Genomic DNA, 221,771 nt, shown 5'->3' with positions numbered 1-221,771 from the left:
GCGCGCTGGCCGGCGGCGACGACTACGAACTGGTCTTCACCGCCCCTCCCGCACAGCAGGCCGCCGTGCAGGCCGCCGCGCAGGCCAGCGGTACGCGCGCCACGCGCATCGGCCGCGTCGAGCCCGCGCCCGGCCTGCGTGTGGTGGACAGCCAGGGGCAGCCCGTGGCGCAGCACTTCGCCTCGTTCGACCACTTCGCCTGACCGCTCCCGCTACCGGGCCGGCGCCGCTGGTAGCATCGGCCGGCCCTTGCATCCTTGCCGCCCATGCCCGATACGCCGCCCCCCACCCCACTGCCGCCCCACGCCCTGCGCCGCTTTCTGTTCGTGCACCCCGCGCACTGCATCGCGCTGGGCTTTGGCAGCGGACTGTCGCGTGTGGCACCGGGCACGGTGGGCACGCTGTGGGGGTGGCTGGCGTTCCTGGTGCTGCAACTGTGGCTCACGCCGCGCGGCATGGGGCTGCTGATCGCGCTGTCGCTGCTGCTGGGCTGGTGGGCCTGCACCGTCACCGCACGCCACATGCGCGTGGCAGACCCCGGCCACATCGTGTGGGATGAGATCGTCGCGATCTGGATCGTGCTGTGGCTGGCCATGCCCATGGGCTTCTGGGGCCAGCTCGCCGCCTTTGCGCTGTTCCGTTATTTCGATGCCGCCAAACCCGGCCCCGTGGCCTGGGCCGACCGGTTGTTCAAGGGCTTCGGCTGGCGCGGCGGCCTGGGGATCATGCTGGACGACCTGGTGGCCGCGTTCTGCACGCTGCTGGTGATCGCGCTGTGGCGCCACTGGTTCGGGTGAATGCCATGGAACTATCAAAAATAGAGCTGCCAGCGCTTGATGGACAAGCGCTGGCGGCCAATTTGATTCATATCTCCACGGCCCTGCTCGCACGCGGCTGGATGCTGGCCACGGCCGAGAGCTGCACCGGCGGCCTGATCGCCGCGGCCTGCACCGACCTGTCGGGGTCGAGCCAATGGTTCGAGCGCGGCTTCGTCAGCTATTCCAACGCCGCCAAGACCGCGCTGCTGGGCGTGCCCGCCGATCTCATCACGGCCCACGGCGCCGTGAGCGAGCCCGTGGCCCGCGCCATGGCCGAGGGCGCCGTGCGCCACAGCGCCGCGCAGGTCAGCGTGGCCGTGACGGGCGTGGCCGGCCCCACGGGCGGCAGCCCGGACAAGCCGGTGGGCACGGTATGGTTCGGCTGGTGCGTGGCGGGCGCCACCCATTCGGAACTGCGGCGCTTTGGCGGAGACCGCGCCGCCGTGCGCGCCGCCACGGTGCGCCACGCGCTGGGGCGGCTGGCGCAGTTGCTGGCACAGGCGCCTGCCCCTTCGTGCTCCTGACGGCCCCACTGGGCCTGGCGGCGCCGTAGCACCTGGGCAGGCCCAGAGCGCAATACCGGGCCACCGGCTGCGTGCCGCCCACTCAATGCCGGCGAGTCGAACCGGGCCGCGTCAGGCCGTGCCGCGTCAGGCCGGGTCGCGTCAGACCGGGTCGCGTCAGACCGAGCCGCGCCAGGCCAGCTACACCAGGCAAGGCCGCGTCAAGCCGCGCCGCAGCACTTCTTGTACTTCTTGCCGCTGCCGCAGGGGCAGGGGTCGTTGCGGCCGGGCTGCTCGCCCTTGACGATGGTTTCCTGGCGCGGACCCAGGCTGCGCCAGAGCTGGCGCAGGTCGTACACGCCCCAGATGGCCTCGCCAAAGACCTCCAGCCGCTCCTGGCTGGTGCTGGGCGGGCCGTCTTCGGCGTACATGCAGATCTCGGGCTTGCCGGTGTCGTCCTCGGTGAGGGCGACGATGGATTCGAGCGCGCCGTCCAGCCACTGGGCGGCTTCCTTGTCGCGCGGGGTGGCCCAGTCCTCGGGCCAGTTCTCCACGGCGAACATGAAGCCCAGCGCCCAGACCTGGCCGAAGGAAGGAATCTCCTGCCCCGCCATCTCGGCGCGCTCCTCCTCGGGCAGGCTGGCGATGGCGCCGCGCATGTCGATCACCTCGGGCTGGAAGGCGTTGTCGGCGTCCAGCGATTCGGCCTGCTCGTCCAGTTGCGCCTGCACTTCGGCGCGGCGCAGCTCCCACAAGGCAAGGAAGCGCTCCTGCTGCGCCAGGTCCTTGAACGTGGGCACCAGCGGCAGGGGCTCGCCTTCGGCCACGTCCAGTTCCAGGCCGTCGCCCAGCAGCATGGGCAGCCATTCCGCCGCGGGCACGGGGCGGCGCGTGCAGACCAGCGCCGTCAGGAAGCCGTCGCAGAACTCCCACTGCGGCACATCTTCCTCACGCGTGCGCAGGTCGTCCAGCAGGCTGTCGAGTTCGTCCAGTTCGTCCGGCCCCAGGGCGGGGGCGGCGGCGGATGCGGGGGTATCGGAGGTGGCGTTCATGCGGAATCGGGCGGGGCTTGGACCCGCGGGCTAAGGAGGGGGAGGAACAGGGCCCCATGAGGCCTGAGGCGCGCAGTGTAACGCCGCAGGTTGCGCACTAGCTATTGTATTAATAGCTGCTCGCGCTTATTACACAAGCGCTAGAGCTTGATTTGGCTTAAAAACAGAAACGCCCCATGCCAGGGCAATGGGGCGCAGCGGTCGGTAACAAAGGGCCGCCTGGGCGGCCCACCCAGCCTTATTGGCTGGCGATCTCCAGATGGGCCTCGCGGGCTTCTTGGATGAACTCGAGGATCAGACGGACGGCTTCGCGCATGGTGTGGTTTCCTGACTGAGATGCTCATCCGGTGCGGAACGGCGCGCATCTCATACGCCGACCAACACCGGGTTAACCACTAGGTGTTAACCCTTAGGCGTAAGTATAAACCACAATTCACTTTTGTGCTGCAGCGCAGCGAAGGCTGGGGCGATCAGGGCGCGGCTACTCCTCTGCCGTCCACTCCACCCGGGCCCCCAGGCTGCGCAGGTTCTCCACAAAGTGCGGGTGCGCGCGGCGGATGGGCGTGGCGTTGCGGATCTCCGAGCGTCCCGGGATACTGGCCGCCACCATGAACAGCGCGATCGCCACGCGGATGATGTAGGGGCTCTCCACCACCGCCGGCGCCAGCGGCCCGCCACCGAAGGTGACGATGCGGTGCGGGTCGGACTGGTACACATGCGCGCCAAACTTGGACAGCTCGCCCGTCCAGCCTAAAGCGCCGTCGTACACCTTGTTCCAGAACATCGCGTTGCCCTGCGCACGCACGCCCAGCGCGATGAAGATCGGCAGCAGATCCACCGGGAAATAGGGCCAGGGTGCTGCCTCCACCTTGGTCAGCACGTTGGGGGTAAAGGGCGTCTGCACCGTGAGCGGCCCGTCCACGGAGGCGCGCGACCAGCCGTCCCGGTGCTCCACGCGCACGCCAAACTTGGCAAACGTGCGGTCGATCAGCGGGAAGTTCTCCGGTGCGCTGTTCTTCACCACCACGTCGCCGCCGGTGATGGCCCCCAGCGCCAGGAAGGTGGTGATCTCGTGGAAATCCTCGGCAAAGCGGAATTCACCGCCCCCCAGGTCGCCGCCGCCATGCACCGTAAGCCGCGAGGTGCCCACGCCCTCGATCTGCGCGCCCAGCATTTGCATGAAGCGGCAGAACTCCTGCACGTGCGGCTCGGACGCCGCGTTGGTCAGCGTGGAGGTGCCCTGCGCGGCCACGGCGCACAGCACGAAGTTCTCGGTGGTGGTCACCGAGGCATAGTCCAGCCAGTGGTGCACCGGCGTGAGCATGCCCACGCGGCGCACCAGCAGCGAGCCCTCGGCCCGCTCCACCTGGCCGCCGAAGCTGCGAAAGACCTCCACATGCGGGTCGATCTCGCGCACGCCCAGGGTGCAGCCCTTCACGTTGTCCTCCAGCCGCGCCACGCCGAAGCGCGCCAGCAGCGGCGGCACCAGCATGATGGACGAGCGCATCTCCTCGGGCAGGCGGTGCGTGGCGGCGTCGAAATGCGTGGCCTGGTGGTGCAGTTCCAGCGTGGCGCTGGCATGGTCCCAGCGCACCTCGCTGCCCAGGGTGCGGAAGATCTCCAGGATCTTGCGCACGTCGGTGATGTCGGGCACGCCCACCAGGCGCAGCGGCGCGCGCGTGAGCAGCGTGGCGCACAGCACGGGCAATACCGCGTTCTTGTTGGCCGAGGGGGTGACGCGGCCACGCAGCGGCGTGCCGCCATGCACGATCAGGTTGGACATGGTTCGCAAATCTCTTCAAAAACAATAGCTGCCACCGCATGCGTGTCCTGCGTCAACAGCCGTTTGCGCATGCAAAGCACAGCCTTGTCCTTGGACACGATGATGGCGCGGTGCGCGACCGCCAGGTCGATGAACTTCTGGTCGTCCGCGTCCTTGCAGGCCCAGGGCGCGCGCGGCGCCACCTCGACCAGGCGCACGCCCGCGTCGAACGCCGTCAGTACGTCACCTGCGCCCACGCCGTAATACGCCATGCGCGGCTGCAGGTGGGTGTACTGCAGCACGCGCTCCAGCTCGTCCCGCATGTGCTGCGTGGCAATCCAGTCCAGGCGCTGGGCATGCAGCAGCGCACGCACGGTGGCCACGGCCGCGTCGGCGAAGATGAACAGGTCGAGCACGATGTTGGTGTCCAGCACCACGGCACGCGCGCTCTCGCCCGCCGGCGCCACGGCGGGCAGGCGCAGCTCAGGACGCATCCGAGGCTCCGCCGACCGGCGCACCGTTGGCCGCGCCGCCCTCCCCCGTGTGGCCGGCGCGCGGCCGATCCCGCACGGCGCCCGCCACGAGGTCGAAGCGGAACAGGCGGCATTCGATGGGGCCGTTCCACAGCGGCACGCGGCGCGACTCCTTCAGGCGCATCTTGCTGGGCAGCTTGAGGTCGGGCGTGAGCATCCAGGCCTGCCAGCCGGCGTAGTGCTTCTTCCAGTGTGCGGCCAACTGCGCGAAGAAGTCCACGCCGTCCTCGGTCTGCGCCGTCTCGCGGCCCATGCGCTCGACCGTGGACATGCGCTCACGCGCATTGCGCCCCGCCGTGCCGGCCGCGGCGATGCGCTCGCCATACGGCGGATTCAGCAGCATCACCCCGGGTTGTTCACTGGGCGGCATGCGCTGCAGCGCATCGCCGCCGCGCAGCTGCACCGCGTCGGCCACGCCGGCGCGCACGGCATTGCGCTGGGCAAAGTCCACCATGCGGTGCGACACGTCGCTGCCAAAAATCGGCACCGAGGCCGTGGTAACGGCGCTGGCAGCTTCATCCTTGATAGCAGACCAGACATGCGCCTGGTGCGGCAATAGCTTCTCGAAGGCAAAGCGCCGCTGCAGGCCCGGCGCGATGCGGCAGGCGATCTGCGCGGCCTCGATGACCACGGTGCCGCTGCCGCAGCAGGGGTCGTACAGCGGCAGCGGCTGCTCGCCATGCGGGTCCCAGCCGGTGGCGGCGATCATGGCGGCGGCCAGCGTTTCCTTGAGCGGCGCGTCGCCCTTGTCCTCGCGCCAGCCGCGTTTGAACAGCGGCTCGCCCGAGGTGTCGATGTAGATCTGGGCGCGGTCGCTGGTCAGGTGCAGGTGCACGCGCACGTCGGGCCACTGCGTCTGCACGTCGGGACGCACGCCGGCCTTGGCGCGGAAGCGGTCGGCCACGGCATCCTTCACGCGCAGCGCGGCGAAGTTCAGGCTCTTGAGCGGGCTGTGCTGGGCCGTCACCTCCACCTTGAAGCTCTGGCGCGGGGTGAACCAGATCTCCCAGGCCACGTCGGCCGCGGCGGCATAGATGTCGTCCTCGTTGCGGTAGGGCCGCTCGGCCAGCTGCACCAGCACGCGCTGCGCCAGGCGGCTGTGCAGGTTCAGGCGCAGCGCGTCGCGCCAGGAGGCGCGCAGCAGCACGCCCGCGCGGCCCACGAGCAGGTCCTGCCCGGCCAGCCCCGTGAGGCCATGCACCTCGTCGGCCAGATAGCCCTCCACGCCAGCGGCGCAGGGCAAAAAGAGTTGAAGCTGGTTCATTGCGGCTGTGCTGCGCGCTGCAGCAATGGCTGGAGCACGGATTCAGGAATGGGTGCGGGCTTGCGGGCCGCCCGGTCGATGAAGACGATGCCGGTCTTGCCGCGCGCGATCTCGCGCCCCTGGCTCTTCTCGGTCATCCGGAAGACGAGGTCGAAGCCGTAGCGGTTGAAGTCCTGCGGCGTCATCTCCACGCGCAGCGTCTCGCCGTGGAACGCCTCGGACTTGTACTGCGCCACGATGTCGCCCACCACGGTGGACAGGCCCGCCACGTCGGCCTCGGGGTAGCCCAGCGACTTGAAGAAACGCACGCGCGCCTCGGACACGAGGCTGAGCAACTGCGCGTTGTCCAGGTGCCCGCCCTGGTTGACATGGCTGATGTAGATCTGCAGCTCGGTACTGAAGCCGAAGTGCGGGGGAAGGTCAAAGACGACGCGTGCCATGGTTCAAAGTGCCTTGCGGAGGTTGGCCGGGGCGATCTTGAGCGCCTCACGGTATTTGGCCACGGTGCGGCGCGCACATTCAATGCCCTGCTCCTTGAGCATCTCGGCGATCTGGCTGTCCGACAGCGGCTTGTGCGGGTTCTCGGCCGCGATGAACTGCTTGATGAGCGCGCGCACGGCCGTGCTGGAGGCGTTGCCGCCGGTTTCGGTGCCCAGCCCCGAGCCGAAGAAATACTTGAGTTCGTAGGTGCCTTGCGGCGTGGCCATGTACTTGGCGGTGGTCACGCGGCTGATGGTGGACTCGTGCAGGCCCAGTTCATCGGCAATGTCGCGCAGCACCAGCGGGCGCATGGCCAGTTCGCCATGCACGAAGAAGTTCTTCTGCCGCTCCACGATGGCGCGCGACACGCGCAGGATGGTGTCAAAACGCTGCTGGATGTTCTTGATGAACCAGCGCGCCTCCTGCAGCCGTGCCTGCAGCGCCTGGTGGCCTTCGCCACGGCCGCCGCGCAACGCGCCGGCGTAGATGTCGTGCACGCGCAGGCGCGGCATCACGTCCGGGTTGAGCTGCACGCTGAAGTTCTGCTGTCCGCCGCGGCCGGTTTTCTTGACGATCACGTCGGGCACGATGATGTTGCGGTCCACGTCGGCAAAGCGCCTGCCCGGGCGTGGCTCCAGCCGCGCAATCAAAGCCATCGCGGCACGCGTGCGCTCTTCGCTGGTGCCGCAGGCCTGCGCCAGGCGGCGCACGTCGCGCTTGGCCAGCAGGTCCAGCGGCTGTCCGCAGATGGCCAGCGCGGCCTGGATCACGTCGGGGTCGCCCTCTTCGTCCTGGACCATCGCACGCAACTGCAGCGTGAGGCATTCGGCCAGTCCGCGCGCGCCCACGCCCGCGGGCTCCAGGCTTTGCAGCAGGCGCAGCGCCACGGTGAAACGGTGCACCAGTTCATCGAGTTGCTCGGGGTCTTCGGTGCCCGCCAGGCTGGCGGCCAGGTCCTGCAGCGACTCGTCCAGGTAGCCGTCGTCGTTCAGCGATTCGATGAGGAAGCGCAGCGCGGCCATGTCCAGCTCGGACAGGCGCAGCGCCAGCGCCTGGCGGTGCAGGAAGGCCGTGAGCGACTCCTGGCTGCGGGCCAGCTCGGTGGCGTCCACCTCGTCGTCGCTCCCCGCGCCGGCACCGTTGCGCGCCGGGGCGTCGCCGCCCCACTCGCTGTCGTCGGGCGCCAGGTCTACCGAGCCGTCGCCTTCCCAGTCCGCGGGTTCGGCCGTCGTTTCGGCGGTGGAGGTTTCTGCATCATTTTGGCTTGTAGCGCTTTCCTGTCCTGCGCTGACAGCTCCTGAATAAATAGCATCTTCGGCTTCGCGGTCTTGCTCGCTCACCGGTGCATCGGCCTGGGCCAGGCCGAAATCCTCGCGCGGGGCCTCTTCCAGCGTGCGCTCCAGGAAGGGGTTCTCGTCGAGCATCTGCTCGACCTCCTGGGCCAGCTCCAGCGTGGACAGCTGCAGCAGGCGGATCGACTGCTGCAACTGCGGTGTGAGCGCCAGGTGCTGCGAGACGCGCAGCGACAGGCCGGGCTTCATGGCCTGCAACCCACTGTCTGGTCCTGCATCGCGCCGTGGTCGCCCATCACTCTCACATGCGGAAGTGCTCGCCCAGGTACACCCGGCGCACTTCCGCGTTGTCGACGATGTCCGACGGCGTACCCTGAGCCAGCACCTGGCCGTCGCTGATGATGAAGGCGTGGTCGCAGATGCCCAGCGTCTCACGCACGTTGTGGTCGGTGATCAGCACGCCAATGCCGCGCGCCTTGAGAAAGCCAATGATGCGCTGGATCTCGATCACGGCGATCGGGTCGATGCCGGCGAAGGGCTCATCCAGCAGGATGAAGCGCGGCTGCGTGGCCAGCGCGCGCGCGATCTCCACGCGCCGGCGCTCGCCGCCCGACAGCGCCAGTGCAGGCGACTTGCGCAGGTGGTCCACGCGCAGCTCCTGCAGCAGCGCGGTCAGGCGCCGCTCCACCTCGGCGCGCGGCAGGGTGCGGCCGGCCTCGTCGGTCTGCAGCTCCAGCACCGCGCGCACGTTGTCTTCGACATTGAGCTTGCGAAAGATCGAGGCTTCCTGCGGCAGGTACGACAGGCCCAGCCGCGAGCGCCGGTGGATGGGCATGTCCGTCACGTCCTGCCCGTCGATGCTGATGCGGCCGCCGTCGCTGCGCACCAGGCCGACGATCATGTAGAACGACGTGGTCTTGCCGGCGCCGTTGGGGCCCAATAGGCCCACCACCTCTCCCTTTTGCACGACCACGGACACGTCCTTGACCACCTTGCGGCTGCCGTAGGACTTCTCCAGGTGCAGCGCCTCCAGGCGGCTGACGCCTTCGCTCATGCGCGCATCGTCCAAGGCCGCGCTCACTTCGCGCCGTCCAGGCTGGGGCTGGTACGCAGCGCGGGCGGCTCGGTGCGCACGGGCGGCGTGGCGCTGGTGCCCGAGGCAGGCTCCTTGGGCGCGAGCACCGCCCGCACCCGGCCGCCCGGCGTGCCAGCAGTGGCGCCGGCGGGCGCGGTCTTCTGCCCGTCCACGGTGAACACGTCCGTGAGGTTGTTGTAGACGATGAGGGCGCCGGCCAGCTCGTCGGTCAGTGTGGCCTCGCGGTAGCGGCGCAGCTCGGCGCGGCGGATGAGCTTCACCACGTCGGCGCGGCCGTCGTATTCGATGACCTCGCCCTCGCCCTCGACGAACTCGTCGGGCGCGCCCGGCGCGGTGTCACGTTTTTGCCGGAAAAAAGCGCGCTTGCCCGGCTCGGCCGTCACCACACCGTACTGGAAGCCGTCGGCATCCTGGCGCACCTCCAGCTGCGCGCCGCGCAGCACGATGGTGCCCTTGGTCATGACGACACGGCCGGTGAAAACGCTGGTCTGCTTGAGCTCATCGTGGCGCAGGGCATCGGCCTCGATGTTCATGGGCTTGTTGCGGTCGGCTTTTTCGGCGTGCACCAGCGGCGATGCGGCCAGCGCCAGGGCCAGCGCTGCGGCGCGGGACAGGAGGAGGAAGGGCAATCGGGTTCTCATAGAGGGCACGAATCTTGCGACCATTGTACTGACGCAAGCGCGCCGCCGCCGCAGTGGATCGCATCAACCCGTACAGGCCTGCCACCGGCCGCCATGCCGCCGCGCCAACCGGTGCGCAGGCATGAAAAAAGCGCGCCCGTAGGCGCGCTTGTCGCTGGTGGCGGCGGGGCGCTTCAGCCCTTGCGCGCTACGCCAACCAAGTGCTCCACCACCTGCAGCACGCTTTGCATGTTGCCAGCCATGGTGCCGTCGGTGTAGTAGCGGCCGGCCACTCCCATGGAGGGCACGCCCTCGACCTGGTAGCCGTCCTGCAGCTGCGACGCCTTGCGCACCTGGTTGGATACGGTGAAGGAGTTGTAGACCTCCTTGAACTTCGCCACGTCCACGCCCTGCTTGCCGATCCAGTCGAAGATCAGCTCGTCCTTGTTCAGCGGCAGGCGTTCCACGTGCACCGCACGGAACACCTTCGCATGCAGCTCGGGCAGCTTGCCCATGCCTTCCAGCGCGTAGTAGAGCTTTTGCTGCGGCACGAAGCTCGCATTGAACGCCACGGGCACGCGGCGGATATGCAGGTCCTTGGGCGCCGACTTGATCCAGGCCTCCAGCGAAGGCTCGAACGTATTGCAGTGCGGGCAGCTGTACCAGAAGAACTCGATAACTTCGATCTTCCCGGCAGGTGCCTCGGTTGCGACAGGCTTGCCCAGCTTGACGTAGTCCTTGCCTTCCTTGAACTGGCGGCCTTGCGCCAGTGCGGGCGCCGCCAGCGGCAGGCTCAGGGCGGTGGCCGCGGAGGCGACGGTCAGAGAAAACTCACGGCGTTTCATAGGTTGGGATCACTCCTGGACAGTATGGAGGGTTGTGAGCGCCAGCGCGGGCAAAAGTTCAGCGCTGCACCCGGACCAGCGCGGACTCCACCCCCGCGCCATCGAGTTTTTCCTTCAGCGACTCGGCGTCGTCACGCTTGCCGAACGGGCCCACGCGCACGCGGAACACCGTGCGGCCGTTCTGCTCGCGCTCGCTGACGCGCGCCTCCCAGCCCAGCATGGCCAGCTTGGCGCGCTGCGCATCGGCATCCTGCTGGGTGCGGAACGCGCCCGCCTGCACGAAGTATTCGAAAGGATCGGCACTGGTCGCGGGAGCGGGCGCCGCGTTGGCCTTGGCGCGGGCCAAGTCGCCCAGCGGGTCGGCCGATGTCGGTGCCGCGCCGGGCCGGCTGGCCGCCGCCCGCGGACCCGACGCAGGCTGGGCTGCGGCGGTCGCGGTGTCGGACGCGGGAGCGGCAGCCGGCGCGGCAGGGCGCACAGGGTTCTTGCCGTACAACGGCGCGTTGGGGTCCCAGTTCTTGTTCTTCGTGGCCTCGTCCTGCTCGGACGCACGCGGCGTGCTCTTGTTCAGGAAGGGCACGGGCACCTTGGTCACATACACGGCCACGGCCAGCGCGGCTCCCAGGCCCACGATCACCCCGAGGATGAAGCCCACGATGGTGCCGCCGCGTTGCTGTTTCTTCATATCAGTGGTCACTTACATTCTGGCTGGCGCAGACACGCCCAGCACCGCCAATCCATTGTGCAATACCTGCGCTGTGGCCGCGACGAGCGCCAGCCGCGCCTGCTTGACGGCCTCGTCGTCCACCAGAATGCGTTCGGCGTCGTAATAGCTGTGGTAGGCGGCGGCCAGGTCGCGCAGGTAGAAGGTCACGTCGTGCGGCGCATTGCCGGCCGCGGCCGCGGTGAGCATCTCGGGATACTTGGCGAGCAGCAGCATCAGCGCCTGGGCCTGCGGGCCTTCCAGCGGCGACAGGTCCACATCGCGCAGCGCGGCCACGTCGTAGTCCTCGCGCCAGCCACGCAGCACCGAGCAGATGCGCGCGTGGGCGTACTGCACGTAATACACGGGGTTGTCGTTGTTCTGCGCCACGGCCAGGTCGACGTCGAAGGTGTATTCGGTGTCGGGCTTGCGCGACAGCAGGAAGAAACGCACCGCGTCCTTGCTGGTCCACTCGATCAGGTCGCGCAGCGTCACGTAGCTGCCGGCGCGCTTGCTGATCTTGACCTCCTCGCCATTGCGCACCACGCGCACCATGGTATGCAGCACGTAATCGGGGTAGCCCTGGGGGATGCCCACGTCCGCCGCCTGCAGGCCGGCGCGCACGCGCGCGATAGTGCCGTGGTGGTCCGTGCCCTGGATGTTCACCACCTTGGTGAAGCCGCGCTGGAACTTCTGGATGTGGTAGGCCACGTCAGGCACGAAGTAGGTGTACGTGCCGTCCTGCTTGCGCATGACGCGGTCCTTGTCGTCCCCGTAGTCGGTGGACTTGAGCCACAGCGCGCCGTCCTGCTCGTAGGTCTTGCCGTTGGCGACGAGGCGCTGCACGGTGGCGTCCACATGGCCGTTGGCGTAGAGGCTGGACTCCAGGTAGTACTGGTCGAATTGGAGGTTGAAGGCCTGCAGATCCTTGTCCTGCTCATTGCGCAGGTAGGCCACGGCGAACTGGCGGATGTTCTCGTAATCCTCGACATCGCCATTCGCCGTGAACGCGCGGTCATCGGCCTGGACGGTGGCCTTGGCGAGGAAGGCGTCGGCGATGTCCTGGATGTAGTCGCCGTTGTAGAAATTCTTGGCCAGCGGGTTGTCCGCGTCGGTGGGCCAGCAGTCATCCCCCGGTTTGAAGCCCTTGGCGCGCAGTTGCGTGCTCTTGGTGAGGGTGTCGATCTGCACGCCCGCGTCGTTGTAATAGAACTCGCGGTGCACGCTCCAGCCCTGGGTGGCGTACAGATGGCTGATGGCGTCGCCGATGGCGGCCTGGCGGCCGTGACCGACGTGCAGCGGGCCGGTGGGGTTGGCGGAGACGAACTCCACCAGGACTTTCTCGCCGCGCGCCGGCTGGTAACCATATTGCGCGCCTTGCGCCAGCACCTCGTGCACCACCTGCTGCTTGGCGGCGGGCTTGAGGCGGATGTTCAGAAAACCGGGGCCGGCGATCTCGATGGCCTGCACCCATTTTTGGAACGCGGGCGTGGCCTCCAGCGCGGCCTGTAGCTGTTCGCCCAGTGCGCGGGGATTTTGCTTGAGGGGCTTGGCCAGCTGCATGGCGGCCGTGCACGCGAGGTCGCCATGAGCAGCGACCTTGGGAGATTCGAAGGCCGCGCGGCTGCCTGCGCCGGGCGACACCTTTTCCAGCTCGTCGGCCAGCGCCGCGAGCAATTCCTGTTTGACGGAGAGCATGGGGGCGGATTCTACGGGCCGACCCGTCATCCATTCGTGACCGCCCGGCGTTATGCTGGGTGGCCCGTGGGGCACTGCGTTGCCGGCGGGCGCATTCACCTTTTCCTTTTTTGCAGGAGCATTACATGAAGAAACTGCTTCCCCTGTTGGCCGCTGCCGGCTTTGCCCTTTCGTTCGCCGCACACGCTGCGGACGCCCCCGCGGCCGGCGCCTCCGCCCCCGCCAAGGCGCCCACGGCGCAGCAGACGCGCATGAAGACCTGCAATGCCGACGCCGGCGCCAAGAACCTCAAGGGCGACGAACGCAAAGCTTTCATGAAGGAGTGCCTGAGCGGCAACAAGGCGTCCACCCAGCAGGACAAGATGAAGAGCTGCAACGCGGACGCCGGTGCGAAGAACCTCAAGGGCGACGCCCGCAAGGCCTTCATGAAAGAGTGCCTGAGCGGCGCGGCCAGCTAAAGGACCGACGCACCGCACGGGCCCGCCCATCGGGCCTGCACGAGCAAACCCCGCGCGCCTGCCGCCCGCGGGGTTTCTTTTTTTGCCCTTCCCTCGGCGCTCAGCGCGTGCCCACGCCGCGTGCCAGGAAGACGGCCAACAGCGGAATCAGCGCCAGCAGATGGGCCTCGATCATCACCAGACGGCGCGTGCTGCGCACCTGGTCATCCGAGGGCAGCGCGCCGCCGGCGCGCACCGCGCGGCGCCAGCGCAGGAAACGCATGGTCGGGACGATGGACATCAGCCCGATCGCCACGAACAACGTGACCTTGGCATGCAGCAGCGGCTGCGACCAGTACCACGCCCCGCCCTTCATGCCCCACCAGGTGCGCGCCAGCCCGGTGACCAGCACCAGCAGCGCCGAGATACCGTACAGCATGTCCACCCGCGCCAGCCGCTCGACTGCGGCCGCGTTCATCCACTCCTTGCGGCACAGCGCGGTTTCGCTGGCGAGGAAGGTAGCGGCCATGAGGAAGGCCAAGATGTGGGCATAGGCGAGCAGGGCTTCGGTGGTCACGGGTTTCCTTTCAGCAGGTTGCGCGCGCGGCGCGCACAGGTCAGGGGCGGCGCGCGGAGAACTCCCGCGCCACCCAATCGTCGATCAGCGTCTTTTCGTGGCGCAGCTTGTCGCCAGGATAGCGGTCCCCGCGCATCTGGAATGCCAAGCCCGGCAGCGTGCGACTGCCTTCGGCCAAGGTACGGCCGTCAGGCGAGAGGCGCTTGAACTCCAGCGCGATGCGCGGCGGATGCACGTCGCGCACCACGCGCACCGCCTGGGCGGTGGCCCCCGCCGCGGGCTCGAATGCACCGGCGCGGCGCACGTCGGTGATGTGCACCTCCGCGCGCTCGCCCTCCGGCAAGGCTGCGGCCACGCGCTCGGCCAGGTGCTCGCACAGCGCATCCATCCAGGCACGCCGGGCCGCGGCGGGCTCGTGCGGGGTTTGCTCGCGCGCCTCGGCAAAGCCGGCCGGATCCGCGTAGGTGACACTGACCATGCCGGCCGGCACCCCGTGCGCGCGCGGCGTGGTTTCCGCGTGCCAGGCGGGCAAGGCGCAGCCGGCGACCAGGGCCAGCGCCATGACGGCCAGCATCCAGCGAGCGGCGGGCAACGCGGGGAGAACAGAAAGAATGGGAATGCGCATGAAAGCTCCTGTACGGTGGGCCCCGACATGATGGCGGCCCGGCGGGAGGAATGCCGCGGCATTGTGCCCCGCGTTCATGTCAGACAGAGGCGGGCCGTGCCCAGAATTCGGGCTGCGCGTAATGGTGCTTCAGGTACTCGATCCACAGCCGCACGCGCAGCGGCAGGTGCTTGCGCTGGGGAAAGACGACATAGATGCCGTTGGGCGGCGCGGCGAACTCCTCCAGCACCGCCACCAGGCGGCCGGCCGCGATCTCGGACTCCACCTCCCAGGTGCTGCGCCAGGCGATGCCCCAGCCGCCCAGGCACCAGTCGTGCAGTACCTGGCCGTCGGAGCAATCGAGGGGCCCGCCCGGCTTGAAGTGCACGACCTCGGTGGCACCACCACCGCCGGCCACCGGCACGCGAAACGCCCAGCCGCGCGTTTGCGAGGCATCGCTGGAGAGGGTCAGGCAGTCGTGCTGGGCCAACTCGCCCGGGTGAGTGGGTGTGCCGCGCCGCTGCAGGTACTGGGGCGTGGCCACGCACAGGCGACGGTTGTCCGCCATGCGCACGCTGACCAGGGACGAGTCGGGCAGGTCGCCCACGCGCACGGCGCAGTCGTAGCCCTCGCCCGCCAGGTCCACCACGCGGTCGCTCAGGTTCAGCGAGAGGGTCACCTCGGGGTGCAGGTCATGAAAGCGCGGCACCAGGGGCGCCACATGGCGCCGGCCAAAGCCGGCGGGTGCAGTGACGCGCAGATGCCCCGTGGCCTTCACGCCGCCGGCGGATACGCTGGCCTCGGCGTTGGCCACATCGGACAGCAGGCGCTGGCAGTCCTCCAGAAAGGCGCTGCCCTCGTGCGTGAGCGAGATGCGCCGCGTGGTGCGCACCAGCAGCTTCACGCCCAGGTGCTCCTCCAGCGCGTCCAGGCGCCGCCCCATGATGGCCGGGGCCACGCCCTCGGCCTTGGCGGCGGCGGTGAGACTGCCCCGCGTGGCCACCGACACGAATGACTCGAACGCTTTGAGTTTGTCCATGAATACAAGCCAAATCAGGCTTCAAGCCTTATACAGCAAGCGCAAGCAGCTATCAATTTCATGAAAGCATGCACCGCACTCCCCATGCGGAGTGTGCCAACCTTTGCAAAAAAGTCATTGGTTAAGAGATATGTGCGCGATTTATTAATGGAAATATTTCCAATACAGTGGCATGCAAGGCTCCGCCATGGGCCACGGCTTTTCAATTACCGCTAGGGGGTTTCTCATGACCGCACGTACCCACGTCCACGGCCTGCAGGTGGCCAACGAACTGCACGCCTTCATCAACGAGCAGGTGCTGCCGGGCACCGGCGTCGAGCCGGCCGCCTTCTGGAAGGGCTTCGATGCCCTCGTGGCCGACCTGGCGCCCAAGAACGCGGCCCTGCTGGCCGAACGCGACCGCCTGCAAAAGGAACTGGACACCTGGCACAAGGCCAACCCGGGCCCCATCCAGGACATGGCAGGCTACCGCGCCTTCCTGAGCCAGATCGGCTACCTGGTCGAGCCCCCCAAGGGCGCGCAGGCCACCACCACTAACGTGGATGCCGAGCTGGCCATCCAGGCCGGCCCGCAGCTGGTGGTGCCCATCCTGAACGCACGCTACGCCCTGAACGCCGCCAACGCGCGCTGGGGCTCGCTGTATGACGCGCTGTACGGCACCGACGTGATCGGCGAAGAAGGCGGCGCAGAAAAGGGCAAGGGCTACAACCCCGTGCGCGGCGCCAAGGTCATTGCATTCGCACGCGACTTTCTGGACCAGGCGGCCCCGCTGGCCAGCGGCTCGCACAAGGACGCCACGGCCTACAAGGTCGAGGGCGGCACGCTGGCCGTCACGCTCCAGGGCGGTGCCACCACCGGCCTGAAGAACGCGGCCCAGTTCGTGGGCTACCAGGGCAATGCGGCCGAGCCATCGTCCGTGCTGCTGGTGAACAACGGCCTGCACATCGACATCCGCGTGGACCGCAACACCCCCATCGGCAAGGGCGACGCCGCTGGCGTGGCCGACGTGGTGGTGGAAGCTGCGCTGTCCACCATCCTGGACCTGGAAGACTCGGTGGCCGCCGTGGACGCCGAGGACAAGGTGCTGGGCTACAGCAACTGGCTGGGCATCCTCAAGGGCACGCTGACCGACACCTTCGACAAGGGCGGCAAGCAGGTCACGCGCGGCCTGAACCCCGACCGCGAATACACCGGCGCCGACGGCAAGCCCGTGAAGCTGCACGGCCGCTCGCTGATGTTCGTGCGCAACGTGGGGCATCTGATGACCAACCCCGCCATCCTGTGGGGCGGCGAGGGCAAGGAGATCCCCGAGGGCATCCTGGACGCCATGGTCACCACGGCCATCGCCATCCACGACCTCAAGGGCGGAGCGGGCGGCATCCGCAACAGCCGCACCGGCAGCGTCTACATCGTCAAGCCCAAGATGCACGGCCCGGCCGAAGTGGCGTTTGCCAACGAATTGTTCGGCCGCGTGGAGCAGGTGCTGGGCCTGCCCGCCAACACCGTGAAGCTGGGCATCATGGACGAAGAGCGCCGCACCAGCGTGAACCTGAAGGCCTGCATTGCTGCCGCTCCGGCGCGCGTGGCCTTCATCAACACCGGCTTCCTGGACCGCACCGGCGACGAGATGCACACCGCTATGCAGGCCGGCCCCATGATCCGCAAGGGCGACATGAAGAGCAGCGCCTGGATCCAGGCCTACGAGCGCAACAACGTGCTGGTGGGCCTGTCCATGGGCCTGTCCGGCCGCGCGCAGATCGGCAAGGGCATGTGGGCCGCACCCGACCTGATGAAGGCCATGCTGGAGCAGAAGATCGCCCATCCCAAGGCCGGCGCCAACACTGCCTGGGTGCCCAACCCCACGGGCGCCACGCTGCACGCGCTGCACTACCACCAGGTCAACGTGGCCGCCGTGCAAGCCGAGCTGCTGAAGGTGGACGCCGAGGCCGAGCGCGACAACCTGCTGACCGGCCTGCTCACCGTGCCCGTGAGCAGCAACCCGAACTGGTCCGACGTGGAGAAGCAGCAGGAGCTGGACAACAACATCCAGGGCATCCTGGGCTACGTGGTGCGCTGGATCGACCAGGGCGTGGGCTGCTCCAAGGTGCCGGACATCAACGACATCGGCTTGATGGAAGACCGCGCCACGCTGCGCATCTCCAGCCAGCACGTGGCCAACTGGCTGCTGCACGGCGTGGTGACCGAAGGCCAGGTGCGCGCCACGTTTGAGCGCATGGCCGCCAAGGTGGACCAGCAAAACAGCGGCGACCCGCTGTACCAGCGCATGCACGGCCGCTTTGCCGAGTCCATGGCCTACCAGGCCGCCTGCGACCTGGTGTTCAAGGGCGTAGAGCAGCCCAGCGGCTACACCGAGCCGCTGCTGCACGCCTGGCGCCAGAAGGTGAAGGCCGCGCAGAAGAAGGCTTGATTGCTATTCAAATAATAGCTGCTAGCGCTTGATGGACGGGCGCCAGGGGCCATTTTGACCACAACGGCACCCGCGGGTGCCGTTGTGCTTTCGTACACTCTCCCCCATGCCCACCGCCGCTCCCACCACCACGCACTGCCCGCTGTGCGGCCAATCCAACGGTTGCGCCGTGGCCGCCGGGTTGCCGGCGCAGCAATGCTGGTGCATGCACGAGAGCGTTTCGCGCGACGCGCTGGCGCGCCTGCCCGCCGAGGCGCGCGGCCGCGCGTGCATCTGCCCGCTGTGTGCCCGCGAACAGCCCGCTGCGCCGCAGGCCCCGGCACCCGTCGTTCCCAACCCCTGAACCCCAACCGGAATCCCAACACCATGCCCACGTACCACATCGAGATGATGGAAGGCCGCACCGTCGAGCAAAAGCGCAAGCTGGTCGAGGAGATCACGCGCGTGTCCGTCGAAATCCTGGGAGGCTCCCCCGAGTCGGTGGACATCCTGATCACGGACGTGAAGCGCGAGAACTGGGCCACGGGCGGCAAGCTCTGGCTGGACCGGCAGTAAGCCGCCCTCCAACGCACCACAGGCCGATCGCCCATGTGCCAGCTCCTTGGCATGAATGCCAACACGCCCACCGACGTGACCTTCAGCTTCACGGGGTTTGCGCAACGCGCCGGCAACACGGCCGACCACACGGACGGCTGGGGCATCGCCTTCTTCGAGGGGCGCGGGCTGCGCCACTTCGTGGACCATGAGCGTGCCACCGATTCACCCGTGGCGGAGCTGATCCGCCGCTACCCCATCAAGAGCCGCAACGTCATCGCCCACATCCGCAAGGCGACCCAGGGCGTGGTGAGCCTGGAAAACTGCCACCCCTTCGTGCGCGAGCTGTGGGGGCGCTACTGGGTGTTTGCGCACAACGGCGACCTCAAGGACTTCCGTCCGCGCCTGCACGCGCACTTCCACCCGGTCGGCACCACCGACAGCGAGCATGTGTTCTGCTGGCTGATGCAAGAGCTGAGCAAGTCCCACGCCGGCATGCCGAGCATCGAGGAGCTGACGCTGACGCTGCGCGAGTTGGCGGCGCGCATTGCGCCCCACGGCACCTTCAACTTCCTGCTGTCCAACGGGCAGGCGCTGTGGGCGCACGCGTCCACCCACCTGTACTACATCGAACGCCGCCACCCGTTCTCCCAAGCCCAGCTGTGCGATGAAGACCTGCGCGTGGACTTCTCCGCGCACACCACGCCCCACGACAAGGTGGCCGTGGTCGTCACGGCGCCGCTGACCTCCAACGAGCAATGGACCGCCTTCCAGTCGGGGGAGATGCGGGTGTTCGTGGACGGCCAGTGCCAGGCCGCCTGAGCGGCCCGGCCGGCGCAGCCGCCTTGCAGTGGCGGTAGGAGACGGCTGACCCGCCCCTCCTGCACGGGCCGACAGCCCCTTCGCAGGGCCGTTCCGATACTGGCCCTTTTTTCTAGGGGGACAGCCATGCCAAAGATCTGCACCGCCAGGCTGGTGACCGCAGCCTGCGGACTGGTGCTCGCCGCAGCGGCCCATGCCGATGCCAGCACGAAAGACCGCGAATTCCTGACGCAGGCCGCCGCCGGCGGGCTCTACGAGGTCCAAGCCGGCAAGCTTGCACAGAACCGCGCTACGGCTAACGAAGTGAAATCGTTTGGCGCCATGCTGGTGAAGGACCACACTGCCGCCAACGACGAACTCCGGGCCTTGGCAGCGCGCAAGGGCGTCGCGCTGCCCACCACCCTCCCTGGCGACAAACAAAAGCAACTGGACCAGATCGCCAAGGCCCAGAACTTCGACCAGGAATTCCTCTCGCAGGTGGGCCTTAACGACCACCGCCACGATATCGCGCTGTTCGAGGCGGCCGGCAAAGACGCAGACGATCCGGAGATCCAGACCTTCGCCCTCAAGGCGCTGCCGAAACTCAAGGCACACAAGGACCACGCCGAAGACTTGGCGGTTTCGATCAAGCGATGAAGGCCCGGCCCATGGGTGGCCGCATCGCCACCCACGGGAGGGAGGCGATGACTGACTCCGACGGCCGGTGGCCCGCCCAACCTGGCCCGGCCTCACCGTACGCGGGCAGCAGCACGCGCGGGTAGCAGCGCGCTAGGGCGTCAACACCACCTTGCGGCACTCCTCTTCCTTCTTCTCGAAGATTTCATAGCCGCGCGCGGCATCGGCAAGCTTCATGCGGTGGGAAATGATGACCTCCGGCCGCATGCGGCCGTTGGCGATGTGTTCCAGCAACTGGGGCATGTACTTTTGCGCATGCGTCTGCCCCATGCGGAAGGTCAGCCCCTTCTCGAAGGCGTCACCGAAGAGGAAGCCGTGGATGAAGCCAGCATAGACCCCCGGCACGCTGAGGACTCCGCCGCGGCGTGTCGCGGCGATGCACTGGCGCAGCGCCTTGCCGCTGGAACCTTCCAGCCGCACGGCGGTGAGCGCCGTCTCCAGCGCGCTGCCCTTGGCCTCGAAACCCACGGCGTCGATCGTGGCGTCCACGCCGTGCCCACCCGTGGCCGAAAGAATGGTTTCGGCCGGGTCCTCGTCCTGGTCGAAGTTGATGGGTACCACGCCGTACGTGGCCTGGGCAAACTGCAACCGGTACTCGTTGTGGTCCACCATGAAGATCTGCTCCGCGCCCAGGAAGCGCGCCGCCAGGGCGCTCATCAGCCCCACCGGTCCCGCGCCGAAGATCGCCACAGAAGAGCCTGCCCCGATCTGCGCATTGACCGCCGCCTGGTAGCCGGTGGGAAGGATGTCGGACAGGAAAAGCACCTGCTCGTCGCTCAGCACCTGGGGCACCTTCAGCGGCCCGACGTTGCCGTGCGGCACCCGCACGTACTCGGCCTGCCCGCCGGGGTAACCGCCGTAGAGGTGGCTGTAGCCGAACAGCCCTGCACCCGCGGTGGCGTTCTTTTTGTTGAGGATGGCGCCGCGTCCCGGATTGGTGTTCTCGCAGGCCGCGAACAGTGTTTTGTCGCAATAGAAGCAGGACCCGCAGGCGATGACGAACGGCACCACCACGCGATCACCAGGGCGCAGCGCCGTCACTGCAGGGCCCACCTCTTCCACGATACCCATGAATTCATGGCCGAGGATGTCGCCATCCTTCATGCCAGGGATCTTTCCGCGGTAGATGTGCAGATCCGAGCCGCAGATGGCCGTGGCGGTGACGCGCAGCAGCACATCGTCCTGCGCGAGCAGCACGGGGTCGGGCACGTTTTCCACGCGCACGTCCTTGGCGCCTTGGTAGGTGAGAGCTTTCATGCGATCACTCCGTCAACGGCCGGGGACAGCGAGCGCACGGCGCGCCGGGCTGTGTGGCGGGTTCAGATTTCCATGCCTTCGGGTTCGCCGGCTTCGATCAATGCGCTGTTCAACAGCGTGACGTCCGTTGCCAACGCGTTGCGGCGACCATCGCCGCCGATGCGGAAATGGGCCATGGGACTATTGACGAACTGGAGCGCCGAGCCGAAGCAGGGAGAAGGCAGGATCAGCGTTCCCACCGCCGCGTTGTCGACCAACTGGAACGTCGGCAGCATGACGCGGTTGGACTCGGAAAACCCGATCTTCAGAAACGTGCGGAAGGACCCGGCGCGCATCCCCGTCAGCTCGATGAAGCCGGTGGCCATGGGCACGGTGAAGCCTTCCGCACTGAAGGTGTCGATGCCGGAAAGCAAGGCCGCCCGCACATGCTTGACCTTCGTGACGACGTAACTGTCCCAATCCGGTTGAAAGGTCTGGGCTTTTTGCAGATTCGTTCCCCAGGGATGGGGAGTTGATGTGGTCATGGGTAGTCCTATGGGTGCGGACCAGATGCGGTATCCACCAGAGTTCGATCATGTTTGAAACGTCTCATCCTGCGGACATGCCCTCGTACGGGATGTAGGAGCACGCTTATATGGCTGACAGCTTGGGGCTCAAGCGCGCGTGCCGATCCGCGCGGGGCACCGGCTGGATCGAAGGCCCTGCCTACTGCGGGCCTCCGATCCCGTGCCAGACTCAACGGTCGTTCTTGTGGCTCTGGCTGCCGGCGCGCGCCTGCTGCTCGCTCCTGCCGCCCCGGGTATTGCCCGAGCCGGAAGAGGCGTTGTTGCCCCCACCGCCATGGCTCTTGGCTCCCGCGGCGCGGGCTTCCTGCGATGTGAACTCGTGGGCGTTGCCCGAAGCGTGCGCTGCACGCCCCCCCTCTGCGGCGATCTCGCGCTGGCGGTCGGGGTCCATTGAGGCAAATCCGCGCCCCGAGCCCGACTGCCCTTGGTTGTTGTCCCGGCTCCCCTGGCTCTGATTGCGGTTGCCTTGGTTCTGGTTGCCCTGATTGGTGTTTGCCATTTCCATCTCCGGTAAGTTGAACAAGTCACACGGAAACTGCCGTGTGAAGTTCACTGTCGGGGGACTGCAAAGGGCCAACCGTAGGCTAGGGACTACCCGTCCGTAGGCGCGGCTTGACGAATGGACGGTGGGAACAAAAAAGCCCTTGGGAACAAGGGCTGGGGAATGTGGCGCGGCTGGCGGGGATCGAACCCACGACCCTTGGCTTCGGAGAGCACTCATTAAGTCGTCTTTGAATGACACAAAGTGGGCTTGGGACCAATTGTCCCGGGAGCAAGACCTGTAAGTCATTGATTTCATTAAAATTAGGCCCAAAGATCGCACTCACCAGACCAATGGTCATGCGCAGATTAACGCCGAAACATGTAAGTTTCACGCGTCCAATCGGGCCGCAGCCGTCGGACCGGGTATGGGTCAGTAGCGACCATTGGTCTGGCCCACCACACACCATCTTTCCAGTCTCCTTCTCGTGCACGCATTCATTTATGCCGTCGAGACATTTCTTGTCGCTCGCTGTTTATCAGCGAAGACCTCCACCGCCCTTTCAAAACGTCTGATACCATGTCATTAGCCGCATGGGCCTTTGGTCCCATGCGAGCCAGGCGGCTACCCAGGACTTGCATTTTTCCGGGGGTTCGCGCTCCGCTGCTGGCTTTAATGGTTTTGCGGGAGTCTCAACTCCTGCATTGAATAGTGCGCCTCCTTGTGCGCTTTGAGCCGTCTTATCTTGCTGCATTGCAGGGTGAGAACATAGGATAGGTGCGCCCTGTCCCCAATCGCCGTTAAGCTTTGGCTACGCTGATCGCGTGATGCCAACCAGCATAGCCGTGGCTTGACTTGGCGTTTTCATCTGAGCAGCTATTTCGCTCTCAATTCGAGAGCAATCGTCCTGCTACGCCCAGAGCAGACCACATCCGCATTTCGCTTAGCGAGCTGCGCGACTGGCGCTCGCGCCATCCTTCGTTCCTGACGCATTTCGGGAACTGCGAGTCGACGTCCCATCGTTGATTCGCTTCATCCCCCCCACCCACCCAATGTCACCGGAACCAGGAGGCCGCCCTTGTTGTCGCCCGAAGTGTCGTCGCTGTCGAATATTCCATCCAGTTTTCTGGAGGGAAACGCACGTCCATCCACCCCATTCTTAGCTCGCCTGTTGTGCATACAAGATCAGGGACAGCATCAGCAACGCCGCGCACTTGTGACGCTCTCGCAAGGCGTACAACAGCTGCTCAGGGAGAACCCCAATGCTGGCGGTCTGGTGGAGTTCGCGAAGCAAATCCAAAGAACGCAGGACTGGGTTGAAGCCGCGACACAGTCAGCATGTGCAGCCAACCTCACCGAGAGGGGCCGGGCAGCCCTCACGCAGCCGGCCAACGATCTGCATCCCGCCGCACGCCAGGTACTTCTTTCTTGGTGGGCGCTGATCGTCTATCACAGCTGGAGCCGCAATCTGGCAATCCCGGAGGATTTGAGCGCAGGGTGGCGCAAGCTGGCGGATGCAAGCTTGCGGGGGTGGCGTCAGCTGGCGCGCCAGCCAATCGAACAATTGAGAGGGATTGCGGGCGCCACACCCATCGCCACTACTACCGACGTGACCGCAATTTTTCTCGACAAACTGCGGCACATCTGGACCACGATTTCGTTTGAGAGCCCCCCTCAACAACTGGACGCGACGCAACCCACCCCACGCCATCATCCGCCAGCCGATACTCCGCCCGCAACTGCCCCGAAGGCCTCCTGCCCGACCGGTGCGCCAAATGCTACCGAGCAACCCACACTCCAAGAAACCGTCAGTGGGTTGTCTCCAGAGGAAATCGACGGCCACTTCATCGGCTGGCAGATCAGGCAGGCCGCGCACTTGCCAGGCCTCGACGGGTATGGGTTGCCGCTGCGCTGGGATGCGCTGCACCCCAATGAATTGAAGCACTGCACCGTGCATCTGACCCGCCTTTTGCGCGGGGGCGACGTGTCAGCTCGCCTGACCGCCGGCACATGCCTGCTCATGTTGCTGGCGGGCCTGCCCCTGCGTCTGCTAGCCCAGCTCCGATTTCATGAACACGGTGACACCTGGATCGACCTGGATGGGGGATTCCTGCTGCGCAACATCGGCGCGATCACGTCGCGCATGGATGAGACATCCGACGCCAAGAAGGCGGACTGGCGCCGAATTGGCCTGCCCGCAGAGGTCGCTCAAATCATTGCGCAGTCTGTTTCAGCGGATGAACGGCTCATGCCATTCGGCACCTACCTCGAACGGCATGGCATCAATGAGAGCGACGTTTTCACGCTGCTCAACGAGGGCGACACGACATCACACGGCCCCAAATTGTCTCGATTTTCGCGGTCTCTCGGATTATTCCTGATCGATATGGGCGTGAACGCGACTATCGCGGCCCAGATCAGCGGCGATTGGGGACTCTGCCCGATGGCGGACCACTTTTACCTGGCCATCTCAGAGCACCAAATACTTCACAACATCAGTCTGGCCTGCCGCGCGCTCGGTTTGACACCGCCAGCGATTACAGAACTGCCACGATCCCAAGTGGGCTCGCCGCAGTATCGATCTACCGCCCAACTGGCCGCAGTGTTTACAAGGATCGGATCAGCGCTGCAGTCTCTGCGCATCAAGCTGCCGCAACGCAGCCGCATCGCCGACACCATCGAATATCAAAACCAGTACCAGCTGGCGTGTGCCCTCCTGTTTGTGGTCACGACGGGACACCGCGGCTCCCGCCTGCAGGCGGCCACTTGGAGCGACGTTGACCTCGATACCGGCTTGACGCTGGTCCGCGACAAGGAGTCGGATGAGTACAGCGCACGACGTCTGGTTCCGCTGCTGAGCGTGACGCGGCAGACGCTTCGCCACTTGAGGGTTCACCAGGGGGCGATGGTTGAGCGCCTTCAAAAAGCCGTCGACAACGGCGACATCTGCATCAATGCCGGCACACTGGACCCAGCGACAACCCCCCTCTTTTATCAGTATCGCCGCCATCGCCGCACCGGTCGCTACTACCTCGCCCCCATCGCCCATGAGGATTTGGCCGCTGCGCTGGAGCCGTTCGACATGCCGGTCAACGTCGGCCGGCACTTTGGTTTTTCAGAGCTGGTGCTGTGCGGTTGTCCATCCATTGCCATCAATGCATGGAGCGGACGGCACATTGCCGGGGCCGAGCCATTCGGCCTGCAGGGGACCCTGGCACCGACCGAGGTGTGCGACCACCTCCTCGGCACGCTAGAGCAGGTGTTTGACCCACTGGGTCTGACGCCCCTGGTAGGCCTTGGGCCAGTGCGTGAACGGGACCTCAATCAGCCGCCCGCGGCGGCCATCTACAACCCGAAACGCCCCACGAATGACTACCTGGCGGCCAAGCTGCGAGCCCAGGATTTGCTGATTGTGCCCAGCGTCCACACGCAGCGCTGTCCGTTTGAACAAGAAACGCTGGCCGCCGCTCGATATTTTTCGCGATTGCGCTCGGCTTTCTTGAGGGTTGATCTCACGGGCGTCGAACCTGGGGTCGCTCTGACGCTCTCGATGATCGTGTTCGACCTGATCGTGAGTTCGCGCGAGCTGGAGGCGTTGCGGGGCGCAGTGGTGGAGCAGCCGCTGCGCGTGAAGCAGGCTGTCTTTGCACAAAACTCGCACGACGGTGTCGTGACGGCGTTTCGGCCACTGTCACCGTTCACGCAAGGATGTCTGGCACGCCTGCGCGGGGATTCGACATCGGCGGCAAACTCAGGCAATCTGTCAGCTGACCTCGGCGCGCTGCTCAGGACGCTGGATCCTGACCTGGAGGTCGATCGGATTTCGGATCCCATCTCGTTGCTCACGACGCTGGCGATGCACTGGGCTCTCGTGCATACCGCACCCACGGAACAGTTTGCAGCGTTTGCCAGCACCCGGTCGATTTCGGCAGTGGATGTCGCCAGAGTCATCTACGAGCAGCCGGCCTCTCTGCTGTCACCCCCTGCAGCCGAGCCGGTACGGCGCCGCAATCGCACCATGAAGAATCTCGTGCGGTTTGTTCGGCATTTTGCAAACAAGCGGGTGCAATTGGGTGAGGCTGGACGGCGCAAGAAATCTCTCGCCAAAATCGTCGAGGCATTGCAGCGGTCCCTGCCGCCCACCAGCGACAACCTGCACCTCGCCTGTGATTGGGTTATCTCCGAGTGCGTATCGCCCACGTACAACTCGATCAAGCCCAGCACCCTGTACAAATACCTCACGATCTTGTCACCTGTGCTGGCTGCTCCGATCCCCGTCGACGAGTTCGAACCAGACGACTGGACGGATGCATGGAACACACTGAGCGACGGGCGCGCTGACGAAACACTGAGTGATGTCAGCGGCGCCCTGATGCACCTGACCTCGTTCCTGCGGCACCAGGGCATCGCGGTGCCCGCCAAACTGTTGCCTGATCGCCAGCGTGTGTCGTCTGTCGCGCTGCGCCAGCCGGTTGTCGTTTTTGACCACGAGATCCAGCGGGCGGCCGAATGGATTCAGCGCCAAACGGTTCCGTGGAGGGAGCTGGCTGTTGCGCAAATGCGCCTGCTGGCCGACATCGGCTGCCGGCCGATCGAGGCATCCAACCTGACACTGCGCGATGTGTCTGCTGATGGCGCGCTGGTGCACATCAACACCAGCGGCTTTGCGCACCTGAAGACAGCAGGGTCCAGGGGGTCGGTCACGATCCTGTCTCCGGATTTGCGGAGCAGCTTATCTGACATTGCACGCCTGCAATCTCGCACGCTGGGCAAGAGAGCCACCGCTCAACTCTTCGGATTCGAGGACACCGATATCGCCCGAGACATGGAGACGTTGATCGTCCGGGCACTGCGACACGCAACGGGAATTCCAACGTTCACCTTAAGGGATCTGCGAGCATCTGCTGTCACACACGGCGTGGCGCCTCTGCCCGAGATGTTGACAGCACTGACGACTGGAGAATGGCTCGAACCACCGGCATACACGGCGAATCAACTGCACGAGAAGAGCCGAGCAATGGCCCTGGCGGTGCGCCGCGCCAGGCACTCCACCACATTTGCGACGACACAGCAGTACTACGACGCTGGAGCCGCCGTTCGACTCTCGCTGCGCTTGCAGCAGACCGAGGCCCGTCTGGATATCAGTTCGAGGTTCATGGCGTTCGTGACAGGGAGGACTGCGCAGGCCATCGACGTGGCACGTCATCGCGAGCATGCGCCAGTCACTGATCACTGCGCTAGCTGGAATTTTTTGCGGTCCCAGCTCGCCCCGCTTCGTTCATCCATTGCAGAGCCTGAGCTGGCACCAAAGATGCTTGGGTTGAACGTCGAGTCCCCGCGCTCTCACGCGGCATCGCTGGCGTGGGCCACGCTGTGGCGCTGGTATGGACTCAGCACCCGCGAAACTCAAGTGCTCACCGGCGTGGGCAACGACGATGTTCGAGTCGCGCTCCGCGCGGTCGCGGCCGGGTTGGGGCGCCCAATTCATCCGGATCCTTATCGTCAGCGTAGCGATCGACGCCCCACTCTGCTTTCCTCGGATCGCGCTGTGCTTTGTTGGCAAAAACTCCAAGAACTCCGACAGAGCAAGGGCGGCGACTTGGCCTTGATCGTCAGCCGCTTCAACGATCGAGGGTTCGGCCAGTTTCCGTCTGCGGAGTCATCGCACCTGGCCGCGGAATTGCTGGCGCTGTGCTTGCCAGAAAGCTGGAAGGTGTTCGTCACGGCGCCCGCGAACATGGAATTGCAGCAGCGCAGCGCTCTGAGGTCCCACCTCGATGCAACGGGAATTGGCCTCGTTCTCCGCGCCTCTGCCTCCCCTCATCGGTGGGGTGTTCATGTCCAACCAGCAACTGCTGCCGTAGTGTCTCCCCGAACAGTGGGGGCGATCAGCCGATATGTGTTTCGCGCCGCAGCAATCGCCGCTTTTCTGCCAACTGAAAGGAGCAAATGATGAATCCGAAAATTGATTACATAAAAAAAGAGATCGCTGCCGGGCGATTTCAGATCGGGGCACTTATCAAAAGCGCCGGCCCAAGTGCCCTTTGGGTACCCGTCATTGAACTTCCCTCTCACGTTGATCGTCTTTCTCGTCGGGTCAGCTTGATCATGAGGGAACAACGCGTGGTTGATTACCTTCCCTGCGTGTCGACTGATCTGCAGCAACTGGCTGTTCTTTATGTCTTGCCTCAACAGCCGGATGTACTGTCAGGAGCTTCCGCCAAGACCAAGGGGGTTGACCTGCTCTCGGGGCTACGCAAACTGGCAGATCAGGAGTTGGCCGACGCAAGCAGTCGCGTTAGCGCCGTACTTAAGGCCTTCAAGGCAGGAAAAGGACCTAGTATCAATGAGATTTCCCAGGAAATAGAGCACGCACAAAATCCGGACATGGCTGAGCAGATGCTGCGTCAAGCGCGCTTGCCAGAGATGTCGGTGGAATTGGCAGAGGCAACACTTGCCGTCGGCGGATTCGCCGAGCATGTCCCGCAGGAGGTTCTGATTTCCAGTCAGACGATCGTCGAGTTCGTTCCGACCCGTGGGGTCGACGAGAAGGATGGGAAGGTGCGCGGCGAAGTACTTTCCTGGAAGGACGCGCCGGAGTTTATCTCTGCGACAGAAGAAGCCACGTTCTGCCTGGACACCTCTGACGACATGCGCGCAATCAAGGCACTCGAGATGGCTCAGCTCCATCATCGAACAGTCAAGTGCGAAGTCCAAGTCGAACGCAAGCTGGCGTCAGGCCGCTCGATGCTCACCATCACCTGCATTCTGAACATCAAGGAGTTGGCTCAGCCTTCTGAGGATTTTCAGCAGTTGCTATTTGGCGAGTAGGCTCATGATCAGGTCACAATGGTTGCCCGGACGCGAACTCTGCCAAAATCTGCAAGCCGCCGTCTTCTTGAAGTTCCCTCGAATTCCTGACCCAAGCTGCCGCAGCAAGTTTGCTTGGAATGGATCAGGGGGGCTGCGGCTTCGACCAACGGGCTGAAGAACAGCGCTCCTCACTGACAAAATCGATGCCAGTCTTCACTCTTTGACCGCCGCGAGGCCTTTAATCGCCTCGGGGCGTGCAGGTTCGGGTCGGAAGATGAACAGCAGCGCCAGGATGGTCAGACTCGCGCCCGCCCATTGCCAAGGAGTGATCACTTCCCCGAGGACAATGACGCCGGCCGCCAGACCGATGACCGGCACACCCAGGCTCAGCGGCGCCACGCGGTTGGCGGTGTGGCGCTTTAGCAGGCCAGACCACATCGCATAAGAGATGATGGTCGCAAACCAGCCCAGATAGAGCACGGCCACCCAACTCTGCCAGCTCGCATGCCGCAAGGTGTAAACCTGCAGGCTCGGATCCATCAGCAAGCTGAGGATGCAGAACGGAACGATGGGCACCACAGAGCTCCAGATCACAAAGGCGGTCGCATCGTTGGCTTGCCCCTTCGGGATGCTCTGCAGAGCCTTGCGCACGACGATATTCGAGACGGCCCACATGCACGCGGCCCCAAGATTCAGCACCAAGCCCGCAGCCGTCACCCCGCCCACGGTGTCGCGCATGACGCCGATGCCGAAGCAAAGCAGCGACAGCGCGGCCAGCACCAGGCCGAACTGCAGGTTGCGGCCGGGTCGTTCGTGCAGGAAAAGGAAGCTGAAGATGACGGTGTAGAAGACCTGCGTCTGCATCAACACGGACGCGAGGGCCGCGGTCATGCCGATCTTCAGGGCAATGAATAGCAAACCGAACTGGCCGACACCCTGACACAGGCCATAGAACAACAGCCATTTCCAGTGCACCGAGGGACGGCGAACAAGAAAAATCAAGGGCAAGGAGGCGACAACGTAACGCGCGGCGCCGAGTTGAAACGGCGTCAGCGCTTGCAGGGCGTACTTCATCGCGACGAAGTTGAGTCCCCAGATGAGTACGACGCCAAAAGCAGCCCCGAAATCAACCCAGCCGAAGTTGGTGCGAGAGTTCATTGATTCTTCCTTTGCTGATAGGTCAACCGCGTGCGCGCAGCCCGCCCATCAACACGTACTTGGTTTCCATATAATCGTCCAGGCCATACCGCGATCCTTCTCGGCCGATGCCGGACTCCTTGATGCCGCCAAAGGGAGCGAGCTCGGTAGAGATCAGGCCCTCGTTGATGCCGATCATGCCGACCTCTAGCCGCTCCGCCACCGACCACACGCGGGCTATGTCGCGGCTATAGAAATAGGCCGCCAGCCCCACATTCGTGGCATTGGCCATACGGATCACTTCGTCTTCCGTCTCGAAGCGGTAGCAGGCCGCGACGGGGCCGAAGGTTTCCTCCTGCGCCATCGCCATGTCGGCACGCGCCTCGGTGATCACCGTGGGTTGGTAGAAGGTTCCGCCCCTCGCGTGATCATCACCACCGCACAGGACGCGAGCACCCTTCTCTCGGGCGTCCGCAACGTGCCGGCGCACCTTGTCCACGGCGGCTTGATTGATCAGCGGCCCTTGTTCGGCGCCAGGTTCGATGCCGGGCGCTACCTTGAGCCGGCGCACCACATCGGCCAGCCGCGTGGTGAAGGCTTCGTATACACCCTGCTGCACGTAAAAGCGGTTCACGCACACGCAGGTCTGCCCCGTGTTGCGGAATTTCGAGGCCATCGCCCCGACCACGGCGGCATCGATGTCTGCATCGTCAAAAACGATGAACGGTGCGTTGCCGCCCAGCTCCAGGGAGACCTTTTTCAGCGTGTCGGCCGCCTGGCGCATCAGCAGCTTGCCGACCCGGGTGGAACCGGTAAAGGAAACCTTGCGGACCACCTCGTTATGCATCCAGGCCTCGCCGATGGCAGCGGCATCGCCCGAGACGACGTTGATGACCCCATCTGGCACACCTGCTTGCATGGCGAGTGCCGCCAGCGCGTGCGCCGACAGGGGTGTCTCTTCAGAGGGCTTCAGCACCACGGTGCACCCTGCGGCCAATGCAGGCCCGAGCTTGCGTGTCACCATGGCCAACGGGAAGTTCCAGGGCGTGATCGCAGCCACGACACCCACGGGCTCCTTCAGAACGAGTATGCGCGCATCCGTCTTGTGCGAGGGGATGACGTCGCCATAGGCGCGCTTTCCCTCCTCGGCGAACCATTCGAGAAAGCTCGCGGCGTAGGCGACTTCGCCGCGCGCTTCCGCGAGAGGCTTGCCTTGTTCGGCGGTCAGGATGGCGGCCAGCTCCTCCTGATGGAGCATCATCAGGGCCGCCCACTTGTTCAGAATGCTCGCACGGTATTTGGCCGTGGTCGCGCGCCACGAAGGTAAGGCAGCCGCAGCAGCCTGGACCCCGGCGTTCGCCAGTCGCGCATCACATCGGACAACCTGGGCCAGTTGCTCGCCATTGGCAGGGTTGATCACGGCGTAGCGTTCGCCCGATTCGATCCAGGCACCAGCAACCAAGGCGCCGGTGCGCAGCAGTTCAGGTGAAAACATGGGGTATCCTGTTCCTCAAGCCATCGCCTGGCCGCCGTTGATGTCGAGCGAGACGCCGGTGATGAAGGCACTGTCATCGCTGGCCAGGAAGGCGACCGTGGCGGCTACATCGTCAACCTCGCAGTAGCGGCGCACGGGAATCGTTGTCAGGACCTGCTCGCGCTCCTCCGCAGTCCGCCGCTCAGCCCACAGGCCGGCGGTCCGCTCGGTCATCACCACGCCGGGACAGATGCAATTAACGGTGATGCCCATGGGACCGAATTCCTGCGCCATCTGCCGCGTGAGGGAGGCCACCGCACCCTTCCCCGCCGCGTAGTTGGCTCCGGCAATCAGACTACCGTATCGACCGGCCTTGGAGCCGAGGTTAACAATGCGCCCATAGCGCTTCTTCTGCATACCGGGCAGCACGGCCTTGCAGGCCCACACCGCGCTCATCACGTTAAGGTTCATCACGCGTTGCCAGTCCTCGTCGTCTTCCTCCATGAATCGGAAGGGGGTGTGCAACGAGCCCCCCGCGTTATTGACAAGAATGTCAATGCCGCCGAACTGCTCCACGAGCTCCGGAATCCGTCGCGACACATCCTGGGCGTTTGACGAATTCATGACGCTTGAATGCAGGTGCACACCGCCAGTCTTAGCGATGCGGACGGCCTCTTCAAGAGCGGCCACGTCTTGGTCGGTGATACAGACCATGGCGCCTTCACCTGCCAGACGCACGGCCGATGCGAAGCCGATGCCGCGCGCCGCGCCGGTAAGCAGGGCCACCTTGCCGCCGAAGCGGCGGCAGTTGCGGCCCGCGTCGTCGCTGGCAACTTTTACTGGGCCGCCATAGTTAATTTCAGCCATCGCCTATTCCGCTTTGATGTTGGCGAACTTAATCACCCTACCCCAACGCTGCGATTCGGCACTTATACGGTCGCGGAAGCTCTCGATGGAGCCGCCTACGGGTTCAGCGCCTACCTTGGCAAGGCGCTCACGGAATTCTGGTGTAGCCAGGGCTTTGTTTACTTCGGCGTTGATGCGCTCAAGGATGGGGCGCGGCGTGTTGGCAGGAGCCAGCAGGCCAAACCAGCCTTCGGAGTCGAAGCCCTTAATGCCGCTTTCGTCGAGGGTCGGCAGGTCGGGGGCCGACGGCGAACGCTTCAGCGTGGTGACGGCCAGGGCGCGCACGGTTCCCGCCTTGATGTGAGGCAGGGCGGAGGCCAGCTGGTCGAACAAGATATCGATCTGGCCACCGATCAGGTCCTGCATTGCCGGGGCGCTACCGCGGTAGGGGATGTGCAGAATATTGGTGCCGGTCATGGACTTCATCAGCTCCGCCGACAGGTGAGGCGTGCTGCCGATGCTGGTGGAACCGTAGGAAAGCTTGCCAACATTTGCCTTGGCCAGGGCCACTAGTTCCGCGGCATTGTTTACGGGCACCTTGTTGTTGACCAGCAGCACGTTAGGTACGGAGGCGATTACCGCGATGGGCGCCAAGTCTTTCTGCGGATTGAAAGACATGTTGGTGAACAACTGCGGGTTGATGGTCAGCGTCTGGGGCGCGCCCAGCACCAATGTGTAGCCGTCCGGCGCCGAGCGCACGGTTTCGCCGACGCCGATATTGCCGCTGGCGCCCGATTTGTTGTCGACGACAAAGGGCTGGCCCAGAGCCGCCTGCAGGCGTTCTGCCACCAGACGACCGACGATGTCAGTGGTACCACCGGCCGGGAAGGGCACGATCACGCGCACAGGTCGGTTGGGGTAGTTGTTCTGTGCCGAGGCAGCGCCGCTGAAGGCCAGAGCGGTGGCCATCAGGCAGGCCGAAATCCAACGAGGGAAGTTCATGTCTCTATTCCTGCTGAGGTTTGGTTTCAGTTCATCCAGGTTCCGCCATTGACGTCCATGGCGTGGCCGGTGATGTAGCGCGCCTCGGCCGAGCACAAGAAGTTCGCAGCGTCAGCGATCTCCTCGGGCAGGCCCAGTCGGCGCAGCGGGATGTGCGCGGCCAGTTCCGGCCAGCGCTCGCGCGGAATCATCGCGCCCTCGATAGAACCGGGGAGCACGGCGTTGACCCGGATCCCATCTGCAGCCAACTCAGTTGCCAGTGAGCGGACCAGGGACAGCAGACCTGCCTTGGAGGCGCAGTAATGCGGCTTGACGCCCTGGTCCGTTGGCACGAGCGCGGCGACACCGGTGCGCGCGGCCCTGGATGCGATCATGACCATGCTGCCCTGGCTGGAACGCAGGGCTGGAATGGCTGCCTGTGCCACGATGAAGGCACCCGTGAGGTTGATATCGATCACCCGCCGCCATTCGTCGAGAGTGATCTGTTCGACAGGCTTTGCGGGCGCGGTGATAGCCGCCGAATGGACCAGCACCTGCACGGAGCCAAGGTCTTGCGCATAGGCCATCAGTGCACGACAGGCCTCGGGCTGCGTGACATCGGTGGCCCGGAACAGCATGCCGGCTGGCAGCGGCTGCTCCGGGGGTTTGACGTCGGCAACCACCACGGTGTGCCGAACGGCCAAACGTTGAGCGCAGGCCCAGCCGATATTGCTGGATCCGCCGGTGACGATGGCGACGGGTTGCATAGTGCTCTCCTCTCCTCGATTGGCTTAGTAGTCGGAGGCCGGCACATGGCTGGCCGCGGGATCGACCGATACGTCGATCACCGTGGGACGATCGGAATGTCGCGCCGCAATGATGGCGTCAGCCAGAGCATCCGCCCGGTCAACCCGCACGCCGTTGCAGCCCATGCCCTGCGCCACCATCGCGAAATCGATGTCGGAGAAGTCCACCGCTATGCGTCGCTCCTTCATGTTGTCGCGCACCATGCCCAGTCCTCGGTTGTTGCACACGATCACGGTGATGGGCAGGCGCTGTTGCACGCAGGTGGCAAGAGTGCTGAGAGTCATCGCGGCACCGCCATCGCCTATTAGGCAGATGGAGTTCCGCTGTGGGTAGACCAGCTTGGTTGCCGCTGCCGCCGGCAGGGCCCAGCCCATGCCGCCGATGCCGCCAGGCACCACCAACTGACCGGGGGTGCGCAGGCGCAGCATGCTGGTGACCCAAATGCGGTTGTTACCAGCGTCGAGCGACAGCATGTCATTGGGGGTCAGCACGCGATCGAGCACTCGCACGATATCGGCGTTATGTAGGGTGCCATCGGCCGCCACGGTGGGCGGGAGCACCCCGAAGGCGTGTTCGCGGTTGTTCTGCGCGATGGCTGTCATGCGTTCGCCGGGCTCACCCAGATTCATCGTTTTCAGGGCGCGCAGGGCTTGCGTCACGTCGCCCTCGATCGCCATGTCGACCGGATAGACCCAACCGGCGTTGCGCGGGTCGATGTCGATCTGCACGATGGTCTGACGCGTCGGATCGATGATGCTTTCGTCACGGAAGCGCAGGTAGTCAGGGCCCAGGCTGGCGCCCAGGGCGATGACCAGATCAGCCTTGGCCACCATTCTGTTGGCGCTCTTGCTTCCCCAGGTGCCCAGCATGCCAACGGCAATGGGCAGAGTCTCGTCGATCACGCCCTTGCCGTTGTAGCTGGTGGCAATGGCGATACCGCCGCGGGCGGCGACCTCGGCCAATAGGCCGCGGCTCTCGTCGGTCTGAGCACCCTGGCCAGCGATGATCACCGGGGTCTTGGCCTTGGCGATCAGTTCGGCGAGCTTGACCATCGCCGGCTGGCTTATCTGCTGCGGGGTGTGGTGCAAATAACCTTCAGTCGGGTACAGCTTCACACGAGTCTGCTCGGGCATCTCGCGCTTAATGATTTGGGATTTCAAGATCAGAGCGGCCGGGCCCATGCGCGGCAACTGCGCATGCTTGTACGCCAATTGCAGGCCATAGACGGCTTCGTGCGGCTCGGTGGCGTAGGCCGTGTACTTGGTCATAGTTCCCAAGGACTGGCGGATGTTGGCAGCGCCGTAGTCGCCCGTCATGGTTTGGTAGACGCCGTACATGCCAAAGCCGTCATAGCACGAGGTGTCGGTGAGCACCACCATGGGCGAGCCGGCGAAATAGGCTTCCAGGATGCCGAAGGCGCCGGTGGTGCTGGCGAACGGGCCTTGGCCCATATAAACGCCGGGCTTGCCAGTCAGGCGGCCGTAGACCTGGGCCATGGTCGCGGCGATCTGCTCGCTTCGGGTGAGCACGACATTCAACTCGTCACGCTTTTCATAGAACTCATCGAGCATCCAGGTAATGCCCAGACCGGGAAGGGTGAAGGCGTGCTTGGCTCCGCAGTCGATGAGTGTTTTGACCAGTGCATTCTTAGGATCTATCCGCAAATTAAACTATGTTCCTGAGTCGCCCGTGATGCGGCGCAGGAGATGTAGATGGCCAAGGTGCATGCCAATTCGTGGGAAGTGACGGACGAGTTCTGGAGCCGGGTGGAGCCGCTGGTGCCGCAGCCTGCGCGCGATCCTGACAAGCAGTACAAGCGCGCAGCCGGAGCGGGCCGCCCGAGCAAACCGCCACGGCTGGTGTTCGAGGCCATCATGTATGTGCTGCGCACTGGCTGCCAATGGAAGGCATTGCCTGCTGAGCGCTTCGGCAGCGCCAGCGCGATCCATCAGAAGTTCATGCTGTGGTCCAAGGCCGGGTTCTTTGAGAACCTGTGGCGTGCAGGTCTTGCTGAGTACGATGATTTCGAAGGCGTTGCCTGGCGCTGGCAAAGCATTGATGGGGCCATGTTCAAGGCGCCACTGGCGCAAGAGGCTGTGGGGCGCAACCCGACGGATCGGGGGAAAAAAAGGCAGCAAGCGTCACCTGCTGGTGGACGGGCGTGGCGTCCCGTTGTCACTCGTCGTGACCGGGGCCAACGCGCACGACGTGACGCAACTTGAGGCCGTGCTGGCGTCCTGCATGATCAAGCGCCCCACACCCAAGCAGCGACGCAGCAAGCACCTATGCGCTGATGCCGGCTACCGGGGAAAGAACGCCATGAAGATCATCCTGGCCCACGGCTATATCCCGCATGTAGTGGGCCGCAAGAGCGAGGCAGAGCGCAAGAAACGCAATCCGCAGAAGAAGGCGCGCCGCTGGGTAGTGGAGGCATGCCATGGGTGGTTCAACAGATTCCGCAAGCTGCTCGTGCGCTACGAAAAGCTGGAGCACACGTTTCTCGCGCTTAACCATCTGGCCGCTGCCATCATCACCTTGCGAAAGATCAGTCTACCTGTCAATATTATTTACGGATAAATCCTTAGTGGTGGGCATATCGAATCCGTCTTTGGATGCGCATTCCACTGATGGCGGACAGTGATTCCATTCCCATCGCGGACAGCGTTCCAGGCGATGGCGGACACGTTGCGCGGGTGTCCTGAGTGACGCTCAAATCGTAGCCGAAGTGTCCGCCATCAGCGTGGAATGGCGGTCGGCGCGGCCGGCTCAGACGGCCTTGGTGAGCTTGCGCATCGACTCGCCCTTGAGGGCTATCTTGTGCGAGCCGTGCACGATGCGGTCCAGGATGGCGTCGGCCAGCGTGGGCTCGTCCAGCCAGGCGTGCCAGGCCGTCACCGGCAACTGGCTGGTGATGAGCGTCGAGCGCGTGCCCACCCGGTCGTCCAGCAATTCCAGCAGGTCGTTTCGCTCGTGCGCGGCAATCGGCGCGATGCCGAAGTCGTCCAGGATGAGCAGGTCCAGCCGCGCCAGTTGCGCCAGCCGTTTGCCCAGGCTGCCATCGCCGTGGGCCACGTGCAGCTCCTGCAGCAGCCGTGGCGCGCGGGTGTAGAGCACCGAGAAGCCCAGGCGCGCGGCCTGCTGCCCCAGTGCGCAGGCGAGCCACGTCTTGCCGCACCCGGTGGCGCCGGTGAGCAGCACGTTGTGGCCATGGCGCAGCCAGTCCCCGCCGGCCAGGCTGGTGATGACCTCTCGGCTCAGGCCCCGGCTGGCGCGCCAGTCGATGTCCTCCAGGCAGGCACTGGAGACCTTCAGGCGGGCCGCCTTCAACAGGCGCTCCAGGCGCTTGCTGTCACGCCAGTCCACCTCGCGCTGCACCAGCAGCGCCAGGCGTTGTTCAAAGGGCAGCTCGCTGGCCGTGATGTGGGTGGCCGCGTCGCTGAGGGCGGCCACCATGCCGTCCAGGCGCAGGGCGCGCAGTTGGTTCAAGGTCTGTTCGTTGAGCATGGTTCTTCCTTGTTAGGTTTGCTTGCACGTTGGAGTTCAGTGGTAGTAGCCCGGCCCGCGCACGTTCTCGTGCAGCGGCAGGCTCGCCTGTGCGGCCATCGGCGCATCCAGCGGCCGCTGGTCCAGGCCGCAGCCCAGGATGGAGGCGATGCTCTTGTAGGACGGTGAGCGAATCGACTGCGCCCGCGCACAGGCGGCCTCCAGCCGGTCAGCCCCGTACTCACGGCCCAGGCGCATGAGGCCCAGACAGGAGCGGTAACCCTGCTCGGGATGCTGGCGGTGCTCCATCTGCCAGCGCACCACGGCGGCGGTGGCCGCGCCCACGCGCTCACCCCAGGCGATGAGCTTGGCCGGCGTCCACTGCAGGTGCGCCCGGTGCGAGGCCGGCATGTGCTCGGGCGTGGTGGTGTGTGCACCCCGTCGGGGATTGAGGGCGTGGGCGGCCACGCGTTTGCTGCCGTGCAGGACTTCGAGCGTGCCGGCCGTGATGCGCAACTCCACCGGCTCACCCACCAGGGCGTGGGGCACCGAGTAGTAGTGGCCATCGAGCTCAACGTGGTAATCGATGTTGACGCGGGCGGGTTTGAAGCGCGCGATGGGCATGCGCACCGGCGGCAGGGGGCGCAGGGCTGGCCGGTCGAGTTCGGCGAAGGCGCTAGTGCGGTTGCCCGGCAGCTTCTTGAACGCGCGCTGGTTCAAGTCCACCAGCAAGGCGGCAATCGCCCGGTTGAGCTCGGCCAGGCTGAAGAAGGTCTGGTGGCGCAGCCTGGCCAGAATCCAGCGCTCGACCACCTGCACAGCGACCTCCACCTTGGGTTTGTCGCGTGGCTTGGCCGGGCGCGCGGGCATCACGGCCAGGCTGTAGTGCGCACAGAGCTCTTCGAGCAGGCGGTGCGCGGTGGGCTCGTAACGGTCGGGTCGGGCCATGAGGGCGCGCGGCTGGTCAGGCACCAGCAGGCGGGGCACGCCGCCGATGAACTCCAGCGCGCTAATGATGCTGGCCACCCAGTCGGTGGTCTTCTGGCTGGCGGTGGCGCAGGCGTAGGTGTAGTTCGATGCGCCCAGCACGGCCACGAAGACCTGGGCCTGGCGTATCTCGCCAGTGTCGGCATCCACCACGGGAACGGTCTGGCCGGCGTAGTCCACAAAGAGCTTGTCACCGCCCGTGTGGGTCTGGCGCATGGAGCGCTGCAGGCGCCGGGCCCAGGCCTTGTACTTCTCGCAGAAGGCGCTGTACTTGTACGCCTGCCCGCTGTGCTGTTGCTGGTATTCCTCCCAAAGCAACTGCAGCGTCACGCCAGGTCGGCGCAGTTCGCGGTGGATGTGGGCGTGGTCGGGTTCAAGGTGCCGGGACTCGCGCGCCACGGGTGGCTTGTAGAGCCGGGCCTGGAGTTCGTCGTCGTTCAGGCTCTGGGCCAGTGCCCAGTCCACGCCGGCCACGCGCGCGTAGCTGGCTATCTCGCTGACAGTGGATTTGGAGATGCCGAGGGCGGCACCGATTTGACGGGTGCTCAAGGCCCCGCGGTGCAGCAGTTGCAGTGTGTGTCGTAGTTTGCTCATGGTGACCCTGGGTGTGGGCATCGCTGGTTCCGGTCAAAAAACCGGGCAGCGTATGCCGCGTTCGGGTCACTCAGAACACCCCGCAGGTGTCCGCCATCAGTTTGGAATGCTGTCCGCCTTCAGCGTGGAACACTGTCCGCCATCACGCTGGAACACTGTCCGCCATCAGCATGGAATCGTGTCCGCCATCGCGTGGAATACGCATTTGGAAGGAAGTGAAGTGCAACAATGATAATGCAAGCGCTTGCATGATGGTATCAAACATCAATGAAGAAATGATGGGGTTTACCCTATTCATTGGACTAATGAAATGAATTTGATCTCAAACATGTTGAGTGCATGTCTTTCCGGCTGCAGGAAAACCATGAGCCATGCATGCGCTTGCGTAAGCACCTTCTGACTATCGAGCAGTTGCAGTAGGATGCGTACATGCTTTCGAAACCGATGATTGAGAGACCAACCCCATTGACGCCCGGCACCGCTGCAGTAGCGAGCCCTCGGGTTCGGGCCGCATCGCTCGATGATGTCGCTGCGTTGGCGGGGGTCTCGTCTGGAACTGTGTCGCGGGCACTGTCGCGGCCCGAGATGATCAGCGAGGCGACCCGCCAGCGTGTTCTGGAAGCAGCCAACCGGATCGGATACGTGCCCAACGGCGCTGCCAGAGCGATGGCTCTGCGCCGCACCTTCACCGTGGGGGCTGTGATACCGCGCTTCGGCACTTCATCCTTCCCAACGATGGTGCAGGCACTAGAGGCCGAGCTGGCTGAACGCGGCTACACCTTGCTACTGGCTGCCCCGGGCAATAAACAGAACCAGACAGAAATGGTGCGCACCCTGATTGCTCGTGGTGTCGACGCACTGGTGCTGCTCGGTTCTCGGTACCCCCAGGAGGTAATTGGGCTCCTCAGGACGCAAGGAACCCCCTTTGTGCGACTCTGGACACAGGACGACTCCCTTGGGCCTTGTGTCGGCTTCGATGAGGCTCAGGCGGCCGCCTTGGTAATCGATCACCTAGCCGATCTTGGTCATCACGAGATCGGATTCATCGGAGGCTACACCAAAAACAACGAGCGAGCTGAGGCGCGCTTGTCAGGACTCACGCGTGCGGTCGCCCGGCGGGGTTTGGTTCTGCGCGAAGATGCAACCGTCGAGACGGAGTATGGATTTCAGGAAGGCTTCGATGCCATGGAGTGGATCCGGTCAGGCGGCTGCCCCATAACGGCCGTGGTCTGCGGCAATGACTACTTGGCGGCTGGCGCGCTTGCAGCGCTCGATCAAGCGGGTGTGTCGGTACCGGAGCAACTATCGGTGGCCAGCTTCAACGACAACGACTTCGCACCCTTCCTGCATCCGCCTTTGACCACTCTACACCTTCCCATCAAGGAGATGGGTGAGCTGGCGGCGCGCTACTTAGTGTCCGTCTTGCAAAATCAGAATCCGCAGCCGATCGCGTCATTACCGATGGCACTGAAAGTCCGGCGCAGCACCGGGCCGCGAAAGTAGTGGACTATTCGATGCTTGGACCCTGGCTTTCCAGCCCGTCCAGCCATGGCATTCTGAGCATTGCTATCACTCGTAAGCCGTGAGCACACAAATCATCACGCTCGGAACGCCAGGGGCAACCCAGGTATCGGCCAATCGTCGATTGCGATCAACTTTCCACTACCGGACAGTGTGACGTAGACGGTTCGCAGCTCCGATCCTCCGAAGCACAGATTTGTTGTGAAGTGAATCGCCACGAATTTTCTAGACACCTCTGAACCTCAAACCTGAGGCCCAATAGAAGGTGCCATGAGTAAGCAGAGATAACCCCGAAGAATTCAAGATCGAGGCGGTCAATTTCCGCCTCCAGACCATAGTCGGTCACGCTGAAGATCGGCGCCTCGTTCACCGGCGCACGCAGCCACTTGGAGACCGTGTTGCGTGACAGCCCCGTCTTGCGCGCAATCTCGCGCTCCGTCAGCTTGTCCCTCGCATGCAGCCGTCGGATCTTGCCAATCACGTCCATGGTGATCACTCCTCTAATTCAACCGCTTAAAAAATTAGCAGGATAAGTTGAACACCTGGCTCATTTTTACTTCAGCACTAACCGAGAAACTGGCTCAAATTCCGGTCGGCGCCAACCCCGTGGACATCAGCGCTGTCCGATGCGGATGTCGCCGAAAAGTTGGGACATGCCACGCGGCTGCGAACGCCAGTATGGTGGCGGCGCTTCAACCTGGGCGCCTAGCGAAGCCGCAGCATGCCAAGGCCAACGCGGGTTGTACAAGATCGCTCTGGCCAATGCAACTAGATCTGCGCGCCCTTCGGCAACGATGTCCTCAGCCTGCTTGGCCTCTGTCACCAGGCCAACCGCGATAGTGGGCAAACCTGTGGCGTTACGGATGCGTTCCGCAAGCCCGACTTGGTAGTTGGGTGCCAACGGAATTTGCTGCAGTGGAGAGATGCCGCCACTAGAGACATGGATGAAGGCGACCCCCCTGTCTTTGAGGGCCGACGAAAAGACCACGCTTTGATCGATGTCCCAACCGTTCTCTACCCAATCAGTGCCGGAGATCCTCACGCCGATTGGCATGGATGAGGGCACCGCCGCCCTGATGGCGTCAAAGACCTCCAGCGGAAAGCGCATCCGGTTGACTAGCGACCCGCCGTATTCATCGGTCCTGTGATTGGACACCGGCGACAGGAACTGGTGCAGCAGGTAGCCGTGCGCGGCATGCAGTTCGATGACGTCGATCCCGATGCGATGCGCCCGCTCGGCCGCCCCCACGAAGGCTCGCTTGAGGCGCTCCAGTCCGGCCTGATCCAGCTCGGCGGGCGCGGGCTCGCCTGCAAGATGCGGCACCGCCGACGGCGCCATGGGCGTCCAGCCTCCCTGTTCCAGAGGGATGAGCTGTCCGCCCTCCCAAGGCACTTTGCTGGATGCCTTTCTACCCGCGTGAGACAGCTGTATCGCGATGGGCATGGACGAATATCGACGGACCGATGTCAGCACGCGCTGGAGCGCTGACTCGTTGGCGTCGGACCACAGGCTCAGATCCCGGTGCGTGATGCGCCCCTCGGCGGTGACCGCCGTGGCCTCCAGCATCAGCAATCCGGCTCCGGACAGCAGCAAGTGGCCCAGGTGCACCTGGTGCCAGTCCCCCGCGTTCCCATCTTCGGCCGAGTACTGGCACATGGGCGCGATGACGATACGATTTTTGAGTGTCAGACCACCCAGTGAATACGGTGAAAACAGTTTGCTCATAGTGTGTTTCTTTAAGTGATGCGCTTGAGGCTGTCCCTGAGCACGACACTCGTTGAAAGCGGGGACCCTTCCACAGCCGGAGACCCTTCGATCAGGCTCACGATCCGGTGGGCGGCAAGGGAGCCAATCTCGACCTTGGGCACGTGCACCGTGGTCAATTTAGGTTCAACCATACTGGCCAGTTCAATGTCATCGGAGCCCGTGATGGAGAGCTCGCCCGGCACCACAACCCCTTGCTCTCGGCACTCCGACATGGCACCGATGGCGATCAAGTCGTTGCCGCAGATAAGCACGGTGGGTCTTGACGGACCGCCCAACACCTGGCGCACCGCTTGCCGCCCCCCTTCAAGGGTGAAGGGTTGTTCGATGATCCACTCGGGGCGAAGCGTCAGACCGGCCCCTTGAAGCGCCGCCTGGGTGCCCGCGATGCGTGCGCGCACCCGCTCATTTCGGTACGACTGGCCGGGACAGATGGCGACTTCTGTGTGGCCATGCTCCAGCACCGCCTGTGCCATCTTAAAGGCGGCGTCGTGGTACGAAAACCCCACACAGGGGCGGCGGTTGGCTTCGTCCACGGACCAGGTCTGCACGTAGGGCAGGTGGTATTGGCCCAGCAACTCGAACACCGCGTCGTCGTGGTCCGTGCCGACCAGCACCACCGCATCCACACCCCGCTCAACGAACGACCGCAAAAGACCAAACTCCCGCTCGGGCCGGTAGTCGTGGCTGGCAACCAGCAACTGATAGCCCAGGTCCCAGAGCGTCCGCTGGAGAGACTGTATGGAGACGGCGAAGATTGGGTTATCGAGGGACGGATAAATGGCCGCAATGGTCCGAGTGCGCCTGGATGCCAAGGCGCGGGCCGGACCATTTCTGACATACCCCAACTGTTCAACCGCCCGGATCACGCGCTCCAGCGTGGATGGTTTAACCTGCTCTGGGACCGACAAAGCCCTTGAAGCACTGCCAAGGGAAACCCCGGCGAGTCGGGCAACATCTTCGAGGGTGGGACGGGAACCTGGAGTCATCGGATTCTGGGACCACGTTGGATTATTTGATGGAGACGGTCGCTCCGGTTCGCCGACAACGCCATCAGTCCCTGCGATCCTCAAGGATCAGATCGGCCCCTTTTTCTGCGACCATTATCACGGCGCCCTGAATGTTGCCGGAGACCATCTTGGGCATAACGGAAGCATCCACAATGCGCAGCCCATCCAGCCCCCTCGCCTTCAGCCGAAGGTCCACCACCGCCCGGTCGTCGGTGCCCATGCGGCAGGTGCCCATTGGGTGGTAGATCGTCTGACCGTCCTTGCGCGCAAACGCCAGCCAGTCGGCGTCCGAGCGGACCTCAGCCCCCGGACTCATCTCGTGTTCGATGAAATGCGCCATGGCCGGTTGCGACATGATGCGGCGTGCCACCTTCATGCTGTCCACGATACACCGCTGATCCACTTCGCTGTCCAGAAAGTTCGGGCGGATCGATGGCTGATCAAACGGATCTTTCGACCGGATGTGGATGCTGCCTTTTGACTCGGGTCGGAGTTGAGTCACTCCGATGGTCAAACCGGGCGCACGGTCCAGGATCCGTTCAGCGGCATTGGCGTAGCTGGCGTGCACCATGAAGTACTGAGCGTCGGGCGCAGACAGATCTTTTTGGGTTCTGATGAAGCCGTGCACAAGACCCGTGCCCAGGGTCAGGATGCCCTTGCGTGCGGTGAAATACTTGGCGACCTCGCGCGCGAGGCGCCAGCCGCGGGCCATCTCGTTAAGCGTGACGGTGTTCTTCACGCGCCAGTTCATGCGGGTGGCGAAATGGTCGATGTAGTTCTCGCCCACTCCGGCCAAGGCGTGCCTGACGGGAATCCCCAGGGACTTCAGGTGTTCAGGCCGTCCAATGCCTGAAAGCTCCAGGATCTGGGGCGTCTGAATCGCCCCGGCGGCCATGATGACCTCGGTCGACGCAGCCACGGTGACCTCGCGACCTTGGTGCCGGTAAGTCACGCCGGTGCAGCGTTGGCCCTGGAGATCGAGGCTAAGCACATGGGCGCCGGTCTGGATCACCAGATTCGACCGGGACCGTGCCGGCTTGAGGTATGCGTCATAGGCACTGCAGCGCTGGCCGTTGCGCTGGTTGACCTGATAGTAGCCAAAGCCCTCCTGGGTGGGCGAGTTGTAGTCGTCGTTGAAAACCTGGCCGTCCTGCACCGCCGCTTTCAAGAAAGCGGAGGAGATCGGGAAGCGTTCATGTACCTGCTCCAGGTGAAATGGCCCCGATTTGCCTCGCGTTTCTCCGCCGGGCTGGTAATTTTCCAGGCGTCGGAAATAGGGCTCCACATCCGCATAACCCCAGCCGGTGGCTCCCGCAGCGGCCCAGGCGTCGTAGTCATCGGGCTGACCGCGCACGTAAATCATGCCGTTGATCAAACTCGATCCGCCCAGACCCTTGCCGCGAGGGACCGAAATGACACGACCGTTGGTGTTCTCCTCGGGCGTGGTTTTGAACAGCCAGTTGTACTTTTTGTTGGTCAGCAGTTTGCTGAACCCGGCTGGAATGGGAATCCACAGACTAGACGGCTCACCGCCCGCTTCGATCAGCAGCACACGGTGTTTGCCAGAAGCGGTCAAGCGGTCCGCCAGCACGCAGCCGGCCGTCCCCCCCCCCACGATGACGTAATCAAAGGTTTGCATGTTCATGTGAACTTCTTCAAAGATCGATCCACTCGGGATCAGCGAAGGGCGAGCACCTTGCCGGGGTTCAGAAGGTTCTGAGGGTCCAGCGCGTCCTTGATGCGCCGTGCGATTGCCAGTTCGACCGACGCACGGCAACGCTCGAGTTCATTCACCCGGTACTGACCGATGCCGTGTTCTGCCGAGATACTGCCGCCGAAAGAGACCACGACGTCGTGCACGAGTTGGTTAAGCGCCGCGGCATCCAGATAAGTCGGGACAATCACGTTGTAGTGAAGGTTGCCGTCGCCGGCATGGCCAAAGGTGTTGATCCGGACATCCGGGAAGCTGCGCATCACAGCTTCGTCGGCCGTTTTCAGAAAGTCCGGAATCGAGGAGATGGGCACGGACACATCGTGTTTGACCGAGCGTCCTTCGCGGCCTTCTGCCTCGGTGATCGATTCGCGCAAAGTCCACAGATCCGCCTCCTGCCGCTCCGACTCGGCCACCACACCGTCTGTGGCGATCTCTCTCTCGAGTACGTCACCGAGGAACGCCTCCGTGGCGTCCCGCAGGCCTGGCAACGAGGAGCTAGCCTCCAGCAGTACGTACCAGGCAGAGGCACCCAGTGGCACTTTGAGGTGCTGATGTCGGGTGACCAGTTCCAGTGCTGAACCTGCCATCAGCTCAAACCCCGTAAGGGTCTCGCCGATGGCGTTGCGGGCCGCACAGAGCACCTGCAACGCATCGGCGGGCGAGGGTATCGCCAGCAACGCGGTCACCCGGTGCCGTGGCTTGGGCGCCAGCTGCAGCACGGCGGCGGTGACGATGCCCAAGGTACCTTCGCTGCCAATGAACCATTGCTTCCAGTCGTAGCCCGCGTTGTCTTTGCGCAGACGACGCAGCCCATTGATGACCTGGCCATCGGCTGTCACAACCTCCAGCCCCAGGATGCGCGATCGGGCCATGCCGTAGCGCAACACGTTTGTTCCACCCGCGTTGGTGGAGACGATGCCGCCGATGCGCGCAGACCCCTCTGCGGCGAGCGTGATCGGCAGCAGAAGCCCTTTTTCATCCACAGCTTCCTGCGCGGTCTGGAGAACGCAACCGGCCTCCACTTCGATCGTTTCGCCGATCACATCGATGTCGCGAATGGCGTTCATTCGGGCAAGCGAAAGTACCACCTGCTGACCGGACTCATCGGGCGTTGCACCACCGGACAAGCCCGTGTTGCCGCCATGGGGCACAACGGCAACGCCCGATGCAGCACACAGCTGCATCACCTCGGCCACCTCGCGGGTGTTGCGGGGCAACACGGCGCAGAGCGGACGGCCTTTGAACATGTGCCGCCAGTCGTGGCGATAGGGATCCAGGTCGCTGCCGTCGGTCACCAATCCCCGATTGCCGACCACCTGGCCCAGGGCCGCGGGCAATGCGTCAAGACGCATGTTCGACCCCATGGGTATGGCCGTGGCGCATGAAGGCCGCCATCAAAGGGATCTGGCTGGCAAGCATGGGGGCGCCGGGGTGCACACGGCACCCTCTTGCCTTAGCGGCCTTCAGCAAAGCTGTCTCGGCGGGTTGCATGATGATTTCGGCCACCACCTGGTGGGGCAACAAGCGCTCGACATCGAGCGGGAGCGCATCTTCGTCGCGCAGACCCAGCGAGGTTCCGTTGACCACCAGATCGTGGCCCGACGGGTCCTCGGTCCCGACGACCAGTTGCGCCGCCGGCGCCACCGAATGGATGCGCTCGAACAGCTGCCTGACTTTGTCGGTGGTGCGGTTGGCCACCGTCAGGTGACTCACCCCGGCCCGTGCCAGGGCAAAGGCAATGGCGCTGGCAGCGCCGCCGGCCCCGGCCAGGTAGGCGCTGCGGCCTCTGGGTTCAATGCCTTCCTGACGCAGACCAGCGACAAATCCCTCGCCGTCCAGCATGGTTCCGATCAAGCGACCGTCGGCTGTGCGGTGGACCACGTTGACAGCGCCGATGAGCCGGGCATCGGCAGAGACTTCGTCACACAGGGCGACCATGGCGGTCTTGTGAGGCACCGTGACCACGAATCCGGCCAGGTTGTTCATGGCGCGCAGACCTTGCACGGCGGCCTGCAGGCCCTCTGCGCGGACGTGGATGGGGACCATCACCCCGTCGAACCCCTCGCCCACCAGGTGGGCGTTGATCCGCTGGGGTGTTTTGACGTGGTGGATCGGGTCCGCCAGGATTCCGAAGATTTGGGTGTTTCCCGTGATGACTTGCATGACTCAGGCCAGGGTGTAAGCGGTTTTGACCGAGGTGTAGAACTCGCGCGCATAGGTGCCCTGTTCGCGCGAGCCGTGGCTCGAACCTTTGCGGCCGCCGAACGGGGCGTGGTAGTCGACCCCGGCGGTGGGCACGTTGACCATCACCATGCCCGCCGTCGACCGGCGCTTGAAATCTGTCGCGTGTTTGAGCGATGTGGTGCAGATGCCCGAGGAAAGGCCGAAGTCGGTGTCGTTGGCCGTTTCAACCGCCTCTTCGTAGTCCTTGACACGAATCACTGAGGCCACCGGGCCAAAGACCTCCTCGCGGTTGATGCACATGGCGTTCTGGGTCTCGGTGATCAGTGCAGGCGACAGGTAGTAGCCGGGGGTATCACGCTTGAGCAGTTCGCCGCCGGCGACCAGGTGTCCCCCTTCCTGGGTACCCAGCGCGATGTAGTGCCGGTCCTGGTCCAGCTGATCCTGGGAAACAACGGGGCCGATGTCGGTCCCGGCGTTGAGTGCGTGATCGACCTTGAGCGAAGCCATGCGCTGGGCCATCGCTCTGACAAACGCATCGTGGATGCCGTATTCGACGATCAGCCGGCTGGAGCCGGTGCAACGCTGCCCGGTGGAGAAAAAGCACCCGTTGATGGCCACAGAGACAGCCTGTTCCAGGTCGGCGTCGTTCAGAATGATCAGCGGGTTCTTTCCGCCCATTTCGAGCTGAACCTTGGCACCACGCTCCATGCAGGTCATGCCAACGGCGCGCCCCGTTTGCACAGAACCGGTGAAGGTGATGGCCCTCACATGGCGCGATGTCGCCAGCGTCTGCCCAACCTTGGAGCCCGGACCCATCACGAGGTTGAAGGTGCCTTCAGGCAATTGCCCGGCACGGGCGATGATTTCAGAAAGCGCCCAGGCACTTCCCGGGACCAAATCGGCCGGCTTGAACACCACCGCGTTTCCGAACGCCAGCGCGGGAGCAATCTTCCAGGCCGGGATGGCAATGGGGAAGTTCCAGGGCGTGATGATGCCCACTACACCTTCGGGTTCGCGGGTGACCTCAACGTCCACACCCGCGCGAATGGACGGCAGCTTCTCCCCGCCCAGGCGCAGCGCTTCACCCGCGAAGAACTTGAACACGCGTCCGGCCCGGACCACCTCAGCCACACCCTCGGGCAGAGTCTTGCCTTCTTCGCGTGACAGCAACGCTCCCAACTCATCGCGGCGGGACAGGATCTCCGTACCAATGCGATCCAGCGCGTCGGACCGATGCTCTGCGGTGCATTGCGCCCACCGCTTCTGCGCTTCAAACGCCGCGCTGATGGCTTGCTCGGCCTGCGCCGCATCGGCCCGTGCGTATTCCCCGATCACGTCGTTGGTGTCGGATGGGTTGAGGTTCAAACCGGTGGTGACCCCTTCAACCCAAGCGCCAGCAATGAAATTTTTGTGCAAATTGGTACTCATGGTGTGTGTTCTGTTCGTGTAAAGAAGTGGCTTCAGGTCATCAGCCAGCCACCGGCGACATCAATGACCTGTCCGGTGATGAAGCCGGAACGTTCGGAGGTCAGGAACAGACAGGCATCGGCCACCTCCACGGGCTTTCCGAGGCGCCGCAAAGGTGTCACGGCGATGACCGCTTCGTTGGCCTCTACCGGAGCGCCTGCGACCATAGGGGTGTCGATGCGGCCGGGCGCCAGCGCATTGACGGTGATGCCGTGAGGCCCCAGCTCTCCCGCAAGATGCCGGGTCATGCCGATCAGCGCCGCCTTGGTGGTGCTGTAGTGCGCGGCGACGATGTTCAGGTAGGCCTTGCCGGCCACCGAGGACATGCTTACGATGCGGCCGAAGCGCCGCTCCACCATGCCCGGCGCCAGCAGGCGTGTGAAGTGGAAAACGCTGTTCAGATTGACGTCCACCACCTGTTGCCATTCCGCCGGGTCCATTTGCCAGATGGGAGCGGGCAGGCCCTGGTGCTTGGGTGATATCCCGGCGTTGTTGATGACGGTATCGATGGGCCCCAGCGCGGCCTCGATGCTGCGACATGCGCGTTCACAGTCGTCAAACCGTCCAACATCCGCCGCGACGAAGTGAACCTTGTGTCCCACCCCGGCTAGGCGGGAGATGAGGGCGTTTGCGCTCTCTGGCGAGCGATCCACGATGCCGACTGCAGCGCCCTGCAGAACGTACTGTTCCGTAATGGCGCTGCCCAGCCCGCCACCGCCACCAGTCACCAAGACCACCCTGTCCTTGTGTGTTTTTTCATCGTCCATGAGATATTCCATGTGCCTGTTGGTGTTCAGTGACCCAGATAGGCTCGCCGCACGTGCGGGTTCTCCAGCAATTCTTTGCCGGTCCCGCTGAGAGTGACGGAGCCGTTTTCTAGGACGTATCCCCGATCGGCGATCTGCAGTGTGTGGAACACGTTCTGCTCCACCAGCAAAACGGTGGTGCCCTGTTCGGCCACGGTTCGAATCACGTTGAACATCTGCTCCACCAGCAGCGGAGAAAGCCCCAGGGACGGCTCATCGAAGATGAGCAATCGAGGGTCTGCCATCATTCCTCGAGCGATGGCTACCATCTGCTGTTCGCCGCCCGACAGCGAGCCAGCCAACTGATTCAGGCGTTCTTTGGCACGGGGAAAGAGCGCAAGCACGCGCTCCATGCGCTCCTGGTGGAACTTGCGGGCCGACGGTTTGTATGCCCCCATCAGCAGGTTGTCTTCCACCGTCAGGAACGGGAACAGTTGCCTGCCTTCGGGGATCATCGTGATCCCCAGTTCGACTATGTCGTGCGGCGCATGCGAAGTGATTTCTATGCCGTCAAACTCAATGCTGCCGCTTCGCGCTTTCACGATGCCGCACAGCGTCTTGAGGGTGGTTGTCTTGCCGGCGCCGTTGGCCCCGACCAGCGTTACCACCTCGCCCACTTTCACGTCCAGCGACACACCTTGCAAAACTTCACTTTTGCCGTAGCCGGCCTTCACATCACGCAGTTTGAGCATGGGTGTACCCTTTTCCCAGATAGGCTTCGATGACAGCCGGGTCGTTGACCACATCGGCCGGTTTGCCTTCGCGAAGGACCTGGCCGAGGTTGATGACCACTATGCGGTCGGACAGCGCCATGGTGGCTTGCATTAGGTGTTCGATCATCAGTACCGACACGCCCGCATCCCGGATGCGCCGGATCATCTCGATGGCGCGGGTCACGTCAGACGGGTTCAAACCGGCCAGCACCTCGTCCAGCAACAGGATGCGCGGTCGGGTGGCCAGGGCACGCGCCACTTCCAGGCGTTTCATGCCACCCACGGTGAGACTGCGCGCTTCGGTGTCCAGCAGTGACGTGAGATCGGTCAGCTGCGCGACTTCCCTTGCAATCGCTTCAGCTGCAGCCCGATTGCGGGTGTGCATGAAGGCACCCAGCATGATGTTTTCCATGACCGACAGGCCCGTGAACGGCTGGACAATCTGGAAGGTGCGACCGACACCCGCGTGGGCAAAGACCTCGGGTGAGCGCGGGGAGACCCAGCCGTTTTCGGTAAGCACGCTCACGCTACCCTGGTCGGGCTTGATGAAGCCTGATAGCTGGTTGAACACCGTGGTCTTGCCCGCTCCATTGGGGCCGATCACGCCCAGGATTTCCCCCTGGTGCAAGGTCAGCGACACGTTGTCGGTGGCCTTGAGTCCACCGAAGCGCTTGTGCAGCCCTTCGGCACGCAAGATGGGTTGGCCCTGGGTAGTCAGCGGCTTCTGAGCAGCGGGAGCTGGAAGAACTGCGGCCTTGGCTTTGGCGCCATTGGGCAGGCGATCAATCAGGCGCAACACCCGCTCACTCAAGTGACCCACTAGACCGCGTGGGAAGTACAGCACCACGACGACCAGTAGCACGCCGTACACAAACCCGTGCGTGCCGTTGCCGAATGCGCTGAGCCACCCGCGGGCCAGCTCAGCGACGGGCAGCACCAGCACGGTACCGATCACCGGACCGACCACCGTGCCCAAGCCACCGATCAGGGCGAACATGGCGATCTGGATCGACATCTCCAGCGAGAAGGCCGAAGAGGGCTCCAGAAAGGTCAGGTACATGCCGTGGAAACTGCCGATTAGGCTGGTCAGCACGGCGGAGATCACCGCAGCTGCGATCTTGGCCCGCACGGCATTCACGCCCACGGCCCGGGCCGCATCTTCACGCTCGCGCACGGCAATCAGGTAGAAGCCAAAACGCGATCGACGGATCAGCCAGCTCACTGCAAGAGCGAGCGCAAAGAAGCCGAATGCCACCAGCAGATAGGCCCACTTTTCGCGAAAAATCATCCAAGGCAGGCCGATTTGCAGCGGCACGTTCAGCCCGGCCGAACCGCCGGTCCAGCTCTCCTGGTGCACGACCAGCAGACGCACCACTTCCAAGAAGGCAATCGTGGCGAGCGAGAAGAAGGGACCACGCAGGCGCAAGGTCGGGTAGGCAATGAGCAAGGCCATCGCTGCGGAAACCGCCGCGCCGGCAAACATGCCGATCCACGGAGAGATGCCGAACTTTGCGACCAACAGGCCCGCCGAATAGCTTCCGATGCCGTAGAACACGGCGTGTCCCAGGGACAGCTGCCCGGCGAAACCGCCGACGATGTTCCAGGCCGTTGCCAGTCCGGCGAACACGCAGACCTGGATGGCCAGGTGGTACACGAAGGGTGACTGTGCGGCCAAGGGAACCAGCAGGATAGACAACAAGGCCAGCAGGCCGATGTAGACCCGGGGGCTCAAGATGGGGGGCATCATGGAGATGTCCTTCACTCAGATCCACGACCCAGGCCGAACAATCCGGTGGGTCGAACAATAAGGATGGCCAAGAAGACAAGGAAGTACACAACCTCCTTCAATCCCGGACCCACGTAATAGCCGGCCAAGCTGTCGATCAGGCCAATGAACAGTGAACCGATGACCGCACCGGGCAAGCTGCCCATGCCGCCCAGCACCACGATCACAAAAGCCGTAAGCACGAAATACTGGCCCACGGTTGGGAAGGCCGGGTATTGCACGGCCAGCAGGCCGGCGGCCAGGCCCACCAGACCAGCACCGATACCAAAGGCCAGTATGTAAGCCTTGTTAACGTCGACGCCCATGAGGGCAGCAGACATCCTGTTTTGAGCCAGTGCCCGTAAACCGCGACCGGTGTAGGTGTGCTTAAGGAACAGGTGTGTAACCGCGGCGACGACGATGGCCACCACAAAGGTGATGACCTGACCACTGACGAAAGTGAATGCGCCCACTGACATCGGTTCTGTGCCAAAGGTAACTTCGGCTTTGCGGATGTCTGCACCGAACACCATCAGTGCCAGGTTCAGCAAGGCCGTTGACACCCCCACGGTGGCAAAGATCTGGATGTGTGCATCTGCGGAGAGCAAGGGTTGTATGACCAACCTTTGCATCAAGCCACCCATGACAAACAGCATCACGGCCACCAGAATCGCGGACGTGTAGGGATGGAGACCGAGGTGTTGGGCTAGCAGCCACACCGCGTACATGCCCACCATCAGAAACTCGCCGTGCGCAAAGTTGACCACGCGCACGACACCGAAGATGAGTGTCAGGCCGATGCTGATGATGGCGTAGGCCCCACCCAGCAGCAAACCATTGACCAGAAGTTGAATGAAGATGGACACAGCAGCCCCTTGAGCCGTGCAAGGGACACCCTTGCACGGCCTCTATGGATGACGTAAAAGTCGCCTAACGCGTTACTTCAGGGTGATGGGCTTGACTGTGGACACAGCCTCGGGGTAAACGGTAACGAGCTTCCCGCCCTGCCACTGCATCAGGTTGGTAGATGCAAACTGGTTCTGCCCGTTGTCCGCAAACTGGAAACCCCAACCCGCTGCGCTCGCTCCCACTGGCTTGCGATAGGCCAGTACGGCTTCGCGAATCTTGTCTTTGTCCGTGGACTTGGCTTGGGCCAGAACATCCAGAAACGCTTTGGCGCCCACGTAGTTCACCAGACTGTGACCCGAGCGAGGCTGCGTGCCAAATTTCTTCTCATAGGCGGTCACGAAATCCTTGAGGCCAGGAGCACCCGAGTCCTTCATGTTGATCTGAGGGAAGTCCACGTTGAAGACGCCCTCAACAGAGGCACCCAGTGCCTGCGCGGTTTCTTGCAGCGAATAACCACCACCAGCGCCGATCACCGCCTTGGGCTTGTAACCCGCGCTGGCCGATTGACGGAAGAAGAGCAGGGTGTCGTTCTGGTACGAGGTTTGCAACACCACGTCGGCGTTGGCGCCTTTGAGGCGCAGCACCAGTGAAGACAGGTCGACGCTCTTTGCCGAGTACGGCTGGCTTTCCACTACGTTCAGGCCCAGCCGCTTGGCTTCTTCTTTCTGGAAGCCCCCCACCAGGGTTCCGTAAGGGCCGTCTTCGTAAATGATTGCGATCTTCAGCGACTTCGGGTCCACTTTCATCATCGGTGCGATGACCTTGACGACGGACTCGACACTGCGCTCAGCAAAGCTCTTTGCCGTTGCGTTGCTGCGGAAAACGTACTTGAAACCCCGGCTGGTGATCGTGTCGGCCACAGCGCCCAGCTCGAAGTAGGGCACACCGGCCAACTCCGTCACCTGTGTTGCTGCTGCAGAAATGCCCGATGCATAGCTGCCAAAGATCGCCGAAACATCTTCCACCGATGTCAGGCGACGGGCCTCCCCCACCGCTTGGTTGGCATCGACCGCGTCGGCCTTGACAAGGACGATCTTCTTGCCGTTAATGCCACCCGCAGCATTACGCTCATCAATCGCCATCTGGGTACCGCGAAAACTTTCATCGCCCAGCAGTGCCAGCCCGCCGCTCAAGGGGTATAGAGCCCCCAGCTTGAGATCTTGTGCATGGACTGGTGCTGCAGCCAGAAGCGTGAGGCAACCTAGAGCCGTGGCCAGTCGTTTCAGTTTTTTGATCATCAGATGTCTCCTAAGCGTTAGTTAAAAATATGAAGCGCTTCATTTATTTTTCAAAAAAAAACAAAATAGCTTCTTTAGGAAGGTTTTATCTTAACTTGAAGCGCTTCATTTATACATCTTGTCTTTACGGTTTTTGTTGGCGTTTACCCTAATCCGAGGACCATCGGATCATTGAATCACCCTGGGTTTTGAGGAGGCTCCAGCTCTTAAAAAGATGGTGCCATGAACAAGTCACAGAACTTCTCCCCCCGAGGTCCGCGAGCGTGCCGTTCGCATGGTGCAGGATCACCGAGCCGATTGCCCGTCGCTTTGGACGGCCATGGGAGCGTGCATCGGCTATAAATCGAGCTTTCCTCCTCACAACAACCAACCAATATGAACCGCGCCGAACTCGTCGAGATCCTTGCTTCCAAGAACGAACTGTCCAAGACGGCCGCCAACGCCGTCCTCGAAACCCTGATCGAGACCGTCCAGACCGCCGTGAAGAAGGGCGATGCGGTGCAACTGGTGGGCTTTGGAACGTTCAAGTCCGCCAAGCGCGCTGCCCGCACCGGCAAGAACCCCGCCACTGGCGCGGCCCTGAAGATCCCCGCATCCACCGTGCCCAAGTTTGTGCCCGGCGCCAAGTTCAAGGCCGTGGTCGATCCCAAGGCCGCCAAGCGCAAGGCGGAGAAGGCAGGCAAGTAAGTCCGTCACACCCATTCCAGGAGCCGCCCCGCGTGCTGCAGCCGCCGGGCGGTTTTTGGTTGGCGCCTGCTACGCTTGGCGCTACTGACAAAACCGAGTTGAATCAATGACAGCCTTCTCCGACGCCTTCCGCTCCGAAGTCATGCGCATGGCACGCAAAGAGATCAAAGGCGAACTGGGCCACTTGCGCAAAGCAGTCACCGCACAGCGTTCCGAGATCGCCGCACTCAAGCGCGACCTCAAGGCGTTGACCCTACAGCTGCGCGGGCTGGCAAAGGCCCAGGAGAGGGCCCAGGAGAAGACGGACGCCACCGCGGAGCGCCAGCAGGCTGCCCAGGGACGATCCAAGGCTGGTTCAGGAAATGCGCGCACGCTGGCAGCGGCGCCGACCGTGGAACCCACAGCGAGCAAAGCCCGTGGCGGACGCAAATTCACCTTCAGCCATGAAGCGCTGATTGCCAAGCGACATGCACTGCACTTGACCCAAAAGGACATGGCCCGGCTGCTCGGCGTCTCGGTGGTAAGTGTCTACAAGTGGGAAACGGGCGAGGTGATGCCCCGCGCTGCGCAACTGGAGCGCGTGCGCGAGGTGCTCAACATGGGGGTGCGCGCTGCGCGCAAGCAGATTGCGGAGTAAGGCAATGTGCACAATTTGCACATTGCTGGTGCTGACAGGCCCGTCATTGTCTGCAGCCCCTACTCACAAGCAGCAGTAGCCAACGATAGGCCTGCGTTGACCGCGCGGGTACCTGGCTACAAGAAACAGCAGGTCTACTGCGAATCGATCTGCCAGCCAAGGCTTGAGTGCAGTGCGCTGTTCGGCATCAAGGCCATGATCACGAGTGATTGCGGTGCTTGGGTGTTGCGCCTGCTCGGGCGCTAAGCAACTCCGGGATTCTCGGATCACTGGCTTGCAGGGTCTGCACACGACCAGCAACCAGTCCTGTCAACGGAACTGCAGCTTGCACATTGGCAACGACCGCCTCGTGCACAGCGCGCTGCACCCATTGCGTGAGTTCAAGCGTGTCCAGACCGAACACGGTGGGAGGAACAGGCAGGGTCATGCGGGCAGCCTACGTGGGTGAGGCTTACGGGTCAAGCCACCCAATCTAGCCGCAAAAGGGTAGAGGGCGGGCGTGCATTCATGTCTGCCGTTGCTTCAGGCCAGCGAACCCCGTACCGGATCATCCACGTCCCTCACCTCATCCGCCGATTCCATCGGGCCGGACACCCAGCATCCTCTCGATGTCGGTCACCACGGTACGCCCCGGTTTCTTGAGCGGCCGCTCAATGCCATCTGCCACTACCGTTGGAACGAATACCAGTTCAAGCCCCAACTCCTGCGCCAACGCCATCGCATTGGTGATCCGTGGTGCACGCGTTCCCGACAGGATCTGCCGTACCGCGAGTGATGACAGTCCAGTGCGCTGCGCGAGTTCTTTGGCCGTGATTTTCTGAGAGCGCTTGGCCTCGGAAAGGGTGGCTGCGAAGTTGGCGAGCGTCTTCATCGGAGTTGTGGTGGGGGCCAACTTTTGTGTTGTGGTCGATGCGCAGGATAACTTAACTATCGTTTTGGGCGAAAACGACAATTAATTGTCACTTTGCACCACTCAAGACCACTGCCCAACACGGTTGACTCAACGCCGATTCCGGCCTGTCACCCCGAGAGCCTGATCCGCATATTTGGGACAACGGCAACCTGGGCGAGAAAGTCGCCGGCAGTGCGTGCGAAATTTGCACATACTGCCCTGCAAGCCCGAATGCAGTCCTTCAAGTTTTAGGCTGGAAGCGCAGTCGGCGCTGATACCTGACAGAGTGCGTCAGGAGCCGTGGCTGCTACTGGACGGACAATTAGGGGACGGGGGACTCGTCGACCAGCAATCAGCGGCTGCTGCCGCCTGCAGCGAGCCGGATAATGCCAAGAACTCGCGCCTAGGATGCGTGTTTAGTTTGATCAGCCCGTGGACGGTACTGTCCACGATGCGTTTCGGGGCAGGTTGATCGCGCTAATCGGGGCCAGCTACCTTGCCGTTGGTGGGCAGGGTGGCCAACCTCCATGGATGGACATGAATGCCATCATGTCCGTGTGGGAGCGCGACTCACCTACCGACGCAGACCAACAAGTTGTGATGGATTATTGACTTGCACCACCTGAGGTGGCCAACGTCAACGTTGGCGATATTGCCGGAGCTTTGTAAAGCTGGGAGGATGCCGTATGAGCCGCAGTCGCCGCAAGACACCAATATTCGGTATCGCCAATGCACCCTCGGAGGCCGATGACAAGCGGCTGTGGCACAAGCGTTGGCGATCTCGCGAGCGCGATCAACTAGCGTCTCTCCCCCCGGATGGCGATCCGTTGCCGGTGCACCGGCACTCCGTGTCCAGCACCTGGGATATGGCCAAGGACGGAAAACACTGGTTCGACCCGTACCGCCAGCGTGCGGTGGCGGAGAGCATTGCAGCCCGACGCACCAAGTTGAAACCAGAACGCCTAGCATTGCAAGCCCGCCTGCTGGCCAAGTGGCGGGCCAAATAAAACGATCAACGGAGAAGGATGGCCAAGGGAGACCAAGGCGGATTGCCGTAGGACCCTCATTTTTGCCCGCAATGGCCTGGCTACGAAGGCAAGCAACTGCGAGCAAGGGCGGGCAAGGGCGATCGGTACACCCATCTCTACCAAAGTCCTGCACGGCGAACGGCAAGTCGCTTCTACGATAGCGGTTTCCAAGCCGAGAGCGCTCCTAGCACTGCTCGTGGGCACGGCCTCGTGGACCTGACCTGCCCCCAATACCCGTACCAGTCGTTTTGAGAAAATCCGCTGGTTAAAGGAGATTACTCCTGGGTTTGAAGCGGCGCCGTTACGGCGCCGCCAGTTGATTGTCGATGTCGCGCTGCGAACTTTGCTGGGGGAATCCGGCCGCAGCTGCTGTGCGGTCTGATCTCGTTGTAGTCAGCCCGCCAGCGCGCAATCTCGGCACGGGCCTGTTTCAGGCTCTGGAACCAGTGCTCGTTCAGACACTCGTCGCGGAACTTGCCGTTGAAGCTCTCGATGTAGGCATTCTGCGTGGGCTTGCCGGGCTGGTTGAGGATATGGCGCACGCCCCTGGCCTGCGCCCACGCCATGAAGGCTCGGCTGGTGAATTCGGGCCCCTGGTCTGTGCGCACGGCCTGCGGGTAACCGCGAAACCGCGCCACCTGCTCCAGCACGCGCACTACGTACTCGCCGCCGATGCCGTGGTCGACGGCGATATCCACGCACTCGTGGCTGAAGTCATCGGTGATGGTCAGGCACTTGATGCGCCGGCCACTGGCCAAGCTGTCGCTGACGAAATCCATGCTCCAGACCTCGTTGACGCTCTGGCATTGGTGCAGCGGCACGCGTTCGAGCTTCAGGCGCTGCTTGCCGCGGCGCTTGCGCACCGACAGCTCAGCCAGCCTGTAGAGCCTATAGACGCGTTTGTCGTTGACCTTCGTGCCTTCAGCCCGCAGCAGGTCGGCAATGCGCCGGTAGCCGAAGCGACGCCGCTCGTGCGCGAGCTCGACGATGCGCTGACTCGTGGCCTGGTCGTGCTGTGCGCGCTGGGGCGGGTGCCGCCAGCTGTCGCGCGACAGTCCCACCAAAGCGCAGGCGCGCCGTTCACTGATCGAGGTCTCTTCCAACATCTTGCCCACCGCGCGTCGCTTCGCCGGTGGGCTCAGCGCTTTACGCCGAAGGCCACCTTCAGCGCCTCGTTGTCCAACACCGCTTCGGCCAGTAGCTTCTTGAGCCGGTTGTTCTCGGCTTCGAGGTCGCGCAGCCGTTTGGCGTCGCTGGCTTCCATGCCGCCGAACTTGGCTCGCCACTTGTAGAACGTGGCCGAGCTGAAACCCTCTCGGCGGCACAGGTCCGCAACGCTCATGCCAGCGTCGGCCTGCTTGATGAACCCAATGATCTGTTCGTCCGTGTACCTGCTCTTGCGCATCGCGCTTCCTCTCGGTTGCGCGGATTCTCTATTGCCTTGGTACGGGTGGCGGGTTGCAGGTCAGACCGATAAAACGCTCATCGAATCGAAGAAGTTCTACCCACCTGGGGTGACCACGGCGGAGGGACGGCTGCGCTATTATGCGAGCCAGTTCCAGTTGGTGGAAGTGGATAGCAGCTACTAGGAGCCCCACAACCTCATAGGCACCGCCGGTATATAACGCGGGCGGATTGCAGGTGGTCCGAGCCACGCGCGAGCTGCGGTGGCACCGGGGCCAAGAAACTACTGAGCCAGAAGGCAGTCCACTTGCTCCAAGTGCGCATACGTCAGGCCGATAGCCCCATCGCACACCACCAAGCGATCGCAAGCGGGAGAAAAAAGGTGGGGCTGGTCATCAATGGCCACCCAGGCAGTGTTTGTAAGAGAGTTGCGAGCAAGAAACTCTTCAATCCCCGCCTCTCGCTCGTACGAAGGGAGCTCACCAGCCTTCGTTATCCCAATGGGCGTAGTGCCAATGACCCGATGACCAAGGTCCTCGGCAAAGTAGCTTTGGATCTCATCCAAAGGATGAGCCGTCCGCCAGCTCGATGAGATGACGACCTTGATTGCCGGGTGTCTGCGCAGCCAATCCTGCACCAGATCAAGGTGACAGAAGTAGCGATCAACGCTACATCCGACCGGATGCATGACTCCGTCAAAGTCAAGAAAGAGGAGCATCGGCACAGTCTACCGACTGCGCTGATCGGCCAATACCTTCATTTGGAAGCGCTACTGAACTGTCGTTTTTCTCATGAACAATCCAACAACACGATCAGCTGTAATCGACTCGTTGCCGCCGCTGGTTGATTTCCAGCGCATGGCAGCTTTGCAGCGGTTGCTGCCGGTGGCCGCCGCAAGGCGGATTCACCCTGCCTACCACCAAGCAGTCGTTGGAACCAGCGACAGCCGACGGCCCTAACGGCAGCTGTAGGAAGCACAGCAAGCATTGCAAGATATGCCGTCCTTTCCATCATTGATATTTATGGTCGGTAGTGCAAGCTCATCGCATATCTCACGGTCGCTTGCGATCGAACAGCGGCCGAAGCTAGTCAAGTACCCGGTCCGGGATACACGGCAGTCGCATGAGGCACGGTTCGTCGAAGGACACGTAACGATCACTGAGGGCCGGCAAGACTCGCTTTTGTGTGACTCCGTTCAGCCTGATGCGGACGGAATAGCCAGTAGACGGACCGTCATGTCTTGACAAAAAGCCACCGCGCAACTGCAGCTGATCTTCTCGTCCGAAGCAACCTCCAAGGACCAGAAGTAAAGCGACCGGCACAACAGTAGGGGAGCGGCTTTCAGGCGGCCCTTTTTTATTGAGCAATGCCAGTGACTTGACTCCGCCGCACCGGCCCGATGGGACTGCGGCGTGGTGTGGCGGCCAAGTCAGCCATTGCCAGAACGGTGATTCGATTCCCAATCAGCCCGTCGTTTGATCACGGCCTCATGTAGCCTAACCGCCCGAGAATAGCCAATTCGAAAACGCCTCTGTAGGAAACTAATGGGAAAAGACTCCCCCATGGGAAGTAGCGAGTCGGCACATTCAAGATAGGGATCGTCACCGCTAGGTAGGCCCTTTGAAATACTTGGCGATCGATTCGAATCATCGGCTGGCGACCAATCACTCCGCTCCAACGGCAATGCCGATTCCGTCAAGCCGGCATTGGCCAGATCGTCTGGGGGATGGGGCGGGCAATCGGATGGAACAGGTGCAGACAGCGGATGCGCACGCAGCAGATCGTCGTCACCCTGGCGGCAGATAATGCCGTCACGCTCAAAGTGGCCAAGGTGGCTCTTAATGTTCGGTTTGCTCATGGGGGAACTCCTGTCAAGGTAAGACCGGCAGCAGGATGCGCCACCGGACTCGCAACAGGCTCCACGTCGTTTTAAGCGCCAATAGGCTGATGGCCTCGGGCTACCACGTCCCCTATTGTGGCGAGGCGCGTTCGATGATGTTTTTTCGTCGGGTACCATGAAAGTCTGCCATTCAATCTGCCGCGCCACACAGGAGAGGAGCCTAATGTCAACCAAAGCAATGACAAAACACGATATCCCTGAAATCGCCGCCCGCTCCTTGGACGGGCAACTGGACCAAAGCGGCGCCTTCCTTTACAGCAGCCACGAGACCATTAAACCGGGCGAGATCTACTTTCTCGGATTGAATCCCGGCGGCCAGGGCGGAGTATCGCTCAGGGAGCGCCTGGCCACCTTGCTCAGCCGCGAGGAAAACGCCTACCTTGACGAGGCCTGGGACAACGGAGGCGGCTCCTACAAGCCCGGCGAGGCTCCACTTCAAAAGCGGGTGGGCTGGCTTCTGAGTCAGCTGGGCGCTGATACCCGCGACGTGCTGTCCACCAACCTCATCTTCATGCAAAGCAGGGATGCCAGCGGCGTTTCCATTGAGCACGCCAAGCTATGCTGGCCTGTGCACGAAGCCCTGTTGAGCATCGTGCGCCCCCGCCTCATCCTCACGTTTGGTAACTCCAGCTTCTCACCCTACGGCTACCTTCACGCACTGTATGGCGGCAGCCAGCGCTATGCACCTTCTGGCCACGGCGACTGGTCCGTCAAGGGATTCAACGCTCAGATGTCGTGGGGCGAGGTGTTCGTGGCAGGCCTTCCTCACCTGAGCCGGTACGACCCCACCGACAAGCACCATGTGGTGGACTGGATCAAGAACGGCGGCCACGAGTAACGGCTCGAGCAATGTCCGCTTGGATGGTGCGACCATTTCCGCAAGGGTACCGAAACCGCCGCTCACCCACGCGCGCTTACTCGAACCGTCGCAAGCCAGCCAAAGTGCTCCACTTGGCCGAGAGGACGTACACATCAGGTGCAGCAAGTCACAGCACCTGACCCTTCGAGGCTAGAACTCCCTGGCAACGATGAATGAACGGCCGCTTCGTGTTCTGGACCGTACGGTGATGCGGAGTTCTGGCAAATGACTGGTGCCGGTGGCCGCAGTCATTCGTGCATTGAAGCCAAATGACAGCAACCAGCCTGAAGCAGCTGCTCAAGACGCTGCCATGGCAGACCACTACTGGCCGAAGCCGGGCCTGGCTACTTGTGAGCGCAGCACCGCAAAGCTGGCCTTCGGGGCGTCCGGTTTAGGACAGGCAGTCACCGGGTGTGGGCGTCGTCAGTCGGCCAGAAACTGTCGTTCGCCACGAAGGCGCGAGCGATAGTGATGTTGCCCCCGTATTCCCGGCCCCGTCCTATTCGCAATAAAGCGTCTGGTCCACCGATGGCTCCAGCCGCACCCGGGCGGCCTGCTGCCGCCTGAACTCACGAGGCGAACACATTTTCAGCGACGAGTGTGGGTGCACCTCGTTGAAGTGCTCGAAGGCAGCCGGCAGTTGGGCCAGCACCGTCCTTGCATCACGCAGGTCCATGCGGGGTAAGCGTCAGCTCAGCACCCTCTTGACGAGGTCCTTATGGGATAGTCAGACGTCCAGGATGTGTCGCAGCAAGCCGAAGCCTACGCGCCACTGCGTGCCATCACCGGGGTCGATGGTTGCAGTGCGGCTGTTGATGCGCACGATGGTGCCCACCACGGTCTGCAGGTACTTGTCCTCAAAGGCGACCTTCTCGCCGCAGCGAAAGTCGTTGCGCGTCGGTCGGGGGGCGGCCGGCGGCTCTGGCGCCACAGCTTGAGGGCGTGTTGCAGGATCGGGCAAGGGCGGTTCGATCGCGGCGTAAGGCAACTTCCACTCTTTGCGCTCGCGCAGGTCTTGCAACGTGACCTGCGTGTCACGCATGGCCACCACCTTGCCTTCTCGCAGACTGCCATCGCGCCAGTCCACAAAGCGCACGGTTTGACCCAGGTTCATGTCCTTGCGCACGGCAATGATGCGGCGTGGGTCGGCCAGCAGCCGCTCGATCAGCGTGCTGAGCTGGAACAGCTCCAGGCTGCTTGCGTTCTGCAGGGCGTCCAGCACCCGCGGGTCAATGCCAGACACGCTCATGCCGCCTTGCGTTGTTGATCCGCCTGACGGGACTGCCGCATCAGGTTCCAGGGCAGCAACTCATCAATGCGGTTGATGGGGTGGTCGGCTATGCGGCCGAGCACCTCCCGCAAGTAGGCCTCGGGGTCAATCCCGTTGAGTTTGGCGGTTTGCACCAGGCTGTAGATCGCCGCCGCTTGCTCGCCGCCGGCATCCGATCCCATGAACAGGTAGTTGCCCCGTCCCAAAGCCACCCCGCGCAATGCCCGCTCTGCTGCGTTGTTGTCCATCTCGATGCGCCCATCTTGGCAATACCGCGTCAGAGCCTGCCAGCGTGTCAGGCTATAGCCAATGGCTTTGGCCAACTCCGATTTGGCCGACACCCGACCAACCAACTGGCTCAACCAGACGTGCATCTCCTGCAGCAGCGGCCCGGCACGCGCCTGGCGTTGGGCCTGTCGAATGTCGGGAGGCTTTCCCCGAATGTCACGCTCGATGGCATACAGATCGGCAATGCGTCTGAGCGCCTGTGCTGCGATAGACGTCTCGTCTTTGCCGCTGCTCAGGTACAGGTCCCACCACGGTCGGCGCGCGTGCGCCCAGCATGCTGCCTCGGTGATCTGTCCTGAGGCGTACAGCTTGCCCCAGCCGCCATAGGCATCCGCCTGGAGAATGCCGCGATATTTCTTCAAGTGGCGCTCTGGATGCTCGCCTTTGCGATCTGGGGTGTACTGGTACCAGGCCGACGGTGGCGCACTTGAGCCGATCGGACGGTCATCTCTGACGTACACCCACAAGCGCCCCGTCTTGGTCTTGCCGCGCCCGGGCTGCAGCACCGGCACGGGGGTGTCGTCGGCATGAATCTTGGCAGCCGCCAGGGTGTAGCGCCCCAGTGCGGCCACCAGGGGATCAAGCAATTGACCGGCCTGGTCAACCCAGCCGGCCAGCGTTGAGCGGTCCAGCTCAACACCGCTGCGGGCGTAAATGCCGCTTTGGCGGTAGAGAGGCAAATGGTCACAGTACTTGGACACCAGCACATGGGCCAGCAGGCCGGCACCGGCCAGTCCGCGCGCTATGGGGCGGCTGGGTGCGCTGGCCTGGAAGATGGCATGGCACGCCACGCAGGCCAGCTTGGGACGCACATGCCGGATCACCTTGAAGTGGGCAGGCACGTACTCCAGTTGTTCGGAGACATCCTGTCCTATCTTACGCAGTCGAGCGCCACAAGCGGTGCACCCGCAGGACTGGCCATTTGTGTCCTGGTGCGTGTCGCTGATCTCGGGCAGGTGCTCCCGAACATCGCGCGGCAGGTGCGCGGGCAGACTGCGGTCGATCTGCGGGTCATTGGCGGGGGCCGGTGCAGATGCGGCCTTGGCTCGAGTGACCATCGCGGTCTCGCCACCATCGATCAAAGGCATCTGCGCCGACCACTGTTCGCTGGAGGTACCGAATTCGGAGCGAACCCGGCGCAGCAGTTGCAATTTGAGTTTGTCGACCATCAACTTGAGCAGGGCCACCTCGCTGTCGCGCGCCGCGATGATGCGCAGCAATTCGTCGATGTTCTGGGGCGGTTGATGGGGCGTCGGCACGGTTTTGAGTATGCCCAACTCTGCTGTCTCACCTCATCGGGAATGACCCGCAACTGCCAAGCTTTACGCCGCCAGATCGGGACGGTGCGTGCGCGCCGGCATGCGCCAGTCGATGCCTTCAAGCAGCATCGAGAGTTGGGCTGAGGTCAGAGACACGCCGCCGGATGCAGCTTGCGGCCAGACAAAGCGGCCGCGTTCGAGCCGCTTGCTCAGCAGCAGCAAACCTTGGCCATCAAACCACAGCACTTTGAGGATGTCGCCGCGCCGGCCGCGAAAGACAAAGACGTGGCCACTGAACGGGTTCTCGCTCAAAGCTCCTTGGACCATTGCCGCCAAACCGTCGAAGCCTTTGCGCATGTCGGTGTGGCCGGCCACGATCCACACCCGCGTGTTCGCTGGCAAACCGATCATGCGCGCACCACGGCCAGCACCGCCTTGAGTTGCTCGGTATCCACTGGGCCGCGCAGACGGATGACAGTGCCGCCCACCTCAATCTCCATCACCCCCTTGGGTTGGGTTGGCTGACGAGCGTTTGTGGTGGCCACCACCTCAGCTGGCCGAGCGTCTGCGACGACCGTGACCGGCAACAACGTATGAGGTGAGGACTGCCAGTGCTCGAGTTTCATCCAGCTGCGAAGCTGGTTGGCGTTGACACCGTGGCGAAGTGCCAGGCCGGCAACCGAAACCTCTGGCTTGAGCGCTTGCTCCACCAGCCAGGCCTTGAAGGCCGAGACGTAGATGCGCTTGCCGTTGCGCATGACTCGCTCCACCGTCGGGCCGTTCCACTCTGGGGTGTGTCCACTGTCTTGCATATGGACATATCCTGCATTGACCCTCCGCTCCTCACAAGAAGGGCCTTGGGGCCACGCTTACCATGCGGGCCACGTAGTCGCGTTTGAAGGTGTTGACGAAGCTCTCGGCGATGCCGTTGCTCTGCGGGCTGCACACGGGCGTCTGGATGGGTTTGAGGCCCAGTGCGCGGGCCAGCGCTCGCGTCTCGGCTGCGATGTAAGCCCCACCGTTGTCGCTCAGGAACTCGAGCTCCTGGCCCGCCGGCACTGCCTCCACCGCGCCGAAGCGGCGCTCGACCGCCTCAATGAGCATCTCGCGCACGGGCTCGCCCGGCAGTCCCTTGCCCTCCCAGGCACGCCAAGCCATGACCTCCCGGTCGCAACAGTCCTTCGTGAACGTGGCCGTCACAGTCTGGCCGGAGTCGCACTTGATTTCCAGGCCATCAGAACACCACCGCAAGTCACTGCGCGAGACCGCCACACGGCCCTCATGCGTGCGTGCCGACTGGCGTCGGCGCGGTGCCTTGGGCAGCAGCAGGCCGGCTGCTGCCATCACGCGATAGACGCGCTTGGCATTGACCCTGGGCGCGCCCCGCGCAGCGCGCTGGCGATTGACCAGGGCACAGGCTCGCCGGTAGCCGTAGCTGGGAAGCTCTGCAATCTCCTGGCGCAACTCGGCGAGCAGTTCGGCATCACCACAGGGCTTGCGGTGCCTGCGGCCATCGGTCCATGCTTCATCGCGCGCCAGCAGCTCGCGCACGTGTGAGCGCGCCAGCCCCATCGTCCGGCAGACTGTCTTCACTGGTCGTCCCCGGGCAACAAGGGCGAGCGCGCAATCCACTTTTTTTCGGCTGCGTACTCCACGGCTTCCTTGAGGATTTCGTTCTCCAGGGTCTTCTTGCCGAGCACGCGCTGGAGCTTGGTGATCTCCGCGCGGGCAGCCGCCAGTTCCGAAGCCGGCACCACGGCTTCACCCGCGGACACGGCCGTCAATGCCCCCTGGCGTTCGAGCTTGCGCCACTGGAACAGCAGCCCTGCCGAGACGCCTTCCTGGCGAGCCACCAGCGACACGCTCATGCCTGGCTCGTAAGTGCGCCGCACCAGGGCCGCTTTCTCCGCCAGGGACCAGCGCCTGCGGCGCTGGTCCTTCACTATTACCTCTACTGACTCCGTATGCCTAGTCATATGCACAGTCCTGTTCCTATCTCCAAAGATAAGCGACAGGACGGGGCCGGGGAATCAGGGGGCTATCTCAATAGCGCCAGACTGAAAGCTGCCGCCTGTGCGCGCTGCACGCAGAGGCTGCCCTGACCGAAAGCCACCGATCATTGAATGCCGAACACGCACAGATGAGAGCCGAGTCAAGAGGCAGGAAATGCACGAAGCACGCGTCGCCCGTAAAGATGCGCGCCGAGGTGAATGAGGTGGTGCCGCGGGGCCTGCGGCGGCACCACTCATATGAAAGTCAAATACTTACAGCTGGTCAGATCAATAACTCCGCTCTAGTCGCTTCCGTCGTAGCCGTAAACGTCACCCTGATCCATATCGTCATCGAACTGCTGAGGTTCTCCAGTCCTTGCTAGCCGAACTATGCTGCCGGAGCCTAAAAGCGTACGTCCTAGCCTTGCAAAGACGAGCGTCCCCTGCACTGGTACGTGCCAACCTTCGGTTTTGTTGACCAGACGGGTCCAGCCGGTAAAAGTCCAAGTCCACTCGTGTCCCGCATCGGACAGCGGCACTGCGCACTCAACCAGCTCGGCAACAGTCTTGGCCCGTACTCCTCCTAGTTCCTTTGCTATTTCGTGCTGGAGGACATGATCACATCCCTCGACAGTCGCGAAGACGCGATCTCGAAAGGACTCCTCACTGACAGGGCCGGTGGGTCGCGGTTGACGCAGGTAGTAGACGCCTTGAGGAGCAAGCTCTTCGTCTGGATCGTCCAAGATGTCGAAAACCTCGCTAATAGAACTGATGGACGACAGATCAATGCCAAGTGTTTCGGCACGCTTGCACACAGCTCCAGCGAGAAAGATAACGTGGTCCGCGCGTTGCAAAACGCCCGCCTCAGAGGCGAGCAACGATGCGCGTGTGTTGTGCCCCAGGCCAGACGCGAGCAACTCCTGAGCTTGCCCCAGCGAGATCGTCACTCCTGCACTGGAGAGGAGGTTCTTGAGGCGAAACGCCCACGTAGAAAAAGCTGACATGGTTTCTCCGAATCAGTGTCGGCAGGTGTTGTGCGTTTAGCACCCACCGCATGGAGAGCCATGAAGAGGGAAATCAGAATAGAGGGAGGAGCCCGGTTCAAGTTCGCACAAAACTTCGGCTGGCGCCGTGGCGACGAATTGTGCATATAAGCGCTTGAATGCGCAACCTGGAGGCCGTGCGAACGTCCGTTCCGTGCCACCCTACCGCAGATGGGCGCCGCGTTTGGAGGGGGGCTGCAACCGCTAGAGGCTGTGTGGAAACGCGAGTTCGGACTCCGATTTCTCGGTTCGCTCAAAAGTCGACCGCTCAGAACGGCCTACAACGCACGATCTCGGAACGGGGAATGGTCAACATACCCCCGTGAAAGTCAGCTATCGCCGTTTTCACACAGCCTCGCTACAAAGCGGCTTCTGTACGTCGGACGACCGCTAAGGGTCGAGAGCAGTCGTCAGTATGAACCGCCCCGGCTTTTGTGGAGGCCGGTTGGTTTAAGTCAGGCAGCGATGGCGTCCTGATTGGCGAGTTGCCGGTAGTAGTTTGCCTCAGCCTCGGCTGGGGGTATGTAGCCGATGGGTTCGAGCAACCGGTGGTGGTTGAACCAGGACACCCATTCAAGCGTTGCCAGTTCCACCGATTCCCGGGTTTTCCAAGGCGCCCGGCGGTGGATCAATTCGGCCTTGTACAGGCCGTTGATCGTCTCGGCCAAGGCGTTGTCATAGGCATCGCCGGCGCTACCCACCGAGGGCTCAATGCCCGCCTCGGCCAACCGCTCGGAGTAGCGAATCGACACGTATTGCGATCCCCTATCCGAGTGATGGGTCAAGGTCCCATCGCGCTCGGGCTGGCGGGCATACAAGGCCTGCTCCAGTGCGTCCAGAACGAAGTCCGTGCGCATGGTGCTGCTCACGCGCCAGCCCACGATGCGCCGGGCGTACACGTCGATCACGAAGGCCACGTACAGCCAGCCTTGCCAAGTCGAGACGTAGGTGAAGTCCGAGACCCACAGCTGGTTGGGGCGATCGGCCTTGAACACCCGGTTGACCCGATCGAGCGGGCAGGCCACCTTGGTATCGGGAACCGTGGTGCGAACCACCTTGCCGCGAATGACGCCCCGCAGGCCCAGTTGGCGCATCAGCCGCTCGACGGTGCAGCGCGCCACCGTGACCCCTTCGCGGTTCATTTGCCTCCACACCTTGTCGGCGCCGTAGACCTGCATGTTGGCCTGCCATACGCGCTGCACCTGCGGCGCCAAGGTGTCATCGCGTTTGCTGCGCTCGCTGCGCAGCGCAGGATTGCGCCCGGCAGCGGCATGGCGCCAGTAGCCCGAGGGGGCAATCTGCAGCACCTTGCAGATCGACTCGACCCCGAAGGACTCGCGGTGTTCGTCGACGAACAGCCTCAGGACTTGATGCGGCGGTCGAGCTCCGCCTGGGCGAAAAACGCGCTGGCCAGCTTGAGGATTTCGTTGGCCCGGCGCAGCTCCTTGACCTCACGTTCCAAATCCTTCACCCGCTGCGCTTCCGACGTCGTGATGCCCTCGCGCATGCCCGCATCGATTTCAGCCCGCTTGACCCATTCATTAAGCGTTTGGGGCACGCAGCCGATCTTGGGGGCAATCGATTCAATGGCGGCCCACAGCGACGGATACTCCCCCCGGTGCTCCTGCACCATCCGCACCGCCCGCTCGCGGACCTCCGGTGAAAACTTGTTCGACTTCGTCATGGCTCAATCCTCTCAGATGGATTGGCCTCCTCAAAACCCGGGGCGGTTCAGTACGCGCTGCGGTGACAGTCTGCTCTCAGCCCAAAGCAGCCCTCAACCGCAAGCGCGATTCGCTCCATACGGTCTCCGTCGGTGCGTTGATAGCGAGCAAATAGTTCAAGTGATCAACCCTGTCGGTACACACAGACTTTTTCAGTATTGCCTTAGGCCATCATTTCATGGGAGACGGCCAGGCGGGACGTCAGCCCAGCCTGTTCGCGCAACCAGCTGGACCGGTCGTACAAAAAGCCTGGAAACTCCTGGGCCAACGAGATCTTCTGCAGAATAAGTGCGCGGGCCAGATGAGCGACCTGCGCCAATTCTTTCTCGTTTCGCACTTCCAGCGGCGCCACCAGGCTCACGCCCATTGCCCAACGCAGGCGCTCCCATTTCCATGAGGGTCGGACCTCCAACGCGATGCCTTCCCGGGTCAGCCGTTCCTTGATCTGCCGCAGCTTGGTGTAGTGCTGCGTCTGAGCCTCTGAAGGTGCTCGGCTGGTGTAGCTGCTCAGCTTCTTCCGTTTGCCCGACTTCCCGACCATCTTGTAGTTTTTGGTAGCCCCTTCGCAGGGCCAGTTGTCACATGGCCCATCTCCCGCCTCCTCCCGGGCCATGGATGAAATGGCGTCCGCGTAGAGATGGCGGGGGTGGCGCCACCAGACCATGATGCGTCGCCGATTGAGGATGAACCCCACTTCATCCCAGTAAGACAGACTGTCCGGTCCCATATCGCTGTAGGCATGCCGGATGTACAGGCCGCCTTCCGACAAATGCCACTGGTGCGTGCGGTGGTATTCACGCATACGCCTGCCCAGATATTCATAGTGTGGATTCTTCACGTTGCTCCATCTCCAGGGTGACCCCCCCCCGGTTTATCCAGACTCTCTTGATCCAAACCCAAGCGGGACGAAGCCTGTCAATTTCAAGACATGTCATAGTTGAAGCAGGGCAGATCAGAGGAAATGCCCCGCTCAAGGAAGTATTGAACCCTCTCAGCGTTTATCGGCTTTGGCTCTCTTCCTATCAAGCCGATAGTGAAAAATTCCGAGAACAACGAATCCGGCAACCACCGCAATGGACAGCACGTCCAGCAAGCTCATACCCATAGCGCAACCTCCGCACAGAATCTCATAACGACATCCGCCCAACTGCTCGCAGCCCACTAGCGGCTGGGTTCTGCGGCCGGGTCATTCGCCGCTTGTGCAGGCGCTCGCAGTTCGATGTGGATGCTGCGCGTCTTGACCTCACCCTGCTCCAGCCGCTGCGCCAGAATTCTCAGGGCCGCAGCCTGCGCTTTCGCCATGGCTTCCTCGGCCGTGGCTCCCCAGGCCCGTGCGCCCGGCACCTCCGGGACCATCTCGGCCAGAAACCTTCCGTCATCGTCCCGTGTGCACTCCAACGTGTAGTTGGCAGCGCTGAGGCTGGGTTGAGTTTCACGCGTGGCGACGTACATGGCAAACCCGGTAATCACGCTACCGATCAGGAACAAAGTGATCAAGCCGCCCATGGTGCATTTCCTTTCATCTTGTAGAGAACTACCAAACGGATCTCCTGCAGAACCACTCCCCCCATGCGCTGCGGTTTGGGGGGAGCGCAAGCGCAGCACGCCTCGTGGATGGACACTCTATTGTTGTCATCTGGTGCCGTTGTCAAGCCTCGGGAGTTCGGGCCCATGCGGACGTCGATAGCCGCAGCCAGGGGCCCAGCGTTTCCTTCAGGCAGCTGTGGCACAGGTCGATATCCACCCGCGTTCCATCGCCCAGGACTGAACCCCAGCCTGCATCGAACCCCAGCTGCAGGAAGTTGTTCAGGCCGTCGCCCTCATCGTGCCGGGCTTGCGCTGCACAGCGGTCACAGATGAGTTGCGCGACCACCGGTGTCGACTTCAGTTCATAAACTCTCATGTCCGCTCCTTCATTTTGATTGCTACGGCATTTGCATGCTGGCACTGCCAAGCGCAGCCTGTATGCGTGCTACCTGCTGCGGGTCCGCTGCGTCGTCCTGGTCGATTCCCAGCACCTGAGCCAGTGTGCTGCCCAGATCTGCATGGCTGCGGCGCAGTTGCCTGAGCGGCTCCTCCAGGAACGCCTTGTGCGCTGCGGCTATGCGGCTGCGGCAGGAGCGCATGGTGTGAATGCCCTGAGCAGAGTGCTGAGCCGTGGCTTGTTGGTGGACACACCAGTAGTAGCCACAGGACTGCACAAAGGCAGCGACGGCAGCCAGTTCTCTTTCGTGGTGGTGCAGCAATCCCGGGTAACGGCTCGCCTGGTTTGCTGCGCGTTCGCACAGGTCCAGGGGCATGATCGCCGGCTTGCCCGCAGGCGTTGCCACGGGATACAGATAGGCACATACCAGGTCATCGTCGCTGAACAGATCGCGCATGAAGGCATTCAGCACGCCCTGTGCGGCATGCGGCATACGGGCATGGATTTCTTCGCGGTATTGCGTGACCGCGTCGCAGGATTGGTGCGACATGCGCTTTGGCATCAGTGCGCGCGGGAAGATGGGAGCACGGCTTTGATGTAGGTGAAGTGATGCGTTCATATCGAACTCATTGGCACTCGAGGTGCAGGTTCGGGATATCGGGTTTGCGGGGAGGATGCAGGCATGGCTGCGCCCTGCCCTGCGCGTTGGGCGTTTGGCGTGGGTTCAAAAAAGCGTGGTGGTCAGGTCGTGGTTGCCACTGCCGGTGAGGACTCAAGCGCCAGGATCACGGGGGTCACGTTCCCCGTGACGGGCGCCAACGAGATGTGCTGCTTGAGCAGGCGCTCCATGGCAGAGCCGTCGCGGCGCGTCAGGTTGGGCACATACCGGCTGTACACACGGAACAGCATTTCGGTACTGGTGTGGCCCAGTTGGCGCGCGATCCATTCCGGCGCTTCCCCGGCGGCGAGCCACAGCGTGGCTGCCGTATGCCGCATCTGATAGGCCCGGCGGTGCTCCAGACCCAGGTGGCGCAGCAGCGGTGCCCAGACCCGGTTGAGAAAGTTCTGGTTGTCGATGGGCTTGCCACTACGCAGGCTGAACACGTACTCCGATTCCGGATGCCGTGCCTTGAACTGTGCCTGCAGGGCCTCAACGACCATCTCGTTCATCTGGATGTCGCGCATGCTGCCGTCCGTCTTGAGCTCGTCTTCCTCGTTGAGCACGATGGATTCGCGCACCAGGATGAGGCGGCGCTCGAAGTCGATGTACTTCCACTTGAGGCCATGCACTTCGCCGGTTCGCATGCCTGTGAAGAAGCGCACGGTGAAGTAGTTGCGGTAGTCCGCTCTCACCGTGGTCAAGATGCGCTGCACCTCCTCCAACGTGAAGGGCATGACGTCGCTGCGTTTCATCTTGAGAGGTTTGATGTTGCGGAAGGCGGACGTAAACTCGAGGCGGTCGGCCGCTTCGTTAAGGATCTGTCGCAAAGGCTTCATGACGGAGTTGATGCGTCGGTTGGAAAGGGTGTTGCTGGATTTGCGGGCAGGAGCTTTGGCGAGTGATGCCCGAAAAGCCAGTACGTCTGCCTTGGTGATCTGGCCGACCTCCTTGTCCCCGAAGAAGGGGATGAGGTATTTGTCCAGAGCACCGCGTTGCGTGATGCTGTAGCTGCGCCTCCATGTCACCTCGGCTTCGGCGAACCACACCTCGGCGAAGTCGCGAAACAGCGGGGTGGTGCTGGGAGGCCGCTTCAACGCGCCTTGTGCAGGCCCGGCAGGCGTAGCCTCCTGCGGGGGTTCGATCTCCGCGACAGGCAGGGACTTGCCAAAGGTTTTTTGGTAGTCAAAGGCGCCCAGGGCGATTTCTGCTTCAATACGCTCCAGGACCTTTTGCAGGCGTTTGCGGTTGGCGGGGGTGTCTGGGAGTGCAGTCTGTTCTCGCATCCTTCGACCCTGGTACTTGAAATCTAGAAACAACTGGCCGGTTTCCAGACGGCTTCGCACACTACCCATGGAGCGCACCTCCACCCACCAAGGGGATTGGTGCTGCACTTTGGTGTGAGTGCATAGCCATGTCCTGTTCGATCGCCTCCCAGATGTACAGAGTCTTGCGACCTCCGAACGGCCGGATGTAGTGCCGCCCCTCGAGCAGCACACTGTCTTTCAAACGATCCCTGATGGTCCTGGCGTCGTACTTGATGCGATCTGCCAGTTCATCGGTAGTCAGATAGGTGGAAGCCTGTGAGGCAGGCAATGCGACTTGCATGGCTGGTTCTCCTTTGGTGAAGCCACTACACTGAGAGATCATCTTGCGCGACATAAGCGTTTTTTGATCTTCTGCAGGTCATTATGCAAGCGCATTACACCACGTCAAGTCATTTTGATCTTCAAAAGATCAATTTATTCATTTTCAACACATGATCCGCTGCCACTTCGCCCGTTTGCTAGGGGAGCGCAAGCTCAAGATCAGTGATGTAGCCAGGGACACCGGCATCAATCGCGGGACGCTGACTAGGCTTTACTACGAGACGGCGGAGCGCGTCGAGCTGGAGGTGCTGGACAAGCTATGCGAGTACTTCAGTGTTGAAGTCGCCGATCTACTCGAGAAGGTCACTTCTGAACACTGAGACTGACAGGTGCTCGCACCCAAAATTCTTAGGTCTTCAATGCCGATTCCAATAATTGACCTCTTTGCAGGCCCGGGGGGGCTCGGAGAAGGGTTTTCCTCGCTCCGAGACCACAAGCACGAACGCGTTTTCGAGATCGCTCTCTCGATCGAGAAGGATTCCATCGCTCACAAGACGCTAATGCTGCGCGCCGTGTTCCGGCAGCTGCGCGGCACGAAGCACATTCAGCACTACTACTCGTACATCCGCAACGAGATCGACGAGCTGACCTTCAGAAAGATTCCAGCCGTCGCCGAGGCCTTCTCTCATGCGGAAAAAGAGGCTCGCTGCTTGGAACTAGGCAAGGCCAACGAGGACAGCATAGATACAGAAATCCAGACCGCCCTGGGAGGCAAAGACACCTGGGTTCTCATTGGAGGCCCGCCATGCCAAGCCTATTCATTGGCAGGCAGAGCGCGGCGGGTCAACGACAAGACCTTCAAGGATGACGTCAAGCATTTCCTCTACAGGGAATATCTGCGCATCATCAAGGTGCACCGCCCGACGGTCTTCGTCATGGAGAATGTCAAGGGACTGCTTTCCTCGCACCATTCCGGAAGTCCGATGTTCGAGCGAATCCTCGCCGACCTCTGTGCTCCTGCACCTGGGCTGGAATACGAGATCCGCTCCTTCGTCAAGAAGGGCAACAGCGATACGCTCGAGCCTGTCGACTTCGTGATTCAAGCCGAGAGGCATGGCATACCACAGAGCCGCCACCGTGTGATCCTGCTGGGCATCCGAAAGGACGCTGGTGCGTCCCGCCATGACCTGCTTCCTGTCACCGATTCCGTGTCGGTGAGAGAAGCCATCGACGACCTCCCCAAGATCCGCAGCAAGCTGTCAAGAGGTGATTCCATCGAGGCGTGGCGGGAGGCAGTACTTGCTGGTCCGTCCTACGTTAGCGGCTGGGGAACGGCAAGCGAACGGGCCATGACCGAACTCATGCGGACTTCCGCACGGGCTGCCACTTGGACCAGCGTTGGAAAGCCGTTCGCGCAGAAACCCGGCCCAAAGCCCAAGCTCGGCGAGCAGACGGAGCTGCAGCGCTGGGTGTACGACAGAAACTTAAAAGGTTTCTGCCAGCATGAGGCTCGCTCGCACATGCCTTCCGACCTCGCGCGGTATCTGTTCGCCGCCTGCTTCGCCCAGTCCCACAGGTACTCGCCTCGCCTCGACATATTTCCTCCAAAACTGCTGCCGAAGCACAGCAACGTGACGAAAGAAAGGGGGGCTACCGAGGCCATTCCATTTAAGGACCGGTTCCGAGTGCAATGCGCTTGGGACCCTGCCACGACCATCGTGTCGCACATCGCGAAGGATGGCCACTACTACATCCACTACGACCCGACCCAGTGCCGAAGCCTCACGGTCAGAGAGGCCGCTAGACTGCAGACGTTCCCGGACAACTACTTCTTCGCAGGCAACCGTACGGAGCAGTACACCCAAGTCGGCAATGCCGTACCACCTCTCCTCGCCTACAAGCTAGCGAAGATTGTCAGAGGCCTTCTTGCAGGGTTGAAACGGGACGGGAGGCGAAAAAAAGCGCGAGTCAAAGCCAACCATAAAGCCTCAGGCCAGTCCGTTGCGTACCTGCACCAAAAGGAGCCTGATTTCGCCTAGACGGCATAGCCATAGCCAACTGCCAGTACTGTGTCATCCCCTCCAGGCCGTGTCGAACCGCAGTGTCTTTGTGCTGGAATCGGGCTTGCTCTTCCTTGGCTCAATAGGAGCTCCTCTGCCCCAATCGCTTTCCTTCCCGGGGACTCAGCAAACATTGTTACGCTGCCGCTATAGAATTTGTAACCATCAGAAATCATGAGTGGCCTTGCCGGCCTTGAGGGAAAGCGAGTGCTTCGCCAAGATCTGCGCCTAACGGCGGAGTGTGACAACGCGCTGAACGTAGTACCTACTGAGTCCGCGACTGGACCGGACCGGGAAGGCGTGCCTCGGTGAACGAATTTAACGTCGCCAGCGCCAGGCCACTGAGCCAGTTCTTGCGAATGGCCGTGATGGCCGGTGTCGAGAACGCCGTTCAAATCCATATAGACCGAGGCGATGACCTCAACGCCCGCGACGCCAGAGGCTTGACTCCCCTCATGCTCTCCGCTGCTCGCAACAAGCCGGCCATCTGCAAGCTGCTTCTGAGCGCGGGGGCCGACCACGGCTTGCTTGACCCCTCGGGCAGAACCGCCCTCCAAATTGCCATCGCAGCCGGGTCGGAGGCTACCGCCGCAATCCTCGACGCCGTCAGCGCGCCGATCGCTGCGTTCCCACCCTCGGCCATCGCGCTTGATCCTGAGCCGTCACCGGAACGGGCCTTCGAAGCCTCTTCGCCAGTAGACCTCGTCGCCGAAACAGCCACTCCGATTGAGCCGGAGGCAAGCACGACGCCGACTGAACCCGAAACTCCTCCAGAGCCGCTGGAGCAGGAACCAAGCCCACCGCCGGCTGATGTTGCCGACGAGTTGGACGACAGGGAGTTCGACCTCTCCGGCTGGGAGGCCGAAGAGGAGCCGACGCGGCCTGAGGCTGACTTGGTGGTTGTGGATTCGGCCACGGCTGTCCAAATCGCCATCTCGGCCCATGAGCCAATCGACTCTTCTACCGAATGGGACGACATCGACGCCTACCTGCCCGAGATGGCCTTGCCCTTGGCTCGCGCAGAAGATGCCGAAGGCCGCGCGAGGCTCAGGCTCCTTCTGCTGCGGGCGATTCGGGAAGGCAGTGTCCCCGCGCTGGATGTCCAAGCCCAGTCAACTAACGAGGATCGCTCGGCCAACTCCGAGGCCGAGGCTTACTTGGCCATGGTTATCAACGACCTTGGCGCCGAAGTCGACGAACGCTTTGAATACTCCGATGCTGACGAAAGCTACGAGGTGTTCGTGGATCCGGAGGAGACACCCGACGAAGAGGCGGCCCTAGACGAAGCCCTTGCCGCGATCGATCGAGCCGCATCGCCCCGTCAGGAACCGCTGCGAATTTACCAGCGCGAATTCCAGGGCCTGCGGCTGCTCACCGCCGAAGAAGAAATCCAGCTTGCGAAGGACATGGAAGCAGCTCTCGACGCGGCTCTCGACGCGCTGGCGACTTGGCCTGACGGCATTGTGCGGACCCTGGCGGCCGGCGGGGAAGCCATCGCGGGATCGCGTCAGCTCTCCTCCATCTGGGTTGGCGGCGATCCCAGCCCAGAGCTTGCTTCGACCGAAAGCTTGGAAGGGGAAACCTCCGCGCAAGCGAAACTCGAAGAGGCTGCGGACGAGGATAGAGAGCTGGCTGACGAATGGCCTGCGGATGCTGGTGACGCCACCTTCGCCGCTGCGCTCAGACGGTTGGCCTCGTTAGTTGATGGAGAAGATGGTCCGTGGGCCTCGTCCCATGAGATTCGTCAGGCGCTTGCGGGCCTGCGGTTGAACCGTCGCTTTCTGCTGGAGCTGAGTGACGCTGCCAATGGCCCGGCGCCCTGCCCCGAGTTCAGAGACGCGATGGCGGCTTTCCGGAAATCCCGTGACTGGATGGCGGGGGCGAATCTGAAACTTTCCTTCTTCCACGCCAAGAAATACCTGCACAGCGGGGAACCACTCGACGACTTGGCACAGGAGGGAAACATCGGGTTGCTCAAAGCCGTCGACCGCTACGACTGGCGCCGCGGCTTTCGCTTTTCGACCTACGCTACTTGGTGGATCCGGCAGCAGATCAGCCGCTATGTCGCCGACAAAGTCAGGACCATCCGCGTGCCGGTCTACATCCATGAGAAGCTCCAGCGGGCGGAGCGTCTGGCCCAGGCTTTTGAAACGGGTGTAGGACGCGAGCCGACCCTCGACGAACTGGCGGAGAGCGTAGAGATGCCGCGCCAAAAGCTCGCCCCACTGCTGCGCATCGCGCCCAAACCTTCCTCCATCGATGACCCGGCCATTGACGGCATGATAGCCATCGACACCCGCGATGCCTATGTGTCGCCCGATCCCGCGGATATCGTCGACGAGATTCAACTGAATCAGGCAGTGGGCGACTACATCTCGTCGCTATCGGCCAAGGAAGAGCGCGTCCTGCGAATGCGCTTCGGCATCGGTGTCGGCGTGGCGCTGACGCTCGACGAGATCGGGATGCGTTTCGAGGTTACGCGAGAGCGGATCCGGCAGATCGAAGCCAAAGCTCTTAGGAAGCTCCGGCATCCAGGCCGGTCGGAGCCCTTCGCCCGCATGGTGCTGGGCTTGGAGCTCAAGAAAAACCGGCTCGCCCCGAGCCCGCCGGAGCCTGCGGACGACGACGAGCCCGGCACCGCGGAAGCTGCGCCGCCGCCCGTGGCCCGATCGCAGCGCGAGCCTATTCAGCCGATCGGCTTCTCAAAGCCAACAGCCCTGGACCAAGTGCTCGCCGAGGCCACCGAGCTCGGCGTCCCAGTTGAGGACGGACGTGAGACCACCTCGGGCCATATTTGGGTGAGCTTGGTGGCCACCAACGACAACCTGCATCGAAGGCTCGCGCGCAAGCTCATCGAGTTCGGCTTCGAGCATTCTCCAGGGAAAGGCTATTGGAAATGACCGCGAAAACTCGCCAGGCTCCGCCTCGCGCGATGGCGATGCTTGAGTCTCTGCGCGGCCTGGGCTACTCGACCGCGGCGGCGCTGGCCGACATCGTCGACAACAGTATCTCCGCCGGCGCGAGCGAGGTTCGCATCGATTTCCAGTGGGACGGCCTCGACAGCCGCGTGCTGATCCTCGACGACGGGCGCGGCATGAGCGACCCGGAGCTCGAAGGCGCGATGCGGCTCGGCGACAAGAACCCATTGGCCACGCGCGAGGCCCATGACCTCGGGCGCTTCGGTATGGGCTTGAAGACTGCGTCGCTGTCGCAATGTCGGCGGCTGACCGTCGCCAGCGCCAAGGGCGGCGAGCGGAGCTGCCTGCGTTGGGATCTCGACGAGTTGGCGGCCGATCCGCAGAGCGACTGGCTGCTCTTCGAAGGGCCGGCCGAGGGTTCCAAGCGGCATCTCGCTTGTCTCGAAGGCAAAGCATCCGGAACCCTGGTGCTCTGGGAGAAGCTCGACCGCATCGTCACCGCCGGCTACACGGTCGACGACTTCTTGGCCATGACGGTGATCGTGGAAGCGCATTTGGCGATGGTTTTCCATCGTCTGCTGCAAGGCCCGCGCGCGCGGATCAAGCTACTGATCAACAACCGACCGATCGAGCCCTGGGATCCTTTCATGTCGGGGCATCCCGCCAAGCCATGGACTTCGCCGTCCGCCCCAATGCGAACCGACAGCGGGCTGGTGATGGCGCAGTGCCACGTCTTGCCCCACCACGACAAACTGACCAAGGACGAGTTCAAGAAGTACGAGGGGCCGGCGGGCTGGACCGCGCAGCAGGGCTTTTACGTCTACCGCAACGAGCGATTGCTGGTTGCAGGTGGCTGGCTCGGCCTCGGCAACTCGAAGGCCTGGAACCGCGAAGAGGCTCATCGCCTGGCGCGCATCCAACTCGACATCCCCAACACCGCCGATGCCGATTGGAAGATCGACGTGCGCAAGTCAACAGCCCGCCCACCGGTGGCACTGCGACCGTGGCTCACCCGGTTGGCCGAAGACACCCGCGAGCGCGCCCGCCGCGTGTTCGCCTACCGCGGGACGCCGATGCCCACGCAGCGCAACACGCCGATCGAACAGGCTTGGCGGGTCGACCGCGTGAAGGATGGGGTCCGCTATCGGATCGAGCAGACACACCCCGCGGTGGCGGCCGTGCTGGACAGCGCGGGCGATCTCGCGCCGCTGGTCAAGGCGATGCTACGCGTGATCGAGGAGTCTGTGCCTGTCCAACGCATCTGGCTCGACACCGCTGAGAACAAGGACACGCCTAAAACCGGCTTCTCGGGCGAGCCGCCCGAGGCAGTCACCACGGTGCTGGGCACCCTCTTCGCAGACATGATCGGGCGCCGTGGCATGTCTGTCGAAACGGCCAAGCGCGCGCTACTGTCGACCGAGCCATTCCAGAACTATCCAGGGCTGATCGCGGGGCTTGGTGGCCCCGCCGCTGCCTAGGCCACGAACACGAAAAGGGAGGAACGAATGCCAGAGTTCAGCACTTCGACGGCGACAGCGCTCAGCATCGCGCAGAGCTTGCTCGTCGCGGAGAAGGACAATGGACCCATCACTACTGCCTTGATCACCGAGAAGGTCGCGATCGCGGCTTCGGTAATCGCGCCTGGAAACGAAGACTCGGTCGACAAGGCTGCCGCCATCGCCGAGCTGATCCGCCGATTCAGCCTATGGATCGGACAGGACACGGCGCTCTCGGACACAACCGGCCATGAGTCCTGGCTCAATGCGGCCCGCAAGAAGGACTGGCGGTATTGGCCCCGTTACCGCGACATGCTTGAACGCAAGATGTCGGCGACGGCCGTCGATGCCGTGGACAAGTCCACTGACCGCATCCTGGGCCTCATGGAAGACCCAGACCGCACGGGATCCTGGGATCGCCGCGGCCTAGTCGTGGGACATGTCCAGTCCGGCAAGACTGCCAACTATTCGGGTCTGATCTGCAAGGCGGCCGACTCCGGCTACAAGATCATCATCATCCTGGCGGGACTGCACAACAACCTGCGCTCGCAGACGCAGATCCGCCTTGAAGAGGGCTTCCTCGGCTACGAAACTTCGGCCACGGGCGACATCGTCAAGCTGATCGGCGTTGGCGCGCACGGTCGGGATTTCGAGATCAAGCCCAACTGCGCAACCAACCGGACCAACACGGGCGACTTCAACACCAAGGTCGCCAAACACTTGGCCATCTCGCCCGAGCAGCGCCCTTGGCTCTTCGTCGTCAAGAAGCACAAAGTCGTGCTGGAGCGCCTGCTCAAATGGATCCGAGGCCATGTGGCCGACGCCACCGATGCGCATGGCAAGCGATTCGTGTCGAACCTACCCCTGCTGCTGATCGACGATGAAGCCGACCACGCCTCGGTCGACACTGGTGAGCAGCATATCGGCGCCGATGGCAAGCCCGATGAGGACCACGAACCGAAGGCGATCAACAGCAGGATCCGCAAGATCCTCAACGTCTTCGCCAAGAAGGCCTACGTCGGCTACACCGCGACGCCCTTCGCCAACATCTTCATCCATCGGCAGAACGAAACGCCCGAAGAAGGCCCGGACCTCTTCCCCCAGTCGTTCATCGTCAACCTGGCCGCGCCCTCCAACTACGTCGGCCCGGCACGCGTCTTCGGTCTGCAAACGCCCGAGGGGCGCAGCGGCCTGCCGCTGATCCGCGTCTTCCAGGACCATGCCAGCGAAGACGGCCGCGATGGCTGGATGCCGCCGAAGCACCAGAAGGACCACTCTCCGGCCCACATGGGGCAGGACGCTTTGCCCCAGTCGCTACGCGAGGCGGTCCACTCGTTCGTCTTGGCCTGCGCGGCCCGGGAGGCCCGCGATCAAGGGGACAAGCACTCCTCGATGCTCGTCCACGTTACCCGCTTCACGCTCGTACAAAAAGAAGTGCATCGCCAGGTCGAAGACTTCGTTCAGAAGATGAAGCTTCGGATCACCCGCAGGATCGACCACGAGGCGCTGCTTGACGAACTGTGCGAGCTTTGGGAGTCCGACTTCGCCCCCACCACCGGGGCGATCGCCGCCCAGCTCACTGAATCGGAAGAGCCGCCGTCCGTCCTTCCCTGGTCCGAAGTCCTCGCCAAGTTGCCCGATGTCCTCTCGGACATCGAGGTGCGCATGGTGAACGGCAAGGCCAAGGACGCGCTCGACTACGCCGAGGATGGCCACCCGCTCAAAGTCATCGCCATCGGCGGAGATAAGCTCGCGCGGGGCCTGACGCTCGAAGGGCTGTGCACCAGCTACTTCGTGCGCACCACGAAGATGTATGACACGCTGATGCAGATGGGCCGCTGGTTCGGCTACCGGCCCGGCTACATCGACCTCTGTCGCCTCTACACGACCGAAGAGCTCGTCGAGTGGTTCGGCCACATTGCCGACGCCTCTGAGGAGCTGCGCGAGGAATTCGACGCGATGGCCGAGAGCGGCGCGACGCCGCGCGATTACGGCCTGCGCGTGCAGTCCCATCCGGTCCTTCTGGTGACTTCGCCCTTGAAGATGCGCACGGCTGCGTATTCCACGCGATGGCGGACACGATTCCATGCTGATGGCGGACAGTGTTCCAGCGTGATGGCGGACAGTGTTCCACGCTGAAGGCGGACAGCATTCCAAACTGATGGCGGACACCTGCGGGGTGTTCTGAGTGACCCGAACGCGGCATACGCTGCCCGGTTTTTTGACCGGAACCAGCGATGCCCACACCCAGGGTCACCATGAGCAAACTACGACACACACTGCAACTGCTGCACCGCGGGGCCTTGAGCACCCGTCAAATCGGTGCCGCCCTCGGCATCTCCAAATCCACTGTCAGCGAGATAGCCAGCTACGCGCGCGTGGCCGGCGTGGACTGGGCACTGGCCCAGAGCCTGAACGACGACGAACTCCAGGCCCGGCTCTACAAGCCACCCGTGGCGCGCGAGTCCCGGCACCTTGAACCCGACCACGCCCACATCCACCGCGAACTGCGCCGACCTGGCGTGACGCTGCAGTTGCTTTGGGAGGAATACCAGCAACAGCACAGCGGGCAGGCGTACAAGTACAGCGCCTTCTGCGAGAAGTACAAGGCCTGGGCCCGGCGCCTGCAGCGCTCCATGCGCCAGACCCACACGGGCGGTGACAAGCTCTTTGTGGACTACGCCGGCCAGACCGTTCCCGTGGTGGATGCCGACACTGGCGAGATACGCCAGGCCCAGGTCTTCGTGGCCGTGCTGGGCGCATCGAACTACACCTACGCCTGCGCCACCGCCAGCCAGAAGACCACCGACTGGGTGGCCAGCATCATTAGCGCGCTGGAGTTCATCGGCGGCGTGCCCCGCCTGCTGGTGCCTGACCAGCCGCGCGCCCTCATGGCCCGACCCGACCGTTACGAGCCCACCGCGCACCGCCTGCTCGAAGAGCTCTGTGCGCACTACAGCCTGGCCGTGATGCCCGCGCGCCCGGCCAAGCCACGCGACAAACCCAAGGTGGAGGTCGCTGTGCAGGTGGTCGAGCGCTGGATTCTGGCCAGGCTGCGCCACCAGACCTTCTTCAGCCTGGCCGAGCTCAACCGGGCGATTGCCGCCTTGCTGGTGGACTTGAACCAGCGCGCGTTCAAGAAGCTGCCGGGCAACCGCACTAGCGCCTTCGCCGAACTCGACCGGCCAGCCCTGCGCCCCCTGCCGCCGGTGCGCATGCCCATCGCGCGCTTCAAACCCGCCCGCGTCAACATCGATTACCACGTTGAGCTCGATGGCCACTACTACTCGGTGCCCCACGCCCTGGTGGGTGAGCCGGTGGAGTTGCGCATCACGGCCGGCACGCTCGAAGTCCTGCACGGCAGCAAACGCGTGGCCGCCCACGCCCTCAATCCCCGACGGGGTGCACACACCACCACGCCCGAGCACATGCCGGCCTCGCACCGGGCGCACCTGCAGTGGACGCCGGCCAAGCTCATCGCCTGGGGTGAGCGCGTGGGCGCGGCCACCGCCGCCGTGGTGCGCTGGCAGATGGAGCACCGCCAGCATCCCGAGCAGGGTTACCGCTCCTGTCTGGGCCTCATGCGCCTGGGCCGTGAGTACGGGGCTGACCGGCTGGAGGCCGCCTGTGCGCGGGCGCAGTCGATTCGCTCACCGTCCTACAAGAGCATCGCCTCCATCCTGGGCTGCGGCCTGGACCAGCGGCCGCTGGATGCGCCGATGGCCGCACAGGCGAGCCTGCCGCTGCACGAGAACGTGCGCGGGCCGGGCTACTACCACTGAACTCCAACGTGCAAGCAAACCTAACAAGGAAGAACCATGCTCAACGAACAGACCTTGAACCAACTGCGCGCCCTGCGCCTGGACGGCATGGTGGCCGCCCTCAGCGACGCGGCCACCCACATCACGGCCAGCGAGCTGCCCTTTGAACAACGCCTGGCGCTGCTGGTGCAGCGCGAGGTGGACTGGCGTGACAGCAAGCGCCTGGAGCGCCTGTTGAAGGCGGCCCGCCTGAAGGTCTCCAGTGCCTGCCTGGAGGACATCGACTGGCGCGCCAGCCGGGGCCTGAGCCGAGAGGTCATCACCAGCCTGGCCGGCGGGGACTGGCTGCGCCATGGCCACAACGTGCTGCTCACCGGCGCCACCGGGTGCGGCAAGACGTGGCTCGCCTGCGCACTGGGGCAGCAGGCCGCGCGCCTGGGCTTCTCGGTGCTCTACACCCGCGCGCCACGGCTGCTGCAGGAGCTGCACGTGGCCCACGGCGATGGCAGCCTGGGCAAACGGCTGGCGCAACTGGCGCGGCTGGACCTGCTCATCCTGGACGACTTCGGCATCGCGCCGATTGCCGCGCACGAGCGAAACGACCTGCTGGAATTGCTGGACGACCGGGTGGGCACGCGCTCGACGCTCATCACCAGCCAGTTGCCGGTGACGGCCTGGCACGCCTGGCTGGACGAGCCCACGCTGGCCGACGCCATCCTGGACCGCATCGTGCACGGCTCGCACAAGATAGCCCTCAAGGGCGAGTCGATGCGCAAGCTCACCAAGGCCGTCTGAGCCGGCCGCGCCGACCGCCATTCCACGCTGATGGCGGACACTTCGGCTACGATTTGAGCGTCACTCAGGACACCCGCGCAACGTGTCCGCCATCGCCTGGAACGCTGTCCGCGATGGGAATGGAATCACTGTCCGCCATCAGTGGAATGCGCACGCACGGCCAAGAACCTGCAGCTCTCGTTCAGCGGCGACTTGCTCGAAACCGTGTCGATGCACAACGACGGCAAGATCCTCGATCAGAACCTCGACACCGCCAACAAGCTCATCGCCGCCTGCGGCTCTCCTGACGAGCGCAACATCATCAAGCGGATGCGCGGCGAGCAAGAACAGCGGTGGGATGGCTTCCTCTGGAACAACGTGTCGGCCGACCACATCGCAGACTTCTTCGATGCCTTTATCACCCACCCCAAGGCTAGAAAAGTCAACAGCGTCCTCCTACGCGACTTCGTCCGTTCGATGGCAGCTACGGGAGAGCTGACCTCGTGGACGTTGGCGCTGCTCGGCGGTGGCTCCGGCGGCGAACACACCTTCGCGGGCGGCCTAACCATTGACAAGATGACAAAGCGCACCGCCGATAAAGACATCGCGGACCGATACACGATCGGCCGCCTGCTTTCGCCTCGCGACGAGGCAATCGACTTGGACAACGCAGCGTGGAGCGTGGCGCTGGCCCGAACCAAGAAGATGTTCAACCCCGACGCAGGCCGGCAGAAGGACGGCGTCAAACCGAGCGAGCCCGACACTCCCAACGGCCCGTCGATCCGCTTCATCCGCGGGAGGGGATCAGAGGCCGATGGCGTCCCTCCGGCGCCGCAGCGCGGCCTCTTGCTGCTCTATCCTCTCGACCCCCAGCTAGCGGGCAGCGACGCGCTTGCCGGCCGTAAGGCTCCAGTGATGGCGTTCGGCGTGAGCTTTCCGTCGAGCGACTCCGGCGTGAAGGTCGAATACGCCGTGGACCACCTGCTTTGGGCGCAAGAATATGGCCCTGCCGATTGACGACTTCGAGCTCGCTTGGCGCTCGCTCCGCGACAGCGACGACGCCACGGGCTGGCGCAGCATCTCCATCGCCACGATCGGCCCGTGCGCCTTGCGGGCCGGCCTGAGCTTCCCGGATAAGAACGAGGCGCTGCTCGTCAGTTTCGCGGCCTCCGCGGTCCCTGCGTCGGAGAAGCTCCCCGACGGTCAGGGCTTCACGGTGTCCAACTCCGAGCACGATGGCGACGGCGTGACCTGGCTCGCGCTAACCCGAAGCGCCCACGGCAGCGTGGAGCTCTTCGCGGCGATGGTGGCCGACGTGGCTCATGCGATGGATACCGAGGCCGGCGCCGACGAAAAGCGGCTGCTGCGAATCTTCCTCGGGCGCATCCGAGCATGGCAGGAGTTCATGCGCAAGGGCGCCCAATCGCTAAGCGCTGAGTCCGAGATCGGGTTGGTGGGAGAGCTCACGCTGCTGCGGATGATCATCGACTCGGGCGTGCCGCCCGCAGCCGCCATCGAATCCTGGGTTGGGCCATTCGATGGAGTCCGAGATTTCGAGCTCGGCACTGGCTCGATCGAGGTGAAGGCCACGCTGTCGGCCGCGGGATTTCCCGCCAAGATCGGCTCACTCGAACAGCTTGATGATTCGGTTCGTCAGCCGCTATTTTTGGCCGGAGCGAGATTGCGCCAGACGGAATCGGGCCTGCGGCTGCCTGAGTTCGTGGCCGAGATGCGCGATGTCGCCGCGGGCGAGGCTGAGGCCGTGCGCCTACTGAGCGAGAGGCTGATCGCCGCGGGCTACTTCAACGCCCACGCGGACCGCTACATCCGCCGCTTTGCGCTGGCCGACACTCGCATCGTCGAAGTGAAAGAAGGCTTTCCGCGCCTTACGCTAGGCAGCGTCCCGCTGGGCGTCACGAAAGCCACCTACGAAATCGATCTGGACAAGGCCGCGGGGCCAAGCATCCCGGCCGCCGATGCTTTGAAGAAATTGGGAGCGATATGAGTTCAAATCTGCCGGACTTCTTGCGCGAAACGCAGCTCGCCGTCAAATCTCAAATGCGCGAAGGCGCGCTTTACGAGGAACTGGTCTTCGCCGGCATCGTGATGGAGCACATGTCGGAGATCGGCATGACCTTCGAACCCGTCGAGTGCCATTTCGAAGGCACCGTGGGCAACGCCATCCTGCGGCTTAGCGGCTACTCCATTTCCGACGACCTCGATCAGCTCGACTTGTTCGTGAGCCTGTATGCCGGCGTCGATGAGCCCACGCCCATCCCCGACTCTGAAACCAAGGTGGCCGCCGAGCGCTGCCTGCGCTTCTTGACGCTGTGCGCCGAGGGGAAGATGGCTCAAAGGCTGGATGAATCCAGCCTTGTGGCCTCGCTGGCCAATTCTCTGCAGGGCATCTACAACGACCTCGAACAAATCCGCGTCTACGTCATTACCGACCGGGTCGCCAGATCTAAGAGCTTCAAGACGCGCGATATCGGCGGCAAGGCCGTGCGACTTGAAGTGATGGACATCGAGCGGCTGCTTCGGCACACCTCCGAAGGCAAGCCGCGCGACGAGCTGGTGGTCGACTTCAAAGAGGTGTCAGGCTCTCCATTACCCTGCGTCTACGTGCCAGGCGAAAACGACGACTACGACTACGCAATGACGGCTGTCCCCGGCGAAGCGCTGCGGCTGCTCTACGAAAAGTTCGGCGCGCGCCTATTGGAGGCAAACGTCCGTTCGTTCCTAAGCGTCAAGGGCAAAGGCGTCAATGCCGGCATCCAGTCGACGCTCCGCGCCGCGCCCGAGCGTTTCATGGCCTACAACAACGGAATCGTGATCGTGGCCGACGAGATGGTGCTGGGCAAGACCTCCGAGGGCGCGCAAGGCATCGCTTGGCTCAAAGGCTTGCAGATCGTCAACGGCGGTCAGACCACGGCCTCGCTCTACTTCACCAAGAAGAAGTATCCCGACACCGACCTGAGCCGCGTGCGCGTGCCCGCGAAAATCATCGTCATGAAGGCGCAGGACTCCACCAAGGAAGAAGCGCTGGTGTCGGACATCTCACGCTACGCCAACAGTCAGAACGCAGTCCGTCAATCGGACCTCTCAGCCAACAAGCCCTTCCATGTTGAAATTGAGAAGCTCTCGCGCTCGGTCTACTGCCCGGACGGCGTCGGTCAATGGTTCTACGAGCGCGCCGCCGGCAGCTATAGCACCCTGCTCTCGCGCGAGGGGAACACGCCGGCCCGCCTCAAAGCCTTGAAGGACGCCATCCCCACCGCGCGCCGCATCACCAAGACCGACCTCGCCAAATACCTCAACGCCTGGGACTGCAAACCCGACATCGTGAGCATGGGCTCGCAGAAGAACTTCGACCGCTTCATGGCCGCGCTCTCGCCGGTCGACGGGCAAGAGGCGCCGCTCCCAACCGTGGCCGACTACAAGGCCATGATCGCCAAGGCCAAGCTCTATCGAGAAGCCCAGAAGACGCTTCGGCCGATGTTCCAGGCCTTTCAAGCCAACGTCACCGCCTACACGATCTCCGTGCTCTCCGCGAAGCTGGGGCCGCGCATTGACCTGGACCGTATCTGGGCCAAGCAGGCGGTTTCGTCGGAGCTCATGAAGCAGATCGCCACTTGGGCGAAGGAAGTCAACGACGCGCTGCACACCACCTCCGGCGGTCGCATGGTGTCAGAGTGGGCCAAGCGCCCCGAATGCAAAGACGCCGTGATGGGCGCGAGCTACTCGGAGCCGGCCGACGACATCCCGGAGGTCAAGGCCGCCTGAGCGGCGGGCCTGGCCTATACGGCGAATTTTGATCCACCATGGCCGATGTTGTCAGCCCAGCCAAGCGCAGCCAGATGATGTCCGGCATCAAGGGCAAGAACTCCCTGCCCGAGATGGTGGTCCGCAAGGCGCTGTTCGCGATGGGGCATCGCTTCCGCCTGCATCGGCACGACCTGCCAGGCACGCCCGACATCGCCATGCCAGGCCGCAATATCGCGATCTTCGTGCATGGCTGTTTCTGGCACGCGCACCAGGGGTGCAAGTACGCCAAGACACCTTCGACGCGAACTGAATTCTGGACGGCCAAGCTGCAGGGCAATGTCGAACGAGACCGACGCGCCGCCAACAAGCTCGCGGAGATGGGCTGGCGGGTGCTCAATGTCTGGGAATGCTCGACGCGCGATCCGGAGGCCGCGGCGGACCTGCCTGAAGCACTGCGGCAATGGATCGACAGCGACGTTCGAGTCGGCGAAATCAGCGCCCAAAGCTTGGCTGCGGCCCGCCAAGCCTGAAGCGAACAACGCGCTCTTGGCGCCATTCTCCGGGCAAATAACGGCTCCGCCAAGCTACCGCTCACAACCGGTAGCCTTTCAATGCAATGCGGGTTGCTTGAGCGCTCACAACCTAGTGCAAGGGCCAAGAAGACGCGCCTTCCATTTTCAAAGTCTCCCCGATTGACCACTCTATCTGTCTCGGGTCACATCTCAGTTAAACGAAGGACAGGACTTGGCACAAGACCGATAGTCAAAGTCTTCCGTTTTCTCACATGCACCCAGCTCAGCTTGGCACAACCATGGCACACACAGGGCACAGAGATCTGCCACAGCCAAGCCATGACCATTAGCCGTTGCTAATACCGTGCCATAGCAACAGGAAATTTGGGGCGGTCTGGATACCGACTCAATCAGCCATGTGATTGATCACTCACTGCGGAAGCGAGATTTGGTGCGGCTGGCGGGGATCGAACCCACGACCCTCGGCTTCGGAGGCCGATACTCTATCCACTGAGCTACAGCCGCAACTCTAAAAAAGACCAATGCTCAAATTAATCGCGACTGCGCGGATGACTATAGCCTTCGGAGGCCAATACTCTATCCACTGAGCTACAGCCGCTGGGAAAGTCCGCCCGATGGCGAACAAGCGGTGGATTATCGCACGTGGCTGTGGCTACAGACGAAAACCCAACCCCCGCAGATAAGCGTCGATGGCGCCTCGGCTGACGGTCACCAGATCGAAGCGTCCATGGGTCAACAACCAGGACTGCAGCAGGCCATCGAACAGCGCCTGTACACCCATCGCGGCGGTGTGTGGCTCCATCGGCAATTGCAGGTTCTGGTCTTCTGCCGCCGAACGCAATTCACCCTCGATCAGAGCGCAAAAATCTGCACAGCCTTCGATATGGTTGTCGCGCACCGCCGCGAGGTCGTTGACGTATTCGACCCGGTACAACGCGATCTCGAACACCCGGCGCGTGCGCTCGTCCTGGACGATGGTGCGCTGGACGAAGTCCACCATGGAGCGCAGCCGCTCCAACGGGGGCAGAGTGGCCATGCTGGCGCTCTTGCTGCCCACCTGCTCCAGCGGGTGGGTCACCCGGTCCATCATGGCATTGAACAAGTCCACTTTGTCCTTGAAATGCCAGTAGATCGCGCCGCGCGTGGCGCCCGCCGCCTGGGCAATGTCGCTCAGCGAGGCGCGCGACACGCCTTTTTCGTAGAACACACGCTCGGCAGCATCCAAAAGGCTGTTGCGCGTAGCATCTGCATCTTCCTTGGTACGTCGTGCCATGGATGGGAACCTCCAAAACGTGGATACGGCAACGGCCGCGCTTTCCACGTAATTATACATTCATGGATGTATGTATAATCATTCCCCTTTGCGCGTCTGTCATTTACCCGTGTCAGCATCACCCGCCGGTCTCAAACAACATCTAACGCATACCGCCGTCAAAGGATTTCCATGCCTCGCCTGAACAACGCAACAGCCCGTGCTATCCGCCCCTTCCAGCGCACCTCTGTCCCCGCAGCCCTCGCGGTTGCGCTGGCAGCGGCCCTTGCGCTCGGCGCCTGCAGCCAGAAAAGCGACGCCCCCGCCGCGGGCGCATCACCCCGCGCACCGGAGGTGGGCGTGGTCACCGTGCAGCCGGGGGACATCGGGCTGGTCACCGAATTGCCCGGCCGGCTGGAAGCCTCGCGCGTTGCCGAAGTGCGCGCTCGGGCCGCGGGCATTCTGCAAAAGCGCCTCTTCAGGGAAGGCAGCGATGTGAAGGCCGGCCAGCAACTGTTCCTGATCGACAGCGCGCCCTACCAGGCCAGTGTGGCCCAGGCCGAAGCCAGCGTCGCCCAGGCCGAGGCGAGCCTGGCGCAAAGCCGGGCGCTGGCCGAGCGCTATCGCCCGCTGGTGGCCGTCAACGCCATCAGCAAGCAGGAATACGACAATGCGGTCGCCGCGCAGAAGACCGCCGAAGCCAATGTTGCCGCCGCCAAGGCCGTGCTGACCACGTCGCGCATCAACCTGGGCTATGCGACGGTCACCGCTCCGATTTCGGGCCGCATTGGCCGCGCCCTCGTCACGGAAGGCGCGCTGGTGGGCCAGGGCACACCCACCGAACTGGCGGTGATCCAGCAGATCGACCCGCTGTATATCAACTTCACGCAGTCCGCCTCGGAGGCCCTCAAACTGAAGGCCGCCATGGCCAGCGGCAAGTACAAGCAGTCCGGTGCCAATGCGGCCAACGTGCGCGTGGTGCTGGAAGACGGCAGCGTGTATCCGCAGACCGGCCGCCTGCTGTTCACCGACCTCACCGTGGACGCCACCAGCGGCCAGGTGACCCTGCGTGCCGAAGTCCCCAACCCCGAGCGCGCCCTGCTGCCCGGGCTGTACGTGCGCGTGCGTCTGGAGCAGGCCCAGGTGGACAACGGCATCCTGCTGCCCCAGCAGGCCGTCACCCGCTCCGGCAAGGCCGACACGGTGATGGTGGTGGGCCCCGACAACCACGTCACACCGCGCGTGGTCAAGCTCGGCCCGGCCCAGGGTTCCAACTGGGTGGTGCTCGACGGCCTGAAGTCGGGCGAACAGGTCATGGTGGACGGCTTTCAGAAGCTGCCCCGCGGCAAGCCGGGCGACCCGATCGTCGTCCAACCCGTGCCGTGGCAACCGCAAGGTGCCGCCAAGGCCCCAGCGGCGCCAGCGTCCGCCGCCAGCCAGCCCGCCGCAACGCCGGCCCAACAATAAGAACCAGGAGCGCGGCACATGGCCAAGTTCTTCATCGAGCGCCCCATTTTCGCGTGGGTGATCGCTATCTTCATCATGGTGGTCGGCGCGGTCTCGATCACCCAGCTACCCATTGCGCAGTACCCGGCGGTGGCGCCTCCGACCATCCAGGTATCGGTGGCCTATCCCGGCGCCACCGCCCAGACCCTGGAGGACAGCGTGCTCGCCGTCATCGAACGCGAGATGAACGGCGCCACCGGTCTGGCCTACATGGAAACCACCAGCCAGGCGAACGGCACGGGCTCGATCGTGCTGAGCTTCGAACCGGGCACGAACGACGACCTGGCCCAGGTGGACGTGCAAAACCGCCTGTCGCGCGCCACCCCGCGCCTGCCAGCCGCGGTGACGCAGCAGGGCGTGCGCGTGGAAAAGTCGCGCTCCAACTTCCTGCTGTTTTCCATTCTCACGTCCGACAACCCCAACGTGAGCATCGAGGCACTCAACGACTATGCCGCGCGCAACGTGGTGCCTGAACTGCAGCGCCTGCCGGGTGTGGGCGGTGTGACGCAGTTCGGCTCCGAGCGTGCCATGCGCATCTGGATCGACCCGGTCAAGCTCAAGGGATTCAATCTCTCGCTCGACCAGGTCAATGCCGCGATCCGCGCCCAGAACGTGCAGGTGTCGGCCGGCAACCTGGGCGACCTGCCCGCCGCGGAAGGCCAGACCACCTCGGCCACCATCGTCGTCAAGGGGCAGCTGTCCACCGTGGAGCAGTTCGGCGACATCGTGCTGCGCGCCAACACCGACGGCTCCACCGTCCGCATGAAGGATGTGGCGCGCATCGAACTGGGCGCGCAAAGCTACAGCACCAGCGCGCGGCTGAACGGGTCGCCCTCGGTGGGCATGGGCGTGCAGCTCACCTCCACCGCCAACGCACTGGCCACGGCCGAAGCCGTGAAGACCAAGCTGGCCGACCTGCAGAAGTACTTTCCCGAAGGCGTGAAGTACGCGATTCCCTACGACACCTCCACCTTCATCTCGGTGTCCATCGAGAAAGTGGTCCACACGCTGCTGGAAGCCGTGGCGCTGGTGTTCCTGGTGATGTTCCTGTTCCTGCAGAACTTCCGCTACACCATCATCCCCACCATCGTGGTGCCGGTGGCGCTGCTGGGCACCTTCGGCGCCCTGCTGGCCATGGGCTTCTCGATCAACGTGTTGACCATGTTCGGCATGGTGCTGGTGATCGGCATCGTGGTGGACGACGCCATCGTGGTGGTGGAGAACGTGGAGCGCATCATGGCCGAGGAGGGACTGCCGCCCTTGCAGGCCACGCGCAAGGCCATGGGCCAGATTTCCGGCGCCATCGTGGGCGTGACTGTGGTGCTGATCTCGGTATTCGTGCCGCTGGCGTTCTTCGCGGGCTCCACCGGCAACATCTACCGCCAGTTCGCAGTCACCATGGGCACGTCGATTGCGTTCTCGGCCTTCCTGGCACTGTCGCTGACGCCCGCGCTGTGCGGCACGCTGCTCAAGCCCGTCGCGGAAGACCACCACGAGAAGAAAGGCTTCTTCGGCTGGTTCAACCGTGTCTTCAAGAGCACCACGCACCGCTATGAGTCGGGCCTGTCCCGCCTCGTGCGCCGCGGCGGCCGCATGCTGATCATCTACGCTGCGCTGATCGGTGCCGTGGGCATCGTGTACATGCGCCTGCCCACCTCCTTCCTGCCCAATGAAGACCAGGGCTACCTGATCGCCAACGTGCAACTGCCCGCCGGGGCATCGCTGGAGCGCACGCAGAGCGCACTGAGCGCGGTGGAGGACTTCGCCCTGAAGCAAACCGAGGTGAAGGACATCGTCACCGTGGCGGGCTTCTCGTTCTCCGGCCAGGGGCAGAACGCGGGCCTGGCGTTCATCACCCTCAAGGACTGGAGCGAGCGCCCCGGCGCCGCGCACTCCGCCGACGCCGTGGCCGGCCGCGCCATGGGCGCGCTGTCGGGCTTCCGCGATGCCTTCATCTTCGCGCTCAGCCCACCGCCGATTCCCGAGCTGGGCACGGCCTCGGGCTTCACGTTCCGACTGCAGGACCGCGGGTCCAAGGGCCACGACGCCCTGGTGGCGGCACGCAACCAGCTGCTGGGCATGGCGTCGCAGAGCAAGGTGCTCGCCGGCGTGCGCCCCGACGGCATGGAAGACGCACCCCAGATGCAGATCAACATCGACCGCGACAAGGCCAATGCCCTGGGCGTGTCGTTCGACAGCATCAGCAGCGCCCTGGGCACCGCCCTCGGCTCGTCTTATGTGAACGACTTCCCCAACCAGGGCCGGTTGCAGCGCGTGGTGGTGCAGGCCGATGCCTCGGCACGCATGCAGCCCGAGTCGGTGCTGGACCTGCCCGTGCTCAACAACAAGGGGCAGGTGGTGCCGCTGTCCACCTTCGCGTCCACGCAATGGATCAGCGGTGCCATGCAGACCGTGCGCTACAACGGCTATCCGGCGATGAAAATCGCCGGCAATGCGGCACCGGGCTTCAGTACCGGCGACGCCATGCAGGAGATGGAGCGCCTGTCCGCGCAGCTGCCCGAGGGCTTCGGCTTCGAATGGACGGGCCAGTCGCGCGAGGAAAAGCTCGCGGGCTCGCAGGCCATGGTGCTCTACGCGTTCTCGCTGCTGGCGGTGTTCCTCTGCCTGGCAGCGCTGTATGAGAGCTGGTCCATCCCGTTCTCGGTCCTGCTGGTGGTGCCGCTCGGCGTGCTGGGCGTGGTGCTGGCAACGCTGCTGCGCGGCATGTCCAACGACGTGTACTTCCAGATCGGCCTGGTGACCATCATCGGCCTGTCGGCGAAGAACGCCATCCTGATCATCGAATTTGCCAAGGACCTGCAGGCCTCGGGCAAGAGCGTGATTGAGGCAGCCCTGGAGGCGGCCCATCTGCGCTTTCGCCCCATCATCATGACGTCGCTGGCCTTCACGCTGGGCGTGGTGCCGCTGTTCCTCGCATCGGGCGCCAGCTCGGCGAGCCAGCGCGCCATCGGCACCGGGGTGATCGGCGGGATGATCACCGGCACGCTGCTGGCCGTGGTCTTCGTGCCCGTGTTCTTCGTGGTGGTTCGCAGCTTCTTCAAGGGCAGCCGCCGCCAGCAGGAGCATGACGCCCAGCAGGCACTCCAACACCGCGGCGAGGCCTGAGCCCCGCCGGCAGGAGAACAACCTATGCAATCGCACACCCTGAACCGCGCGCGCCCTGCGCGCGCCCTCTCTCCCCTGCTAGCCGCGGCGCTGGTGGCGGGCTGCAGCTTCATCCCGACCTACGAACGTCCTGCGGCCCCCGTGCCGCAGGCCTATCCGCTGGCGGGGGCCGAATCCACGACCTCCGCGCGGGCCGCGGCGGACATCGACTGGAAGGAATACTTCACCGACCCCCGCCTGCAGCGGCTGATCGGCATGGCCCTGGGCAACAACCGCGACCTGCGCGTGGCCATGCTCAATGTCGAGCAGGCGCGCGCGCAATTCCAGATCCAGCGCGCCAACCAGTTCCCCACGGTCAACGCCATCGCCAGCGGCACGCGCCAGCCCAGCGCGACCACGGGCAGCTACGCCAATCAGTTCCAGGTGGGTTTGGGCATCTCGGCCTGGGAGATCGACTTCTTCGGGCGCGTGGCGGCCCTCAAGGAGCAGGCCCTGGCCCAGTACCTGGCCACGGACGAGGCGCGCAAGTCGGCGCAGATCAGCCTGGTGGCAGCCGTGGCCTCGGGCTGGCTCACTCTGATGGCCGACGAGGAGCTGCTCGACATCTCGCGTCGCACGCTGGACACGCGCGATGAGTCGGTCAAGCTCACACGCCTGCGCCTGGAGAACGGCGTGAGCTCCGAGCTCGACAACCGCCAGGCCGAGAGCCTGGCCCAGGCCGCGCGCGCCACCTATGCGCAGCAGCAGCGCCAGCGCATGCTCGATGAAAACGCGCTGGTCCTGCTGCTGGGCCAGCCGCTGCCCGACGACATCCGTGCCAGCCTGCCCTCCTCGCGCCTGGCCGACGCCACGCCCATGCAGGCGCTGCCCGCGGGCCTGCCTTCCGACCTGCTGGTGCGCCGCCCGGACGTGCGCATGGCCGAGCAGCAGTTGATCGGCGCCAACGCCAACATCGGCGCGGCGCGCGCGGCGTTTTTCCCGCGCATCTCGCTCACCGCCCAGTTCGGCACCGTGAGCGATGAGCTGTCGGGGCTGTTCAAGAGCGGCTCGTGGGCGTTCTCTCTGGCGCCGCAACTGGCCCTGCCGATCTTCGATGCCGGCCGCAACCAGGCAGGGTTGGAGTCCGCGCGCGCGGGCCGCGAAATCGCCGTGGCCCAGTACGAGAAGTCCATCCAGACCGCGTTCCGCGAGGTGTCCGACGCCCTGGCCGGCCAGGCCACGCTGCAAGAGCAGGTCGACGCCCAGCGTGCCCAGGCGCAGGCGGATGCCAAACGCTTCGAGCTGTCGGACCTGCGCTATCGCAACGGCGTGGCCAGCTACCTGGACCTGCTGGATGCGCAGCGCTCGCTGTTCGCCACCGAGCAGTCGCTGGTGGTGACACGCCTGCAGCAACTGCAGAACCAGGTGACGCTCTACAAGGTGCTGGGCGGCGGCTGGACCGCTCCCGCCGAAGAGACCCCACGCTCCTGACATAGGTCACGACGCGCGCCTGCCCGTTTTTTCCCCAACGGGCGGGCGTGGAGCGCGCTCCTATAATCGAAAACTCTTTTCCCTTCAGCCCCCAGTACAACAGAATCACCAGAGGATCCCATGAGCGACACCCACGACGAAGCGCATACCGGACCGATCAAGAACCCCAAGCAACTCCTGGTCACCGTCATTTTTGCGTTTGTGCTCCCGGTGTTCGCCATCATCGGCCTGGTGCTGTTCGTCACGGCCGACAAGAAGCCTGCGGCCGGCTCCGCCAACCCCGAACTGGCCGTGGCCCAGCGCATCCAGAAGATTGGCAACGTCGAGGTGCGCGACGCCAACCGCCCGCTGCGCACTGGCGAAGCCGTCTTCCAGGGGCAGTGTGCCGCGTGCCACGCCACCGGCGCCGCGGGCGCGCCCAAGCTGGGCGACGCCGCCGCCTGGGCGCCGCGCATTGCCACGGGCTTCGAAGCCCTGGTGCAATCGGCCCTCAAGGGCAAGGGCGCCATGGCACCGCAGGGTGGCGGCGACTTCGACGACACCGAGATCGCGCGCGGCGTGGCCTACATGGCCAATGCCGCCGGCGCCAAGTTCGAGGAGCCCAACCGTCCCGGCGCCGAAGGCGGCGCGGCCGCTGCGAGCGCACCTGCCTCCAACTAAGGCACTTTTCGCCTCGTCACAAGCCGGCCGCGTGCCGGCTTGTTGTTTTCTGGACGGGGGGTTTCTACTGTGCGGCGCGTTACGCAGGCAGTGGGCCCGCAGCCGCCTGCGGGCTCGGCACAAAGCCGTAGGCACCGGGCAGGTCGGCCGCCAGCACCTCGCGTGGCGTCCAGCGGCCCTGATCGATCTGGCGCGCCAACGCCTCCACATCCAGGCTGTGCACCAGGCCCAGGCCGGCGGTGCAGGCCAGGTACACGCGGCCGGCCTCGTCCACCAGGCACTCATTCACCCGACCGGCCGGCCGGCCGGTGTGCGCCACGGGCTCGCCGTCGGCGCCCAGACGCCAGATCAGCGGTGTGGCCTCCAGTTCCACATAGACGCGCTGCGGTCCGTTCTGGAAGAACCAGCGGCCTTCACCATCCGCCTCATAGTTGCGGTGGATGAATTCGATCAGCTTGGCATGCTCCAGCCGCGTTCCGCGCGCCACGGCGAAGCCGCCCTGTAACTGCACGGCGTCATCGCGCAGGTACCAGTGGCCGCGCGCATCCAGCCCCAGCCAGCCGTAGCAGGCCGGCACGTTGGGCCATTTGGCGATGGCCTGCTTGACGATGTCATCCATGACAGCGATTGTGCGCCTCGTACGCGCCCCACGCAGGCATTCACCCCAGCGCCGCGTGGTCGGCCAGCCAGGCGGCCACGGCTTCGGGCAGGGAGCGCACATGGCCGGGCCAGCCGCCCTGGGCAAAGCCGACGTGGCCGCCATGCGCCGGCTGCCAGAGCGTGACAGCGGGTGCCACCTCACCGTCGCACGGCAGGCTGGCGCCGGGCACGAAGGGATCGTTGCGCGCATTGACCAGCAGCGCGGGCACGCGCACCGCAGGCAGCAGCGGCTTGGCCGACGCGCGGCGCCAGTAGTCCTCTGCATCGCGAAAGCCGTGCAGCGGCGCGGTGAAGAGGTCGTCAAAAGCATGCAGGTCGCGCGCGGCCAGCAGGGCCGCCCGGTCGAACAGGCCGGGGTACTGCGCCAGCTTGGCCAGCGCCTTGGGCACCATGGTGCGCAGGAACATGCGCGTGTACACCTGCCGGTTGAAGCCCCGTCCGATGGCGTGGCCGCCGGCCGCCAGGTCCAGCGGAGCGCACACGCTGGCGATGGCGTCCGCGCTGGCGAGCGCGCTGCCGCCCTGCTCGCCGGCCCAGCGCATCAGCGCATTGCCGCCCAGCGACACCCCCACGGCCAGCAGCGGCGCCCGCGCCCTACCGCCGGTCCGCTGCAACCCGGCCAGGCGCCGGAGGATCCAGTCGATCTCTTCATGGTCGCCCGAATGGTAGGCGCGCGGCGCGCGGTTGATCTCGCCGCTGCAGCCGCGAAAGTGCGGCACGGCAAAACCCCAGCCGCGCTCGCGGGCCACGCCGGCGAAGGCCTGCGCATAGTGGCTGCGCGACGAGCCTTCCAGTCCATGGAACAGCACCAGCAGCGGCGCGGGGGCCGCGCCCGCCGCGGCACACGGCCACAGGAAGTCCACGTCCACGAAATCGCCGTCGGGCGCCAGCCAGCGCTCGCGCACATAGGCCGGCGGCGGCCCCAGCGTGCGCCGCGCCCACAGCGCGGGCCAGATGGTCTGTGCATGGCCGCCGGGCAACCACCAAGGCGCTTCATATTTCATAGCTGGAAGCGCTTGATGGTATTGTGCTAGAGGCCCATTTGACCCATAAACCGCCCATCAAAGGCTTGGCATCAATGCAGCAGGTGCCCGGCGGGCGCAGCGCCCTCGGCCTCGTGCATGCCGGCGGCGCTGGCATGGTGCGCCACCAGGCGCCAGCCTTGCGGGGTCTTGTGGTAGACGTTGGTGGCCTGTACCACGGCCTCGCGCGGACCGTCGGGCAGCATCACACGCACATGTTCCAGCACGCTGTGCACGGCACTCGCCAGGGCCTGCACGCGCATCACCTGCGCGGGATGCACGTTGAGGCCGCCCTGCTGCAGCAAGGTGGCGAACGCCGCGCGGATGGCGGCGGGCCCCACGTGGCGCGCGGCGCCGGGGTGCACACAGACGATGTCGTCCTCGTCGGCCCAGCAGGCCATCACGCGCTCCACGTCGCCGGCTTGCAGGGCGTCGTAGAACGCGGCTTCCAGATCGTCGGGGGAACCGGCCAGGGCGGCCGCGCGCAGCGGGGTTCGGGGCATGGCGAAGTGTCGGTGGTTGCAACCCAGCCGCGTATTGTGCCGTTCGATGGCCCTGTCATTCGCCTGGCCGATGCATGCACAATGATCGGCATGCGCGGCGCCGTGCCGCCCGTCTTTCTTCTGCATTGCAAAGGCCTGTTCACCATGAAACGACTCATCGCCATGCTTGCCGCCGTGCTGGCCCTCTCGGGCTGCGGCTACAACGACTTCCAGCGCCTGGACGAGCAGTCCAAGGCCGCGTGGAGCGAAGTGCTCAACCAGTACCAGCGCCGCGCCGACCTGGTGCCCAACATCGTGGCCACCGTCAAGGGCGAGGCGGCATTCGAGCAGGAGACGCTGACCAAGGTAATCGAGGCGCGCGCCAAGGCCACCTCGATCCAGGTGACGCCCGAGACCCTCAACAACCCCGAGGCGTTCAACAAGTTCCAGCAGGCGCAGGGCGAGCTGTCCAACGCGCTGTCGCGCCTGATGGTGGTGGCCGAGCGTTACCCGCAGCTGCAGGCCAACCAGGCCTTCCGCGACCTGCGCGTGACGCTGGAGGGCACCGAGAACCGCATCACCGTGGCACGCAACCGCTACATCCAGACCGTGCAGGAGTACAACGTGCTCGCACGCAGCTTCCCCACCAACCTCACGGCCATGGTGTTCAGCTATGAACCCAAGCCCAGCTTCACGGTGGCAAACGAGGCCGAGATCTCTGCGCCGCCCAAGGTGGATTTCTCCAGCCCCGCACCCGCCTCCAAGCCCTGACATCGGGGTTGTAAGCAAAATATGCCGCTAGCGCTTGCCCTTCAAGCGCTGATAGCTATATTTTTTGTAGCTATCGGAGCCCTCCCCGCCACCGCGCAGCCGCTGCGCGCGGTGCCTGCGCTGCAGGCGCGCGTGATCGACCAGACCGGCACGCTGAACGACGCGCAGCGCCAGGGGCTGGAGGCGCGCCTGGCCGCCATCGAGCAGCAGCACGGCTCGCAGGTGGTGGTGCTGATGGTGCCCACCACCGCGCCCGAGGACATCGCCGCCTTCGCCAACCGCGTGGGCAACGCCTGGAAGATCGGCCGCAAGGACGTGGGCGATGGCGTGCTGGTGGTCGTGGCCAAGGACGACCGGCGCATGCGCATCGAGGTGGCCAAGGCGCTGGAAGGCGCCATACCCGACATCGCCGCCGCGCGCATCATCGACGGCGCGATGAAGCCACGCTTTCGCGAGGGCGACTTTGCCGGCGGGCTGGACGCCGCGGTGCAGCAGATCGGCGCGCGCATCGCAGGCGAAAACCTGCCCGCGCCGCAAAGCAGCCAGCAGGGCGACGGGCAGGCCCGCGGCGTGTCCGCGGGCTTTGACTGGACAGACCTGGCCGTCTTCCTCTTCTTCGGCGTGATGGTGGCGGGCCCCGTGGTGCGCCGCCTGTTCGGCCAGCGCCTGGGCGGCCTGGTGATGGGCGGCGGCGCTGGGTTCCTGGCCTTCATCGTCACCTCCAGCCTGCTGCTGGCGGGTGGCGCGGGGCTGCTGGCGCTGCTCTACACCTGGATCTTTGCGGGCCGCGGCGGCCCCGTGGTGTGGCACGGGGGCGGTGGCGGCTGGGGAGGCGGTCACGGCGGTGGCTGGGGCGGTGGAGGCGGTGGTGGATTCGGCTCGGGCGGCGGCGGAGACTTCGGCGGCGGCGGTGCATCGGGCGACTGGTAGGGCGGCAAGCACAGAGCGAAACACCATGGTCACACCCTCTTCATCCCCACCTTCCGGCGTGCTGGCGCGCCTGACGCGGCTGCTGCGGCACCGTTGGTCCGACGGCGGCCTGCACCAGGCCCTGCCACCCGAGGTGCTGGAGCGCCTGGGCCAGCGCGTGGCCGCCAGCGAGCGCCGCCACACCGGCCAGATCCGCATCTGCGTGGAAGGCGGCCTGCCGCTGTCGTACCTGTGGCGCGGCGCCACGGCGCGCGAGCGCGCGGTCACGCAGTTCGGCAAGCTGCGTGTGTGGGACACCGAACACAACAACGGCGTGCTCATCTACCTGATGCTGGCCGAGCATGCCATCGAGATCGTGGCCGACCGCGCTCTGGCGCGCCGCGTGCCCCCGGCGGCATGGCGCAGCATGGTGTCGCACATGGCCGAGGCTTTCCGCCAAGGCCGGTACGAGGACGGGCTGACCCAGGCGCTGAGCGAGGTCTCCGCGCTGCTCGTGGAGCACTTCCCGGCCACCGAGGGCGTGGACCGGCCGAACGAGCTGCCCGACGCCCCCGTCATCCCGGGCACGGTGGACTGAGTACCAGAGCACGCCTTGCGAGGCGGAACTCCCTTTTCGATCACTCCTTCAGGGCAGCGCCCAGACGCGCCCCGCCCCCACCGCGAAGCGCTGGCGCCCCGGCGCGGCGGGCACGGCATGGCCGCCGGTGAACTCGCCAAAAGCCGGCAACACCAGCAGGCCCGGCTCCGCCACGAAACAGGGCATGCGCAGCGCATCGCGCCCGCCGCCGTACAGCACGGCCGTGGGGTGCAGGTGCCCGGCCAGCACCCACTGCCCCGCGCGGTGCTGTGGATGGTGGCAGCAGGCAAAGGGCCCTTGCGACCAGGGCTCGTCCACGATGCGTGCGCCCAGCCACGCCGGTGGGTCGCCCGCGTGGCGGTCGTGGTTGCCGCGCACCAGCACCAGTTCCAGTGCCGCATGGTCCTCGCGCCAAGCGGCCAACGCGCGCAGCAACGCGGGCGCGTGGGCCTCGGCCGCATGCAGGAAGTCGCCGAGCACCACCAGGCGCTGCACGCCGGAGTGGCGCGCCAGCAACTGCGCCAGCCGATCCAGGTTGCCCCGCGTGGTGCCCGCGGGCACGGGCAGGCCGCGCGCGCGGAAGGTGGCGGCCTTGCCCAGGTGCAGGTCGGCCAGGCACAGCATGGCGCCCTCCGGCCACCACAGCGCGCGCTCGGGCAGCAGCCACACGGTGGTGCCGGCCAGGTCCACGGCCAGGTCGGCGGGCGGATCAGGCGCGTGCATGGGTCACAGGCGCGGCAACGGGCGCGAAGGTTTGCGCCCGCGGCGCGGGGAACGGCCCCGCGCCGCGGCCGGCGCGGCGCCCGTGCCCTCGGAGGCATCGGCAAAGTCCAGCGTGCCGCGCAGTGCGTCGGTGACGGCGGACGATGCTTCCTGCCGCGGTGGCGCGGCCGGGGGGGCGGCGCGCCGGCGGCGCGGCGGGTCAGGGGGCACGACGTCCTGCACCGGTGGGGCGGGTACGGGTTTGCGCGCGCTGGCGGCGGCTTCCATGTCGCCCAGCATGCGCGCGATGCGGTCGGCCAGCGCCTCGTTGCTGAGCTGCTCGCGAAAGCGCTCCACCATCAGCGGAAAGGCCAGCGGCCCGGGTCGCACGAGAGGCTGCACCATGAGCTGCTGCGCCTGCATGCGTGTGAGCGTCGCCAGCAGCTGTGCCACGTCCAGCTCCTGGCTCAGCACTTCCTGGTCGGCCTGGCGCAGCAGCAGGTTGCCCGCGTCATAACGCCGAAAGACCTCGAAGAACAACTGGGAAGACGCCTGCAGCTGGCGCGCACTGCGCTGCTCGCCCGGGTGGCTTTGAAAGATGAGCCCCGCCACGCGCGCAATCTCGCGAAAGCGCCGGCGCGCCATCTCGGTGGCGTTGAGGCTGGCCAGCACCTCGTGCAGCAACGCTGCGCGCGCGTCACGCTCTTGCGGCACCCCCTCGGGCGCCGTGGCGTTGGCAGTGTTGCGAATGGCCAGCGCCTCGTCGGGCGCCAGGCCGTGCGCCTGCCGGGCGGCCTGCGGCGCGGCGGCGTCGGTGCGCAGCAGGTCGGGCAGCAAGGCCGGCCAGTCGCGTTCTGTGGCGGACAGCAGCTCCAATCCATAGTCGTTCACCGCGATCGAGAAGGTGCCCGGCACCCCCTGGGCCGCGCGCCAGGCGAACAGGCTGGCCAGCCCGATGTGCGCATGCCGGCCGGCAAACGGGTAGAGGAACAGGTGCCAGCCCTCGCGCGTGTGCAGCGTCTCGGCCAGCAGCGTGCCCGGCGTGGGCAGGGCGGACCAGCGGCGCTGCACCTCCAGCAGCGGGCGCACGGCGCGCAGCTCGGGGCTGGCGTAGCGGCCCCGCCCCGCCTGCGCGAGCTGTTGCACCACGTAGTCGGCCAGCACGGTGGACAGCGGCATGCGCGAGCCGTTCCAGCGCGGCACCGTGGGCTGGCGCCCCGGCGCGCGCCGCACGAAGGCGGTCATCTCGCGCGTGCGCACCAGTTCCAGCACCTGCCCGGCGAACACGAAGCAGTCGCCCGGCGACAGCCGCGCGATGAAGCCCTCTTCCACCGCGCCCAGGCGAGCGCCCTGCAGAATCTGCACCTGCATGCTGGCATCGCTCACGATGGTGCCGATGTTGGCGCGGTGGCGGCGTGCCAGGCGCGCATCGGGCAGGCGCCACACACCGTTCTCGTCCGGCACGACACGGCGGTAGTCCGGGTAGGCCGCCAGGGCGCTGCCGCCACGCGCAACGAAATCCAGGCACCACTGCCACACGCCGCGCGGCAGCGTGCGGTACGCGGCCGTGCGGCGCACCTCGGCGTACAGCGCCTCGGGCTCGAAGCCCCCGCCCAGCGCCACCGTGGCCAGGTGCTGCACCAGCACGTCGACGGGCTGGTGCGGCGAGACGCGCTTTTCCACCCGTCCGGCATGCACCGCGGCGCGCGCGGCGGCGGCCTCCACCAACTCCAGGCTGTGCGTGGGCACCAGCGTGATGCGCGAGGGCCGCCCCGGCGCGTGGCCCGAGCGGCCGGCGCGCTGCAGCAGGCGCGCCACGCCCTTGGCCGAGCCGATCTGCAGCACGCGCTGCACCGGCAGAAAGTCCACACCCAGGTCCAGGCTGCTGGTGCAGACCACGGCGCGCAGGCTGCCGCTCTTGAGCCCCGCCTCCACCCATTCGCGCACACCGCGGTCCAGCGAGCCGTGGTGGATGGCGATCTGCCCCGCCCAGTCCGGCCGCGCGTCCAGCAGCGCCTGGTACCACTGCTCGGCCTGCGAGCGCACGTTGACGAACACCAGCGTGGTGCCGGGCGACTCCTCCAGCGCGCGCACCACCGCCGGCAGCATGGCCAGGCCCAGATGGCCGGCCCAGGTGAAGCGCTCGGGCCGCTCGGGCAGCAGGGTGTCCACCACCAGGCGCTTTTCCACGCGGCCGCGCACCAGCGTGCCGCCCTCCCGGCCCAGCAGCGTCTGCATGGCCTCGGGCAGGTTGCCCAGCGTGGCCGACATGCCCCAGACCAGGAGCCGCGGGTTCCAGCCCGCGAGCCGCGCCAGCGCCAACTGCACCTGCACGCCGCGTTTGTTGCCCAGTAGCTCGTGCCATTCATCCGCCACCACCAGGCGCACGCGGGCCAGTTGCTCGCGCGCGTCCGCGCGCGCCAGCAGCAGCGACAGGCTTTCGGGGGTGGTGACGAGCACCGTGGGCAGACGCCGCGCCTGGGCGCTGCGTTCGGCGCTGCCGGTATCGCCCGTACGTGCGCCCAGGCTCCAGCGCGCCAGGCCGGCATGCTGTGCGGCCAGGGCCTGCAGCGGCGCCGCCAGCGCACGCAGCGTGTCGGCGGCCAGCGCGCGCATGGGCGTGATCCACAGCACGGTGAGTGGTGCGGTCCGCGGTGCTGCTTCGTTATTTATAGCGTGTACCGCCGAATGGACGGGCGCTACAGGCCGTTTTGACTCCAAGTCCGCAAAGGCCTGCAGCGCCCCGAGCCACACCGCATAAGTCTTGCCGGCGCCCGTGGTGGCATGCAGCAGGCCCGAGCGTCCCTGCGCGATGGCGCGCCACACCTGGCGCTGGAAGGCGAATGGCGCCCAGCCGCGCGTGGCCAGCCAGCCGGTTGCGAGGGGGAAGCGCGGGGCGGTCACGGCACCCCCCGTTGCACCGCGCGGCCAAGGGATTGCCGCCGCGCGGGCCATGGCATTTCGAGAGAAAATCGCCTGCAGCGCCCGCCCATCCAGCGCCAACAGCTCTTGTATTCATAGCACCAGATCATGGCGTAGCAGGCAACAGCGCTGCCAGCGTATCCAGCGAATCAGCCTCGTCCACCGGCTTGTCTTCACGCCAGCGCAGCATGCGCGGGAAGCGCACGGCGATGCCGCTCTTGTGCCGCGCGCTGCGCGCTATGCCCTCAAAGCCCAGCTCGAACACCAGCGTGGGCCGCACGCTGCGCACCGGGCCGAAGCTCTCCACCGTGGTCTTGCGGATGATGGCGTCCACCCGCGCCATCTCGGCATCGGTGAGGCCCGAATACGCCTTGGCAAACGGCACCAGAGTGCGCCCCTGGGTGCCCTGCGGCGCACTCCACACGGCGAACGTGTAGTCGCTGTACAGGCTGGCGCGGCGCCCGTGGCCGCGCTGCGCATAGATGAGCACGGCGTCCACGCTCATCGGGTCGATCTTCCACTTCCACCAGATGCCCACGTCCCGGGTGCGGCCCACACCATAGTGCGCCGTGCGCCCTTTGAGCATCATGCCCTCCACGCCCAGGGCACGCGCGCTGTCCCGCAGGCGGGCCAGTTCGGCCCAGCTCTGTCCCGGCAGCACCGGGCTGGGCACCAGCGCCGGGTGGTCGACGCGCGCCAGCAGCGCGTCCAGCCGCGCGCGCCGCGCCTGCAGCGGCAGGCCTCGCAGGTCCTGGCCGTGTTCCTCCAGCAGATCGTAGGCCAATAGCACCACGGGCACCTCGCGCAGCAGCTTGGCGCCCAGCGACTTGCGGCCGATGCGCTTTTGCAGGTCGGCAAACGGGCGCGGCTGCGCCGGCGCATCCGCTCGCGCTGGCTGCCAGACGACGATCTCGCCGTCGAGCACCGTGCCGTCGGGCAGGGCTTCGTCGCCCAGCGCCTGCAGCTCGGGGAAGCGATCGGTCACCAGCTCCTCCCCGCGCGACCACAGCCAAATGGCGCCCCCACGCCGCACGAGCTGGGCGCGGATGCCGTCCCACTTCCATTCCACGATCCAGTCCGCCGGCGGGCCGAGCGCGCCCTCAAACTGCGCCACCGGCAGCTGCAGCGGGTGCGCCAGAAAGAAGGGATAGGGATGGCCCTGGGCCTCCGCAGCCTGCGCGCCCGCACTGTCTCCCTCGGGCGCCACGAGGCGCTGGTAGTCAGCCGCCCCGGGCTGCGCGCCCACGTGGGTGTAGCCCATGAGGCGCTGTGCGATGCGCTTGGCGTCCACGCCGCTCACGGCCGCGAGCGCCTGCGTGACCTGCAAGCGCGACACGCCCACGCGGAAGGCCCCCGTGATGAGCTTGAAGTACACCAGCCGCTCCTCGGGCGCCAGCCGCGCCCATTGCGCACCCAGTCGTTCAGCCTGGGTGTCGGGCGCCAGGCCGCGCAGCGGCAAGAGGTGTTCGCGCATCCATGCGGCCAGCCCCAGGGCGTGCGCCTGCGTGGGCGGGGGCAACAGCAGTGCGATGGTCTCGGCCAGATCGCCCACAGCCTCGTAGCTTTCGTCGAACAGCCATTCCGGCAACCCCGCCGCCTCGCGCGCCACCGCGCGCAGCAGCTTGGTGGGCACGAGTTGGCGTGGTTTGCCACCCGCGAGGAAGTAGACGGCCCAGGCGGCATCCTCGGGTGGCGCACCCCGCAGATAGTTGCGCAGCGCGGCCTGCTTGGCGAGGCTGGACGTGCTGGCATCCAACGCCTGGTAGAGCGCGGCAAAGGCCTGCATCAGGAGGTGCCTCCGGCCGCGTCGCCTGCGTCGCCTTCCGGTGCAGTGGGCGCTGCAGTTGGCGCGTCGGTCGGCGCGGCCTCGTCCTCGTCGCCGTATTCGGTGGCGAAAGCCTGGGCATCCAGCCCTTGCTCGCGCAGCCAGCGCACCATGACGGCCACGCTGCCGTGGGTGACGAACACGCGCTCGGCCCCCGTGGCGGCAATCGCCTGCTGCAGGCCCGGCCAGTCTGCGTGATCGGAGAGCACGAAACCACGATCTACCCCGCGGCGGCGACGCGTGCCGCGCAGCTGCATCCAGCCGCTGGCAAAAGCATCGGCGTGGCGTGGGAAGCGGCGCATCCATGGAGTGCCTTGCGCCGAGGGCGGCGCCAGCACCAGCGCGGTCTCGCGCGTCGCGGCGTCCAGTGACGCGTCGGTGGCCCCCTGCGTGGGCGGCAGGCGCACGCCGGCGGCGCGGTAAGCGGCATTGAGGGGCTCCACCGCGCCATGCATGAGCAGCGGACCAATGCTGGCATCTACGCCATGCAGGATGCGCTGGGCCTTGCCGAACGCGTAGCAAAACAGCACCGAAGGGCGGCGCAGGGCCGCGTTGGAACGCCACCAGTCGTTGATCTGGGCCTGCAGGACGGCCTGTGCGGGCCAACGGTAGATGGGCAGGCCGAAGGTGGATTCGGTGATGAACGTGTCGCAGCGCACGGGCTCGAACGGCGCGCAGGTGCCGTCGGCCTCCAGCTTGTAGTCACCTGAGGCCACCCACACGCGACCGCCCCGCTCCAGCCGCACCTGGGCCGAGCCCAGCACATGGCCCGCAGGGTGCAATGAGATGCGCACGCCGTTGTGGTGCAGGGGTTCGCCGTAGGCCAGCGTCTGCAAAGCGATGTCTGCCCCCAGCCGACCGCGCAGGATACCCGCGCTGTGCTCGTGCGCCAGGTAGTGTCCGTGTCCGCGCCGCGCGTGGTCGCCATGGCCATGGGTGATGACGGCCCGGTCCACCGGCCGCCAGGGGTCGATGTAAAAGCCACCGGGTGGGCAATACAGCCCTTCGGGGCGCGCTACCACCAGGTCGTCTGCCGCAGTCTCTGCCAAAGGGTTGACCATGGCCCATGCTAGCGCCGCGTTGGGCCTGGCTGGCGTCGGACGGCGCCGATGGACGAGCGCCATAGCGGGCCCACCATAACGACAAAAGCCGCCCGAAGGCGGCTTTTGCGATGGAAGGCGACCAGTCGATCAGCGCTTCTGGCGGAACTTGCGCAGCGCGGCAATCTGCGCTGCCATCACGGCCAGCTCGGACTGGGCGCGGGCCAGATCGATCTCGCTCTTGGCGTTCTTCAGGGCTTCCTCGGCCGCAGCCTTGGCTTCCTGCGCCTTCTGATCGTCCAGGTCACGGCCACGGATGGCGGTGTCGGACAGCACGGTCACGCAGTCGGGCTGCACTTCCAGAATGCCACCGGCCACGAAAACGAACTCTTCATTGCCGTCAGGCAATTCGATGCGCACCGAACCCGGCTTGATGCGGGTGATGAGTGGCGTGTGGCGCGGATAGATGCCCAATTCGCCCGCTTCGCCGGGCAGCGCGACGAAGCGCGCCTCGCCGGAGAAGATGGACTCTTCGGCACTGACCACATCAACATGGATGGTGTTCATCTTTGCTCCTAGAAAAAGGGAATGGCAAGCCTGTGGGACTCACGAGGGCCGGACACGGGGCCGGCCTTCGGACCATCAGGCCACCTTCTTCGCCTTTTCGAAGGCTTCGTCGATGGTGCCAACCATGTAGAAGGCCTGCTCGGGCAGGTGGTCGCATTCGCCAGCCACGATCATCTTGAAGCCGCGGATGGTCTCGGACAGCGGCACGTACTTGCCAGGCGAGCCCGTGAACACCTCGGCCACGTGGAACGGCTGCGACAGGAAACGCTGGATCTTGCGGGCACGGGCCACGACCAGCTTGTCCTCGGGGGCCAGCTCGTCCATACCCAGAATGGCGATGATGTCGCGCAGTTCCTTGTAGCGCTGCAGGGTACCCTGCACTTGGCGGGCCACTTGGTAGTGCTCTTCACCCACGACCTGCGGGTCCAGCTGGCGGCTGGTGGAGTCCAGCGGGTCCACGGCAGGGTAGATACCCAGAGCGGCGATGTCACGCGACAGCACCACGGTGGAGTCCAGGTGGGCGAAGGTGGTGGCGGGCGACGGGTCGGTCAAGTCGTCGGCAGGCACGTACACGGCCTGAATGGACGTGATGGACCCGACCTTGGTCGAGGTAATACGCTCTTGCAGACGGCCCATTTCCTCGGCCAGCGTCGGCTGGTAGCCCACGGCGGAAGGCATCCGGCCCAGCAGAGCGGACACTTCGGTACCGGCCAGCGTGTAACGGTAGATGTTGTCCACGAAGAACAGCACGTCGCGGCCTTCGTCGCGGAAGGATTCGGCGATGGTCAGGCCGGTCAGGGCCACGCGCAGACGGTTGCCCGGGGGCTCGTTCATCTGGCCGTAAACCATGGCCACCTTGGACTCGCCCAGGTTCTCCAGATTCACGACGCCGGAGTCGGCCATCTCGTGGTAGAAGTCGTTGCCCTCGCGGGTACGCTCACCCACGCCAGCGAACACGGACAGACCCGAGTGCGCCTTGGCGATGTTGTTGATGAGCTCCATCATGTTCACGGTCTTGCCCACGCCGGCACCACCGAACAGGCCCACCTTGCCGCCCTTGGCGAACGGGCACACCAGGTCGATCACCTTGATGCCGGTCTCGAGCAGTTCCTGCGAAGGGCTCAGCTCGTCATAAGCAGGGGCCTTGCGGTGGATGGAAGCCGTCAGGCTCTGGTCCACGGGGCCGCGCTCGTCGATGGGGTTGCCCAGCACGTCCATGATGCGGCCCAGCGTGGCCTTGCCCACGGGCACGGTGATGGGGTTGCCGGTGTTCGTGACCATCAGGCCACGCTTGAGGCCGTCCGAAGAACCGAGCGCAATGGTACGCACCACGCCGTCGCCCAGCTGCTGCTGCACTTCCAGCGTCAGGGGCGAGCCCTCGAGCTTCAGGGCGTCATACACCTTGGGCATCTGGTCGCGCGGGAACTCCACGTCCACCACGGCGCCGATACATTGAACAATCTTGCCTTGCACTTGAGCCATTTGATTTGCTCCAAAAATTTAAACCGAGACCCGGAGGCGGCGTCAGACTGCCGCGGCACCTGCAACGATCTCCGAAAGTTCTTTCGTGATCGCCGCTTGGCGCGTCTTGTTGTAGACCAGCTTGAGCTCGTTGATGACGTTACCGGCGTTGTCGGTGGCGGCCTTCATGGCCACCATGCGCGCGGACTGCTCCGAGGCCATGTTCTCTGCCACTGCCTGGTAGATCAGCGACTCGACATAGCGCACCAGCAGTTCATCGATCACGCTCTGCGCGTCAGGCTCGTAGATGTAATCCCAACCATGGCCGGTCTTCTGGGCCTGCATTTGCTCGGACGACAGGGGCAGCAACTGCTCCACCACCGATTCCTGCTTCATGGTGTTGATGAACTTGGTGTAGCTGAGGTACACCGCGTTGATCTTGCCTTCCGCGTAAGCATCCAGCAGCACCTTCACCGGTCCGATCAGCTTGTCCAGGTGCGGCGTATCGCCCAGCCCGGTGGCATGCGCCACGACCTTGGCCCCCACGCGGTTGAGGAAGCCCAACCCCTTGTTGCCAATAGCCACCGACTGCACATCGACACCCGTAGACTGCAGTTCGCGCAGCTTGGTGGTGACGGCGCGCAGCACGTTGGTGTTCATGCCTCCGCACAGGCCCTTGTCGGTCGTCACGACAATGATGCCAGCCGCCTTCGCATCGTTCGCCTTCATGAAAGGGTGCACGTACTCAGGGTTGGCCTCGCCGAGGTGGGCGGCAATGTTGCGCACCTTCTCGGCATAGGGTCGGGCGGCACGCATGCGGTCTTGCGCCTTGCGCATCTTGGACGCGGCCACCATTTCCATGGCCTTGGTGATCTTCTTGGTGTTTTCCACCGATTTGATCTTGCCGCGTATTTCCTTACCTGCTGCCATGATGGTTCCTCGTCCGATTTAAACGAACGACTTCTTGAACGCCGTGATGGCTTGCGTCAGTTCGGCCTCGTCCTTGCCTTCCTTGTCGAACGCGCGGTTCTGCTGCAGGCGGTCCAGCAGCGCACCGTGGCTCGTCTTCAGGTACTGGTGCAGGCCGGCTTCGAAGGCCAGCACCTTCTTCACGTCCACGTCGTCCAGGAAGCCCTTGTTCACCGTGAAGAGCGTCGCGCCCATCAGGGCCGTGCTCAGCGGGCTGTACTGGGGCTGCTTGAGCAGTTCCGTCACGCGAGCGCCGCGATCCAGCTGCTTGCGCGTGGCTTCGTCCAGGTCGGAGGCGAACTGCGCGAACGCCGCGAGTTCACGGTACTGGGCCAGGTCGGTACGGATACCGCCGGACAGGCCCTTGATCAGCTTGGTCTGGGCGGCACCACCCACGCGCGACACCGAGATACCGGCGTTGATGGCGGGGCGGATACCAGCGTTGAACAGGCTGGTTTCCAGGAAGATCTGACCGTCGGTGATCGAGATCACGTTGGTTGGAACGAAGGCAGACACGTCGCCGGCCTGGGTTTCGATCACGGGCAGTGCGGTCAGCGAACCCGTCTTGCCCTTGACCTCGCCCTTGGTGAAGGCTTCCACATAGTCGGCATTCACACGGGCTGCACGCTCCAGCAAGCGGCTGTGGAGATAGAACACGTCGCCGGGGAAGGCTTCGCGGCCTGGCGGGCGGCGCAGCAGCAGCGAAACCTGGCGGTAGGCCACAGCTTGCTTGGACAGGTCGTCGTACACGATCAGCGCGTCCTCGCCACGGTCGCGGAAGTATTCGCCCATCGTGCAGCCGGAGTAGGCCGACACGTACTGCATGGCGGCGGACTCGGAAGCCGAAGCCGCCACGACGATGGTGTATTCCATGGCGCCGGCCTGTTCCAGAGCGCGCACCACGTTCTTGATCGACGATGCCTTCTGGCCAATGGCGACGTAGATACACGTCACGCCCTGACCCTTCTGGTTGATGATGGCGTCGATGGCCACTGCCGTCTTGCCGGTCTGGCGGTCGCCGATGATCAGCTCACGCTGGCCACGGCCGATTGGCACCATGGAGTCGATGGACTTCAGGCCGGTTTGCAGCGGCTGGTCCACGGACTGGCGCGCGATCACGCCGGGAGCGACCTTCTCGATCACGTCCGTCATCTTGGCGTTGATCGGACCCTTGCCGTCGATCGGCTGGCCGAGAGCGTTCACCACGCGGCCGATCAGTTCCGGGCCCACCGGCACTTCCAGAATGCGGCCCGTGCACTTCACGGTATCGCCTTCAGAAATGTGTTCGTACTCGCCCAGAATCACAGCGCCAACGGAGTCGCGCTCGAGGTTCAGGGCCAGGCCGAAGGAGGGCTGACCGTCTGCCGCAGCAGGGAATTCGAGCATTTCGCCCTGCATCACGTCCGACAGGCCGTGGACGCGCACGATACCGTCGGTCACGGACACCACGGTGCCCTGGTTGCGGATGTCGCTGCTGGCTGCCAGACCTTCGATGCGGCTCTTGATCAGTTCAGAAATTTCTGCGGGATTGAGTTGCATGACTCTTTCCTTCTTTCTTGGGGGTATAGCCGAGACCTCACGCCCATCAGGCGGTGAGGGCAGCTTTCATTTGTTCCAGACGGGCTTTGACGGAAGTGTCGAGCACCTCGTCGCCCACCACCACGCGCACGCCGCCGATCAGGGTCTCATCCAACTGCACGGAGAGATTGAGCTTGCGACCGAAGCGCTTTTCAAGCGTGGCACCCACATCGGTCAGAGCGCCCGCATCCAGCGGGAAGGCGCTGTACACCACAGCATCCGAAGTGCCGTGGCTGCGATTGACCAGCGTACGGAACTGGGCCGCGATTTCAGGCAGCGCCTGCACGCGCCCGTTGTCGATCACGGTACGCAGGAAGTTTTTGGCCAGGTCAGGCAACGCCGAGCGGGCCACGCCCACGATGACGTCGAACACCTGCTCGCCCGTCACCTTGGGGTTGTCCGCCAGTTGGCGCAATTGGGGATTGGCGGCAATCGCCGCCAGCTCGTCCACCCAGGCTGTGGCGCCATTCAGGTCCACACCGCCTTGGTCGGTGCAGGCCTTGTACAGCGCCTCGGCGTAAGGGCGGGCAATGGTGGCGAGTTCAGCCATTGAATGCTCCCTTACAGCTCGGTCTTCAGACGGTTCAGCAGATCGGCATGAACGCCGGCATTGACTTCCTTGCGGAGAATCTGCTCAGCCCCTTTGACGGCCAGGGCCGCCACCTGCTCGCGCAGGGCTTCACGTGCCTGGATCGCTTGCTGCTCGGCCTCCGCACGGGCAGCAGCGACGATCTTGTTGCCTTCGTCGTTGGCGCGCGCCTTGGCCTCTTCGATGATGGCCTGTGCGCGGCGCTCAGCGTCGGCTAAGCGTGTCGCGGTTTCGTTGCTGGCGGCAGCCAGTTCCTGCTTCACACGCTGGTCGGCAGCAGCAAGCTCGGTCTTGGCACGATCGGCAGCTGCGAGACCATCGGCGATTTTCTGGGCTCGCTCATCCAGCGCCTTCGCGATCGGGGGCCACACGAACTTCATCGTGAACAGCACCAGGATCAGGAAAACAATGGCCTGAACGAACAGGGTCGCGTTGATACTCACGGCAACACCTTTCTTTCTAGGGCGTTGACGGAGGCTTAGGCCAGAACGAAGGGGTTGGCGAAAGCGAACAGCAGAGCGATGGCCACGCCGATCAGGAAGGCGGCGTCGATCAGACCTGCCAAGATGAACATCTTGGTTTGCAGTTCGTTGATCAGCTCAGGCTGGCGTGCGGAGGATTCCAGGAACTTGCCACCCATCAGGGCAATACCGATCGAAGCGCCGATAGCGCCGAGGCCCACGATCAGACCACAAGCCAGAGCGACGAGACCGAGAATGTTTTCCATGATGACTCCTAGGATGAAAAGAAAGGAAGGTTGAGAAAGGAAACGAAAGGATCAGTGAGCTTCATGCGCCTGGCCGAGATAAATCAGCGTCAGCATCATGAAAATGAAGGCCTGCAGGGTGATGATCAGGATGTGGAAGATCGCCCAGATAGAGCCCGCAATGATGTGCCCCACGGGGAGCAACACACCAGAGAGCGACATAGCCGCTGCGCCACCCATCAGGGCAATCAGCATGAACACCAACTCACCAGCGTACATGTTGCCGAACAGTCGCATGCCATGCGACACGGTCTTGGCAACGTATTCAATGATCTGCATGAGCAGATTGACCACGCCCAGGATCAGGGCGAAAACGGGGTTCTTGCTGGTACCGAAGGGCGCGGTCACCAGTTCATGCGCCCAGCCGCCCATTCCCTTGATCTTGATGCTGTACACGAAGCACAGGATCAGCACGGCGCTGGACAAACCCAGGGTGGTGGACAGGTCGGCGGTGGGAACGACGCGCAGGTAGGCATGCGAGTCACCTGTGGCGCCCTGCCAGAGCACGGGCAGCAGGTCCACCGGCAGCAGGTCCATGGCGTTCATCAGGAAAATCCAGACGAACACGGTGAGCGCCAGAGGTGCAATGAACTTACGGCTTTGCGCGTTGTGGATATTGGCCTTGGCTTGGTTGTCCACCATCTCGACCAGCATCTCGACAGCCGCCTGGAAGCGGCCTGGCACACCGGAAGTGGCCGTGCGGGCAGCGAGCCACATGACGAACAGACCCAAAACACCCAAGATCACGCTGACGGCAACGGAATCGAGGTTGACAACCGAGAAGTCGATGATGGACTTCTGCTTGATGTTCTGGAGATGCTGCAGGTGGTGAACGATGTATTCACTTGCAGTCGGGGCGTGCGCATCTGCGGCCATCGGACAACTCTTCTCTCAAATATCAATCGGTTCGTCGGACACCAGGCCGCGCCAGCAGCGCGATCCAGTACGTTTTCATCGTTACCACCATGCCGACCAGCAACGCCAGCCAGCTGAGCCCCGGCACTACCCGGGGCGCCGCCGCCAACATGGCGACGGTCAATGCAATCTTGACCAACTCCCAACCCAGAAGCCCGACCATCGCAGCACCAGCCGTGGAGCGCCTGCGCGCCATGCCACGGGCAAACAGCGCCGCCGGCACCACGACGGACAGAGCCCCATACCCGGCGGACCATGCCACCGACAGCCTGCCCGTCAGCCACCATGCCAGCAGGGCCACTACCGCCCCCACCGCCGCCTGGCCCCAGACAATGCGCCAGACCGACAACGCCGGATGGCGTAACCGCCACTCCTGCGCCTCTTGTGCAGTCAGGGGCTTGAAGTCGGAATCCTCAACCTCAGATTCAGTCTCGGAGGCGATTTTTTTATCGTTGGAAGACGCCTGCGCCACAGACCAAAACTTTCACAAAGCCCTTGATTATAAGTAAAAACCCCGGCCGATCCACAATCGGTAACGGAACGCGGGTGGATCACTGCACATAGCCGCACCATTGTGGCAACGCGCCAACGCCCATTGTGGTGCAGCGCGGCCACGGGGCTCGCCTAAAGCCACAGCGAACCGCGGGTATACCATCGCCACCCGCTTGGGGCGCCCCTTCCCTTCGACCCCTCCGGCCTTGAAAGAGCCTAATGACGACGCCCAACCAGCCCTCTTCCGCCGATCCTCGCAAGGACTCGTTGATCGAATATCCGTCCCGCTTTCCCATCAAGGTCATGGGAGCAAACGTGAACGGGTTCGTGCATGCCGTCACCGAGGTTGCGCGCCGCTTCGACCCCGACTTCGACGCTTCCACCATCGAGTTGCGCGACAGCCGCGCGGGCAACTACCTGGGCGTGACCATCACCGTGACTGCCACCAGCCGGGAGCAGCTCGATGATCTGTACCGGGCCCTGACCTCGCACCCGATGGTCAAGGTCGTGCTCTGAACGTCCGCACCATGGAGTTGCGCATGCTGGGCCGGGTGGACTACCCGGCCACGGTGGCCGCCATGCAGCGCTTCACGGAGGAGCGCACTGACGAGACGCCCGACGAGCTGTGGATTTGTGAGCACCCCGCGGTGTACACACAGGGCCTGGCCGGCAAGAGCGACCACGTCCTCTCGCCCGGCGGCATCCCCGTCGTTGCCACCAACCGCGGCGGGCAGGTGACGCACCATGGCCCCGGCCAGGTCGTGGCCTATCCGCTCATCGATCTGCGCCGTGCAGGCTACTACGTCAAGGAATACGTGTACCGCATTGAGGAAGCCGTGATCCGCACGCTGGGCCACTACGGCGTGACGGGCCACCGCGTGGCCGGCGCGCCCGGCATCTACGTGCGCCTGGATGATCCGCGCGGCCACAGCATGCTGCCGCAGCGTCCGCAAAAACGTGCCCACGCCGATGGCCCACCCCAGCCGGACTTCACCGGCTTGGGCAAGATCGCCGCGCTGGGCATCAAGGTCGCGCGCCACTGCACCTACCACGGTGTGGCGCTGAACGTCGCCATGGACCTGGAACCCTTCTCCCGCATCAACCCTTGCGGTTACGCAGGTTTGCAAACGGTGGACCTTTCTACAATCGGCGTCCACATCCCCTGGGACGATGCCGCGGCCATGCTGGGCCAACAGCTCGCACGCCGCCTCGCGCCCTGACCTCTCCCTCAGCAGCCATGAGCACTCCCGACGTCGTGCGCGAAGCGCAGTCCACCGAAGCCTACAACCCGCTGGCCAAGCAGAAGGCCGCGGCCAAGCTGTCGCGCATCCCGATCAAGGTCGAGCAGGGCGAGGTGCTCAAGAAGCCCGAGTGGATCCGCGTGAAGGCAGGCAGTCCCACCACGCGCTTTTACGAGATCAAGAACATCCTGCGCGAGCACAAGCTGCACACGGTGTGCGAGGAAGCCAGCTGCCCCAACATCGGCGAATGCTTTGGCAGGGGCACGGCCACGTTCATGATCATGGGCGACAAGTGCACGCGCCGCTGCCCGTTCTGCGACGTGGGCCACGGCCGCCCCGACCCGCTGGACAAAGACGAGCCGCTGAACCTCGCCAAGACGATTGCCGCGCTGCGCCTGAAGTACGTGGTCATCACCAGCGTGGACCGCGACGATCTGCGCGACGGCGGCTCGGGCCACTTCGTGGAGTGCATCCAGCGTACCCGCGAACTCTCGCCCAGCACGCAGATCGAGATCCTCACGCCCGACTTCCGCGGCCGCGACGACCGTGCGCTCGAAATCCTCAAGGCCGCGCCCCCGGACGTGATGAACCACAACCTGGAAACCGTGCCGCGCCTGTACAAGGAAGCACGCCCCGGCTCCGACTACCAGTTCAGCCTCAACCTGCTCAAGAAGTTCAAGCAACTGCACCCCGGCGTGCCCACCAAGAGCGGCCTGATGGTAGGCCTGGGCGAGACGGACGAGGAGATCCTGGAAGTCATGCGCGACATGCGCGCCCATGGCATCGAGATGCTGACCATCGGCCAGTACCTCGCCCCCAGCAACAGCCACCTGCCGGTGCGCCGCTACGTGCACCCCGACACCTTCAAGATGTTCGAGGAAGAAGCCTACAAGATGGGCTTCAGCCACGCCGCCGTGGGTGCCATGGTGCGCTCCAGCTACCACGCCGACCAGCAGGCGCACGCCGCTGGCGTTTGACTCGGAATACAAGTCAAATCGGCCTCTAGGCCAATACTGACAAGCGCCAGCAGCTATTATTTAAATAGCGATCAGGGCGCTTGCAACGACGCAGCCGGATCGTCCGCATCCAACAGTTGCTGCGCCCACTCGCCCAGCTTGCGCGCGTCGGCGCGCAGCACCTCCTGCTTGACGGCCAGGATCTGCGCCGGCTGCATCGAGAAGCTGCGCAGGCCCAGGCCCAGCAGCAGCCGGGTCATGGCGACATCGCCCGCCATCTCGCCGCACACGCTCACGCTCTTGCCCTGGCGCGCGCCCTCCGCGATCACGTCGGCCACCAGCCGCAGCACGGCCGGGTGCAGCGGGTCGTACAGGTGGGCCACGGCCTCGTCCGCGCGGTCGATGGCCAGCGCGTACTGGATCAGGTCGTTGGTGCCGATCGAGAGAAAGTCGAAGTAGCGCAGGAACTGGCGCACTATGAGCGCCGCAGCCGGCACCTCGATCATGGCGCCCAGCTGCACCGCACCGTAGGCAGCGCCGCGTGCGTCCAGCTCGGCGCGCGCCAGGTCCACCTGGGCCAGCGTCTGCCGGATCTCGCTCACATGCGCGAGCATGGGGAACAGCAGCCGCACCGGGCCGTGTGCCGCCGCGCGCAGCACCGCGCGCAGCTGGGTGCGGAACATGGCCGGATCGGCCAGGCTCCAGCGAATGGCGCGCAGGCCCAGCGCCGGGTTGAGCGAACTGTCCTTGTGCCCTTTGTCCAGCGGCTTGTCGGCGCCCACATCGACGGTGCGGATGGTCACGGGCAGGCCCTGCATGCCCTCCACCGCCTCCCGGTAGGCGCGGTACTGCTCCTCCTCATCCGGCAGGCGGCCGCTGCGGCCCATGAACAAAAATTCGCTGCGAAACAACCCCACGCCCGCCGCGCCTGCGCGCAACGCGGCACCCGCATCACCGGGCTGCTCGATGTTGGCCAGCAGCTCAATGGCCTGCGCATCCAGCGTGACGGCCGGCGTGTGGCGCAGCCGCATGAGGCGCTCGCGCTCCAGCGTGATCTGGCGCTGGCGAAAGCCGTATTCCGCCAGGATGATCGGCGTGGGGTCGACGATGACCACGCCGGCATCGCCGTCGATGATGACCCAGTCGTCCTGTCGCACCAACTGGCTGGCGCTGCGCGCGCCCACCACGGCGGGGATGTCCATGCTGCGCGCCACGATGGCCGTGTGGCTGGTCTTGCCCCCCACGTCGGTCACGAAGCCGGCGAACACGCTCTGCTTGAACTGCAGCATGTCGGCCGGCGACAAATCGTGCGCCACCAGCACCAGCGGCGCATCGGCCGCGCCGCCCAGCAGGAACTCCGCCTCCGCACCCGCCTCGGCCTGGCGGCGGGGGGCGGAGGGCGGCGGCGCGACGGGGCTGGCCACGCCGCGCATGTGGCGCAGGATGCGCTCCACCACCTGCTCCAGGTCGGCCTTGCGCTCGCGCAGGTAGTCGTCCTCCATTTCGTCGAACTGGCGGCTGATGATCTCCAGCTGCGTGGTCAGCGCCCACTCGGCGTTGTAGAGGCGGTCGGTGATCCAGTGCTTGACGCCGTTGACCAGCATCTCGTCCTGCAGCAGCATCAGATGCACGTCCAACAGCGCGGCCAGCTCGGGCGGCGCGTCGTGCGGCATGTCGGCCTGCAGGCGCTGCAGCTCCTCGGCCACCGCGTCCCGTCCGCGGCGCGCACGCAGGATCTCGGCCTCAACCTGGCCGGGCTCGATGAAGTAGTGCACCACCTCCATGCGGCTGGATACCGCGAGCACCGCCCGCCCGATGGCGATGCCGCGCGCGACAGCCAGACCGTGGATGGAGAAGGTCATGCGTGCCTCGCCTGCGGTTTATTCGCCCTCGCCGAACTTGCCATCGATGAGCGCGACAAGCGCATCCATGGCTTCCTGCTCCTGCGCGCCATCGGTCTCGATCTCGACCTCGGACCCCATGCCCGCCGCCAGCATCATCACTCCCATGATGCTTTTGGCATTGATGCGACGCTCTCCCTTGCGCATCCAGACGTCGCAGGGAAAACTGCCCGCCATCTTGGTGAGCTTGGCGGAGGCGCGGGCATGCAGGCCCAGCTTATTGCTGATGGTGATGTTCTTCTTGATCATGAGACGGACGTCGGTTTTGATTCTGCGGCGCGGCCGCGCCCACCTGCATCACGCCCTGCGTGCCACCCACGAGGGCGCGTGCCACCAGCGCATCCAGCGGCTCGCTACGGTAGCTCACGGCGCGCAGCAGCATGGGCAGGTTCACGCCCGCCACCAGGCGGGACTGCAGGCCGTCCACCAGCCGCTGGGCCACGTTGCAGGGCGTGGCGCCGAACAGGTCGCTCAGCACCAGCACCGAGGCCTCGCCCTGCTGCTCCATCAGCGCGCGGGCGGCCGACAGCGTGGCCTCGGGGGCCTCATGGGGCGGCACGTCCAGCGCCAGCACCTCCTGCCAGCAGTCGGGGAACACGTGCAGCGCGCATTCACGCAGCGCATGGGCCAAAGGGGCGTGGGCGATGATGAGAAGGCGCGTATTCATGGGGTACTGCAGTGCAGTGCATTATCACCGTGCCCGCGCCGCGCCATGAACCATGCATAGGCTCCCGCCGTGCAGGCCAGGTGCAGCGCCATGGCGGCCCGGTAGGCGCGCGCCATGTCCAGCCCGGCGGCCACGAACGCGTCCACCGCCAGGCCAATACCCCATTGCACGGCAAACACCCCCGCAAAGATCACCAGGTTGTACGCCGACAGCGCGCGCCCCGCCAGCGCCTGCGGGAACGCCAATGCCACCGCGGGCTGCGACAGCGCCACGCTGGTGCATGACACGCAATACAGCGCCCAGGCCGCGGCGCCCGCACGTCCGCCCGCCAACACAATGCCCGCCAGCACCAGCAGTGACAGCGGCAAACTCGCGGCCATCACCGGGTCGGCCCCGCCCACGCGGCGCAGCAACCACGGGCTGGCCATGCCCCAGGTCCAGAAGGTGAGCAGCATGCTCACATTGATCCAGAACAGCCCGGTGGCGGCCTGCAACGGCGTATAGCCGGCCACGTGCTGCATCCAGGGCGCGGCCCACAGCGTCTGCACCGCGACCATGCCGCCATAGCAGAAGAAGCCCAGCGGCGCCGTGCGCAGGAAGTACGGATGGCGCCACACCTGTGCATAGCCCGTTTCTACGCCTGCTCCCGACTCTGCCGGCGCCTGCGGCCAGCGCGGCACGCCCAGCGCCAGCAGCGCCATGGCCAGCACGATGAGCGCCGCCAGCCCCCAGAACAACGGGCGCCACCCTGCCAGTGGCAGCAGCCACTGCACCGGCAGCGTGGACGCCACCATGCCCAGCGAACCGGTCATCAGCATCCAGGAGTTGGCGCGCAGCTGCGCACCAGGCTCCAGCCAGCGCCGGAACCCCGTGAGCGGAGCCATCAGGCAGGCGCTGACGCCCGCGCCGCACAGCATGCGCCCCGCAAGCAGCCCCGAGAAGCCCGTGGCCCAGGAGAACACCAGGCACCCCGCCACCGCCACGCCCAGAAAGCCGAGCAGCACCGTGCGCGGGCCGTGACGATCCAGCCACCGGCCCAGCGGCAGTTGCGTGAGCGCGAAACCCAGGAAGTAGCCACCCGCCAGCAGCCCCAGGTCGCGCGCATGCAACTGGAACTCGGCCTCCAGTGTGGGCGCCAGAGTGGCGGTGATCGCGCGCAGCAGCGCCGAGATGAAGTAGGTGAACGCAAAGGCCAAGAAGACGACCACGGCCGTGCGCCGCGTGAGCACGCTCATGGCTGCAGCGCCAGGCTGGCGAAGAAGGTGTCAGCCGCCGTGGCCGTCGTGCGGCGCGGCGCATAGACCGCCGCGTGGTACAGACGTGCCTGGCCGCCCTCCAGGCGCGCGAACCACACGGCATCGACGGTGACGGCCGAGCCGCCGGGCGCCTGGCCCTGCGCCTGCAGCCGCACCGACTGCGGCACAGCCAGCGCGCGCGTGGGCACGAAGGCGACGGGTGCAGCCGGCTGCGAAGCGCGCATGCCGGCCTGTACGGCCGCCTGCCAGCGCGCCAGCATCGCCCCGGCCTGCGCCGCTTCGGCCAGCGGCATGTGGGATACGGCGAAGGTGGCGCCATCGGCCTCGCAGCCAACCATGGCGAGCGGCACGGCACCCGTGCCCAGGTCCACGGGCCGGCTCGCATACTCGGGCTTGCAGGGCAGCGTCAGCGCCAGGCCGGCGTCGGGCAAGGTGACGCTGCGCCAATTCAGCGCAGGGCTGCAGGCGGCCAGCGCCAGCATGCTGGCCGCGAAGGCCAGGGTCAGGAGACGGCGCGCGCCGGCAGGAGCAAGGGTCATGTGCCTGATTATTCCCAGCGCCGCCCTGGCTGGCTGCTGGCGGTTGCCCCTCTAGACGGCGCACGGTATGGGCCCCAGGGCTTTGCGCTGGCGCAAACTGCGCGCTCGCGGCCGGCCGTCCGGTGAACTTACCGCCTTGCTGGCAATCCCATGGTGGCGAGTGCTGGAACGCCCCGCGCGGCACAATCCCGTACCTATCGCATCAAACACACGAACGGCCACCCGAACGGCGGCCCACACGGAGTACCTGGTTATGCAGATCAAGAAATGGCTGGCGGCGGGCGCCCTGGTGGCGGGCGCTGCCGTGGGCGCCGTGGTGGTGCTGGGCTCGGGCACGTCCCAGGCACCGCAGTCCACGTTCGTTCTGCTCGACGGTTCGCAGCAGACCACCGCCGACCTCAAGGGCAAGGTGGCGCTGGTGAACTTCTGGGCCACCAGCTGCACCACCTGCGTGGCGGAGATGCCCGAGATCGTCGCGACCTACGACAAGTACAAAGGCCAGGGCTTCGAGACGCTGGCCGTGGCCATGAGCTACGACCCGCCGAGCTACGTGGTCAACTTCACCGAAACGCGCAAGCTGCCGTTCAAGGTGGCCATCGACAACACCGGCGCCGTGGCCAAGGCCTGGGGCGACGTGAAGCTCACCCCCACCACGTACATCGTCAACAAGCGCGGAGAGATCGTGAAGAGCTACATCGGCGCACCCGATTTCGAGGAGCTGCACAAGCTCATCGAACGCCTGCTGGCCGAAGCCTGAAGCACCTTTCTTCAGAAAGAAGGCCGATTTCCTGAACGAAATCGGCCTTTCGCGCTTATGCAGCAAGCGCTAGCAGCTACTAGTTCAATAGCGCATCAACGTGCGCGGTAGGCGTCGTGGCACGCCTTGCAGGAATTGGCCGCCGGGCCGAACGCGGCCTTCAGGTTGTCCAGGCTGCCCGTCTTGGCGGCGGCGGCCAGCTTGGCGGCCTCGGCCTGGAACTTGTCGGCATGCTCCTGGAACTTGGCCTGTTCGGTCCACACGCCGGGCTTGGCCTTGGTGGGAGCGCCCTTGTCCGTGCCGGGGCCGAAGCCGGCCCACGGCAAAGCGGCCAGGGCGGCGACGGTATCGGCATTCTCTTGCGCAGCCTTCGCGTCGAACGGCACGCGGCCATTGGCCATTGCGCCGATGCGGCCGAAATGCTGTCCCATCACAAACAGCGCACCCTGGCGGTACTTGATGGCGTCTTCTGGCTTGGCGAACTGGGCAGCGGCGGGCAGCGACACCAGCGTGGCGGCTGCTGCGGTGGCGGCAAGAGCGAGGGCTTTGATTGGCATGGAATGCACCTTGTCGTGGGGAAGGGAATGGCTGCGGCGACGGCTGGACGCCCTGCGCCGGCGCGCAGTATGGCGCGGCCGCATGACGCCATGGCCGCAAGCGCCCGAAGGGCAGTCGGATATAGCCCGCCGGGGGCACGCTGGGCACAATAGCCGCGTCCTCCGCTCCCCCGCTTCACCATGCCGCACACCGTACGCATCTGGGATTTGCCGACCCGGCTGTTCCACTGGTCGCTCGCCGTGACCACCGTCGCCCTGGTCGTCACCGCCAAGCTGGGCGGCAACGCCATGCAGTGGCATCTGCGGCTGGGCTACGTGATGCTGGCGCTGCTGGCCTTTCGCCTGGCCTGGGGCCTGGTGGGCGGACGCTGGTCGCGTTTTGCGAGCTTCCTGCCCACACCCGCGCGCCTGCGCAGCCACTTCGCCAACCAGGAAGGCAAGGTGACCAGCCCCGGCCATTCGCCGCTGGGCGCACTGTCGGTCTTTGCCCTGCTGGCGGTGCTGCTGGCCCAGGTAGGCACCGGCCTGCTGAGCGACGACGAGATCGCCTTCGCCGGTCCGCTCACGCGTTTCGTTTCTGGCGAGTGGGTATCGCAGGCCACTTGGTATCACAAGGACGTGGGCCAATTCCTGCTGTTGGGGCTCGTCGCGCTGCACCTGGCGGCGATTGTTTTCTACGCCCTGGTGCGCCGTCAGGCCCTGGTGGGCGCCATGGTGCACGGCGATCGTCAACTGCCCGGGGCCACACCCGCGTCGCGCGACGATGCGCTCAGCCGCGCAGGGGCGGCCCTTGTGGCGGCTCTGAGCGCGCTGCTGGCCTGGTGGGTCGCCAGCCTGGGGGCTTTTTGAGTGCCCACAGCGGTGCGGCTACACTGGCCCCTGCCTTTTTCCATGCCGGATTCTTTCTGCACAGTGGACCATTCCCCTGACGTTACGCTGCTGAGCCCCGCCCTGCCCCACGAGATGCACGTGGTGCGCGACATCTTCCAGGAATATGCCGACACCCTGGACGTGGACCTGTCGTTCCAGAACTTTGCGCAGGAACTCGCCACCCTGCCGGGCGAATACGCGCAGCCGCGCGGCCATATCCTGCTGGCCGAAGTGGAGGGCAGCATTGCAGGGTGCTGCGCCCTGCGGCCGCTGGACACCGCCGACTACCCCAACGCCTGCGAGATGAAGCGCCTGTACGTGCGCAAGGCGTTCCGCGGCTTCGGCCTGGGGCGGCAGTTGGCCGAGGCCATGCTGGACCAGGCACGGCAGGCCGGCTATGCCTGCGTGTTGCTGGACACGCTGGACGGCATGGAATCGGCGCGTGCGCTGTATTCCGAACTGGGCTTCGAGGAAATACCGCCGTACTACCACAACCCCCTGCCGGGTTCGCACTACCTGAAAGCGGAAATTTACTAGCCTTTTTGGCCTCTAGCGCCTATGTAGAAAGCGTTGACAGCTATCTAAATAATAGCAAAACCGCCCACATCTCGCGATGGGGCGGCGTTTCGCCTGCGGCGTGGTGCCAGCACCGGAGCCCTCCGATGCCAGCGCCAGCAGCCTCAGCCCTTGGCCTGGCCGAGCAGCGTAGCGGCGTCGCTCACCTCGAACTTGCCCGGCGCCTCAACGTTCAGTGCAACCACCTTGCCGTCCTTGACCAGCATGGAATAGCGGTTGCTGCGCAGGCCCAGGCCCTTGCCATTCAGGTCCAGCGTCAAACCGGTGGCCTTGGCGAAGGCGGCGTCGCCGTCCGCCAGCATGCGCACCTTGCCATCGGTCTTCTGGTCGCGCGCCCAGGCGCCCATCACGAAGGCATCGTTCACCGACAGGCACCAGATCTCGTCCACGCCGGCAGCCTTCAGGGCGCCCGCCTGCTCCACGTAGCCGGGAACGTGCTTGGCCGAGCAGGTGGGCGTGAAGGCGCCCGGCACCGCGAACAGCGCAATCGTCTTGCCCGCGGCGGCCTTTTGCACATCCACCGGGTTCGGGCCGAGGCTGCAGCCATTGCCCTCGACTTCCGAGTACTCCATCAGTGTGATGGCGGGCAGCGTGTCGCCGACTTGGATCATGAGAATCTCCTTGCTGGGTTGGAGGGCCCAAGCAGGATCTGCGGGCCCCAAAAAGAAAAACGACCCACATTGTCTAGCCGTTCCGTTAAGGTGTTGCTAAGCCCTTGATTCAAGCCCCTCTGCTTCGGCACGAGGGGCTTCGTTTCTTTGGTCGCTATAAGGGACATGCTGAATTTCAAGCCCCTTTCCCTAGGCGTCGCGCTCGTGTGTGCCGCCAGCTTCCTCACTGCCTGCAACGACGAGCCCGCTCCGGACTTCAGGGGCAGCACTCCCGTGGCATACGGCAATCGGACTGTCTCTCTGAGCGTTGAGGCTTGGCGAGACAATGGCAGCCAGCCTTGTCGTGTCCTTATCAGAGGCGCTGAAGTAACAAATTGGGTCAAACCAACCGGTATTCTGCCGCGGATGACCCTAGCCCCGGCAGTAGTGCTGGCCTGCACAGGGCGGAGCCCGTACCTTTCCTCGGTGAGCGGCGAGGGTGAAGGGGGTGTAGCCGAATGGGAAGAGTCCTCGGGGCCTGAATCGGGAGCCCCCCTCTCTGTCTACCAAGTGCGAGTGAGCTCCCTGACTGCGGACCAAGCTCACCTCGAACTACGGGTCCTACGCGGCAAGTGACTCGCTTGCGTGAGCCACGGGGCCGGAGGGCTTGAGCGACCGAGCGGCAGGCGCGCGGCGTCTTTCGGGCGGTTCGGGAGTGAAATAGATGATGTCTTCGGGCGCTATGGGTCCGCGCGCCAGCCCCAGCCGCATTGCCGGCGTTTTCCCGTCCCGGCCAACCTCGCAGTAGTTGAAGTACGTCCGGAAGATGCCGAGCACCTTCACCAGGACTTCGGGGTTGTAGGCGCTCTTCCCGAACCAGAGACGTCGGTCGGTGTTGGCGCTGGCCACCGCGCGTTCTGCCAGCGTGAGGCCTCGCCGGACCTGCATAAAGAAGCGGTCGACAGCGGTAAGGGTGGCTTTCAGGTGCAGTAGCGCCTGGTGGCTAAGCTGGAGCCGACGCTTGTCCGGTTCGGTTTCGACCGGGTCGATATCGGTCAGCCAGCAAACGGATTTCTCAGGCTCACGCATCTCCGATATGGGATGGCGGAACCAGCGGTCCCCCCACTTGCCGATGGCAACCATGCGCGCCAGTTCTTCCTCGGCAGCCAGAAGTTCTGCAGCCTCAGGGGTTACCCCGTATTTCTCCGCTAAGCGCGCCAGACGCCGCTTGGTTGCACCAACCAGCGCGCGCTTCATGTCCACTGACATATCTTTGAGCACCTTGACATAGAAAGCGTCAGCCGTCCGGTCCAGAACCCTTTTCGGCACGGCCGTCAGAATGGCCGCACGTATGCCCGACTCCTGGTCTGTGAAGAAGCGAATCTTCTTGGCACGGCAGAGCAGTCGAGTGACAAGCTGGATGTGGGCGTACATCACCACTTGCTCATGCAGCAGCATGCCCTTTACGGGGGCACGGGATGAGTTCGCGGGGCCTTCACCATCTTCTATATCGGGGCGACCTAAGGCTGCGTCGTACGTCTCTTCGATGACCGATTCCATAGGCTTTCGGGAGGTACCTCCGCGAGGCGCCGCCCTCTCAGCCGCAGCATTCCAATCAGCCGGTAGCCAGACTCTCGCGTAGCGGCGAAACGCTCTGGCAAGTGCATGGTCGCCAAAGCGAACCATGTCCTTCTCTACGTCAGCAGAGTCCAGCGCAGGGTCAAAGTTGACGTTGACCCCGAACACATAGCCCGTAGCCTGGTCGGCCGTTGCAATGGACAGCAAAAGTGTGTTCTTTCGCACCTTCTTAGAGTGCCAGTTCACCACCAGCTTTTGCCGGTCAACCGACAGATATCTTGAGCCTAGGTCGTCGCGTCCCATGAGGGTTCGCTCACGCTCGCCGGCGAACATCTGGGCCTGCTCATAGAGGAAGTCGATGCGGTCGTATAGCTGGCTGGGGGAGATATCGAGGACCTTGATGATGCGCCGCAGCGGCATGGCGTTCATCAGATGCACCAAGATATCGCGATTGGAGTGACTGCGACGTTGGCGCTTGGTTGACCGGCCGCCGAAGGAGAACGCCTTCTTGCAGCCGACACACTTGAACCGGGGAGTTCCGTGGGCGTTGGTGCCGAAGCGAGTCACATTCTCAAGGGATGGCGCCCCCTCCGATAGAGAGCAGGCCTCGTTCGGACACTGCGGGAGTACTGGTTCAAGGTACTCCGACATGCGCATAAGCTCCTCGGCAATCGCCAAGTTGCTCTGCATAGGGGTGATTTCCTCGCACAGGCGGCACTTCAGTGCCGGCTGGTCCTTACCGGTAGCGACCACGGTGTAGTCGCCTGGGCCAACGGAAGAAGCTGGAGTACCGGCCCCGCCTCGGGCAACCGCAAGCTTGGGCGGTACGCCGAAGTTACCGCACTTGGGGTTCTTGCAGTGATTGACTTGAATACCCGCCGCGGCCGGCGGAAATCTAGGCGGCCACTTAGTCGGCTTTACTGAAGTTGGATGAGATTTTTCCTTGGACAAAGAAACGCCCTAGTCGTTGACTAGGGCGGAATTTTGAGCCATTACAGCTTTCTTAGCAACACTTTAACAGAACGGCTAGCCCACATTGTGGGTCGTTTCTCGGAGGCGCGCAGACGGCGTCTGCGAAGGCTTAGAGCAGCCCGGCCTTTTGCACCAGGCGCGTGGCCACCCAGTTCTTGGTCTTGGAGAGCGGACGGCTCTCCGTGATCTCGATGGTGTCGCCCATCTTGTACTCGCCATTCTCATCATGGGCGTGGTACTTGCTCGACTTGATCATGATCTTGTCGTAGATGGGGTGCTTCACACGGCGCTCGACCAGCACGGTCACGGTCTTGGCACGCTTGTCGCTGACCACCTTGCCAACCAAGGTGCGCTTGAGGGATTTTTTAGCTTCCGTCATGTCGGCTCCTTACTTGGCGGCTTGCTTTTCAGCAAGAATGGTCTTGGCGCGGGCGATGTCGCGGCGCGTGGCCTTCAGCGTGGCAGTGTTGCCCAGCTGTTGCGTGGCCTTTTGCATGCGCAGGCCGAAATGGGCCTTTTGCAGCGACTTGATTTCGGCTTCCAGGCCGGCCACGTCTTTTTGGCGGAGTTCAGCAGATTTCGTCATGTTGATTTCTCCTTAGGCGCCAATCTGACGGGCAACGAACGTGGTGCGCAGCGGCAGCTTGGCAGCAGCCAGGCGGAACGCTTCACGGGCCAGTTCTTCGGGCACGCCAACGATCTCGAACACCACCTTGCCGGGCTGAATCTCAGCCACGTAGTACTCGGGGTTGCCCTTACCGTTACCCATACGCACTTCAGCGGGCTTGGTAGAGATCGGCTTGTCGGGGAACACGCGGATCCAGATACGGCCACCACGCTTGACATGGCGGGAGATCGCACGGCGTGCGGCCTCGATCTGGCGGGCCGTCAGACGGCCACGGTCCGTGCACTTCAGACCGAAGTCACCGAAAGCCACCGAATTGCCACGCGTGGCAACGCCGGTGTTGCGGCCTTTTTGCTCCTTACGGAACTTGCGGCGAGCAGGTTGCAGCATGTTTATTCTCCTTTACCGTCCGCCGCTGCGGCAGCGGGCGCGCTCTTGACGCGCTTAACGGAATCGCCACCAGCGCCGGCAGGCTTGTCGCTACCGTCGGCAGGGGCTGCATTGGTGCCCATCGGGCGGCGGCCGCCACGGCCAGCACCGGCGCGGTCGCCTGGGCGGCCATCGCGGCGTGGGCCACGGGGACGGCGCTCTTCTTCAGGACGCGGCGTCTCGGCGGCGGGCAGGTCGTTGCGGCCCAGCGTGTCGCCCTTGTAGACCCACACCTTCACGCCGATCACACCATAGGTGGTCTTGGCTTCGGAGGTGCCGTAGTCGATGTCGGCGCGCAGGGTGTGCAGCGGCACACGGCCTTCGCGGTACCACTCGGTACGGGCGATTTCGATGCCGTTCAGACGGCCCGAGGACATGATCTTGATGCCCTGGGCGCCCAGGCGCATCGCGTTCTGCATGGCGCGCTTCATGGCGCGGCGGAACATGATGCGCTTTTCCAGCTGCTGGGTGATCGAGTCGGCGATCAGCTTGGCATCGATTTCGGGCTTGCGCACTTCTTCGATGTTCACGGCGACAGGCACGCCCAGGCGGGTTGCGAGTTCCTTCTTCAGGTTCTCGATGTCCTCGCCCTTCTTGCCGATCACCACGCCGGGACGTGCCGAGAAGATCGTGATACGGGCGTTCTTGGCAGGACGCTCGATCAGGATGCGCGACACAGCGGCGTTCTTCAGCTTGGCCTTCAGGTACTCGCGCACCTTGATGTCTTCGGCCAGCATGCCGGCGAAATCACGGTTGCTGGCATACCAGCGGCTGGCCCAGTTGCGGCTTACAGCAAGGCGGAAGCCGGTAGGATGGATTTTCTGTCCCATATTCTTCCTTTAGGCCTCAGTTACCCACGGTCACGTAGATGTGGCACGTGGGCTTGCTGATGCGGTTGCCGCGACCCTTGGCGCGCGCGGTGAAGCGCTTGAGCGTGGTGCCTTGCTCGACGAAGATGGTCTTGACCTTCAGGTCGTCGATGTCGGCGCCGTCGTTGTGCTCGGCGTTGGCGATGGCGGACTCCAGCACCTTCTTGACGATCACGGCAGCTTTTTTCTGCGTGAAGGCCAGGATGTTCAGGGCTTGGTCCACTTTCTTGCCGCGGATCAGGTCAGCGACCAGGCGACCCTTGTCCACCGACAGACGGACGCCCCGGAGGACTGCACGTGTTTCAGACATGGTCGTTCCTTACTTCTTCTGGACTTTTTTGTCCGCGGGGTGACCCTTGAAGGTGCGCGTCAGGGCGAATTCGCCCAGCTTGTGGCCCACCATCTGGTCGGTGACATAAACCGGCACGTGCTGCTTGCCGTTGTGCACGGCAATGGTCAGACCGATGAACTCGGGCAGAACCATGGAGCGACGCGACCAGGTCTTGACTGGCTTCTTGTCCTTGGTAGCAATGGCCTTTTCGACCTTGGCGACCAGGTGATGGTCAACAAACGGACCCTTTTTGAGAGAACGAGTCATTTGCTACCCCTTACTTCTTGCGACGCGACACAATCATCACTTGTGTGCGCTTGTTGTTGCGGGTGCGGTAGCCCTTCGTCAGGTTGCCCCATGGGTCAACAGCATGACGGCCCTCGCCGGTACGGCCCTCACCACCACCGTGCGGGTGGTCGATCGGGTTCATGGCAACGCCACGCACCGTGGGACGGATACCCATCCAACGCTTCACACCGGCCTTGCCCAGTTGGCGCAGGCTGTGTTCTTCGTTGGCGACTTCGCCGATCGTGGCGCGGCACTCGATGTGGATCTTGCGCACTTCGCCCGAACGCATACGCACCTGGGCGTACACGCCTTCGCGGGCCAGCAGCGTGGCCGACGTACCAGCGGAGCGGGCGATCTGCGCACCGGCACCGGGCTTGAGCTCGATGCAGTGGATGGTCGAGCCCACGGGAATGTTGCGGATCGGCAGCGTGTTACCGACGCGGATCGGCGCCTCGGAGCCGCTGACGATCGTGGCGCCCACTTCCAGGTTGCGCGGAGCAATGATGTAGCGGCGCTCGCCGTCGGCGTAGCACACCAGGGCGATGTGGGCCGTGCGGTTCGGGTCGTACTCGATGCGCTCCACCTTGGCAGGGATGGCATCCTTGTTGCGGCGGAAGTCCACCACGCGGTAGTGGTGCTTGTGGCCACCGCCCTTGTGACGGGTGGTGATGTGACCGTTGTTGTTGCGGCCGGCCTTCTGGAACTGGGGTTCCAGCAGACCTGCAAACGCTTCACCCTTGTACAGGTGGTCACGCGAGATCTTCACCGCGCCGCGCTGGCCCGGGGAAGTCGGTTTGATCTTGATAACGGCCATGGTTTACGCAGCCTCCCCGGACAGGTTCAGCTCTTGACCTTCCTTCAGCAGCACATAGGCCTTGCGCACGTTATCGCGGCGGCCCATGGTCTTGCCAAAGCGCTTGGTCTTGCCTTTGGTGTTCACCACAGAAACGCCCTTCACTTCCACCTTGAACATGAGTTCCACGGCGGCCTTGATCTCGGGCTTGGTTGCGTTCTGCAGCACCTTGAACGTCACAGCGTTGGACTTCTCGGCAACCATAGTGGCCTTTTCGGACACGATGGGAGCGACCAACACTTGCATCAGACGACCTTCGTCAAACTTGAGCGTGCTCATGCGAACATCTCCTTGAGTTTGTCGATCGCGCCCTTGGTGACGAGCACTTTCTTGTAGTGCACCAGCGACACGGGATCTGCATAACGCGGCTCGGTCACGAACACGTTCTTCAGATTGCGGGATGCCAGGTACAGGTTTTCGTCCACTTCATCGGCGATCACCATCACCGATTGCAGGTTCATGGCCTTGAACTTGTCGGCCAGGACCTTGGTCTTGGGCGTATCAAGCTTCAGGGAGTCCACCACAGCCAGACGGCCTTCACGGGCCAGCTGCGACAGGATGGAAGCCATGCCAGCGCGGTACATCTTCTTGTTGATCTTCTGCGAGAAGTTTTCTTCAGGCAGGTTCGGGAAGATGCGACCGCCCCCACGCCACAGAGGCGAGGAGGTCATACCGGCACGTGCATTGCCAGTACCCTTTTGCTTGAAAGGCTTCTTGGTCGAGTGCTTGACCTGCTCGCGGTCCTTCTGGGCGCGCGTGCCTTGACGGGCGTTAGCCTGGTAAGCGACGACGATCTGATGGATCAGGTCTTCGTTGTACTGACGGTCGAACACGGTCTCGGGCACGTCCACCTTGGACGCTGCCTGGCCCTGTTCATTCAGGAGTTCGAGCTGCATTAGTTCGCTCCTTTGGAAGCTTGCGCCTTGACAGCCGGACGCACCGTGACGAACCCACCCTTGGAGCCCGGAACAGCGCCCTTGATCAAGAGCAGTTGGCGTGCTTCGTCGATGCGAACCACGTCGAGGTTTTGCGTCGTGACGGTGACATCACCGAGGTGACCCGTCATCTTCTTGCCAGGGAACACACGGCCCGGATCCTGCGCCATACCGATGGAGCCAGGAACGTTGTGCGAACGGCTGTTACCGTGCGAGGCGCGCTGCGAACCGAAGTTGTGGCGCTTGATCGTGCCGGCGAAGCCCTTACCGATCGAGGTGCCCTGCACGTCGACCTTTTGGCCCACGGCGAACACATCAGCCACGGGCACAGCAGCGCCAGCGGCGTACTTGCCTGCGACTTCGGGGGTCACGCGGAATTCACGGATGATTTCACCGGCTTCGACACCCGCCTTGGCGAGGTGGCCAGCTTCAGGCTTGGTCACGCGAGATGCCTTGCGCGAACCGAACGTGACCTGCAGGGACACGTAGCCATCGTTCTCTTGGGTTTTCACCTGGGTCACGCGGTTGTTGGACACATCCACCACCGTGACGGGCACTGCGTCCCCGTCATCGGTGAACAGACGCATCATGCCCACCTTGCGGCCCAGCAACCCGAGGGAGTTGCTCAGACTCATTGGTTGTTCTCCAAAACTTCCGCCGCCCCGACTTCAATTGGCCAGAACGTTTGCACGACGGGCGCTGGCCTCGACGGCTTGCACCTATGTGCGCGAAAGAAGGTTGATAAAACTCCGCATCACGCATCCAAAATTGGACGCAAAAACGCGAAGCGGCAAAGTATAACGCGGACTGCCTTTACAAGCAAGTCCGCGTTGGGGGTGCCCGGTCCTCAGCGAGGACCGGGACGAAGCAACAGGAAGGGATTACTGGAGCTTGATTTCGACGTTCACGCCAGCCGGCAAGTCCAGCTTCATCAGGGCGTCCACCGTCTTGTCCGTGGGATCGACGATGTCCATCAGGCGCTGGTGCGTGCGGATTTCGAACTGGTCGCGGCTGGTCTTGTTGACGTGCGGCGAACGCAGGATGTCGAAGCGCTTCATGCGCGTCGGCAGGGGCACGGGGCCCTTGACGATGGCGCCGGTACGCTTGGCGGTGTCAACGATCTCGGCTGCAGACTGATCGATCAGCTTGTAGTCGAATGCCTTCAGGCGGATGCGGATCTTTTGCTTGGACATTGTGTATTCCTTCAGTGCTTTGCTGGATTACGCAATGATCTTGGCAACGACGCCGGCGCCCACGGTACGGCCGCCTTCGCGGATAGCGAAGCGCAGGCCTTCTTCCATGGCGATGGGGTTGATCAGCTTCACAGTGATCGACACGTTGTCGCCGGGCATCACCATTTCCTTGTCGGCCGGCAGCTCGATGGAGCCGGTCACGTCGGTGGTTCGGAAGTAGAACTGGGGACGGTAGTTGTTGAAGAAGGGCGTATGACGGCCGCCTTCGTCCTTGCTCAGCACGTACACCTCAGCCGTGAAGTGGGTGTGGGGCTTGATGGAGCCGGGCTTGCACAGCACTTGGCCGCGCTCGACGTCTTCGCGCTTGGTACCACGCAGCAGCAGGCCCACGTTGTCGCCAGCCTGGCCCTGGTCCAGCAGCTTGCGGAACATTTCCACGCCCGTGACGGTGGTCTTTTGCGTGTCGCGGATACCGACGATTTCGATTTCTTCGCCGACCTTGATGATGCCGCGCTCGACGCGGCCGGTCACCACGGTGCCGCGGCCGGAGATGGAGAACACGTCTTCCACAGGCATCAGGAAGGCGCCGTCCACGGCGCGCTCAGGCGTGGGGATGTAGGTGTCCAGGGCTTCGGCCAGGCGCAGGATGGCGGGTTCGCCCTTGTCGGACTGGTCACCTTCCAGGGCCAGCTTGGCGGAGCCGCGGATGATGGGGGTGTCGTCGCCGGGGAAGTCGTACTTGTCCAGCAGTTCACGCACTTCCATCTCGACCAGCTCGAGCAGTTCCTCGTCGTCGACCATGTCGCACTTGTTCAGGAACACGATGATGTAGGGCACGCCCACCTGACGGGCCAGCAGGATGTGCTCGCGCGTCTGGGGCATCGGGCCGTCAGCGGCCGAGCACACCAGGATGGCGCCGTCCATCTGAGCGGCGCCGGTGATCATGTTCTTGACGTAGTCGGCGTGGCCGGGGCAGTCGACGTGGGCGTAGTGGCGGGTGGCCGTTTCGTATTCCACGTGCGAGGTGTTGATCGTGATGCCGCGCGCCTTTTCTTCAGGGGCGTTGTCGATCTGGTCGTAGCCCTTGGCTTCGCCGCCGAACTTCTTGGACAGCACCGTGGCGATGGCCGCCGTCAGCGTCGTCTTGCCATGGTCCACGTGACCGATCGTGCCCACGTTCACGTGGGGCTTGGTACGTTCAAACTTACCTTTTGCCATTTTCGAACTCCAAAAGAGCAATGCCTGTGTGAGGGTTTAACGTCTGCATCCGGTTGCTGGTTCGGCCCGCACAGTGCAACAGGACGGCACCGGATCGCAGATTGCAAGAAACTTGCTAGAAAAATAGGAGCTGCCTGCGCTTGATGGACAAGCGTTAGCAGCTCTTTTTACTTATATGCCCGGCTTACTTGGCGCGAGCCGCAACGATGGCTTCGGACACGTTGCGCGGTGCTTCGGCGTAGTGCTTGAACTCCATCGTGTACGTCGCGCGACCTTGCGTCATGGAGCGCAGCTGCGTGGCGTAGCCGAACATCTCGGACAGCGGGACTTCGGCCTTGATGGCCTTGCCGCCGCCGACCATGTCGTCCATGCCCTGCACCATGCCACGACGGCTGGACAGGTCACCCATCACGGTGCCAGCGTAGTCCTCGGGCGTCTCGACTTCCACGGCCATCATGGGCTCGAGGATGACGGGGTTGGCCTTGCGAGCCGCTTCCTTGAAGCCGAAGATGGCGGCCATCTTGAACGCCTGCTCGGACGAGTCCACGTCGTGGTACGAACCGAAGGTCAGGCGCACCTTGACGTCCACCACGGGGTAACCCGCCAACACGCCGGAGGTCAGCGCTTCGATCACGCCCTTCTCCACCGCAGGGATGTATTCGCGAGGAACCACACCGCCCTTGATTTCGTCGACGAACTCGAAGCCCTTGCCGGCTTCTTGCGGCTCCAGCGTGAACACCACGTGGCCGTACTGACCCTTACCACCGGATTGGCGCACGAACTTGCCATCCACATCGGTGACGGTCTTGCGCACGGTTTCGCGGTAGGCCACCTGGGGCTTGCCCACGTTGGCTTCCACGTTGAACTCGCGCTTCATGCGGTCCACGATGATTTCCAGGTGCAGCTCGCCCATGCCGGCGATGATGGTCTGGCCCGATTCTTCGTCGGTGCGCACGCGGAACGACGGGTCTTCGGAGGCCAGGCGCGACAGGGCAATACCCATCTTTTCCTGGTCAGCCTTGGACTTGGGCTCGACGGCCTGTGCGATCACAGGCTCGGGGAACACCATTTTTTCCAGCACGATGGGCGATTCGATATCGCACAGCGTGTCACCGGTGGTCACGTCCTTCAAGCCCACGCAGGCAGCGATGTCGCCAGCGCGAATTTCCTCGATTTCCTGGCGTTCATTGGCGTGCATCTGCACGATACGGCCGATACGCTCCTTCTTGCCCTTCACGGCGTTGAACACGGTGTCACCCTTGGTCAGGACGCCCGAGTACACGCGCACGAAAGTCAGCTGGCCCACGAACGGGTCAGTCATCAGCTTGAATGCCAGGGCCGAGAATTTCTCGTTGTCGTCGGCCTTGCGCGACAGCTTCTTCTCTTCGTCGTCGGGATCGGTACCGGCCACGTCGGGGATGTCCACGGGCGAGGGCAGCAGATCCAGCACGGCGTCGAGCATGCGCTGCACGCCCTTGTTCTTGAACGCGGAGCCGCACAGCATGGGCTGGATTTCCGTGGCGATGGTGCGCTGGCGCAGGCCGCCGATGATCTCAGCCTCGGACAGGTCGCCCTCTTCCAGGTACTTGTTCATCAGCTCTTCGCTGGCTTCGGCGGCGGCTTCCACCATGTTCTCGCGCCACTTCTTGCAGGTGTCGACGAGCTCGGCGGGGATCTCGCCGTATTCGAACTTCATGCCTTGCGAGGCCTCGTCCCAGATGATGGCCTTCATCTTCAGCAGGTCGACCACGCCCTGGAAGTTGTCTTCCGCACCGATCGGCACCACGATGGGCACAGGATTGGCCTTCAGGCGCAGCTTCATCTGGTCATAGACCTTGAAGAAGTTGGCGCCGGTACGGTCCATCTTGTTCACGAAGGCCAGGCGGGGCACCTTGTGCTTATTGGCTTGGCGCCACACAGTCTCGGACTGGGGCTGCACGCCACCCACGGCGCAATACACCATAACGGCGCCGTCCAGCACGCGCATGGAACGCTCCACCTCGATGGTGAAGTCCACGTGGCCGGGGGTGTCGATGATGTTGATGCGGTGCTCGGGGCGGGACAGGTCCATGCCCTTCCAGAAGCAGGTCACGGCGGACGAGGTGATCGTGATGCCGCGCTCTTGCTCTTGCTCCATCCAGTCGGTGGTGGCTGCGCCGTCGTGCACTTCGCCCAGCTTGTGGGTCACGCCCGTGTAGAACAGGATACGCTCGGACGTCGTGGTTTTGCCAGCGTCGATGTGTGCGGAGATACCGATATTGCGGTAGCGCTCAAGGGGTGTTTTGCGAGCCATGATGAATCCTTGGTTGATCGCTTGGGTTTCGGAGCCGCACGCTGCGCGCGACTATTGTCTTAAGGGCCTCCATCAACACAAGGCCGCAGCGCGCTTGTGCACGCCTGCGGCCTTTATCGTGATCAGAGATGAACCCTTGATGACTTCCGTCTGGTTTAGAAGCGGAAGTGGCTGAAGGCCTTGTTGGCTTCGGCCATGCGGTGCACTTCGTCACGACGCTTCATGGCGCCACCACGGCCTTCGGTGGCTTCCATCAGCTCGTTGGCCAGGCGTTGGGCCATGGACTTCTCGCCACGCTTGCGGGCGGCTTCCTTGATCCAGCGCATCGACAGGGCCAGACGGCGCACGGGACGCACTTCCACGGGCACCTGGTAGTTCGCACCGCCCACACGGCGGGACTTCACTTCGACCATCGGCTTCACGTTGTTGATGGCCGTGACGAACACTTCCAGAGCATCCTTTTCAGGCTGCTTCTGGGAGATCAGATCCAGGGCGCCATAAATGATGCGCTCTGCAACTGCTTTCTTGCCGCCTTCCATGATCACGTTCATGAATTTGGACAGCTCGACATTGCCGAATTTGGGATCCGGCAGGATTTCACGTTTGGGGACTTCGCGACGACGTGGCATTTTTTACCTCTATCTTTGCTTCAGTTGGCACCGTTCCCGGCACCGCGAGAGCCATTCAGGACTCCCACTTACTCGACCCGCGCAGAACACCTGCGTTTAGGGTCACTACGCTGTGTCACCGCGCCACGCGGGAACAGCACCGAAAAATCTCAGACCGAAAGGTCCAGGGCTTACTTGGCCTTGGGCTTCTTCGCGCCGTACTTGGAGCGGGCCTGCTTGCGATCCTTGACGCCTTGCAGGTCAAGCGAACCGCGCACGATGTGGTAACGCACGCCGGGCAAGTCCTTCACACGACCGCCGCGCACCAGCACCACGCTGTGCTCTTGCAGGTTGTGGCCTTCACCGCCGATGTAGGAGATCACCTCGAAACCGTTGGTCAGGCGCACCTTGGCGACCTTACGCAGAGCGGAGTTAGGCTTCTTCGGCGTCGTGGTGTACACACGGGTGCACACGCCACGGCGCTGGGGGCAGTTTTCCATAGCAGGGCTTTTGGATTTGACAACTTCGACCGTGCGGCCCTGACGCACGAGTTGGTTAATGGTTGGCATTAATACGTCCCTAAACGTGAATTGCTATAAAAAGCGAAAACGTGAAACCCTTCGGAAATTCCGAAAAGCCTTCTAATGTACCAGTTTGGACGCGGACAGGCAATCCGGGACAATTGCACCCCGGCCCAGCCGCCTCCAAAGCGTGGCGATTACTTGATCCAGAGGCGAATGGCGTCCCAGGCACGGCCGAAGATGCCGGCCTGTGCCACATCCTCTAGCGCCACCAGGGGCACCTCGGCCACCTGCTGCTCACCCAACTTCACCTTGAGCGTGCCGATGGCCTGGCCCTTCGTGAAGGGTGCGACCAGCGGGTCCTTGCGCACGATCTCGGTCGTAACCTTGCCGGCGCTGCCCGAAGGAACGGTGATCACGATGGCTTCGGAGCGGCCGATCTTGAGGGTGCTCTGCGTGCCCTTCCACACGGCGGGCGTGGCGGCAGCTTGGCCGGCGTCGAACAGCTTCACCGAATCGAACGCCGTGTAGCCCCAGTTCAGCAGCTTCTGGCTCTCGTTGGCGCGGGCGTTCTCGCTCGCGGCCCCCAGCACGATGGACAGCAGGCGGCGCTGCCCCACATTGGGAAACTCGCGCTTGGACGTGGCGACCAGGCAATAGCCCGCGGCGGCGGTGTGGCCGGTCTTCAGGCCATCCACCGACGGGTCGCGGAACAGCAGCATGTTGCGGTTGTTGCTATTGGAGGCCGGCGTGCCCTCGTAGCGGTACTGCTTGGTGGAGTAGTAGTGCATGTACTCGGGAAAGTCCTGCATCAGCCGGGTGGCCAGCGTGGCCAGGTCGCGCGCGGTGGTGGTGTGGCCGGGCTCGGTCAACCCCTCCGGGTTCTTGTAGGCGGTGTTCGTCATGCCCAGCGCCTTGGCCTGCTCGTTCATCAGGCGCACGAAGTTCTCCACCGTGCCACCCACACCTTCGGCCAAGGCCACGGTGGCGTCGTTGCCCGACTGCACGATCATGCCCTTGAGCAGGTCGTCCACCGGAACCTGCATCTTGGGATCGATGAACATGCGCGAACCCGGCATCTTCCAGGCGCGCTCGCTCACCGGCAGGCGCTGCTCCAGCGTGATCTTCTTGGCGCGCAGTGCGTCAAAGACCAGATAGCCCGTCATGAGCTTGGTCAGCGAAGCCTGCTCCACCGGCGCGTCGATGTCCTTGGTCGCCAGCACCTGGCCGGCCGTCACGTCCACCAGCATGTAATTGCGGGCGGCGATCTCCGGCGGTTGGGGCACCTGCGCCCAGAGGATGGCGGGGGCCATCAGGGCGGCGCAGGCAAGGGTTCGCAGGGAGGACAACAGAGACTTCATGGTGGGAACAGGCACTCGGGAAACGGGAGAAGAAACGGCCCGACCGCATGGCCGGGACAAGAGAAATGGTGCCGCGCCGTCAGGGCGCGGATTGCAGGTGGCGCATGACCAGGCCCTTGAGCAGCGGCAATTGTCCGTGAAAGAAATGACCGCCCCCAGGCACAACCGTAACCGGCAGTGTCTGCGGGCGCGCCCAATCCATCACAGCGGACAGGGGCACGGTGTCATCGGCTTCGCCGTGCACGACCAGGGTGCGCAGATGGGCCTCGGCGGGTACTTCGGCCACCTTGAAACGGCTGGCCGCCGTGCCCACGAGCACGGCGCGCTCCACTGGGCGCTCTGACCACAGGCGTGCCAGCGCGTGGCTGGTGACGAAGGCGCCGAAGGAGAAACCCGCGAGGGCAATCGGCACGGCGCCAGGTCCCTCGGGCGCCACCTGGCGGACGACGGCCAGCAGATCCTCCAGCTCACCGCGCCCTTCGTCATGCACGCCAGCGGTACCGCCGACGCCGCGGAAGTTGAAGCGCACGGCCGTCCAGCCGCAGGCCACAAAGGCGCGCGCCAGGGTCTGGACCACCTTGTTGTCCATGGTGCCGCCGAAGAGCGGGTGGGGATGGGCGATCACCGCCACGCCGCGCGGCGGTACGCCGTCGGCCGCGGCATCGCGCGCAGCCTCGATGGCACCCGCGGCGCCCGTGAGGGTCAGGCGTTCGGTCTGGGCATTCACGTTGCTATCCAATCAAGAGCTGCCCGCGCTGGATGGGAAAGCGCTGGAGCCCAAAACACTACAAAGAGGATAGTGAGCGCAAATCAGCGGCCAAGTTCCGGCGGCGTGAGCAAGCGCTCGACCACCACGCCGTTCTTGAGGTGAGACTCCACGATCTCGTCAATGTCGCTCTCATCCACGTACGTGTACCAAGTCCCTTCGGGATAGACCACGGCGATGGGGCCGCCGGCGCAGCGGTCCAGGCAGCCCGCCTTGTTCACGCGCACCTTGCCGGGGCCCATCAGGCCTTGCTGCTTGACCAGCATCTTGCAGCGATCAAACGCCTGCTGTGCGCCATGGTGGGCGCAGCAGTTCTCGCCGTTCGTGCGCTCGTTCAGGCAAAAGAAGATGTGGCGCTGATAGTACTGGGGGGTGGTGTCGCTCATGACACGATTCTAGGAGTCGCCATCGCGGCGCGACACCCGCAATACCACATAGGCGAGTGCCCCATAGGGCCAGAGCCAGCCCAGCCACTGCCCCAGGCCGTAGAAGCGGATGAAGCGCCCCTGCTCCCAGGCCTGCAGCGTCTGTGCGAAGTAGGCGCTGGTGGGCGCCTGGTTGAGCAGGTTCAGGTGCAGCATCAGCGCCAGCAGCAGCAACGCCGCGCAGCCGCGTCGCGGCACGGCCGCCATCGCCAGGGCCGCCCCCAGGGCAACGAGCACGCCCATGCGGGCCGGCAGCGTGAGCCACTCCCAGGCGTGCGTGGGCCCATAGCTCAGCAGCGACGACAGCGCCGTCACGCCCACGCCCACGGCGGCCGTCGCCAGTGCGAAGGCCATGCGGCGCCCCGCATGGCGCATGACGCAGTAGCCCAGCAGGCAGGGGATCAGCAGCCCCAACGCGACGGCCATGAGCTCGGCGCCCGGCGACAGGGGCTCCAGCGGCGCCTCGCGCACGGGCAGCCACTGCAGAAACGGCGTGTCCTGCAGCGCCTCAATGAGCGCGGCCTCCAGCCGCTCCCACATCTGCCCCAGGCCAAAGGGCAGCGCCGCCGGGAACAGCAGGGCCCAGGGCCACAGCGCCAACAGCACCAGCGCGCCGCGCGCATGCGGAACGAACCAGCGCTCGCGAAAGCGGCTCCAACGCGCAATGGCCCCGAAGCGCTCCAGCAGCGCGGCCGCCAACGCTCCCAGCAGCGCACCGGTCGCGTTGAGCGCGAAGTCCATGTTGGACGGCACCCGCCGCGGCAGGAAGATCTGCAGGTATTCCATGCTCAGCGACAGCAGCGCACCCGCCAGTGCCGCCAACGGCACGGCCGCGCGCGGCCAGCCAGAACGCAGGCCCGCCAAGGCCAGCAGGAACCCCAGCGGGGCATAGCCCGCGATGTTCATGTTGACGTCGAACCAGGTCCAGTACGGCGGCGGGATGCGCGCCGAGAAGAACACCCAGGGCGAAATTCCCTGCTCGCGCCACCCGTCGAACGGGAACAGGCTGGCGAAGACGATCAGCGCTGCGTAGATGAGCGCCAGAGGCCAGGCGGACGTCTTGTGCATGCCCTCTCAATCACCTCGTGCCGTGGCCACTGCCGCCCGCCGCGCGGCGCCCCCATTGCAAGGGAACGAAGCCGGGCAACGCTGCAGCCGCTGCATCTCAGAACGGCTTGACGACCACCAACACCACGGCGACCAGCAGCAGCAGCACCGGCACCTCGTTGAACCAGCGGAACCAGCGGTGGCTGTGCTGGTCCGCGTTGGAAGCCAGCCTGCGCAGCAGTACGGCGCAGGCGTGGTGGTAGCCCACCACCAGCAGCACCACGGCCAGTTTGGCGTGCAACCAGCCGTTGCCCGGCCCCTTGCCGATGCCGTAGCCCAGCCACAGCCACAGGCCCAGCGCGATGGCGGGGACCGACAGCAGCGTGGTGAAGCGCAGCAGCTTGCGCGCCATGAGCAGCAGGCGCTCCCGCTCGGCCACCGACCCGGGCGCCACCATGGCCAGGTTGACGAAGATGCGCGGCAGGTAAAACAGGCCAGCAAACCAGCTGGCGACGAAAACGATGTGAAAGGCTTTGACCCAGAGCATCGGCGCAGTGTACGTGGCGGTGCTGGCGCTGCATTACCCGGCCAGGACACGGAACCGCCATGAGGCAAAAAAATGCCCGGAAATCCGGGCGGAAAACCCCGCCGCGTCGCAGGCAGCGGGGCCCGCTCAGGGAGGTGAAGCGGGGGGCGGAGGGGCCGCCCGGGGCCAATCTAGCACCCACCGCCAGGGTGCGCAAGATGGAGCGTCCGCTAGGGACGGTTCGGCGCCGTTGCCTGGCGCGCGGAGTCGTCCGCCGCCTCGCCCGCGCCGTCGCCCGCTTCTTCACCCAGCGTCTGCGTCAGCGCCACGCGCAAGGCGCGGGCCATTTGCTGCGCATCCGGCGCACAGGCACTGAGTTCGGCGCACGAAACGGTGCGCGCGCGCAGTGCAGCTTCGTCGCCCTGCTGGTCCAGCGCCTGGCACAGCAACGCCCAGTCCGGGGGCGTGACCAGGGTGCCCGCCACCAGCAGCACGCCGGCGCGCTGGCGCCGCTGGGCCAGGCCGACCAGCTTGCGGCCGGCCACATCCACCACTTCCCACGGTGCAAGGCTGCCGTAGCAGGCCCAGGGCACCACCGGCCCGCCGCGGGCATTGGCAGCGGCAACCTGATCGGGCGGCAGCGCCCGCGCCGCCACACCCCACGGTGCCAGTACCTGCGCATGCAGTTGGCCCAGCCCCTGGTAGCTGTCGGGCAGGCGGCCCTGCACCCAGGGGTGCGATGGCGGCAGCACCACCGAACAACTCACCATCCACGGGCCGCACAGCACCGCACCACCGCCCGAGGGGCGCTGCAACAACTCCATGCCGGGCGCCAGGCGCGCGCGGGCGCCGTCCAGATAGGCGCGCTGCGAGCAGCCCAGCACCACGGCGGGCGTTTCGTAGGTCCACACGCGCCAATAGGGCCGCGTCACTGCGGTTTGCATGTACCGCTGGTTCCAGCGGTGCTCCTGTGCTGCGGTGGTGATGGCGCACTCCTGGCGAGATGGCAAGTGGCACAGGCTACCACCAGCGGCCACGGGCAGGCCCGCGCAAGGATGAGCGCAGGGGTGGAGCCCGGCATGGGAGTGAAGGACAATCGACGCCATGCATCTGTCCAGCCCCACCCCCTTTCCCGCCAATCGCCCGCGCCGCCTGCGCCGCGATGCATTCACCCGCAACCTGGTGCGTGAGACCGTGCTCACGCCGCACGACTTCATCTACCCGGTGTTCGTGCACGAAGGCTCCAACCTGCGCGTGCCCGTGGCCTCCATGCCCGGCGTGGAACGCCTGAGCCTGGACCTGCTGCTGCCCGTGGCCGAGGAATGCGTGAAGCTTGGCATCCCGGTGCTCGCGCTGTTTCCGTCGATCGATGCGGCGCTCAAGACGCCCGATGGCAAGGAGGCGCTCAACCCCGACGGCCTGATCCCGCGCGTGGTGCGCAAGCTCAAGGCCGAGTTCCCCGACTTGGGCGTGATGACCGACGTGGCGCTGGACCCCTATACCAGCCACGGCCAGGACGGCCTGCTGGACGACACCGGCTACATCCTGAACGATGAGACCGTGGAACTGCTGGTAGGCCAGGCCCTGACCCATGCCCAGGCCGGCGTGGACATGGTCGCGCCCAGCGACATGATGGACGGGCGCATCGGCGCCATCCGCGAGGCGCTGGAGGCCCACGGCCAGATCTACACCCGCATCATGGCCTACAGCGCCAAGTACGCCAGCGCCTTCTACGGCCCGTTCCGCGACGCGGTGGGTTCGGCCGCCAACCTGGGGCGCAGCAACAAGAACGTCTACCAGATGGACCCGGCCAACACCGACGAGGCCCTGCGCGAGGTGGCGCTGGACCTGGCCGAGGGCGCCGACATGGTCATGGTCAAGCCCGGCATGCCCTACCTGGACGTGGTGCGCCGCGTGAAGGACGAGTTCAAGGTGCCCACCTTCGCCTACCAGGTCAGCGGCGAGTACGCCATGCTCAAGGCCGCCGCCGCCAACGGCTGGCTGGACCATGACAAGGTGATGATGGAGTCGCTGCTGGCCTTCAAGCGCGCGGGCGCCGACGGCGTGCTGACCTACTTCGCGCTGGACGCCGCGCGTTTGCTCGCAAAATAATAGCTGCTTGCGCTTGCTCCATAAGCGCTGGAGGCCGATTTGACCCCAACCCCGCAGGCGATCCGCATCTTCCACCTGCAGCCCGGCGCCCATGCGCAGGAACTGCCCGATTTGCCCACCCAGCCGCCCGCGCGGGGCTTTTACTGGATCGCCTGCACACGTGCGGCGTTCAGCACCGAACTGCCGCGCCTGCAGGGCGTGCTGCAGGCGCTCACGGGCCAGCAGCTGGTGGACCTGCACGTGTCCGACCTGCTCAACGCCCAGCTGCCCTCGCATTACGACTACACCTCGCAGTACGACATGCTGGTGGTGCGCCGCCTGAGCGCATCGCTCGCCCCCGCGGCCGCCCCGCTCATGCCGGCGGCGGCGCGCGGCGGCCCGCCCGTACTGCGGCGCATCGACACCAGCCCCGTGGGCTTCGCGGTGTTCGACCAGGTGCTGCTGTCGGTGCACCCGGCCGACTGCTCCGTGCGCGATGCCTACGCAGCGCGCCTGATTACCCCGCCGGCTCCGACGACGACGCCCCCGCCCGAGGCGCCCAACGGCAACGCGCCGCCCACCACGCCCGCCGAAGCCGTGGTGCGCGAACTGCGCACCGGCCCTGTGGCCGGCACGCGCCTGCCCGCCAGCCCGGCCGACCTCATGCTGCGCATGGTCAACCAGATCGTGGACAACTACCTGGACCTGCGCCGCGAGCTGTCGCGCCAGCTTGACCACTGGCAGGCCGAGCTGCTGCAGCCGCGCACCCGCTTCAACAACTGGCGAGCACTGATGGACGCGCGCCTGACCCTGCACCAGCTCGACGAGATCTGCGAAGACCAGCGCGCCGCCGTGCAGGCCTGGTGCGCGGTGCTGGAGACCTGGGCCCCCTCGTCGGACACGCCGGCGGCCCTGCGCGAGCTGGACCTGCTCAAGGTGCGCAGCCGCGACGTGCTGGAGCACATCGAGCGCGTGGTGCACCACGTGCGCCGGCTGGAGCAAAGCACCGAGGCCACGGTGCAGATGCACTTCTCGGCGCAGAGCAACCGCACCAACGACATCATGCGCACGCTCACGGCGCTCACCGCCGTGTTCCTGCCGCTGAACCTGATCGCCGGCATCTTCGGCATGAACTTCGAGTTCATCCCCTTGGTGCACAAGCAGGACGGCTTCTGGTGGGCCATGGGCAGCATGACCGCCACGGCCGTCGGCCTCACGCTGTTCTTCTGGCGCAAGCGCTACCTGGCGCGCACCGGCCAGGGCTGACCCCTTCCCCGCACGCGCGGCTGCACGGCCACGCCGCCCCGGCTTCCAGCAGGGTTTTGTTTTACTGCTTTGACAATAATTGATCAGTCAACTATTGTCACGACATGAATTCAACTTCCATTCCGCCCCCCCTGTCGGCGGATGCCGCCTGCCCGCTGTCCGACCCGGAGCTGCCGGTGCCGTTCGAGATCGAGCGCAGCATCGGCTTTCAGATGCGGCGCATCACCACCCTGCTGGGGTATGAGGTGGAGCGCCGCATGGAGCCCCTGGGCCTGACCGACGCGCAGTGGAAACCCCTGCTGCGCCTGCTGCTGGACCCGCCCGGCACCGCCGCGGCCCTGGCGCGCATGTGCCACCTGGACGCGGGCGGCCTCACGCGCCTGCTGGACCGGCTGGAGGCCAAGGGCCTGTGCCAGCGCGAGCGATCGCAGGAAGACCGCCGCGTGGTGCATGTCGCGCTCACGTCGGAGGGCCAGGCCGTCGCCGCCCAGCTGCCTGCCCTCCTGGGCGAGGTGCAGGACCAACTGCTGCAGGGTTTCTCCGCCGAGGAAGAGGCGCAGTTGCGCGACTTCCTGAAACGCATCTACACCAACGTACGCCCTCCAGAAGGCGGGCCATAGGCACCAGCGCCTGGGCCTTGCAGCCCGCCCCGTTTGCCCTTTGCCGAGAGACCACAACATGAAAAACCACCTCTCACCCTCCAGCGCCCCGGCGCTTATTCCTGCGACCGCGCCCCGCGGCAGTGCGCTGCTGTATGGCGCCACGCTGGCCGTCGCGCTGCTGGCCCTGCCTCTGCTGTCGGGCTGCGCCGACATGGCGGGTATCGACTCCCACGCCCGGATGCGCGACCCTGCCTCCCTGGGCCTGGCCGCTGTGCCCTCATCCAGCGCAGATGCTGCTGTGCAGCCGCAGACTGCGGTCTCCGCCGACTGGTGGCGCAGCTTTGGCGATGCGCAGCTGGATGCGCTCATCACCCAGGCCCTGCAAGGCAACCCCGGGCTGCAGCAGGCCGCCGCCCGCATCGCGCGCGCCGAGGCCTTTGCCGACACCGCCCGCGCGGCCCAGAGCCCGCAGGTCAACGGCAGCCTGGACGCCACGCGCCAGCGCTACAGCGCCAACGGACCCTACCCCCCCGGCCAGGCCGGCGCCATTCGTAGCGTGGAAACCGCCCGCCTGTCGGGCAGCTGGGAGCTGGACTTCTTCGGCAAACACCGTGCCGCCCTCGCCGCCGCACTGGGCGAGGCCCAGGCCGCGCGCGCCGACGCCGAGGCCGCGCGCCTGCTGCTCGCGAGCCGCGTGGCGCAGGGCTACTTTCAGCTGGCACGCTTGCAGGCCCAGCGCGCCGTGGCCGAGCGCACGCTGCAGCAGCGCACCGAAATGCTGCAACTGGTGCAGCGGCGCGTGCAGGCCGGGCTGGACACCCAGCTGGAGTTGCGCCAAAGCGAAGGCGCCCTGCCCGAAGCGCGCCAGCAGATCGAGGCGCTGCGCGAGCAGGAAGCCCTGGCACGCAACGCGCTGGGCGCGCTGATTGCAGACCCCCAGACGGCCCAGGCGCTGACCCCACAAGCGCTGGCAGCTATCCATTTTTCAGAAACCCCCGCCGCCGTGCCCGCCGACCTGCTGGGCCGCCGCCCCGACGTGGCGGCCGCGCGCTGGCGCGTGGAAGCCGCCACCCAGGACATGGGCGTGGCGCGGGCGCAGTTCTATCCCAACGTGAGCCTGACCGCCTTCGTGGGCCTGGCCAGCGTGGGGCTGGACCGTTTCATCGAGGCCGGCAGCCGTGAATGGGGCGTGGGCCCGGCGCTGCGACTGCCGATCTTCGATGCCGGCCGCCTGCGCGCCAACCTGCGCGGCAAGGCGGCCGACCGGGACGCCGCCGTCGAAAGCTACAACGCCGCCCTGCTGGAAGCGGTGCGCGACGCGGCCGACCAGCTGGCCAGCAGCAGCTCGATCGCACGGCAGATCGCGGAGCAGCGCCAGGCCGGCGAATCCGCGCAGGCCGCCTATGGCATTGCGCGGCGCCGCTATGAAGCCGGCCTGGGCACCTACCTGCAAGTGCTGTCGGCCGAAAGCCAGGTGCTGGCCCAGCGCCGCCTGGCCGTGGACTTGGCCGCGCGGCGGCTGGACAACCAGGTGGGCGTGATGCGCGCCCTGGGCGGCGGCTATGCGGCCACGCCGCCGCCCACGGCGCAAGCCCCGCAAGCGGCCCCCACGGTGGCGGCCGCCCGCTGAATTCGCCCCCATCCCCCTTTTTTGCCCTTGTCCACCATGACCGCAACTCCTCCCACCCCTTCCACCGCGTCGAAGGCTTCCCGCCGCAAGGCGCTGTTCACCCTGGCTGGCGTCGTCGTGCTCGCCGGCTGCGCCTGGGGCCTGTACGACTGGTTGGTCGCCAGCCACTACGAGCACACCGACAACGCCTACGTGCAGGGCAACGTCATCCAGATCACGCCGCAGACCGGCGGCACGGTGATGTCCATTCTGGCCGACGACACCGACTTCGTGCGCGCTGGCGCTGCGCTGGTGCAGTTGGACCCGGCTGACGCGCGCGTGGCGCTGCAGCAGGCCGAGGCCAACCTGGCGCAGGCCGTGCGGCAGACACGCACGCTGTACGCCAACAACAGCGCCCTGGCCGCGCAGGTGCGCCTGCGCGAAGCCGAGGCCGCACGCGCCCAGGCCGAGATCGCGCGCGCCGAGGACGACCTGCGCCGCCGCCAGGCCCTGACCGGCGAGGGCGCCGTCTCGCAGGAGGAACTGCGCCACGCGCAGAGCCAGCTGCAGACCGCCCGCACGCAGCTCGCCGGCGCGCAGGCCGGCGCGGCCGCCGCGCGCGAGCAGTTGGCCAGCAACCAGTCGCTGACCCAGGGCGTGGCCGTGGCCCGCCACCCCAGCGTGCTGGCCGCCGCCGCGCGCGTGCGCGAGGCCTACCTGGGCAGCCGCCGCACCGCCCTGCCCGCGCCCGTGGACGGCTACGTGGCCCGGCGCAACGTGCAGCTGGGCCAGCGCGTGGCCGCCGGCACTCCCCTGATGGCCGTGGTGCCGCTGGGCCAGGTGTGGGTGGACGCCAACTTCAAGGAGAACCAGCTGCGCAACCTGCGCCTGGGCCAGCCGGCCACGCTGACGGCCGACCTGTACGGCGGCAAGGTCGAATACAAGGGCACCGTGGCCGGCCTGGGCGTGGGCACGGGCGCGGCCTTCGCGCTGCTGCCGCCGCAGAACGCCACCGGCAACTGGATCAAGGTGGTGCAGCGCGTGCCGGTGCGCATCGCGCTCGACCCCGGGCAGATCACCCAGCACCCGCTGCGCGTGGGTCTGTCCATGGAAGTGAAAGTGGACACAAAGGAGCGCGGCGGCCCCGCGCTGGCCGAGGCGCCGCGCCAGCAGCCCGTGGCGCAGACGGCGGTGTATGAGTCGCTGGATCAGGGCGCCGATGCCGACGTGGCCCGCATCATCGCCGCCAACCTGGGCGCGCACTGACCATGGCCTCCTCCGCCCCCGCGGCTCCCCTGCCGCCCCTCACGGGCAGCGCGCGCACCTGGGGCACGCTGGCCCTGTCGGCCGCCACGTTCATGAACGTGCTGGACACGTCCATCGCCAACGTGTCGCTGCCCGCCATCGCGGGCGACCTGGGCGTGAGCCCCACGCAAGGCACCTGGGTCATCACCAGCTTCGCGGTGGCCAACGCCATCGCCGTGCCGCTCACGGGCTGGCTGTCGCAGCGCTTCGGGCAGGTGCGGCTGTTCGTGGCCAGCGTCACGCTGTTCGTGATCGCGTCGCTCTTGTGCGGCCTCGCGCCCAACATGACGCTCTTGATCGCCGCGCGCGCGCTGCAGGGCTTCGTCGCGGGGCCGATGATCCCGCTGTCGCAGTCACTGCTGCTGTCGAGCTACCCCAAGGCGCTGGCCGGCCTGGCCATGGCCATGTGGTCCATGACCACGCTGATCGCGCCGGTCATGGGACCGCTGCTGGGCGGGTGGATCACCGACAACATGACCTGGCCGTGGATCTTCTACATCAACGCGCCCGTGGGCGTTGCCGCCGTGCTGGTCACCTGGGCCATCTTCCACAAGCGCGAGACCGAGCGGCGCAAGCTGCCCATCGACTCCATGGGCCTGGCGCTGCTGGTGATCTGGGTGGGGGCGATGCAGATCATGCTGGACATAGGCAAGGAGCACGACTGGTTCGCCTCGCCCCTGGTCGTGGCCTGCGCGCTGGTGGCCGGCGTCGGCCTGGCGGCCTTCCTGATCTGGGAGCGCGGCGAGGACCATCCCGTGGTGGACCTGACGCTGTTCAGGATCCGCAACTTCTGGGCCGGCGCGCTGGCCACGGCCGTGGGCTACGGCGTGTTCTTCGGCAACGTGGTGCTGCTGCCGCTGTGGCTGCAGCAGTACATGGGCTACACGGCCACGCAGGCCGGCGAGGTGATGGCGCCCGTGGGCCTGCTGGCCATGGTGCTGTCGCCCTGGGTGGGCAAGAACGTCGGCAAGGCCGACCCGCGCAACTTCGCCACCTTCGCGTTCCTGGTGTTCGCGGTGGTGCTGTGGATGCGGTCGAACTTCAACACCCAGGCCGACCTGGCGACCATCATGGTGCCCACCATCGTGCAGGGCATCGCCATGGCGTTCTTCTTCATCCCGCTGGTGACCCTCACGCTGTCGGAGATCCCGCCCGAGCGCATCCCCGCCGCCTCGGGCCTGTCGAACTTCATGCGCATCACGGCCGGCGCCGTGGGCACCTCCATCACCACCACGCTGTGGGAGGACCGAGCCACGCTGCACCATGCCCAGCTCGCCGAGAGCCTGCACCAGGGCAGCACCGCGCTGGCCCAGGCGCTGCGAACGCTGCAGGCGGGGGGCCTGTCGCCCGAACAGGCGCTGGCCCAGGTCGAGCGCATGGCCAACCAGCAGGCCTACATGCTCGCGGCCAACGACATCTTCTACGCCTCGGCCGTGCTGTTCCTGCTGCTGATCCCGCTGGTCTGGCTGGCCCACGCGCCGCGCGCCTCGGCAGGCGCTGCCGATACAGCTGCGGGAGCGCATTGACTACTGAAAAGATAGCTTCCAGCGCTTGACAGGAAAGCGCTAGAGGCCATTTTTGCTATGAGGATTGCACGAACGCATGGATCGTGCGCCCCCGGCTGTCCACCGCCACGGTGACGGGGAAATCCACCAGCTCAAACTCGTGGATCGCCTCCATCCCCAGGTCCTCGAAGGCCAGCACGCGCGCGGCGCGGATGGCCTTGGACAGCAGGTAGGCCGCGCCGCCCGTGGCGCTGAGGTAGGCGCCGCCGTGGCGGGCGATGGCCGCGATGGCGCCGGGGCCGCGCTCGGCCTTGCCGATCATGGCCAGCAACCCTGCCTGCGCCATCAGCGGCTCCACGAACCGGTCCATGCGCGTGGCCGTGGTGGGGCCCGCGGGCCCCACGGCCTCGTCGCCCACCGCGTCGACCGGGCCCACGTAGTAGACGACGCGCCCGCGCAGGTCCACCGGCAGCGGCTCGCCGCGCGCCAGCAGGTCCACGAGGCGCTTGTGCGCGGCGTCGCGCGCCGTGAGCACGCGGCCCGAGAGCAGCAGCGTCTGGCCGATGCGCCACTGGCGCACCTCGTCAGCGCCCAGGCGGTCGAGGTCCACGCGCACAGCGCCGGGCATCTCGAAGCGGTCGGCAATGCCGTCCCACAGGCTGGAGGGTGGCTCCTCGATGCGCGCCGGCCCGCTGCCGTCCAGCGTGAAGCGCACGTACCGCGCGGCGGCGCAGTTGGGCACCAGCGCCACGGGAATCGTGGCCGCGTGGCAGGGCGCCGTGCGCAGCTTCACGTCCAGCACGGCGCTGGTGCCGCCCAGGCCCTGCGCGCCGATGCCCAGCGCGTTCGCGCGCTCGCAGACCTGCAGCCGCAGGGCCTCTTCGGCGTTCCGGGCGCCGCGCGCCTGCAGCAGGTCCATGTCGATGGGGTCGAACAGCGAGAGCTTGGCCAGCAGCATCGCCTGCTCGGGCGTGCCGCCTATGCCTATGCCCAGCGTGCCGGGCGGGCACCAGCCGGCGCCCATGCCGGGCAACTGCGCGACGACCCAGTCGGCCACGCTGTCGCTGGGCTCCAGCGTGGCGAAGCGCGCCTTCACGTCGCCGCCGCCGCCCTTGGCCACCACCAGCACCTCCAGGGCATCGCCTTCCACGATCTCGCAGTGCACGACGGCGGGCGTGTTGTCCCGCGTGTTGAGCCGCCGGCCCAGCGGGTCGGAGACCATGGTGGCGCGCAGCGGGTTGACCGGGTCGCGGTAGGCACGGCGCACGCCCTCGTCGGCCACGGCCTGCAGGCTCCAGGGCGGTGCGCCGTCGCGGCGGAAGAACCGCACGCCGCAGCCCACGCGCAGGAACACCTGACCCACGCCGGTGTCCTGGCACACGGGCCGCCGCCCCAGGGCGGCAAGGCGGCTGTTCACCAGCAACTGCTCGATGGCCGCGCGCGCCGGCGCGTGGGTCTCGGCGGCCAGCGCCCGGCGCAGCGCGCGCACGAAGTCGGGCGGGTGGTGGTGGCTGACGAACTGGAAGGCTTGCGCCAGGCTGTCCGCCAGGTCTTCCTGGGCGATGCGCGTCATGGCGGTCAATCCAGCTGGATCTTGGCGTCCCGCACCACCTTGCGCCAGCGCTCGACTTCGGCCGCGGTGTGCTTCGCCAGGGCATCAGGTGCGTATTGCGCCTCGGGCAGCAGGTGGATGCCCTGGGCCGCCATGCGCTCCGTCCAACCCTTGTCGGCCAGCGCTTTCAGGTAGCTCTGGTGCATTTTCTGCACCACGTCCTTCGGCGTGCCCTTGGGGGCGTACAGGCCGTACCAGGTGGCGGCCTCGAAACCCGGCAGGGTCTTATCGGCCAGCGGGGGCACGCCGGGGTACTGCTGCGGCATGGCGGTGAGCGAGGTCAGCGCGATGGCGTTGAGGCGCCCGCCCTGCACCTGGGGCAGCGCGGTGTTGCTCTGGTCGAACATGGCATCGACCTGGCCGCCGATCAGGTCGTTGATGGCGGGCGCGGCGCCCTTGTAGGCAACCTGCGTGACGTCGATGCCGGCCCTGGCGGCGAACAGCGCGGCGATCAGGTGCGAGGTGGAGCCCACGCCGGCGTTGCTGAAGTTGATCTGGCCCGGGCGGGCCTTGGCCGCGGCGACCAGGTCGCCGGCGTTCTTGTAGGGCGAGTTCTTGCCCACCAGCATCACCAGCGGCGTGTCGGGGAAGCGGAACACGGCCTCGAAGTCCTTCACCGGGTCGTAGCTCAGCTTCTTGTACAGCGCCGGGCCCGCGCCCATGTAGCCCATGTGGCCCACGAGGAAGGTGTAGCCGTCGGCGGGCGCCTTGGCGGCCTTGGCCGCGCCGATGGTGCCGCCCGCGCCAGGGGTGTTCTCGATGATGATGGGCTGGCCGATCTGCCGACTGACCTTGTCGGCGATGTCGCGCGCCATGGCGTCCGTGGGGCCGCCGGCGGCGAAGGGCACGATCCAGGTCACGTTCTTGGCGGGCCACGCCTGGGCGTGGGTGAACTGGGATGCGGCGAGCAGTGCGATGGCGCCAAGGGTCTTGAGGAATTTCATGCGTGTCTCCTGAAATGGGGGGTAGGGATCAATGGGTCCTGGCCGATGCGGCAATCGCGCGGTCGACCATCACCGGGGCCAGGCCCAGGTAGTTGGCGGGGTCGGTCAGGCGATCGATGGCGGCGCGGTCGAAGTGCGCGGTGACGGCGGGCAGGGCCGCCAGGGCGTCGGCCAGGGTGCCGCCGCGCTCGTTGACGGTGCGGCAGGCGTCGTAGACCACGTCGTGCGCCTGCTGGCGCCCCATGGCGGGGGCCAGGCCCATCATCACGGCCTCGGCCACGATCAGGCCGCGGCTGATTCCCAGGTTGCGGCGCATCTGGTCGGTGTCCACGATCAGCCCGCCCAGGGCGAACTTCGCCTGGTGCAGCGCCCCGGCGGCGAGGATGAAGCTCTCGGGGATGGCGACCCATTCGGCGTGCCACGGGCCGGTGGCGCGCTCGAAGTCCTGGACCATGGCGTCCACCATCAGGCCGGCGTGCTGGCGCACGGCCTTGGCGGCGGCCAGCATCAGCTCGCTGGAGATGGGGTTGCGCTTCTGCGGCATGGTGCTGCTGGCGCCCCGGCCCTTGACGAAGGGCTCGTAGACCTCGGCGAACTCGGTCGAGGCCATGATCATGATGTCCAGCGCGATCTTGCCGAGCGACCCCGTCACCAGCGCCAGCAGGTTCACCGCCTCGGCGAAACCGTCGCGCGCCACGTGCCAGGTGGTGGCCGGCACGGCCAGGCCCAGTTCCTCGGCCAGCGCCTGCTGCACCTCCAGCCCCTTCTCGCCCAGTGAGGCCAGCGTGCCCGCGGCGCCCGCGAATTCCACGCACAGCACGCGCTCGCGTAGCTGGGCCAGGCGCTCTTGGTGGCGGTCGAACATGGCCAGCCAGATCGCCACCTTGTAGCCGAAGGTCACGGGCAGCGCCTGCTGCAGGTGGGTGCGGCCGGCCATGGGCGTGTCGCGGTGCTTGGCCGCCAGGTCGGCCAGGATGGCGCGCAGCGCGCGGATGTCGGCCTCCACGATGTCCAGCGCGTCGCGCACCTGCAGCACGTTGGCCGTGTCCATGATGTCCTGCGTGGTGGCGCCCCAGTGCACGTAGCGGCCCGCGTCGCCGCACATGGCCACCAGCTGGTGCACCAGCGGCAGGATGGGGTAGCCGACAATGTCGGTTTCGTGGCGCATGTGGTCGAAGTCGATGCGCTCCAGGCGCGACTCGCGGGCGATGGCCTCGGCCGCATCGGCCGGGATCACGCCGCAGCGCGCCTCGGCGCGCGCCAGGGCCACTTCCACCTCGATGTAGCGGGCGATCAGGCGGCGGTCGGAGAACACCTCGCGCATGGCGGGCGTGCCGAAGGCGTCGCGGAACAGGATGGAGTCGATGACAGTGCTGGAGACGGGGCTGAAGGACATGGGAGCGGCTTGGAGTGGGTGGACATACATCGAACATATAAATATGTTCGAACAAATTAAATGTAGATATGTTCGAACAAACAAGAATCAGGAATAACCCTGAGCCGTTGCCGCACGCCATGACCAAGACCACCTATGCCGACCTGGCCCGCGACCTGGCCGAGGCCATCACGGCCGGCACCTACCCCGTGGGTTCGCTGCTTCCCACCGAATTCGAGCTGTGCGAGACGCACGGCCTGAGCCGCTATGCGGTGCGCAAGGCACTGGACGAGTTGCAGGAGCTGGGGCTGATCTCCCGGCGCAAGAACGTGGGCACGCGCGTGGAGGCCACGCGGCCGGCGGCGGGGTTCACACAGTCCATCGCCACGGTGGACGAGCTGGCCCAGTTCGGCGCCCGGCACGTGCGCGTCGTCCGCGGCACCAAGCGGCTGGTGGCCGACCTGGCCCTGGCCAAGGAGCTGGACTGCCCCGGCGGCACGCGCTGGCTGCACATCTCCAGCCTGCGCATGGAGGACGCCACGCCCGCGGCACGCCCCATCTGCTGGACCGACGTGTACGTGGATGCGGCCTTCGGCGACATCGACGGCCTGGTGCGCGAGTCGCCCGAGACCCTGATCAGCTCCTTGATCGAGGCGCGCTACGGGCGCGCCATCACCCGCATCCGCCAGGAGGTGGATGCGATCCTCATGCCCGCGGGGCTGGCCGGCGAGCTGCAGGCGGAGGTGGGCTCGGCCGCGCTGCGCATCACGCGGCGCTATTACGACGCGGCGGGAGAACTGCTGGAGATTTCACGCTCCATCCATCCCGCCAGCCGCTTCACCTTCTCGATGGAGATGAGCCGCAGCAGGGAATAGCCCCGGCCGCCCGGAGGCGCTGGAGGCCGGTGGGAGCTGCAACCGCGATCAGCCCACGTGCTCGGCCAGGAAGGCCAGCGTGCGCTCGCGCGCGGTCTGGGCGGCGGCCTCGTCGTAGCTGCCGCGGTGGTCGCAATTGAAGCCGTGGTCGGCGGGGTACACGTGCACCTGCGCCTCGGGGTGGGCCTGGGCGAAGGCCCGTACGCTGTCCTGCGTGATCCAGTGGTCGCGCTCGCCGAAATGCGCCAGCACCGGCACGCGCGGCTGGCGCGCGGCCTCGGCGGCCGAGGTGACGCCGCCGCCGTAGTAGGGCACGGCGGCGGACAGGCCATCGAGCAGACAGGCCGCGCGCCAGGCCAGCAGCCCGCCCCAGCAGTAGCCCACCACGCCGACCTTGTCGCCGCCCTGGCGCGCCGCGTAGTCGATGGCTGCCTGGATGTCGGGCAGCACGCCCGGCGCGGGCAGGCCCTCCACCGCGGCCTTGAGCGCCATGCCGGCCTGCATGTCCTGGGGGCCGTAGCCCAGGTCCACGTCCTTTTGCACGCGCGCGAAGGTGGACGGCGCCACCGCCAGGTAGCCGCGCGCGGCATACCCGTCGGCCACGGCGCGGATATGGGCGTTGACGCCGAATATCTCCTGCAGCACCACCACCGCGCCGCGCGGCGCGCCGTCGGTGCGCGCCACCCAGGCGGGGGCCGTGAATCCGTCGCTGGCGGTAAGGTCCACCCACTGTCCCATGTCGTGTCTCCTGACGCGTTGAGCGAAGGGAGTGCAGGCGCGTGGACGATACGCGTCAGCGCCGCAAACCTGTTCCAATGCGCCATTCTTGCAGGAGTCACCCGTACATGGACAAGATTGTTCTGATCACAGGCGGCAGCCGGGGCATCGGCGCTGCCGCCGCCTTATTGGCCGCGCAGCGCGGCTGGGCCGTGGCCATCAACTACCTGCGCCACGCCGAAGCCGCGAACGGCGTGGTGCGCCAGATCGAGGCCGCGGGCGGGCGCGCCATCGCCGTGCAGGCCGATGTGGCGGTGGAGGCCGACGTAGTGACTCTGTTCGAGACCGTGGACCACCGCCTGGGGCGCCTCACGGCACTGGTGAACAACGCGGGCGTGGTGGACCGCCCTGCCCGCGTGGACGAGATGCACGGCGAGCGCCTGCGGCGCATGTTCAGCATCAACGTGCTGGGCGCCTTCTACTGCGTGCGCGAGGCGGTGCTGCGCATGAGCACGCGCCATGGCGGTGCTGGTGGCAGCATCGTCAACGTGTCCAGCATCGCGGCCCGGCTGGGTGCACCCCATCAGTACGTGGACTATGCGGCGTCCAAGGGCGCGCTGGACACGCTCACCATAGGCCTGGCGCACGAGGTGGGCGGCGAGGGCATCCGCGTGAATGCCGTGCGCCCCGGCCTGATCGACACCGATATCCACGCCAGCGGCGGCCTGCCCCACCGCGTGCGCGACCTGGCAGGCCAGGTGCCCATGGGGCGCGGCGGCACGCCCGAGGAAGTGGCCGAGGCCATCGTGTGGCTGATGTCGGACGCGGCCAGCTACACCTCGGCCACGCTCATGGACATTGCCGGGGGCCGCTGATGGACTTGAAGCCGCTCATCACGCTGCTGGCCATCGTGAATCCATTGGCCATCGTGCCGTTCTTCATCCACTACACCAGCGGTTTCAACGCCGCGCAGCGCCGGCGCACCGTCCAGGTGGCGGCGTTCAGCGCGTTTTGCGTGATCGCGGCCTGCGCGCTCGTCGGCCTGCAGATCCTGGACTTCTTCAACATCTCGCTGCAGAGCTTCCAGGTGGGCGGGGGCATGCTGCTGCTGATCAGCGCCATGAACATGCTCAATGCGCAGCCGGCCGAGGCCAAGCCGCACACCCACGAGCTGGAGCAGGGCGCCGAGAAGGCGGCTGCGGGCAGCAGCATCGCCGTGGTGCCGCTGACCATCCCGCTGCTCACGGGGCCGGCGGCCATGTCCACCGTGGTGATCTACGCCGACCGCGCGCAGAGCATCTGGCAGCACCTGGCGCTGGTGGGCTACGGCGTGGTGGTGGGCGCGGCCACGGCGCTGTGCTTTGCACTGGCCGAGCCCATCGAGCGCGTGCTCGGCAAGACGGGCATCAACGTGATGACGCGGCTCATGGGGCTGATCCTCGCGGCGCTGGCCGTGGAGGTGATGGCCGACGGGCTGAGCAAGCTGTTTCCGGTGCTGGCCGCGCGTTCATAGCGGTCAGGCCGTGGCCTCGATGCGGTTGCGCCCCGCGTGCTTGGCACGGTAAAGGCAGCGGTCCACCGTTTCCAGGAACCGCTTGGAGTCATCCTGCGTGCCGGGCAGAGCCGTGCCCATGCCCACGCTCACCGTGAGCTGCTGGCCCAGGGGCGAAGCCGCATGGACGATACCGGCGTGGGCCACCTCCTGCATGCAGCGCTGCGCCACCGCGCGCGCGGAAGATGCGTCCGCGCCGGGCAGCAGCAGCACGAACTCCTCGCCGCCGTAGCGCGCCAGGCAGTCGCGCGGGCGGTGGGCGGCCTGCTGCAGCGCGCGGGCCACGCGCCGCAGGCACTCGTCGCCCTCCACGTGGCCGTACTGGTCGTTGTAGCTCTTGAAGAAATCCACATCGAACATCAGCAGCGACAGCGGCTCGCCGGTGCGCTGCGCCTCCTGCCATTCGCGCTCGTACACCGCGTCGAACTTGCGGCGGTTGTTCACACCCGTGAGCCCGTCGCGGAATGACAGTTCCTGCAGCTCCTGCTGCAGTTGCAGCAGCTGGTGTTCGTTCTGCTTGCGCTCGGTGATGTCGAACATGAAGCCCACGAGCGACACCACATTGCCCTGCAAGTCGCGCACCACATGCACCACGTCGCGGATCCACACGTAATCCCCGCCTGTGGTGAGCGCGCGGTAGTCCGCCTCGTGGTCCACGCCCGACTGGGATTGCGAAATGCAGAAGTTGACCACCCGGTCCCGGTCGTCGGGGTGCATGCGGTCGGCCCAATCCTGCACGGTGCGCCAGCTGGTGGGCGCCCAGCCCAGCAGGTCCTCGATCTGCGGCCCGATGTAGGCAAAGGTCGCCGTGGCCCAGTCGATCTTCCACGGAATGGCGCGCGTGGATTCGAGCAGGGTGCGATAGAGCGCGCTTTCGGGTGGTTCATGCGGCGTCATGGGGGCTCCGGCTGGCCGTGAAAACGCAGCAAGCTTAGCAGGGCGACGCGACAGCAACCGTGGCGGGCGCGGGACGCCACGCCGCGCCACTCCGGCACAACCTGTCGCCAAGCGCCACACGCACCCGGCGCGGCGCCGCACCGCCCCAGTTTTGCAGTTCTGCTGAGCTGGCCGATCGTTCAAGCCGCGGCGGCGGGCTGGGCGGATGTGTCATCACCCGAAGAGCAGGCCCCACCGCAGCCATGGATCAGATCGTCGGGCAGCGCGCCCGGCGTCTGCACGCTGCCCGTGGCGGGATCGAAGCCCACGCGGCGCAGGTGCTGGGCGAGGGACGCGTCCATGGCGTCCGTATGCTGGGGGAACCATACGGCCAGCTCTGCAGCCATCTCGCGCAGGACATGCAGCTCGCCCTGGCGCGCGCGGTCGGTGCCCTCGCGCATGATCTTGAGCACCACCTGGTGCTGCGTGCTGTGGCAGTTGCCCGCGGCAAAGCGGGTGGCCTGCATCCAGCGGTCCTCCTGGGCGAAGTGAGCGTCGGTGTGCGCCACTAGGTCTTCCCAGGCACCGATGAGCGCCGCGTCATCGGCGCTCTCCACGGCCTGCAGCAGTGCCACGAATTCCTGGTGCGTGTGGTCCATCTGCGGCAGATCCAGTGCGAGTTCCTCGGACCATTGCAATGCGGCCATGGGCGGTCTTTCCTTCCTGTGCGGCGTTGTGAAGCGGCGCGAGCTTAAGAAAAACCGCCACCGGCGGTATTGACACATGTCATGTCGGCGCCGCTGGTGGGGGACAAAAAAAGCCCCGCCAGAGGCCTAGCCGTTCCGTTAAGGTGTTGCTAAGCCCTTGATTCAAGCCCCTCTGCTTCGGCACGAGGGGCTTCGTTTCTTTGGTCGCTATAAGGGACATGCTGAATTTCAAGCCCCTTTCCCTAGGCGTCGCGCTCGTGTGTGCCGCCAGCTTCCTCACTGCCTGCAACGACGAGCCCGCTCCGGACTTCAGGGGCAGCACTCCCGTGGCATACGGCAATCGGACTGTCTCTCTGAGCGTTGAGGCTTGGCGAGACAATGGCAGCCAGCCTTGTCGTGTCCTTATCAGAGGCGCTGAAGTAACAAATTGGGTCAAACCAACCGGTATTCTGCCGCGGATGACCCTAGCCCCGGCAGTAGTGCTGGCCTGCACAGGGCGGAGCCCGTACCTTTCCTCGGTGAGCGGCGAGGGTGAAGGGGGTGTAGCCGAATGGGAAGAGTCCTCGGGGCCTGAATCGGGAGCCCCCCTCTCTGTCTACCAAGTGCGAGTGAGCTCCCTGACTGCGGACCAAGCTCACCTCGAACTACGGGTCCTACGCGGCAAGTGACTCGCTTGCGTGAGCCACGGGGCCGGAGGGCTTGAGCGACCGAGCGGCAGGCGCGCGGCGTCTTTCGGGCGGTTCGGGAGTGAAATAGATGATGTCTTCGGGCGCTATGGGTCCGCGCGCCAGCCCCAGCCGCATTGCCGGCGTTTTCCCGTCCCGGCCAACCTCGCAGTAGTTGAAGTACGTCCGGAAGATGCCGAGCACCTTCACCAGGACTTCGGGGTTGTAGGCGCTCTTCCCGAACCAGAGACGTCGGTCGGTGTTGGCGCTGGCCACCGCGCGTTCTGCCAGCGTGAGGCCTCGCCGGACCTGCATAAAGAAGCGGTCGACAGCGGTAAGGGTGGCTTTCAGGTGCAGTAGCGCCTGGTGGCTAAGCTGGAGCCGACGCTTGTCCGGTTCGGTTTCGACCGGGTCGATATCGGTCAGCCAGCAAACGGATTTCTCAGGCTCACGCATCTCCGATATGGGATGGCGGAACCAGCGGTCCCCCCACTTGCCGATGGCAACCATGCGCGCCAGTTCTTCCTCGGCAGCCAGAAGTTCTGCAGCCTCAGGGGTTACCCCGTATTTCTCCGCTAAGCGCGCCAGACGCCGCTTGGTTGCACCAACCAGCGCGCGCTTCATGTCCACTGACATATCTTTGAGCACCTTGACATAGAAAGCGTCAGCCGTCCGGTCCAGAACCCTTTTCGGCACGGCCGTCAGAATGGCCGCACGTATGCCCGACTCCTGGTCTGTGAAGAAGCGAATCTTCTTGGCACGGCAGAGCAGTCGAGTGACAAGCTGGATGTGGGCGTACATCACCACTTGCTCATGCAGCAGCATGCCCTTTACGGGGGCACGGGATGAGTTCGCGGGGCCTTCACCATCTTCTATATCGGGGCGACCTAAGGCTGCGTCGTACGTCTCTTCGATGACCGATTCCATAGGCTTTCGGGAGGTACCTCCGCGAGGCGCCGCCCTCTCAGCCGCAGCATTCCAATCAGCCGGTAGCCAGACTCTCGCGTAGCGGCGAAACGCTCTGGCAAGTGCATGGTCGCCAAAGCGAACCATGTCCTTCTCTACGTCAGCAGAGTCCAGCGCAGGGTCAAAGTTGACGTTGACCCCGAACACATAGCCCGTAGCCTGGTCGGCCGTTGCAATGGACAGCAAAAGTGTGTTCTTTCGCACCTTCTTAGAGTGCCAGTTCACCACCAGCTTTTGCCGGTCAACCGACAGATATCTTGAGCCTAGGTCGTCGCGTCCCATGAGGGTTCGCTCACGCTCGCCGGCGAACATCTGGGCCTGCTCATAGAGGAAGTCGATGCGGTCGTATAGCTGGCTGGGGGAGATATCGAGGACCTTGATGATGCGCCGCAGCGGCATGGCGTTCATCAGATGCACCAAGATATCGCGATTGGAGTGACTGCGACGTTGGCGCTTGGTTGACCGGCCGCCGAAGGAGAACGCCTTCTTGCAGCCGACACACTTGAACCGGGGAGTTCCGTGGGCGTTGGTGCCGAAGCGAGTCACATTCTCAAGGGATGGCGCCCCCTCCGATAGAGAGCAGGCCTCGTTCGGACACTGCGGGAGTACTGGTTCAAGGTACTCCGACATGCGCATAAGCTCCTCGGCAATCGCCAAGTTGCTCTGCATAGGGGTGATTTCCTCGCACAGGCGGCACTTCAGTGCCGGCTGGTCCTTACCGGTAGCGACCACGGTGTAGTCGCCTGGGCCAACGGAAGAAGCTGGAGTACCGGCCCCGCCTCGGGCAACCGCAAGCTTGGGCGGTACGCCGAAGTTACCGCACTTGGGGTTCTTGCAGTGATTGACTTGAATACCCGCCGCGGCCGGCGGAAATCTAGGCGGCCACTTAGTCGGCTTTACTGAAGTTGGATGAGATTTTTCCTTGGACAAAGAAACGCCCTAGTCGTTGACTAGGGCGGAATTTTGAGCCATTACAGCTTTCTTAGCAACACTTTAACAGAACGGCTAGCGCCAGAGGCGGGGCTGCACATATTTGCCGGTTTATTGGCCGTGGGTGCGCTTGGCATCGGCCACGCACTTGTCCTTGGCGTCACCGCTCATGGTGTCGCAGCGCTCCTTGGCGGCCTTGTAGTTGGCTTCGCGCTGGGCCTCTGCGGCGTCCTTCTTGGCCTCTGCGACATCGGCGCGCTTCTCGGCGGTGGAGTCGGCGGGCTTGGCCTGCGCGCGCTGCACCTTGGCATTTTCCTTGGCGGCCACATGGGCGGCCTTGGCGTCCTTCACGCAAATGTCCTTGGCGTCGCCCTTCTGGTCGTCGCATTTTTCCTTGGCCACTTCATAGTCAGCGTCGGCACGGGCCTCGTTCACGTTGTAGGTGGCCTTGTCGCTGGGCTTGTACTGGGCTTCCAACTCGGCCTTGGCCACCTTCTCGCGGCCCTTGGCCTCCTTCATGCAGACGTCCTTGGCGTTGCCCTGCAGGGTGTCGCACTGCGCCTTGGCGGCCTTGTAGTCAGCGCCGATGCGGTCCTTGCCGGCGTTGTGTTCCTCCTTGGTCATGGCCATGCCCGAAGTGGCCATCAGGGCAGCGGCCGCCAGGGCCAGCAGATTGCGTGCGTTTTTCATGGAATGTCCTCCGGATGAATGTGATGGAAATTGAATCCCGCAGGGCGCGCGAGTCGTGCCCCTGCGGCGCGTTGCGTCAGTCGTAGCGGAAGTCGGGGTTGCGCTGTTCCCAGCCCTTGAGCTGTTCCTCGGCTGCCTCCCGGGCCAGCCCGTGGCGCTCCTGCAGCTTGCCCAGCAGCTGGTCGCGCTTGCCGGCGATGATGTCCAAATCGTCGTCGGTCAGCTTGCCCCATTGCTCCTTCACTTTGCCCTTGAACTGCTTCCAGTTGCCTTCAATGCGGTCTTCGTTCATACGTCACTCTCCTGTGGCGGTTGTTGAGGGATCGCCTGCCTGGCCCCTGTATGGCGCCGGGCATTGCGAGGCGATGAATGGACTCTAGGCAGGTGCCCGGCGGCAGCGCGTCGGTGCGCGCACGCAAGCCGCGTCAGCCCAGTGCGACAGCGGCATGTAGGCCTCCGCCCCGTCGCCGGTGCGCGGCGGGCAAAAAAAAGAGACATGCGCAGCATGTCTCTGGGGGTGGGAAGGGCGCAGGCGCTCAGCGGCCGGACTGCTCCACCCATGCGGCCAGCTCCTCGGCCACCTGGGCCGCCGCATCGGCCAGGGCCTTGGCGCCGCCGGCGGCATCGGGCGTGGCGGCATCGCGCCGCGCCACGAACACCCGCTGCGCGACCAGCGTCTCACCCGCAGTACTCGCGTCGGCCAGCACGGCGCGCACACGCACCAGGCCGGCGCTCGCCTGGGGCGCGCCGAACACATGGCTGAACTCCTCCAGCTCCAGGCGCAGCACGCTGGGCATGCGGCCGCGCTCCAGCAACACGGCCATGCCGTCGTCGCCAGAGAGCACCGCGCGGCGCTGGCCCAGGCGCTCGCGCACCGCCTGGTGCAGCAGCACGGCGGGCGGCAGGCTCCAGCGCGCCTGGGTGTAGGGGCGCAGTTGCTGGGCGTTGGTATAGGCCAGCCGGTACAGCAGCGCGGTGCTGCCCTCGGGCAGGCCCGTGGCGGTCACCTCGGCCAGCGCGATCGGGGGCAGCGGCGCGCTGGCCGCGGGGCCCGGCGCCTGCAAGGGGCCGGGGCCGAAGTCGTACACATCGGCGCGCACCGGCGGCTCGGGGAGGATGGAGCAGCCCACCATCAGCGCCATAAATGTGAAGCCAAAAATGGCTTTAGCGCTTATCTGGCGAGCGCCAACAGCTATCTTTTTAATAGTCATCATAGGGTCCTTGCAATGCGTCAGGGCTGCGCTGCGGGAGCGGTGAAACCAGGCTCGCCGGGCCCCGCGGCCGAGCGGCCTGGTCCATAGATGAGCGACTGCGGGTTGTCGTTGATACCCGAGGCCGTGCGGCCCAGGCGGCGCGCGGCGCGCGCGGTTTCGTCGGCCGCATGGTTGATGCGCGGCAGCGTGACGCGGCCGAAGCGGTCGGCCGCGCCGGCCAGCGACTTCGCGCCTGCGGCGATCTCGTCGAGCGCGCCGCCCTCGGCCTGCAGCGTGCGGATGGCCTGGCTGACGTCGTTGGCGGCCGTGGCCGCGCTGCTGCCCGCCTGGCGCAGCGCCTGCAGGGTCTGCTGCGTGTCCTGCACCAGCGGCGGCACGCCCGCCAGCGCAGGGTCCAGCCGGGTGGTCACGGTGTTGTCCAGGCGGCGCGCGAGCTGGTCGATGCTGCCCGCCGCGTCGCCCAACTGCTTCAGTGCCGTGGAAAAGCGCTGCTGGTTCTCGTCGCCCAGCAGGGTGTTGATGCGCTGCGTGGCCTCCTGCACCTGGCCCAGGATGGCCGGGCCCTGCTCGGACAGTTGGCTGAACGAGGAGCTGTGCAGCGGCAGGCGCGGCAGGCCGCTGGCGCCCGGCGGCGGCGCGGGCAGCGGCGCCTCCGCGTCGTCCAGCTGCACATGGGCCAGGCCCGTCACGCCCTGGTAGCCCAGCGTGGCGAAGGTGGTGGGGCTGATGGGCGCGTCCGCATTCACGGCGATACGGATCAGCACGTTGCCCGAGACCTGCGGGTCAAAACCGATGTGCGTGACCTTGCCTACGGCCACGCCCTTGTAGCGCACGGCTGCCTGGGGCTGCAGGCCGCTCACGCTGTCCTTGCTGGACAACTCGTAGAGCTGGTAATCGGTCTGGTCGCGCGTGAGCCACATGCCGAGGCCGGCCAGCAGCGCCGCCACGGCGATCACGAAAATGCCTGCGGCCAGGGCATGGGACTTGTTTTCCATCAGGCTTCCTTGGACGAAGAGGCGGCGGGCGGCTGGGCCATGGCACGGCGGCCGCGTTCTCCGAGAAAAAAGTGGTGAATGAAGGGATGGTCGAAGCGCGCGACCTCCTGCGGCGTGCCGGTGACGATGACGCGCCGGTCGGCCAGCACGGCCACGCGCGTGGACAGGGCGTACAGGGTATCCAGGTCGTGCGTGACCATGATCACCGTGAGGCCCAGCGCCGCATGCAGCTCGCGCAGCAGCGCGCAGAACTCGTCGGAACTGCTCGGGTCCAGCCCCGCCGTGGGTTCGTCCAGCAGCAGCAGCGGCGGGTCCATGATGAGCGCGCGCGCCAGGGCCACGCGCTTGATCATGCCGCCCGAGAGGTCCGCCGGCATGCGCGTGGCGTGCTCGGGCTTGAGCCCCGCCAGGCGCAGCTTGACCATGGCCGCGTCGTTGACCAGCGCGGGCGGCAGCGTGCCCAGCTCGCGCAGCGCGAAAGCAATGTTGTCCAGCACGTTGAAGGCCGAGAACAGCGCCCCGTGCTGGAACAGCATGCCCACGCGGCTGCTGGCGCGCTCGCCGCCGACCAACTCAGCCGCCGAGCGGCCCAGCACCTCCACACTGCCGCGCGTGGGCCGCGTGAGCCCCAGGATGTGGCGCAGCAACACCGTCTTGCCGGTGCCCGAGCCTCCCACGAGCGAGAGGATCTCGCCGCGCTGCACGGTGAGCTGCAGGTCGTCGTGCACCGTGAAGGCTTCGTCACCCCGGCCGAACACCGTGGCCAGGCCGCGGATGTCCACCACCGGCGGCTCAACCACGGCCCTGGTGTCGGCGTCTGCGGCGGGGCGGGTGGCATCCATGGCTAGAAACCCACGTTCTTGAAGGCGACGGCGAACAGCGCGTCCACGATGATCACCATGGTGATGGCGCTCACCACCGAGGCCGTGGTGCCTTCGCCCAGGCTCTGGGTGTTGGGCTTGACGCGCAGCCCCCAGTGGCAGCCGATGAGCGCGATGAACACGCCGAAAACCACCGACTTGGACATCGCCAGCCACAGGTTGGACACATTCACGGCGGCAGGCAGGGCCTGCGCAAAGTAGGCCGACGAGATGCCCATGGTCAGGTCCGCAGCCAGCATGCCGCCCGCCAGCGCCGCCAGCGTGGTCCACAGGGCCACCAGCGGCATGGCCAGCGCCAGCGCCAGCGCACGCGGCATCACCAAGCGAAAACCGTGCGGTATGCCCATGACGCGCATGGCATCCAGCTCCTCGGTGACGCGCATCACGCCAATCTGCGCGGTGATGGCCGAGCCCGATCGCCCCGCCACGAGGATGGCGCCCAGCATGGGCCCCAGCTCGCGGATCAGCGAGATGCCCAGGATGTTCACGATAAACGCTTCGGCGCCGAACTGCCGCAACTGCAGCGACATGAGATAGGCCAGCACCACGCCGATCAGGAAGCCCACCAGCGCCGTAATGGGCAGCGCCGTGGCGCCCATGCGGTACAGGTGGCCCGAGATGTCGCGCCAGGGCCCGCGCCGCGGGTTGCGCAGCAGGCGCAGCACGTCCAGCACCAGCTGGCCCACCAGTATCACCAGATGGCGCACATGGTCCAGCGCGTGCAGCACCAGCACGCCCAGGCGGTCCACCTGGTCGCCCAGGCGCCAGGGCGCGGGGGGCTCGCAGGGGGTGGTGTACTGCGCCACGCGCTCCAGCATCTCACGCTGGTTCTCGGTCAGTTCCAGCTGCTCGGGCCAGGCGCGGCCCCAGTGGTTCCACAGGATCTGCGCGCCCACGTGGTCCAGACGCTGCACGCCTTGCAGGCTCCAGGCAACGCCGGGACCGCAGTCCTTGAGCTGCGCCGCCACCCGCCGCCAGGCCCGGCGGTCGGCAAAGGCCGCGGCCACCCACTCGCCCTGCGGCTGGGCAAGGGGCCTGGCAGCGTGGTCCTGCACGACCGATGGAGGGTGGGTGACGGGCATGGTGGTCGGGAAAGAGGCCGGGCGACCGGCTGGCGCAGGCGCCACTGGCGGCGCCCGCAGTTTTGCATATTCCGGCGGCCGCGCCGCGCACGGGGCTGACGCGGCGCATCATTCCACAGATTGGCGCGTGGCAAAAGCGAGGCCCGCCGGTGCTTGAAAAAACATCAAAAACCGGCCGTGACGCACCCGCAGCGCGCGCTGCCACTATCAAAAAACGTAGCGCAGCGGGGTTTCCCTCTCGACACCCGAGTGCCGAATCGCACAATCGATTGCTGCACTGCGGCAGCCCCAGCGCTGGCGCGTTGCGCTCCTTCCCTGACGTGCGATCGGCATCCATGAGCGACACCACTTTCGACTACATCATCATCGGCGGCGGCACCGCCGGCGCCCTGCTGGCCAACCGGCTCAGCGCAGACCCCAAGAACCGTGTGCTGCTCGTGGAGGCCGGCCGCAGGGACGATTACCACTGGATCCACATTCCCGTGGGCTACCTGTATTGCATCGGCAACCCGCGCACCGACTGGCTCTATCACACCGAGGCCGACACCGGCCTGAACGGCCGCAGCCTGCGCTACCCGCGCGGCAAGGTGCTGGGCGGCTGCAGCAGCATCAACGGCATGATCTACATGCGCGGCCAGGCGCGCGACTACGACCAGTGGGCCCAGATCACGGGCGACGACGCCTGGCGCTGGGACAACGTGCTGCCGGCCTTTCGCCGCCACGAGGACCACTGGCGCCTGGACCAGCCCGAGGGCGTGAACGAGAACTTCAAGCGCCTGCACGGCAGCAAGTCCACAGGCAGCTCGGGCGAGTGGCGCGTGGAAAAGCAACGCCTGCGCTGGGACATCCTCGACGCCTTCGCCCAGGCCGCGCAGCAGGCCGGCATTCCCGCCACCGACGACTTCAACCGCGGCACCAACGAGGGCGTGGGCTATTTCGAGGTCAACCAGAAGAACGGCTGGCGCTGGAACACGGCCAAGGCCTTCCTGCGCCCCACCTGCTACGGGCGGCCCAATTTCGAGATGTGGACCTCGGCCCAGGTGACGCGCCTGGTACTGGACCGTCAGCCGGACGGCAGCCTGCGCTGCACCGGCGTGCAGGTGTGGACCGGCGAGGAAATGGTCACGGCCCACGCGCAGCAGGAGGTGATCCTGAGCGCCGGCGCGGTGAACTCGCCACAGATTCTGCAGCTGTCGGGCATCGGCCCCGGCGCGTTGCTGCAGCGGCACGGTATCGATATACAGGCCGACCTGCCCGGCGTGGGCGCCAACCTGCAGGACCACCTGCAGATCCGCGCCGTGTACAAGGTGCAAGGCGTGCCCACACTGAACATGCTGGCGGGCAACCTGCTGGGCAAGGCCAGAATCGGGCTGGAATACGCCTTCAAGCGCAGCGGCCCGATGAGCATGGCACCGTCGCAACTGGGCGCCTTCACACGCAGCCAGCCGGACCTGCCGCACCCCAACCTTGAGTACCACGTGCAGCCCCTGTCGCTGGAGGCCTTCGGCGAGCCGCTGCACCGCTTCCCGGCCTTCACGGCCAGCGTGTGCAACCTGAACCCCACCAGCCGCGGAACCATCCAGATCAAGAGCCCGGACTTCCGCACCGCGCCGGCCATCGCTCCCAACTACCTGTCCACGCCCGAGGACCGCCAGGTGGCCGCCGACAGCCTGCGCGTCACGCGCCGCATCGTGGCCCAGCCCGCACTGGCTCCCTACCAGCCCGAGGAATACAAGCCCGGCCCGCAGTACCAGAGCGACGAAGACCTCGCCCGGCTGGCGGGCGATATCGCCACCACCATCTTCCATCCCGTGGGCACTACGCGCATGGGCCGGCTGGACGATCCGCAGGCTGTGCTGGATGCGCGCCTGCGCGTGCGCGACGGCCGCGGCGGCGTGGTGGCCGGCCTGCGCGTGGTGGACGCGGGCGCCATGCCCACCATCACCAGCGGCAATACCAATGCACCCACGCTGATGATGGCCGAGATGGCCGCCCAATGGATTCGCAGCGAGGCGCGTGCCCCAGTTTGAACCAGTGGCAGCAGGTGCGGGAAACCACCAATGCACCACCGGGGTGCGTTTTATTACAGTCCATGCACTCGAAGCGCGCCTCGGCACGCCAACCGAGGGGACCGAGGAGACAACAGCCCTAACACAAGAACATCAACCATCAATTCAGGCATCCGCAACGAGATGCCCCTTCACAAGGCACCCGCAACCCGGGTGCCTTTTTATTTGTCGAGACTTTCAGCAAAAGTGGCCCCAGCGCCCGCAGGGTGGGCGCAAGCAGCTACTGATTCCATAGCGGTAGCGGTGCGACAATCGCGCCCATGGAATGGATCATCGTCTCGCTGGCCTCGCTGCTGGCCGGCTTCGTGGACGCAATCGTCGGCGGGGGCGGCCTGATCCTGCTGCCCGCCCTGTTCGCCACGTTTCCCACCGCGCCGCCGGCCACGCTGATGGGTACCAACAAGAGTGCCGCCATCTGGGGCACGGGCATCGCCACCTGGCAGTACAGCCGCCGCGTGCAGATGCGCTGGCGTGCCATGCTGCCGGCGGCGCTCGCGGGATTCGTCGGCGCGTTCGCCGGCGCCTGGGTGGTGACGCTGATCTCCGCCGATTTCCTGCGCAAGCTGCTGCCGCTGGTGCTGGTGGCGCTGCTGATTTACACCCTGGCGCGCAAGGACTTGGGGCGCCACCACGCGCCCCGCCTGGCTGCAGGGCGTGAAACCCTGGCGGCCTGCGCCATCGGCGTGACCATCGGCTTCTACGACGGCTTCTTCGGCCCCGGCACGGGCAGTTTCTTCGTGTTTCTCTTCGTGCGCGTGCTGGGCTACGATTTCCTGAACGCTTCGGTGTCCGCCAAGCTGTTGAACCTGGCCACCAACGTGGCCGCGCTGATCCTGTTCACGGCCAAGGGCCATGTCTGGTGGCACTTCGCGCTGCCGCTGGCCGTGGCCAACGTGGTGGGCAGCCTGCTCGGCGCCCACCTGGCGCTGAAGCACGGCGCGGGCTTCGTGCGCGGCATCTTCATCCTGGTGGTGGGCATGCTGATCCTGAAGACCGGCTACGACGCGTTCCTGCGCTGACCCGATCCACCCGCATTCACTGGCAAGGAGAGACCCGATGACGACCCTGACCCTGATCGGCGCCCCCACCGACGTGGGCGCCAGCGTGCTGGGCGCCAGCATGGGCCCCGACGCGCTGCGCATCGCGGGCATTGCGCGGGCCATGCAGGCACGCGGCTTCGACGTGCGCGACCAGGGCAACCTGGCCGGCCCCGGCAATCCGCAGGCCGAGCCCGCCAGCGGCTTTCGCCACCTGGCCGAGGTCGCGGCCTGGAACCGGGCGGTGTACGAAGCCACGCACGCCGCGCTGCAGGCGGGCCAGCTGCCGCTGCTCATGGGCGGCGACCACTGCCTGGCCATCGGCTCCATCAGCGCCGTGGCGCAGCACTGCCGCGCGCGCGGGCGGCGGCTGAAGGTGCTGTGGTTCGACGCGCACGCGGACGCCAACACCCCCGAGTCCTCCCCCAGCGGCAACCTGCACGGCATGCCTGTGGCGTGCCTGTTGGGCCACGGCCCGGCACAGCTCACGCGCCTGGCCGGCCCCGATGCGCCGCCGGCGCTGCAGTCCGGGCAGATCACGCTGATCGGCGTGCGCAGCGTGGACGCCACCGAGAAGCGCTTCGTCAACGACCATGGCATCGAGGTGTACGACATGCGCACCATCGACGAGCTGGGCATGCGCGCGGTGATGCAGGCCGCGCTGGCCGACGTGGACCAGGACACGCACCTGCACGTGAGCTTCGACATGGATTGCCTGGACCCGTCGGTGGCCCCCGGCGTAGGCACCGGCGTGCGCGGCGGCCCGACCTACCGCGAGACCCAGCTGTGCATGGAGATGCTGGCCGACTGCGGTGCGCTCGGATCGGCGGACCTGGTGGAGCTGAACCCTGCGCTGGACGTGCGCAACCAGACGGCCGAGCTGGCCGTGGACCTGCTGGAGAGCCTGTTCGGCAAGTCCACGCTGATGCGCCCGCAATGACCCTGGCCCCCGGGTTTGCGTCAATGCGGCGCACCAGGGGCCGCTCTCTATAATGTGACCGCCTCGTGACGCCGCCCTTACCCGGGCTTCTTGCGCAGGCGTTGGTTTCCGGCTTGTGATCCGCAATGCCGGATTTTTTGTACCTGAAGCAAGCAGGAACTCCCTATGAAGATGTTCAAGACCCTGGCCACTGCTGTGGCGCTGTGCGCCGCCGTTGTCGTGCAGGCGCGTCCCCTGGAAGAAATCCAGAAGAGCGGCACCATCATCCTCGGCTCCGAGGGGCAGTACGCGCCGTTCAACTTCTTCAAGGGCAAGCAGCTCACGGGCTACGAGATCGAAGTGGCCGAGGCCGTGGTCAAGAAGATGGGCCTGAAGTACGAGTGGAAGACCGTCGGCTTCGACGCGCTGCTGACCGGCCTGGCCCAGGACCGCTGGGACCTGGTGATCGCCTCGCACGCCATCACCGACGAGCGCTCCAAGGCCGTGACCTTCACGCTGCCGCACTACTGCTCGGGCGGCATCATCGTGTCGATGAAGCCCGAGGTGGCCAAGGCCGCCGACCTGAACGGCAAGGTGGTGGCCGTGCAGACCGGCACGACCTACCTGGACGCCGTGAAGAAGGTGCCCGGCGTGAAGGACGTGAAGAACTTCCCCACCGACGAAGCCGCGCGCAACGCCCTGGCTTCCAAGCGCGTGGACGCCTGGGTGACCGACCGCTTCGTGGCCAAGGAAATGCTGGCCAAGGCGCCCAAGGCGGGCTTCCGCACGGGCGACATGCTGTTCGTGGAGCAGGTGGCCGCCGCCGTCTCCAAGGGCAACCAGGGCCTGGCCGACGCCTGGAACAAGGCGCTGAAGGAAGCGATCGCCGACGGCACTGTGGGCAAGATCTCCCAGAAGTACTTCCAAGAAGACGTCACCTGCAAGTAACCGACTGCGCCGGGCCTGCGGGTCCGGCCCGCTTTGCCCATGCTTCTCGCTCTCTGGCCCGCACACTGGAGCCGCACCCAGCGCAGCAATGCAACGCTGGTGGCGGCTTTGGTGTTGATGGCGCTGGTCCTCGCCCTGCTCGGCCAGTTCCTCTCCTTCTTTCCTGAGCCCATCGGCTCCAACGCGGAGCTCTTCTCCGAAGGCGCCCTCACCACGCTGTACCTGACGCTGGTCAGCGGCACCGTGGGCCTGCTGCTGGGCACGGCCGCGGCGCTGGCGCGCACCTCGCGCCTGGCCTGGCTGCGCTGGGTGGCCAGCTTCTACATCTGGGCGATCCGCGGCACGCCGCTGCTGGTGCAGATCCTGTTCGTGTACTTCGCGCTGCCCGTGCTGGTGCCGGGCCTGAACCTGCCCGACTTCGCCGCCGCCGTGGTGGCGCTGGGCCTGAACGTGGGCGCCTACAACGCCGAGGCCATCCGCGCCGGCCTGCTGGCCGTGCCGCGCGGGCAGACCGAGGCCGCGCGTGCGCTCGGCCTGTCGCGCACGCACGTGTTCTTCGACGTCGTGTTCCCCCAGGCCTTCAAGATCGCGCTGCCGCCGCTGGTGAGCAACTTCGTGGCGCTGCTCAAGGACTCGTCGCTCGCCTACGCCATCGGCGTGGTGGAGCTGACCAACGTGGGCAACCGCATCCAGTCCGCCACCTTCCAGCCCGTGGCCACGCTGACCACGGTGGCCATCACCTACCTGATCCTGACCACGCTGGTGACGCAGGTCACGCATGCCATCGAGTACCGCTTTGACGTCGAAGGGCGTGTGAAATGAGCCACGCCGCTTCCGCCAATCCCTACATCGTGTGCAAGGACGTGCGCAAGGCCTTCGGCAGCCACGAGGTGCTCAAGGGCGTGTCCACCGTGTTCCGCACGGGCGAGGTCACCGTGATCATCGGCGCCTCGGGCTCGGGCAAGTCCACGCTGCTGCGCGCCATCAACCGCCTGGAGCCGCACGACAGCGGCAGCATCACCATCGACGGCGTGGAGGTCACCGACGACCCGCGCACGCTGCAGCTGCAGCGCAGCGAGGTGGGCATGGTGTTCCAGCAGTTCAACCTGTTCGGCCACATGACGGTGCTGGACAACGTGACGCTGGCGCCGCGCCGCATCCGCCACACGTCGCGCCGCGAGGCCAACGACAAGGCCATGGCCCTGCTCAAGCGCGTGGGCATGCAGGACCATGCGCACAAGTACCCCTGGCAGTTGTCGGGCGGCCAGCAGCAGCGCGTGGCGATTGCGCGCGCGCTGGCCATGGCACCGAAGGTGATGCTGTTCGACGAGCCCACCAGTGCCCTTGATCCCGAGATGGTGCAGGAGGTGCTGGACGTGATGCGCGAGCTGGCGCGCGGCGGCATGACGATGATCGTGGTCACGCACGAGATGGGCTTTGCGCGCGAGGTGGCCGACCGCGTGATGTTCTTCGACCAGGGCTGCATTGCCCACGATGCGCCGCCGGCCGAGTTCTTCTCCCACCCGGCCAACGACCGCATCCGCTCCTTCATCGGGCGCATGAGCCACTGACCCGCCGGGTGGCACGGTGCGGCCGCTTATAAAACCATAGCTGCCAGCGCTTGATGTACTTGGGTTTCGATATGAGAACATATCGGAATCCTTTTGAAACAAGCGCCAACAGCTCTCATTTTTGAAGAAGCCATGCGTTCCGAACGCCAGGGCCTGCTGGCCCTCCTGCTGGTGGTCGCCGTCTGGGGCACCACCTTCCCTGCGATGAAGATGATGTCCGCGCACCTGGATGCGCTGCAGATCATCTGGGCCCGCTTCGCGATTGCGCTGCTGGTGCTGGCGCCGCTGTGGCGCGGTCTGCGGCGCACGGAACTGCGCTGGGGTCTGCTGCTGGGCGCCCTGCTGTTCCTCGCGTTCTGGCTGCAAATCGAGGGGCTGGCGCGCACCAGCAGCAACCGCAATGCGTTCGTCACCGGGCTGAACGTGCTGGTGGTGCCGCTGTTGGCCATGGCCGTGCTGGGCCGGCGCTATGGCGCCGCGCTGTGGGCGGCCTGCGCCATGGCGTTGGCCGGCATGGTGCTGATGTTCCACGAGAACGAGCCCTGGAACCTGGGCGACACGCTGACGCTCGCCAGCACGCTGTTCTATGCCATCTACATCCTCACGCTGGAGGAATGCGCGCGCCGCACCGCGGCCCAGCCGCTGCGCGCCACACGCATGGCGGCGGTGCAGGCGCTGGTGATGTTCGCCGCGGCCAGCGTGCTGCTGCTCGCGCGCCATGGCGAGGTCGCCACGTCGCTGCAGGCCCTGGCGGACCTGCCGGCGCACGCGCTGACGGCACTGGCCTACCTGGGCGTGGTGGCCAGCGTGCTGGTGGTGACGCTGCAGGCCTGGGGCCAGCAGCGCGTGGATGCCATGCGCAGCGCCATCGTCTTCGGGCTGGAGCCGGTGTTTGCCGCCGCCACGGCCTGGGTGCTGATCGGCGAGCGCCTGGGCGCGGCCGGCCTGGCGGGCGCGGCGCTGATCGTGGCCGCCCTGGTGGTGAGCCAGTTGCCGCCGCCGCGCGCACTGGCGCGTCCTTCCGCACCCTGACCGGGCGGAAGAGCCCTCAAGGCATCGCGAGCGGCACATCCGCCACGTTGCGCGGCGTGCCCATGGGAGCACCGGCCTGCCCCTTGGAGACGGCCGCCAGGTCTTGCTCGCTCGGGTACTGGCCCAGCAGCCAGTAGTCGAACACGCGGCGCACGATGGGCGCCGCCGCCGCCGCGCCAAAGCCCGCGTTCTCCACGATCACGGCCACGGCGATGCGGGGCTCCTCCACGGGTGCGAACGCGGCAAACAGGGAATGGTCGCGCTGGTGCTCCTCCAGCAGCTTGGCGTTGTACCGCACGTTCTGCCCCAGGCTCACCGCCTGTGCCGTGCCGGTTTTGCCCGCCGAGGTGTAGGGCGCGCCCGCGAACACGCGCCGCCCCGTGCCCGCCTGGTTCACGGCCATCAGCGCGTTGTTCACGATCGCCACATGCTTGGGGTTGTAGCCCAGGCGCTCGCCGGGGGGCTGCTGCACCTCGGTCACCTGCCCGCCCACCTGGTCTTTCACGGCCTTGATCAGGTGCGGACGGTGGCGGGTGCCGCCGTTGGCCAGCGTGGCCTCGGCCACGGCCAGCTGCAGCATGGTGAAGTTGTTGTAGCCCTGGCCGATGCCCAGCGACACCGTCTCGCCCGAGTACCAGCGCTTGGCCTCCGGGCGCTTGTAGGTGTTGCGCTTCCACTCGGTGCTGGGCAGCACGCCGCGCACTTCGCCCCCGAGGTCGATGCCGGTGATCTGCCCGAAGCCCAGCGGCTTCATGAAGTCGTGGATGGCGTCCACACCCATCTCCACGGCCAGCGAATAGAAGTAGGTGTTGCTCGAATACTGGATGGCGCGGTGCATGTCCACGCCGCCCAGGCCGCCTTCGTGGCTGCGGAAGGTGCGCCCGCCATAGTTGTAATAGCCCGGGTCGTTGAACACCTGCCCCGCCGTGCGCTTGCCCAGCTCCAGCGCGGCCAGCGCCATGAAGGGCTTGTAGGTGGAGCCCGGAGGGTAGGTGCCGCGCAGCGCGCGGTTGAGCAGCGGCTTGTTGATGGACTCGTTGAGCGCCTGCCAGTTTTCCTGGTCGATTCCCTCGACGAACAGGTTGGGGTCGAACGTGGGTTTGGACACCAGCGCCAGCACCTCGCCGTTGCGCGGGTCCAGCGCTACCAGAGCGCCGCGGCGCTCGCCGAACATATCTTCGATCAGCTTTTGCAGCTTGATGTCCAGCGACAGCATCACCGTGTTGCCCGGCGTCGCCGGGTGGCTGTTCAGGCGCCGCACGGCATGCCCGCCGGCCGAGGTCTCCATGCGCTCGAACCCCGTCTGGCCGTGGAGCGTGGATTCGAAGCTCTGCTCCACCCCCAGCTTGCCGATGTAGTCCGTGCCGCGGTAGTTGGCCGCATCGTCCGAGTCCTCGATGCGCTCCTTTTCGCGCTGGTTGATGCGGCCGATGTAGCCGATGGCGTGGCTCGCCACCTCGCCCAGCGGGTAGTTGCGAAACAGCCGCGCCTTGATGTCCACGCCGGGGAAGCGGTAGCGCTGCGCCGCAAAGCGCGCCACCTCTTCGTCCGACAGCCGTGTGCGAATGGGCAGGGAGTCGAAGCTGCGCGACTCCTCGCGCAGACGCTTGAAGCGGCGCCGGTCGCGCGGCTGGATGTCCACGACCTCGGCCAGCGCGTCGGTCGTCGCCTCCAGGTCCATGGTCCGCGAGGGCGTGATCTCCAGCGTGTATGCCGAGTAGTTGGTGGCCAGCACCACGCCGTTGCGGTCCAGGATGAGGCCGCGGTTGGGCACGATGGGCACGACCGCCGTGCGGTTGCTCTCGGCCTGGTCCGCGAGGTCCTCGTGGCGCACCACCTGCAGCACCACCAGGCGCGCAACGATCAGCAGGAATGCCAGCAGCACCACCACGCCCACGACGAACACGCGCAGGCGAAAGTGCCAGACATCGGCCTCGGCATTGCGCAGTTCGGTCATCCGCGGCGGCCCTTCACCCCTGCGCGCTCACAGCGGCCGGTTTTCATCGCGGTCGGGCGGGCGGCGCTGGGGCGCCAGCAGCGCCCAGCTGGCCAGCGGCCAGAGGGCGGCCTCCAGCAGCGGTGCCACCAGGCCTTCGAAACCCGGCAGGATGCCCCCGCCGATGGCTACGCGCAGCAGCAGTTCGAGCGCATGGGCCGCAAAGAACAGCGGCAGCAGTTGCAACGCCTGCAGCAGCGGGCCGAACCACAGCAGGCGGCGGTGCGTGTATTGCGCGCCGAACATCAGCAGGCAGTACACCAGCGCATGCTGGCCCAGCAGGGCAGACTGGTACACATCCAGGCACAGCCCCATGAGGAAAGCCACCCCCAGCCCCACGCGCTGCGGCTGATGCATGCCCCAGAACACGAGCAGCACCATGACCCAGTCGGGCGTCCAGACCACGCGGCCCAGTGGCAGCATGTTCAGCGCCAGCGCGGCCACCAGGCTGGCAGCGATGAAGACCGGATTCACGGGCAGCAGCAGCTGCTGGCCCTTGGGCATGATCATTTGCGGCCTCCGCGCTTGGGCGCCGCCGGCTCGGGTTCGGGGCGCGGTGGCAGGTCGGCCACCACCGGCTTGAGCACCATCACATGGCGCGCTCCGTACATCTGCGCCACGGGAGCGCAGTAGATGCGCGCAAAGGCGGAGTCGGCGCGCCGCTCCACGCGCAGCACGCGCGCAACCGGCAGGCCCGCGGGGTACAGGCCGTCCACGCCGCTGGTGGTGAGCAGGTCGCCTTCCTGCACATCCGCATTGCCCGGCGTGAAGCGCAGCTCCATGCCTCCGCCATGCCCGGCCACCGGGTCGCCGTAGGCCACGCTGCGTGCACCGGTGCGCAGGTTGAGCACAGGAATGGCCTGGTCGCGGTCGATGAGCAGCGTGACTTCGCTGAGCATGGGGAACACGCGCGTGACCTGCCCCAGCACCCCCGAGGCATCCATCACCGGCGAGCCCGGCTCCACGCCTGCCAGCTGCCCACGGTCCACCATGACACGCCGCGTATAGGGGTCTGCCGTGTCATAAATCACTTGCGCGGCCGTGGCCTCGGTGGTCAGGCGCTCGCGCAGTGCCAGCAACTGGCGCAGCTCGGCGTTCTCGCGCAGCAGCTGCTCGGCCTCGCCGGCGCGCACCGCCATTTGCGCCATGGTGCGCTGCGCGTCGTCCATGCCCTGCTGTGCGGCCTGCAGCGACTGGAAATATCCAGCCCCCTTGTCCGCGAACTCCACCGGCTGCAGCATCAGCCATTGCAGCGGGTACAGCGCCGTGGAGACGGCCTTGCGCAGCGGCTCGGTCAGGTGAAAGCGTGCGTCCGCCACCATCAAAAACAGCGCCAGGGCGCTGTAGAGGGTGAGGCGGGAGAGCGGCGATGGCCCCTGCTTGAACAGCGTCGGCGCCGAACGGTCCAGGGTTCCCAGTGGCATGCGGACAGCTCGTCAGGCGCGGTTCGGGCTCAGTCGCTGGTGAAGATGCTGCCCTGGCGGTCCATGCGCTCCAGCGCGATGCCGCAGCCGCGCACCACGCAGGTCAGGGGCTCCTCGGCCACCAGCACGGGCAGGCCGGTTTCCTCGGCCAGCAAACGGTCCAGGTCGCGCAGCAGCGCGCCGCCGCCGGTGAGCATCATGCCGCGCTCGGCAATGTCGGCGCCCAGCTCCGGCGGGGTCTGCTCCAGCGCGTTCTTGACGGCGGAGACGATCTGGTTGAGCGGCTCGGTCAGTGCCTCCAGCACCTCGTTGGACGAGATGGTGAAGCTGCGCGGCACGCCCTCGGAGAGGTTGCGGCCCTTGACCTCCATCTCCTTGACCTCGGAGCCAGGGAAGGCAGAGCCGATGTTCTTCTTGATGGCCTCGGCCGTCGGCTCGCCGATCAGCATGCCGTAGTTGCGGCGGATGTAATTGATGATGGATTCGTCGAACTTGTCGCCACCCACGCGCACGCTGCCCTTATAGACCATGCCGCCCAGCGAGATCACGCCGACCTCGGTGGTGCCGCCGCCGATGTCCACCACCATGGAGCCAGAGGCCTCGGATACCGGCAGGCCCGCGCCGATGCCGGCGGCCATGGGCTCCTCGATCAGGTACACGGCCGTGGCGCCGGCGGCCTCGGCCGCGTCCTTGATGGCGCGGCGTTCGACCTGGGTGGAGCCGCAGGGCACGCAGATGATGATGCGCGGGCTGGGCGTGAGCACCGAGCGGGGATGCACCATCTTGATGAACTGCTTGATCATCTGCTCGGTGATCACGAAATCGGCAATCACGCCGTCCTTCATCGGGCGGATGGCCTCGATGTTGCCAGGCACTTTGCCCAGCATGGCCTTGGCCTCGTGGCCCACGGCCTGGATCACTTTCTTGCCGTGCGGGCCGCCCTCATGGCGGATGGCGACGACGGAGGGCTCGTCGAGCACGATGCCCTTGTCGCGGGCGAAGATCAGGGTGTTGGCTGTGCCAAGGTCAATGGCCAGGTCGGTGGAGAAGTACCGACGGAAAGCTCCGAACATGCAGGGGTCCTCTCAGGCACGGCATGCACGTCGGCCTGCCGTCGCCGGATATTACGGGGTGTTTGTTGGCTTTTTTCGCACAATGACCGGCAATGTGGAGGTCTAGCGGCAAAGCCGGGATAATAACGCATCCCCTGTGAATAACTCCCCCTGGCGGAGCCCGGAAAGCCGCTTTACATCTGGTTTCCGCCCGTCCCTCTTCCCTATGGCACTGACACCCCAGGATATCGGCCGCATCGCCAATCTGGCCCGGCTCGAACTGAGCCCCGGCGAAAGTGAGCGCATGCTCACGCAACTCAACGGTTTTTTCGGCATCGTCGAGAAGATGCAGGCTGTGGATACCCATGGCATCGCCCCCCTGTCGCACCCGGTGGCGGTGGTGCGGGATGTGGAGCTGCGCCTGCGCGAGGACGTGGCCAGCGAGCCCGACCAGCGCGAGGCCAACCAGCGCAGCGCGCCGGCCGTCGAGCGCGGCCTGTTCCTGGTGCCCAAGGTCATCGAGTGAGGACGACAGCATGAGCAACACCCCCTCCTCCGAACTCCACGACCTGGGCATCGCACAGCTGACCAGCGCACTGCGCAGCAAACAGGTCTCGGCCGTCGAGGCCGCGCAGCATTTCCTGGCCCGCGCACGCCAGCACCAGAACCTGGGCGCCTACGTCGCCATGAACGAGGACACCACCCTGGCGCAGGCCCGCGCGCAGGACGCGGCCCTCGCCGCCGGCACGGCTGCCCCGCTGGCCGGCGTGCCGATCGCGCACAAGGACATCTTCGTCACCCGCGACTTCCCCAGCACCGCCGGCTCGAAGATGCTGGCCGGTTACCAGTCGCCGTTCGACGCCACCGTGGTCACTCGTCTGGCCGATGCCGGCTGCGTAACCCTGGGCAAGCTCAACTGCGACGAGTTCGCCATGGGCTCGGCCAACGAGAACTCCGCCGTGGCGCCTGTGGGCTGCGACGCCCCCGCACCGGTGCGCAACCCTTGGGACACCAGCCGCATCCCCGGCGGCTCCTCAGGCGGCAGCGCCGTGGCCGTGGCCGCGCGCCTGGCGCCGGCCGTCACCGGCACGGACACCGGCGGTTCCATCCGCCAGCCGGCATCGTTTTGCGGCGTCACCGGCATCAAGCCCACCTACGGCCGCGCCAGCCGCTACGGCATGATCGCCTTCGCCTCCAGCCTGGATCAGGCTGGCCCGATGGCCCGCTCGGCCGAGGACTGCGCGCTGCTGCTGTCGGCCATGTGCGGCCCCGACCCCGACCGCGACTCCACCAGCCTGGACGTGCCGGCCGAGGATTTCAGCGCCAAGCTGAATGACTCCATCGACGGCCTGCGCATCGGCATCCCGGCCGAGTTCTTCGGCGACGGCCTGGCGGGCGACGTGCGTGCCGCCGTCGATGCGGCACTCAAGGAGTACGAGAAGCTGGGCGCAAAGCTGGTGCCCATCAGCCTGCCGCGCACGGAGCTGTCGATCCCCGTGTACTACATCATTGCGCCGGCCGAGGCGTCGTCCAACCTCTCGCGCTTTGACGGCGTGAAGTTCGGCCACCGCGCCAAGGACTACGCCGACCTCGTGGACATGTACAAGAAGACCCGCGCCGAAGGCTTCGGCGACGAGGTCAAGCGCCGCATCATGATCGGCACCTACGTGCTCTCGCACGGCTACTACGACGCCTACTACCTGCAGGCGCAGAAGATCCGCCGCATGATCGCGGACGACTTCCAGAACGCCTTCAAGGATTGCGACCTGATCGCCGGCCCCGTGGCGCCCAGCGTGGCCTGGAAGCTCGGCGAGCACGGCAACGACCCGCTGGCCGACTACCTGGCCGACATCTTCACCCTGCCCGCGTCGCTGGCCGGCCTGCCCGGCATGAGCGTGCCCGCCGGCTTTGGCGCGGGCGGCATGCCCGTGGGCCTGCAGCTCATCGGCAACTACTTCCAGGAGGGCCGCCTGCTGAACGCCGCGCACCGCCTGCAGCAGGCGACCGACTTCCACCTCCGTGCGCCGGAGGGCATCTGACCATGACCGCGAAACTCATCCAGGGCTACGAAGTCGTCATCGGCTTCGAGACCCACACCCAGCTCGCCACCCGCAGCAAGATCTTCAGCCGCGCCAGCACCGCCTTTGGCGCCGAGCCCAACACCCAGGCCTGCGCCGTGGACCTGGCGCTGCCCGGCACCCTGCCGGTGATGAACCGCGAGGCCGTCGCCTGCGCTATCAAATTGGGACTGGCCCTTGGCTCCCACATTGCGCCAGAGAGCATTTTTGCGCGCAAGAACTACTTCTACCCAGATCTGCCCAAGGGCTACCAGATCAGCCAGTTCGAGATCCCGGTGGTGCAAGGCGGCGAAGTCTCCTTCTATCTGGGCGATGAGAAGAAGACCGTACGCCTGGTGCGCGCCCACCTGGAGGAAGACGCGGGCAAATCGCTGCACGAGGACTCCTCATTGGGTGGAGGGGGCCAGTCGGGCATCGACCTGAACCGCGCGGGCACGCCGCTGCTGGAGATCGTGACCGAGCCCGACATCCGCAGCAGCGAAGAAGCCGTGGCCTACGCCAAGGAACTGCACAAGATCGTGACCTGGATCGGCATCTGCGACGGCAACATGCAGGAAGGCAGCTTCCGCTGCGACGCCAACGTCTCGGTGCGCAAGCCCGGCCAGCCCCTGGGCACGCGCCGTGAGATCAAGAACCTCAACAGCTTCAAGAGCATGCAGCAGGCGATCGACTACGAGATCCGCTGGCAGATCGAGGAGATCGAGGATGGCCGCGCGATCCAGCAGGCCACCGTGCTGTTCGACCCCGACACGGGCGAGACGCGCGCCATGCGCACCAAGGAAGACGCGGCCGACTACCGCTACTTTCCCGACCCCGACCTGCCGCCGCTGCGCATCGCCGCGCCGTGGATCGATGACATCAAGGCCCAGATGCCCGAGCTGCCGCGCGCGATGGCCGCGCGTTTCGTGCAGCAGTACGGCCTGCCCGAGTACGACGCCACCACGCTCACGCAGAGCCAGGCCATGGCGGCCTATTTCGAGGACGCCGCCAAGGGCTGCGGCCAGCCCAAGCTCGCCTCCAACTGGGTGATGGGCGAGATCTCGCGCCGCCTGAATGCCGAGGAGATCGGTGTGGAGCAGGCCAAGGTGCACAGCGCCCAACTGGCGGCGCTCATCGGCCGCATCAACGACGGCACCATCAGCAACAACGCTGCTCGCCAGGTATTCGAAGCCTTGTGGAGCGGCGAAGGCCATGACGTGGACGCCGTGATCGAGGCCAAGGGCCTCAAGCAGATGAACGACTCCGGCGCGCTGGAGAAGATCATCGACGAGGTGATTGCCGCCAACGCCGCCAACGTGAAACAGTACAAGGCCGGCAAGGACAAGGCCTTCAACGCCCTCGTAGGCCAGGTGATGAAGGCCAGCAAGGGCAAGGCGAACCCCCAGCAGGTCAACGACTTGCTGAAGGCCAAATTGGCCTGAAACGCTGGCCAGTCAGGCGCTGGCAGCTATCAAAAAAGAAGGCTCCCGTTGGCTAGCCGTTCCGTTAAGGTGTTGCTAAGCCCTTGATTCAAGCCCCTCTGCTTCGGCACGAGGGGCTTCGTTTCTTTGGTCGCTATAAGGGACATGCTGAATTTCAAGCCCCTTTCCCTAGGCGTCGCGCTCGTGTGTGCCGCCAGCTTCCTCACTGCCTGCAACGACGAGCCCGCTCCGGACTTCAGGGGCAGCACTCCCGTGGCATACGGCAATCGGACTGTCTCTCTGAGCGTTGAGGCTTGGCGAGACAATGGCAGCCAGCCTTGTCGTGTCCTTATCAGAGGCGCTGAAGTAACAAATTGGGTCAAACCAACCGGTATTCTGCCGCGGATGACCCTAGCCCCGGCAGTAGTGCTGGCCTGCACAGGGCGGAGCCCGTACCTTTCCTCGGTGAGCGGCGAGGGTGAAGGGGGTGTAGCCGAATGGGAAGAGTCCTCGGGGCCTGAATCGGGAGCCCCCCTCTCTGTCTACCAAGTGCGAGTGAGCTCCCTGACTGCGGACCAAGCTCACCTCGAACTACGGGTCCTACGCGGCAAGTGACTCGCTTGCGTGAGCCACGGGGCCGGAGGGCTTGAGCGACCGAGCGGCAGGCGCGCGGCGTCTTTCGGGCGGTTCGGGAGTGAAATAGATGATGTCTTCGGGCGCTATGGGTCCGCGCGCCAGCCCCAGCCGCATTGCCGGCGTTTTCCCGTCCCGGCCAACCTCGCAGTAGTTGAAGTACGTCCGGAAGATGCCGAGCACCTTCACCAGGACTTCGGGGTTGTAGGCGCTCTTCCCGAACCAGAGACGTCGGTCGGTGTTGGCGCTGGCCACCGCGCGTTCTGCCAGCGTGAGGCCTCGCCGGACCTGCATAAAGAAGCGGTCGACAGCGGTAAGGGTGGCTTTCAGGTGCAGTAGCGCCTGGTGGCTAAGCTGGAGCCGACGCTTGTCCGGTTCGGTTTCGACCGGGTCGATATCGGTCAGCCAGCAAACGGATTTCTCAGGCTCACGCATCTCCGATATGGGATGGCGGAACCAGCGGTCCCCCCACTTGCCGATGGCAACCATGCGCGCCAGTTCTTCCTCGGCAGCCAGAAGTTCTGCAGCCTCAGGGGTTACCCCGTATTTCTCCGCTAAGCGCGCCAGACGCCGCTTGGTTGCACCAACCAGCGCGCGCTTCATGTCCACTGACATATCTTTGAGCACCTTGACATAGAAAGCGTCAGCCGTCCGGTCCAGAACCCTTTTCGGCACGGCCGTCAGAATGGCCGCACGTATGCCCGACTCCTGGTCTGTGAAGAAGCGAATCTTCTTGGCACGGCAGAGCAGTCGAGTGACAAGCTGGATGTGGGCGTACATCACCACTTGCTCATGCAGCAGCATGCCCTTTACGGGGGCACGGGATGAGTTCGCGGGGCCTTCACCATCTTCTATATCGGGGCGACCTAAGGCTGCGTCGTACGTCTCTTCGATGACCGATTCCATAGGCTTTCGGGAGGTACCTCCGCGAGGCGCCGCCCTCTCAGCCGCAGCATTCCAATCAGCCGGTAGCCAGACTCTCGCGTAGCGGCGAAACGCTCTGGCAAGTGCATGGTCGCCAAAGCGAACCATGTCCTTCTCTACGTCAGCAGAGTCCAGCGCAGGGTCAAAGTTGACGTTGACCCCGAACACATAGCCCGTAGCCTGGTCGGCCGTTGCAATGGACAGCAAAAGTGTGTTCTTTCGCACCTTCTTAGAGTGCCAGTTCACCACCAGCTTTTGCCGGTCAACCGACAGATATCTTGAGCCTAGGTCGTCGCGTCCCATGAGGGTTCGCTCACGCTCGCCGGCGAACATCTGGGCCTGCTCATAGAGGAAGTCGATGCGGTCGTATAGCTGGCTGGGGGAGATATCGAGGACCTTGATGATGCGCCGCAGCGGCATGGCGTTCATCAGATGCACCAAGATATCGCGATTGGAGTGACTGCGACGTTGGCGCTTGGTTGACCGGCCGCCGAAGGAGAACGCCTTCTTGCAGCCGACACACTTGAACCGGGGAGTTCCGTGGGCGTTGGTGCCGAAGCGAGTCACATTCTCAAGGGATGGCGCCCCCTCCGATAGAGAGCAGGCCTCGTTCGGACACTGCGGGAGTACTGGTTCAAGGTACTCCGACATGCGCATAAGCTCCTCGGCAATCGCCAAGTTGCTCTGCATAGGGGTGATTTCCTCGCACAGGCGGCACTTCAGTGCCGGCTGGTCCTTACCGGTAGCGACCACGGTGTAGTCGCCTGGGCCAACGGAAGAAGCTGGAGTACCGGCCCCGCCTCGGGCAACCGCAAGCTTGGGCGGTACGCCGAAGTTACCGCACTTGGGGTTCTTGCAGTGATTGACTTGAATACCCGCCGCGGCCGGCGGAAATCTAGGCGGCCACTTAGTCGGCTTTACTGAAGTTGGATGAGATTTTTCCTTGGACAAAGAAACGCCCTAGTCGTTGACTAGGGCGGAATTTTGAGCCATTACAGCTTTCTTAGCAACACTTTAACAGAACGGCTAGCTCCCGTTGGAGCCTTTTTTTGTGTGCCGTCTCAGCGCGAGGCGCCGGGCGATACGAGCGTGGACTGCGGCGGCACCAGTTGCGACGCCGCCGCGCGCTGGGCCGCCCATAACTGGCGCAGCTGGGCCAGTTCGGCGTCGAAGCGCTGGTGGATGCGGCGCTTTTCCTGGTCCTGCGCGGTCAAGAAGCGCTGCTGCTCGGCCACGGCCTCATCGTTCTCGGCGATCTGGCGCTGCAGCTTCATCGGCGCCTTGAGCGGGTCGCGGCGGTAGAACTCCATCTCGCCGTCAATGCGCTTGCGCTCGACCTGCAGTTCCTGGATGCGCTTGCGTGCTACGGCCATGACCTCGTCCACCTGCACGAGGGCGGCCTCGCGCTCAACCTGGTGGGCCGCCTCGTCGGGGTAGCGCGCCATCAGCACGCGCTCGCGGCGGCGCTCTTCGGCAATGCGCGCGCGCTCCTGCGCCTCCTTGCGGCGCTGCACTTCCAACGCGGCGCGCTCGTGTTCGGTCAGCGTGGGGCCGATGCGGCGCCGTTCGGCACCGGTGTGGTCCAGGATGCGCTGCTCACGGTCCACGCAGTCGGCGATGGGACGGTCGGCGGTGATGCGCCTGCCGGTTTTGTCGATACAGGTGTACACCTCTTGCGGCGGCTTCGGCTGCGCCCAGGCGACCGGGGTCAACAGGCCCAGCGCTGCGGCGGTTGCTCCTGCCATGAACCAGCCCGCGTGTCGTGTGCCTGCTTTCAAAACCCCTGCCCTCCTGGCTGCTGCCGTTGTTTTCAGTCGTTCACGCCGTAGCGCTGGCGATAGGCCAGCACCCGCTCGTGGTGCTCGCGCATCTGCGTATCGCCGCCACCCGCCGATAGGTATTGCAATAAGTCTGCCAGCTTGGCGATAGCGCAAACCTGCATGCCCAGTTCACGGCGCACGTACTGCACGGCGCTGTGGTCCACGTCCTGCCCATTCTCGGTGGCCTTCTCCTGGCGGTCGAGGGCAATCGCAATCGCATGCGGCGTGGCACCCGCGGCGCGGATCAGCGCGATGGACTCGCGCGCGGCGGTGCCGGCGCTCATCACGTCGTCGATGATGAGCACCTTGCCCTGCAGCGGCGCGCCCACCAGCGTGCCGCCCTCGCCATGGTCCTTGGCCTCTTTGCGGTTGTAGGCAAAGGGGACGTTCTTGCCCAGGCGCGCCAGCTCCACGGCCACCGTGGCGGCCAGCGGAATGCCTTTGTAGGCGGGGCCGAAGACCATGTCGAACTCGACGCCGCTGGCCAGCAGGGCTTGTGCATAGAATTGCGCCAGCCGCCCGAGCTTGGCGCCGTCGTCGAACAGACCGGCGTTGAAGAAATACGGGCTCATGCGGCCTGCCTTGGTCTTGAATTCACCAAAGCGCAGCACCCCTGAATCCACAGCAAACCGCACGAAATCCTGCGCCAGGCGGGCTTGGCTCGCCCCTTGTTCCACCGTCTGCGCGCTGTCTGTCACCATGGATGCATCCTTGTTCAAATTAACCAGTCTCAACCTCAACGGCATCCGCTCGGCCACGTCCAAAGGGGTCGAGGCATGGATTGCCCAAAGCCGGCCGGATTGTATTTGCGTACAGGAAATCAAGGCCCAGTCTGCGGACATGCAGGGGCGTTTCGAGGAACTGGCCGGCCTGAAGGGCTACTTTCATTTTGCGGTGAAGAAGGGCTACTCCGGCGTGGGCATCTATGCGCGCCACGAGCCCAGCGACGTGGTCATCGGCTACGGCTCCAGCGAGTTCGACACCGAGGGGCGCTACGTGGAACTGCGCTTTGACACGCCCGCGCGGCGCCTGTCCATCATCAGCGCCTACTTCCCCAGCGGCTCCTCGGGCGAGGAGCGCCAGTTGGCCAAGTTCCGCTTCCTGGAGGAATTCCATCCGCACCTCATGCGGCTGAAGGCCGAGCGGGAGTTCATCCTGTGCGGCGACATCAACATTGCCCACCAGCAGATCGACCTGAAGAACTGGCGCAGCAACCAGAAGAACAGCGGCTTTTTACCCGAGGAGCGCGCCTGGATGACAAAGTTGTTGCACATCTCTGACCCCACGGGCGGGCTGGTGGACGTTTACCGTCAGTTACAGCCGGAGACCACGGACGCTTGCTACACGTGGTGGAGCAACCGCGGCCAGGCCTATGCCAACAACGTGGGGTGGCGCCTGGACTACCACCTGGCGACGCCCGCCATCGCGGCGCTCGCGCGTACCGAGGAAATCTACAAGGCGCAGAAGTTCAGCGACCACGCGCCCATCACCGTCGGGTACGAACTGTCGCTCTGAATTCAGGAGCTATTCGCGCCGGGTGTTCGGCGTTTTCCGTGCGTTTTCGCATGGAGAAGCTTACATATCCAGCGCGAACAGCTGCTATTTTCATAGCGACCTGCTTACTGGCGCCCGGCCATGTAGCGCTGCGCCGCCTCCCAGCCCAGTTCGGCCAGCGGTCCGGCCTTGGCGCCCGTCTCCACCGCATCGGCGGCCGCGGCATTGCCGTCCTGCGCCCGCTGGGCGATGCCGTGCAGGATGGCCGCCATGCGGAACAGGTTGTAGGCCAGGTAGAAATCCCAGTGCTCCGCCGCCTGGCGTCCGGTGGCCTGCTCGTACCAGCCCACGTACTCGCTTTCCTGAGGGATGCCCAGCGCCGCGAGATCGAGCCCGCCGATGCCGCGCCACAGGGTGGGCGGGATGCGCCAGGCCATGCACTGGTAGGCCAGGTCGGCCAGCGGGTGGCCCAGCGTGGACAGTTCCCAGTCCAGCACGCCGATCACGCGCGGCTCGCTGGGGTGGAACACGAGGTTGTCCAGGCGGTAGTCGCCATGCACCAGCGTGGTCTCGTCGTCCTGCGGCAGCTGCTGGGGCAACCAGTCCATGAGCCGCTCCATCGCCGGCGTGACGGGCACCGTGGCCTCGCGGCACTGGCGCGACCAGCGCGCGACCTGGCGGCCCACGTAGTTGCCAGGTTTGCCGTAGTCGGCCAGGCCCACGGCGGCGTAGTCCACGGCGTGCAGCGCGGCAATCACGCGGTTCATCTCGCGGTAGATGGCGGTGCGCTGGGCCGGGTCCATGCCGGGCAGCGACTGGTCCATGAGCACGCGGCCCTGCAGAAACTCCATCACGTAGAACGGCGTGCCCAGCAGCGCCGCATCGTCGCAATAGGCCAGCATGCGCGGCACGGGCACGGCCGTGTCCTGCAGCGCGCGCATCACGCGGTACTCGCGGTCGATGGCGTGGGCCGATGCGATCAGCGCCCCCGGGGGCTTCTTGCGCAGCACGTAGTTGCGGCCTTCCGCCGTGGTGATGCGAAAGGTGGGGTTGGACTGCCCGCCCGCCAGTACCGTGACCGCGAGCGGCCCCGTGCCCGCCAGGCCCTGCGCGCGCAGGTAGTCGCCCAGCGCGTCCAGCGGCAAAGAAGTGGACGCGCCGCTCATAGCGAACTCACCAGGTGCGCGCCGTCGACCGCCACCGTGGCGCCCGACATGGCGGCGCCGGCGTCGGACGCCAGCAACAGCAGCGGCCCGTCCAGGTCCGTCAGCTCGCCAAAGCGCCGGCTGGGGATGCGGCTGCGCAGCTTGTCGCCCGCCTCGCTGGTGAGGAAGTCGCGGTTCAGGTCGGTCACCACGTAGCCGGGCAGCAGCGCGTTCACGCGGATGCGGTGGCGCGCCAGCTCCAGCGCCATGGCCTTGGTGGCCTGGACCACGCCGGCCTTGGAGATTGCATACGGCGCCACGCCGCCCGCCACGCGCTCGCCCAGGATGGAAGCCACATTGACGATCGCGCCGCCCTTGCCCGCGGCCACCATGCGGCGCGCCGCCTCGGTGGCGACAAGCCAGCAGCCCTTGAGGTTGGTGTCCAGCACCTGGTCGAAGTCTTCTTCGGTCTGCTCCAGCAGCGGGCGCGTCACCGTGACGCCCGCGTTGTTGATGACCACATCGGGCACGCCCCAGGCGCCCACGGCGTCCAGGCACGCGCGCACGCTGGCGGCATCCGTCACGTCCAGCGTGAACGCCCGCGCCTCGCCGCCCGCGGCGGCGATGTCATCCACCACGCCCTGCAGCTTGTCGGCCCGGCGCGCGGCGACGGCTATGCGAGCGCCCACCGAAGCCAACAGCCGCGCGAAATGCTGGCCCAGGCCACTCGATGCGCCGGTGACCAGCACCACGCGGCCGTCCAGGCGAAAGGGCGTCAATGCATCGCTCATGCCACCTCCTTGGCTGCGGCGGCCTTCTCGGCCATGTGCACGAGCTTGCGCGCCATGCTCCAGCGGTGCACCTCGCTCGGGCCGTCGTAGATGCGAAAGGCCCGCATGTCGGTGAAGATGCGCATCACCGGCGTCTCGCCCGTCACGCCCTGCCCGCCCAGGATCTGCACGCTGCGGTCCACCACGCGCCACTCGGCCTCGGAACACACCACCTTGGCGCGGCTCGATTCGAAGTTGCACTTCTCGCCTTGGTCCAGCATCCATGCGGTGTGCCAGATGTGCAGGCGCGCGGTGTGCAGGTCCATGTCGTTGTCGGCCAGCATGTAGCCCACGCCTTCGTGCTCGGCCAGCGGCTTGCCGAAGGCGTGGCGCTTGCGCGCGTATTCCAGGGCCGTATCGTGCGCGCGGCGCGCCTGGCCCAGCCAGCGCATGCAGTGCGTGAGGCGCGCGGGCGCCAGGCGCACCTGGGCGTAGCGAAAGCCCTTGCCCACCTCGCCCAACACATCCGCCGCGGGCACGCGCAGGTTGTCGAAACGCAGCACACCGTGCCCGCCGGTGAAGCAGGCATCCATGGCGTCCATGTTGCGCTCCAGCACGATGCCGGGCTTGTCCATGTCGGTCAGGAACATGGTGGCCGAACCGTCCTCCATGCGCGCCATGACGATGGCGTAGTGCGCGCCTTCTGCGCCGGTGATGAACCACTTGCGGCCGTTGATCACGTAGTCGTCGCCATCCCGCACGGCCGTGGTGTCCAGCATGGACGGGTCCGCCCCCGCGCCGGGCGCGGGCTCGGTCATGGCGAAGCACGAGCGCCAGTCGCCGGCCACCTGGCCGCGCAGCCAGCGCTCCTTCTGCGCGGGCGTAGCCACCTCTTCCATCAGGTGGATGTTGCCCTCGTCGGGCGCGTGAATGTTGAGTGCCGTGGGGCCCAGCCAGGAGTAGCCGGCCTCCTCGAACACCACGGCCTTTTCCACATGCGTGAGGCCCATGCCACCCATGGCGCGCGACGCATGGGGCGTGAGCAGCCCTGCCGCCTTGCCGCGCGCCACCAGCTCGTCACGCAACGCCTCGCTCGGGCCGTGGTGGGACTGGCGCTCGTCGTTTTCCAGGGGGATCACCTGTTCGGCGATGAATTGCCGCACCTTGTCGCGCAATGCGCGCAGTTCAGGGGAGAGAGAAAAGTCCATGCGGGCCTCGTAGAAGGTCAACCAGAACACCTGGCATATTGCGGATGATATTGTTGAACAATTTTGAAAACAATACCCCTGCCGTTGTGCTAACGTTTGCGCGCAATCTCCTCGCCCGCTCATGCCCTCCATCGCCCAGCCCTTACCCGATTCGCCCGATACCGGGGCCGACAACCCGCAGAGCGCCGCCGACGCGGTGTTCCACGGCATCGTGCAGGGGCTGGCGCAGCAGCGCTTCGTGCCCGGCCAGCGGCTGGTGGAGGTGGACCTGGCCGCGCAGTTCGGCGTGAGCCGCAACTCGGTGCGCGAGGCGCTTCAGCGCCTGGCCGCCCAGGGACTGGTGGACCTGTTTCGCAACAAGGGGGCGGCCATACGCACCCTCTCGCCCCAGGAAACGCTGGAGGTGCTCGACGTGGCCGAGCGCATGACCGGCCTGCTCGCGCGCAGCGCGGCGCGCGGCATCGCCCACGGTGCACCCACAGCGCCCATCCAGGCAGCCCTGGCGCAGCTGCATGAGGCCGACCGCAGCCAGGACGCCGACGCCTTCGCCAGCGCGCGCCGCGGCATGTACCGCGCGCTGCTGGCCGCCAGCGGCAGCCGCGAACTGCGCCGCCTGCTGCCCTCCATCCACATGCCGATCGTGTACGCACAGCACCGCCCCGCCACGCTGCAGCAGGTGCGCATGCGCGACTACCAGGCGATGTGCGACGCCGTCCTGGCGGGCGACGCCGCCGCGGCCGACGCAGCCGGCATGCAGCACGTGCGCAACGTGCGCGAGGCCATTGCGCGCCGCCTGGGCGCGGTGGGACTGGCCGCCGACTGAAGCGGCCACCTCCCGCTCCCACCATCAAGCGGGCCGGTAGCAGGCAGCGGCAGCCCGCGCGCGTCCAAGTGCGCGCGGCAAGTCATGCAGATGAACGAGGTACGTTGCGCGGCGGCGATACTGCGTTTTATCCCTTGCAACCGTGCCGGAAGCGATACCGGGTTAAGCCATAGGCAAGCGCTGAAGGCACCGAGCGGCCGGCCGCCTACGGCGATGGGTTGGCCGCCATCAGCCAGAAGATCGCCACGAATGCCAGAGATGCCGGCACCCCAGCACCGCCCAGGCTATAGGCAGCCCGCGGAATGCGCACGGTGTGCCCCTGCGGTGCTGCATCGCCTCCAGGGCCAGGTCGCGCATACGCACTTGCAACCGGCAGCTGTCGGCGGTCTTCCTACATCGCCGTCGGGCTGCAGGACCCACACTGGGTCGGTTGCCCCACCCCAGGAGTTGCCCATGCCATCAGTCCCGCACAACCCACAAGCCCACCACCGGTCACACCGCCAGAGTGTCCTGCGCGAAGCGTGGGTGGCCGGCAGCTGCGCCAGCGTGCTGTCTGCGCTGGCGCTGGGATGGGCCGGGCACCGGGAGGTGCGCAGCGCCGCCGCACCGCTCAACGCCGTCAGCCACTGGCGCTGGGGCCGGCGCGCCCTGTTCCAGCGGGGCATCAGCGGCCGTCACACGCTGTTGGGGTTTTTCATCCACCACTGCGCATCGGTGTGGTGGGCGGGACTGCATGCCGCAGTCCGGGGGCGCTCGCCTCGCGCGCAGCAGCCGGCTGTGGTGCTGGCCGGCGCGGCGGCGACCAGCGCCATCGCCTGCGTGGTGGACTTTCAGTACACGCCCGAGCGGCTGACTCCAGGTTTCGAGCACCACCTTTCGCGGCTCGCCCTTGCCGGCGTGTACGCCATGTTCGCCCTGGGCCTGGCGGCGGGCGCGTTGGCGGTGCGCCGCTCCGCCGCCAGGGCGGCCGCGGGCCTCCAAGATCGCTCACACGGCCTTTGACAAGGCGGTCCTACGGAGACGTAGGCCCCGGACCACGGCAGCGTCCCATTGCGGGTCAGAAAGTGATCCACACGCAGCAATTCTTGTTCGTGCACTTTCTCAACCCAACAGGAGCGTTCACATGGCCAACACCAATCCACAGGACAACAATCGCGATAGCAACAACCGCGACACCCAGCAAAACCAGTCTTCGGGCCGCGGCTTCGCGTCGATGGACAAGGACCGTCAGCGCGAGATCGCTGCCGAAGGCGGCCGCGCCTCGCATGCGTCGGGCAATGCCCACGAGTTCAATTCGCAGGAGGCACGCGATGCAGGCTCCAAGAGCCATGGCGGGCAGGGCTCGAACGCCTCGTCAGGCGGCTCCAGGAATGCCTGCGATTCCGACAACTCCCCATCGGGCAGCACCCGTGGCGGCACCAGCGAGCAACACGCACGCGCAGGCAGCCAGAGCCACAAGAACGACAACCGCTGAGGCGACGCCGCACCGGTCGCCGCGATGGCACGCGCCCTGAGGGGCTGCAAGGCGCAACCGCCGCGATGGCTGTCGCCATTGCGAGGACCTGCAGCACCGCAGACCGCCCCAACAAGGATGCGCGCCACGCGCGGGACTTGTTCATCGGTGCTTTAAGCACCGCGCGCCGTCCCAGCCACAAGCAAGTGTGCCCCGCTTTGTGCGGGGCACTTTTTGTGACCCCAGCGGCGTGCCGCGACAATGGACGGATGCTTCACTACCGCACCCTCCCCGTCACCGCGTTCCAGCAAAACAGCTCCATCGTCTGGTGCGATGAAACGATGGACGCCGCGGTCATCGACCCCGGGGGCGACCTGGATGCCCTGGTGGCAGAAGCGCAGCGCCAAGGACTGCAACTGAAGGCCATCTGGCTCACGCACGCGCACATCGACCACGCCGGTGGTACGGGCGAGCTGGCCGAGCGGCTGTCCCTGCCCATCATCGGACCGCATACGGGCGACCAGTACTGGATCGATGCGTTGCCGCAGCAAAGCGCCATGTTCGGCTTTCCGCCCGCGCGGCAGTTCACGCCCACGCGCTGGCTGCAGGACGGCGACACGGTCACCATCGGCCGCGAAACATTGCACGTGCGCCACTGCCCCGGCCACACGCCCGGCCACGTGGTGTTCCATGCACCGCAGATCGACCGCGCCTTCGTGGGCGACGTATTGTTCGCGGGCAGCATCGGCCGCACGGACTTTCCTGGCGGCAACCACCAGCAACTGATCGACAGCATCACCCAGCGCCTGTGGCCCATGGGCGACCAGACGGTGTTCATCCCTGGGCACGGGCCGGAGAGCACCTTCGGGCGCGAGCGCCGCAGCAATCCTTATGTGGGTAACACGTGATTTTGCTATTTATTTTGTAGCTTATAGCGCTTGTCCTATAAGTGTTGCAAGCACTTTTGACTCATAGATAGCCTGCGCCTTGGTGTCGAGCGGCCCGCTAGACCTACGCCAGCGGCGCCAAGCAGGCGCTGGTGTCGTGATGGCGCCCATTGGCTACACCCGCGAGCGGGCCAGCTTAGGAGGGTGGCCAAAGCGCCGCCGGTACGCGGTGGCGAAGTTAGCCGCACTGGTGTAGCCCGCCACCCCCGCCGCCTGTCCCACGGTGAGACCCTCATGCTCCAGCGCATGGCGTGCGCGCTGCAGGCGGCAATCGCGCAGATGGTCGAACACGGTGGTGCCGTAGACGGCGCGGAACTGTCGCTGCAGCGTGTTGGCGTTCACGCCCGCGTGGCGCGCAATCTCGTCGAGCGACAGGCCGTCGGCCTGGCCCGAGCCCAGGAATGCATGCAGTTCGCGCAGGCGCTGGTGTTCGCGCGGACGCAGCGCGGCCGGTGCAGGCGCCGGCGGTGCAGTGGGGTGCTGATGGAGCGTGCCCAGCGCCTCGCCCGCCAGTTCCAGCGCGCGGCTCTCCAGGTAGATGCTCTGCAACAGCGGCTCCAACTGCGGCGGATGCACGATCTGCTCGGCGATCGCCACGGCGCGCGGCGACACCTGCCAGGGCCGCGTCTCGAGATGTCGGTGCATGAAGTCGTCCAGCACGCCTGGAAACGCGCCGCATTGCGCCAGCCAGTTATGCCCCAGGCCCAGATTGACCCGGCGCGAATACACGCCCCGTCGCGTGCGACGCGTGAGCTGCTCCTGCTCGGCCACCGCCACCAGCACGGCGCTGGCCCCGCCGCGTGCGCTGGCCAGCGCCACGCGTCGGGCGCCATAGGAGACATCCACCGCGCCTTCGAGCAGCAGCACGATGCGCAGACCCGCTTCGATCTCGGCCTGCACAGTGAGATCCCCCGCCTCCGGCGCATCCTCCCAGTGCAGCAGCAGGCCTGGCCGCAACTCGCGCAGGCGCGCCAGGTGATCGCGCAGCGCAGGCTCGGCGGGCGGATTGCCGGGCGTCACAACGCAGCAAGGGGAGGCGCTGGCGGACGGTGAGCATGGGAAATGGCCGTGCATGGCGAACTGCGAGCCTCGAAGGAAAAAGACGACGGTAAAGCGCACCGAACCCCAGGGCAAGCAAACATCTTTGTTGGCGCGGCAAACAAAGGCAACGGCGGCATGTGGGATGCTAGCAGTCTCAATTCGCCAATGCAAATCATTCTCAATAAAATTAGCGATTCGCAACCCGCAGCACTGCTGATCGCTGCCTTGGATCTCCGCAACATGCCTTCCCCTTTCCGCTGCCTGCGCTGGATGCTCACCAGCGCATTGATTTCGCTGTGCGCTCTCTTCGCGGCCCATGCCCAGAGCACCTTGACGGTGACCGACCTTGCGGGCCGCACGGTGCGCATACCCGCCAAGGTCGAACGCATTCTGCTCGGCGAAGGGCGCCTGCTGCCCGCACTGGCCGTATTCGACAAGGACAACCCCCTGCGCCGGCTGGTCGGCATGATGGGGGAGTTCGAGAAGCTTGACGAGGTCGGCTACGCGCAATGGAAGCGCCGCTTCCCGCAGATCGACCAGGTACCCCGCGTGGGCCGCACGAGCAGCGGCAGTTTCAGCGACGAGCAAGCCATCGCACTGCGGCCGCAGGTGGCGATCTTGGGGCTCGCGGGCGGCCACGGCCCCAGCGAGCGCGACCGCGAGACCCTGGCGCGCCTGGAAGCCGCGGGTATCGCGGTGGTGTTCATCGACCTGCGTCACGAGCCCCTTGCCAACACACCACGCAGCATGCTGCTGCTGGGCGAAGTGCTGGGCAACAAGCGCGAGGCCGAAGCGTTCGTGCAATTCTGGCGCACACAGCTCGCGGTGGTCACCGACCGCCTCGCCCAGGCACGTCCCACTGCCCCCACGGTGTTCCTGGAAAACCGCGTGGGCCTGTCCGAAGGCTGCTGCGACACCATGGTGGGCCTGGTCGGCAAACTGCTGGACGCGGCCGGCGCACACAACGTAGCCCGCGGACTGGTGCCGGGAGAATTCGGCACGTTGAACCCCGAGTTCCTGATCGCGCGACAGCCGCGCGTGTACATCGGCACGGGCATCGGCACGCTGGCCGCGGCCCGGCAAACGCCGCTGCGCGTCGTACTCGGCGCCGACGCCACGCCCGAGGCAGCGCGTGCCTCGCTCGCGCGCGCCATGCAGCGCCGCGGCATCGCGCAGTTGCAGGCCGTCCGGGAAGGCCGCGCCTACGCCATGTGGCACCACTTCTACAACTCGCCGTTCAACGTGGTGGCCGTGCAGGTGTTCGCCCAGTGGCTGCACCCCACGCTGTTCGCCGACCTCGACCCGCGTGCCACGCTGCAGACGATGTACGCGCGTTTCCAGCCGATTGCACTGGAAGGCGTCTACTGGACGGCGCTCACGCCATGAGCCTTGCCGCGCAGCTCCCAGAAACGCACGCCACAGCCCCGGGCGCAAGTGCTTCCGTCTCGCTCACCTACACCCGCCGCACGCTGCTGGGCCTGGGCGCCCTATCGGCCCTGCCCGGCTGCGCACGGCTGACGCTGGAGCAGGCGCCCCCGTCGCGCTGCCGGGCACGCGCTGCATCGACGTCGCCTCCGGCGACCACACGCACCGCATCATGCTGGCGGTGCCGCCCGCGGCTCCGCCCCCGCAGGGTTGGCCCGTGCTCTACGTGCTGGATGGCGACCTGGTGTTCGCGCTTGCCGCGCAACTCATGCGCAATCGCTTCGCGCGCGGCCCCGGCACCCCGGCGCAGGGCGCCGTGGTGGTGGGCCTGGGCTATGCCGGCGACCGGGTGCTGGACCTGGACGCGCGCACCTACGACTACACGCCATCCGCACCCGGCCCTGCAACGGACATGCGCGGCCGCCGCGAGGGCGGAGCCGACGCCCTCCTCGATTTCCTCGACGCCACGGTGCGTCCGCAGGTGGAGCAGGCCGTGCGCACTGACATGGCGCGGCAGACCCTCTTCGGCCATTCCTATGGTGGCCTGTGCGTGTTGCACGCGCTGTTCACACGGCCCGGTGGCTTTCAGAACTACGTGGCCGCAAGCCCGTCCGTGTGGTGGCGCGACGGCTTCATCCTGCAGGAACAGGCAGGCTTTCGCGCCACACGCCGCGGCGATGCGGCCCCTGTCCGCCTGCTCGTCACCCTGGGCGAGCGCGAGGCACAGCGGCTCGCCGACCCCGCCCGCGCCGCCATCGCACGCGAGCGGCGCAGCGCCGAGCACCTGCACACGCTGCTCGACGGCCTGCGCGGTACGCCGGGACTGGACTGGCGCTTCCTGTCTTTCCCCGGCGCCGGCCATGGGGACAGCATGGCGCCCGCCGTGCAGCAGGCGCTGGCGCTCGCCATCGGAGACGGCGCATGACCGCGCTGGCCGCGCGCTATCGCCGCTTTGCCGCGCTGCGCCTGTGGCTGCTGGCAGCCATGACCGTGGTGCTCTGCCTCACGCTCGCGCTCGATCTCGCCACCGGCCCTTCCGGCCTGCCGTTCACCGACGTAGCGGCCGGGCTGCTGCAACCCGGCAGCCTGTCCCTGGAGCAGCGCGTGATCCTCTGGGAGGTGCGCCTGCCTTACGCGGTGATGGCATTGCTGGTGGGCGCGTCCCTGGGCCTGGCGGGCGCTGAGATGCAGACCGCACTCAACAACCCGCTGGCCAGCCCCTTCACGCTGGGCCTGTCGGCAGCAGCGGCCGTCGGCGCATCCATCGCCGTCGTGGGCGGCTTCACACTCATGGCCTTCGGCGAGAACCTGGCCGTGCCGCTCTCAGCCTTCGTCTGCGCGGCGGCGGCCACGCTGCTGATCCAGCTGCTCGCGTGGCGCTACGGCGCCACGGTGGACACGGTGGTGCTGTTCGGCATCGCACTGCTGTTCAGCTTCGAGGCACTGCTGTGGCTCATGCAGTTCATCGCCGACAGCAATGCGCTGCAGCAGATCGTTTTCTGGACCATGGGCAGTCTCGCGCGCGCTACCTGGGACAAGATCGCCCTCGTGGCCGCCGTGCTGTTGCTGTGCGCGGTCTGGTCCGCCAGGAATGCCTGGCCGCTCACCGCGCTGCGCGCTGGCGAAGACCAGGCCCGCAGCTTCGGCATCGCGGTCGAGCGGCTGCGCCTCATTACGTTGTTGCGCGTGAGCCTGCTCGCAGCCACGGCGCTCTCGTTCGTGGGAACGATTGGCTTCGTGGGCCTGGTGGGGCCGCACATCGCGCGGTTGCTGCTGGGCGAGGACCACCGCTACTACCTGCCGGGGGCTGCGCTTGCGGGCGCGCTCATGCTCTCGGGCGCCTCCATCCTCAGCAAGGTGCTGGTGCCCGGCGTGGTCCTGCCCATCGGCATCATCACCGCGCTGGTGGGCGTGCCGATGTTCCTGGCCCTGGTGCTGTGCCGCCGGAGGGGCGCATGAGCGCGGGGCTGGAACTGCGCCGCCTGAGTGTGGGCTACCCGCGCCGGCCCCTATTCGAAGGGCTGGACCTGGAATGCGTCGCCCCAGGCGCGCTCGTGGCGCTCGTCGGCCCGAACGCCGTGGGCAAGTCCACGCTGCTCAAGGCGATCGCCGGGCTGCGGCCGGCACGCGGGCAGGTGCTGCTGGACGGCACCGACCTCGCCACCCTGCCCCCGCGCGCACGCCTGCGCCGCGTGGGCTACCTGCCCCAGGCACTGCCCCAGGCCACCTCGCTCGTGGCCTACGAGGCCATGCTGAGCGCGCTGCGCGCGAGCCGCCCCGAACTGGGCCGCGAACCAGCCGAGGCCGCCATCGCCGGCGTGTTCGCCGCGCTGGAACTCGATGCGCTGGCCCTGCGCCCCCTGGCCGAACTCTCCGGCGGGCAGCGTCAGATGGTCGGTCTGGCCCAGGTGCTGGTGCGTGCGCCGCGCCTGATGCTGCTGGACGAGCCCACCAGCGCGCTCGACCTGCGTTGGCAACTAAGGGTGCTGCACGCCGTGCGCGCCCTGGTTGCCGAAGGGCGAACGCTCGCCGTGATCGCAGTGCACGATCTGAACCTGGCCTTGCGTTTTTGCGACCACATCGTGGTGCTGGGCCAGGGCCACCCGCACAACCGCCTCCTCGCCGCCGGCCGCCCGGCCGAGGTCCTCACGCCCCCGCTGCTGCAAGCCGCCTACGGCGTGCGCGCGCGCGTGGAACGCTGCAGCCTGGGCCACCCCCTGGTGCTGGCCGACGAAGCGATCTCCCCCACACACGACGTCCCATGATCCACGCCCGCGGCCATGTGCGCACCCCCGAGGCCAGCCGCTGGCTGCAGCGCCTGTGCCACCACTTCAGTCGAAAGATCGCCGTGCGCTATGACGAGCACGAGGGCCACGCCGAGTTCCCCTGGGGCCTGTGCGACATGCACGCCGACGACACCGCGCTGCACTTCGCATGCCGTGCGCAGGACGCGCAGCAGTTGGCGCGCGTGCGCTTCGCCATCGACGAGCACGTGAAGTTGTTCTCGCGCAAGCACCCGCTGGCGGTGCAGTGGCACGCATGCACACCTGCAGCCGACGGCACGCCGTAGCGCCCATCCACCAGACATCATTTTTTTGTGCTTGAGGATAGAACTATGCAGAACCCTTCGATCCGCCAACCGCGGCTCCATTCCATCGCGCTGGCGCTGCTGGCAACCGGGGCCGGCTCGGCGGCCCTGGCCCAGACGGCAGCGCCCGCCGCAGGTGAGGCCGCCGCCCTGCCGCAAGTCACCGTGCGCAGCAAATACGAGCGCGAGGACCTGCCCGTGCGTGCGCCCGGCCACAAGGCCGCCTCGGGCGCGCGCCTGGGCATCCTGGGGGCCACCTCCATCATGGAGGCGCCCGTGCACGTCAACGCCTACACCCGCGAACTCGCCGAGGACTGGTCGGCCCTCACTCTGCAGGACGTGCTGGAGAACGACGCGGCCGTGGTCTTCACCACCAACAAGAACCACATGCTGCAGAACTTCAACCTGCGCGGCCTGGACATGAACGCGATGGACATCGCCACCAATGGCCTGTACGGCATCGCGCCGTCCAACTCGGTGCCGATCGAAATGTTCGAGCGCGTGGAGGTGCTGCGCGGGCCGAACGTGCTGCTCTCCGGCATGCCGCCCCTGTCCAGCGTGGCAGGCACCGTGAACATGGTGACCAAGCGTGCGCTGGCCCAACCCATTGCGGACCTGACGCTGACTTATGGCACGCACTCCTACTTCCAGGCCCACGCCGACGTGGGCAAACGCTTCGGTGATGAAAAGCGCCTGGGCGTGCGCTTCAATGGTGTTTACGGCGATGGCGAGATGGGCGCCAAGGACGAGAGCCAGACCCGCCGCGTCGGCGCGCTGGGACTGGACTACCTGGGCGACCGCTCCCGCTTCTCGCTGGACCTGTACAACAGTGTCAACAAGATCGACAACGGCAGCCCCGGCATCTTCAACTTCCTGGGCAATGCGTCGATCCGCGGCGTAGGCTACCTGCTGGAGGCGCCCTCCGGTGACACCAACATGTTCCGTGGCACCCATGGCAAGTACGACAACAGCGGTGCGCTGGCCCGCGCGGAGTTCGACTTCACACAGGACTGGCAGGGTTACTTCGCGCTGGGCGGCTCCGAAGCCGAGGGCAAGGGCTTGCTGTTCGGCACCCGCGCCTTCGTCACCGGCGCGGACGGCACCACACGCGGCGCGATCTACCGCGTGCACACCCAGTCCGAGCGCCGCACGGCCGAGGCCGGGGTGATCGGCAATTTCGAGACGGGCGCTGTCCGCCACCGCTTGCAGTTGTCCGCCAATCTCCTCAAGCACAAGGAAGGGAGCGTGAACACGGCCTGCAACTACTGCTACACCACGAACATGTACGAGCCGGTGGTCCCCAGCTTCCCGGCGGCGCCGGTGTGGAAGGGCTACACCACCGAAACCGAGTTCCGCTCGCTGGCCGTGGCCGACACCCTCGCCTTCGCTGGCGAGAAGGTGCTGCTGACCGTGGGCGGGCGCCACCAGACGGTGAAGACACCGCTGGTAAACGGCGTGGCCAGCGACTACAGCAAGAGCCGCTTCTCGCCCATGGTGGCCGCCGTCGTGCGCCCCTGGGGTGACGATATTGCCCTGTTCGGCAACTACACCGAGGGGCTGGAGCCCGGCCAGACCGTGGGCGTGGGCTATGCCAACGCGGGCGAATCGCTCGCCCCCCGCGTCACCAAGCAGGCGGAGCTCGGCGTGAAGCTGCAAACGGGTGCGCTGACGCACACCTTCAGCGCCTACCAGATCAAGCGCCCCTCGTTCACCGGCGTTGCCCCCGCCGCCCTGGTGGAGGACGGCGAGCAGCGCCTGCGCGGCCTGGAGTGGAGCCTGTACGGCATGCTGACCGAGAACCTGTCGCTGCTGGGCGGTATCACGCGCATCGAGTCCGAGCAGCGCAACACCGGCCGGGAAACCTTTGGCGTGCCGGAATGGCGGCTGCGCATCGGCGCCGACTGGCAGACCCCTGTGCAGGGCCTGAAGGTGGGGGGCCGCGTGATCCACACCGGCTCACAATGGGCCGACTCCGGCAACCGCATCCGCGTACCGTCGTGGAAGCGCCTGGACCTGAACGCCAGCTACGCCGCCACTTTCGGCGCCACCCCCGTGCGCTTCAACGCCAGCGTGGAGAACGTGACCGACAAGAACTACTGGATCGGCACGTTCGGCGATGGCTTCGTGATGCCTGGCGCACCACGCACCTTCAAGGTGTCCGCAACGGTCTCGTTCTGACGAGGCTCAGCGCGCCCCGCCGGCCGCATGCATGCGGCCGGGACCGCTGCCCAATGCCCGACGCACGCCATGCCCGTCTTCACCCTCCTCGGCCTGGCCACCAGCACGCTGGCCTGCTTGTGCCTCTACGCGGCCTCGCCCCACCAGCGCCTGTGGGCGGCGCCCTGGCCTCGCCGGCCCGCACGCATCGCGGGCGCGGCGCTGCTGCTGCTCGCCTGGCTGGCGCTGGTGCAGGACCTGCACCGCCTGGCCGCCGCCTTCGTCCTGGGCACCACGCTGATGCTGGCGCTCGCCGTACTGCCCTATGCAGGAGCACTGATCCATGCCCGCCGCACGCCATGACCCCATCCGGCCCGACTGGGTCTCCAAAACCCTGGCCGGCTTGGTGCTGGGCCTTTGCCTGGCCCTCACCGCCTCAGCCCTGCTGATGACGCAACTGCGCGGCATGCCGCTTGCGGTGGGCGGGCAGCTCGCCATGTGGCTGGTGCCCCCGGTGTGGCTGGGCGTGCTGTCCGGCGTGTATTTCTTCAGAAGCGGCCGGCACGCCTGGGCCTGGCTGCTGGGCGCCAATGCCGTGGGCCTGGGCCTGTGGTGGCTGTTGCGGCAAGGGGGTGCGGCATGAGGGCCGACCACGTTCGCATCTACAAGTCCGTTCATACCTGGACGGGCATCCTGAGCGGCCTGGCACTGTTCATCGCGTTCTACGCCGGGGCGCTCACGGTGTTCAAGGAGCCCTTGCGCCACTGGTCCACGCCACCCGCGGCCCGCATGCAGCCCGTGCCGATGGACGAGGCGCAGCCGCTCATCGCGCAAACCCTGGCCACCGTGCCCCCCTCCGTGCGCGCCACGGTGCTCACGCTGCAGGGCGATGGCGCCATTCCGCGCCTGGAATGGCAGGTGCGCGCGCCCGGCGCCGACGACCACGACGAAGGCGCCGCCCGCCACTACTCCGCCACGCTGGGCGCGGACGGCAGCGTGCAGGTGCGCGAACGACCGCCATCACGGCTGGTGGAGTTCATCGACGTGCTGCACCGCGTCGTCGGCCTGCCCGTGGATTCGGACCCGAACCGCTGGGTCATGGGGGCGGTCTCGGCGCTGTACTTCGTGGCGCTGGTCTCCGGCGTCGTGGTGCTGCTGCCCTCGCTGGCCAAGGATTTCTTCGCACTGCGCGTGGGCAAGAACACCAAGCGCATGTGGCTGGACGCGCACAACGTGGTGGGCATCGTCAGCCTGCCGTTTCACATGGTCATGGCACTGAGCGCCGTGGTGTTCGCCTACCACGACCAGATCTATGCCCTGCAGGACGGGCTGCTGCACCAGGGCCGGTGGTCGCAGTCCTCCGCCAGGCCCCCGGCGCTGCCCGGCGCCGCGTCCGCGCGCGACCCCGCCGACATGCTCCTGCCATCGCAGCTCGTGCGTATCGCCAGGCAAGCGGCGCCGGGCTTCGAGCCCACTGCCCTGCACTACGCGCAAGTGACGGGCCCGCGGCCCCTGGTGCGTGTCTGGGGCAAACACCCCCAGGACATCGCGCCGCGCGCCATGGGCGGGTTTGCCGCGATCGATCCGTACAGCGGCAAGCTCCTGTCGGCCGACTACCTCCCGGGCGCGCAGAGCACGCCCAACCTGTTCATCAGCAGCTTCTTCGCGCTGCACATGGCCTCGTTCGGTGGCACGGCCGTGCTGTGGCTGTACTTCCTGCTGGGGCTGGCGGGCGCATGGCTGTTCTACAGCGGCAATTTGCTGTGGGTCGAGACACGGCGCAAGGCCCAGCGCAAGGGCGTGGGCACCAGCGGCGCCCTGCCCGTGCAGCGGCGCGACACGGCCCTGATGGCCGCCGCCACGGTGGGCGTGTGCATCGGCTGCGTGGCCGGCCTGTCGCTGACCCTGGCCGCGGCCAAGTGGCTGCCGGGGCGCGTGCAGGACATGGCCGCCTGGCACGTGGGCATTTATTACGCGGTGTTTTTCGCCAGCGTGGTCTGGGCCTTCTTTCGTGGCGCGGCGCGCGCGGCCGCGCCGCTGCTGTGGCTGGCGGTGGCCTGCACGCTGGCCATCCCCGCCTCCAGCCTGCTGGGCTGGTTGGCACCAGGCGCCGGTGCCTGGGCGGATGGCGCGCTGCTGGGCGTGGACCTCACTGCGCTCGCGGGGGCACTGGCGCTGGCGTGGATGGCGCGCGCCACGGCGCGGCGCGTGCGCAGCGGGCCAAGAGACAGCGTCTGGTCCGCGCCCGTGCGCAAGAAAGAATCCGAATAAAAACAAGCTCCAGCGCTTATTCCATAAGCGCCAGCAGCTATATTCTCAATAGCATTACCCGCGTCGCGATGCCTGGTACAGCCCCTGCACCTTGGGCACGTTCTGCTCCAGCTCGCGGATACGGTCGGGCCCCGACGGGTGGGTGGACAGGAACGCGATGCCGCCGTTGCCCGTGGCCTCGCCCATCTTGCGCCACAGGCTCACGGCGGCCTGGGGGTTGTAGCCCGCGCGGGCGGCCAACTCCAGGCCGACCAGGTCCGCGTCGATCTCGTCGGAGCGGCTGAACTTGAGCGTGAGCAGCTGCGCCCCCAGGTTGGCGGCTGCATTGCCCAGGTCGCCCAGGCCCAGCAGCTGCGCGCCCAGCGACAGGCCGATGCTGGTGGCCTGGCTCTTGGCCAAGCGCGAGCGCGCATGCTCGCGCAGCGCGTGGGCCATCTCATGGCCCATGACCATGGCGATCTCGTCGTCGGTCAGCTTGAGCTGGTCCAGAATGCCCGTGTAGAACGCGATCTTGCCGCCGGGCATGCAGAAGGCGTTGATCTGCTTGCTGCCGATCAGGTTGACCTCCCAGCGCCACTGCGCGGCGCGGCTGTTCCACTGCGCGGCGTACGGAATGATCTGCCGCGCGATCGCGCGCAGCTTGAGCAGCTGGGGGTGGTTGTCCGGCGCCAGTGCGCGCTTGGCCTTGGCCTGCGCCAGCAACTGGCTGTACTGCTGGACAGCGGAGTCTTCCAGCGCCTCGGCCGGCACCAGCCGGCGCATGCCCGAGGCCGACCCCACCTCCACCTGCGCCGCGGCCGGCAGCACGAGCGTGCCAGCCGCCGCCAGCACGAAGGCGCGGCGCGCCTGCCAGGTGCCGCCCCGCGCGGCGCAGCAACGGCAGCCCGCATCCGCGGGCAACGGGGGCACAGAGACGGTGGGGCTGTTCATGGGCAGTAGTCTAGGGCCTGTTCACACTATTTTTGCCAGTGCGAATGGCGTGAAAACCGCGCCAATCTAGGCGCGTGACGACGCCAAGGCCGGGGCCTTGGCTAGGAGGGCAACGACGAATGGCGCGGTTTTCACTCCGTTCCCTCCGGGTTGCGATCGAAAAGGGCCATTCGCGGCGTTGCCAAGCCTCGCTGGGGTAGCACCCCAGCTTCGTTTGGCGCCTTGCGCCTGGCCCTTTTTGATCGCAACGCATCTGGCAAAAATAGTGTGAACAGGCCCTAGCGGCGCGCGTCACCGCCTGCATGTAGGCGGGCAGGCACAGCGCCACGATGGTAGCGGGAACCTGCACGGCTCAATCGTCGTTGTCTTCCCATTCGCGGCGCCAGCGCTTGTATGCCTTCTTCTGCTCCTTGTGATGGCGCTTGCGCCACTTCTTCCATTCGTCGTGGTCATCGTCGTCGTCGCGCCAGTGGGGCGCGTACACGGGCTGCGGCACGACCATCACGGGGCGCGGCGCATAGACGGGGCGGGGCACGACGTAGGCGGGCGGCGGCGCCACATACACCGGGGCCGGCTCGGCATAGATGGGGCCTGGAAGGCCGATGCCCACGCTCACGTTCACTTCGGCTTGGGCACAGGCGGCCGCCAGGCCCAGGAGGGCCGCGACCGCGCGCTGGCGATGGTTCATGGGTTGTCCTTTGCGCACCGGCCGACGCGGATGCGCCGGCCCTGGCCTTTCAGGCAACGGCAGCCTGCCCGGCCGGGTTGACCGCCGGCTGTAACCAAACGCCAGCAAGTGCAAGCTCAGGCAGCGGCGGCGCCCGCAGCAGGCCGGGTTGTGCGCAGTTCCGCCCAGATCACCAGCAACAGGCCCGCCAACACCGCCGCCAGCCCGCCATAGGCCATGGCGGAAGGTGACTCGCCCACCACCGCCACGGCCAACGCAAAGGCAGTCACCGGCTCGGCCAGCGCCAGCGTCACGCCGGTGGCGCCGCTGATGTGGCGCAGCGCCGTGCTGAACAGCAGGTAGGCCACGCCCGTGGCCACCAGGCCCAGGTACAGCACGATGCCCAGCGCGCCCGGCGCCACCGTGGGCGCGCCGCCCAGCAGCAACGCCACGGGCAGCGACAGCAGGCCCGCCGTGCCGAACACGGCCAGGTTCACGACGGCCGCGCCGGCCTGCGCCACCAGGCGCTTGTTGGTCAGCGCATACATGGCGTACGCCAGCCCCGCCAGCAGGCACAGGGCGATGCCAGTCCAGGGGGCGCGCACCGTGCTGCCGCCGTCCAGCGCCATGGCAGCGCCGCCCACCACGCCCAGCAGCGTGCCCAGCCACCATACGGGGGCCGGCAGCCGCCGCTGTGCCACGGTCTGCAGCAGGCCCGCCCAGATCGGGCCGCTACCGATGGCCAGGGCCGTGCCCAGGGCCACGCCGGCAGACTTCACGCCCGCAAAGAAGCTCAGGTTGTACGTGGCCACGCAGGCGCCCGCCAGCAGCACCGGCCCCCAGCGCAGGCCGCCGCCGCGGCGCGCGCGCCAGGCGGGCCAGGCCAGCAGGGCGAAGAAGGCGCTGGCGATCACCAGGCGCAAAGCGCCCACCCAGTAGGGCGACAGCCCCGCGGGCGCCAGGCTTTGCGCCGTGCCGGTGGTGCCCCAGAGCATGGCGGCCAGCAACACCATGGCGATGCTGCGAATCGATGCGGTGTTCATGCCCGCGATGGTGCCCGCACGCCGCAGGGCAACTATCGAGCAACGCGCGTGGTGCCGCGCGCTTTACTTCATTATTGATAGCTGTTTGCGCTGATCCATCAAGCGCTGGAGGCTGTTTTGGCTTGTATTCGCAGCGCTCGCGCCCCCAGGCCCCGCTCGCGCCGCAGCGCATAGGCCAGGGCGCTGGCGCTGGCGTAGCCGCAGCGCAGGGCCGTGGCCTCCAGCGACTGGCCGCGTGCCAGGGCGCGCTCGGCCAGGTCCAGCCGCCGCGCGCGCAGCCACTGCTGGGGCGTGTCGCCCGTCAGCTCCAGCAGCCGCGCGTGAAAGCGCGCCGCGCTCAGGTGGAACAGCCGCGCCATGCGGGCGGTGGGCCAGTCCTCGTGCAGGGCCGCGTCCACGGCGGCACACAGGGCGGCCAGGTCCAGCCCGCGGCGCGCCAGCACGCGCGGGGCCTGCAGCAGCAGCGCCAGGCGCGCGGCCGCGCCACCGGGCTCGGGCACGGTGCGCGCCGCCGCGGGCACGGCGAAGCGGCGCACGCGGTCCACCGCGGCCTGCGCCGGCACGTCGATCACCAGGATGCGCGTGTCCGGGCGGGCCAGATAGCCATGCTCGGTGCCCGCGGGCACCACCATGCCGCAGGCCGTGTCCACGAAGGCGGCGCGGCCGGCCACCTCCAGCTCCATGCGCCCGTGCAGCGCATACAGCACCTGCGCATGGGCGTGCGCATGGGCCTGGTGCTCGCCACCATAGTGGCGCACCGAAGCGACGGGGTGCAGCAACGCGGATGCGGAACGGGCCATGCTCAAATACTAGGGCAATGCCGCTCTGGCTTTTTCACGACCGCGCCTCTTTTCCGCATCCATGCCGCCTGACGCCCCCGCATCCGCCGCCGCCCGCCGCTCCTGGCGCCAGGCCTGGCTCGTCTACCTGGAGCCCGCGAGCCTGCGCATGCTGGCCCTGGGCTTTGCAGCCGGGCTGCCGCTGCTGCTGGTACTGGGCACGCTGAGCTTTCGGCTGCGCGAGGCGGGCATCGACCGCACGACCATCGGCTACCTCTCGTGGGTGGGGCTGGCCTATGCGTTCAAGTGGGTCTGGTCACCGCTGGTGGACCGCCTGCCGCTGCCGCTGCTCACGCGCTGGCTGGGGCGGCGGCGCAGCTGGCTGCTGCTGGCGCAAGGTGTGGTGGCCGCGGGGCTCGTCGGCATGGCGCTGGCCGACCCGCGCCAGGGGCTGGACGCCATGGTGTGGTGCGCACTGCTGGTGGCCTTTGGCTCGGCCACGCAGGACATTGCGCTGGATGCGTTCCGCATCGAGTCCGCCGACACCGACCACCAGGCCGCGCTGGCCGCTACATACCAGACGGGCTACCGCCTGGCCATGATCTGGGCCGGCGCGGGCGTGCTGTGGGTGGCTGCCCGCGCGGAGGACGCCAGCCTGAGCGGCTACCAGGCCGGCGCCTGGACCACGGCCTACCTCGTCATGGCCGCATCCATGCTGGTGGGGGTGGTGACGGTGCTGCTGTCGCCCGAGCCCACGCCGCGCCCACTGCCGCCCGCGCGCAACCTGGGCGAGTGGCTGCATGGCGCGGTGGTGGCGCCGTTTGCCGACTTCATCCGGCGTTACCGCTGGCAGGCGGCGCTGATCCTCGCGCTGATCGCCGTGTACCGCATCAGCGACGTGGTCATGGGCATCATGGCCAACCCGTTCTACGTGGACATGGGCTACACCAAGGACGAGGTGGCCGCCGTGACCAAGGTCTTCGGCGTGGTGATGACGCTGGCCGGCGCCTTCGTGGGCGGCGTGCTGTCCATGCGCCTGGGGGTAATGCGCGTGCTGATGCTGGGCGCGGTGCTCTCGGCGCTGTCCAACCTGCTGTTCGCCTGGCTGGGACAGCGCGGGCACGACCTCACGGGCCTGGTGCTGGTGGTCTCGGCCGACAACCTCGCGGGCGGCATCGCCTCGGCCGCGTTCATCGCCTATCTGTCGAGCCTGACCAACGTGCAGTACTCGGCCACGCAGTACGCGCTGTTCAGCTCCATGATGCTGTTGCTGCCCAAATGGCTCGCGGGCTTCTCGGGCCAGTTCGTGGACGCGCAGGGCTACAGCGCGTTCTTCACAGGCACGGCCCTGCTGGGCCTGCCGGTGCTGCTGCTGGTGGCGCTGGCGTCCAGAGCCCAATCAGCCTCCAGCGCTTGATGGACAAGCGCTGGCAGCTATCAAAACGATACCCACAACGGTTTACCTAACTTTACCCGGCCGACAACCCTGCGAGATGCCGCGCGGGGAACATGGCAGTCCAGAAAGGCCCACCCACCCATGAGTTCGCAACTGCTGATGATCGAAGACGACCACCGCCTCGCGCAGATGGTGGGCGAGTACCTCGGCCAGTCCGGGCTGCAGGTCACGCACATGGCCGACGGCGCCAGCGGCCTGGCGCGGCTGCAGGCGCCCGAGGGCGGACAGCTGCCCGACCTGGTGATCCTGGACCTGATGCTGCCCGACATCGACGGCCTGGAGGTGTGCCGGCGCATCCGCGCGCTGCCGGGCGCCGCCGCCCAGGTGCCGGTGCTGATGCTCACGGCCAAGGGCGACCCCATGGACCGCGTGATCGGACTGGAGATCGGCGCCGACGACTACCTGCCCAAACCCTTCGAGCCGCGCGAGCTGCTGGCGCGCATCCGCGCCATCCTGCGCCGACGCGAGAGCGGCGCCCAGCCGGCCACGCAGGTGCTGCGCTTCGGCTCGCTGGAGATCGACCGCGACGCACGCACCGTGAGCGTGCACGGCCAGCCGGCGGAGCTGACCGCCTACCAGTTCGACCTGCTGGTGACCATGGCCGAGCGCGCGGGCCGCGTGCTCACGCGCGACCAGATCATGGAGGCCGTGCGCGGGCGCGAGCTGGAGGCGTTCGACCGCTCCATCGACGTGCACATGGGCCGCATCCGCGCGGCCATCGAGGCCGACCCCAAGAACCCGCGCCGCATCCTCACCGTGCGCGGCGTGGGCTATGTCTTCGCCAAGCAGCAGGACTGACCTGCCCCGTTTGAAAAGCCCCGCACGCATGTCCCTCATCAGCCCCTTCTCCCGCCGCCTGTACCTGCGCATCTGGCTGGCCGTGGTCGGGGGCGTGCTGGTGTTCGCCTTCGCCGTGGGCATGGCCTGGCGCTGGGCGGCCGAGCAGAACCAGCAGCAGCCGCCCTCGCGCGAGATCCGCATCACGGACGCCGCGGGGCGCACGCTGGTGGATGGCGTGGGCCTGCGCCAGCGGCGCGACCCCAGCGAAGGCGTGCTCTACCGCATCGAGAGCGCCACGGGCGAGGTGTTCGAGATGCACCTGTCCCCGCGCCCGCCCCGCCCGCGCCCCGACGAGCGCGGTCCCGCCGCGTGGTTCCGCCCGCCCTTCGGCTTTCTGTGGATGCTCGCGCTGGTGGGCATTGCCGTCACCGTGGGCGTGTTCCCCATCATCCGGCGGCTGCTGCAGCGGCTGGAGCAGCTGCAGCGCAGCGTGCAACGCTTCGGCGAGGGCGATCTGTCGGTGCGCGTGGCCGAGCAGGGCCATGACGAGGTGGCGGCGCTGGCGCGCCAGTTCAACGCCGCCGCCGCGCGCATCGAGACGCTGGTGCAGTCGCACAAATCGCTGCTGGCGAATGCCTCGCACGAGTTGCGCTCGCCGCTCACGCGCATCCGCATGGGGCTGGAGCTGATGCAGGGCGGCACGCCCTCCCCTGCATTCCGCGCCGAGATTGAACGCAACATCGCCGAACTGGACCAGTTGGTGGACGAGATCCTGCTGGCCAGCCGCCTGGATTCCGGCGCCGCCGATGTGGGCACGGTCGAGCCCGTGGACCTGGTGGGCCTGGCCGTGGAGGAATGCGTGCGCGTGGACGCCGAACTGCACGTAGGCTCCGGCGATGGTGCAGACGCCATGACGGCGCCCGTCGAAGTGCCGGGCGTGTCCAAGCTGCTGCGCCGCGCCGTGCGCAACCTGCTGGAGAACGCGCGGCGCTACAGCCAGGGCGAGATCACCCTCACCCTCACGCGCGAAGGGCACGACGCCGTGCTGCGCGTGTGCGACCACGGCCCGGGCGTGCCGCCCGCGCAGCGCGAACGCATCTTCGAGCCCTTCTACCGCCTGCCGGGCGCCAGCGAACGCTCGGGCGGTGTGGGCCTGGGCCTGGCGCTGGTGCGCTCCATCGCGGCGCGCCATGGCGGCAGCGTGGTGTGCGAGGACCGGCCCGATGGCGCGGCAGGCGCCTGCTTCACGCTGCGCCTGCCGGTCACACGCTGAGCGTCGGCGCACACGCCCTTGCCTCAGCAGGCACATTCGCCCATGTTGTAGGGTGGCGCTTTTCCGTTCCGCAAGGCCTGCCCATGACCGCCGCCGCGCCCTTCTTTGCACCTGCGCCGCCGCTGCAGGTGGCGCACTGGTTCAACACCCCCGAGCCGCTCACGCTGGACAGCCTGCGCGGGCGCGTGGTGGTACTTCACGCTTTTCAGATGCTGTGCCCTGGCTGCGTGGAGCACGGCATCCCACAGGCGCGGCGCGTGCATGAGGCGTTTGCGCAGGATCAACTCGTCGTGATCGGCCTGCACACGGTGTTCGAGCACCACGCCGTGCAGGGCACGCCAGAGGCGCTGCAGGCCTTCATCCACGAATACCGGCTGCGCTTTCCCATCGGCCTGGACCAGCCCGATGCGCCGCGCAGCATTCCACGGACCATGCAGAGCCTGTCGCTCAGCGGAACGCCCAGCCTGGTGGTGCTGGACCCGCAGGGCCGCGTGCGCCTGCACCACTTCGGCCATCTGGACGATCTGCGGCTGGGCGCGCTGCTGGGCCGGCTGCTGGCGGAACCCACGCCAGCCGCCCCGGCGACCGTGCCCGCCACGGGCTGCGACGATGGCGGCTGCCCACTGTCCGATCAGCCCCACCCATGAACACGACCCCCTTGCCTTCCGAACCCATCGCCCTGGGCACGCTGCGCGCCGTGCTCACCGGCCGCGCGCAACCCTACACCCGCCCCGGCAGCCGCAGCGCCATTGCCAAGCAGGCACGCAGCGGCCCCGTCGCCGTAGGCGCGGAGGGACTGGACGGTGACGAGCAGGGCGACCTGCGCGTGCACGGCGGCCCCGACAAGGCCGTGCACTGCTATGCATGGCCGCAGTACACGCCCTGGCGCGAGGAGCTGGCGGGCCACGCCGCGGCGCAGGCGCTGCTCGCGCAGCCCGGTGCCTTTGGCGAGAACTTCAGCCTGGACGGCGTGCAGGAGGCCCAGGTGTGCATTGCGGACCAGTGGCACATCGGCAGCGCCGTTTTCGAGGTCAGCCAGGGCCGCCAGCCCTGCTGGAAGCTGAACGACCGCTTCCAGGTGCCCGACATGGCGCTGCGCGTGCAACGCAGCCTGCGGGCGGGTTGGTATCTGCGTGTTCTGCAACCCGGGACGGTGCAGGCGGGCGACACTGTCTGGCTGCTCGCGCGGCCACAGCCCGCGTGGCCCATCGCACGGCTGCTGGAGGTGATCGACCGGCGCGACTGCACACCCGCCACGCTGCGCGAAATCCTCGCTCTGCCGCTGCCGCCGTCATGGCAGCGGCTGTTCCAGCGGCGCCTGGACAGCGGACAGAGCGAGGCCTGGGACGCGCGCCTGCAAGGGCAGCACTGACGGCCTGTCAGGCGCGCTGCGGCCAGCGCCAGGCCGACCAGCCGTACATCGCCGCGCCGGCCACCAGTGCCCCCGCCGCCAGCGCCAGCCCCCGGGCAAAGCCCTGTCCGGCATCGGCGTGCGCGAGCAGCCACGCCACCAGCGGCGGACCCGCGATCTGGCCCAGGCCGTAGACGGCCGTGACCAGGCTCGCAAAGCTGTCGGCAGACTGCGGCCACAGGCGCCGCGCCTCCTGCAGGCCGTAGAAGGTGATGGCCGTGAACGGCAGGCCCACCAACGCGCTGCTGAGTGCAAAGCCCGCCGGCGTGGGCCAGAGCAGCCCCAGCACGATGCCCAGCGCCTGCAGCGCATACGCCGCCAGCAGCAGCCAGCGCCGGTCCCAGGCGCTGGGCGCGCGCGTGCTGAGCGCCGCGCCCACGGCCACGCCCGCGCCGAACATCGGCCAGAACAGGTCGGGCCAAGGCGAGCCAGGCGGTAACGCGGCACGCGCGATCACGGGCAGGAAGGTGGCGGTCACGATGTAGCCCAGCCCCGCCAGGCCGTACGCCACGGCGTGCACGCCGCGCGCCGCCAGGGTGCCGGCGTTTCCCGCCTGCGCGGCCGCACGGGGCTGGGCACCGGGGTCGGCCTTGACCGCGCGGCCGCGCACCACGGGCCACACGCCCACGCACAGCAGCACCGAGAGCACCCCGAACACCACCCAGCCCGAGGCCGCACGCCACTGCGCCGCCACCATCGCGCTGGCGGCCAGCCCCGTGAGCACGATGCCCACGCCCGGCCCGCAGAAGATCAGCCCGCCCATGGCCGGGCGGCCCAGCACCGCCAGGCGCACCATGCACCAGGCCGCCACGTTCAGCAGCACGAAGGCGCTGGCGGCCCCGGCCGCAAAGCGCAGCGCCGGCCACGCGGCGGCCACGGGCAGCGCCATCGCCAGCGTGAGCAGCACCGTGGCCACCAGCCCGGCACGCGCCAGCCGCGCCGGATGCCAGCGCGCATAGAAGCCCGGTGCCACCCAGGGCAGTGCCATGCAGGCCAGCGCCCCCAGCAGGTAACCCACGTAATTGGCCGTGGCCAGCCAGCTGCCCTCGGTGAGGGTCAGCACCCCGTCGTGCAGCATCATGGGCAGCAGCGGGGTGAACGCGAACCGCCCCACGCCCATGGCCACCGCCAGCGCCAGCATGCCGGCCAGGGCCACGGCATGGGGCCGCTCGCTCCAGTGCAGGGCGGGCCCGCGGGGCGCGGGCACATCAATCGACGGGGTGGCTTGTGGTTCCATGGCGCGGTCTCCGGCGGTATGATCGCCATCAATCTTTTTTTAAGATGATTTTTTTATAAATCATCTCACAAACGAATCCATGGACCTGGTCGCACTGGAGATTTTTCGCACGGTGGCCCATGAGGGCAGCGTGACGCGGGCGGCCGAGCGGCTGGGCCGCGCCCAATCCAACGTGACCACGCGCGTGCAGCAGCTGGAGGAGCAACTGGGCGCCGCCCTGTTCCTGCGCGAGGGGCGGCGCATGGTGCTCACGCCCGCGGGCGCCACGCTGCAAGGTTATGCCGAGCGCCTGCTGGCGCTGGCCGAGGAGGCGCGACAGGCCCTGCACCCGGGCACTCCCGCCGGCCACCTGCGCATCGGCGCCATGGAAAGCACGGCCGCCGCGCGCCTGCCCGCGCCCCTGGCGCAACTGCACGCGCGCTGGCCCGCGCTGGTGCTGGAGCTGCGCACCGCTCCCTCACGCCAACTCGTGGAGCAGGTGCTGGCCCACGAACTCGACTGCGCCCTGGTGGCCTGGCCGCCGCCGGGCCTGGACGAGGAGGCCCCGGTGCAGCGCATGCCCGTCTGGACGGAATCGCTGCTGCTGGCCCTGCCGGCCAGCCACCCGCCCGTCGAAACATCTGCCGACCTGCGCGTGCACACCCTGGCCGCGTTTGCGCACGGTTGCACCTACCGCCGCATCGGCGAAGACTGGATGCGCCAGGCCACGGGCCAGGCGCCGCAGGTGCTGGAGCTCGCGTCCTACCCCGCCATCCTGGCCTGCGTGGCCGGGGGCCGTTGCGCCGGCGTGGTGCCTGAGGCGGTGGTCGATCTGCTGCACACGCCGCCCGCGCTGCGCTGGGTGCCGCTGGGCCCCTGCGACACGGTACTGGTGCACCGCACGGGCTATGCCACGCCCGCGCTGGCCGCGCTGCAAGCAGCGCTGCACGGCGCCCAGGCCCCCCCCGCTGTCCTCGCACCCGATTCTTCTTTGCGGAGCTGACCCCATGAATGCCTTGCTGCAACGCCTGCAGATTGACCTGCCCCTCTTCCAGGGGCCCATGACGGGCTCGGACACGCCCCAGTTGGCCGCCGCCGTCTCCCAGGCCGGCGGCCTGGGCTTTCTGGGCTGCGGCATGCGGTCGCCCCAGGCCATGCGCGAGGTCGCGGCGGCCGTGCGCGCGGCCACCGCCAAGCCCTTCGGCATGAACCTGTTCGTGCTGGAGCAGCCCACGCCCGATGCGGCCACGGTGCAGGCCGCCATCGACCGCCTGGCGCCGCTGTACGCCGACCTGGGCCTGCCCCCGCCAGAGGCGCCGGCACGCTGGTGCGAGGACTTCCACGCCCAGTTCGAGGCGCTGCTGGAGGCCCGCCCCGCCGTGGCCAGCTTCACCTTCGGCATCCTCACGGCGGCGCAGGTGGCCAGGCTCCAGGCCGTAGGCAGCACCGTGATCGGCACCGCCACCACGCTGGCCGAGGCCCAGGCCTGGGCCGCCGTGGGGGCGGATGCAGTCTGCGCCTCTGGCATGGAAGCCGGGGGCCACCGGGGCACATTCCTCACGCCCACACAGCCCGGCGCCACCGGCGCGGCGCCGTCATTAGCCGACTTTGCGGCCAGCATGGTGGGCACGCTGCCGCTGGTGGCGCAGTGCGCGCAAGCCCTGTCCATCCCGGTGATCGCTGCGGGCGGCATCATGGACGGGCGCGGCATTGCGGGCGCCCTGGCGCTGGGCGCCCAGGCGGTACAGATGGGCACGGCCTTCCTGAACTGCTCCGAGTCGGCCATTGGCCCGGCGTACCGTGAGGCCCTGGCCCACGCCCAGGCAACGGATACACGCACCACCCGCATCTTCTCGGGCCGGCCGGCGCGCGGCATCGTCAACCGCATGATGCAAGCGCTGCAGGCCGACGAGTCCACCGTGCCGCCCTACCCCGTGCAGAACGCGCTGACCGGCGCGCTGCGCCGCGCGGCCGCCCAGGCGGGCCAGGCCGACTGCCTGTCGCTGTGGGCAGGCCAGGGGGTGGCCCAGGTGCGGCCCATGCCGGCGGCGCAGCTGGTGGCATTGTTGGCCCAGGAGTGGCAGCAGGCTACCGCGCCGCGCAGCACCTCCACTATCGGCCACCAATAACTATCATTTTTATAGCAGCAGGGGCATGTTGAACTAGCGCTTGCGGCCAAAAACTCCATAGAATCCGCGCAGTAGCCTCCCCGATATGAACAGGGCGCTAAAAACTGGCGCGCTGTGAAACCCGTGCCACCGTGCAGCTGGCTTTGCAAGGCCACAGGTGGCGTCCCCTGGGGGGAAGGCGCCGCAAGCGACTCAGGGATGCCTCACTGCCTCCAGGGCAGTTCGCGCGCCGGGCCCTGGATCATGGGTGGCTGGGCGTTGAGGGTTTCGCCCGCCAGCACCCGCTCGTACATGCGCAGGTAGTTGCGCGCCATGCGCTCGGCGCCAAAGTGCTCCACCACATGCTGGTGGCAGGCGCGCGGGTCAAAGCGGTTGCCCCGCACCGCCTCGGCCAGCACCGACGCCTGGTCTGACAGCACGCCGCAGTGCACGGGCACCAGCTCGGGCAAGGCGCCGTAGGGGGTGGAAAACACGGGGCAGCCGAAGTACAGGCTTTCGATCACTGCCAGCCCGAACGGCTCGTGCCAGCGCACCGGAAAGATCAGCCCGCGCGAGGCGTTGAGCAGGCCCGTCTTCTGCGTGCCACCCACCATGCCGTGGAAGTGGATCTTGCGCGACAGCGTCCAGCGAAAGCCCCGCTTGAAGTTGATGCGGTTGCCGCCCAGCACGTCCAGCTCCACCCCGGCCATCTTGGCCACCTTGATGGCGCCGCGCACGTTCTTCACGCCCCAGGCCGCCTTGCCCAGGAAGTGGTAATGCGAGCGTGGGCGGTCAAAGTCCACCGGGCCATAACCAGCCCAGTCCAGCCCGTTGTAGACGAACTCGCTGGAGCCATAGCGCGCCGCGTGATCACGCGACAGGAACACCGTGTTGCGCGGCAGCGGCTTGGGCTTGCGCGCGTTGCCGTGCTCGGTCACCAGGTAGGGCTTGGACAGCTCGGAGCGAGGGTTGAACTGAAAGTGCGTGATGTCCACGTCGGCCGGGATCTGCCCCTCCCACGGCTCGTCCGGCCGGATGGGCAGCACCTGGCCGAAGTCGCAGGTCGAGCCCACGGGCACCAGATAGCTCACGCGGTGGCCCTGCTGCACCAGCGTCTTGCCCAGGTCCCAGATCACGCGCTCGGTGCCGCCATAGCCATACACCGGGATGGGAGAGTTGTTGACCAGCAGGATGTGCATGGCAGAGGTCTTTCAGGAAAGAGAGGCGGCTTGCCCGGGCGTTTGCAGCCGCAGGCGCTCGCGGCCTTGCAGGATGGCCAGCACCAGCATGCCCATGAACAGGTAGAACATGGTGCCGCTGTTGTGCCCCAAAAACACCTGGGTGGTACCAAAGCCCATATACGACACGGGCAGCAGCACCCCGATCATGCGCAGGCACAGCCCTTCAGTATCGAGCACGCCCGCAGCACCCGGGAACACGCGCCGCCGCGTGGGCCAGAACAGCACCAGCGGCACCCCATAAAAAACCAGCAAGACCACCACGCCGGGGATGCCGCGCTTGGCAAAGATGTCCAGCAGCTCGTTATGGGCGTGGCTGAACTGCAAAACAATCGGGTGGGTCTCTCCTGCGTCTACCCGGCGCTGCTTCTCGGCTTCATAGCCGTAGCGTCCCCAGCCGGTCCAGGGTCGATCCAGCCCCATGCGCCAGGCCAGGCCCCAGTGCGCCAGGCGCTGACCGACCGAACTGGCCGCGTCGCCCCGCGACTCGTACTGTGTGATCTCCTGCCGCGCCTCATCCACGCGCAGGCGCACCTCGTTGGCCTTGAAGGCCATCAGGCCCACAGCCCCCAACACAACCAGCACGGCACCGACAATGGCCCTGCGGGGCTGGCCGGAGCGCCCCTGGAGCCAGACGCACAACAGCAGCGCCATGGGCAACACCACCCAGCCCCCGCGCGACTCGGACAGCAGCGATCCGTCCAGGCCCAGCAGAATGCCCACCGCCCAGCCCGCGCGTTGCCAGGGCTTCCAGCGGTCCCACAGCACCAGCAGCGCCACCGAGCACATCAACCCCAGCAGCAGGCTGAGCCCGCCGTACTGGATCGCATTGGTAAAGCCGTTGGCGCGTGGCAGGTGCAGCACCAGGGCCTGGTACAGGCCGATCAGGCCCGCCCCGCAGGCGCCCACCGCGATACCGGCCCAGAGCCAGCGCACCCGCGGGGGATAGGCCAGCACGTACAGCAGGCACGGCAGCGCCAACAGGTACTTGGCAGGCCGGTCCAGGTTGGACCAGCTGCCCTGGGCCGGGTCAAAGTCCAGCGCCCAGACCGTGCCCATCGCCACGATGGAGCCAAAAAGCAGCCAGGCATCGCGCCCTGGCCGACGCCGCAGCCACACCCCGGCGGTGGCCAGGCTGCACAACAGCAGCACCACCGCTCCCCAGGAGTAGCCCGAGCGCACCCACAGGGCCAAGCCCGGCACCATGAACGCTGCCACGCCCGACAGGCGCACAAAAAGATCGTCAGCTTTGGTCAACGGCGCACGCTCTCACTCAGTTGCTGGTGGTCGTACTCCAGGGCGGCATACCGGAAGAACGCCTCCAGCGCCACAAACAGGCAATACAAAAAACCGGCCCCGCCACACAGGAACCCCAGACGGAACACATACAGGCGCAGGAACATGCTGGTGCCCGAGGCCAGGCCGCGCACCACCCCGCCCTTCTTGCCCGTCGCGGCCCGCTTGGCAGCGCCGAGCATCGCGTACTGCGTGAGCTTTTCCAGGCTGCCGCGCACGGTGGTGCGCGAGTAGTGCAGCAGCCGCGCTTCGATCAGGCAGCGCGGCACGGCGCCACCGCCCGGAGGTGGCAACAGTTCGGCCTGCTCGTGCACCACGCCCGTGAACTCGCGGACCATGGCGCGCACGAACAGGCGCTCGATCTGCGATTGCGAGCGAAAGTACTTGAGTTCGTGCCCGTAGGCCACCATGCGCCAGCGGATGGTCCACACGGCCTGCGCGCCAGAGCGCACGATGGCCTGCAACTCCTGCGCAAACGCCGGTGTCATCACCTCGTCGGCATCCAGGAAGAAGATGTAGTCACCCCGCGCATGGGCCAGCAGCCGGTTGCGCTGCACGGCAAAGCCCTTCCAGTCGGGGTAGCTGTGGACCTCCGCGCCCAGGCGCTGGGCAATGGCCACGGTGTCGTCCGTGCTGCCGCTGTCCACCACCAGCAACTGGTCGGCAAACGCGGCGCTTTGCAGGCAGGCTTCGATGCGGTGCGCCTCGTTGAGGGTCAGCACCGCCACGGTCAACGTGGGCGGCGCCGATGCGCCGCCGGTTGCAACTGGCATCAACCCATCCACCGGTCAGTGGCCAGCGTGCACATGCTCTCCGGCCTTCAGCCGGTACACCGTGCCGCAATAGGGGCACTTGCCCTCGCCGTGGTGGGCCACATCCAGGTACACCTTGGGATGGCTGTTCCACAGCTTCATGCCGGCCTTGGGATTGGGGCAGAACACGGCCCCTTGGGCGTTCAGGTCCTTGGCCAGAACTTCTACAACTGCTTGGGACATGATCAAACCTTGGTGAGCCAGTGGGCGTATTGGGGATTGCGGCCGTTGACGATGTCAAAGAACGCGGTCTGGATTTTTTCGGTGATGGGGCCACGGCTGCCCACGTAGCTGCCCTTGCCCAGCTCAATGCGGTCCAGCTCGCGGATGGGCGTGACTTCGGCCGCCGTGCCGGTGAAAAAGGCTTCGTCGGCGATGTACACCTCGTCGCGCGTGATGCGCTTTTGCACGATCTCCAGGCCCAGGTCCTTGGCGATGTGGAAGATGGTGTTGCGGGTGATGCCGTTCAGAGCCCCGGCCGACAGGTCGGGCGTGTAGATCACGCCGTTCTTGACCACAAAGATGTTCTCGCCCGCGCCTTCAGACACGAAGCCGGAGCTGTCCAGCAGCAGCGCTTCGTCGTAGCCCTCGTCGGTGGCTTCCATGTTGGCCAGGATGGAGTTGGTGTAGTTGCTCACCGCCTTGGCCTGCGTCATGGTGATGTTGACGTGGTGGCGCGTGTAACTGCTGGTCTTGACGCGGATGCCGCGCTTCATGCCCTCTTCACCCAGGTAGGCACCCCAGGCCCAGGCGGCCACCATCAGGTGGATGGTGTTGCCCTTGGGGCTGACGCCCAGCTTCTTGTCGCCCACCCAGGTCAGGGGGCGGATGTAGCCGGATTCGAGCTTGTTCTCGCGGATCACGGCCTTTTGCGCCTCATTGACCTCTTCCTGGCTGAACGGGATCTTCATGCGCAGGATCTTGGCGCTGTTGAACAGGCGCTCAGTGTGCTCCTGCAGACGGAAGATCGCCGGGCCGTTGACGGTGTTGTAGGCACGCACGCCTTCAAAAGCGCCGCAGCCGTAGTGCAGCGTATGGGTCAGCACATGGATCTTGGCGTCGCGCCAATCCACCATCTGGCCATCCATCCAGATCTTGCCGTCACGGTCGGCCATGGAGGGAACAACGGGGCTCATGGAGATCCTTTTCGAGAGAACTGCGTGGGTCGCAAAGCGGGCAATTCTACGATTCGTCCGCCGGGTTGGCGGCAGCAGTCGGGCCGGCGTCCTCCTGCGGGGCGGGTCGCACCAACTCCCAGCGCACCAGGCGGCCGTTGACAAACTCGCAGGTCACGTGCGACTGCGTGCCGTCGGTCCAGCGGTAGAGCTCGGGCTGCTGGCCGTCCGCCGACAGCTGCTGGCCCAGCGCGCGCGTCATGGCGACCACGTGCAGCAGGTTCACACCGGCTTTCAGCTTGGCATTGAGCATTACCGCGCTGCCCACGTAGCCGATCGGGTGGTTACGCGCCTTCTGCATCACGTTCATGAGCCGCGTGTAATGCAGCAGCCCCCACATGACCAGCCCTCCGCTCACGGTGAGGATGCCCTGCGGGCCATAGGCGCGGTAGGCGGCGATGACCAGGACGACGATGCCCGCCGGGATCAATATCTTGCGCAGATTCATGGTCGCATTGTCCTACGCAGCACCACCAGCGCCGCTGTGGAAGCTGCGTAGCCCCTGCGACACGACGCGTCAGTCCAGCCCGCGCACGGCAGTCATGGCCTCGTCCACGCGCTCCACTGCGTGGATCTCCAGCCCGGCGATCGGCTTCTTGGGCGCATTGGCTTTGGGCACCACGGCCACCGTGAAGCCCAGTTTGGCGGCTTCCTTCAGGCGCTCCTGGCCACGCGGCGCGGGACGCACCTCGCCAGCCAGGCCCACCTCGCCAAACGCGATGAAGCCCTTGGGCAACGCCTTGCCGCGCAGGCTGCTGGTGATGGCCAGCATCACGGCCAGGTCGGCCGCGGGTTCGCTGATGCGCACGCCCCCTACGGCATTGACGAATACGTCCTGGTCGGCGCAGGCCACGCCCGCGTGGCGGTGCAGCACGGCCAGCAGCATGGCCAGGCGGTCGCGCTCCAGCCCCACCGACAGGCGCCGCGGGCTGGGCCCCCCGCCGTCCACCAGCGCCTGGATCTCCACCAGCATCGGCCGCGTGCCCTCCAGCGTGACCAGCACGCAGCTGCCGGGCACCGGCTCGCTGTGCTGGCTCAAGAAAATGGCACTAGGGTTCGCCACACCTTTGAGGCCCTTCTCGGTCATGGCGAACACGCCGATCTCGTTCACGGCGCCAAAGCGGTTCTTGATGGCGCGCACCAGACGGAAGCTGCTGTGCGTGTCGCCCTCGAAGTACAGCACCGTGTCCACCATGTGCTCCAGCACGCGCGGGCCGGCCAGCGCACCTTCCTTGGTCACGTGGCCCACCAAGATGACGGCGATGCCCGTGGCCTTGGCCATGCGCGTGAGGTGGGCTGCGCACTCGCGCACCTGGGCCACCGAGCCCGGTGCGCTGGTGAGCTGGTCGGAATAGACGGTCTGGATGGAGTCGATCACGCACACCGCGGGCTGCGTGGCCTCCACGGTGGCGAGGATTTTTTCGAGTTGGATCTCGGCCAACACGTTCACCTGGCTCGCATCCAGCCCCAGCCGGCGCGAACGCAACGCCACCTGGGCGCCGCTCTCCTCGCCCGTCACGTACAGCGTGGGCAGGCCCGCGCGCTGCAGCGCGTCCATCGCCTGCAAGAGCAGCGTGGACTTGCCGATGCCCGGGTCGCCGCCGATGAGCACCACTCCGCCCTCGACCACGCCACCGCCCAGCACGCGGTCCAGTTCCTCGATGCCGCTCGCCGTGCGCGCCACCTCGGTCGCCTCGATGGCGGCCAGCGGCATCACCGCCTGCGCCTGGGCCAGGCCCGCGTACTGGCCGGCCCCGCTCAGGCGGTTCTTGCCCGGTCCAGCGTCGGGCACGGATTCGATCAGGGTGTTCCACGCACCGCAGGAAGGGCATTTGCCCAGCCAGCGCGGACTGGTGCCACCGCATTCGGTGCAGGAGAAGATGGTTTTTTCTTTGGCCATGGTGGCAGGACGCAACGTAGGCCGGCGGTGGGCCGGCGCGGGGGATCTGTCCTATCCTAACGGGCAGTGCCGCCCCGCCGGGCGAACACCGACTCCGGAAGGACCCGCCATGCCCCTGCCGACACTTCGCCCCCTGGCCGCGCCGCTGCTGACCGCCTGCGCACTGGCGCTGGCCGCTTGCGACAAGAAGCCCGCCGATCCGCCGCACCTGCCCTCGGTACCCGCCGTGCCCAAGCCCTCGGCGCCCGCCGCGCCCCTGCCCGGCGCGCAGCCGGCCAGCGTGGGCTCCTGAGTTTCCTGGCGCATCAAATAAAGGAGCTGTCAGCGCTTGCCACAAGCCACACTCAGGTACTTATTGCATCGAAATGGCCTGGGATTGAGCGCAAGCCGCTCCTCTTTTTATAGATACGATCATCCATCCTCCATCACGCCCGCCGTCCATGACCTCTCTCACCCTCTACTTCACCCCCGGTACCTGCGCACAGGCCGTGCGTATTGCGCTGGAGGAAGCGCAAGCACCCTATACCCTGGTCCGCGTGGACTTCGCCAGCCAACAGCAGCGCTCGCCCGAGTACCTCGCGGTCAATCCCAAGGGCCGCGTGCCCGCACTGGTGACCGAGCACGGAACGCTCACCGAGACCCCCGCCCTGCTGGCCTACGTGGCGCAGCGCTTCGCGGATGCGCGCCTGGCGCCCGCAGACCCCTTCGGCTTC

Annotated in this window: 219 protein-coding genes, 1 tRNA gene, 4 pseudogenes and 1 other annotated feature (2 of these 225 only partly in view); of the genes and pseudogenes, 84 read left to right on the top strand and 140 right to left on the bottom strand. The window is 65.9% G+C overall.

All coding sequences use genetic code 11. The annotated features are described in order from the left end of the window. The 3 genes from thiL to MRB47_RS02120 all read left to right on the top strand — a co-directional run. Positions 1-203, top strand: the end of a protein-coding gene (thiL, locus tag MRB47_RS02130) for a thiamine-phosphate kinase (RefSeq protein ID WP_252101778.1). Its footprint begins 772 nt before the window's first position; 203 of the gene's 975 nt are visible here — the last part of the coding sequence; its start codon lies off the left edge, out of view; its stop codon occupies positions 201-203. A gap of 63 nt (positions 204-266) precedes the next feature. Next, positions 267-797, top strand: coding sequence for a phosphatidylglycerophosphatase A (locus tag MRB47_RS02125; protein ID WP_011803818.1), 531 nt, complete (start codon positions 267-269; stop codon positions 795-797). Between the two features lie 5 nt (positions 798-802). Continuing rightward, complete coding sequence (locus MRB47_RS02120) at positions 803-1,342, top strand: CinA family protein (RefSeq protein WP_252101777.1); 540 nt, start codon at positions 803-805, stop codon at positions 1,340-1,342. A 200-nt stretch (positions 1,343-1,542) separates the two neighbouring features. On the opposite strand, the gene MRB47_RS02115 is transcribed toward MRB47_RS02120, so the two are convergent. From MRB47_RS02115 to argS, 11 genes are all read right to left on the bottom strand, one after another. Then, complete coding sequence (locus MRB47_RS02115; protein WP_011803816.1) at positions 1,543-2,373, bottom strand: YecA family protein; 831 nt, start codon at positions 2,371-2,373, stop codon at positions 1,543-1,545. 481 nt (positions 2,374-2,854) lie between these two features. Further along, positions 2,855-4,156 carry a UDP-N-acetylglucosamine 1-carboxyvinyltransferase gene (locus tag MRB47_RS02110; protein ID WP_252101776.1) on the bottom strand — a complete coding sequence of 434 codons (1,302 nt, stop codon included), beginning with the start codon at positions 4,154-4,156 and terminating at the stop codon, positions 2,855-2,857. Then, positions 4,144-4,629 (bottom strand): putative toxin-antitoxin system toxin component, PIN family, encoded by a 486-nt coding sequence (locus MRB47_RS02105; RefSeq protein ID WP_220638394.1) that lies wholly within the window; start codon positions 4,627-4,629, stop codon positions 4,144-4,146. Before MRB47_RS02105 ends, MRB47_RS02110 begins: the two co-directional genes overlap by 13 nt. Continuing rightward, the gene (locus tag MRB47_RS02100; RefSeq protein WP_252101775.1) at positions 4,619-5,932 is read right to left on the bottom strand and encodes a class I SAM-dependent RNA methyltransferase; all 1,314 of its coding nucleotides are present in this window, start codon (positions 5,930-5,932) and stop codon (positions 4,619-4,621) included. The genes MRB47_RS02105 and MRB47_RS02100 overlap by 11 nt, the downstream gene beginning before the upstream one ends. After that, positions 5,929-6,372 carry an acyl-CoA thioesterase gene (locus MRB47_RS02095; protein WP_011803812.1) on the bottom strand — a complete coding sequence of 148 codons (444 nt, stop codon included), beginning with the start codon at positions 6,370-6,372 and terminating at the stop codon, positions 5,929-5,931. The genes MRB47_RS02100 and MRB47_RS02095 overlap by 4 nt, the downstream gene beginning before the upstream one ends. Before the next feature lie 3 nt (positions 6,373-6,375). Next, positions 6,376-7,953: an RNA polymerase factor sigma-54 gene (locus tag MRB47_RS02090; protein WP_252101774.1), complete on the bottom strand. Its 1,578-nt coding sequence runs from the start codon at positions 7,951-7,953 to the stop codon at positions 6,376-6,378. 52 nt (positions 7,954-8,005) lie between these two features. After that, positions 8,006-8,758: an LPS export ABC transporter ATP-binding protein gene (gene lptB / locus MRB47_RS02085; protein ID WP_088888621.1), complete on the bottom strand. Its 753-nt coding sequence runs from the start codon at positions 8,756-8,758 to the stop codon at positions 8,006-8,008. Positions 8,759-8,781: 23 nt separating this feature from the next. Further along, the gene (lptA, locus tag MRB47_RS02080; RefSeq protein WP_041838776.1) at positions 8,782-9,441 is read right to left on the bottom strand and encodes a lipopolysaccharide transport periplasmic protein LptA; all 660 of its coding nucleotides are present in this window, start codon (positions 9,439-9,441) and stop codon (positions 8,782-8,784) included. 173 nt (positions 9,442-9,614) lie between these two features. Next, positions 9,615-10,265 carry a thiol:disulfide interchange protein DsbA/DsbL gene (locus tag MRB47_RS02075; RefSeq protein WP_011803808.1) on the bottom strand — a complete coding sequence of 217 codons (651 nt, stop codon included), beginning with the start codon at positions 10,263-10,265 and terminating at the stop codon, positions 9,615-9,617. Positions 10,266-10,323: 58 nt separating this feature from the next. Then, the gene (locus tag MRB47_RS02070; protein WP_047349343.1) at positions 10,324-10,950 is read right to left on the bottom strand and encodes an SPOR domain-containing protein; all 627 of its coding nucleotides are present in this window, start codon (positions 10,948-10,950) and stop codon (positions 10,324-10,326) included. Positions 10,951-10,962: 12 nt separating this feature from the next. Next, a complete protein-coding gene (argS, locus tag MRB47_RS02065; protein WP_041835853.1) occupies positions 10,963-12,666 on the bottom strand; it encodes an arginine--tRNA ligase in 1,704 nt (567 codons plus the stop codon). A 125-nt stretch (positions 12,667-12,791) separates the two neighbouring features. Here argS and MRB47_RS02060 point away from each other — a divergent pair, with 125 nt between their 5' ends. Continuing rightward, complete coding sequence (locus MRB47_RS02060) at positions 12,792-13,124, top strand: PsiF family protein (RefSeq protein WP_012655402.1); 333 nt, start codon at positions 12,792-12,794, stop codon at positions 13,122-13,124. A gap of 100 nt (positions 13,125-13,224) precedes the next feature. On the opposite strand, the gene MRB47_RS02055 is transcribed toward MRB47_RS02060, so the two are convergent. The 3 genes from MRB47_RS02055 to MRB47_RS02045 all read right to left on the bottom strand — a co-directional run bounded on the left by MRB47_RS02055 (position 13,225) and on the right by MRB47_RS02045 (position 15,323). Continuing rightward, complete coding sequence (locus tag MRB47_RS02055) at positions 13,225-13,680, bottom strand: DUF2214 family protein (RefSeq protein ID WP_252101773.1); 456 nt, start codon at positions 13,678-13,680, stop codon at positions 13,225-13,227. A 40-nt stretch (positions 13,681-13,720) separates the two neighbouring features. After that, positions 13,721-14,305 (bottom strand): DUF3016 domain-containing protein, encoded by a 585-nt coding sequence (locus MRB47_RS02050; RefSeq protein ID WP_088887810.1) that lies wholly within the window; start codon positions 14,303-14,305, stop codon positions 13,721-13,723. Positions 14,306-14,384: 79 nt separating this feature from the next. Then, on the bottom strand, positions 14,385-15,323 hold the full coding sequence (locus MRB47_RS02045) for a LysR family transcriptional regulator (RefSeq protein ID WP_011803802.1): 939 nt from the start codon (positions 15,321-15,323) through the stop codon (positions 14,385-14,387). 226 nt (positions 15,324-15,549) lie between these two features. On the opposite strand from MRB47_RS02045, the gene MRB47_RS02040 reads away from it, so the two are divergent. From MRB47_RS02040 to MRB47_RS02020, 5 genes are all read left to right on the top strand, one after another. Beyond that, positions 15,550-17,751 carry a malate synthase G gene (locus tag MRB47_RS02040; RefSeq protein WP_252101772.1) on the top strand — a complete coding sequence of 734 codons (2,202 nt, stop codon included), beginning with the start codon at positions 15,550-15,552 and terminating at the stop codon, positions 17,749-17,751. 106 nt (positions 17,752-17,857) lie between these two features. Next, on the top strand, positions 17,858-18,094 hold the full coding sequence (locus MRB47_RS02035; RefSeq protein WP_252101771.1) for a cysteine-rich CWC family protein: 237 nt from the start codon (positions 17,858-17,860) through the stop codon (positions 18,092-18,094). A 23-nt stretch (positions 18,095-18,117) separates the two neighbouring features. Then, positions 18,118-18,306, top strand: a complete 189-nt coding sequence (locus MRB47_RS02030; protein WP_011803799.1) for a 4-oxalocrotonate tautomerase — start codon at positions 18,118-18,120, stop codon at positions 18,304-18,306. A gap of 33 nt (positions 18,307-18,339) precedes the next feature. Then, on the top strand, positions 18,340-19,107 hold the full coding sequence (locus MRB47_RS02025) for a class II glutamine amidotransferase (protein ID WP_012655396.1): 768 nt from the start codon (positions 18,340-18,342) through the stop codon (positions 19,105-19,107). Positions 19,108-19,233: 126 nt separating this feature from the next. Beyond that, positions 19,234-19,743 carry a DUF4142 domain-containing protein gene (locus MRB47_RS02020; RefSeq protein ID WP_252101770.1) on the top strand — a complete coding sequence of 170 codons (510 nt, stop codon included), beginning with the start codon at positions 19,234-19,236 and terminating at the stop codon, positions 19,741-19,743. A 132-nt stretch (positions 19,744-19,875) separates the two neighbouring features. On the opposite strand, the gene MRB47_RS02015 is transcribed toward MRB47_RS02020, so the two are convergent. From MRB47_RS02015 to MRB47_RS02005, 3 genes are all read right to left on the bottom strand, one after another. Beyond that, entirely contained in the window at positions 19,876-21,039 is a 1,164-nt protein-coding gene (locus MRB47_RS02015; protein WP_252101769.1) for a zinc-dependent alcohol dehydrogenase, read from the bottom strand. A 62-nt stretch (positions 21,040-21,101) separates the two neighbouring features. Continuing rightward, entirely contained in the window at positions 21,102-21,563 is a 462-nt protein-coding gene (locus MRB47_RS02010; RefSeq protein ID WP_012655393.1) for a hypothetical protein, read from the bottom strand. Positions 21,564-21,774: 211 nt separating this feature from the next. Continuing rightward, positions 21,775-22,104: a KGG domain-containing protein gene (locus MRB47_RS02005; protein ID WP_252101768.1), complete on the bottom strand. Its 330-nt coding sequence runs from the start codon at positions 22,102-22,104 to the stop codon at positions 21,775-21,777. Positions 22,105-23,164: 1,060 nt separating this feature from the next. Between MRB47_RS02005 and MRB47_RS02000 the strand changes: the two genes are divergently transcribed. Continuing rightward, positions 23,165-28,039, top strand: coding sequence for a hypothetical protein (locus MRB47_RS02000; RefSeq protein ID WP_252101767.1), 4,875 nt, complete (start codon positions 23,165-23,167; stop codon positions 28,037-28,039). Continuing rightward, positions 28,039-28,917, top strand: a complete 879-nt coding sequence (locus MRB47_RS01995; RefSeq protein WP_252101766.1) for a hypothetical protein — start codon at positions 28,039-28,041, stop codon at positions 28,915-28,917. The genes MRB47_RS02000 and MRB47_RS01995 overlap by 1 nt, the downstream gene beginning before the upstream one ends. Positions 28,918-29,112: 195 nt before the next feature. Here the strand turns inward: MRB47_RS01995 and MRB47_RS01990 are convergent, their stop codons facing one another. Genes MRB47_RS01990 through MRB47_RS01965 form a run of 6 tightly spaced genes read right to left on the bottom strand, consistent with a single transcriptional unit; the run spans position 29,113 to position 35,808 of the window. Further along, positions 29,113-30,057 (bottom strand): EamA family transporter, encoded by a 945-nt coding sequence (locus tag MRB47_RS01990; RefSeq protein WP_252101765.1) that lies wholly within the window; start codon positions 30,055-30,057, stop codon positions 29,113-29,115. Between the two features lie 22 nt (positions 30,058-30,079). Then, on the bottom strand, positions 30,080-31,531 hold the full coding sequence (locus MRB47_RS01985; protein ID WP_252101764.1) for an NAD-dependent succinate-semialdehyde dehydrogenase: 1,452 nt from the start codon (positions 31,529-31,531) through the stop codon (positions 30,080-30,082). A 15-nt stretch (positions 31,532-31,546) separates the two neighbouring features. Next, entirely contained in the window at positions 31,547-32,377 is an 831-nt protein-coding gene (locus MRB47_RS01980; RefSeq protein ID WP_252101763.1) for an SDR family NAD(P)-dependent oxidoreductase, read from the bottom strand. Positions 32,378-32,380: 3 nt separating this feature from the next. After that, positions 32,381-33,358, bottom strand: coding sequence for a Bug family tripartite tricarboxylate transporter substrate binding protein (locus MRB47_RS01975; RefSeq protein WP_252101762.1), 978 nt, complete (start codon positions 33,356-33,358; stop codon positions 32,381-32,383). A 26-nt stretch (positions 33,359-33,384) separates the two neighbouring features. Then, a complete protein-coding gene (locus tag MRB47_RS01970) occupies positions 33,385-34,104 on the bottom strand; it encodes an SDR family NAD(P)-dependent oxidoreductase (RefSeq protein WP_252101761.1) in 720 nt (239 codons plus the stop codon). Between the two features lie 24 nt (positions 34,105-34,128). Next, the gene (locus MRB47_RS01965; protein ID WP_252101760.1) at positions 34,129-35,808 is read right to left on the bottom strand and encodes a thiamine pyrophosphate-binding protein; all 1,680 of its coding nucleotides are present in this window, start codon (positions 35,806-35,808) and stop codon (positions 34,129-34,131) included. Positions 35,809-35,856: 48 nt separating this feature from the next. Between MRB47_RS01965 and MRB47_RS01960 the strand changes: the two genes are divergently transcribed. Next, positions 35,857-36,721, top strand: a protein-coding gene (locus tag MRB47_RS01960; protein WP_252100767.1) for an IS5 family transposase whose coding sequence is annotated in 2 segments (ribosomal slippage) — positions 35,857-36,275 and positions 36,274-36,721 — 867 coding nt in all. Because the reading frame shifts where the segments join, the coding sequence is not laid out codon by codon here. A 189-nt stretch (positions 36,722-36,910) separates the two neighbouring features. Here the strand turns inward: MRB47_RS01960 and istB (MRB47_RS01955) are convergent. From istB (MRB47_RS01955) to MRB47_RS19915, 3 genes are all read right to left on the bottom strand, one after another. Then, a complete protein-coding gene (istB, locus tag MRB47_RS01955; protein WP_011805003.1) occupies positions 36,911-37,648 on the bottom strand; it encodes an IS21-like element helper ATPase IstB in 738 nt (245 codons plus the stop codon). Between the two features lie 36 nt (positions 37,649-37,684). Then, complete coding sequence (gene istA / locus MRB47_RS01950) at positions 37,685-39,229, bottom strand: IS21 family transposase (protein WP_252100662.1); 1,545 nt, start codon at positions 39,227-39,229, stop codon at positions 37,685-37,687. Positions 39,230-39,350: 121 nt separating this feature from the next. Further along, a complete protein-coding gene (locus tag MRB47_RS19915; RefSeq protein ID WP_411275722.1) occupies positions 39,351-39,473 on the bottom strand; it encodes a hypothetical protein in 123 nt (40 codons plus the stop codon). Between the two features lie 164 nt (positions 39,474-39,637). Between MRB47_RS19915 and MRB47_RS01945 the strand changes: the two genes are divergently transcribed. Then, positions 39,638-40,711 (top strand): LacI family DNA-binding transcriptional regulator, encoded by a 1,074-nt coding sequence (locus tag MRB47_RS01945; protein WP_252101759.1) that lies wholly within the window; start codon positions 39,638-39,640, stop codon positions 40,709-40,711. 373 nt (positions 40,712-41,084) lie between these two features. Here MRB47_RS01945 and MRB47_RS01940 read toward each other — a convergent pair. From MRB47_RS01940 to MRB47_RS01885, 12 genes and pseudogenes are all read right to left on the bottom strand, one after another. Beyond that, positions 41,085-41,216: pseudogene (locus MRB47_RS01940) on the bottom strand (helix-turn-helix domain-containing protein); the annotation flags it as partial. Positions 41,217-41,342: 126 nt separating this feature from the next. Beyond that, positions 41,343-42,455 carry an NADH:flavin oxidoreductase/NADH oxidase gene (locus tag MRB47_RS01935; RefSeq protein WP_252101758.1) on the bottom strand — a complete coding sequence of 371 codons (1,113 nt, stop codon included), beginning with the start codon at positions 42,453-42,455 and terminating at the stop codon, positions 41,343-41,345. Between the two features lie 11 nt (positions 42,456-42,466). Beyond that, positions 42,467-43,483: a LacI family DNA-binding transcriptional regulator gene (locus MRB47_RS01930; protein ID WP_034713175.1), complete on the bottom strand. Its 1,017-nt coding sequence runs from the start codon at positions 43,481-43,483 to the stop codon at positions 42,467-42,469. 64 nt (positions 43,484-43,547) lie between these two features. Continuing rightward, positions 43,548-45,143, bottom strand: coding sequence for a GMC family oxidoreductase (locus MRB47_RS01925; protein WP_252102576.1), 1,596 nt, complete (start codon positions 45,141-45,143; stop codon positions 43,548-43,550). Between the two features lie 38 nt (positions 45,144-45,181). Then, positions 45,182-46,570, bottom strand: a complete 1,389-nt coding sequence (locus tag MRB47_RS01920; protein ID WP_252101757.1) for an FAD-binding oxidoreductase — start codon at positions 46,568-46,570, stop codon at positions 45,182-45,184. Then, positions 46,560-47,381 carry a shikimate dehydrogenase family protein gene (locus MRB47_RS01915; RefSeq protein ID WP_252101756.1) on the bottom strand — a complete coding sequence of 274 codons (822 nt, stop codon included), beginning with the start codon at positions 47,379-47,381 and terminating at the stop codon, positions 46,560-46,562. Before MRB47_RS01915 ends, MRB47_RS01920 begins: the two co-directional genes overlap by 11 nt. 3 nt (positions 47,382-47,384) lie before the next feature. After that, on the bottom strand, positions 47,385-48,818 hold the full coding sequence (locus MRB47_RS01910) for an aldehyde dehydrogenase family protein (protein WP_252102575.1): 1,434 nt from the start codon (positions 48,816-48,818) through the stop codon (positions 47,385-47,387). A gap of 44 nt (positions 48,819-48,862) precedes the next feature. Further along, complete coding sequence (locus tag MRB47_RS01905; protein ID WP_252101755.1) at positions 48,863-49,636, bottom strand: SDR family oxidoreductase; 774 nt, start codon at positions 49,634-49,636, stop codon at positions 48,863-48,865. A 26-nt stretch (positions 49,637-49,662) separates the two neighbouring features. Further along, positions 49,663-50,367: an ABC transporter ATP-binding protein gene (locus MRB47_RS01900; RefSeq protein WP_026437522.1), complete on the bottom strand. Its 705-nt coding sequence runs from the start codon at positions 50,365-50,367 to the stop codon at positions 49,663-49,665. Then, the gene (locus MRB47_RS01895; protein ID WP_252101754.1) at positions 50,351-52,135 is read right to left on the bottom strand and encodes a branched-chain amino acid ABC transporter ATP-binding protein/permease; all 1,785 of its coding nucleotides are present in this window, start codon (positions 52,133-52,135) and stop codon (positions 50,351-50,353) included. The genes MRB47_RS01900 and MRB47_RS01895 overlap by 17 nt, the downstream gene beginning before the upstream one ends. Positions 52,136-52,146: 11 nt before the next feature. Beyond that, a complete protein-coding gene (locus MRB47_RS01890; RefSeq protein ID WP_026437520.1) occupies positions 52,147-53,019 on the bottom strand; it encodes a branched-chain amino acid ABC transporter permease in 873 nt (290 codons plus the stop codon). 72 nt (positions 53,020-53,091) lie between these two features. Next, positions 53,092-54,300, bottom strand: coding sequence for an ABC transporter substrate-binding protein (locus MRB47_RS01885; protein ID WP_252101753.1), 1,209 nt, complete (start codon positions 54,298-54,300; stop codon positions 53,092-53,094). 375 nt (positions 54,301-54,675) lie between these two features. Between MRB47_RS01885 and MRB47_RS01880 the strand changes: the two genes are divergently transcribed. Beyond that, positions 54,676-54,987: an HU family DNA-binding protein gene (locus MRB47_RS01880; protein ID WP_252101752.1), complete on the top strand. Its 312-nt coding sequence runs from the start codon at positions 54,676-54,678 to the stop codon at positions 54,985-54,987. A 106-nt stretch (positions 54,988-55,093) separates the two neighbouring features. Further along, complete coding sequence (locus MRB47_RS01875; RefSeq protein WP_252101751.1) at positions 55,094-55,624, top strand: helix-turn-helix domain-containing protein; 531 nt, start codon at positions 55,094-55,096, stop codon at positions 55,622-55,624. 199 nt (positions 55,625-55,823) lie between these two features. On the opposite strand, the gene MRB47_RS01870 is transcribed toward MRB47_RS01875, so the two are convergent. Together MRB47_RS01870 and MRB47_RS01865 are read right to left on the bottom strand one after the other, a co-directional pair. Continuing rightward, complete coding sequence (locus tag MRB47_RS01870) at positions 55,824-56,051, bottom strand: hypothetical protein (RefSeq protein WP_252101750.1); 228 nt, start codon at positions 56,049-56,051, stop codon at positions 55,824-55,826. Between the two features lie 138 nt (positions 56,052-56,189). After that, a complete protein-coding gene (locus tag MRB47_RS01865; protein WP_252101749.1) occupies positions 56,190-56,495 on the bottom strand; it encodes a helix-turn-helix domain-containing protein in 306 nt (101 codons plus the stop codon). Between the two features lie 707 nt (positions 56,496-57,202). Here MRB47_RS01865 and MRB47_RS01860 point away from each other — a divergent pair. Further along, positions 57,203-57,523, top strand: coding sequence for a hypothetical protein (locus MRB47_RS01860; RefSeq protein ID WP_252101748.1), 321 nt, complete (start codon positions 57,203-57,205; stop codon positions 57,521-57,523). A gap of 296 nt (positions 57,524-57,819) precedes the next feature. On the opposite strand, the gene MRB47_RS01855 is transcribed toward MRB47_RS01860, so the two are convergent. After that, a protein-coding gene (locus MRB47_RS01855) for an IS3 family transposase (RefSeq protein ID WP_376738321.1) occupies positions 57,820-58,949 on the bottom strand; the annotation gives its coding sequence in 2 pieces (ribosomal slippage) (positions 57,820-58,694 and positions 58,694-58,949; 1,131 coding nt in all). Between the two features lie 31 nt (positions 58,950-58,980). Between MRB47_RS01855 and MRB47_RS01850 the strand changes: the two are divergent. Continuing rightward, positions 58,981-59,130, top strand: a pseudogene (locus tag MRB47_RS01850) (DUF72 domain-containing protein); the annotation flags it as partial. A gap of 101 nt (positions 59,131-59,231) precedes the next feature. On the opposite strand, the gene MRB47_RS01845 reads toward MRB47_RS01850, so the two are convergent. Next, complete coding sequence (locus tag MRB47_RS01845) at positions 59,232-59,666, bottom strand: HAD domain-containing protein (RefSeq protein ID WP_252101747.1); 435 nt, start codon at positions 59,664-59,666, stop codon at positions 59,232-59,234. A gap of 711 nt (positions 59,667-60,377) precedes the next feature. Further along, complete coding sequence (locus MRB47_RS01840) at positions 60,378-60,806, bottom strand: DNA translocase FtsK (RefSeq protein WP_252101746.1); 429 nt, start codon at positions 60,804-60,806, stop codon at positions 60,378-60,380. 205 nt (positions 60,807-61,011) lie between these two features. On the opposite strand from MRB47_RS01840, the gene MRB47_RS01835 reads away from it, so the two are divergent. Further along, positions 61,012-61,686, top strand: coding sequence for a uracil-DNA glycosylase family protein (locus MRB47_RS01835; protein WP_252101745.1), 675 nt, complete (start codon positions 61,012-61,014; stop codon positions 61,684-61,686). A 520-nt stretch (positions 61,687-62,206) separates the two neighbouring features. Here MRB47_RS01835 and MRB47_RS01830 read toward each other — a convergent pair. From MRB47_RS01830 to MRB47_RS01765, 14 genes and pseudogenes are all read right to left on the bottom strand, one after another. Further along, positions 62,207-62,371, bottom strand: a pseudogene (locus MRB47_RS01830) (IS3 family transposase); the annotation flags it as partial. Positions 62,372-62,434: 63 nt separating this feature from the next. Further along, positions 62,435-62,956, bottom strand: a complete 522-nt coding sequence (locus tag MRB47_RS01825) for a hypothetical protein (protein WP_008903585.1) — start codon at positions 62,954-62,956, stop codon at positions 62,435-62,437. After that, positions 62,953-64,524, bottom strand: coding sequence for an IS66 family transposase (tnpC, locus tag MRB47_RS01820; protein ID WP_034693102.1), 1,572 nt, complete (start codon positions 64,522-64,524; stop codon positions 62,953-62,955). The genes MRB47_RS01825 and tnpC overlap by 4 nt, the downstream gene beginning before the upstream one ends. Before the next feature lie 63 nt (positions 64,525-64,587). After that, positions 64,588-64,935, bottom strand: coding sequence for an IS66 family insertion sequence element accessory protein TnpB (tnpB, locus tag MRB47_RS01815; RefSeq protein ID WP_008903583.1), 348 nt, complete (start codon positions 64,933-64,935; stop codon positions 64,588-64,590). Beyond that, positions 64,932-65,282, bottom strand: coding sequence for an IS66-like element accessory protein TnpA (tnpA, locus tag MRB47_RS01810; protein ID WP_008903582.1), 351 nt, complete (start codon positions 65,280-65,282; stop codon positions 64,932-64,934). The genes tnpB and tnpA overlap by 4 nt, the downstream gene beginning before the upstream one ends. Before the next feature lie 115 nt (positions 65,283-65,397). Next, positions 65,398-66,500 (bottom strand): annotated as a pseudogene (locus MRB47_RS01805) (IS3 family transposase); the annotation flags it as partial. Between the two features lie 317 nt (positions 66,501-66,817). Continuing rightward, entirely contained in the window at positions 66,818-67,519 is a 702-nt protein-coding gene (locus tag MRB47_RS01800) for a hypothetical protein (protein WP_252101744.1), read from the bottom strand. 494 nt (positions 67,520-68,013) lie between these two features. Then, positions 68,014-69,242 (bottom strand): IS3 family transposase gene (locus MRB47_RS01795; RefSeq protein WP_252101743.1). Its coding sequence is split into 2 segments (ribosomal slippage): positions 68,014-68,954 and positions 68,954-69,242, totalling 1,230 coding nucleotides; the frame shifts between segments, so codons are not numbered across the junction. Further along, positions 68,848-68,964, bottom strand: a sequence feature (AL1L pseudoknot). It overlaps the preceding gene by 117 nt. A 203-nt stretch (positions 69,243-69,445) precedes the next feature. Then, on the bottom strand, positions 69,446-70,120 hold the full coding sequence (locus MRB47_RS01790) for a hypothetical protein (protein WP_252101742.1): 675 nt from the start codon (positions 70,118-70,120) through the stop codon (positions 69,446-69,448). Positions 70,121-70,443: 323 nt separating this feature from the next. Next, complete coding sequence (locus MRB47_RS01785; RefSeq protein ID WP_252101741.1) at positions 70,444-70,788, bottom strand: hypothetical protein; 345 nt, start codon at positions 70,786-70,788, stop codon at positions 70,444-70,446. Between the two features lie 142 nt (positions 70,789-70,930). After that, positions 70,931-71,185, bottom strand: coding sequence for a hypothetical protein (locus MRB47_RS01780; RefSeq protein WP_252101740.1), 255 nt, complete (start codon positions 71,183-71,185; stop codon positions 70,931-70,933). Between the two features lie 22 nt (positions 71,186-71,207). Next, a complete protein-coding gene (locus MRB47_RS01775; protein WP_252101739.1) occupies positions 71,208-71,663 on the bottom strand; it encodes a hypothetical protein in 456 nt (151 codons plus the stop codon). A gap of 284 nt (positions 71,664-71,947) precedes the next feature. Next, positions 71,948-73,219, bottom strand: coding sequence for an Arm DNA-binding domain-containing protein (locus MRB47_RS01770; protein ID WP_411275744.1), 1,272 nt, complete (start codon positions 73,217-73,219; stop codon positions 71,948-71,950). Beyond that, complete coding sequence (locus MRB47_RS01765; RefSeq protein WP_252101737.1) at positions 73,212-73,472, bottom strand: hypothetical protein; 261 nt, start codon at positions 73,470-73,472, stop codon at positions 73,212-73,214. Before MRB47_RS01765 ends, MRB47_RS01770 begins: the two co-directional genes overlap by 8 nt. A 151-nt stretch (positions 73,473-73,623) precedes the next feature. Between MRB47_RS01765 and MRB47_RS01760 the strand changes: the two genes are divergently transcribed. From MRB47_RS01760 to MRB47_RS01710, 11 genes are all read left to right on the top strand, one after another. Beyond that, positions 73,624-73,833: a helix-turn-helix domain-containing protein gene (locus MRB47_RS01760; RefSeq protein ID WP_252101736.1), complete on the top strand. Its 210-nt coding sequence runs from the start codon at positions 73,624-73,626 to the stop codon at positions 73,831-73,833. Positions 73,834-73,842: 9 nt separating this feature from the next. Next, positions 73,843-75,492 (top strand): DNA cytosine methyltransferase, encoded by a 1,650-nt coding sequence (locus MRB47_RS01755; protein WP_411275721.1) that lies wholly within the window; start codon positions 73,843-73,845, stop codon positions 75,490-75,492. A 329-nt stretch (positions 75,493-75,821) separates the two neighbouring features. Continuing rightward, a complete protein-coding gene (locus MRB47_RS01750) occupies positions 75,822-78,413 on the top strand; it encodes a sigma-70 family RNA polymerase sigma factor (protein ID WP_252101735.1) in 2,592 nt (863 codons plus the stop codon). Continuing rightward, entirely contained in the window at positions 78,410-79,909 is a 1,500-nt protein-coding gene (locus MRB47_RS01745) for an ATP-binding protein (RefSeq protein WP_252101734.1), read from the top strand. The genes MRB47_RS01750 and MRB47_RS01745 overlap by 4 nt, the downstream gene beginning before the upstream one ends. Before the next feature lie 27 nt (positions 79,910-79,936). Then, positions 79,937-82,066, top strand: coding sequence for a Z1 domain-containing protein (locus MRB47_RS01740; RefSeq protein WP_252101733.1), 2,130 nt, complete (start codon positions 79,937-79,939; stop codon positions 82,064-82,066). Between the two features lie 98 nt (positions 82,067-82,164). After that, positions 82,165-83,709 carry an IS21 family transposase gene (istA, locus tag MRB47_RS01735; protein WP_252100662.1) on the top strand — a complete coding sequence of 515 codons (1,545 nt, stop codon included), beginning with the start codon at positions 82,165-82,167 and terminating at the stop codon, positions 83,707-83,709. Between the two features lie 36 nt (positions 83,710-83,745). Next, a complete protein-coding gene (gene istB / locus MRB47_RS01730) occupies positions 83,746-84,483 on the top strand; it encodes an IS21-like element helper ATPase IstB (RefSeq protein WP_011805003.1) in 738 nt (245 codons plus the stop codon). Between the two features lie 141 nt (positions 84,484-84,624). After that, on the top strand, positions 84,625-85,479 hold the full coding sequence (locus tag MRB47_RS01725) for a hypothetical protein (protein ID WP_252101732.1): 855 nt from the start codon (positions 84,625-84,627) through the stop codon (positions 85,477-85,479). Further along, entirely contained in the window at positions 85,463-86,467 is a 1,005-nt protein-coding gene (locus MRB47_RS01720; protein WP_252101731.1) for a PD-(D/E)XK motif protein, read from the top strand. Before MRB47_RS01725 ends, MRB47_RS01720 begins: the two co-directional genes overlap by 17 nt. Next, positions 86,464-88,245, top strand: coding sequence for an AIPR family protein (locus MRB47_RS01715; protein WP_252101730.1), 1,782 nt, complete (start codon positions 86,464-86,466; stop codon positions 88,243-88,245). Before MRB47_RS01720 ends, MRB47_RS01715 begins: the two co-directional genes overlap by 4 nt. A gap of 38 nt (positions 88,246-88,283) precedes the next feature. Continuing rightward, the gene (locus tag MRB47_RS01710) at positions 88,284-88,757 is read left to right on the top strand and encodes a very short patch repair endonuclease (protein ID WP_252101729.1); all 474 of its coding nucleotides are present in this window, start codon (positions 88,284-88,286) and stop codon (positions 88,755-88,757) included. Positions 88,758-89,188: 431 nt separating this feature from the next. Here MRB47_RS01710 and MRB47_RS01705 read toward each other — a convergent pair. Both MRB47_RS01705 and MRB47_RS01700 read right to left on the bottom strand, forming a co-directional pair. Then, positions 89,189-89,264 (bottom strand) — tRNA-Arg (locus MRB47_RS01705). A gap of 148 nt (positions 89,265-89,412) precedes the next feature. After that, positions 89,413-90,033, bottom strand: coding sequence for a TetR family transcriptional regulator (locus tag MRB47_RS01700; RefSeq protein ID WP_088887815.1), 621 nt, complete (start codon positions 90,031-90,033; stop codon positions 89,413-89,415). Between the two features lie 171 nt (positions 90,034-90,204). Here MRB47_RS01700 and MRB47_RS01695 point away from each other — a divergent pair, with 171 nt between their 5' ends. From MRB47_RS01695 to MRB47_RS01680, 4 genes are all read left to right on the top strand, one after another. Next, positions 90,205-91,479, top strand: a complete 1,275-nt coding sequence (locus MRB47_RS01695; RefSeq protein ID WP_252101728.1) for an efflux RND transporter periplasmic adaptor subunit — start codon at positions 90,205-90,207, stop codon at positions 91,477-91,479. An 18-nt stretch (positions 91,480-91,497) separates the two neighbouring features. Continuing rightward, positions 91,498-94,644 carry an efflux RND transporter permease subunit gene (locus tag MRB47_RS01690; RefSeq protein ID WP_252101727.1) on the top strand — a complete coding sequence of 1,049 codons (3,147 nt, stop codon included), beginning with the start codon at positions 91,498-91,500 and terminating at the stop codon, positions 94,642-94,644. 24 nt (positions 94,645-94,668) lie between these two features. Next, positions 94,669-96,114: an efflux transporter outer membrane subunit gene (locus MRB47_RS01685; RefSeq protein ID WP_252101726.1), complete on the top strand. Its 1,446-nt coding sequence runs from the start codon at positions 94,669-94,671 to the stop codon at positions 96,112-96,114. Positions 96,115-96,234: 120 nt separating this feature from the next. Next, on the top strand, positions 96,235-96,774 hold the full coding sequence (locus tag MRB47_RS01680) for a c-type cytochrome (protein ID WP_012655387.1): 540 nt from the start codon (positions 96,235-96,237) through the stop codon (positions 96,772-96,774). Between the two features lie 79 nt (positions 96,775-96,853). On the opposite strand, the gene MRB47_RS01675 is transcribed toward MRB47_RS01680, so the two are convergent. The 3 genes from MRB47_RS01675 to MRB47_RS01665 all read right to left on the bottom strand — a co-directional run bounded on the left by MRB47_RS01675 (position 96,854) and on the right by MRB47_RS01665 (position 98,959). Next, entirely contained in the window at positions 96,854-97,393 is a 540-nt protein-coding gene (locus MRB47_RS01675) for a DUF2946 family protein (RefSeq protein ID WP_011803783.1), read from the bottom strand. A 40-nt stretch (positions 97,394-97,433) separates the two neighbouring features. Continuing rightward, positions 97,434-98,438, bottom strand: coding sequence for a YheT family hydrolase (locus MRB47_RS01670; protein ID WP_252101725.1), 1,005 nt, complete (start codon positions 98,436-98,438; stop codon positions 97,434-97,436). Between the two features lie 71 nt (positions 98,439-98,509). Further along, positions 98,510-98,959, bottom strand: a complete 450-nt coding sequence (locus MRB47_RS01665) for a YybH family protein (protein WP_011803781.1) — start codon at positions 98,957-98,959, stop codon at positions 98,510-98,512. 144 nt (positions 98,960-99,103) lie between these two features. Here MRB47_RS01665 and MRB47_RS01660 point away from each other — a divergent pair, with 144 nt between their 5' ends. Genes MRB47_RS01660 through MRB47_RS01650 form a run of 3 tightly spaced genes read left to right on the top strand, consistent with a single transcriptional unit; the run spans position 99,104 to position 101,216 of the window. Then, positions 99,104-99,709 carry a LemA family protein gene (locus tag MRB47_RS01660; protein ID WP_252101724.1) on the top strand — a complete coding sequence of 202 codons (606 nt, stop codon included), beginning with the start codon at positions 99,104-99,106 and terminating at the stop codon, positions 99,707-99,709. A gap of 21 nt (positions 99,710-99,730) precedes the next feature. Beyond that, positions 99,731-100,639: a TPM domain-containing protein gene (locus MRB47_RS01655; RefSeq protein WP_252101723.1), complete on the top strand. Its 909-nt coding sequence runs from the start codon at positions 99,731-99,733 to the stop codon at positions 100,637-100,639. Between the two features lie 25 nt (positions 100,640-100,664). Beyond that, positions 100,665-101,216 (top strand): TPM domain-containing protein, encoded by a 552-nt coding sequence (locus tag MRB47_RS01650; protein ID WP_252101722.1) that lies wholly within the window; start codon positions 100,665-100,667, stop codon positions 101,214-101,216. Between the two features lie 48 nt (positions 101,217-101,264). Here MRB47_RS01650 and pdeM read toward each other — a convergent pair whose 3' ends face one another. The 13 genes from pdeM to MRB47_RS01585 form a co-directional block, all read right to left on the bottom strand. Further along, positions 101,265-101,939, bottom strand: a complete 675-nt coding sequence (gene pdeM / locus MRB47_RS01645) for a ligase-associated DNA damage response endonuclease PdeM (RefSeq protein WP_252101721.1) — start codon at positions 101,937-101,939, stop codon at positions 101,265-101,267. Positions 101,940-101,942: 3 nt separating this feature from the next. Then, entirely contained in the window at positions 101,943-104,873 is a 2,931-nt protein-coding gene (locus tag MRB47_RS01640) for a ligase-associated DNA damage response DEXH box helicase (RefSeq protein ID WP_252101720.1), read from the bottom strand. A gap of 73 nt (positions 104,874-104,946) precedes the next feature. After that, entirely contained in the window at positions 104,947-106,626 is a 1,680-nt protein-coding gene (locus tag MRB47_RS01635) for an ATP-dependent DNA ligase (protein WP_252101719.1), read from the bottom strand. Beyond that, positions 106,626-107,726: a ligase-associated DNA damage response exonuclease gene (locus MRB47_RS01630; protein ID WP_252101718.1), complete on the bottom strand. Its 1,101-nt coding sequence runs from the start codon at positions 107,724-107,726 to the stop codon at positions 106,626-106,628. Before MRB47_RS01630 ends, MRB47_RS01635 begins: the two co-directional genes overlap by 1 nt. 129 nt (positions 107,727-107,855) lie before the next feature. Next, the gene (locus tag MRB47_RS01625) at positions 107,856-108,272 is read right to left on the bottom strand and encodes a F0F1 ATP synthase subunit epsilon (protein WP_011803773.1); all 417 of its coding nucleotides are present in this window, start codon (positions 108,270-108,272) and stop codon (positions 107,856-107,858) included. 75 nt (positions 108,273-108,347) lie between these two features. Continuing rightward, the gene (gene atpD / locus MRB47_RS01620) at positions 108,348-109,754 is read right to left on the bottom strand and encodes a F0F1 ATP synthase subunit beta (RefSeq protein WP_012655377.1); all 1,407 of its coding nucleotides are present in this window, start codon (positions 109,752-109,754) and stop codon (positions 108,348-108,350) included. Positions 109,755-109,796: 42 nt separating this feature from the next. Continuing rightward, entirely contained in the window at positions 109,797-110,663 is an 867-nt protein-coding gene (gene atpG, locus MRB47_RS01615; RefSeq protein WP_011803771.1) for a F0F1 ATP synthase subunit gamma, read from the bottom strand. An 18-nt stretch (positions 110,664-110,681) separates the two neighbouring features. Next, a complete protein-coding gene (atpA, locus tag MRB47_RS01610; protein WP_011803770.1) occupies positions 110,682-112,241 on the bottom strand; it encodes a F0F1 ATP synthase subunit alpha in 1,560 nt (519 codons plus the stop codon). Between the two features lie 46 nt (positions 112,242-112,287). After that, positions 112,288-112,830, bottom strand: coding sequence for a F0F1 ATP synthase subunit delta (locus tag MRB47_RS01605; protein WP_252101717.1), 543 nt, complete (start codon positions 112,828-112,830; stop codon positions 112,288-112,290). A gap of 11 nt (positions 112,831-112,841) precedes the next feature. Further along, positions 112,842-113,312, bottom strand: a complete 471-nt coding sequence (locus tag MRB47_RS01600; protein WP_012655376.1) for a F0F1 ATP synthase subunit B — start codon at positions 113,310-113,312, stop codon at positions 112,842-112,844. A gap of 35 nt (positions 113,313-113,347) precedes the next feature. Continuing rightward, positions 113,348-113,596 carry a F0F1 ATP synthase subunit C gene (gene atpE, locus MRB47_RS01595; protein ID WP_011803767.1) on the bottom strand — a complete coding sequence of 83 codons (249 nt, stop codon included), beginning with the start codon at positions 113,594-113,596 and terminating at the stop codon, positions 113,348-113,350. Positions 113,597-113,647: 51 nt separating this feature from the next. Then, complete coding sequence (atpB, locus tag MRB47_RS01590; protein WP_012655375.1) at positions 113,648-114,511, bottom strand: F0F1 ATP synthase subunit A; 864 nt, start codon at positions 114,509-114,511, stop codon at positions 113,648-113,650. A 22-nt stretch (positions 114,512-114,533) separates the two neighbouring features. Continuing rightward, positions 114,534-115,022, bottom strand: coding sequence for an ATP synthase subunit I (locus tag MRB47_RS01585; RefSeq protein WP_252101716.1), 489 nt, complete (start codon positions 115,020-115,022; stop codon positions 114,534-114,536). A gap of 239 nt (positions 115,023-115,261) precedes the next feature. Here MRB47_RS01585 and MRB47_RS01580 point away from each other — a divergent pair, with 239 nt between their 5' ends. Genes MRB47_RS01580 through lipA form a run of 3 tightly spaced genes read left to right on the top strand, consistent with a single transcriptional unit; the run spans position 115,262 to position 117,260 of the window. Continuing rightward, positions 115,262-115,558 carry a YbeD family protein gene (locus MRB47_RS01580; protein ID WP_088887827.1) on the top strand — a complete coding sequence of 99 codons (297 nt, stop codon included), beginning with the start codon at positions 115,262-115,264 and terminating at the stop codon, positions 115,556-115,558. Between the two features lie 11 nt (positions 115,559-115,569). After that, positions 115,570-116,262, top strand: a complete 693-nt coding sequence (gene lipB / locus MRB47_RS01575; RefSeq protein ID WP_252101715.1) for a lipoyl(octanoyl) transferase LipB — start codon at positions 115,570-115,572, stop codon at positions 116,260-116,262. 17 nt (positions 116,263-116,279) lie between these two features. Then, the gene (gene lipA / locus MRB47_RS01570) at positions 116,280-117,260 is read left to right on the top strand and encodes a lipoyl synthase (protein ID WP_011803762.1); all 981 of its coding nucleotides are present in this window, start codon (positions 116,280-116,282) and stop codon (positions 117,258-117,260) included. A gap of 71 nt (positions 117,261-117,331) precedes the next feature. On the opposite strand, the gene ptsP is transcribed toward lipA, so the two are convergent. From ptsP to MRB47_RS01545, 5 genes are read right to left on the bottom strand one after another with little or no spacing between them, the layout of a single operon-like run. Continuing rightward, the gene (ptsP, locus tag MRB47_RS01565) at positions 117,332-119,101 is read right to left on the bottom strand and encodes a phosphoenolpyruvate--protein phosphotransferase (RefSeq protein ID WP_252101714.1); all 1,770 of its coding nucleotides are present in this window, start codon (positions 119,099-119,101) and stop codon (positions 117,332-117,334) included. Between the two features lie 18 nt (positions 119,102-119,119). Next, a complete protein-coding gene (locus tag MRB47_RS01560) occupies positions 119,120-119,389 on the bottom strand; it encodes an HPr family phosphocarrier protein (RefSeq protein WP_011803760.1) in 270 nt (89 codons plus the stop codon). Further along, entirely contained in the window at positions 119,358-119,807 is a 450-nt protein-coding gene (locus MRB47_RS01555) for a PTS sugar transporter subunit IIA (RefSeq protein ID WP_011803759.1), read from the bottom strand. The genes MRB47_RS01560 and MRB47_RS01555 overlap by 32 nt, the downstream gene beginning before the upstream one ends. Then, positions 119,804-121,042, bottom strand: coding sequence for an MFS transporter (locus MRB47_RS01550; protein ID WP_047349365.1), 1,239 nt, complete (start codon positions 121,040-121,042; stop codon positions 119,804-119,806). The genes MRB47_RS01555 and MRB47_RS01550 overlap by 4 nt, the downstream gene beginning before the upstream one ends. Further along, complete coding sequence (locus MRB47_RS01545) at positions 121,039-121,602, bottom strand: hypothetical protein (RefSeq protein WP_012655368.1); 564 nt, start codon at positions 121,600-121,602, stop codon at positions 121,039-121,041. The genes MRB47_RS01550 and MRB47_RS01545 overlap by 4 nt, the downstream gene beginning before the upstream one ends. 253 nt (positions 121,603-121,855) lie before the next feature. Between MRB47_RS01545 and MRB47_RS01540 the strand changes: the two genes are divergently transcribed. Further along, complete coding sequence (locus MRB47_RS01540) at positions 121,856-122,359, top strand: TlpA disulfide reductase family protein (RefSeq protein ID WP_011803756.1); 504 nt, start codon at positions 121,856-121,858, stop codon at positions 122,357-122,359. A 95-nt stretch (positions 122,360-122,454) separates the two neighbouring features. Here MRB47_RS01540 and MRB47_RS01535 read toward each other — a convergent pair whose 3' ends face one another. Beyond that, positions 122,455-122,916: a c-type cytochrome gene (locus MRB47_RS01535; RefSeq protein WP_012655367.1), complete on the bottom strand. Its 462-nt coding sequence runs from the start codon at positions 122,914-122,916 to the stop codon at positions 122,455-122,457. 180 nt (positions 122,917-123,096) lie between these two features. Between MRB47_RS01535 and MRB47_RS01530 the strand changes: the two genes are divergently transcribed. Next, a complete protein-coding gene (locus MRB47_RS01530) occupies positions 123,097-123,765 on the top strand; it encodes a cytochrome b/b6 domain-containing protein (RefSeq protein WP_012655366.1) in 669 nt (222 codons plus the stop codon). Between the two features lie 42 nt (positions 123,766-123,807). Further along, complete coding sequence (locus MRB47_RS01525; RefSeq protein WP_252101713.1) at positions 123,808-124,323, top strand: GNAT family N-acetyltransferase; 516 nt, start codon at positions 123,808-123,810, stop codon at positions 124,321-124,323. Positions 124,324-124,466: 143 nt separating this feature from the next. On the opposite strand, the gene MRB47_RS01520 is transcribed toward MRB47_RS01525, so the two are convergent. The 23 genes from MRB47_RS01520 to MRB47_RS01410 all read right to left on the bottom strand — a co-directional run bounded on the left by MRB47_RS01520 (position 124,467) and on the right by MRB47_RS01410 (position 142,800). Continuing rightward, positions 124,467-124,973, bottom strand: coding sequence for a peroxiredoxin (locus MRB47_RS01520; RefSeq protein WP_041835851.1), 507 nt, complete (start codon positions 124,971-124,973; stop codon positions 124,467-124,469). Positions 124,974-125,573: 600 nt separating this feature from the next. Next, entirely contained in the window at positions 125,574-127,481 is a 1,908-nt protein-coding gene (locus tag MRB47_RS01515; RefSeq protein ID WP_252100595.1) for a hypothetical protein, read from the bottom strand. Positions 127,482-127,611: 130 nt separating this feature from the next. Continuing rightward, positions 127,612-127,881, bottom strand: coding sequence for a 30S ribosomal protein S17 (gene rpsQ, locus MRB47_RS01510; protein ID WP_011803751.1), 270 nt, complete (start codon positions 127,879-127,881; stop codon positions 127,612-127,614). 9 nt (positions 127,882-127,890) lie between these two features. Next, positions 127,891-128,088 carry a 50S ribosomal protein L29 gene (gene rpmC, locus MRB47_RS01505; RefSeq protein ID WP_011803750.1) on the bottom strand — a complete coding sequence of 66 codons (198 nt, stop codon included), beginning with the start codon at positions 128,086-128,088 and terminating at the stop codon, positions 127,891-127,893. A 12-nt stretch (positions 128,089-128,100) separates the two neighbouring features. After that, on the bottom strand, positions 128,101-128,517 hold the full coding sequence (gene rplP, locus MRB47_RS01500; RefSeq protein ID WP_011803749.1) for a 50S ribosomal protein L16: 417 nt from the start codon (positions 128,515-128,517) through the stop codon (positions 128,101-128,103). A gap of 2 nt (positions 128,518-128,519) precedes the next feature. Then, a complete protein-coding gene (gene rpsC, locus MRB47_RS01495) occupies positions 128,520-129,386 on the bottom strand; it encodes a 30S ribosomal protein S3 (RefSeq protein WP_012655363.1) in 867 nt (288 codons plus the stop codon). A 16-nt stretch (positions 129,387-129,402) separates the two neighbouring features. Next, the gene (gene rplV / locus MRB47_RS01490; protein ID WP_011803747.1) at positions 129,403-129,735 is read right to left on the bottom strand and encodes a 50S ribosomal protein L22; all 333 of its coding nucleotides are present in this window, start codon (positions 129,733-129,735) and stop codon (positions 129,403-129,405) included. A gap of 9 nt (positions 129,736-129,744) precedes the next feature. After that, complete coding sequence (gene rpsS, locus MRB47_RS01485) at positions 129,745-130,023, bottom strand: 30S ribosomal protein S19 (RefSeq protein WP_011803746.1); 279 nt, start codon at positions 130,021-130,023, stop codon at positions 129,745-129,747. A 10-nt stretch (positions 130,024-130,033) separates the two neighbouring features. Next, positions 130,034-130,858: a 50S ribosomal protein L2 gene (rplB, locus tag MRB47_RS01480; RefSeq protein WP_011803745.1), complete on the bottom strand. Its 825-nt coding sequence runs from the start codon at positions 130,856-130,858 to the stop codon at positions 130,034-130,036. Between the two features lie 3 nt (positions 130,859-130,861). After that, positions 130,862-131,176 carry a 50S ribosomal protein L23 gene (gene rplW / locus MRB47_RS01475; protein WP_011803744.1) on the bottom strand — a complete coding sequence of 105 codons (315 nt, stop codon included), beginning with the start codon at positions 131,174-131,176 and terminating at the stop codon, positions 130,862-130,864. Next, positions 131,173-131,793 (bottom strand): 50S ribosomal protein L4, encoded by a 621-nt coding sequence (gene rplD / locus MRB47_RS01470; protein ID WP_011803743.1) that lies wholly within the window; start codon positions 131,791-131,793, stop codon positions 131,173-131,175. Before rplD ends, rplW begins: the two co-directional genes overlap by 4 nt. Next, positions 131,793-132,467, bottom strand: a complete 675-nt coding sequence (gene rplC, locus MRB47_RS01465; protein ID WP_011803742.1) for a 50S ribosomal protein L3 — start codon at positions 132,465-132,467, stop codon at positions 131,793-131,795. Before rplC ends, rplD begins: the two co-directional genes overlap by 1 nt. A 246-nt stretch (positions 132,468-132,713) precedes the next feature. Next, positions 132,714-133,025: a 30S ribosomal protein S10 gene (rpsJ, locus tag MRB47_RS01460; RefSeq protein WP_252101712.1), complete on the bottom strand. Its 312-nt coding sequence runs from the start codon at positions 133,023-133,025 to the stop codon at positions 132,714-132,716. A gap of 27 nt (positions 133,026-133,052) precedes the next feature. Then, positions 133,053-134,243, bottom strand: coding sequence for an elongation factor Tu (gene tuf, locus MRB47_RS01455; RefSeq protein ID WP_011806991.1), 1,191 nt, complete (start codon positions 134,241-134,243; stop codon positions 133,053-133,055). A gap of 184 nt (positions 134,244-134,427) precedes the next feature. After that, on the bottom strand, positions 134,428-136,536 hold the full coding sequence (gene fusA / locus MRB47_RS01450; protein WP_088887835.1) for an elongation factor G: 2,109 nt from the start codon (positions 136,534-136,536) through the stop codon (positions 134,428-134,430). A 155-nt stretch (positions 136,537-136,691) separates the two neighbouring features. Further along, the gene (rpsG, locus tag MRB47_RS01445) at positions 136,692-137,165 is read right to left on the bottom strand and encodes a 30S ribosomal protein S7 (RefSeq protein ID WP_011803739.1); all 474 of its coding nucleotides are present in this window, start codon (positions 137,163-137,165) and stop codon (positions 136,692-136,694) included. Between the two features lie 170 nt (positions 137,166-137,335). Then, positions 137,336-137,713 carry a 30S ribosomal protein S12 gene (gene rpsL / locus MRB47_RS01440; protein WP_003059441.1) on the bottom strand — a complete coding sequence of 126 codons (378 nt, stop codon included), beginning with the start codon at positions 137,711-137,713 and terminating at the stop codon, positions 137,336-137,338. A 149-nt stretch (positions 137,714-137,862) separates the two neighbouring features. Continuing rightward, positions 137,863-139,026 (bottom strand): D-alanyl-D-alanine carboxypeptidase family protein, encoded by a 1,164-nt coding sequence (locus tag MRB47_RS01435; RefSeq protein WP_252101711.1) that lies wholly within the window; start codon positions 139,024-139,026, stop codon positions 137,863-137,865. Positions 139,027-139,105: 79 nt separating this feature from the next. Further along, complete coding sequence (locus MRB47_RS01430; RefSeq protein ID WP_252101710.1) at positions 139,106-139,753, bottom strand: alpha/beta hydrolase; 648 nt, start codon at positions 139,751-139,753, stop codon at positions 139,106-139,108. Between the two features lie 83 nt (positions 139,754-139,836). Next, complete coding sequence (locus MRB47_RS01425) at positions 139,837-140,178, bottom strand: (2Fe-2S) ferredoxin domain-containing protein (protein WP_011803736.1); 342 nt, start codon at positions 140,176-140,178, stop codon at positions 139,837-139,839. Positions 140,179-140,187: 9 nt separating this feature from the next. Continuing rightward, the gene (locus MRB47_RS01420; protein WP_252101709.1) at positions 140,188-141,285 is read right to left on the bottom strand and encodes a VanZ family protein; all 1,098 of its coding nucleotides are present in this window, start codon (positions 141,283-141,285) and stop codon (positions 140,188-140,190) included. Between the two features lie 97 nt (positions 141,286-141,382). Continuing rightward, a complete protein-coding gene (locus MRB47_RS01415; protein WP_011803734.1) occupies positions 141,383-141,811 on the bottom strand; it encodes a CopD family protein in 429 nt (142 codons plus the stop codon). A 209-nt stretch (positions 141,812-142,020) separates the two neighbouring features. Further along, positions 142,021-142,800 carry a biotin/lipoate A/B protein ligase family protein gene (locus MRB47_RS01410; protein ID WP_252101708.1) on the bottom strand — a complete coding sequence of 260 codons (780 nt, stop codon included), beginning with the start codon at positions 142,798-142,800 and terminating at the stop codon, positions 142,021-142,023. A gap of 94 nt (positions 142,801-142,894) precedes the next feature. Between MRB47_RS01410 and hemB the strand changes: the two genes are divergently transcribed. The 6 genes from hemB (at position 142,895) to MRB47_RS01380 (ending at position 150,189) form a co-directional block, all read left to right on the top strand. Next, positions 142,895-143,902: a porphobilinogen synthase gene (gene hemB, locus MRB47_RS01405; RefSeq protein WP_011803732.1), complete on the top strand. Its 1,008-nt coding sequence runs from the start codon at positions 142,895-142,897 to the stop codon at positions 143,900-143,902. Between the two features lie 39 nt (positions 143,903-143,941). Further along, complete coding sequence (locus MRB47_RS01400) at positions 143,942-145,147, top strand: magnesium transporter CorA family protein (RefSeq protein ID WP_252101707.1); 1,206 nt, start codon at positions 143,942-143,944, stop codon at positions 145,145-145,147. Positions 145,148-145,251: 104 nt separating this feature from the next. Beyond that, positions 145,252-145,767 carry a MarR family winged helix-turn-helix transcriptional regulator gene (locus MRB47_RS01395; protein ID WP_252101706.1) on the top strand — a complete coding sequence of 172 codons (516 nt, stop codon included), beginning with the start codon at positions 145,252-145,254 and terminating at the stop codon, positions 145,765-145,767. Positions 145,768-145,825: 58 nt separating this feature from the next. Beyond that, the gene (locus tag MRB47_RS01390; RefSeq protein ID WP_252101705.1) at positions 145,826-147,379 is read left to right on the top strand and encodes an efflux transporter outer membrane subunit; all 1,554 of its coding nucleotides are present in this window, start codon (positions 145,826-145,828) and stop codon (positions 147,377-147,379) included. A gap of 36 nt (positions 147,380-147,415) precedes the next feature. Beyond that, positions 147,416-148,624, top strand: a complete 1,209-nt coding sequence (locus MRB47_RS01385) for an efflux RND transporter periplasmic adaptor subunit (protein ID WP_252101704.1) — start codon at positions 147,416-147,418, stop codon at positions 148,622-148,624. A 2-nt stretch (positions 148,625-148,626) separates the two neighbouring features. Next, positions 148,627-150,189, top strand: a complete 1,563-nt coding sequence (locus MRB47_RS01380; protein WP_252101703.1) for a DHA2 family efflux MFS transporter permease subunit — start codon at positions 148,627-148,629, stop codon at positions 150,187-150,189. A gap of 55 nt (positions 150,190-150,244) precedes the next feature. On the opposite strand, the gene MRB47_RS01375 is transcribed toward MRB47_RS01380, so the two are convergent. Genes MRB47_RS01375 through pcaB form a run of 3 tightly spaced genes read right to left on the bottom strand, consistent with a single transcriptional unit; the run spans position 150,245 to position 154,120 of the window. Next, on the bottom strand, positions 150,245-151,741 hold the full coding sequence (locus MRB47_RS01375; protein ID WP_252101702.1) for a fumarate hydratase: 1,497 nt from the start codon (positions 151,739-151,741) through the stop codon (positions 150,245-150,247). A 5-nt stretch (positions 151,742-151,746) separates the two neighbouring features. Next, positions 151,747-152,724 carry a Bug family tripartite tricarboxylate transporter substrate binding protein gene (locus tag MRB47_RS01370; RefSeq protein ID WP_252101701.1) on the bottom strand — a complete coding sequence of 326 codons (978 nt, stop codon included), beginning with the start codon at positions 152,722-152,724 and terminating at the stop codon, positions 151,747-151,749. Positions 152,725-152,752: 28 nt separating this feature from the next. Then, positions 152,753-154,120: a 3-carboxy-cis,cis-muconate cycloisomerase gene (gene pcaB / locus MRB47_RS01365; RefSeq protein ID WP_252101700.1), complete on the bottom strand. Its 1,368-nt coding sequence runs from the start codon at positions 154,118-154,120 to the stop codon at positions 152,753-152,755. Positions 154,121-154,239: 119 nt separating this feature from the next. Between pcaB and MRB47_RS01360 the strand changes: the two genes are divergently transcribed. Next, positions 154,240-154,974: a GntR family transcriptional regulator gene (locus tag MRB47_RS01360; protein WP_252101699.1), complete on the top strand. Its 735-nt coding sequence runs from the start codon at positions 154,240-154,242 to the stop codon at positions 154,972-154,974. A 48-nt stretch (positions 154,975-155,022) separates the two neighbouring features. Here MRB47_RS01360 and MRB47_RS01355 read toward each other — a convergent pair whose 3' ends face one another. After that, positions 155,023-155,712: a dienelactone hydrolase family protein gene (locus MRB47_RS01355; RefSeq protein ID WP_252101698.1), complete on the bottom strand. Its 690-nt coding sequence runs from the start codon at positions 155,710-155,712 to the stop codon at positions 155,023-155,025. Between the two features lie 107 nt (positions 155,713-155,819). On the opposite strand from MRB47_RS01355, the gene MRB47_RS01350 reads away from it, so the two are divergent. Continuing rightward, positions 155,820-156,566, top strand: a complete 747-nt coding sequence (locus tag MRB47_RS01350) for an SDR family oxidoreductase (RefSeq protein ID WP_012655349.1) — start codon at positions 155,820-155,822, stop codon at positions 156,564-156,566. Further along, positions 156,566-157,204 (top strand): MarC family protein, encoded by a 639-nt coding sequence (locus tag MRB47_RS01345; RefSeq protein WP_011803724.1) that lies wholly within the window; start codon positions 156,566-156,568, stop codon positions 157,202-157,204. The genes MRB47_RS01350 and MRB47_RS01345 overlap by 1 nt, the downstream gene beginning before the upstream one ends. 3 nt (positions 157,205-157,207) lie before the next feature. Here MRB47_RS01345 and MRB47_RS01340 read toward each other — a convergent pair whose 3' ends face one another. The 9 genes from MRB47_RS01340 to MRB47_RS01300 all read right to left on the bottom strand — a co-directional run bounded on the left by MRB47_RS01340 (position 157,208) and on the right by MRB47_RS01300 (position 166,249). After that, positions 157,208-158,140: a GGDEF domain-containing protein gene (locus tag MRB47_RS01340; RefSeq protein WP_012655348.1), complete on the bottom strand. Its 933-nt coding sequence runs from the start codon at positions 158,138-158,140 to the stop codon at positions 157,208-157,210. A gap of 179 nt (positions 158,141-158,319) precedes the next feature. Beyond that, positions 158,320-158,826 carry a hemerythrin domain-containing protein gene (locus tag MRB47_RS01335; protein ID WP_123675267.1) on the bottom strand — a complete coding sequence of 169 codons (507 nt, stop codon included), beginning with the start codon at positions 158,824-158,826 and terminating at the stop codon, positions 158,320-158,322. Positions 158,827-159,479: 653 nt separating this feature from the next. Next, entirely contained in the window at positions 159,480-161,387 is a 1,908-nt protein-coding gene (locus MRB47_RS01330) for a hypothetical protein (protein WP_252100595.1), read from the bottom strand. 111 nt (positions 161,388-161,498) lie between these two features. Further along, positions 161,499-162,077, bottom strand: coding sequence for a hypothetical protein (locus tag MRB47_RS01325; protein ID WP_252101697.1), 579 nt, complete (start codon positions 162,075-162,077; stop codon positions 161,499-161,501). 76 nt (positions 162,078-162,153) lie between these two features. Beyond that, positions 162,154-162,369, bottom strand: coding sequence for a CsbD family protein (locus MRB47_RS01320; RefSeq protein WP_252101696.1), 216 nt, complete (start codon positions 162,367-162,369; stop codon positions 162,154-162,156). 244 nt (positions 162,370-162,613) lie between these two features. After that, a complete protein-coding gene (locus MRB47_RS01315) occupies positions 162,614-163,291 on the bottom strand; it encodes an ABC-type transport auxiliary lipoprotein family protein (RefSeq protein WP_252101695.1) in 678 nt (225 codons plus the stop codon). A 17-nt stretch (positions 163,292-163,308) separates the two neighbouring features. Then, positions 163,309-164,286 (bottom strand): MlaD family protein, encoded by a 978-nt coding sequence (locus tag MRB47_RS01310; RefSeq protein ID WP_252101694.1) that lies wholly within the window; start codon positions 164,284-164,286, stop codon positions 163,309-163,311. Continuing rightward, positions 164,286-165,128 (bottom strand): ABC transporter ATP-binding protein, encoded by an 843-nt coding sequence (locus MRB47_RS01305; RefSeq protein WP_012655342.1) that lies wholly within the window; start codon positions 165,126-165,128, stop codon positions 164,286-164,288. The genes MRB47_RS01310 and MRB47_RS01305 overlap by 1 nt, the downstream gene beginning before the upstream one ends. A gap of 2 nt (positions 165,129-165,130) precedes the next feature. Next, positions 165,131-166,249 (bottom strand): MlaE family ABC transporter permease, encoded by a 1,119-nt coding sequence (locus MRB47_RS01300; protein ID WP_012655341.1) that lies wholly within the window; start codon positions 166,247-166,249, stop codon positions 165,131-165,133. A 335-nt stretch (positions 166,250-166,584) separates the two neighbouring features. Here MRB47_RS01300 and MRB47_RS01295 point away from each other — a divergent pair, with 335 nt between their 5' ends. The 7 genes from MRB47_RS01295 (at position 166,585) to MRB47_RS01265 (ending at position 173,825) form a co-directional block, all read left to right on the top strand. Next, positions 166,585-168,279, top strand: a complete 1,695-nt coding sequence (locus MRB47_RS01295) for a GMC family oxidoreductase (protein ID WP_041835849.1) — start codon at positions 166,585-166,587, stop codon at positions 168,277-168,279. A 299-nt stretch (positions 168,280-168,578) separates the two neighbouring features. After that, positions 168,579-169,337, top strand: coding sequence for a sulfite exporter TauE/SafE family protein (locus MRB47_RS01290; RefSeq protein ID WP_012655339.1), 759 nt, complete (start codon positions 168,579-168,581; stop codon positions 169,335-169,337). A 37-nt stretch (positions 169,338-169,374) separates the two neighbouring features. Then, positions 169,375-170,295 (top strand): arginase, encoded by a 921-nt coding sequence (gene rocF, locus MRB47_RS01285; RefSeq protein WP_252101693.1) that lies wholly within the window; start codon positions 169,375-169,377, stop codon positions 170,293-170,295. A 165-nt stretch (positions 170,296-170,460) separates the two neighbouring features. Then, the gene (locus MRB47_RS01280) at positions 170,461-171,222 is read left to right on the top strand and encodes an ABC transporter substrate-binding protein (RefSeq protein WP_011803712.1); all 762 of its coding nucleotides are present in this window, start codon (positions 170,461-170,463) and stop codon (positions 171,220-171,222) included. A 39-nt stretch (positions 171,223-171,261) separates the two neighbouring features. Continuing rightward, entirely contained in the window at positions 171,262-172,044 is a 783-nt protein-coding gene (locus MRB47_RS01275) for an amino acid ABC transporter permease (RefSeq protein WP_011803711.1), read from the top strand. Beyond that, the gene (locus MRB47_RS01270) at positions 172,041-172,793 is read left to right on the top strand and encodes an amino acid ABC transporter ATP-binding protein (protein ID WP_196994561.1); all 753 of its coding nucleotides are present in this window, start codon (positions 172,041-172,043) and stop codon (positions 172,791-172,793) included. The genes MRB47_RS01275 and MRB47_RS01270 overlap by 4 nt, the downstream gene beginning before the upstream one ends. Before the next feature lie 132 nt (positions 172,794-172,925). Beyond that, on the top strand, positions 172,926-173,825 hold the full coding sequence (locus MRB47_RS01265; protein ID WP_088887852.1) for a DMT family transporter: 900 nt from the start codon (positions 172,926-172,928) through the stop codon (positions 173,823-173,825). A gap of 16 nt (positions 173,826-173,841) precedes the next feature. Here the strand turns inward: MRB47_RS01265 and mrdA are convergent, their stop codons facing one another. Genes mrdA through MRB47_RS01245 form a run of 4 tightly spaced genes read right to left on the bottom strand, consistent with a single transcriptional unit; the run spans position 173,842 to position 178,318 of the window. Next, the gene (gene mrdA / locus MRB47_RS01260) at positions 173,842-175,782 is read right to left on the bottom strand and encodes a penicillin-binding protein 2 (RefSeq protein ID WP_252101692.1); all 1,941 of its coding nucleotides are present in this window, start codon (positions 175,780-175,782) and stop codon (positions 173,842-173,844) included. A gap of 27 nt (positions 175,783-175,809) precedes the next feature. Further along, positions 175,810-176,331, bottom strand: coding sequence for a rod shape-determining protein MreD (gene mreD / locus MRB47_RS01255; protein ID WP_252101691.1), 522 nt, complete (start codon positions 176,329-176,331; stop codon positions 175,810-175,812). After that, on the bottom strand, positions 176,328-177,245 hold the full coding sequence (mreC, locus tag MRB47_RS01250; RefSeq protein WP_252101690.1) for a rod shape-determining protein MreC: 918 nt from the start codon (positions 177,243-177,245) through the stop codon (positions 176,328-176,330). The genes mreD and mreC overlap by 4 nt, the downstream gene beginning before the upstream one ends. Positions 177,246-177,274: 29 nt before the next feature. Further along, positions 177,275-178,318, bottom strand: coding sequence for a rod shape-determining protein (locus MRB47_RS01245; RefSeq protein ID WP_012655332.1), 1,044 nt, complete (start codon positions 178,316-178,318; stop codon positions 177,275-177,277). A 205-nt stretch (positions 178,319-178,523) separates the two neighbouring features. Between MRB47_RS01245 and gatC the strand changes: the two genes are divergently transcribed. The 3 genes from gatC to gatB are packed head-to-tail and all read left to right on the top strand — an operon-like array spanning position 178,524 to position 181,796. Further along, the gene (gene gatC / locus MRB47_RS01240) at positions 178,524-178,823 is read left to right on the top strand and encodes an Asp-tRNA(Asn)/Glu-tRNA(Gln) amidotransferase subunit GatC (protein ID WP_047350390.1); all 300 of its coding nucleotides are present in this window, start codon (positions 178,524-178,526) and stop codon (positions 178,821-178,823) included. 10 nt (positions 178,824-178,833) lie between these two features. Next, positions 178,834-180,336: an Asp-tRNA(Asn)/Glu-tRNA(Gln) amidotransferase subunit GatA gene (gatA, locus tag MRB47_RS01235; RefSeq protein WP_252101689.1), complete on the top strand. Its 1,503-nt coding sequence runs from the start codon at positions 178,834-178,836 to the stop codon at positions 180,334-180,336. Positions 180,337-180,338: 2 nt separating this feature from the next. Beyond that, complete coding sequence (gatB, locus tag MRB47_RS01230) at positions 180,339-181,796, top strand: Asp-tRNA(Asn)/Glu-tRNA(Gln) amidotransferase subunit GatB (protein ID WP_252101688.1); 1,458 nt, start codon at positions 180,339-180,341, stop codon at positions 181,794-181,796. A gap of 579 nt (positions 181,797-182,375) precedes the next feature. Here gatB and MRB47_RS01225 read toward each other — a convergent pair. The 3 genes from MRB47_RS01225 to pyrE form a co-directional block, all read right to left on the bottom strand. Next, positions 182,376-184,283, bottom strand: a complete 1,908-nt coding sequence (locus MRB47_RS01225; protein WP_252100595.1) for a hypothetical protein — start codon at positions 184,281-184,283, stop codon at positions 182,376-182,378. A 110-nt stretch (positions 184,284-184,393) separates the two neighbouring features. Continuing rightward, on the bottom strand, positions 184,394-185,077 hold the full coding sequence (locus tag MRB47_RS01220) for a DUF4124 domain-containing protein (protein ID WP_252101687.1): 684 nt from the start codon (positions 185,075-185,077) through the stop codon (positions 184,394-184,396). Positions 185,078-185,142: 65 nt separating this feature from the next. After that, positions 185,143-185,853 (bottom strand): orotate phosphoribosyltransferase, encoded by a 711-nt coding sequence (gene pyrE, locus MRB47_RS01215; protein WP_012655328.1) that lies wholly within the window; start codon positions 185,851-185,853, stop codon positions 185,143-185,145. 10 nt (positions 185,854-185,863) lie between these two features. On the opposite strand from pyrE, the gene MRB47_RS01210 reads away from it, so the two are divergent. After that, entirely contained in the window at positions 185,864-186,667 is an 804-nt protein-coding gene (locus MRB47_RS01210; protein ID WP_252102573.1) for an exodeoxyribonuclease III, read from the top strand. 104 nt (positions 186,668-186,771) lie between these two features. Here the strand turns inward: MRB47_RS01210 and MRB47_RS01205 are convergent, their stop codons facing one another. Genes MRB47_RS01205 through MRB47_RS01195 form a run of 3 tightly spaced genes read right to left on the bottom strand, consistent with a single transcriptional unit; the run spans position 186,772 to position 189,769 of the window. Next, positions 186,772-187,812: a phosphotransferase gene (locus MRB47_RS01205; protein WP_252101686.1), complete on the bottom strand. Its 1,041-nt coding sequence runs from the start codon at positions 187,810-187,812 to the stop codon at positions 186,772-186,774. After that, positions 187,809-188,582, bottom strand: a complete 774-nt coding sequence (locus tag MRB47_RS01200; RefSeq protein ID WP_103736829.1) for an SDR family NAD(P)-dependent oxidoreductase — start codon at positions 188,580-188,582, stop codon at positions 187,809-187,811. Before MRB47_RS01200 ends, MRB47_RS01205 begins: the two co-directional genes overlap by 4 nt. Beyond that, positions 188,579-189,769 carry an acyl-CoA dehydrogenase family protein gene (locus MRB47_RS01195; protein WP_252101685.1) on the bottom strand — a complete coding sequence of 397 codons (1,191 nt, stop codon included), beginning with the start codon at positions 189,767-189,769 and terminating at the stop codon, positions 188,579-188,581. Before MRB47_RS01195 ends, MRB47_RS01200 begins: the two co-directional genes overlap by 4 nt. A gap of 121 nt (positions 189,770-189,890) precedes the next feature. Between MRB47_RS01195 and MRB47_RS01190 the strand changes: the two genes are divergently transcribed. The 4 genes from MRB47_RS01190 (at position 189,891) to MRB47_RS01175 (ending at position 192,953) form a co-directional block, all read left to right on the top strand. Further along, positions 189,891-190,592 (top strand): GntR family transcriptional regulator, encoded by a 702-nt coding sequence (locus MRB47_RS01190; protein ID WP_252101684.1) that lies wholly within the window; start codon positions 189,891-189,893, stop codon positions 190,590-190,592. A 453-nt stretch (positions 190,593-191,045) separates the two neighbouring features. Further along, positions 191,046-191,594, top strand: coding sequence for a hypothetical protein (locus MRB47_RS01185; RefSeq protein ID WP_252101683.1), 549 nt, complete (start codon positions 191,046-191,048; stop codon positions 191,592-191,594). Between the two features lie 121 nt (positions 191,595-191,715). After that, positions 191,716-192,066: a KGG domain-containing protein gene (locus MRB47_RS01180; RefSeq protein WP_252101682.1), complete on the top strand. Its 351-nt coding sequence runs from the start codon at positions 191,716-191,718 to the stop codon at positions 192,064-192,066. 248 nt (positions 192,067-192,314) lie between these two features. Continuing rightward, positions 192,315-192,953: an MBL fold metallo-hydrolase gene (locus MRB47_RS01175; protein ID WP_252101681.1), complete on the top strand. Its 639-nt coding sequence runs from the start codon at positions 192,315-192,317 to the stop codon at positions 192,951-192,953. Between the two features lie 153 nt (positions 192,954-193,106). On the opposite strand, the gene MRB47_RS01170 is transcribed toward MRB47_RS01175, so the two are convergent. Next, complete coding sequence (locus tag MRB47_RS01170) at positions 193,107-194,066, bottom strand: helix-turn-helix transcriptional regulator (RefSeq protein ID WP_252101680.1); 960 nt, start codon at positions 194,064-194,066, stop codon at positions 193,107-193,109. A gap of 207 nt (positions 194,067-194,273) precedes the next feature. On the opposite strand from MRB47_RS01170, the gene MRB47_RS01165 reads away from it, so the two are divergent. From MRB47_RS01165 to MRB47_RS01125, 9 genes are all read left to right on the top strand, one after another. After that, positions 194,274-195,419, top strand: coding sequence for an ABC transporter substrate-binding protein (locus tag MRB47_RS01165; RefSeq protein ID WP_411275720.1), 1,146 nt, complete (start codon positions 194,274-194,276; stop codon positions 195,417-195,419). A 211-nt stretch (positions 195,420-195,630) separates the two neighbouring features. After that, entirely contained in the window at positions 195,631-196,383 is a 753-nt protein-coding gene (locus tag MRB47_RS01160; RefSeq protein ID WP_252101679.1) for an alpha/beta hydrolase, read from the top strand. Next, entirely contained in the window at positions 196,380-197,417 is a 1,038-nt protein-coding gene (locus tag MRB47_RS01155) for a FecCD family ABC transporter permease (RefSeq protein WP_252101678.1), read from the top strand. The genes MRB47_RS01160 and MRB47_RS01155 overlap by 4 nt, the downstream gene beginning before the upstream one ends. Further along, positions 197,414-198,223 (top strand): ABC transporter ATP-binding protein, encoded by an 810-nt coding sequence (locus tag MRB47_RS01150; protein ID WP_252101677.1) that lies wholly within the window; start codon positions 197,414-197,416, stop codon positions 198,221-198,223. The genes MRB47_RS01155 and MRB47_RS01150 overlap by 4 nt, the downstream gene beginning before the upstream one ends. Next, complete coding sequence (locus MRB47_RS01145; protein WP_123675293.1) at positions 198,220-198,528, top strand: DUF2218 domain-containing protein; 309 nt, start codon at positions 198,220-198,222, stop codon at positions 198,526-198,528. Before MRB47_RS01150 ends, MRB47_RS01145 begins: the two co-directional genes overlap by 4 nt. Positions 198,529-198,573: 45 nt before the next feature. Further along, positions 198,574-200,724, top strand: coding sequence for a TonB-dependent receptor (locus MRB47_RS01140; protein ID WP_252101676.1), 2,151 nt, complete (start codon positions 198,574-198,576; stop codon positions 200,722-200,724). 69 nt (positions 200,725-200,793) lie between these two features. Next, entirely contained in the window at positions 200,794-201,066 is a 273-nt protein-coding gene (locus tag MRB47_RS01135) for a hypothetical protein (protein WP_088887867.1), read from the top strand. After that, positions 201,047-201,346 carry a hypothetical protein gene (locus MRB47_RS01130; protein ID WP_252101675.1) on the top strand — a complete coding sequence of 100 codons (300 nt, stop codon included), beginning with the start codon at positions 201,047-201,049 and terminating at the stop codon, positions 201,344-201,346. The genes MRB47_RS01135 and MRB47_RS01130 overlap by 20 nt, the downstream gene beginning before the upstream one ends. Beyond that, complete coding sequence (locus MRB47_RS01125) at positions 201,343-202,974, top strand: PepSY-associated TM helix domain-containing protein (RefSeq protein ID WP_252101674.1); 1,632 nt, start codon at positions 201,343-201,345, stop codon at positions 202,972-202,974. The genes MRB47_RS01130 and MRB47_RS01125 overlap by 4 nt, the downstream gene beginning before the upstream one ends. A gap of 54 nt (positions 202,975-203,028) precedes the next feature. On the opposite strand, the gene MRB47_RS01120 is transcribed toward MRB47_RS01125, so the two are convergent. From MRB47_RS01120 to MRB47_RS01105, 4 genes are all read right to left on the bottom strand, one after another. Beyond that, on the bottom strand, positions 203,029-203,904 hold the full coding sequence (locus MRB47_RS01120; RefSeq protein ID WP_252101673.1) for a M48 family metallopeptidase: 876 nt from the start codon (positions 203,902-203,904) through the stop codon (positions 203,029-203,031). A gap of 352 nt (positions 203,905-204,256) precedes the next feature. Beyond that, on the bottom strand, positions 204,257-204,592 hold the full coding sequence (locus MRB47_RS01115; RefSeq protein WP_012655318.1) for a hypothetical protein: 336 nt from the start codon (positions 204,590-204,592) through the stop codon (positions 204,257-204,259). Positions 204,593-204,708: 116 nt separating this feature from the next. Next, positions 204,709-205,614 carry a DMT family transporter gene (locus MRB47_RS01110; protein WP_252101672.1) on the bottom strand — a complete coding sequence of 302 codons (906 nt, stop codon included), beginning with the start codon at positions 205,612-205,614 and terminating at the stop codon, positions 204,709-204,711. Between the two features lie 98 nt (positions 205,615-205,712). Continuing rightward, positions 205,713-206,414: a helix-turn-helix transcriptional regulator gene (locus MRB47_RS01105; RefSeq protein WP_252101671.1), complete on the bottom strand. Its 702-nt coding sequence runs from the start codon at positions 206,412-206,414 to the stop codon at positions 205,713-205,715. Positions 206,415-206,475: 61 nt separating this feature from the next. On the opposite strand from MRB47_RS01105, the gene MRB47_RS01100 reads away from it, so the two are divergent. From MRB47_RS01100 to MRB47_RS01080, 5 genes are all read left to right on the top strand, one after another. Continuing rightward, positions 206,476-207,810, top strand: coding sequence for an AmpG family muropeptide MFS transporter (locus MRB47_RS01100; protein WP_252101670.1), 1,335 nt, complete (start codon positions 206,476-206,478; stop codon positions 207,808-207,810). 120 nt (positions 207,811-207,930) lie between these two features. Next, positions 207,931-208,647, top strand: coding sequence for a response regulator transcription factor (locus MRB47_RS01095; RefSeq protein WP_252101669.1), 717 nt, complete (start codon positions 207,931-207,933; stop codon positions 208,645-208,647). A gap of 28 nt (positions 208,648-208,675) precedes the next feature. Next, entirely contained in the window at positions 208,676-209,902 is a 1,227-nt protein-coding gene (locus tag MRB47_RS01090; protein WP_088887875.1) for an ATP-binding protein, read from the top strand. A gap of 83 nt (positions 209,903-209,985) precedes the next feature. After that, complete coding sequence (locus MRB47_RS01085; RefSeq protein ID WP_252101668.1) at positions 209,986-210,549, top strand: redoxin domain-containing protein; 564 nt, start codon at positions 209,986-209,988, stop codon at positions 210,547-210,549. Continuing rightward, a complete protein-coding gene (locus tag MRB47_RS01080) occupies positions 210,546-211,274 on the top strand; it encodes an MOSC domain-containing protein (protein WP_252101667.1) in 729 nt (242 codons plus the stop codon). Before MRB47_RS01085 ends, MRB47_RS01080 begins: the two co-directional genes overlap by 4 nt. Before the next feature lie 7 nt (positions 211,275-211,281). Here MRB47_RS01080 and MRB47_RS01075 read toward each other — a convergent pair whose 3' ends face one another. Then, positions 211,282-212,550, bottom strand: coding sequence for a YbfB/YjiJ family MFS transporter (locus MRB47_RS01075; RefSeq protein WP_252101666.1), 1,269 nt, complete (start codon positions 212,548-212,550; stop codon positions 211,282-211,284). A gap of 79 nt (positions 212,551-212,629) precedes the next feature. Between MRB47_RS01075 and MRB47_RS01070 the strand changes: the two genes are divergently transcribed. Together MRB47_RS01070 and MRB47_RS01065 are read left to right on the top strand one after the other, a co-directional pair. Continuing rightward, entirely contained in the window at positions 212,630-213,532 is a 903-nt protein-coding gene (locus MRB47_RS01070) for a LysR family transcriptional regulator (protein WP_252101665.1), read from the top strand. Between the two features lie 4 nt (positions 213,533-213,536). Continuing rightward, positions 213,537-214,658: an NAD(P)H-dependent flavin oxidoreductase gene (locus MRB47_RS01065; protein WP_252101664.1), complete on the top strand. Its 1,122-nt coding sequence runs from the start codon at positions 213,537-213,539 to the stop codon at positions 214,656-214,658. Positions 214,659-214,861: 203 nt separating this feature from the next. Here MRB47_RS01065 and MRB47_RS01060 read toward each other — a convergent pair whose 3' ends face one another. The 7 genes from MRB47_RS01060 to radA all read right to left on the bottom strand — a co-directional run bounded on the left by MRB47_RS01060 (position 214,862) and on the right by radA (position 221,058). Further along, positions 214,862-215,836, bottom strand: coding sequence for a glycosyltransferase (locus MRB47_RS01060; RefSeq protein WP_252101663.1), 975 nt, complete (start codon positions 215,834-215,836; stop codon positions 214,862-214,864). Positions 215,837-215,848: 12 nt separating this feature from the next. Continuing rightward, on the bottom strand, positions 215,849-217,132 hold the full coding sequence (locus MRB47_RS01055; RefSeq protein WP_142085357.1) for an O-antigen ligase family protein: 1,284 nt from the start codon (positions 217,130-217,132) through the stop codon (positions 215,849-215,851). Then, positions 217,129-217,944 carry a glycosyltransferase family 2 protein gene (locus MRB47_RS01050; protein ID WP_252101662.1) on the bottom strand — a complete coding sequence of 272 codons (816 nt, stop codon included), beginning with the start codon at positions 217,942-217,944 and terminating at the stop codon, positions 217,129-217,131. The genes MRB47_RS01055 and MRB47_RS01050 overlap by 4 nt, the downstream gene beginning before the upstream one ends. Positions 217,945-217,959: 15 nt before the next feature. Beyond that, positions 217,960-218,166, bottom strand: coding sequence for a zinc-finger domain-containing protein (locus MRB47_RS01045; protein ID WP_252101661.1), 207 nt, complete (start codon positions 218,164-218,166; stop codon positions 217,960-217,962). Positions 218,167-218,168: 2 nt separating this feature from the next. Beyond that, on the bottom strand, positions 218,169-219,119 hold the full coding sequence (locus tag MRB47_RS01040) for a branched-chain amino acid transaminase (protein ID WP_252101660.1): 951 nt from the start codon (positions 219,117-219,119) through the stop codon (positions 218,169-218,171). Positions 219,120-219,165: 46 nt separating this feature from the next. Then, positions 219,166-219,606: a hypothetical protein gene (locus MRB47_RS01035; RefSeq protein ID WP_047350206.1), complete on the bottom strand. Its 441-nt coding sequence runs from the start codon at positions 219,604-219,606 to the stop codon at positions 219,166-219,168. Between the two features lie 69 nt (positions 219,607-219,675). After that, positions 219,676-221,058, bottom strand: a complete 1,383-nt coding sequence (gene radA, locus MRB47_RS01030) for a DNA repair protein RadA (RefSeq protein WP_011803649.1) — start codon at positions 221,056-221,058, stop codon at positions 219,676-219,678. Positions 221,059-221,167: 109 nt separating this feature from the next. Here radA and MRB47_RS01025 point away from each other — a divergent pair, with 109 nt between their 5' ends. Further along, positions 221,168-221,350: a hypothetical protein gene (locus tag MRB47_RS01025; protein ID WP_012655300.1), complete on the top strand. Its 183-nt coding sequence runs from the start codon at positions 221,168-221,170 to the stop codon at positions 221,348-221,350. Between the two features lie 148 nt (positions 221,351-221,498). Further along, a protein-coding gene (locus tag MRB47_RS01020) for a glutathione S-transferase family protein (protein WP_252101659.1) crosses the window boundary here: on the top strand, positions 221,499-221,771 show its 5' portion. It continues 342 nt past the right edge of the window; 273 of the gene's 615 nt are visible here — the first part of the coding sequence; its start codon is at positions 221,499-221,501; the stop codon falls past the right edge of the window.

This window comes from Diaphorobacter sp. LI3 (genome assembly GCF_022807955.1).
GTDB lineage: Bacteria > Pseudomonadota > Gammaproteobacteria > Burkholderiales > Burkholderiaceae_C > Diaphorobacter > Diaphorobacter nitroreducens.
This window is presented reverse-complemented; position numbering and strand designations above follow the sequence as displayed.

Excerpts from the sequence above, each read along its gene's own strand:
- MRB47_RS02125 (WP_011803818.1), top strand. The coding sequence starts at position 267 with ATGCCCGATACGCCGCCCCCCACCCCACTGCCGCCCCACGCCCTGCGC.
- MRB47_RS02120 (WP_252101777.1), top strand. The coding sequence starts at position 803 with ATGGAACTATCAAAAATAGAGCTGCCAGCGCTTGATGGACAAGCGCTG.
- MRB47_RS02115 (WP_011803816.1), bottom strand. The coding sequence starts at position 2,373 with ATGAACGCCACCTCCGATACCCCCGCATCCGCCGCCGCCCCCGCCCTG.
- MRB47_RS02110 (WP_252101776.1), bottom strand. The coding sequence starts at position 4,156 with ATGTCCAACCTGATCGTGCATGGCGGCACGCCGCTGCGTGGCCGCGTC.
- MRB47_RS02105 (WP_220638394.1), bottom strand. The coding sequence starts at position 4,629 with ATGCGTCCTGAGCTGCGCCTGCCCGCCGTGGCGCCGGCGGGCGAGAGC.
- MRB47_RS02100 (WP_252101775.1), bottom strand. The coding sequence starts at position 5,932 with ATGAACCAGCTTCAACTCTTTTTGCCCTGCGCCGCTGGCGTGGAGGGC.
- MRB47_RS02095 (WP_011803812.1), bottom strand. The coding sequence starts at position 6,372 with ATGGCACGCGTCGTCTTTGACCTTCCCCCGCACTTCGGCTTCAGTACC.
- MRB47_RS02090 (WP_252101774.1), bottom strand. The coding sequence starts at position 7,953 with ATGAAGCCCGGCCTGTCGCTGCGCGTCTCGCAGCACCTGGCGCTCACA.
- lptB (WP_088888621.1), bottom strand. The coding sequence starts at position 8,758 with ATGAGCGAAGGCGTCAGCCGCCTGGAGGCGCTGCACCTGGAGAAGTCC.
- lptA (WP_041838776.1), bottom strand. The coding sequence starts at position 9,441 with ATGAGAACCCGATTGCCCTTCCTCCTCCTGTCCCGCGCCGCAGCGCTG.
- MRB47_RS02075 (WP_011803808.1), bottom strand. The coding sequence starts at position 10,265 with ATGAAACGCCGTGAGTTTTCTCTGACCGTCGCCTCCGCGGCCACCGCC.
- MRB47_RS02070 (WP_047349343.1), bottom strand. The coding sequence starts at position 10,950 with ATGAAGAAACAGCAACGCGGCGGCACCATCGTGGGCTTCATCCTCGGG.
- argS (WP_041835853.1), bottom strand. The coding sequence starts at position 12,666 with ATGCTCTCCGTCAAACAGGAATTGCTCGCGGCGCTGGCCGACGAGCTG.
- MRB47_RS02060 (WP_012655402.1), top strand. The coding sequence starts at position 12,792 with ATGAAGAAACTGCTTCCCCTGTTGGCCGCTGCCGGCTTTGCCCTTTCG.
- MRB47_RS02050 (WP_088887810.1), bottom strand. The coding sequence starts at position 14,305 with ATGCGCATTCCCATTCTTTCTGTTCTCCCCGCGTTGCCCGCCGCTCGC.
- MRB47_RS02045 (WP_011803802.1), bottom strand. The coding sequence starts at position 15,323 with ATGGACAAACTCAAAGCGTTCGAGTCATTCGTGTCGGTGGCCACGCGG.
- MRB47_RS02040 (WP_252101772.1), top strand. The coding sequence starts at position 15,550 with ATGACCGCACGTACCCACGTCCACGGCCTGCAGGTGGCCAACGAACTG.
- MRB47_RS02035 (WP_252101771.1), top strand. The coding sequence starts at position 17,858 with ATGCCCACCGCCGCTCCCACCACCACGCACTGCCCGCTGTGCGGCCAA.
- MRB47_RS02030 (WP_011803799.1), top strand. The coding sequence starts at position 18,118 with ATGCCCACGTACCACATCGAGATGATGGAAGGCCGCACCGTCGAGCAA.
- MRB47_RS02025 (WP_012655396.1), top strand. The coding sequence starts at position 18,340 with ATGTGCCAGCTCCTTGGCATGAATGCCAACACGCCCACCGACGTGACC.
- MRB47_RS02020 (WP_252101770.1), top strand. The coding sequence starts at position 19,234 with ATGCCAAAGATCTGCACCGCCAGGCTGGTGACCGCAGCCTGCGGACTG.
- MRB47_RS02015 (WP_252101769.1), bottom strand. The coding sequence starts at position 21,039 with ATGAAAGCTCTCACCTACCAAGGCGCCAAGGACGTGCGCGTGGAAAAC.
- MRB47_RS02010 (WP_012655393.1), bottom strand. The coding sequence starts at position 21,563 with ATGACCACATCAACTCCCCATCCCTGGGGAACGAATCTGCAAAAAGCC.
- MRB47_RS02005 (WP_252101768.1), bottom strand. The coding sequence starts at position 22,104 with ATGGCAAACACCAATCAGGGCAACCAGAACCAAGGCAACCGCAATCAG.
- MRB47_RS01995 (WP_252101766.1), top strand. The coding sequence starts at position 28,039 with ATGAATCCGAAAATTGATTACATAAAAAAAGAGATCGCTGCCGGGCGA.
- MRB47_RS01990 (WP_252101765.1), bottom strand. The coding sequence starts at position 30,057 with ATGAACTCTCGCACCAACTTCGGCTGGGTTGATTTCGGGGCTGCTTTT.
- MRB47_RS01985 (WP_252101764.1), bottom strand. The coding sequence starts at position 31,531 with ATGTTTTCACCTGAACTGCTGCGCACCGGCGCCTTGGTTGCTGGTGCC.
- MRB47_RS01980 (WP_252101763.1), bottom strand. The coding sequence starts at position 32,377 with ATGGCTGAAATTAACTATGGCGGCCCAGTAAAAGTTGCCAGCGACGAC.
- MRB47_RS01975 (WP_252101762.1), bottom strand. The coding sequence starts at position 33,358 with ATGAACTTCCCTCGTTGGATTTCGGCCTGCCTGATGGCCACCGCTCTG.
- MRB47_RS01970 (WP_252101761.1), bottom strand. The coding sequence starts at position 34,104 with ATGCAACCCGTCGCCATCGTCACCGGCGGATCCAGCAATATCGGCTGG.
- istB (WP_011805003.1), bottom strand. The coding sequence starts at position 37,648 with ATGCTCAACGAACAGACCTTGAACCAACTGCGCGCCCTGCGCCTGGAC.
- istA (WP_252100662.1), bottom strand. The coding sequence starts at position 39,229 with ATGCCCACACCCAGGGTCACCATGAGCAAACTACGACACACACTGCAA.
- MRB47_RS19915 (WP_411275722.1), bottom strand. The coding sequence starts at position 39,473 with ATGTTTGATACCATCATGCAAGCGCTTGCATTATCATTGTTGCACTTC.
- MRB47_RS01945 (WP_252101759.1), top strand. The coding sequence starts at position 39,638 with ATGCTTTCGAAACCGATGATTGAGAGACCAACCCCATTGACGCCCGGC.
- MRB47_RS01935 (WP_252101758.1), bottom strand. The coding sequence starts at position 42,455 with ATGAGCAAACTGTTTTCACCGTATTCACTGGGTGGTCTGACACTCAAA.
- MRB47_RS01930 (WP_034713175.1), bottom strand. The coding sequence starts at position 43,483 with ATGACTCCAGGTTCCCGTCCCACCCTCGAAGATGTTGCCCGACTCGCC.
- MRB47_RS01925 (WP_252102576.1), bottom strand. The coding sequence starts at position 45,143 with ATGCAAACCTTTGATTACGTCATCGTGGGGGGGGGGACGGCCGGCTGC.
- MRB47_RS01920 (WP_252101757.1), bottom strand. The coding sequence starts at position 46,570 with ATGCGTCTTGACGCATTGCCCGCGGCCCTGGGCCAGGTGGTCGGCAAT.
- MRB47_RS01915 (WP_252101756.1), bottom strand. The coding sequence starts at position 47,381 with ATGCAAGTCATCACGGGAAACACCCAAATCTTCGGAATCCTGGCGGAC.
- MRB47_RS01905 (WP_252101755.1), bottom strand. The coding sequence starts at position 49,636 with ATGGACGATGAAAAAACACACAAGGACAGGGTGGTCTTGGTGACTGGT.
- MRB47_RS01900 (WP_026437522.1), bottom strand. The coding sequence starts at position 50,367 with ATGCTCAAACTGCGTGATGTGAAGGCCGGCTACGGCAAAAGTGAAGTT.
- MRB47_RS01895 (WP_252101754.1), bottom strand. The coding sequence starts at position 52,135 with ATGATGCCCCCCATCTTGAGCCCCCGGGTCTACATCGGCCTGCTGGCC.
- MRB47_RS01885 (WP_252101753.1), bottom strand. The coding sequence starts at position 54,300 with ATGATCAAAAAACTGAAACGACTGGCCACGGCTCTAGGTTGCCTCACG.
- MRB47_RS01880 (WP_252101752.1), top strand. The coding sequence starts at position 54,676 with ATGAACCGCGCCGAACTCGTCGAGATCCTTGCTTCCAAGAACGAACTG.
- MRB47_RS01875 (WP_252101751.1), top strand. The coding sequence starts at position 55,094 with ATGACAGCCTTCTCCGACGCCTTCCGCTCCGAAGTCATGCGCATGGCA.
- MRB47_RS01870 (WP_252101750.1), bottom strand. The coding sequence starts at position 56,051 with ATGACCCTGCCTGTTCCTCCCACCGTGTTCGGTCTGGACACGCTTGAA.
- MRB47_RS01865 (WP_252101749.1), bottom strand. The coding sequence starts at position 56,495 with ATGAAGACGCTCGCCAACTTCGCAGCCACCCTTTCCGAGGCCAAGCGC.
- MRB47_RS01860 (WP_252101748.1), top strand. The coding sequence starts at position 57,203 with ATGAGCCGCAGTCGCCGCAAGACACCAATATTCGGTATCGCCAATGCA.
- MRB47_RS01845 (WP_252101747.1), bottom strand. The coding sequence starts at position 59,666 with ATGCTCCTCTTTCTTGACTTTGACGGAGTCATGCATCCGGTCGGATGT.
- MRB47_RS01840 (WP_252101746.1), bottom strand. The coding sequence starts at position 60,806 with ATGAGCAAACCGAACATTAAGAGCCACCTTGGCCACTTTGAGCGTGAC.
- MRB47_RS01835 (WP_252101745.1), top strand. The coding sequence starts at position 61,012 with ATGTCAACCAAAGCAATGACAAAACACGATATCCCTGAAATCGCCGCC.
- MRB47_RS01825 (WP_008903585.1), bottom strand. The coding sequence starts at position 62,956 with ATGAGCGTGTCTGGCATTGACCCGCGGGTGCTGGACGCCCTGCAGAAC.
- tnpB (WP_008903583.1), bottom strand. The coding sequence starts at position 64,935 with ATGATCGGTTTGCCAGCGAACACGCGGGTGTGGATCGTGGCCGGCCAC.
- tnpA (WP_008903582.1), bottom strand. The coding sequence starts at position 65,282 with ATGCGCAACGGCAAGCGCATCTACGTCTCGGCCTTCAAGGCCTGGCTG.
- MRB47_RS01800 (WP_252101744.1), bottom strand. The coding sequence starts at position 67,519 with ATGTCAGCTTTTTCTACGTGGGCGTTTCGCCTCAAGAACCTCCTCTCC.
- MRB47_RS01785 (WP_252101741.1), bottom strand. The coding sequence starts at position 70,788 with ATGGGCGGCTTGATCACTTTGTTCCTGATCGGTAGCGTGATTACCGGG.
- MRB47_RS01780 (WP_252101740.1), bottom strand. The coding sequence starts at position 71,185 with ATGAGAGTTTATGAACTGAAGTCGACACCGGTGGTCGCGCAACTCATC.
- MRB47_RS01775 (WP_252101739.1), bottom strand. The coding sequence starts at position 71,663 with ATGCGCGATCTGTTCAGCGACGATGACCTGGTATGTGCCTATCTGTAT.
- MRB47_RS01770 (WP_411275744.1), bottom strand. The coding sequence starts at position 73,219 with ATGGGTAGTGTGCGAAGCCGTCTGGAAACCGGCCAGTTGTTTCTAGAT.
- MRB47_RS01765 (WP_252101737.1), bottom strand. The coding sequence starts at position 73,472 with ATGCAAGTCGCATTGCCTGCCTCACAGGCTTCCACCTATCTGACTACC.
- MRB47_RS01760 (WP_252101736.1), top strand. The coding sequence starts at position 73,624 with ATGATCCGCTGCCACTTCGCCCGTTTGCTAGGGGAGCGCAAGCTCAAG.
- MRB47_RS01745 (WP_252101734.1), top strand. The coding sequence starts at position 78,410 with ATGACCGCGAAAACTCGCCAGGCTCCGCCTCGCGCGATGGCGATGCTT.
- MRB47_RS01740 (WP_252101733.1), top strand. The coding sequence starts at position 79,937 with ATGCCAGAGTTCAGCACTTCGACGGCGACAGCGCTCAGCATCGCGCAG.
- istA (WP_252100662.1), top strand. The coding sequence starts at position 82,165 with ATGCCCACACCCAGGGTCACCATGAGCAAACTACGACACACACTGCAA.
- istB (WP_011805003.1), top strand. The coding sequence starts at position 83,746 with ATGCTCAACGAACAGACCTTGAACCAACTGCGCGCCCTGCGCCTGGAC.
- MRB47_RS01720 (WP_252101731.1), top strand. The coding sequence starts at position 85,463 with ATGGCCCTGCCGATTGACGACTTCGAGCTCGCTTGGCGCTCGCTCCGC.
- MRB47_RS01715 (WP_252101730.1), top strand. The coding sequence starts at position 86,464 with ATGAGTTCAAATCTGCCGGACTTCTTGCGCGAAACGCAGCTCGCCGTC.
- MRB47_RS01710 (WP_252101729.1), top strand. The coding sequence starts at position 88,284 with ATGGCCGATGTTGTCAGCCCAGCCAAGCGCAGCCAGATGATGTCCGGC.
- MRB47_RS01700 (WP_088887815.1), bottom strand. The coding sequence starts at position 90,033 with ATGGCACGACGTACCAAGGAAGATGCAGATGCTACGCGCAACAGCCTT.
- MRB47_RS01695 (WP_252101728.1), top strand. The coding sequence starts at position 90,205 with ATGCCTCGCCTGAACAACGCAACAGCCCGTGCTATCCGCCCCTTCCAG.
- MRB47_RS01690 (WP_252101727.1), top strand. The coding sequence starts at position 91,498 with ATGGCCAAGTTCTTCATCGAGCGCCCCATTTTCGCGTGGGTGATCGCT.
- MRB47_RS01685 (WP_252101726.1), top strand. The coding sequence starts at position 94,669 with ATGCAATCGCACACCCTGAACCGCGCGCGCCCTGCGCGCGCCCTCTCT.
- MRB47_RS01680 (WP_012655387.1), top strand. The coding sequence starts at position 96,235 with ATGAGCGACACCCACGACGAAGCGCATACCGGACCGATCAAGAACCCC.
- MRB47_RS01675 (WP_011803783.1), bottom strand. The coding sequence starts at position 97,393 with ATGGATGACATCGTCAAGCAGGCCATCGCCAAATGGCCCAACGTGCCG.
- MRB47_RS01670 (WP_252101725.1), bottom strand. The coding sequence starts at position 98,438 with ATGAAATATGAAGCGCCTTGGTGGTTGCCCGGCGGCCATGCACAGACC.
- MRB47_RS01665 (WP_011803781.1), bottom strand. The coding sequence starts at position 98,959 with ATGCCCCGAACCCCGCTGCGCGCGGCCGCCCTGGCCGGTTCCCCCGAC.
- MRB47_RS01660 (WP_252101724.1), top strand. The coding sequence starts at position 99,104 with ATGAAACGACTCATCGCCATGCTTGCCGCCGTGCTGGCCCTCTCGGGC.
- MRB47_RS01655 (WP_252101723.1), top strand. The coding sequence starts at position 99,731 with ATGCCGCTAGCGCTTGCCCTTCAAGCGCTGATAGCTATATTTTTTGTA.
- MRB47_RS01650 (WP_252101722.1), top strand. The coding sequence starts at position 100,665 with ATGGTCACACCCTCTTCATCCCCACCTTCCGGCGTGCTGGCGCGCCTG.
- pdeM (WP_252101721.1), bottom strand. The coding sequence starts at position 101,939 with ATGCACGCGCCTGATCCGCCCGCCGACCTGGCCGTGGACCTGGCCGGC.
- MRB47_RS01640 (WP_252101720.1), bottom strand. The coding sequence starts at position 104,873 with ATGGCCCGCGCGGCGGCAATCCCTTGGCCGCGCGGTGCAACGGGGGGT.
- MRB47_RS01635 (WP_252101719.1), bottom strand. The coding sequence starts at position 106,626 with ATGCAGGCCTTTGCCGCGCTCTACCAGGCGTTGGATGCCAGCACGTCC.
- MRB47_RS01630 (WP_252101718.1), bottom strand. The coding sequence starts at position 107,726 with ATGGTCAACCCTTTGGCAGAGACTGCGGCAGACGACCTGGTGGTAGCG.
- MRB47_RS01625 (WP_011803773.1), bottom strand. The coding sequence starts at position 108,272 with ATGAACACCATCCATGTTGATGTGGTCAGTGCCGAAGAGTCCATCTTC.
- atpD (WP_012655377.1), bottom strand. The coding sequence starts at position 109,754 with ATGGCTCAAGTGCAAGGCAAGATTGTTCAATGTATCGGCGCCGTGGTG.
- atpG (WP_011803771.1), bottom strand. The coding sequence starts at position 110,663 with ATGGCAGCAGGTAAGGAAATACGCGGCAAGATCAAATCGGTGGAAAAC.
- atpA (WP_011803770.1), bottom strand. The coding sequence starts at position 112,241 with ATGCAACTCAATCCCGCAGAAATTTCTGAACTGATCAAGAGCCGCATC.
- MRB47_RS01605 (WP_252101717.1), bottom strand. The coding sequence starts at position 112,830 with ATGGCTGAACTCGCCACCATTGCCCGCCCTTACGCCGAGGCGCTGTAC.
- atpE (WP_011803767.1), bottom strand. The coding sequence starts at position 113,596 with ATGGAAAACATTCTCGGTCTCGTCGCTCTGGCTTGTGGTCTGATCGTG.
- atpB (WP_012655375.1), bottom strand. The coding sequence starts at position 114,511 with ATGGCCGCAGATGCGCACGCCCCGACTGCAAGTGAATACATCGTTCAC.
- MRB47_RS01580 (WP_088887827.1), top strand. The coding sequence starts at position 115,262 with ATGACGACGCCCAACCAGCCCTCTTCCGCCGATCCTCGCAAGGACTCG.
- lipB (WP_252101715.1), top strand. The coding sequence starts at position 115,570 with ATGGAGTTGCGCATGCTGGGCCGGGTGGACTACCCGGCCACGGTGGCC.
- lipA (WP_011803762.1), top strand. The coding sequence starts at position 116,280 with ATGAGCACTCCCGACGTCGTGCGCGAAGCGCAGTCCACCGAAGCCTAC.
- ptsP (WP_252101714.1), bottom strand. The coding sequence starts at position 119,101 with ATGACCTTCTCCATCCACGGTCTGGCTGTCGCGCGCGGCATCGCCATC.
- MRB47_RS01560 (WP_011803760.1), bottom strand. The coding sequence starts at position 119,389 with ATGATCAAGAAGAACATCACCATCAGCAATAAGCTGGGCCTGCATGCC.
- MRB47_RS01555 (WP_011803759.1), bottom strand. The coding sequence starts at position 119,807 with ATGAATACGCGCCTTCTCATCATCGCCCACGCCCCTTTGGCCCATGCG.
- MRB47_RS01550 (WP_047349365.1), bottom strand. The coding sequence starts at position 121,042 with ATGAGCGTGCTCACGCGGCGCACGGCCGTGGTCGTCTTCTTGGCCTTT.
- MRB47_RS01545 (WP_012655368.1), bottom strand. The coding sequence starts at position 121,602 with ATGACCCTTGCTCCTGCCGGCGCGCGCCGTCTCCTGACCCTGGCCTTC.
- MRB47_RS01540 (WP_011803756.1), top strand. The coding sequence starts at position 121,856 with ATGCAGATCAAGAAATGGCTGGCGGCGGGCGCCCTGGTGGCGGGCGCT.
- MRB47_RS01535 (WP_012655367.1), bottom strand. The coding sequence starts at position 122,916 with ATGCCAATCAAAGCCCTCGCTCTTGCCGCCACCGCAGCAGCCGCCACG.
- MRB47_RS01530 (WP_012655366.1), top strand. The coding sequence starts at position 123,097 with ATGCCGCACACCGTACGCATCTGGGATTTGCCGACCCGGCTGTTCCAC.
- MRB47_RS01525 (WP_252101713.1), top strand. The coding sequence starts at position 123,808 with ATGCCGGATTCTTTCTGCACAGTGGACCATTCCCCTGACGTTACGCTG.
- MRB47_RS01520 (WP_041835851.1), bottom strand. The coding sequence starts at position 124,973 with ATGATCCAAGTCGGCGACACGCTGCCCGCCATCACACTGATGGAGTAC.
- rpsQ (WP_011803751.1), bottom strand. The coding sequence starts at position 127,881 with ATGACGGAAGCTAAAAAATCCCTCAAGCGCACCTTGGTTGGCAAGGTG.
- rpmC (WP_011803750.1), bottom strand. The coding sequence starts at position 128,088 with ATGACGAAATCTGCTGAACTCCGCCAAAAAGACGTGGCCGGCCTGGAA.
- rplP (WP_011803749.1), bottom strand. The coding sequence starts at position 128,517 with ATGCTGCAACCTGCTCGCCGCAAGTTCCGTAAGGAGCAAAAAGGCCGC.
- rpsC (WP_012655363.1), bottom strand. The coding sequence starts at position 129,386 with ATGGGACAGAAAATCCATCCTACCGGCTTCCGCCTTGCTGTAAGCCGC.
- rplV (WP_011803747.1), bottom strand. The coding sequence starts at position 129,735 with ATGTCTGAAACACGTGCAGTCCTCCGGGGCGTCCGTCTGTCGGTGGAC.
- rpsS (WP_011803746.1), bottom strand. The coding sequence starts at position 130,023 with ATGACTCGTTCTCTCAAAAAGGGTCCGTTTGTTGACCATCACCTGGTC.
- rplB (WP_011803745.1), bottom strand. The coding sequence starts at position 130,858 with ATGGCCGTTATCAAGATCAAACCGACTTCCCCGGGCCAGCGCGGCGCG.
- rplW (WP_011803744.1), bottom strand. The coding sequence starts at position 131,176 with ATGAGCACGCTCAAGTTTGACGAAGGTCGTCTGATGCAAGTGTTGGTC.
- rplD (WP_011803743.1), bottom strand. The coding sequence starts at position 131,793 with ATGCAGCTCGAACTCCTGAATGAACAGGGCCAGGCAGCGTCCAAGGTG.
- rplC (WP_011803742.1), bottom strand. The coding sequence starts at position 132,467 with ATGAGTCTGAGCAACTCCCTCGGGTTGCTGGGCCGCAAGGTGGGCATG.
- rpsJ (WP_252101712.1), bottom strand. The coding sequence starts at position 133,025 with ATGTCCAAGCAAAAGATCCGCATCCGCCTGAAGGCATTCGACTACAAG.
- tuf (WP_011806991.1), bottom strand. The coding sequence starts at position 134,243 with ATGGCAAAAGGTAAGTTTGAACGTACCAAGCCCCACGTGAACGTGGGC.
- fusA (WP_088887835.1), bottom strand. The coding sequence starts at position 136,536 with ATGGCTCGCAAAACACCCCTTGAGCGCTACCGCAATATCGGTATCTCC.
- rpsG (WP_011803739.1), bottom strand. The coding sequence starts at position 137,165 with ATGCCACGTCGTCGCGAAGTCCCCAAACGTGAAATCCTGCCGGATCCC.
- rpsL (WP_003059441.1), bottom strand. The coding sequence starts at position 137,713 with ATGCCAACCATTAACCAACTCGTGCGTCAGGGCCGCACGGTCGAAGTT.
- MRB47_RS01435 (WP_252101711.1), bottom strand. The coding sequence starts at position 139,026 with ATGAAGTCTCTGTTGTCCTCCCTGCGAACCCTTGCCTGCGCCGCCCTG.
- MRB47_RS01425 (WP_011803736.1), bottom strand. The coding sequence starts at position 140,178 with ATGAGCGACACCACCCCCCAGTACTATCAGCGCCACATCTTCTTTTGC.
- MRB47_RS01420 (WP_252101709.1), bottom strand. The coding sequence starts at position 141,285 with ATGCACAAGACGTCCGCCTGGCCTCTGGCGCTCATCTACGCAGCGCTG.
- MRB47_RS01415 (WP_011803734.1), bottom strand. The coding sequence starts at position 141,811 with ATGCTCTGGGTCAAAGCCTTTCACATCGTTTTCGTCGCCAGCTGGTTT.
- hemB (WP_011803732.1), top strand. The coding sequence starts at position 142,895 with ATGCATCTGTCCAGCCCCACCCCCTTTCCCGCCAATCGCCCGCGCCGC.
- MRB47_RS01395 (WP_252101706.1), top strand. The coding sequence starts at position 145,252 with ATGAATTCAACTTCCATTCCGCCCCCCCTGTCGGCGGATGCCGCCTGC.
- MRB47_RS01390 (WP_252101705.1), top strand. The coding sequence starts at position 145,826 with ATGAAAAACCACCTCTCACCCTCCAGCGCCCCGGCGCTTATTCCTGCG.
- MRB47_RS01385 (WP_252101704.1), top strand. The coding sequence starts at position 147,416 with ATGACCGCAACTCCTCCCACCCCTTCCACCGCGTCGAAGGCTTCCCGC.
- MRB47_RS01380 (WP_252101703.1), top strand. The coding sequence starts at position 148,627 with ATGGCCTCCTCCGCCCCCGCGGCTCCCCTGCCGCCCCTCACGGGCAGC.
- MRB47_RS01375 (WP_252101702.1), bottom strand. The coding sequence starts at position 151,741 with ATGACGCGCATCGCCCAGGAAGACCTGGCGGACAGCCTGGCGCAAGCC.
- MRB47_RS01370 (WP_252101701.1), bottom strand. The coding sequence starts at position 152,724 with ATGAAATTCCTCAAGACCCTTGGCGCCATCGCACTGCTCGCCGCATCC.
- pcaB (WP_252101700.1), bottom strand. The coding sequence starts at position 154,120 with ATGTCCTTCAGCCCCGTCTCCAGCACTGTCATCGACTCCATCCTGTTC.
- MRB47_RS01360 (WP_252101699.1), top strand. The coding sequence starts at position 154,240 with ATGACCAAGACCACCTATGCCGACCTGGCCCGCGACCTGGCCGAGGCC.
- MRB47_RS01355 (WP_252101698.1), bottom strand. The coding sequence starts at position 155,712 with ATGGGACAGTGGGTGGACCTTACCGCCAGCGACGGATTCACGGCCCCC.
- MRB47_RS01350 (WP_012655349.1), top strand. The coding sequence starts at position 155,820 with ATGGACAAGATTGTTCTGATCACAGGCGGCAGCCGGGGCATCGGCGCT.
- MRB47_RS01345 (WP_011803724.1), top strand. The coding sequence starts at position 156,566 with ATGGACTTGAAGCCGCTCATCACGCTGCTGGCCATCGTGAATCCATTG.
- MRB47_RS01340 (WP_012655348.1), bottom strand. The coding sequence starts at position 158,140 with ATGACGCCGCATGAACCACCCGAAAGCGCGCTCTATCGCACCCTGCTC.
- MRB47_RS01335 (WP_123675267.1), bottom strand. The coding sequence starts at position 158,826 with ATGGCCGCATTGCAATGGTCCGAGGAACTCGCACTGGATCTGCCGCAG.
- MRB47_RS01325 (WP_252101697.1), bottom strand. The coding sequence starts at position 162,077 with ATGAAAAACGCACGCAATCTGCTGGCCCTGGCGGCCGCTGCCCTGATG.
- MRB47_RS01320 (WP_252101696.1), bottom strand. The coding sequence starts at position 162,369 with ATGAACGAAGACCGCATTGAAGGCAACTGGAAGCAGTTCAAGGGCAAA.
- MRB47_RS01315 (WP_252101695.1), bottom strand. The coding sequence starts at position 163,291 with ATGATGACTATTAAAAAGATAGCTGTTGGCGCTCGCCAGATAAGCGCT.
- MRB47_RS01310 (WP_252101694.1), bottom strand. The coding sequence starts at position 164,286 with ATGGAAAACAAGTCCCATGCCCTGGCCGCAGGCATTTTCGTGATCGCC.
- MRB47_RS01305 (WP_012655342.1), bottom strand. The coding sequence starts at position 165,128 with ATGGATGCCACCCGCCCCGCCGCAGACGCCGACACCAGGGCCGTGGTT.
- MRB47_RS01300 (WP_012655341.1), bottom strand. The coding sequence starts at position 166,249 with ATGCCCGTCACCCACCCTCCATCGGTCGTGCAGGACCACGCTGCCAGG.
- MRB47_RS01295 (WP_041835849.1), top strand. The coding sequence starts at position 166,585 with ATGAGCGACACCACTTTCGACTACATCATCATCGGCGGCGGCACCGCC.
- MRB47_RS01290 (WP_012655339.1), top strand. The coding sequence starts at position 168,579 with ATGGAATGGATCATCGTCTCGCTGGCCTCGCTGCTGGCCGGCTTCGTG.
- rocF (WP_252101693.1), top strand. The coding sequence starts at position 169,375 with ATGACGACCCTGACCCTGATCGGCGCCCCCACCGACGTGGGCGCCAGC.
- MRB47_RS01280 (WP_011803712.1), top strand. The coding sequence starts at position 170,461 with ATGAAGATGTTCAAGACCCTGGCCACTGCTGTGGCGCTGTGCGCCGCC.
- MRB47_RS01275 (WP_011803711.1), top strand. The coding sequence starts at position 171,262 with ATGCTTCTCGCTCTCTGGCCCGCACACTGGAGCCGCACCCAGCGCAGC.
- MRB47_RS01270 (WP_196994561.1), top strand. The coding sequence starts at position 172,041 with ATGAGCCACGCCGCTTCCGCCAATCCCTACATCGTGTGCAAGGACGTG.
- MRB47_RS01265 (WP_088887852.1), top strand. The coding sequence starts at position 172,926 with ATGCGTTCCGAACGCCAGGGCCTGCTGGCCCTCCTGCTGGTGGTCGCC.
- mrdA (WP_252101692.1), bottom strand. The coding sequence starts at position 175,782 with ATGACCGAACTGCGCAATGCCGAGGCCGATGTCTGGCACTTTCGCCTG.
- mreD (WP_252101691.1), bottom strand. The coding sequence starts at position 176,331 with ATGATCATGCCCAAGGGCCAGCAGCTGCTGCTGCCCGTGAATCCGGTC.
- mreC (WP_252101690.1), bottom strand. The coding sequence starts at position 177,245 with ATGCCACTGGGAACCCTGGACCGTTCGGCGCCGACGCTGTTCAAGCAG.
- MRB47_RS01245 (WP_012655332.1), bottom strand. The coding sequence starts at position 178,318 with ATGTTCGGAGCTTTCCGTCGGTACTTCTCCACCGACCTGGCCATTGAC.
- gatC (WP_047350390.1), top strand. The coding sequence starts at position 178,524 with ATGGCACTGACACCCCAGGATATCGGCCGCATCGCCAATCTGGCCCGG.
- gatA (WP_252101689.1), top strand. The coding sequence starts at position 178,834 with ATGAGCAACACCCCCTCCTCCGAACTCCACGACCTGGGCATCGCACAG.
- gatB (WP_252101688.1), top strand. The coding sequence starts at position 180,339 with ATGACCGCGAAACTCATCCAGGGCTACGAAGTCGTCATCGGCTTCGAG.
- MRB47_RS01220 (WP_252101687.1), bottom strand. The coding sequence starts at position 185,077 with ATGGCAGGAGCAACCGCCGCAGCGCTGGGCCTGTTGACCCCGGTCGCC.
- pyrE (WP_012655328.1), bottom strand. The coding sequence starts at position 185,853 with ATGGTGACAGACAGCGCGCAGACGGTGGAACAAGGGGCGAGCCAAGCC.
- MRB47_RS01205 (WP_252101686.1), bottom strand. The coding sequence starts at position 187,812 with ATGAGCGGCGCGTCCACTTCTTTGCCGCTGGACGCGCTGGGCGACTAC.
- MRB47_RS01200 (WP_103736829.1), bottom strand. The coding sequence starts at position 188,582 with ATGAGCGATGCATTGACGCCCTTTCGCCTGGACGGCCGCGTGGTGCTG.
- MRB47_RS01195 (WP_252101685.1), bottom strand. The coding sequence starts at position 189,769 with ATGGACTTTTCTCTCTCCCCTGAACTGCGCGCATTGCGCGACAAGGTG.
- MRB47_RS01190 (WP_252101684.1), top strand. The coding sequence starts at position 189,891 with ATGCCCTCCATCGCCCAGCCCTTACCCGATTCGCCCGATACCGGGGCC.
- MRB47_RS01185 (WP_252101683.1), top strand. The coding sequence starts at position 191,046 with ATGCCATCAGTCCCGCACAACCCACAAGCCCACCACCGGTCACACCGC.
- MRB47_RS01180 (WP_252101682.1), top strand. The coding sequence starts at position 191,716 with ATGGCCAACACCAATCCACAGGACAACAATCGCGATAGCAACAACCGC.
- MRB47_RS01175 (WP_252101681.1), top strand. The coding sequence starts at position 192,315 with ATGCTTCACTACCGCACCCTCCCCGTCACCGCGTTCCAGCAAAACAGC.
- MRB47_RS01170 (WP_252101680.1), bottom strand. The coding sequence starts at position 194,066 with ATGCACGGCCATTTCCCATGCTCACCGTCCGCCAGCGCCTCCCCTTGC.
- MRB47_RS01165 (WP_411275720.1), top strand. The coding sequence starts at position 194,274 with ATGCCTTCCCCTTTCCGCTGCCTGCGCTGGATGCTCACCAGCGCATTG.
- MRB47_RS01160 (WP_252101679.1), top strand. The coding sequence starts at position 195,631 with ATGCTGGCGGTGCCGCCCGCGGCTCCGCCCCCGCAGGGTTGGCCCGTG.
- MRB47_RS01155 (WP_252101678.1), top strand. The coding sequence starts at position 196,380 with ATGACCGCGCTGGCCGCGCGCTATCGCCGCTTTGCCGCGCTGCGCCTG.
- MRB47_RS01150 (WP_252101677.1), top strand. The coding sequence starts at position 197,414 with ATGAGCGCGGGGCTGGAACTGCGCCGCCTGAGTGTGGGCTACCCGCGC.
- MRB47_RS01145 (WP_123675293.1), top strand. The coding sequence starts at position 198,220 with ATGATCCACGCCCGCGGCCATGTGCGCACCCCCGAGGCCAGCCGCTGG.
- MRB47_RS01140 (WP_252101676.1), top strand. The coding sequence starts at position 198,574 with ATGCAGAACCCTTCGATCCGCCAACCGCGGCTCCATTCCATCGCGCTG.
- MRB47_RS01135 (WP_088887867.1), top strand. The coding sequence starts at position 200,794 with ATGCCCGTCTTCACCCTCCTCGGCCTGGCCACCAGCACGCTGGCCTGC.
- MRB47_RS01130 (WP_252101675.1), top strand. The coding sequence starts at position 201,047 with ATGCCCGCCGCACGCCATGACCCCATCCGGCCCGACTGGGTCTCCAAA.
- MRB47_RS01125 (WP_252101674.1), top strand. The coding sequence starts at position 201,343 with ATGAGGGCCGACCACGTTCGCATCTACAAGTCCGTTCATACCTGGACG.
- MRB47_RS01120 (WP_252101673.1), bottom strand. The coding sequence starts at position 203,904 with ATGAACAGCCCCACCGTCTCTGTGCCCCCGTTGCCCGCGGATGCGGGC.
- MRB47_RS01115 (WP_012655318.1), bottom strand. The coding sequence starts at position 204,592 with ATGAACCATCGCCAGCGCGCGGTCGCGGCCCTCCTGGGCCTGGCGGCC.
- MRB47_RS01110 (WP_252101672.1), bottom strand. The coding sequence starts at position 205,614 with ATGAACACCGCATCGATTCGCAGCATCGCCATGGTGTTGCTGGCCGCC.
- MRB47_RS01105 (WP_252101671.1), bottom strand. The coding sequence starts at position 206,414 with ATGGCCCGTTCCGCATCCGCGTTGCTGCACCCCGTCGCTTCGGTGCGC.
- MRB47_RS01100 (WP_252101670.1), top strand. The coding sequence starts at position 206,476 with ATGCCGCCTGACGCCCCCGCATCCGCCGCCGCCCGCCGCTCCTGGCGC.
- MRB47_RS01095 (WP_252101669.1), top strand. The coding sequence starts at position 207,931 with ATGAGTTCGCAACTGCTGATGATCGAAGACGACCACCGCCTCGCGCAG.
- MRB47_RS01090 (WP_088887875.1), top strand. The coding sequence starts at position 208,676 with ATGTCCCTCATCAGCCCCTTCTCCCGCCGCCTGTACCTGCGCATCTGG.
- MRB47_RS01085 (WP_252101668.1), top strand. The coding sequence starts at position 209,986 with ATGACCGCCGCCGCGCCCTTCTTTGCACCTGCGCCGCCGCTGCAGGTG.
- MRB47_RS01080 (WP_252101667.1), top strand. The coding sequence starts at position 210,546 with ATGAACACGACCCCCTTGCCTTCCGAACCCATCGCCCTGGGCACGCTG.
- MRB47_RS01075 (WP_252101666.1), bottom strand. The coding sequence starts at position 212,550 with ATGGAACCACAAGCCACCCCGTCGATTGATGTGCCCGCGCCCCGCGGG.
- MRB47_RS01070 (WP_252101665.1), top strand. The coding sequence starts at position 212,630 with ATGGACCTGGTCGCACTGGAGATTTTTCGCACGGTGGCCCATGAGGGC.
- MRB47_RS01065 (WP_252101664.1), top strand. The coding sequence starts at position 213,537 with ATGAATGCCTTGCTGCAACGCCTGCAGATTGACCTGCCCCTCTTCCAG.
- MRB47_RS01060 (WP_252101663.1), bottom strand. The coding sequence starts at position 215,836 with ATGCACATCCTGCTGGTCAACAACTCTCCCATCCCGGTGTATGGCTAT.
- MRB47_RS01050 (WP_252101662.1), bottom strand. The coding sequence starts at position 217,944 with ATGCCAGTTGCAACCGGCGGCGCATCGGCGCCGCCCACGTTGACCGTG.
- MRB47_RS01045 (WP_252101661.1), bottom strand. The coding sequence starts at position 218,166 with ATGTCCCAAGCAGTTGTAGAAGTTCTGGCCAAGGACCTGAACGCCCAA.
- MRB47_RS01040 (WP_252101660.1), bottom strand. The coding sequence starts at position 219,119 with ATGAGCCCCGTTGTTCCCTCCATGGCCGACCGTGACGGCAAGATCTGG.
- MRB47_RS01035 (WP_047350206.1), bottom strand. The coding sequence starts at position 219,606 with ATGAATCTGCGCAAGATATTGATCCCGGCGGGCATCGTCGTCCTGGTC.
- radA (WP_011803649.1), bottom strand. The coding sequence starts at position 221,058 with ATGGCCAAAGAAAAAACCATCTTCTCCTGCACCGAATGCGGTGGCACC.
- MRB47_RS01025 (WP_012655300.1), top strand. The coding sequence starts at position 221,168 with ATGCCCCTGCCGACACTTCGCCCCCTGGCCGCGCCGCTGCTGACCGCC.